General features: G+C 48.6%; 181 protein-coding genes (2 of these 181 only partly in view). 57 read left to right on the forward strand and 124 right to left on the reverse strand.

Features of this window, described 5'->3' with window-relative positions; all coding sequences use genetic code 11:
* From IEX60_RS07220 to IEX60_RS07230, 3 genes are all read left to right on the forward strand, one after another.
* Window positions 1–381: the 3' portion of an SRPBCC domain-containing protein gene (locus IEX60_RS07220; RefSeq protein WP_188748977.1), read on the forward strand. Its footprint begins 87 nt before the window's first position; 381 of the gene's 468 nt are visible here — the last part of the coding sequence; its start codon lies off the left edge, out of view; the stop codon is at window positions 379–381.
* Between the two features lie 140 nt (window positions 382–521).
* On the forward strand, window positions 522–926 hold the full coding sequence (locus IEX60_RS07225; RefSeq protein ID WP_188748978.1) for a DoxX family protein: 405 nt from the start codon (window positions 522–524) through the stop codon (window positions 924–926).
* A gap of 10 nt (window positions 927–936) precedes the next feature.
* Window positions 937–1,503 (forward strand): DUF4256 domain-containing protein, encoded by a 567-nt coding sequence (locus IEX60_RS07230; protein WP_188748981.1) that lies wholly within the window; start codon window positions 937–939, stop codon window positions 1,501–1,503.
* On the opposite strand, the gene IEX60_RS07235 is transcribed toward IEX60_RS07230, so the two are convergent.
* The 58 genes from IEX60_RS07235 to IEX60_RS07520 form a co-directional block, all read right to left on the reverse strand.
* Window positions 1,492–1,857, reverse strand: a complete 366-nt coding sequence (locus IEX60_RS07235; RefSeq protein WP_188748983.1) for a DUF488 domain-containing protein — start codon at window positions 1,855–1,857, stop codon at window positions 1,492–1,494. The two genes, IEX60_RS07230 and IEX60_RS07235, sit on opposite strands and share 12 nt — an antisense overlap.
* A 7-nt stretch (window positions 1,858–1,864) precedes the next feature.
* Window positions 1,865–2,254, reverse strand: coding sequence for a group III truncated hemoglobin (locus IEX60_RS07240; protein ID WP_188748984.1), 390 nt, complete (start codon window positions 2,252–2,254; stop codon window positions 1,865–1,867).
* A gap of 88 nt (window positions 2,255–2,342) precedes the next feature.
* A complete protein-coding gene (locus tag IEX60_RS07245) occupies window positions 2,343–3,701 on the reverse strand; it encodes a TolC family protein (protein ID WP_373285021.1) in 1,359 nt (452 codons plus the stop codon).
* 70 nt (window positions 3,702–3,771) lie between these two features.
* Window positions 3,772–6,939 carry an efflux RND transporter permease subunit gene (locus IEX60_RS07250; RefSeq protein ID WP_188748988.1) on the reverse strand — a complete coding sequence of 1,056 codons (3,168 nt, stop codon included), beginning with the start codon at window positions 6,937–6,939 and terminating at the stop codon, window positions 3,772–3,774.
* 24 nt (window positions 6,940–6,963) lie between these two features.
* Window positions 6,964–8,046 (reverse strand): efflux RND transporter periplasmic adaptor subunit, encoded by a 1,083-nt coding sequence (locus IEX60_RS07255; protein WP_188748990.1) that lies wholly within the window; start codon window positions 8,044–8,046, stop codon window positions 6,964–6,966.
* Between the two features lie 110 nt (window positions 8,047–8,156).
* Entirely contained in the window at window positions 8,157–8,555 is a 399-nt protein-coding gene (locus IEX60_RS07260) for a hypothetical protein (RefSeq protein ID WP_188748993.1), read from the reverse strand.
* Between the two features lie 147 nt (window positions 8,556–8,702).
* Window positions 8,703–10,274, reverse strand: a complete 1,572-nt coding sequence (locus IEX60_RS07265; protein WP_188748995.1) for a calcineurin-like phosphoesterase C-terminal domain-containing protein — start codon at window positions 10,272–10,274, stop codon at window positions 8,703–8,705.
* A 290-nt stretch (window positions 10,275–10,564) separates the two neighbouring features.
* Window positions 10,565–11,719 (reverse strand): metallophosphoesterase family protein, encoded by a 1,155-nt coding sequence (locus IEX60_RS07270; RefSeq protein ID WP_188748997.1) that lies wholly within the window; start codon window positions 11,717–11,719, stop codon window positions 10,565–10,567.
* Between the two features lie 87 nt (window positions 11,720–11,806).
* Window positions 11,807–13,918 (reverse strand): hypothetical protein, encoded by a 2,112-nt coding sequence (locus tag IEX60_RS07275; RefSeq protein WP_229717462.1) that lies wholly within the window; start codon window positions 13,916–13,918, stop codon window positions 11,807–11,809.
* A gap of 11 nt (window positions 13,919–13,929) precedes the next feature.
* Window positions 13,930–15,366 carry a SusD/RagB family nutrient-binding outer membrane lipoprotein gene (locus tag IEX60_RS07280; RefSeq protein ID WP_188749001.1) on the reverse strand — a complete coding sequence of 479 codons (1,437 nt, stop codon included), beginning with the start codon at window positions 15,364–15,366 and terminating at the stop codon, window positions 13,930–13,932.
* A gap of 10 nt (window positions 15,367–15,376) precedes the next feature.
* Window positions 15,377–18,802, reverse strand: coding sequence for a SusC/RagA family TonB-linked outer membrane protein (locus tag IEX60_RS07285; protein ID WP_188749003.1), 3,426 nt, complete (start codon window positions 18,800–18,802; stop codon window positions 15,377–15,379).
* 173 nt (window positions 18,803–18,975) lie between these two features.
* Complete coding sequence (locus tag IEX60_RS07290) at window positions 18,976–19,959, reverse strand: FecR family protein (protein ID WP_188749006.1); 984 nt, start codon at window positions 19,957–19,959, stop codon at window positions 18,976–18,978.
* Window positions 19,960–20,035: 76 nt separating this feature from the next.
* Window positions 20,036–20,629 carry an RNA polymerase sigma factor gene (locus IEX60_RS07295; RefSeq protein ID WP_188749008.1) on the reverse strand — a complete coding sequence of 198 codons (594 nt, stop codon included), beginning with the start codon at window positions 20,627–20,629 and terminating at the stop codon, window positions 20,036–20,038.
* A gap of 66 nt (window positions 20,630–20,695) precedes the next feature.
* Window positions 20,696–20,881 (reverse strand): hypothetical protein, encoded by a 186-nt coding sequence (locus IEX60_RS07300; RefSeq protein ID WP_188749011.1) that lies wholly within the window; start codon window positions 20,879–20,881, stop codon window positions 20,696–20,698.
* Window positions 20,878–21,237 (reverse strand): RNA polymerase sigma factor, encoded by a 360-nt coding sequence (locus tag IEX60_RS07305; protein ID WP_188749013.1) that lies wholly within the window; start codon window positions 21,235–21,237, stop codon window positions 20,878–20,880. Before IEX60_RS07305 ends, IEX60_RS07300 begins: the two co-directional genes overlap by 4 nt.
* A gap of 76 nt (window positions 21,238–21,313) precedes the next feature.
* Complete coding sequence (locus tag IEX60_RS07310) at window positions 21,314–21,946, reverse strand: DUF6266 family protein (protein ID WP_188749014.1); 633 nt, start codon at window positions 21,944–21,946, stop codon at window positions 21,314–21,316.
* Window positions 21,947–22,271: 325 nt separating this feature from the next.
* Window positions 22,272–23,465 (reverse strand): purple acid phosphatase family protein, encoded by a 1,194-nt coding sequence (locus IEX60_RS07315; RefSeq protein WP_188749016.1) that lies wholly within the window; start codon window positions 23,463–23,465, stop codon window positions 22,272–22,274.
* Between the two features lie 18 nt (window positions 23,466–23,483).
* Entirely contained in the window at window positions 23,484–25,247 is a 1,764-nt protein-coding gene (locus tag IEX60_RS07320) for a SusD/RagB family nutrient-binding outer membrane lipoprotein (protein ID WP_188749018.1), read from the reverse strand.
* Window positions 25,248–25,260: 13 nt separating this feature from the next.
* Complete coding sequence (locus IEX60_RS07325) at window positions 25,261–28,818, reverse strand: SusC/RagA family TonB-linked outer membrane protein (protein WP_188749019.1); 3,558 nt, start codon at window positions 28,816–28,818, stop codon at window positions 25,261–25,263.
* A gap of 115 nt (window positions 28,819–28,933) precedes the next feature.
* Window positions 28,934–29,926 (reverse strand): FecR family protein, encoded by a 993-nt coding sequence (locus IEX60_RS07330; RefSeq protein ID WP_188749020.1) that lies wholly within the window; start codon window positions 29,924–29,926, stop codon window positions 28,934–28,936.
* Between the two features lie 99 nt (window positions 29,927–30,025).
* Window positions 30,026–30,607 carry an RNA polymerase sigma factor gene (locus IEX60_RS07335; protein ID WP_188749022.1) on the reverse strand — a complete coding sequence of 194 codons (582 nt, stop codon included), beginning with the start codon at window positions 30,605–30,607 and terminating at the stop codon, window positions 30,026–30,028.
* A 122-nt stretch (window positions 30,608–30,729) separates the two neighbouring features.
* Window positions 30,730–32,310 carry a calcineurin-like phosphoesterase C-terminal domain-containing protein gene (locus tag IEX60_RS07340; RefSeq protein WP_229717463.1) on the reverse strand — a complete coding sequence of 527 codons (1,581 nt, stop codon included), beginning with the start codon at window positions 32,308–32,310 and terminating at the stop codon, window positions 30,730–30,732.
* Window positions 32,311–32,335: 25 nt separating this feature from the next.
* Entirely contained in the window at window positions 32,336–33,856 is a 1,521-nt protein-coding gene (locus IEX60_RS07345; protein WP_188749024.1) for a RagB/SusD family nutrient uptake outer membrane protein, read from the reverse strand.
* A gap of 20 nt (window positions 33,857–33,876) precedes the next feature.
* Window positions 33,877–37,200, reverse strand: a complete 3,324-nt coding sequence (locus IEX60_RS07350) for a SusC/RagA family TonB-linked outer membrane protein (protein ID WP_188749027.1) — start codon at window positions 37,198–37,200, stop codon at window positions 33,877–33,879.
* A 220-nt stretch (window positions 37,201–37,420) separates the two neighbouring features.
* On the reverse strand, window positions 37,421–38,389 hold the full coding sequence (locus tag IEX60_RS07355; RefSeq protein ID WP_188749028.1) for a FecR family protein: 969 nt from the start codon (window positions 38,387–38,389) through the stop codon (window positions 37,421–37,423).
* Between the two features lie 119 nt (window positions 38,390–38,508).
* Window positions 38,509–39,123, reverse strand: coding sequence for a sigma-70 family RNA polymerase sigma factor (locus IEX60_RS07360; RefSeq protein WP_188749030.1), 615 nt, complete (start codon window positions 39,121–39,123; stop codon window positions 38,509–38,511).
* Between the two features lie 151 nt (window positions 39,124–39,274).
* Complete coding sequence (locus IEX60_RS07365; protein ID WP_188749033.1) at window positions 39,275–40,888, reverse strand: SusD/RagB family nutrient-binding outer membrane lipoprotein; 1,614 nt, start codon at window positions 40,886–40,888, stop codon at window positions 39,275–39,277.
* Window positions 40,889–40,907: 19 nt separating this feature from the next.
* Entirely contained in the window at window positions 40,908–44,297 is a 3,390-nt protein-coding gene (locus IEX60_RS07370; protein WP_188749035.1) for a SusC/RagA family TonB-linked outer membrane protein, read from the reverse strand.
* Window positions 44,298–44,520: 223 nt separating this feature from the next.
* Window positions 44,521–45,747 (reverse strand): purple acid phosphatase family protein, encoded by a 1,227-nt coding sequence (locus IEX60_RS07375; RefSeq protein ID WP_188749037.1) that lies wholly within the window; start codon window positions 45,745–45,747, stop codon window positions 44,521–44,523.
* Between the two features lie 76 nt (window positions 45,748–45,823).
* On the reverse strand, window positions 45,824–46,795 hold the full coding sequence (locus IEX60_RS07380) for a FecR family protein (RefSeq protein ID WP_188749039.1): 972 nt from the start codon (window positions 46,793–46,795) through the stop codon (window positions 45,824–45,826).
* Window positions 46,796–46,867: 72 nt separating this feature from the next.
* Window positions 46,868–47,488 carry an RNA polymerase sigma factor gene (locus IEX60_RS07385; protein WP_229717464.1) on the reverse strand — a complete coding sequence of 207 codons (621 nt, stop codon included), beginning with the start codon at window positions 47,486–47,488 and terminating at the stop codon, window positions 46,868–46,870.
* Window positions 47,489–47,511: 23 nt separating this feature from the next.
* The gene (locus IEX60_RS07390; RefSeq protein WP_188749041.1) at window positions 47,512–48,417 is read right to left on the reverse strand and encodes a DUF6528 family protein; all 906 of its coding nucleotides are present in this window, start codon (window positions 48,415–48,417) and stop codon (window positions 47,512–47,514) included.
* A gap of 11 nt (window positions 48,418–48,428) precedes the next feature.
* Window positions 48,429–49,760: a BT_3987 domain-containing protein gene (locus IEX60_RS07395; RefSeq protein ID WP_188749043.1), complete on the reverse strand. Its 1,332-nt coding sequence runs from the start codon at window positions 49,758–49,760 to the stop codon at window positions 48,429–48,431.
* Between the two features lie 47 nt (window positions 49,761–49,807).
* Entirely contained in the window at window positions 49,808–51,655 is a 1,848-nt protein-coding gene (locus IEX60_RS07400; protein WP_188749045.1) for a RagB/SusD family nutrient uptake outer membrane protein, read from the reverse strand.
* 8 nt (window positions 51,656–51,663) lie between these two features.
* On the reverse strand, window positions 51,664–55,032 hold the full coding sequence (locus IEX60_RS07405; RefSeq protein WP_188749047.1) for a SusC/RagA family TonB-linked outer membrane protein: 3,369 nt from the start codon (window positions 55,030–55,032) through the stop codon (window positions 51,664–51,666).
* Between the two features lie 139 nt (window positions 55,033–55,171).
* Window positions 55,172–56,182 (reverse strand): FecR family protein, encoded by a 1,011-nt coding sequence (locus IEX60_RS07410; RefSeq protein WP_188749048.1) that lies wholly within the window; start codon window positions 56,180–56,182, stop codon window positions 55,172–55,174.
* Window positions 56,183–56,272: 90 nt separating this feature from the next.
* A complete protein-coding gene (locus IEX60_RS07415; RefSeq protein ID WP_188749050.1) occupies window positions 56,273–56,824 on the reverse strand; it encodes an RNA polymerase sigma factor in 552 nt (183 codons plus the stop codon).
* A gap of 380 nt (window positions 56,825–57,204) precedes the next feature.
* The gene (locus IEX60_RS07420) at window positions 57,205–59,001 is read right to left on the reverse strand and encodes a bifunctional lysophospholipid acyltransferase family protein/GNAT family N-acetyltransferase (RefSeq protein ID WP_188749052.1); all 1,797 of its coding nucleotides are present in this window, start codon (window positions 58,999–59,001) and stop codon (window positions 57,205–57,207) included.
* Between the two features lie 75 nt (window positions 59,002–59,076).
* Window positions 59,077–60,066 (reverse strand): endonuclease/exonuclease/phosphatase family protein, encoded by a 990-nt coding sequence (locus IEX60_RS07425; protein ID WP_188749054.1) that lies wholly within the window; start codon window positions 60,064–60,066, stop codon window positions 59,077–59,079.
* Window position 60,067: 1 nt separating this feature from the next.
* Window positions 60,068–62,821, reverse strand: a complete 2,754-nt coding sequence (locus IEX60_RS07430; protein ID WP_188749056.1) for a TonB-dependent receptor — start codon at window positions 62,819–62,821, stop codon at window positions 60,068–60,070.
* Between the two features lie 94 nt (window positions 62,822–62,915).
* Complete coding sequence (locus tag IEX60_RS07435) at window positions 62,916–64,052, reverse strand: TIGR03364 family FAD-dependent oxidoreductase (protein ID WP_188749058.1); 1,137 nt, start codon at window positions 64,050–64,052, stop codon at window positions 62,916–62,918.
* 8 nt (window positions 64,053–64,060) lie between these two features.
* Window positions 64,061–65,389, reverse strand: a complete 1,329-nt coding sequence (locus tag IEX60_RS07440) for a DUF5690 family protein (protein WP_188749060.1) — start codon at window positions 65,387–65,389, stop codon at window positions 64,061–64,063.
* Window position 65,390: 1 nt separating this feature from the next.
* On the reverse strand, window positions 65,391–66,074 hold the full coding sequence (locus IEX60_RS07445; protein WP_188749062.1) for an HAD hydrolase-like protein: 684 nt from the start codon (window positions 66,072–66,074) through the stop codon (window positions 65,391–65,393).
* Window positions 66,075–66,122: 48 nt separating this feature from the next.
* Window positions 66,123–67,049 carry an alkaline phosphatase family protein gene (locus IEX60_RS07450; RefSeq protein WP_188749063.1) on the reverse strand — a complete coding sequence of 309 codons (927 nt, stop codon included), beginning with the start codon at window positions 67,047–67,049 and terminating at the stop codon, window positions 66,123–66,125.
* A 1-nt stretch (window position 67,050) separates the two neighbouring features.
* The gene (pbfA, locus tag IEX60_RS07455) at window positions 67,051–68,421 is read right to left on the reverse strand and encodes a (R)-1-hydroxy-2-aminoethylphosphonate ammonia-lyase (RefSeq protein ID WP_188749065.1); all 1,371 of its coding nucleotides are present in this window, start codon (window positions 68,419–68,421) and stop codon (window positions 67,051–67,053) included.
* Window position 68,422: 1 nt separating this feature from the next.
* A complete protein-coding gene (locus tag IEX60_RS07460; protein ID WP_188749068.1) occupies window positions 68,423–70,288 on the reverse strand; it encodes a metallophosphoesterase in 1,866 nt (621 codons plus the stop codon).
* Window positions 70,289–70,298: 10 nt separating this feature from the next.
* A complete protein-coding gene (pbfA, locus tag IEX60_RS07465) occupies window positions 70,299–71,669 on the reverse strand; it encodes a (R)-1-hydroxy-2-aminoethylphosphonate ammonia-lyase (protein ID WP_188749070.1) in 1,371 nt (456 codons plus the stop codon).
* Between the two features lie 131 nt (window positions 71,670–71,800).
* Window positions 71,801–72,979, reverse strand: a complete 1,179-nt coding sequence (locus IEX60_RS07470) for a purple acid phosphatase family protein (RefSeq protein ID WP_188749072.1) — start codon at window positions 72,977–72,979, stop codon at window positions 71,801–71,803.
* 15 nt (window positions 72,980–72,994) lie between these two features.
* Window positions 72,995–74,527, reverse strand: a complete 1,533-nt coding sequence (locus tag IEX60_RS07475; protein WP_188749074.1) for an Ig-like domain-containing protein — start codon at window positions 74,525–74,527, stop codon at window positions 72,995–72,997.
* A 50-nt stretch (window positions 74,528–74,577) separates the two neighbouring features.
* Complete coding sequence (locus IEX60_RS07480; protein ID WP_188749076.1) at window positions 74,578–75,057, reverse strand: hypothetical protein; 480 nt, start codon at window positions 75,055–75,057, stop codon at window positions 74,578–74,580.
* A 13-nt stretch (window positions 75,058–75,070) separates the two neighbouring features.
* Window positions 75,071–76,708 (reverse strand): LamG-like jellyroll fold domain-containing protein, encoded by a 1,638-nt coding sequence (locus tag IEX60_RS07485; protein WP_188749078.1) that lies wholly within the window; start codon window positions 76,706–76,708, stop codon window positions 75,071–75,073.
* 10 nt (window positions 76,709–76,718) lie between these two features.
* Window positions 76,719–77,570 (reverse strand): DUF5007 domain-containing protein, encoded by an 852-nt coding sequence (locus tag IEX60_RS07490; RefSeq protein ID WP_188749080.1) that lies wholly within the window; start codon window positions 77,568–77,570, stop codon window positions 76,719–76,721.
* Between the two features lie 8 nt (window positions 77,571–77,578).
* Window positions 77,579–78,226: a fasciclin domain-containing protein gene (locus IEX60_RS07495; protein ID WP_188749082.1), complete on the reverse strand. Its 648-nt coding sequence runs from the start codon at window positions 78,224–78,226 to the stop codon at window positions 77,579–77,581.
* A 6-nt stretch (window positions 78,227–78,232) separates the two neighbouring features.
* Window positions 78,233–79,759 carry a RagB/SusD family nutrient uptake outer membrane protein gene (locus IEX60_RS07500; protein ID WP_188749084.1) on the reverse strand — a complete coding sequence of 509 codons (1,527 nt, stop codon included), beginning with the start codon at window positions 79,757–79,759 and terminating at the stop codon, window positions 78,233–78,235.
* Between the two features lie 33 nt (window positions 79,760–79,792).
* On the reverse strand, window positions 79,793–82,861 hold the full coding sequence (locus IEX60_RS07505) for a SusC/RagA family TonB-linked outer membrane protein (protein WP_188749086.1): 3,069 nt from the start codon (window positions 82,859–82,861) through the stop codon (window positions 79,793–79,795).
* Window positions 82,862–82,894: 33 nt separating this feature from the next.
* Window positions 82,895–84,214, reverse strand: a complete 1,320-nt coding sequence (locus tag IEX60_RS07510; protein ID WP_188749089.1) for a RagB/SusD family nutrient uptake outer membrane protein — start codon at window positions 84,212–84,214, stop codon at window positions 82,895–82,897.
* Window position 84,215: 1 nt separating this feature from the next.
* On the reverse strand, window positions 84,216–86,621 hold the full coding sequence (locus IEX60_RS07515; protein WP_188749091.1) for a TonB-dependent receptor plug domain-containing protein: 2,406 nt from the start codon (window positions 86,619–86,621) through the stop codon (window positions 84,216–84,218).
* 306 nt (window positions 86,622–86,927) lie between these two features.
* Window positions 86,928–87,500, reverse strand: coding sequence for a helix-turn-helix domain-containing protein (locus tag IEX60_RS07520; RefSeq protein WP_188749092.1), 573 nt, complete (start codon window positions 87,498–87,500; stop codon window positions 86,928–86,930).
* Window positions 87,501–87,888: 388 nt separating this feature from the next.
* Between IEX60_RS07520 and IEX60_RS07525 the strand changes: the two genes are divergently transcribed.
* Window positions 87,889–91,275, forward strand: coding sequence for a HEAT repeat domain-containing protein (locus IEX60_RS07525; protein ID WP_188749094.1), 3,387 nt, complete (start codon window positions 87,889–87,891; stop codon window positions 91,273–91,275).
* Here IEX60_RS07525 and IEX60_RS07530 read toward each other — a convergent pair.
* The 21 genes from IEX60_RS07530 to IEX60_RS07630 form a co-directional block, all read right to left on the reverse strand.
* Window positions 91,272–91,871 (reverse strand): hypothetical protein, encoded by a 600-nt coding sequence (locus IEX60_RS07530; RefSeq protein WP_188749096.1) that lies wholly within the window; start codon window positions 91,869–91,871, stop codon window positions 91,272–91,274. The genes IEX60_RS07525 and IEX60_RS07530 overlap by 4 nt on opposite strands.
* Window positions 91,872–91,950: 79 nt before the next feature.
* A complete protein-coding gene (gene pgl / locus IEX60_RS07535; protein WP_188749098.1) occupies window positions 91,951–92,667 on the reverse strand; it encodes a 6-phosphogluconolactonase in 717 nt (238 codons plus the stop codon).
* Window positions 92,668–92,698: 31 nt separating this feature from the next.
* Window positions 92,699–94,201: a glucose-6-phosphate dehydrogenase gene (gene zwf / locus IEX60_RS07540; RefSeq protein WP_188749100.1), complete on the reverse strand. Its 1,503-nt coding sequence runs from the start codon at window positions 94,199–94,201 to the stop codon at window positions 92,699–92,701.
* Window positions 94,202–94,246: 45 nt separating this feature from the next.
* The gene (locus IEX60_RS07545; RefSeq protein WP_229717465.1) at window positions 94,247–94,708 is read right to left on the reverse strand and encodes an RpiB/LacA/LacB family sugar-phosphate isomerase; all 462 of its coding nucleotides are present in this window, start codon (window positions 94,706–94,708) and stop codon (window positions 94,247–94,249) included.
* 140 nt (window positions 94,709–94,848) lie between these two features.
* A complete protein-coding gene (locus tag IEX60_RS07550; protein ID WP_188749102.1) occupies window positions 94,849–96,114 on the reverse strand; it encodes a glycoside hydrolase family 99 protein in 1,266 nt (421 codons plus the stop codon).
* A gap of 5 nt (window positions 96,115–96,119) precedes the next feature.
* Complete coding sequence (locus IEX60_RS07555) at window positions 96,120–97,289, reverse strand: hypothetical protein (protein WP_188749104.1); 1,170 nt, start codon at window positions 97,287–97,289, stop codon at window positions 96,120–96,122.
* A gap of 95 nt (window positions 97,290–97,384) precedes the next feature.
* Window positions 97,385–98,641 (reverse strand): hypothetical protein, encoded by a 1,257-nt coding sequence (locus IEX60_RS07560; RefSeq protein ID WP_229717466.1) that lies wholly within the window; start codon window positions 98,639–98,641, stop codon window positions 97,385–97,387.
* An 11-nt stretch (window positions 98,642–98,652) separates the two neighbouring features.
* Window positions 98,653–100,926, reverse strand: a complete 2,274-nt coding sequence (locus tag IEX60_RS07565; RefSeq protein ID WP_188749106.1) for a GH92 family glycosyl hydrolase — start codon at window positions 100,924–100,926, stop codon at window positions 98,653–98,655.
* 41 nt (window positions 100,927–100,967) lie between these two features.
* Window positions 100,968–102,311 carry a glycoside hydrolase family 99 protein gene (locus IEX60_RS07570; protein ID WP_229717467.1) on the reverse strand — a complete coding sequence of 448 codons (1,344 nt, stop codon included), beginning with the start codon at window positions 102,309–102,311 and terminating at the stop codon, window positions 100,968–100,970.
* Window positions 102,312–102,344: 33 nt separating this feature from the next.
* Window positions 102,345–103,316 carry a family 43 glycosylhydrolase gene (locus IEX60_RS07575; protein WP_188749108.1) on the reverse strand — a complete coding sequence of 324 codons (972 nt, stop codon included), beginning with the start codon at window positions 103,314–103,316 and terminating at the stop codon, window positions 102,345–102,347.
* A gap of 87 nt (window positions 103,317–103,403) precedes the next feature.
* A complete protein-coding gene (locus IEX60_RS07580) occupies window positions 103,404–104,144 on the reverse strand; it encodes a DUF3823 domain-containing protein (RefSeq protein ID WP_188749110.1) in 741 nt (246 codons plus the stop codon).
* Between the two features lie 22 nt (window positions 104,145–104,166).
* Entirely contained in the window at window positions 104,167–106,095 is a 1,929-nt protein-coding gene (locus IEX60_RS07585) for a RagB/SusD family nutrient uptake outer membrane protein (protein WP_188749112.1), read from the reverse strand.
* 11 nt (window positions 106,096–106,106) lie between these two features.
* Window positions 106,107–109,250, reverse strand: coding sequence for a SusC/RagA family TonB-linked outer membrane protein (locus IEX60_RS07590; protein WP_188749114.1), 3,144 nt, complete (start codon window positions 109,248–109,250; stop codon window positions 106,107–106,109).
* A 408-nt stretch (window positions 109,251–109,658) separates the two neighbouring features.
* Window positions 109,659–111,608 (reverse strand): FG-GAP-like repeat-containing protein, encoded by a 1,950-nt coding sequence (locus IEX60_RS07595; protein WP_188749116.1) that lies wholly within the window; start codon window positions 111,606–111,608, stop codon window positions 109,659–109,661.
* 13 nt (window positions 111,609–111,621) lie between these two features.
* The gene (locus IEX60_RS07600; protein WP_188749118.1) at window positions 111,622–112,533 is read right to left on the reverse strand and encodes a sugar phosphate isomerase/epimerase family protein; all 912 of its coding nucleotides are present in this window, start codon (window positions 112,531–112,533) and stop codon (window positions 111,622–111,624) included.
* Between the two features lie 66 nt (window positions 112,534–112,599).
* On the reverse strand, window positions 112,600–114,828 hold the full coding sequence (locus tag IEX60_RS07605; protein WP_188749120.1) for an outer membrane protein assembly factor BamB family protein: 2,229 nt from the start codon (window positions 114,826–114,828) through the stop codon (window positions 112,600–112,602).
* A gap of 393 nt (window positions 114,829–115,221) precedes the next feature.
* Entirely contained in the window at window positions 115,222–117,777 is a 2,556-nt protein-coding gene (locus IEX60_RS07610) for a Kelch repeat-containing protein (protein WP_188749122.1), read from the reverse strand.
* 402 nt (window positions 117,778–118,179) lie between these two features.
* Window positions 118,180–121,992, reverse strand: coding sequence for a glycosyl hydrolase family 95 catalytic domain-containing protein (locus IEX60_RS07615; protein WP_188749123.1), 3,813 nt, complete (start codon window positions 121,990–121,992; stop codon window positions 118,180–118,182).
* Between the two features lie 37 nt (window positions 121,993–122,029).
* A complete protein-coding gene (locus IEX60_RS07620) occupies window positions 122,030–123,337 on the reverse strand; it encodes a glycoside hydrolase family 99 protein (RefSeq protein ID WP_229717468.1) in 1,308 nt (435 codons plus the stop codon).
* Between the two features lie 264 nt (window positions 123,338–123,601).
* Window positions 123,602–124,882, reverse strand: coding sequence for a Gfo/Idh/MocA family protein (locus IEX60_RS07625; RefSeq protein ID WP_188749126.1), 1,281 nt, complete (start codon window positions 124,880–124,882; stop codon window positions 123,602–123,604).
* Between the two features lie 416 nt (window positions 124,883–125,298).
* Entirely contained in the window at window positions 125,299–127,149 is a 1,851-nt protein-coding gene (locus IEX60_RS07630; protein ID WP_229717469.1) for a beta-N-acetylhexosaminidase, read from the reverse strand.
* A 159-nt stretch (window positions 127,150–127,308) separates the two neighbouring features.
* On the opposite strand from IEX60_RS07630, the gene IEX60_RS07635 reads away from it, so the two are divergent.
* Genes IEX60_RS07635 through IEX60_RS07645 form a run of 3 tightly spaced genes read left to right on the forward strand, consistent with a single transcriptional unit; the run spans window position 127,309 to window position 131,444 of the window.
* Entirely contained in the window at window positions 127,309–129,765 is a 2,457-nt protein-coding gene (locus IEX60_RS07635) for a TonB-dependent receptor (protein WP_188749128.1), read from the forward strand.
* Window positions 129,766–129,774: 9 nt separating this feature from the next.
* Complete coding sequence (locus IEX60_RS07640) at window positions 129,775–131,130, forward strand: PepSY-associated TM helix domain-containing protein (RefSeq protein ID WP_188749130.1); 1,356 nt, start codon at window positions 129,775–129,777, stop codon at window positions 131,128–131,130.
* 59 nt (window positions 131,131–131,189) lie between these two features.
* Window positions 131,190–131,444 (forward strand): hypothetical protein, encoded by a 255-nt coding sequence (locus IEX60_RS07645; protein WP_188749132.1) that lies wholly within the window; start codon window positions 131,190–131,192, stop codon window positions 131,442–131,444.
* Between the two features lie 2 nt (window positions 131,445–131,446).
* Here the strand turns inward: IEX60_RS07645 and IEX60_RS07650 are convergent, their stop codons facing one another.
* A complete protein-coding gene (locus IEX60_RS07650; protein WP_188749134.1) occupies window positions 131,447–132,091 on the reverse strand; it encodes a beta/alpha barrel domain-containing protein in 645 nt (214 codons plus the stop codon).
* 34 nt (window positions 132,092–132,125) lie between these two features.
* Window positions 132,126–133,118, reverse strand: a complete 993-nt coding sequence (locus IEX60_RS07655; RefSeq protein ID WP_188749136.1) for a sugar kinase — start codon at window positions 133,116–133,118, stop codon at window positions 132,126–132,128.
* 146 nt (window positions 133,119–133,264) lie between these two features.
* On the opposite strand from IEX60_RS07655, the gene IEX60_RS07660 reads away from it, so the two are divergent.
* From IEX60_RS07660 to IEX60_RS07690, 7 genes are read left to right on the forward strand one after another with little or no spacing between them, the layout of a single operon-like run.
* A complete protein-coding gene (locus IEX60_RS07660) occupies window positions 133,265–133,699 on the forward strand; it encodes an RrF2 family transcriptional regulator (protein ID WP_188749138.1) in 435 nt (144 codons plus the stop codon).
* Window positions 133,700–133,742: 43 nt separating this feature from the next.
* Window positions 133,743–135,821, forward strand: a complete 2,079-nt coding sequence (locus IEX60_RS07665) for a cbb3-type cytochrome c oxidase subunit I (protein WP_188749140.1) — start codon at window positions 133,743–133,745, stop codon at window positions 135,819–135,821.
* A 10-nt stretch (window positions 135,822–135,831) separates the two neighbouring features.
* Entirely contained in the window at window positions 135,832–136,833 is a 1,002-nt protein-coding gene (locus tag IEX60_RS25245) for a cbb3-type cytochrome c oxidase subunit II (RefSeq protein WP_188749143.1), read from the forward strand.
* A complete protein-coding gene (locus tag IEX60_RS07675) occupies window positions 136,833–137,108 on the forward strand; it encodes a hypothetical protein (protein ID WP_188749145.1) in 276 nt (91 codons plus the stop codon). The genes IEX60_RS25245 and IEX60_RS07675 overlap by 1 nt, the downstream gene beginning before the upstream one ends.
* A complete protein-coding gene (locus tag IEX60_RS07680; protein ID WP_188749147.1) occupies window positions 137,092–137,499 on the forward strand; it encodes a cytochrome C in 408 nt (135 codons plus the stop codon). The genes IEX60_RS07675 and IEX60_RS07680 overlap by 17 nt, the downstream gene beginning before the upstream one ends.
* A 22-nt stretch (window positions 137,500–137,521) precedes the next feature.
* Window positions 137,522–137,917, forward strand: a complete 396-nt coding sequence (locus IEX60_RS07685) for a group III truncated hemoglobin (protein WP_188749149.1) — start codon at window positions 137,522–137,524, stop codon at window positions 137,915–137,917.
* Window positions 137,914–138,390, forward strand: coding sequence for a hemerythrin domain-containing protein (locus IEX60_RS07690; RefSeq protein WP_229717471.1), 477 nt, complete (start codon window positions 137,914–137,916; stop codon window positions 138,388–138,390). The genes IEX60_RS07685 and IEX60_RS07690 overlap by 4 nt, the downstream gene beginning before the upstream one ends.
* Here the strand turns inward: IEX60_RS07690 and mfd are convergent, their stop codons facing one another.
* Genes mfd through IEX60_RS07710 form a run of 4 tightly spaced genes read right to left on the reverse strand, consistent with a single transcriptional unit; the run spans window position 138,391 to window position 144,843 of the window.
* Complete coding sequence (mfd, locus tag IEX60_RS07695) at window positions 138,391–141,723, reverse strand: transcription-repair coupling factor (RefSeq protein ID WP_188749364.1); 3,333 nt, start codon at window positions 141,721–141,723, stop codon at window positions 138,391–138,393. It abuts the gene before it with no gap.
* A 46-nt stretch (window positions 141,724–141,769) separates the two neighbouring features.
* A complete protein-coding gene (locus tag IEX60_RS07700) occupies window positions 141,770–142,411 on the reverse strand; it encodes an outer membrane beta-barrel protein (RefSeq protein WP_188749151.1) in 642 nt (213 codons plus the stop codon).
* 56 nt (window positions 142,412–142,467) lie between these two features.
* A complete protein-coding gene (locus IEX60_RS07705; RefSeq protein WP_188749153.1) occupies window positions 142,468–143,454 on the reverse strand; it encodes a Kelch repeat-containing protein in 987 nt (328 codons plus the stop codon).
* 6 nt (window positions 143,455–143,460) lie between these two features.
* The gene (locus IEX60_RS07710; protein WP_188749154.1) at window positions 143,461–144,843 is read right to left on the reverse strand and encodes a DUF4270 family protein; all 1,383 of its coding nucleotides are present in this window, start codon (window positions 144,841–144,843) and stop codon (window positions 143,461–143,463) included.
* Between the two features lie 122 nt (window positions 144,844–144,965).
* Here IEX60_RS07710 and IEX60_RS07715 point away from each other — a divergent pair, with 122 nt between their 5' ends.
* From IEX60_RS07715 to IEX60_RS07725, 3 genes are all read left to right on the forward strand, one after another.
* On the forward strand, window positions 144,966–146,543 hold the full coding sequence (locus IEX60_RS07715; RefSeq protein ID WP_188749156.1) for a sensor histidine kinase: 1,578 nt from the start codon (window positions 144,966–144,968) through the stop codon (window positions 146,541–146,543).
* The gene (locus tag IEX60_RS07720; RefSeq protein ID WP_188749158.1) at window positions 146,540–147,223 is read left to right on the forward strand and encodes a response regulator transcription factor; all 684 of its coding nucleotides are present in this window, start codon (window positions 146,540–146,542) and stop codon (window positions 147,221–147,223) included. The genes IEX60_RS07715 and IEX60_RS07720 overlap by 4 nt, the downstream gene beginning before the upstream one ends.
* Before the next feature lie 231 nt (window positions 147,224–147,454).
* Window positions 147,455–147,922: a carboxymuconolactone decarboxylase family protein gene (locus tag IEX60_RS07725; protein WP_188749159.1), complete on the forward strand. Its 468-nt coding sequence runs from the start codon at window positions 147,455–147,457 to the stop codon at window positions 147,920–147,922.
* A gap of 20 nt (window positions 147,923–147,942) precedes the next feature.
* Here IEX60_RS07725 and IEX60_RS07730 read toward each other — a convergent pair whose 3' ends face one another.
* The gene (locus IEX60_RS07730; protein ID WP_229717472.1) at window positions 147,943–148,107 is read right to left on the reverse strand and encodes an AraC family transcriptional regulator; all 165 of its coding nucleotides are present in this window, start codon (window positions 148,105–148,107) and stop codon (window positions 147,943–147,945) included.
* Between IEX60_RS07730 and IEX60_RS07735 the strand changes: the two genes are divergently transcribed.
* From IEX60_RS07735 to IEX60_RS07745, 3 genes are read left to right on the forward strand one after another with little or no spacing between them, the layout of a single operon-like run.
* The gene (locus IEX60_RS07735; RefSeq protein WP_373285031.1) at window positions 148,076–148,333 is read left to right on the forward strand and encodes a glycoside hydrolase family 95-like protein; all 258 of its coding nucleotides are present in this window, start codon (window positions 148,076–148,078) and stop codon (window positions 148,331–148,333) included. The genes IEX60_RS07730 and IEX60_RS07735 overlap by 32 nt on opposite strands.
* 58 nt (window positions 148,334–148,391) lie before the next feature.
* Complete coding sequence (locus IEX60_RS07740; protein ID WP_188749163.1) at window positions 148,392–148,766, forward strand: hypothetical protein; 375 nt, start codon at window positions 148,392–148,394, stop codon at window positions 148,764–148,766.
* Window positions 148,767–148,799: 33 nt separating this feature from the next.
* Window positions 148,800–149,480, forward strand: coding sequence for an LEA/WHy family protein (locus IEX60_RS07745; protein WP_188749165.1), 681 nt, complete (start codon window positions 148,800–148,802; stop codon window positions 149,478–149,480).
* A 1-nt stretch (window position 149,481) separates the two neighbouring features.
* On the opposite strand, the gene rfbB is transcribed toward IEX60_RS07745, so the two are convergent.
* The 4 genes from rfbB to IEX60_RS07765 are packed head-to-tail and all read right to left on the reverse strand — an operon-like array spanning window position 149,482 to window position 153,143.
* Window positions 149,482–150,531, reverse strand: a complete 1,050-nt coding sequence (gene rfbB, locus IEX60_RS07750; RefSeq protein ID WP_188749167.1) for a dTDP-glucose 4,6-dehydratase — start codon at window positions 150,529–150,531, stop codon at window positions 149,482–149,484.
* Window positions 150,532–150,538: 7 nt separating this feature from the next.
* The gene (locus IEX60_RS07755; RefSeq protein WP_188749169.1) at window positions 150,539–151,120 is read right to left on the reverse strand and encodes a hypothetical protein; all 582 of its coding nucleotides are present in this window, start codon (window positions 151,118–151,120) and stop codon (window positions 150,539–150,541) included.
* A gap of 11 nt (window positions 151,121–151,131) precedes the next feature.
* On the reverse strand, window positions 151,132–152,160 hold the full coding sequence (gene galE / locus IEX60_RS07760; RefSeq protein WP_188749171.1) for a UDP-glucose 4-epimerase GalE: 1,029 nt from the start codon (window positions 152,158–152,160) through the stop codon (window positions 151,132–151,134).
* Entirely contained in the window at window positions 152,160–153,143 is a 984-nt protein-coding gene (locus IEX60_RS07765) for a UDP-glucuronic acid decarboxylase family protein (RefSeq protein ID WP_188749174.1), read from the reverse strand. The genes galE and IEX60_RS07765 overlap by 1 nt, the downstream gene beginning before the upstream one ends.
* A gap of 165 nt (window positions 153,144–153,308) precedes the next feature.
* Here IEX60_RS07765 and IEX60_RS07770 point away from each other — a divergent pair, with 165 nt between their 5' ends.
* The gene (locus IEX60_RS07770; protein ID WP_308420737.1) at window positions 153,309–154,517 is read left to right on the forward strand and encodes a 3-deoxy-D-manno-octulosonic acid transferase; all 1,209 of its coding nucleotides are present in this window, start codon (window positions 153,309–153,311) and stop codon (window positions 154,515–154,517) included.
* Here IEX60_RS07770 and hemW read toward each other — a convergent pair.
* Window positions 154,473–155,603: a radical SAM family heme chaperone HemW gene (gene hemW, locus IEX60_RS07775; RefSeq protein ID WP_188749177.1), complete on the reverse strand. Its 1,131-nt coding sequence runs from the start codon at window positions 155,601–155,603 to the stop codon at window positions 154,473–154,475. The two genes, IEX60_RS07770 and hemW, sit on opposite strands and share 45 nt — an antisense overlap.
* A 53-nt stretch (window positions 155,604–155,656) precedes the next feature.
* On the opposite strand from hemW, the gene IEX60_RS07780 reads away from it, so the two are divergent.
* Genes IEX60_RS07780 through IEX60_RS07790 form a run of 3 tightly spaced genes read left to right on the forward strand, consistent with a single transcriptional unit; the run spans window position 155,657 to window position 158,258 of the window.
* A complete protein-coding gene (locus tag IEX60_RS07780; RefSeq protein WP_188749179.1) occupies window positions 155,657–155,824 on the forward strand; it encodes a hypothetical protein in 168 nt (55 codons plus the stop codon).
* A 48-nt stretch (window positions 155,825–155,872) separates the two neighbouring features.
* Window positions 155,873–156,850, forward strand: coding sequence for a sugar phosphate isomerase/epimerase family protein (locus IEX60_RS07785; protein ID WP_188749181.1), 978 nt, complete (start codon window positions 155,873–155,875; stop codon window positions 156,848–156,850).
* A 52-nt stretch (window positions 156,851–156,902) separates the two neighbouring features.
* The gene (locus IEX60_RS07790) at window positions 156,903–158,258 is read left to right on the forward strand and encodes a TrpB-like pyridoxal phosphate-dependent enzyme (RefSeq protein ID WP_188749183.1); all 1,356 of its coding nucleotides are present in this window, start codon (window positions 156,903–156,905) and stop codon (window positions 158,256–158,258) included.
* 80 nt (window positions 158,259–158,338) lie between these two features.
* On the opposite strand, the gene IEX60_RS07795 is transcribed toward IEX60_RS07790, so the two are convergent.
* Window positions 158,339–158,797: a lipocalin family protein gene (locus IEX60_RS07795; protein WP_188749186.1), complete on the reverse strand. Its 459-nt coding sequence runs from the start codon at window positions 158,795–158,797 to the stop codon at window positions 158,339–158,341.
* Between the two features lie 294 nt (window positions 158,798–159,091).
* Here IEX60_RS07795 and IEX60_RS07800 point away from each other — a divergent pair, with 294 nt between their 5' ends.
* Window positions 159,092–159,565, forward strand: coding sequence for a hypothetical protein (locus IEX60_RS07800; protein WP_188749188.1), 474 nt, complete (start codon window positions 159,092–159,094; stop codon window positions 159,563–159,565).
* A 33-nt stretch (window positions 159,566–159,598) separates the two neighbouring features.
* Here the strand turns inward: IEX60_RS07800 and IEX60_RS07805 are convergent, their stop codons facing one another.
* The 3 genes from IEX60_RS07805 to IEX60_RS07815 form a co-directional block, all read right to left on the reverse strand.
* Window positions 159,599–160,327: a LytR/AlgR family response regulator transcription factor gene (locus tag IEX60_RS07805; RefSeq protein ID WP_188749190.1), complete on the reverse strand. Its 729-nt coding sequence runs from the start codon at window positions 160,325–160,327 to the stop codon at window positions 159,599–159,601.
* A 178-nt stretch (window positions 160,328–160,505) separates the two neighbouring features.
* On the reverse strand, window positions 160,506–161,654 hold the full coding sequence (locus IEX60_RS07810; protein ID WP_188749192.1) for a sensor histidine kinase: 1,149 nt from the start codon (window positions 161,652–161,654) through the stop codon (window positions 160,506–160,508).
* 145 nt (window positions 161,655–161,799) lie between these two features.
* Window positions 161,800–162,195: a c-type cytochrome gene (locus IEX60_RS07815; protein ID WP_188749195.1), complete on the reverse strand. Its 396-nt coding sequence runs from the start codon at window positions 162,193–162,195 to the stop codon at window positions 161,800–161,802.
* A gap of 161 nt (window positions 162,196–162,356) precedes the next feature.
* Between IEX60_RS07815 and IEX60_RS07820 the strand changes: the two genes are divergently transcribed.
* From IEX60_RS07820 to IEX60_RS07850, 7 genes are all read left to right on the forward strand, one after another.
* Window positions 162,357–162,713 carry a DUF4180 domain-containing protein gene (locus tag IEX60_RS07820; RefSeq protein ID WP_188749197.1) on the forward strand — a complete coding sequence of 119 codons (357 nt, stop codon included), beginning with the start codon at window positions 162,357–162,359 and terminating at the stop codon, window positions 162,711–162,713.
* 168 nt (window positions 162,714–162,881) lie between these two features.
* Window positions 162,882–163,472 carry an RNA polymerase sigma factor gene (locus tag IEX60_RS07825; RefSeq protein ID WP_188749199.1) on the forward strand — a complete coding sequence of 197 codons (591 nt, stop codon included), beginning with the start codon at window positions 162,882–162,884 and terminating at the stop codon, window positions 163,470–163,472.
* A gap of 74 nt (window positions 163,473–163,546) precedes the next feature.
* Window positions 163,547–164,503 (forward strand): FecR family protein, encoded by a 957-nt coding sequence (locus IEX60_RS07830; protein ID WP_188749201.1) that lies wholly within the window; start codon window positions 163,547–163,549, stop codon window positions 164,501–164,503.
* A gap of 12 nt (window positions 164,504–164,515) precedes the next feature.
* Window positions 164,516–167,194, forward strand: a complete 2,679-nt coding sequence (locus tag IEX60_RS07835; protein ID WP_188749203.1) for a TonB-dependent receptor — start codon at window positions 164,516–164,518, stop codon at window positions 167,192–167,194.
* An 18-nt stretch (window positions 167,195–167,212) separates the two neighbouring features.
* On the forward strand, window positions 167,213–168,124 hold the full coding sequence (locus tag IEX60_RS07840; protein ID WP_188749205.1) for a DUF4249 domain-containing protein: 912 nt from the start codon (window positions 167,213–167,215) through the stop codon (window positions 168,122–168,124).
* A gap of 112 nt (window positions 168,125–168,236) precedes the next feature.
* Window positions 168,237–168,542 (forward strand): nucleotidyltransferase family protein, encoded by a 306-nt coding sequence (locus tag IEX60_RS07845; RefSeq protein WP_188749207.1) that lies wholly within the window; start codon window positions 168,237–168,239, stop codon window positions 168,540–168,542.
* The gene (locus tag IEX60_RS07850) at window positions 168,520–168,867 is read left to right on the forward strand and encodes a HepT-like ribonuclease domain-containing protein (protein ID WP_188749209.1); all 348 of its coding nucleotides are present in this window, start codon (window positions 168,520–168,522) and stop codon (window positions 168,865–168,867) included. Before IEX60_RS07845 ends, IEX60_RS07850 begins: the two co-directional genes overlap by 23 nt.
* Window positions 168,868–168,935: 68 nt before the next feature.
* On the opposite strand, the gene IEX60_RS24815 is transcribed toward IEX60_RS07850, so the two are convergent.
* The 5 genes from IEX60_RS24815 to IEX60_RS07875 all read right to left on the reverse strand — a co-directional run bounded on the left by IEX60_RS24815 (window position 168,936) and on the right by IEX60_RS07875 (window position 173,691).
* Window positions 168,936–169,511 (reverse strand): hypothetical protein, encoded by a 576-nt coding sequence (locus IEX60_RS24815; protein ID WP_229717480.1) that lies wholly within the window; start codon window positions 169,509–169,511, stop codon window positions 168,936–168,938.
* Window positions 169,441–170,343: a lysophospholipid acyltransferase family protein gene (locus IEX60_RS07860; RefSeq protein WP_188749211.1), complete on the reverse strand. Its 903-nt coding sequence runs from the start codon at window positions 170,341–170,343 to the stop codon at window positions 169,441–169,443. The genes IEX60_RS24815 and IEX60_RS07860 overlap by 71 nt, the downstream gene beginning before the upstream one ends.
* 208 nt (window positions 170,344–170,551) lie before the next feature.
* On the reverse strand, window positions 170,552–172,111 hold the full coding sequence (locus tag IEX60_RS07865; RefSeq protein WP_188749213.1) for a hypothetical protein: 1,560 nt from the start codon (window positions 172,109–172,111) through the stop codon (window positions 170,552–170,554).
* Window positions 172,112–172,154: 43 nt separating this feature from the next.
* A complete protein-coding gene (locus tag IEX60_RS07870) occupies window positions 172,155–173,120 on the reverse strand; it encodes a FecR family protein (RefSeq protein ID WP_188749216.1) in 966 nt (321 codons plus the stop codon).
* Window positions 173,113–173,691: an RNA polymerase sigma-70 factor gene (locus IEX60_RS07875; protein ID WP_188749218.1), complete on the reverse strand. Its 579-nt coding sequence runs from the start codon at window positions 173,689–173,691 to the stop codon at window positions 173,113–173,115. Before IEX60_RS07875 ends, IEX60_RS07870 begins: the two co-directional genes overlap by 8 nt.
* A gap of 158 nt (window positions 173,692–173,849) precedes the next feature.
* Between IEX60_RS07875 and IEX60_RS07880 the strand changes: the two genes are divergently transcribed.
* Window positions 173,850–174,704: a transglutaminase-like domain-containing protein gene (locus IEX60_RS07880; protein ID WP_188749220.1), complete on the forward strand. Its 855-nt coding sequence runs from the start codon at window positions 173,850–173,852 to the stop codon at window positions 174,702–174,704.
* A 3-nt stretch (window positions 174,705–174,707) separates the two neighbouring features.
* On the opposite strand, the gene IEX60_RS07885 is transcribed toward IEX60_RS07880, so the two are convergent.
* Window positions 174,708–175,850, reverse strand: coding sequence for a hypothetical protein (locus tag IEX60_RS07885; RefSeq protein ID WP_188749222.1), 1,143 nt, complete (start codon window positions 175,848–175,850; stop codon window positions 174,708–174,710).
* A 158-nt stretch (window positions 175,851–176,008) separates the two neighbouring features.
* On the opposite strand from IEX60_RS07885, the gene IEX60_RS07890 reads away from it, so the two are divergent.
* On the forward strand, window positions 176,009–176,686 hold the full coding sequence (locus tag IEX60_RS07890; protein ID WP_188749224.1) for an epoxyqueuosine reductase QueH: 678 nt from the start codon (window positions 176,009–176,011) through the stop codon (window positions 176,684–176,686).
* Here IEX60_RS07890 and IEX60_RS07895 read toward each other — a convergent pair.
* From IEX60_RS07895 to IEX60_RS07920, 6 genes are all read right to left on the reverse strand, one after another.
* Window positions 176,667–177,518 (reverse strand): dienelactone hydrolase family protein, encoded by an 852-nt coding sequence (locus IEX60_RS07895; protein ID WP_188749227.1) that lies wholly within the window; start codon window positions 177,516–177,518, stop codon window positions 176,667–176,669. The genes IEX60_RS07890 and IEX60_RS07895 overlap by 20 nt on opposite strands.
* A 17-nt stretch (window positions 177,519–177,535) precedes the next feature.
* The gene (gene tpx / locus IEX60_RS07900; protein ID WP_229717473.1) at window positions 177,536–178,138 is read right to left on the reverse strand and encodes a thiol peroxidase; all 603 of its coding nucleotides are present in this window, start codon (window positions 178,136–178,138) and stop codon (window positions 177,536–177,538) included.
* A gap of 120 nt (window positions 178,139–178,258) precedes the next feature.
* A complete protein-coding gene (locus tag IEX60_RS07905; RefSeq protein ID WP_188749228.1) occupies window positions 178,259–179,806 on the reverse strand; it encodes a RagB/SusD family nutrient uptake outer membrane protein in 1,548 nt (515 codons plus the stop codon).
* Window positions 179,807–179,831: 25 nt separating this feature from the next.
* A complete protein-coding gene (locus IEX60_RS07910) occupies window positions 179,832–182,825 on the reverse strand; it encodes a SusC/RagA family TonB-linked outer membrane protein (RefSeq protein ID WP_229717474.1) in 2,994 nt (997 codons plus the stop codon).
* Window positions 182,826–182,998: 173 nt separating this feature from the next.
* Window positions 182,999–185,284, reverse strand: coding sequence for an alpha-L-rhamnosidase-related protein (locus tag IEX60_RS07915; protein ID WP_188749233.1), 2,286 nt, complete (start codon window positions 185,282–185,284; stop codon window positions 182,999–183,001).
* Window positions 185,285–185,292: 8 nt separating this feature from the next.
* Window positions 185,293–187,869 carry an alpha-L-rhamnosidase-related protein gene (locus tag IEX60_RS07920; RefSeq protein WP_229717475.1) on the reverse strand — a complete coding sequence of 859 codons (2,577 nt, stop codon included), beginning with the start codon at window positions 187,867–187,869 and terminating at the stop codon, window positions 185,293–185,295.
* A 157-nt stretch (window positions 187,870–188,026) separates the two neighbouring features.
* Here IEX60_RS07920 and IEX60_RS07925 point away from each other — a divergent pair, with 157 nt between their 5' ends.
* The 17 genes from IEX60_RS07925 (at window position 188,027) to groL (ending at window position 203,518) form a co-directional block, all read left to right on the forward strand.
* Window positions 188,027–188,557 (forward strand): YceD family protein, encoded by a 531-nt coding sequence (locus IEX60_RS07925; protein WP_188749236.1) that lies wholly within the window; start codon window positions 188,027–188,029, stop codon window positions 188,555–188,557.
* A 95-nt stretch (window positions 188,558–188,652) separates the two neighbouring features.
* On the forward strand, window positions 188,653–188,844 hold the full coding sequence (rpmF, locus tag IEX60_RS07930) for a 50S ribosomal protein L32 (protein WP_090627791.1): 192 nt from the start codon (window positions 188,653–188,655) through the stop codon (window positions 188,842–188,844).
* 181 nt (window positions 188,845–189,025) lie between these two features.
* Window positions 189,026–189,967 (forward strand): phosphate acyltransferase PlsX, encoded by a 942-nt coding sequence (plsX, locus tag IEX60_RS07935; RefSeq protein WP_188749238.1) that lies wholly within the window; start codon window positions 189,026–189,028, stop codon window positions 189,965–189,967.
* A 4-nt stretch (window positions 189,968–189,971) separates the two neighbouring features.
* On the forward strand, window positions 189,972–190,967 hold the full coding sequence (locus IEX60_RS07940; RefSeq protein WP_188749240.1) for a beta-ketoacyl-ACP synthase III: 996 nt from the start codon (window positions 189,972–189,974) through the stop codon (window positions 190,965–190,967).
* Window positions 190,968–191,056: 89 nt separating this feature from the next.
* Entirely contained in the window at window positions 191,057–191,533 is a 477-nt protein-coding gene (accB, locus tag IEX60_RS07945; protein ID WP_188749242.1) for an acetyl-CoA carboxylase biotin carboxyl carrier protein, read from the forward strand.
* A gap of 70 nt (window positions 191,534–191,603) precedes the next feature.
* On the forward strand, window positions 191,604–192,944 hold the full coding sequence (gene accC / locus IEX60_RS07950; RefSeq protein ID WP_188749244.1) for an acetyl-CoA carboxylase biotin carboxylase subunit: 1,341 nt from the start codon (window positions 191,604–191,606) through the stop codon (window positions 192,942–192,944).
* A 71-nt stretch (window positions 192,945–193,015) separates the two neighbouring features.
* A complete protein-coding gene (tatC, locus tag IEX60_RS07955; RefSeq protein ID WP_188749246.1) occupies window positions 193,016–193,900 on the forward strand; it encodes a twin-arginine translocase subunit TatC in 885 nt (294 codons plus the stop codon).
* A 6-nt stretch (window positions 193,901–193,906) separates the two neighbouring features.
* Window positions 193,907–194,347 (forward strand): ribose 5-phosphate isomerase B, encoded by a 441-nt coding sequence (gene rpiB / locus IEX60_RS07960; RefSeq protein WP_188749248.1) that lies wholly within the window; start codon window positions 193,907–193,909, stop codon window positions 194,345–194,347.
* Window positions 194,348–194,432: 85 nt separating this feature from the next.
* Window positions 194,433–196,010 carry a M28 family peptidase gene (locus IEX60_RS07965; RefSeq protein WP_188749250.1) on the forward strand — a complete coding sequence of 526 codons (1,578 nt, stop codon included), beginning with the start codon at window positions 194,433–194,435 and terminating at the stop codon, window positions 196,008–196,010.
* A gap of 252 nt (window positions 196,011–196,262) precedes the next feature.
* Window positions 196,263–196,508 carry a hypothetical protein gene (locus tag IEX60_RS07970; protein ID WP_188749253.1) on the forward strand — a complete coding sequence of 82 codons (246 nt, stop codon included), beginning with the start codon at window positions 196,263–196,265 and terminating at the stop codon, window positions 196,506–196,508.
* 161 nt (window positions 196,509–196,669) lie between these two features.
* Complete coding sequence (gene miaB / locus IEX60_RS07975; RefSeq protein WP_188749255.1) at window positions 196,670–198,073, forward strand: tRNA (N6-isopentenyl adenosine(37)-C2)-methylthiotransferase MiaB; 1,404 nt, start codon at window positions 196,670–196,672, stop codon at window positions 198,071–198,073.
* 41 nt (window positions 198,074–198,114) lie between these two features.
* Window positions 198,115–199,362 (forward strand): sigma 54-interacting transcriptional regulator, encoded by a 1,248-nt coding sequence (locus tag IEX60_RS07980; protein WP_188749256.1) that lies wholly within the window; start codon window positions 198,115–198,117, stop codon window positions 199,360–199,362.
* A 17-nt stretch (window positions 199,363–199,379) separates the two neighbouring features.
* Window positions 199,380–199,886, forward strand: coding sequence for an LptE family protein (locus IEX60_RS07985; RefSeq protein ID WP_188749259.1), 507 nt, complete (start codon window positions 199,380–199,382; stop codon window positions 199,884–199,886).
* Window positions 199,887–199,912: 26 nt separating this feature from the next.
* Complete coding sequence (locus IEX60_RS07990) at window positions 199,913–200,845, forward strand: hypothetical protein (RefSeq protein WP_188749261.1); 933 nt, start codon at window positions 199,913–199,915, stop codon at window positions 200,843–200,845.
* A 13-nt stretch (window positions 200,846–200,858) separates the two neighbouring features.
* Window positions 200,859–201,212: a preprotein translocase subunit SecG gene (gene secG / locus IEX60_RS07995; RefSeq protein WP_188749263.1), complete on the forward strand. Its 354-nt coding sequence runs from the start codon at window positions 200,859–200,861 to the stop codon at window positions 201,210–201,212.
* A gap of 264 nt (window positions 201,213–201,476) precedes the next feature.
* Window positions 201,477–201,752 carry a co-chaperone GroES gene (groES, locus tag IEX60_RS08000; protein WP_079718112.1) on the forward strand — a complete coding sequence of 92 codons (276 nt, stop codon included), beginning with the start codon at window positions 201,477–201,479 and terminating at the stop codon, window positions 201,750–201,752.
* Between the two features lie 128 nt (window positions 201,753–201,880).
* A complete protein-coding gene (gene groL, locus IEX60_RS08005; protein ID WP_188749265.1) occupies window positions 201,881–203,518 on the forward strand; it encodes a chaperonin GroEL in 1,638 nt (545 codons plus the stop codon).
* Window positions 203,519–203,627: 109 nt separating this feature from the next.
* On the opposite strand, the gene IEX60_RS08010 is transcribed toward groL, so the two are convergent.
* From IEX60_RS08010 to IEX60_RS08040, 7 genes are all read right to left on the reverse strand, one after another.
* Complete coding sequence (locus IEX60_RS08010; protein WP_188749267.1) at window positions 203,628–203,954, reverse strand: nucleotide pyrophosphohydrolase; 327 nt, start codon at window positions 203,952–203,954, stop codon at window positions 203,628–203,630.
* A gap of 16 nt (window positions 203,955–203,970) precedes the next feature.
* Window positions 203,971–204,429: a D-aminoacyl-tRNA deacylase gene (dtd, locus tag IEX60_RS08015; protein ID WP_188749269.1), complete on the reverse strand. Its 459-nt coding sequence runs from the start codon at window positions 204,427–204,429 to the stop codon at window positions 203,971–203,973.
* Window positions 204,429–205,670, reverse strand: coding sequence for a PQQ-dependent sugar dehydrogenase (locus IEX60_RS08020; protein WP_188749271.1), 1,242 nt, complete (start codon window positions 205,668–205,670; stop codon window positions 204,429–204,431). The genes dtd and IEX60_RS08020 overlap by 1 nt, the downstream gene beginning before the upstream one ends.
* A gap of 119 nt (window positions 205,671–205,789) precedes the next feature.
* Window positions 205,790–208,249 (reverse strand): TonB-dependent receptor, encoded by a 2,460-nt coding sequence (locus IEX60_RS08025; RefSeq protein WP_188749273.1) that lies wholly within the window; start codon window positions 208,247–208,249, stop codon window positions 205,790–205,792.
* A 269-nt stretch (window positions 208,250–208,518) separates the two neighbouring features.
* Window positions 208,519–212,037, reverse strand: a complete 3,519-nt coding sequence (locus IEX60_RS08030) for a PVC-type heme-binding CxxCH protein (protein ID WP_188749275.1) — start codon at window positions 212,035–212,037, stop codon at window positions 208,519–208,521.
* A 13-nt stretch (window positions 212,038–212,050) separates the two neighbouring features.
* Entirely contained in the window at window positions 212,051–213,178 is a 1,128-nt protein-coding gene (locus tag IEX60_RS08035) for a Gfo/Idh/MocA family oxidoreductase (RefSeq protein WP_188749277.1), read from the reverse strand.
* 13 nt (window positions 213,179–213,191) lie between these two features.
* Window positions 213,192–214,061 carry a sugar phosphate isomerase/epimerase family protein gene (locus IEX60_RS08040; RefSeq protein WP_188749279.1) on the reverse strand — a complete coding sequence of 290 codons (870 nt, stop codon included), beginning with the start codon at window positions 214,059–214,061 and terminating at the stop codon, window positions 213,192–213,194.
* 245 nt (window positions 214,062–214,306) lie between these two features.
* Here IEX60_RS08040 and IEX60_RS08045 point away from each other — a divergent pair, with 245 nt between their 5' ends.
* On the forward strand, window positions 214,307–215,191 hold the full coding sequence (locus IEX60_RS08045; protein WP_188749281.1) for an AraC family transcriptional regulator: 885 nt from the start codon (window positions 214,307–214,309) through the stop codon (window positions 215,189–215,191).
* Here IEX60_RS08045 and IEX60_RS08050 read toward each other — a convergent pair whose 3' ends face one another.
* The 3 genes from IEX60_RS08050 to IEX60_RS08060 form a co-directional block, all read right to left on the reverse strand.
* Window positions 215,192–217,597 carry a TonB-dependent receptor gene (locus tag IEX60_RS08050; protein WP_188749284.1) on the reverse strand — a complete coding sequence of 802 codons (2,406 nt, stop codon included), beginning with the start codon at window positions 217,595–217,597 and terminating at the stop codon, window positions 215,192–215,194.
* 95 nt (window positions 217,598–217,692) lie between these two features.
* The gene (locus tag IEX60_RS08055) at window positions 217,693–218,835 is read right to left on the reverse strand and encodes an acyl-CoA dehydrogenase (protein WP_188749286.1); all 1,143 of its coding nucleotides are present in this window, start codon (window positions 218,833–218,835) and stop codon (window positions 217,693–217,695) included.
* An 83-nt stretch (window positions 218,836–218,918) separates the two neighbouring features.
* Window positions 218,919–219,668 (reverse strand): EcsC family protein, encoded by a 750-nt coding sequence (locus IEX60_RS08060; protein ID WP_229717476.1) that lies wholly within the window; start codon window positions 219,666–219,668, stop codon window positions 218,919–218,921.
* 101 nt (window positions 219,669–219,769) lie between these two features.
* On the opposite strand from IEX60_RS08060, the gene IEX60_RS08065 reads away from it, so the two are divergent.
* A complete protein-coding gene (locus IEX60_RS08065) occupies window positions 219,770–220,405 on the forward strand; it encodes a peroxiredoxin (protein WP_188749288.1) in 636 nt (211 codons plus the stop codon).
* Between the two features lie 79 nt (window positions 220,406–220,484).
* Here the strand turns inward: IEX60_RS08065 and IEX60_RS08070 are convergent, their stop codons facing one another.
* The 3 genes from IEX60_RS08070 to IEX60_RS08080 form a co-directional block, all read right to left on the reverse strand.
* Entirely contained in the window at window positions 220,485–221,594 is a 1,110-nt protein-coding gene (locus IEX60_RS08070) for a S1 family peptidase (protein WP_229717477.1), read from the reverse strand.
* Between the two features lie 66 nt (window positions 221,595–221,660).
* Complete coding sequence (locus IEX60_RS08075; protein WP_188749290.1) at window positions 221,661–222,233, reverse strand: RNA polymerase sigma factor; 573 nt, start codon at window positions 222,231–222,233, stop codon at window positions 221,661–221,663.
* Window positions 222,234–222,368: 135 nt separating this feature from the next.
* Window positions 222,369–223,595 carry an MFS transporter gene (locus IEX60_RS08080; RefSeq protein WP_229717478.1) on the reverse strand — a complete coding sequence of 409 codons (1,227 nt, stop codon included), beginning with the start codon at window positions 223,593–223,595 and terminating at the stop codon, window positions 222,369–222,371.
* A gap of 123 nt (window positions 223,596–223,718) precedes the next feature.
* Here IEX60_RS08080 and IEX60_RS08085 point away from each other — a divergent pair, with 123 nt between their 5' ends.
* Window positions 223,719–224,696: a polyprenyl synthetase family protein gene (locus IEX60_RS08085; protein ID WP_188749292.1), complete on the forward strand. Its 978-nt coding sequence runs from the start codon at window positions 223,719–223,721 to the stop codon at window positions 224,694–224,696.
* Window positions 224,697–224,806: 110 nt separating this feature from the next.
* Entirely contained in the window at window positions 224,807–225,595 is a 789-nt protein-coding gene (locus tag IEX60_RS08090) for an amidohydrolase (RefSeq protein WP_188749294.1), read from the forward strand.
* On the opposite strand, the gene IEX60_RS08095 is transcribed toward IEX60_RS08090, so the two are convergent.
* Window positions 225,596–226,021 carry a hypothetical protein gene (locus IEX60_RS08095; protein WP_188749296.1) on the reverse strand — a complete coding sequence of 142 codons (426 nt, stop codon included), beginning with the start codon at window positions 226,019–226,021 and terminating at the stop codon, window positions 225,596–225,598. It lies immediately after the preceding gene.
* 70 nt (window positions 226,022–226,091) lie between these two features.
* On the opposite strand from IEX60_RS08095, the gene IEX60_RS08100 reads away from it, so the two are divergent.
* Both IEX60_RS08100 and IEX60_RS08105 read left to right on the forward strand, forming a co-directional pair.
* A complete protein-coding gene (locus tag IEX60_RS08100; RefSeq protein ID WP_188749297.1) occupies window positions 226,092–226,589 on the forward strand; it encodes an RNA polymerase sigma factor in 498 nt (165 codons plus the stop codon).
* Window positions 226,576–227,175 carry a hypothetical protein gene (locus IEX60_RS08105; protein ID WP_188749299.1) on the forward strand — a complete coding sequence of 200 codons (600 nt, stop codon included), beginning with the start codon at window positions 226,576–226,578 and terminating at the stop codon, window positions 227,173–227,175. Before IEX60_RS08100 ends, IEX60_RS08105 begins: the two co-directional genes overlap by 14 nt.
* Before the next feature lie 86 nt (window positions 227,176–227,261).
* Here IEX60_RS08105 and IEX60_RS08110 read toward each other — a convergent pair whose 3' ends face one another.
* The 3 genes in view from IEX60_RS08110 to IEX60_RS08120 are tightly spaced (at most 8 nt apart) and all read right to left on the reverse strand, a layout consistent with a single transcriptional unit that may run on beyond the window.
* A complete protein-coding gene (locus IEX60_RS08110) occupies window positions 227,262–228,041 on the reverse strand; it encodes a Rossmann-like and DUF2520 domain-containing protein (protein WP_188749301.1) in 780 nt (259 codons plus the stop codon).
* A 5-nt stretch (window positions 228,042–228,046) separates the two neighbouring features.
* Window positions 228,047–230,506, reverse strand: coding sequence for a cytochrome c biogenesis protein CcsA (ccsA, locus tag IEX60_RS08115; RefSeq protein WP_188749311.1), 2,460 nt, complete (start codon window positions 230,504–230,506; stop codon window positions 228,047–228,049).
* 8 nt (window positions 230,507–230,514) lie between these two features.
* Window positions 230,515–230,686 carry the end of a cytochrome c maturation protein CcmE domain-containing protein gene (locus tag IEX60_RS08120; protein WP_188749313.1) on the reverse strand. The gene runs 260 nt beyond the window's last position, so 172 of the gene's 432 nt are visible here — the last part of the coding sequence; its start codon lies off the right edge, out of view; the stop codon is at window positions 230,515–230,517.

The raw sequence follows: 230,686 nt of genomic DNA on the forward strand, positions 1-230,686 counted from the left end.
TTCAGAGCGTATATAGATCCGGAGATTGTGGAACAATGGATGGGGACAAGAGTGCTGAAACTGGAAAATAAAAAGCATGGTAGCTGGCAATTTGAGACCAGCGATGCACAGGGAAATGTGGTATTTCAATCCGGTGGCGCTTTCCACGACATTGTTCCAAATCAAAAGATCATCCGCACATTTGAAATGGACAATACACCCTTTGCTGCCCAGCTTGAGTTCCTGGAGTTTGAAAAGCTCATGAACGGTACCAGCAAACTTACCATGCATATTATATTCAAGTCGGTTGCAGACAGAGACCAACTGCTCCAATTACCTTTTGCACAAGGCATCAATATGGCACACAACCGATTAGAGGAAGTTGTAATGCATTTAAAATAACATATCATGAAACCATCATGATTTATTCAATCACATAGGGGAATGAATAAACGGCTTCAGCCATCTTGAATGCCGTTGAAATCAAACACAAATGAAAAATCTGATAGCTTCATCGCCGTTAAAAAGCAAAATACACACAGATGAAAAAGCGTAATAAAATCATTTATTGGATTGCCACGGCATGGCTGTCGTTGGGAATGCTGTCGACGGGGATAGTTCAATTGATTAAGATGAAGGAAGAAGTAACCAACATCGAACAGTTGGGATACCCGGTCTACCTTCTTACCCTGATCGGCATCTGGAAAATTTTAGGGGTAATCGCCATACTCATTCCTAAATTTGCATTACTTAAGGAATGGGCGTATGCCGGTTTCTTCTTTGCGATGACAGGTGCTATCTTCTCCCATTTAGCTGGAGGGAACGGTGCGAAAGAGCTCTTTGGACCGGTATTATTATTGGTTTTGACGGTAGTATCGTGGTATTTCAGACCCGCAGATAGAAAGATAAGCCCTACCGGTGGAACCCGTAAATCCGATGAAAAATAAATACAGAATCATGAATAGCCATAAAAAAGAACTGTTGCCCGAGCAACGCGAAGAATTACTCAACGTACTGAAAACACGCTTCGAGAAAAACAGGAATCGCCATAAGGACATTCAATGGGCAGACGTAGAGGCCAAACTCGCCTCACATCCTGAAAAACTATGGGCACTCGATGAAATGGAAACAACCGGCGGCGAACCCGATGTGGTTGGCCGTGACGAAAAAACCGGTGAATATATTTTTTTCGACTGCTCGGTAGAAAGCCCCAAAGGGCGCAGGAGTCTCTGTTACGACCGCGAAGCCTGGGAAGCACGGAAACAACACAAACCTCAAAACACTGCCCTTGACATGGCTGCGGAAATGGGGATAGAAATCTTAACCGAAGAGCAATACCGGGCACTGCAGCAACTTGGAAAGTTTGACACCAAAACATCGAGCTGGGTAAAAACGCCGGCTGATATCCGGGCTCTTGGTGGTGCCATCTTCGGCGATTTCCGCTTCGGGAGGGTATTTATTTATCATAACGGAGCCGATTCTTACTACGGTGCAAGAGGGTTCCGTGGGTCGTTAAGAGTTTGAAAAACCGTGTTCAACAATAAAATCGGCAAGCACTACAGCCTGATTGTGTTTTTCATCTTTTGCGCCATATAGCAATGTGATGTGGTCTTTCTCCTTAACAAAAGAGATAAGCGTATCCATCGCATTGTTTTCCTGCAGTTCTTTCCGATACCGCTTTTTGAACTCATCCCATTTGGCAGGATCATGACCAAACCAGGTCCGCAGCTCCGTGGAGGGTGCTACTTCTTTCATCCACTGGTCCACCCGTGCATTCTCCCGTTTCATGCCCCGGGGCCAAAGGCGATCCACCAAGATACGGAATCCATCTTTTGGATCATACGGCACATAAATTCGCTTTATACTGATTTTTTCCATAGCAGCTTCATAACAGCGGCTTCGATGCATGCCGCCGGTAATATTCAATCTTGGATAAAAACATCGTGGCCATTTTTTCCGCACGCCATTTCGCTTCTTCGGCCTTATCACCCTCAAAAAGGGTGTTTACTGTTTGGCGCCACAAATCCAGCCATGCACTAAAATGTTCTTTTTTAATGGGCAACTCCGCATGCGGCGGGAATGGACCGCCGAAATAGGTATGCTCATCCAGCAAGACCGTCTGCCAAAACCGGTACATTTTGTCGAGGTGTTCGGGCCAACGGTCCTGAATGACGCGATCGAATATCGGGCCGATCAGTTTATCTTCCCGAACGTTGGTATAAAATGTATCCACCAATATCCGGATATCCGCTATCGTTTCGATATCTTTTTTCATGGGAATCTTATTTGCAAAAACATGCGCCTTTACAAATTTCGACAATAAATACCTTACTTATCTGTATTTCGTGTAATCTTTTTGGCCTTTAGTTCCATCCTCCCCCTAGATCCCGGTAGATATTGGTTGCCGCTTTAAATTGCTGCATTTTTGTTTCAACCAGCTCCAGCTTCGATTCCAAAACATCCCGTTGAGTCAGTAAGACCTCCAAATAGTCGGCACGTGCAGCTGAAAACAGATCGTTCGAGATGTCAATGGAACGGGTAAGCGCTGCTACCTCTTCCGACTTTAGGCTATATTGCTTTTCCAGGTTCTTAATGCTGGAAAGCGCTGTAGATACTTCCAGATACGCATTCAAAATAGTCCGTTCGTAATCATACATAGCCTGCAACTGACGGGCATTCGCATTCTTAAACTCCGCTTTGATTGCATTCCGGTTGATCAGCGGTCCGGCAAGATCACCAGCCAGGGAATAGAGTATCGACTCAGGGAATTTCACCAGGTAGGAAGGTTTAAATGCCTGAAATCCCAGGGCGGCCGAAATATCGAAAGCGGGATAAAATTCCGCCCGTGCAACTTTCACATCCAGCTTTGCAGCTGCCAACTCAAACTCCGCCTTTTTGATATCCGGCCGGTTCACCAATAACTGGGAAGGTATTCCGACAGAGACGACAGATGGCCTCATCGTCAAAAAACTACCGGTGTCCCTTGGTATTTCCTGCGGATACCGACCCAGTAAAAAGTTTAATTTATTTTCAGTTTCTGTAATTCGCTGCCGGATTTCAAATTCAAGTGCCTGGGAGTTGAGCACTTCGGCCTGGAATTTCTGAACCGCCAGCTCCGTTGCACGGGCAGCTTCCTTTTGTACCTTTAGGATGTCGAGCGCATTTTTTTGCAGCGAAATATTTTGCCTGACAATTGCCAGCTGGTTATCCAGGGCCAGTAATTCGTAATACGAGTTGGCAACTTCGGCAATGAGGTTGGTCAGCACGAAATTCTTTCCTTCTACGGTCGACAGATACCGGGCTACTGCCGCCTTTTTGGCGTTGTGCAGCTTCTTCCAGATATCTACTTCCCAGTTCGCATACATTACTGCGCCATAATCCATCAACGGATCAGGCACCGCTTTTCCGGGAATGATTTCCGTAGATGCATCTCCCGCACCCTGACTGGTATACCTTCCAACCTTCTCGACCCCCACCCCTATTTTTGCACCCACCGATGGCGATAGCTGCCCATGCCGGAACCGGATGTCATTCCGGGCGATCTCGATTTCCTGTAAGGTGATCTGCAGTTCCTGATTGTTGACGAGTGCCGTATCAATGAGGCTAACCAAATGCTTATCGGCGAAGTAATCCCGCCAGGAAAGAGCCGCCCCGTTGGTCGAATCACCGCCTTCGCGGTTATACCGCCCGGGCACGGAGGTAAGTGCGCTAGGCTGCACCATTGAGGGGATTCTACAGCTTGCCACACATAAACAAAGACTCAATACGAGAATGAATTTATACATGCTATGCTTATCCATTGTGATCAATTTCTTCGGTTAACGGATTTTCTTCTTCATCTTTAACAAGTACATGCCGTTCGGATATCTTCCCGAACAGGTAGTATAGTCCGGGTATGAGTATAACTCCAAACACCGTCCCAAACAGCATCCCTCCGGCGGCAGCGGAGCCAATGGTCCGGTTGCCGATTGCCCCCGGGCCGGTTGCAAAGACCAAAGGAATCAATCCCGCTATAAAGGCAAAGGAGGTCATTAAGATGGGGCGGAACCGCACAACCGCACCCTCAATTGATGCCCGCAACACTGAACTACCCGCTTTATGCCGTTGCACGGCAAATTCGACGATCAGCACCGCATTCTTACCCAGCAAACCGATCAGCATGACAATAGCCACCTGGGCGTATATGTTATTTTCCAATCCGAAGACTTTCAGCAAAAAGAAGGCACCGAAAACACCAACCGGCAACGACAGAATCACAGGCAACGGCAAGATAAAACTTTCATATTGAGCCGCCAGCAGCATATAGACAAAGGCCAGACAGATCAGAAAGATGTAGATGGCTTCATTCCCACGGGACACCTCGTCTTTGGATATTCCGGCCCAGTCGATCCCAAATCCCCTTGGCAAGCTGCTTTTCGCAACTTCTTCAATGGCCTGGATGGCCGATCCGCTGCTGTAACCCGGTGCGGGAGCTCCGCTGATTTCTGAAGCATTGTACAGGTTATGGCGGGTAATTTCCGAGAGGCCATACACTTTTTCCATTTTCATGAAAGCGGAAAAAGGTACCATCTCATCCCGGTCATTTTTCACATACAGCTTCAAAATGTCGTCTGGTAGGGCGCGGTATTGCGGCGAAGCCTGTACAATGACCTTATACTGCCGGTCGAACTTAATAAAACTGATCTCATAGTTGCTGCCGATGAGCGTAGACAAGGTATTCATTGCGTTTTCAATACTTACTCCTTTTTGCTTGGCAAGATCGTTGTCTACGCGAAGCATATACTGCGGGAAGCTTGCGTTGTAGAAACTGAATACCGAAGAAAGTTCCGGGCGTTGGCTCAGTGCCTTTACGAAATCGTTGTTTACGGTCTCCATCTTCTTGTAATCTCCCGACCCGGCCTGATCCAAAAGGCGGAGCTCAAAGCCCCCGGCTGCCCCGTAACCGGGCACCACAGGCGGCTGGAAAAACTCGATCGTCGCTCCTTTCAGATCTTTGGATTTTTCTTCCAACTCTTCGATCACCTGCTGAACGGAATGTTTTCGTTCATTCCAACCTTTTAGGTTGATTAAACAGGTACCCGTATTAGCCCCCGTACCTTCCGTCAGGATTTCATACCCCGCCAACGAAGACACCGACTGCACTCCTTCAATCTCCTTAGCCAGGGTCTGCAGCTCTTCGGCGATCTGATTGGTGCGTTCCAATGAGGCGCCCGGCGGTGTCTGGATTACTGCATAAAACATGCCCTGGTCTTCGTTGGGGATAAATCCCGCAGGAAGTCCATTATTCACCAACCAGGTTCCCGCACAAAACGCCAGCAACAGGATAAACGTAACCGCCCTCCGGTTTACAATCAAACCCAGCAGCTGCTGATATCGGCTACTGAGATTGGCAAACCACCGATTGAACCCACCCAAAAACTGATCGATCAAGTTCTTTTTACCAGGCTTTCCATGGGTATTTTTTAACATCAGTGCACAGAGTGCAGGGGTAAGCGTCAATGCCACCAAGCCGGAAAGCACGATGGCCGTGGCCATGGTGATGGAAAATTGACGGTAGAATATCCCCACGGGACCTGACATAAAGGCTACCGGCACAAACACTGCAGCCATAACCATCGTAATGGCAATGATCGCACCGCTGATTTCATGCATGGCTTCTTCTGTAGCCTTGAGCGGCGATAAGTGCTTTTCCTCCATCTTCGCATGCACGGCCTCAATCACTACGATGGCATTATCGACTACGATTCCAATGGAAAGTACGAGCGCGAACAGGGTAATCAGGTTGAGCGTAATGCCAAAAACCTGCATGAATACAAATGTTCCGATGAGTGATACAGGCACAGCAATCGCGGGAATCAGCGTGGATCGCCAATCGCCGAAAAACAGAAACACAACCAACCCCACCAGGATAAAGGCTTCTACCAAGGTATGAACTACTTTCTCCATCGAGGCATCCAAAAACTTGGAAACGTCGTAGCTGATCTCATAGTCCATTCCCTTGGGAAACGAGGTGGCTTTAATTTCTTCCAGTTTAGCCTTTACGTCCTTGATTACCTGACTGGCATTGCTTCCGTACGACTGCTTTAACGTAATGGCCGCCGAGGGCCGGCCGTTGAGGTTCGAATAAATATCGTACATCGCACTTCCAAATTCGACGTCTGCCACATCTTTCAACCGGAGGATTTCGCCATCGGGATCTGCCCTTAAAATCACATTTCTGTACTGCTCCGCGGTTGTAAACCTTCCAGGATATTTCAATACATACTCAAACGATTGTGACCTTTTGCCCGAACTTTCGCCCGTCTTCCCCGGTGAGGCTTCGAGGCTCTGTTCGCCCAACGCCTCCATCACTTCCTCGGCCGATATATTATAAGCCAACATGCGATCGGGCTTCAGCCAGATCCGCATGGCATATTCCCGCGTACCGAGGATATCTGCTACTCCGACGCCATCCACCCTTTTCAGCTCCGACAGCAAATTGATGTCTGCAAAATTGTAAAGGAATTTCTGGTCGGCCTTCGGGTCGGTACTATATAGGTTCACATACATCAGCATATTTGACTCCTCGCGTGTTATTTTCACGCCTTCGCGCACGACCAGCGGAGGCAGCTTGTTAACCACCGAGGCCACCCGGTTTTGGACATTCAGGGATGCCTGGTTCGGATCGGTTCCTAATTTAAAGATCAGCTGTATACTCGCTTCGCCATCGTTTCCGGCGTCTGAGGTGATGTACTTCATTCCCGGTACGCCATTGAGCGCCCTTTCCAGTGGGATAACGACCGACTTGATCATCAACTCGTTGTTTGCGCCGGGATATTCGGCAATCACATTCACCTTAGGCGGCGATATGGCGGGAAATTGTGTGACAGGTAACTGCAAAAGAGCAAGTATACCCAGAAAGGTAATAATCAGCGATATAACGATCGACAGGACGGGCCTGTGTATAAATCTGTTAAACATGGGATGAATCAGTGAGAGTTGAATTTATTCCGCTTTTAATTGCAGGCTAGCAAAGGCCTCCTTGGGTGCCACAAACTTGCAATCGATTTTGTCGTCATCTTTTGCGGTTTGCACACCGTCGAGCAGGATTTTATCCTTTTCGGAAAGTCCGTCGTCCACTACATACAAATCAGGCATTTCACCGGCGACAGTTATATTTTTCGAACGGATTACACCATCGTTTCCCACTACAAAGACATACATCTTATCCTGGATTTCATACGTCGCCTTTTGGGGGATAATCAACGCATCACGAAGCGGGATTGTCAGTTGAACCTTTCCGGTTTCGCCATTCTTTAACAATCCCTTTGGATTGGGGAACCGTGCCCTGAAAGCAATGTTACCGGTCTCATTATCAAATTCACTTTCAATGGTTTCTATTTCACCGGCTTGATCGAATAACTGTCCATTTGCCAGCAACAGACGCACCAAGGCATTACCCCGGTTTTCTACATCTGTTTCGTAATTCAGGTATTCCGATTCCGAAACATTGAAATAGGTAAAGACATCGCTATTGTCTGAAAGGCTGGTAAGCAATTCACCTTCGTCGACCAAACTCCCCAGTTTCAATGGAATGCGATCAATGGTGCCGTCAAAAGGGGCACGGACCTCGGTAAATGAAAGGCGTAATTTGGCCAGGGCCATTTCTGCGTTCGCTTTACTAAGCTTAGCCTGAGCCATCGCCAATTCATTTTTTGAGACAATATTTTTGTCGGCCAGCGCCTGCGTGTTTTGTAATTCAATGGTAGCCGCTTCCGCTTCGGCCTGTGCTTTCAGCAACTCGGCTTCATACAGCTTCGGCATAATTCTGAACAGCAGCGTACCTGCTTTTACAAACTGGCCTTCGTCTACATATATGTTCTGCAGATAGCCTTTTTCCTGTGCGCGGATCTCGATGTTCCGGACAGACCGGATCTGTGATACATATTCTTTCGTCATCGATGTATCCACGCGCAAAGGAGTGGTCACAGTGAAGGAATGGGCTTGTTCGTTCTTTTCTTCTTTTGGCGTACAGCTGATATAGATCAACACAGCACATAGCGCCATAATCTTGGTGTTTTTATTCATGATACACACGGATGGTTAAGTGTTCTGTAAGGAGGAATCGTTACGACTCGTTCAAAAGCATCGATTAGGTCGTACCACGGTTATCCGTGGTCATCAACGCAATCTGCTCTTCAGATTTTAAGTACCCGTTGTGTAATGTATTTGTGGGAAAGGGAAAAGGTCAAGTACTTGCAGAGGGCATTCCGGTCCCGGGAACCACAATCGCCATGCAGGAAAGCCGTTGTATAGGAAGGTACAATTGCATACTTAGCCAAAGGCATGTATTTCCTGACAAACACGAAATCCATGTCGTCGTCTTCGACACAGGTCACCTCATCCCCGGATCTTTTGATCCCGAAATTTTTTGTGATAATTGGGCCGCTCTGATGGGGAGTATCAACGGTTAGCCGTGCATTTTTATCTACCGGAGCGTGGTATATCCGCCTTTGCTGCACATTGGCATGTGTGCAATCCATCCCCCCAATCAGCAGGAAAAACAGGGATAGAAAATATAAAACGACGGCTTTCATAAACGATTGCAAAAATAATATCCAATCTGAGCGTGCGTATTATCTTAACAATTTTTAACAGTCACAATTTTGTCATTAAACAACGATGTGCAGCCGATCGGAACCGACTGCACGTACATTTAGGTGATTATTGACTAAAAAGTTTATTTACAGTGGATCAACCAGCCGATATGTGCTCTGTTGTATGAACGTCCTTCCAAATAGATCTGTGGCACGTACTTCAATCCGGTGTTCACCCACGGGCAAGTTAGCAGGAATGTCGCCGCGCCAAAGGTGTGTACTGATCACTGCATTCGACGGCCGGCGACCGGGCATCAGTTCGTCGGTGGTATCCCATCGGTAGAGCGATCCGACAAAATCGGGATCGGGGGCTTCCACGTGGCTCATCGGCTTCCACGCACCGTCGTCGATGCGATACTCCACCCTGTCGTCTTTGTATCCCATGAAGAAATTAGCAAAAATACCCGATTGTGTACCGCGGCCCCGTGCCACAACCTTTGGATGAAAGAGTTTTAGCTGAACGTCCTTGGGTTGTCCAACCACCTTATAGTCGACCGTGTATTGATTACCCTTGATCGTTAAAAACGCATATCCTTTCGGAGTGCCATCGCGCATGGTAGAAACCGGTACACCCTGCTCATTCAGCTCACCTGAATACCAGTCGCCGGAAGTTGTACCGGCATTGTATTCGTGAAACGGTTTATCGCCCTGCCAGCCATCTTCTTTGCCATAGAAGTTCTGGCGTTGCAAATGTGTATGTGCCGACATGGAAAACACATTTGGATATTCACGCAGCAAGTCAAACAACCGCTGGCGGTCGGAATCACGGAATGACCCCTCGTCTTCGTGCAATAAGGGGATATGGAAAGCCAGCACCACCAGCTTATCCTTACCTACGTATTTCAGGTCGTTTTCTACAAAGTCCAATTGTGATTTCCGAAATCCGCCCCAATACCCTTTCTGGTCTCTTGGGTCCGGATAAAGAATATCATCCAATATGATAAAATGGGCGTTGCCATAGTTGAACGAATAATTTGCCGGACCAAAGCTTGCTTCAAACGTCTCGTCTGCCAACGAATCAGCCGCCGCATCATAGTCCATATCGTGGTTACCCATCAGGTTATACCAAGGCACCCCCACCTGAGCGGTAGTTTTCAAATAGGGCTTGTGCATGGACAGGTTATCACCCACAAGGTCGCCCAAACTCAACCCGAAGGCAATGTTCTGAATCCCTTTTACCTCAGCCACGACTGCCCGGTTGAAATTTTCCATGTCTTCATCCGTATACGGCTGGGGATCACCAAATATCAAGGCCGTAAATTCAGCAGGTTCCTGCTTTTCGATCAGGGGGAAATCCACCGACTTCGGCAAGGGTCCTGTTGGCGCTACTCCACCGTATTTCAATTGCGGTGATCCATTAGGTTTGTGAATGTAATAGAATTTCGGCAGGTTATTTTCATCCACCGGCACGGTATAGCCTGCTGGCTTAACCACAAAAATGACATTGTCATCGCCGATGGGCAATTCATACCGGCCATCCGCACCCGTAGCGACCACCTGTATTCCGTTGCTCACCGCAACGCCGGCAACCCCCTGTTCGCGGCGGTCGCGTTTGCCATTGCCATTTGCGTCGTTATACACATAACCCGTAACGGTAGATTGGGCATACAGCATACCGGCAGAGACCAGCATCAAAGGAACTAACGTTATTCTTTTCATTTAAATAAATTGTTTTTTAAGCGGCAATGAAGCTTGCATGAGCGGATTTATTCGTGTCGTTTTTTGAGCGGTAGCTCATGCAGGTCTCATCTAAATAATTTGTTTATGCGTTACATGTTTGTTTTAAATGTATCCATGCCGCCTTCGGCGGTTAGCGGCATCAATGCTTCGTAATTTGCTTTTTTGACCGTGATAAACCTACCCGCAAATAAACACTTCCTGCGAAAATTTAATGTTAATCTCCCAATACCATATCGTTAAGACTTAATTCTTGCAATCAAAACATCCGGTTAACAAAGCGAATAGGTGCGGTTGCGTATGGATACCGAAAAACGTTCAAACAACGTGGCTTCACTCCTATCGTGCACGTGTATCGGGGTAATGGGATCGAGTGTATAATATTCGCCGGTCAGCAATAGCTCGTCTTCCTTCTTTTCAATGTTTATTTTGAGAAAGCCGAATCGATCGTCACAAAAATTCTCCAGCCGAACTTGATGAACCTCCGAGTCCATATCCGCAATACGTGGATCGTCTACCAACGCAATGGGATGCAGATCGGCGTATCCCCCTGCCCCAGCGACAACATAGGAAACCAAACTGCCGTCTTCATATGTCTTGGTGAACCGCTGATAATTATGCACATGTCCACTGAAGACAATATCAGGCTTCACTTCGGCTGCTTCAAAAGCACGTTCCAAAAAAGCAATCATAGCCGGACTGGAACCGTGGTTGGTATCGGCCGAATAGGGTGCATGATGCAGACATACAATAATAGCCTGATCGGGTCGATGCATATTGGCATTCCTCAATTCTTCGATAAACCATTCGCGCTGCTCGACAGCAATCGTACCGTGTTTTGTGACATTGGCATATAGGCCGATAAAATTCGCAAGCGGGGTCTGCAACGTCCAGTAAACATTCGGCTGTATCATGCTGAGCCGCTTGCTTCCCCCGGCAAACATAATCTTACGCCGATAGGTATCGCAGAAAACATCCATGAAGGTATCCAGGCTTTGGTAAACAAGATCGCTAGCTGGATTGATATCCCCGTCGTGATTACCCGCGATGGCAAATATCGGAGCTGGATAGTCTTCGTACGGCGCGAAAAACTGCTTGGGGTATTCGCTGGCTTCGCCATGGTTGTATACAATATCACCCAAGTGGAATAGGAAAGCCGGTTTCTCGGAAGCGGATGGATTTTCACCGGCTTGCTGTGCAAGCGCGGATGCAATACGTGACTGGAATGCTGAATGCCGTACACTTCCGGTATCACCTACCATGTGAAAACTCATCCGCTGCTTTAAAAACCAGCTAACATCGCCCAATACCTCCCGGATATTTAATCGGTAGGGATATGTACCGGTCGGATGGGGCAGCGGTTTAACTACGTGGGAATCGTCGAGTAGGTGATTCAGAAATACGGGGGTTGTTCGCTTCAAGTTCATCACCCCAAAGTTAACACGGGTATATTAAACCCGTGTTAACGGAGGGATAAATAGCTGTGCGTAAACGGCGATCAATCACCCATCGGCTTAAAGCGAGGCAACCTGTTTCAAATCAATGACAACGAAATTACTCGCATCTCTCCCCGCTAGTAATAGCAAATCACCGTCTATGGAAATCCCGTACACAACGCGGAACAATGATTTATCCTGCATATAAGAACGAATGACCGGTTTATCAGCGTCTTTAATGTCAATGATTGCAAGCGAGTGGTTGATGGAGTTCAACACGTAGGCGTTATCGTCTTTAATCGCGATCCTCCCGGGACCACGCATATCCGGATCTCTGATATAATCCGATATTTTGGGAGACAGCGGCTCAGCGATATCAAATGACCAAAATGTCCCTGCATTATAGGCCACGACATACAAGGCATCGTCCTTTATTGCCAATGCACACGTTCCTTTCAACAAATCCGGATCATGGATTTTGCTGCTAATTACGGGGTGAACTTTATCCCTGACATCAACCGTAATCAACGAAGACCCCGGGCCATACGCTGCCAGATACAACACCTCGTTATGCACCAGTGCCGCGAAAGCACCGTCCCCGGTATGGAAACTACTGATAATCTCCGGTCGTTCCGGCTTACGGATATCCAGAATATATACTTTGGATTCTGAACTATGTGTTATATATGCATAATCACCATCAATCCAGATTTTACGGAGACGAGTGTAATTGGAGTGATAATAATCCAAATAACTCCCCGGTCCACCTACCGTAATCGCCGATATCTTTGCCGGGTGGTTTGGGTCCCGCACGTCGTATACACTGATGCGGCAGTTGGTCATGGATAGGACATACAAGTAGTCACCTTTTAAGGCAACACTGAAAGCATCCAATATATCCGGGTCCCGTAAACTATGCACGAGAACCGGCTTTTGAGGATTCCGGTAATCGATAATAGCCACATTGTTACCGTCCCTGCATGGGATATAAGCAAACCCATTGTGTGTCACAATGTCCTCTGGCTCATTCAACTCCGTCACATCAACTAAGGAGCCTACAATAGCCGATTGAAAAGGTATTTTTCTCGCCGCATCGATCTCACGGTAATTGCCGTTTACCTTGGCAACCGTTTCCTGCACAAACGCTTTTGCAAATGCGCTCCGTACCATAAACCCTTTGTTCGTTCCCGAAAGGGTAATAATGGAATCCGGCGTTTCCACCGTGATCCCATGGTCCAGCCAGTCTCCTTCCACGGTGGGAAGCGTTCCCAAGCTCCACCATGATGTGCCCCCATTGAGGGTAAGGTATACACATTTGCTGTCGGTATACGTCCCATAGTACGTTGCGCCATACCCAATGTCAACAAAGTCATCGGCCGCACCCTCGAGTTTAGCGCACTTCTCCCACGCATCGCCCAGGTTGGTACTACGGTAAACATTACCGGCTTGATCGCCCTGCAACAAACGGGCAAGACCCGAATAGGTCGTGGCGAACAACGCGGTGTCCGTCAGTTGCTGGACATGATTCCACGTTTCTCCATCGTCTATACTTTTGTATATCGCTCCGTCCCAACCGTTAACAACAAGGCCATTTCCCACCTTTTCCAGCCGGTACAAACCCTTTTTTCCGACCGCTCCTTTATCTGTCCACGTTTCTCCTTTATCCGTGGAACGGTAAATGTGCCCCCCGTTGCTATCCGTGTCCGTCACCAACAACGTGCCATTGGACGTATACATAATCGCGTAAGCCGCTGCATATCCGTCTTTATTTTTATTTTCCGTAAGGGTTTTGACAAGCGACCAATTCCGGCCGCCATCCAGTGTCCGGAACACTTCGGCATAGCCGGTCAGCACGTAAAATTCGTCCCGGTTCCCCGTTTCGGCGATACACGTGATGTCGTGATCCGTGGGTTTTGCCAGAAACCGCCAAGTGATCCCGTAGTTTTCGCTGATGAACAACTGCCCCCGGTTTGCTCCGCGCGTCGCACATAAGATCACGCCATCTTCCAGCTGCCGGATCGCATCGATACGGCCTCCCTTGACGATTTCGTTGACCGTCCACTTTTTGAAGTGCGGCAAAATAGTTTCTGAAACAACCGTACTGTCCAATGGTTGCTGTGCGGATACATTCGCTTCCAAACAACCCAGCAACGCGACAAGCAATCCTATTCTTTTTATCATTTCTTTCATTACGGTCTATATTAATTCTGCCACCACATTTTACCGTTCATGGTATCCCCTCCGATCCGTGAAGCAGCTTCCTCGTAATGTGACTGATTCAGTGATTGCTCCGCCAGCGGATAAGGGATCCGGTTGGGTACCTTGCCATCATTCACATTGGTGGGTCCCGGAACCAGGAGTGGGTACCCGGTGCGGCGGTACTCGCACCACGCTTCCATCCCCGTAAAAAACAGGGCAAAGAATTTTTGCAGATAGACTTTGGGCAGTTGTCCGTCAAATGCCACACCGGATTGCTGCAGATATGCCGGCGTAAATGGGGCATCCCAGTATTCAAATGAAGCCTGGATCGCCGATTCATACAGGGTCTTCGCATCCGCCGAATAAAAGCCTTTAATCGCTGCCTCTGTCTTCAAAAACAAGACTTCAGACCAGGTCATCCAAATGGCAGGTTCTGTATTCGACTGGAAACGGGTACCCAGATACGACTGGAAATTATATCCGCCGTTGTAGTTGGCTGACTCAGATACCGGCAGCGCATTAGGCAGTCCTACGTATTCCGGATGATCCGTACCCATGCTCGCGTTGGTTGGCCGCGCATATTGAAACAACCGGCTATCGTTAAACTTAGATAACGAGTCGACGATAAATGCGCTGACAGATTTATACTTGAAATCAAAGTCTCTCACAAAATTCGGGGCCAGTGGATAAACATCCGGCAGGCTACCGCTGTACCGGTATACAAAATTATCGGCATTGCTTTCCATCAACGGAAACCGGTCCGGATTGGCTAACATTTCCCCGATCAGCGTTTCTGTCGCAGGCGATTTTGCCGACATCCGCATCAAAAGCCGCAATCGGAGACTGTTTGCAAACTTCTTCCATTTCAGCATATCACCGCCGTATATCGGATCACCTCCGTAAGCCAGCCCTCCGGAAACATCAACCCGTTCGGCCAGTTCCTGCAACCTGGCTACCATGTCCGAATAAATGCTTTCCTGCGTGTCGTATGCCGGTGTTAAAATCCTTTCGGAATCCGCCTTTCCCGCGTCTGTGTACGGGACATCCCCAAAGGTGTCGGTAATCACCGAAAAGATATAGATTTTGATGACCTCCGCGATAGTCGCGTAATTTGTTAACCCTTCACCTTGTCCACTCATGTCCACGATGTCATTCAAATCCCTTAGGCGCCCATACAACCCCCATATTCCGTTGGAGTTTGCGGGTTGCAGCTTAAACCGCTGCACTTCAGTGAAGGTATTGTTCATGCAGGTATATTGAATCAACTCGTTGTTCAACTCAAAGGCATTGCCCACAAGTGTATTCGAAATGTTGTATAGTACCTGCGGCAAAACCACGCCGGGATTTACGTTTGCAGGCACATTCGGATTGATGTTGTCGATCTTTTCGCATCCACTTAACGAGAGGATGGCGAAACATACTAGAAAGGTCTTTCGCATCGCTGTTTTCTTATAACGTGATTTTAATATCTATTCCAAAACTCCGAGTCGATGGAATCTGTGCATTTTCTACACCGGGAACAACCGTACCGCCTGATACGAATGAGGTCTCCGGATCAATGTTCGGCACGTCGGTTAGCAACAAGAGATTCCTTCCAACCAGATTCACTTGGACGGACTGGAAAGGGCCGCGCCGAAGCAGCCGGTTAGGTAACCGATAGCCAAGGATAACCTCCCTGAGTTTGATAAAAGAGGCATCAAATGTACTTGATTCCACATTTGGCCTTCTGTAATATCCGCGATAATAGGTATAGGCCGCCACCCGTTCGGTATTGGGCGAATAGGTTCCATCTGCGTTTCGCACAACACCATCGCCAATGATGCCGTCTTCCCGACCGGGAAGGGTATTTTCCAAGCTGCCTGCTTCTGTTCCAGTCACATAGGTGAAGGAATAAATATCCCCACCCAACCGGCCATCAAACAGGAATCCCAGCGACCAGTCTTTGTATTGGAAGTTATTCCGGATACCGGCAATCAGGTCCGGATTATAGTTACCCACCTTCATCGTATTCGTGGTAAATACGGGCACGCCGCCTTGGTAAATCACTTTACCTTCCTCGTTTCTCGCTAATCCCACACCGTAAATATCGCCCATGCGTCCGCCGATGCGGGCCTCCACCGTAGCACCCTGTGCGGAAGCCATCACATAGCTTTCCACACCGTCAGCGAGCTCTACGACTTTACTGCGGTTGGCTGACCCGGTGATCGATACATCCCACACCAACCTACGTTTGACTGGGGTTATCCGCAACAATGCCTCCCAGCCTTTATTCGTGATTTTGCCTGCATTCATCACCTGCGCGGAATAACCGGTGCTGACAGATAACGGACTGCGCAGGATCTGATTTTTACTTTCCGAAGCGTACCAGGTAAAGTCGACACCCAACCGATCTTTGAAAAGCTTGAATTCCGTACCCAGCTCGAACGAACTGGTAATCTCAGGTTTCAAATCCGTGTTGGGCAGTGTTTCGGGCAAGCTAACGGCACCGGGCAGTACGCTGTAATCATAATAGGGGTTGGTTTGGTAGGGATCCGTGTCATTGCCCACCTGTGCATACGATGTACGCAGCTTCCAGAAGTCCAGCCATGGAGAAGAAATCTTCAGCATATCCGACAAAATCGCACTTACGGACAACGAAGGGTAGAAGTAAGAATTATTTGATTCGGGTAACGCGCTTGACCAATCGTTGCGGCCCGTCAACTGCAGAAAGAGTAGATTTTTGTAGTCAAAATCTGCTACGGCATACAGGCTGTTTACCCGTTTCCGTGTATTGGATTCCACGGTAGATGGACGGGTACTGGCGTTGCCCAGGTTATAAACAGCCGGTATAACCAGCCCATTCGCCGTCACGGTATTACTCGATGTGTTAATCTGCAGGTTATTCCCTCCTATACTGGCAGACCACTTAAAATTTTCGGTTGACGGGGCACCGTAGCTCAGCAGGAAGTCAGAGTTGCGTTCCAGGTAAGCAAGGTCCTGCCGCCGGTAGAGACCGTTGATGTTTACGGCAGAGCTCAACGGCCGTTGTGAATTCCGGAACTCTCCGGAATAGTCGATTCCTGTGCGCACCATCAGCTTGATACGGGGCGTGATGTCATAGTTGACAAATGCGTTCCCGAATACGCGGTTCCGTTTCATTCCATTCAGTTGCTCATACATCGTCATATACGGATTATCGCCCCATGTGAAATAATAATCCTGTTTGATGCCTTCCTGACCTTTTATCCAATAGTTTTTGAACCAATTGATGTCGGCATTCCGCTCAAACCAGATAAAATTGTATGTAGGAGACGATCCGCCATAACCTACTACCGGTAGATTGTCACTATTGCTGTTAATATAATTGATGTTTGCATTAAAAGATACCTTAGACGTGATGTTGATATTTGAATTCAGATTGAACTGATGGCGTTTCAACTCCGTGTTCGGCATAATTCCGGATTGATCGTAATTGTTGTATGAGGCACGGAAATTGCCGATTTCACCGGACTTATAGACCGAAACGTTGTTTATGAACGTCTTGCCCGTTTCATAAAAATCACGTACGTTGTTCGGGTAAGCTTTCCATGGAATGGGTATCCGGTTTCCGGCTTCGTCCAACGGCGAACCGAATTGGATAAACGACTGCCCCTGAAAAGGTGCTCCCCAATTATGTCCGGAGTTTGCCGTATTGGGGCCATCGGGGCCGTCGCCATACGAATAATAATCCAACCCAACGCCTGTTCCGCCACCGTATTTATTCTGAAAATCGGGAACCTTTAATACTTGGTCAAATGCGGTATTGGAACTTACCGTTATTCCCATGTTATTGGATGCCGAGGCACTCTTCGTTTTGATGATGATGACCCCATTGGCTGCCCTGGAGCCGTAAAGCGCCGCCGCATTGGGTCCCTTCAGCACGCTGATGGATTCAATATCGTCGGGATTAATTTCTGCGCCCCCGCTGCCATAATCCACCGAAAGATCATTCGTGCTTGCTGTACCCAGGTTGTTGTTGATGGGCACGCCATCCACCACCACCATCGCGATGTTTTTGTTGATATTGAGGGAAGACTCCCCCCGCAACACGATACGGGTGGAATTGGCCAGGCCACCGGAAACCTGCGTCATGTTTAGGCCCGCAACCTTCCCCTGCAAGCTACTGAATACATTCCCTCCTTTTGCGGTATTGACTTCCTCGCCACTGACTTCCTGAATGGCCGTTCCGATCTGTCTTTTCTCCCGGGTAATCCCGAGCGAAGTCACAACAACTTCCTCCAGTTCCCCCACCGCCTCTTCCAATACAAAATTCACCGTCAGTCCCACTCCTTCTCCAACTGTGACATTTCGTTTATATTGGCTCGCATAGGACACATAGTTCGCTACCACAGTATACGTCCCCGGTTGCACCGAAATGGCAAAATTTCCCTCTTCATCCGTACCAAAACTGCGGTTCAGTTCCACAATTCGAATACTTGCCCCGGCCAAAGGCTCGCCCCGCTCATTCGTAACCCGGCCGGTCATCTTACCCGGCTGTTGTAGTTTGTAGAGCGTTACGGTCCCCTGGACTTCCTCTTTGTACCCGATGTTTGTACCGGCCAATAACCGGACCAGAATACGCTCCAACGGCTCGTTTTGGTAGCTCATGGAATTCACCCAAATGGCATCCATGCCAAGCCCGTGTGCATCATAAGCAAAATCGACCGCTGCCATACGTGTCAGTTGCCGTATGGCCTCGTTCAGTGTTTGTCGTTCAATCGATACATTGACCGGCTTATGGAGCACCTGCCCGTTGCTGCCTTCCGCAAGCAGCAGCTGCGAAAACGATAAAAGAATGCTATAAATTAAGATGGATATACGCATGATTCGTTGCCAATGCAGTATATGAATGTTCATACTAAAGAGTTTGTTGGATAAAATTGGGATTATCCTGTACCAATTTTATACCTTTGAAAAACGTTACTTGATTAACACCTGTTGATGAAGTAGCTGTACAGCAATGGATGAGGGTCCAAACTAATCACATTGTTGTACGACTTCCCGGATTTGTCCTTGGGCAAATCCGTTTTTTAATAAATAATCACTTCATTGCTTTCCCTCCTGTATTGATTTTGATGAATAGAACAGATAATCCGCAGGGTTTCGTCCAAGCGGTGCGAAGTGCGTATGGTTACACTATACTGATGGTCATCGACCTGCCGATCCGCCGCTTTTAATTCAACGCCATAGACGTTGTACATCGCCAATGCGACTTCTTCAAAGGATGCATTGGTCAACTGGATGGTTCCTTCCCGCCAGTTAGCTGCATTTGGTATGGTAAGGGTAGCCGTTATATACGTGCCCGTATGTGGATCATAAGCGAGTTGTTGTGCTTTCGTGAGTTCATTGGCCAACAGTCGTTGGTTGGTATCGATAACCCGTACACTGCCTTGCTGTACGTCTACGGTAATCCGGCTTAGCCGTTCGTAGTTACTGATATTAAAAGCAGTGCCCAACACCTGGGTGACGATGCCACGGCTATACACGATGAATGGTTTTCCCGGATTTGGGGTTACTTCAAAAAAAGCCTCTCCCTCATCAAGGTACAGTTCACGTCCTGCCGCTCCGAACGATTCGGGAATGCGCAGCCGGCTCGAAGCATTCACCCATACAATGGAACTATCGGGCAGCGTAATCTTTTTTACCTGCCTTACCGCCGTGGTTATCTCGCGATATCCTATACCGGCCTCAGCCGAAATCCGATTGGAGTCTGTCAGTCCGTGGTCGTTCTGCCCCCGGTGTACCAACCAGGCGATACTGACCAACGCAAGTACCGCCGCAGCATATGCCAAGTGCTTCCCGTAACCGAGTTTACGAATCGGGTTCCAATATCCCGATAATCGTTCGCGCATCTGCGAGTTTATCCGGGACGCTTCTGCATCGCCATGGAATACTTCGGAATCGTCCAGTTCACGAAAAGATTCATACCAAGCATCAATGGTTTCCTTTTCGGTGTCGCTCGCCGCACCGCTGAGGTAGCGGTGCAATAATTGTTTAAATTTCTCGCTGTCCAAGATTACGTATCCTTTTTAATAGGAAGTAACCGGAGACCGCCAAACCTACTTTGATTTACTGTTAATTATTTATGAGTTAATGGTTAACAAGGCTCAGAAAGACAGAAAGCCCAATTAAAAACTCGCCCCGGTGTTGGTGGGACAGCTTCTGCCTCAGCCGCCTGACAGCCTCGGAAAGGTTATTGGATACGGTTTGCTCGGCCAGCCCAAGTTTTTCAGCAATTTCTTTGATACTTAAGTTGTCGCAGCGCAGCAAGAAAGACTGCTTCATGTTTTCGGGCATGTCATACAACCCATTGTCCAAAGCGGCTTCCAGCACATCACGCGAAACACGGTCATGCTCATCGGTGACAAATAATTCCATTTTTGCCAAAGCGAGATCTATAACGTGTTGCTTTACACGTTCGGACCTGAAATGATTCAGCACCTGAAACTTTATCGCTCCCAATAAAAATTGTTCCAGCGAAGTCCGGATGAGCAGATTTTCCCGTTTTTGCCACACACTGATGAAGACATCCTGCACGATATCTTTGGCGGCGTCTTCATCAGCTACACGGCTATATGCTTTCTGGTAAAGTATTTTCCAATACCGATCGTATAATAGATCGTAAGCCTTGGGAGTTCCTAATCGTAGTGCATCGATTAACGCTACTTCTGTCATCAGCATCATACTAAACTAGTGACAAAAATACCAAAGCAGTATTAAGGCAACGTTATGTTTTTACGGGCGCTGGATTTACCGTGCTATCGCAAAGATGGAGGTTAGCACCGTCGCGACCACGGCAATCCATACGACGATGCGTTGTTTGGCCTTTTGCGACGACAGCAGCGATTGCGTTTGGATGTGGTAACGAAGACCGATAAGCAATTGCTGAATGATCAGGGGTTCTTCAGTAGGGCTCAGATTTTTCCTTTTTGTCATTTGTACTTTAGATGTTTATCACGAAGAAGCAGGCCCAATGAAACCGGCAATTTCTGGATTTGTGAGATGGTGTCCAGCATAAAGTTGACCAAATTCAAATTGATGCGATTTCTCTCCGATTTTTCCAATCCATTGGCAACGATGTATTCCACAACCGTAGTCGATAGTTCAGGCAAGTGCTTACGTTTGTCCCAAAATTCCACAAACAATCCCTTTACCCGTTCGAATGCTTCGTCCTTGTTACTGGTTTCATTCAACAACGATAGATAGAGTGATTTCCAATGCCGATTACAGAATGCATAAAATGCATGTTCATCCGATCGGCGGATCCGGGCAATCAATTCGCTATCAATCATGTTTTCCACATTACAAAGTTAGTAGAGCATTGCAACCAAATCAGGTACAGGATGTTATGATTTTGTTAAAAAACCACTAACGAATTAATGTTCCCAAAAACTGACTATTTGAAAATCGACGATTATCCCGTTCGCCCACGCAAACGTATACTAACAATTGGCTCCCTGCGCGCTCGTCCGCAACATCCAGCGAAGCGATGCCGGCTTCACGTGAAGCCATGCCTATGGGCGCGACATGCTCCGTGGTATTGTATGCTACCAAATACACCACATCGTCTCCAAATGCGTCTTTCCTATTGATACGAGGCTCCCAATATAATCGGAGCTCGTTGTCTACGATCTCCATCCCGGTAATTTCCAGTCCTGCCAAAGATCCCTGTGCTATCCGAACGGTTGCCGGATTGATGACGAAGTTTGGGTATTCTCCTTCCAATGCATGGTGATATACATAGGACACCGCCCGGTTCATCGCTGCTACCTTCGAGTCCTGCCCCCGTGGCAGCGCAAATCCCCTATGGATGGTGGGACGGAGCGGTTCCAGAAAATGCATCACTTGTTTCATCTTTTCCCTTGCCGCCAATTGATTGACCGAAGGCGGTTTGGAAGACTTCCGTGGGCGGCTGCGCACGTAAAAGCCGAACCGACCTTTGCACCCCACTAAATCGCCGATGGTTCCTGAAAATGCGAATAGTTCATTTAATTTTGCCATATTGTTCTCTTTTAATTGATACAAACTAAAAAAACAATCCGCTTTAAACCAACACACTGACATCGATTGTCAGGGTACTGACCGGTAAAACCCCATTTTGTCCGATTACTGTCCGGTAACTGTCCGATTACTGTCATGCTTCAGACAACCCATCAAGACCAAGCTGTCTCCGGCTTGGGAGGTATGATGCATCCCCATAGCAAGCGGATGCCACCTTGAAGCCAGTGATTGGCTTCAAGGTGGCATCCAAATGGCTTGGAGTTGGCTCTAAAGTGGCTTTTGCCACCCAGTCCGTCTCCAAGCGGGGGAAAGACAGATTACAGGCCTATTTTGCCAAGGTAAATTCGTCAAACAGTTTGCCCGTCACGGTATAGGATTTATAGGCCAACTGGCCACCGTCTATCTGAATAACCTGGAAAAGCTGGGTATCGGTGGTCGCTTTTTCCATCCAGGTCCCTTCTCCTTGTTTATACATTTTGGGGCCACTGACTGAAACGACGTAGACCGGCTTTTCCAATGCCGGGTTTCCGGTGCCACGCCCATAGGTATGGTCATGCCCCTGCAACACCAGGTGCACCCCGTATTTTTCAAGCAAGGGTTTGATGAGTTCCCTGATTTCCGGATTATCACGTCCTTCTGCCGTGGAGTGGATGGGATGGTGAAACGCCACAATCTTCCACTTGCCATCACTTTCGCGAAGAACCTTCTCCAACCATTGGGCTTCGGCAGTCCGCAGGTTGTCATCCAGATTCATCATTTGGGTATTCAGCGTGATGACCCGGACACCGCGATAGTCCACGTAGTAGGAAGTTTCCTCCAATCCTTTGGGGCCATTGGCGGGTAAATTAAATCCGGGACGCCAATGCGGATCCAGCCGTACTACTCCTTGCTCATCTTTCTTGTATTCATGATTGCCGGGCGTAGCCATCACCGGAATGGTTGATGCAATAAACCCGCTCGCATAGTGCCACTCTCCCCATTCGTTATCTTCGCCCGACCGGTTGATCAGATCTCCGGTATGCAGGACGAAATCGGCTTCGGGAGCGGTGGCGTATGCCTTCCGTATCGCACGTGACCACCTTGACTTTAGGTCGTTCTGTCCATCGCCCACATAGATAAACGTCAATTGATCCGGGGTATCGGCAGGCGTCTCAAATTGGAACCACTCACTCCAATGCGTCCCCTGTCCCACCCGGTAGGTGTACGTGGTCGCCGGTGCCAGGCCATTCAATCGGACATTGAAATAATTCGCCGACCGGTCTTCTTCTGCAAGCGATTCAACGGATGCCCGTGCGCTGTCCAATCCCACAGACATATCGGGGCTGTCGTCGGCCTTTTTCCACTGTACCATCCCTTTGCCGGTAGCGGCATCGGTACGCCACGACAAGGCCACACTGTTTGTAGGCGTTTCCGTCACATTTAATACCACCCGGTCGGGATAGGCATTGGGCAGGAATTCCTGCGCGATACTCCACTGGCATAGCAGCAGCATGCCAATCGTCAATTTTACTTTATCCATCGTTATCATATTAGTTGCTTACCAAGGGTTTCCGGTGCCCTGAATTAACCACATTTTCGACCACTGCTCGTTAGTGGCGGGCTCCAAACGGGACACCGCCGCTTCTGTATTGGACCGATTGTAGTTCAGTTCACTGTCTCCGTACATGTACCGTACCGGAATTTTCTCTCCTTGCGGGCCGTTTACCAGATTCGTTCCAAGGCGCGGATAGCCGGTGCGTCGCCAGTCAAACCATCCTTCCATCGTCGTAAATGAAGCTGCCCATTTCTGCTGAAGAATGAGTTCTTCTTTATCGGTAGTCTCCTGAAACTCTTCTGTCAGTGCGGCACGGAAATCCGCCTGATCGAAATCCACCAGTTGATGAGTCTTCGTGTCGTAAACCTTAGCGCTTCCATCGGCGATGCCATATTGTTCCAGTGATGCAAAGATGCCGGCAAGGTAATCCTGTAGCACATCCCGCTGTATCCAACCCCGGTTGGCCGCCTCGGCCAGGGTAAAATGGATTTCCGCCGCCGACAACATGACAGACTTTACCAATGGATCGGCGTCTGCGCGATACATAGGAGCCAAATAGGACACAAACGGATTGGCTGCACCCCCGTTATAAATAGAAGGATCCAGTCCGTTGGCCTGGCTGAGCTGGGCAGCATCAAAGCCGTTGTAGGAATTCGGATCGGTCAGGGCAATTTTTAAGCCCACAAACAACGAGGTATCGATATCGGGCCGATAGGTCTTCAAAAAACGCTTCACCCGGCCGTCGGTGTCCTTTGCGATCACGACATCCGCTCCCTTATCCCGTACCAACGTCTGCACGGCTACCGGGCGGAACCAAACAGCCAACCGTGGATCTCGCTGTTCCTCAAGAAAATCCACCAACGTAGCTCCCGCTTTTATCCGGTAAAACTCGTGGTCTGATGGGGAACCGAGTGGCCCCAGCGGGTACGAATCACCGGCGTTGGTGCCAGGGAATGACAAGGACGCATTTTCCGCGCTGCTTACGATAATTGGGTAGGTCGCGGGATCCGACACCATTTTTTCAAATTCGCCGGGCACATCGATGCCTGCTGCCTGCATGTCGGCCACTTTCTCCGACAGGCGAAGGAGGTACCGGAGCCGCAGTGAATTGGCAAATTTCCGCCATAACAGTGCTTCGCCACCATAAAGCAAATCCGCATCCTGTACCGTCGAACTAACCGGACCGGAGACTTGCATGAGGTAACGATTCGCCTGTTCGAGATTATTCAGCAATCCCGCGAACACATCCTGCTGGGCATCAAAAACCGGCTGGAGGTAGGCACTGCCCTGATAGGCTTGGCTGTAGGGAATGTCTCCCCAAATACTGGTTTGCATGCCGTACCAGAAAGCCTGCATCGTCAGCGCAGCACCCTTCAAAAACAGGGAATCGGGGCTATCCTGCGCCCGTGTTTCCAGGTAACATGCGTTGGACAGAGGCTGGTGCAATCCCCGGTAGTCCCACGAAATCGTATACCAGCCAAATTGGTTGGTCACTACAAACTCCAGGTAGTCACGCTGCGTGTATTGCATGGCTTGGGGAATGACACATTGCGTGACATTACCGGTAAAAGAAAGTTCCGCCAGGTTTCCGGTAGTCCCCGCAAGGATTCCAGTCAGTACAAAAGCGGGATTAACTTTGTCATCCGTCAACGCATTGGGGTTTAGGTTGAGTTCAGAGAGATTTTCCTTACATGCGCCAAGCACTAAGGCAATCAGCATGCAGCTAAAAACACCGCACTTCTTGTTATATCGAATGATCGTTTCCATTGAATTTCGCTGTCTAAAATTGAACACTTAGTTTCACTCCCATGGTCATCGTCCAGGGATAAAACGATGCGCGGTCGTATCCCATTTGGTAATTACTGCTCGAAGTAAACTGGCTATTGCTGTTTAGCATGGTCGACTCGGGGTCTATCTTATTCTTAGCTTTTGTCCAAACCATCAGATTCCGCATATACCAAGCGAGTGTCAGCCCGCGGGCGGCAATACGATCTGCCAGCCGGTCAGGCAACTGATATGCCACCGACACCTCTTTGAGTTTCAGGAATGACGCATCATAGATCCATGTCTGCACACCCCGGCTCCAGTAACCCGCACCCGGATCGGCAATCAGCTCACTCCGGAAGAACCGGGTTCCTTCATTGCCGAAGTTTTCGATATAGCCACCGGCTCCGTCGGCGATGACGCCGGGAAAAAATGCACCGTTGGCAAGGCCGTTGTTCCCGTATTCAAAGCCTCCCAAGTCGGCAGTTCTGCCCCCTACCCAAGTAAGGCCATCCATTGCATTGTACCGATCGGGATTGGACCTGATTTCATCGGCCAGCTGGCTGCCGCTTTCAAATGAATGGCTGTTCAGGATGCCCGTGAAGGTGCTTGAACCATCCCCTTTGTACCAGCTTTCGGCGCGGCCATCTCTAGCCAGCCGCTTCATGCTCTCCGAATAATAGTCGCCCCCATGGCGCCAATCGAAACTTGCAGCGATCGAAACACGCTTATAGGAAAAATTAGTCTGGAATCCCAGGGTGAAATCGGGATTCACATTGCCCAATTTGATGTAATCGGAGCGCTGCTGAACATAACCGTTGTCATCCAGCAAAGGCCAGCCGGCATAAGGCCCTTCCGTAACACGCAGCACGTCCGGCCCCCAAAGGTCGCCTACGGTTCCATCGATCGTCGTTTGGCTGAATATATTATTGCGCTCCCAGAATTGATGGTTGCTTACCCCTTCCGGCAGTGCGGTGAGCTTGCTGCGTTCCTTGGTAAAATTAAAAGCCACATCCCACCGTAAATTGCTATGTTGAATGGGCACGCCGCGAAGCGTGATTTCCAGGCCTTCGTTTTTCACAATCCCTGCATTGACATTTGTAGCCGTATACCCTGTGGAGCCTGAAACGGAAATACGGGAGATCTGGTTTTTGTCTTCCAACTGGTAATAGGTAAGATCCAGCCCCAGCCGGTTCCTGAAAAAATCGCTATCAAAACCTACCTCTGACGAAATGATGCTTTCCGGAACCAGGTTCTGCGTAGGCAGTACTCCCGGCAACGAATAGGAAGTCTTTCCACCCCAGGTGGATTTAGACAAGGTCATCGAAAGCGCATAGGGATCCGTATCTTTCCCCACCTTTGCCCATCCGCCTCTGAGCTTTACTAAATTGATGGCCTCCGGCAGATCCACCAGGTCCGAAATAACCGTGCTCAGCGAAACTGAGGGATAAAAATACGACCGGTTGTCTTCGGGCAGCGTGCTCGACCAGTCATTGCGACCCGAAAGCTCCACAAACAATGCATTCTTAAATCCGACCGTGGCCATACCGTATACGCTGTGGATCCGCTTGTCCGACTTTACGACACTGTATTCGACCGCGGAACGCGCAATATTGGCCGCCGTATAGAGGCCCGGCAATTCAAACCGCTGCCCTGCTATGGTAGCAAAGCTGTTGTCCTGAAAAAATAAATTGCCTCCAGCCGAAACGTCGAAGCTGAACTCCTTGATTTCCTTTTTATAGTTCAGCAGGAAGTCGGTGTTCAACTGCTGCAATTCACGGCCGATATACGCATACGCCCCCTCGGGAAAAGCCTTTTCGGACATCGCAGTCCGGTTTTGGGTTGTATATGACTCGTTAAAGCCGCCGATACGCGCCATCAGGCTCCATCCACCCGTCAAATCCCAGTCGATCTTCACATTGCCAAACGGCCGTACCTTTTTGAAGGTGTTGATATTTTCGTTCACGGTAAACCAGGGGTTGTTAAACCCGTTTGCCCATGTCAACTGGCTTGATCCCGGTTCTGCCCAGTAGTCTTTGAGGTCATTGATATCGATCCAGTTTGGGGTAAAATACAGGTCCTCATACGGATAATTGTCATAAGATAACCCCCGGTTGTTGTCCGACCCGGAATTCAGGTAATTAAAATTGCCGCTCACCTTCACCCTCTCACTGATGGCATATTGCGCGAAGATGCTGACGGCATCTTTGTACAAATTGGTCCCCGGATAGATGCCGGTAGACCGGGTATCTGACAAGGAGAGCGAAAGATTAAGTTTATCGGTGCTGTGCGACACCCCTAAATTGGTCACCACGCTGTTGCCGACGTCGGCAAAATCGCGCACATTATCCGGATGGGCCGTCAAGGGTGTCGACTCGCCATTGGTGCCGAACCGCGCGACGGATGTGCCCATCTCGGGCCCCCACCACAGGTTGCTCGTTTGGTCGAAATTGCCGTTCGAACCATTGGCAAACCGCTGTTGCTGGGGAATGAATTGGTAGGGAATACTGGCCGTATAGCCCATGTTGAAGTCGATGCCGAACCCGGGACGCGCACCCCCCTGTTTCGTGGTCACCAGGAGCACCCCACTGCCCGCCCTGGATCCGTATAGGGCAGCGGCACTGGGGCCTTTCAGTACACTGACGCTTTCAATATGATCTGCACTCAGATCGGATAATACACTGACATCCGTTCCGGTCGGCACGCCATCTACGACGATCAGCGGTGAATTATTGCCGGATAACGACGTGTATCCCCTGATTAAGACAATCGGTTCGCTGTTCAGTTCGGGTGTCGGATTGATCACCCGCAGGCCCGTTACCCTGCCGGTAAGACCGTTGATGGCATTTTCCTGCGGTACGCGGGCCATATCTGCTCCCTTCACCTCCCCAACGGCATATCCCAATGACCGGGCCTGCCGCTGGATACCCAACGCAGTGGTAATCACGACCTCATCCAGCTCATCCGTAACCGGAACAAGGATAACATCCCGCGTCACGCTTTGTCCCTCCTCAATTTCAACATCGCTAAGCCGTACTTTTGAATAGGATATATAGCTAAATTCGATGGTATAGGTTCCCGGCCGCAAATCCACACGGTACTGACCGTTGCGGTCGGTCGTGAAGGTACGGTTAAGTTCCAGGATCGTCACCGTAGCACCTTGCAAAGGTGTGCCGTCATTGCTTGACACCCCACCGGACAGGCGACCCGGCTGCTGCTTTTTCGTCAATAGAATTATACCGTTTCCTTTTTCCTCAAAATCGATATTGGTTCCGCGGAATAGACTTTTCAATACCGTTTCCAGCTTGGCGTCCCTGAAATCCAGTGTTCCTACCGTTTGGTCTTCCAAGCCGAGCAGGTGTTCATCAAATGCGAATCCGACATCCGCAGAAACCTCCAATTGCTTTATCGCTTCGTACAGCGAGGTGCCCGCAAAGGAGATATCCACCGATTTTCCAAGGGATTGCCCTTTTGACGGCGCAGCCATCAGCAGTTGCGAAAATGCGATGGTTACCGAGTAAATCAAAATTGTCGTACGCATGATCATCCGTATGAACAATGTGTTTTTATTCATATTTTTGTAGTCTTAGTAGTGAATGAATTACTGAGCGGCTATGCGTCAGGGTCTCAAGCTATCGCATAACCGGTACTTTCCAAAACAGGCATCACTTTGATGCCTGTTTCTTGGTTTATGGGTAAAGGGTTATTTCATTGCCTGTCCTCCTGTATGTTGTTTTATGGATACCACAGATCACGCCCATCGTTTCTTCCAACGGACGGTCTGCACGTAAACTCAGGTTGTAATGATGGTGCACGGTACGCGGATCTTTACTTTTCAACCGCACCCCGTATAGGTTGTATAAAGCTAACGCCAATTCGTCGAAACCGGCTTTCTCCAACGGCACTACACCGCTTATCCATCCGTTGGCATTTGCGTAGGCCACACCGGTGCTACGTACCTCGCCCAACAGTTTATGGTAGACAAGTCCTTCATTTGCCGCGAGATCCCGCAATATGCGTGTGGTGTCCCTTACCCGCACCTTTCCATCGGTTACCGCTACCGTGATATCTTCCAAAGCATGGTATGATTTAACATTGAATGCCGTTCCCAATACTTCCACCTGCAAATCGGCCATCCGCACCACAAACGGCCGCTTAGGTTCCTGTGCCACCTCGAAGTATGCCTCGCCTTCATCCAACAACACTTCGCGTTTGTCATCCTCCATCCGTTCCGGAATACGGATCGCCGAATTGGCATTCACATGGATCATGCTGCCGTCGGGAAGGACCAGTTTCTTTACCTGCCTTATTCCGGTTTTTACCTCGCGGAAAGCCAACTGTTGTACCGCCATGGCTTCCCCTGCGGTCTGCTGCCACCCCGCCGTCCACCAGATTGCACCGCCAAGCGTTACGATCAGTATAGCTGCTGCAGCGATCTGCTTCCAGGACATCCGCCGATGATACCGGGTTATGCCCACTGACGGATGTTCGATCACTTGACGTATGCGCGCATCAAGCTCATCGTGCAACCGCTGTACTGCGCGATCATCTTCCATGCCCGGCACTCCTATTTCCGATTCGCCAAATGAGTCGTACCAACGCTGCAAGAGTTCCTTGTCTTCGGTAGACAGGTCTCCCCTGAGGTATCCTTCCATCAACTGCTTGAATGTATGTTTGTCCATTGAGCGCTTTCTGCGGCATGGCGTTCCATGCCCTTCTATAAGATGAGTAGCACTGGGGAGCGATGCATCCCCGCAAAACCGATTAAGAAATGTTGATGTTTAGGTTAACAAAAGGTAAAGCACGAAACAGACGGCGGAGAAGTCTTCGGGAAAGTCCTTGGATACCGCCTTGCGAAGCCGGTGCAATCCCTTGGAAATATTATTCCGAACGGTCTTTTCAGCAATGTTGAGGGACTGAGCGATTTCATCCACCGTATAATCCCGTATGCGGAGTCTGAAAATTTCCCGCATGGTATCGGGCATTTGCTCCACTTCGCTGTTCAGGGTATTTGCCAGATCCTGTTCGGTTAGGATATCCCGCATGTGTTCTTCCACTTCCACCATCCGTTGGTACAGGTAGGCAAATGCCCGGTCATTGATATCCAATTTCCGGAAATGGGCGACAAGTTGGTATTGCAAAGCGGTACGGAGATAGGCTTCAGCGGACGTGGTGATGCAGATAGCTTCCCGTTGTTGCCAGCAATAGACAAACACCTCCTGCACCATATCCTTCGCCACTTCCGCATCGTGCAACCGCCGGTAGGCAATTGCATAAAGTTTTCTCCAATGGGTATTGAAGATCGTGGTATAATTCTCTTCCGTAAAACGGAAAAGCTTTGCCTCCTGAGCCGATGAATCCATGATGAGCTATTGGCGTTCAGGAGGCAAAGCTATAAATACAACGATTAGGTTACGCTAACGCAATGTTAAGTTGTCGTTAATTTCGTACAACGGGCGATAGGCTGTATCTGTCTTTTCAATCACTAATATTTATCTTCTTCTATTCGGAAACTGCTCGTTTGTACAAATTGCCTGCCGTAATCATCCGTTGCCCGTACTTGGATGCGATGGGTACCGAGGGCGCGGTCGTTCGTGAGGGGCGCTACCCAAAGGTGCGAACAGTTGGCAGGCTCCGTAGGGCGCCGGCCACGGAAAAGCGTGTCCGCGGTGTCCCAACGGTACAACTCGGCCACATACGCAGGATCTGGCTCCAGCGTATGGCGCATCGGCTGCCAGTCTTCCTCGTCGATCCGGTACTCCACCTTGCTGTCTTTATGGCCCATGAAAAAGTTGGCGTAGATATGACCGCGCCCTTCCCACCAAATGGTTGCCAGCACTTTCCGATGAAAAAGCCCAATTTGATGGTCCTTGGGTTTCCCGGCGACCTTGAAATCTGCCGTATACCGATTGCCCGAAATATTCAGGTAAACATATCCCCTGGGGGTTCCGTCGCTCGCTGTGGCGTCCGCTACCCCCTGTTCATTGATCCGGCCTGAATTCCAGTTTCCGCACGACGCCCCAACATTAAACTCATGGAGGGGCGTCTCATTGGGCCATCCATCTTCTTTTCCATAAAAGAACTGTTGTTGCTGATGGGTATGGGCCGACAGCGCCAACACATTCGTATAACCACGAAAAAAACTGAACAATTGCTGTCGATCGGATAGGCGCATGGAGTTGTCGTTAAGGTGTTTTAGCTGGATGTGATTGATCAATACGATCAACTGGTCCTTTGCCACATGTGCCAGATCATTCTTCACAAAATCAAGCCGTTTTTGGCTATATCCAGACCACTGCCCACGACCGCCCCGCGGATCGGGCACCAAGTTATCGTCTAACACAATGAAGTGGGCTTTGCCGTAATTAAACGAATACGTTGCGGGTCCGAAATTCGCTTCGAAGGTTTCATCGTGCAACGAATCGGCGGGAGCATCCTGGTTCAGGTCATGGTTGCCGATCACGTTATACCAAGGAACACCTACTTGAGCCATTAAGGAGATATAGTCGGGATACAAGTTCATGTCACTCTGTACCAAATCCCCTAACGTAATGCCCATCACCACATCCTTGGCATTACGGATTTCGGACACGATACCGTGCTCGAAGTAACCCAGTTCGCGCTGATCCAATACTTGTGGATCGCCCAAGACCAGCATCCGGAAATCGTCGCTTTCAGCCTGCGGCACTAAGGCAAAGTCCACCGATTTCGGCAACGGGCCAGTAGGTGCTACGCCTTTGTACTCCATCGTAGGCGAACCGTTGGGTTTATGGATATAATAGTATTGCGGCTGATTCGCTGCATTGAGCCGAACCTGATAGCCTGCGGGTTTGATCACAAAAACAATATCGTCATTTCCGATTGGGAGTTCATAGCTTCCGGCATTATTGGTCAAAACCACTTCCCGCCCGTTACTGACGGCTATGCCAGCCAGTCCTTTTTCCCTCCGTTCCTTCATGCCGTTCTGATTCGTATCTTCAAAGACAAAACCCTTTACCACGTCTTGGGCAGACGTGGTAAGGTTCCAAAGCATAAATACGATGCTTAAAAAAGTTGATGCGTTCATAAACTCAATATCAAAGTTAATTCGTTTAATAACCTGGATTTTGTTCCAACAAATCATTGTTGTTTAGCGCGGCTTCAGGAATAGGCCAAACGTACTGGTGCGATAAAAAGCGCTTATAGTCGCCCAGGATATTCTGGACGGTAGGCAGCACTGTTTCAATGATGCCCCATCGTTTCAAATCAAAATACCGGATTCCCTCAAAAGCCAATTCTATCTTGCGTTCCTGCCGGATCGCTTCGCGGAGCTGGACTTGTGTAAGTCCATCGTCCAACGCCGGTAACGCGGTGCTCGGCCGTTGCCGTACGGCATTGATCGCTTCCAATGCGGTGGAAGATGGCCCAGACGCTTCGTTTAGTGCCTCGGCATACATCAACAAGACATCTGCATAACGGATGACCACCCAATCTTGATCGCTCGGCTCGGCCGGGTTCTCCGTAGCGGGAAACCGGGATTCATTGAGAAACTTTTCAATGGCTAGTCCATTGGGTGTAAAATTAACGCCGAAACTAAATCCATCAAACCCATCAGGTTTACCGGGCCAAGGTTTGCCGAGATAGAGCACGCTCAAATCCAGCCGGGGGTCCCGATTTTCATAAGGCCTATCCGGATTATACAAGGGCGACTCATCAATGGGCAACCCATCGATGCAACCAAAACTATCTACAAACGATTGGATGGGCAGTGCGGCTACCGAAAACCAAGTACCGAAATACACATCCATGCCCGTGCGTGCATCGTGTATGTTGTTGGGTGCCAGAAAGCGGATCGAAAACAAAATTTCGGGGGAGTTTTCCTGTGTGCCGTCAATGAAGACATCCTTCAGATTGGGATCCAAAGCAAAGTGACCGCCTGTGATAACTTGTTCCAAAGCGGTCGCAGCTCCAGGATAGTCTCCGTTGTACAACAGTACTTTCCCTTTTAGCGCTTGCGCAGTACCCCTAACTGCATGCCCGTTATAAGCGATGTCCGGCAACAGACCAATGGCTTCATCCAGTTCAGCGAGTATAAAACTAACCACTTCTTCCTTGGAGCTGCGGGGTAGCTTGCTATTCTCCAGTGTCAACGGCTGATCGGTGATGACCACGCCTCCAAAAAACTCACTCAACTGGAAATAACTGAGTGCACGAATAAACTTTACCTCACCGATAAAGGTGTTTTTGGTGGTCTCATCCATTGCAACCCGATCCACATTGGCCAAGAAAATATTGCAATCGCCAATCGCTTGGTAGATCGCCGTATAAATCCCCTGGATATTTCCATTGTTGGGTTCGATAATTCCTTGGGCCATCGTGGCATATGGCCCCCGATCCCCTTCGTCGCTCAACGCCGAAAAGTTGGGCGCCTGCCACGACAATGCGGCATACTGCAACCGTGCATATACGGATGACAATGCGAGGTTGACATCGTTTTCGTCTTTCCAGAACGTTTCGGAAGACAATTCGGTAAGGGAGTCCTTGTCCAAAAACGAACTGCATGCGTTAAGCAGGAAACTGCTACACAGCAACAAAAAATACCATCTAAGAAGTATAAAAAAGCGATTTTTCATGATGTTCAATGAATGATAACCTAAAATTGGATTTTGGCCCCTAACGTGTATACCTTATTCTGCGGATAGCGTACCCCGCCTCTGACCGAGTCATCCACCCGCTCAGGGTCAAACTTCTTGAATGGGCTCCAAGTGAATAGATTCTGTCCCGACAGGTAGATAACCAACGAATTTATGCCGATTTTGCCGATGGTACGTGCGGGCACACTATACGACAGATCGAGGCTCCTCAACCGGAAGTACGATGCGTCTTCCAGGAAAAAATCCGAACGTTCGGAAAGCGCTTTGTCGCCGGTTGGATAGATGCGCGGCATGGTGGTACTGGGGTTTTCGGGTGTCCACCGATTCCGCCACTCTGCGGGCGGGGGCGATCCCTGACGGAATGGCTCAAAACCCCACTGTCCGGTATAAAACTTGCGACCTTCCAATCCGTACCACAGGGAACTAAGCGAGAAGTTTTTGTAGTTGAGGCCAAAGTTGAGCGAATAATCAAAATCCGGATGTTTACCGTCCATGTATACACGGTCTGCGGAATTGATCACGTTATCGCCATTCTGATCCTTATACTTCAGGTCCCCCGGCTTCGGTTGGTTCGCTTGCGTGGCCGAATTGGCAATTTCATCTTCCGACTGGAAAATGCCCTCCACTTCCCACAGGTAATAGGTCTGTAACGGATGGCCCTCCTGGTTGATGTATGAGTCGCCAAAGGTAGTGGATCCATACCGAACCAACTTGTTACGGTAAGTAGACACAAACGCGCCAAGGTCAAAGGTGAGTTCGTCCACGAGCCGCCCACGGGTATTGATGCCCAGCTCAAATCCTTTATTTTCAACGATGCCATCGTTGATAAGCGGTGCTGCCAATCCGACTTCCAACGGAATATCGGCATTTCTTAGGATGTCTGTGGTTCGCTTGTTGAAATAATCAAAAACGATATTCAGGCGTCCCTTGAATAGCGTGGCGTCCAACCCGAAATCGGTAATCGTGGTGGTCTCCCAAGAGATGTCCCGGTTATTGAGGCGGGTTTGCCGTACACCTGAAGAAAGCGTGTTAGTAAAGGGATAACTGCCTGCAAGGCTCAATAGCGCCTGGTAGGGATAATTGCTGATCTGTTGGTTGCCCAACTTGCCCCATGACCCACGAAGTTTCAATTCATCCACCCAGTCGGCCTTGAAAAAAGCTTCATTGGAAAGCCGCCAACCAGCAGAAAAAGAAGGGAAAAAGCCCCATCTGTTTTCCTTCGCGAAACGTGAAGAACCATCATACCGCGCGTTGACTTCCAACAGGTAACGCTCGTCAAAATTATAGGAAGCACGCCCGAAATAAGACAACAGTGCCCACTCCTGGGTATTGCCGTAGTTTGTTTGGTTGTCAAGAGGCCCGGCATCGAGCTCTTCCAATGCGCTTGTTACAAACTCTGTACGTGCGGCACCCAACACACTTTGCTTATACGTCTCCAAACTGCTTCCGGCAACCAGACGAACTTGATGTGCGTCAAATGCGCGATCAAAATTCAGGTAGGAGTTGACGGTCGTTTGGTTATAGTTCGACCGTGATTGGGTAAGGTTGTTATTCCCGAACACACCCACCTCTTCGCCCGTGGTGAAACTATAGAGTGGCGTCCTGTCATTCATACCTTTCGACTCGTCAAAGGAACCCGAAACAGCCGCGGTACCCATCAGGTTGAGGTAGGGATTGAAATTCACTTTCAAGTATCCCTGGAGTTGGTACTCGCGGTTGGTCGTGTTATAGAGGTTTTCCGTGGAAACCAACAACATATTTTTGTTGTTGATTTCATTGGGGAACGCATTCAGCGTGTACCGTCCACTGCCGTCCGGCAACTGGGGTGCGTAGGTCGGTCGCTGCGCCAGCGTCGACAGCAAGGGATCCACGCCATCCCCGTTGCTATCACCGCTTGGATAGTCCCGGTTTTTGAAAATGACCGCCGCCTTCGTGCCGATCTCCAAGTACTTATTTAGTTTGGAATCCATATTGACCTGCACATTGGTGCGATCCATATGGTACCCTTTGAATGTACCCGGTTGATTGAGGTAGGCCAGCGCTATATAGTAGTTGGTGGTACCGCTCTGTCCGCTGGCCGTGATCGTGTGGCTATTCACGCTGCGGGGTTTAATCAGTTCATCCAGCCAGTTGACATTGGGGTATTGCTTGGGATCCGACGGATTCCGGTAAAGGTTAATCTGTTCTTCCGTATAGGGTGTGCCGCCACTGTTGAAGTTTGCGATTGCCTCGTTCCATAGCTCCATATACTCGACAGAATTCCAAATCAGATCAGGCAATTGGGTCGCCTGATGGATTGCCGTGTTGCCGTGGTAGTTAAACAGTAATTTATCGGTTTCTTTACCCGTTTTTGTCTGGATCAAAATCACGCCATTAGCGGCCCTTGCACCGTAAATCGCTGCCGAGGCGGCATCCTTCAATACCGACATGCTTTCGATATTTTCGGGGTTGATCGCGTTGATGTCGCCACCGGCCACGCCATCGATGATCACCAACGGGCTTACGCCAGCTCCACTAAAAGTCCCATACCCCCGAATCCGGAGATTTGTACCTTCCGCACCCGGCGCACCCGAATTCTGCACGATCTGAAGGCCTGGGAATCTTCCCTGCATCAGCGTGGCGGCATTTGTAAAATTGCCCTCAGCAATCCGTTTGGAGGAGATGGATGATACCGCACCCGTCAGGTTTTCTTTTCGCTGTGTTCCGTAACCCACGACGACGACCTCGTCAAGTGCTTCCTCCCCTGCGGTCAGTGAAAAGTCTAAGACGGCTTGCCCGTTTTCAGGTACGACCACTTCCCGGCGCTGGGTACCATGGGCTACGTAGCTAGCCTCTACGGTATACGTTCCCGCCTGTAAGCCGATGGTGTAATTACCTTGCTCATCCGCACTGACGCTTCGATTTACCTCAACGATCCTGATGTTCGCTCCACTTAACGGCTGACCGTGATTGTCCGTAATGTGTCCGGTGATCCTTCCCGCAATTTGCCGGGGATCCTTCGCTACCGCGATGATGTTGCTGTTTTGCGTAATTTTTAACTGAAAGGTAGCGGAGAGCAGTTCCAACAAATCATATAGATTGACCTTACGCCCAACAGCCAGGCCGCTGTTGGATAGGTTTGCAACTTCCTGCTCATAGTAAAACCGGAACCCGGTTTGTTGTTCCAGTTCCTGGAAAAGGTCACCAAGTTTTTCTTGTTTTTTAACCTGTTGACCAAGGGTTACATTGACCTTACGTAAATTTTGTGACAGCACATCTGATGCTAAAATGACGCCCGTGGCTGTACAGGATATCACCACAAGCAAAAACAGTAATCGTGACATATCACAAATTCTTTTTATTGCATTTTTATTTCTAATATTGTTCATTGTTTTAAAAATTCATTTTCGTAAAACGGGTTTTGAAAACACATAGGGCGGGGTGGTGAGAAGCTTCCGCTCTATTTTTTTCATTTGTCAAATACTGGATATGTTGTCGGCGCTGTGTACGTTATGCTTGCATCCTATTCCTCCTTTCCTTAGTTTGGGCATTATCTTTACTGATCTATTTCCATATCCTCACGTGGTTTCCGCGTATTTCAAAACGGAAGTCTCCGGCCAGTGAAAGCATCTTGAGCACCGCTTGCAAGGGTTCGTCCTTTACCGATAAGGACAACTGCCGATTATTGACCGAAGGGGACGCAATCGTTATCGTCACGCCATACCAACGTTCGAGCTGCACCGCAATCTCGTCCAACGACATATCCCTGAAAATCAGTTCTCCATCTTTCCAATTCAATGCCGCCGATAAATCAGTCTCTTGCATGACACCCTTTTTCGTCGCCAAATGGTAGCTAACCTGCTGACCCTTTTCCAGCATCCATTCCTGTCCGTCGTTTGTGGGCTTTACCGATACCTTTCCCGTGGCCACACTAACCGTCTGTACCCCTTCATCGCTATAGCTTTTTACGTTGAATGAAGTACCTAACACGCGGACATTCAGCCCACCGGTGTGTACCAAAAAGGGCCTGGTCGAATCCGGGCTCACTTCAAAAAAAGCTTGTCCTTCCAGAAAAACCTCCCGTTTGCCGGGTTGAAAGTCCTTCGGGTAACGGACAGTACTGACATTGCCCAACCATATACGCGAACCATCAGCGAGTGTCAATAATTTACGTTGTCCGGCAGTGGTGCTGTGTTCGGTATAAGCAAGCACTTGCGAACTCGTCTTCACTTCCGTGGGTTGTTGGTTATAGAACCGGATGAGCAATGCTGTAACAGCAACTAACAGTACCACCACCGCACTGGCTACCCAAACAAATTTTCTTGCCCTTGATTGGATTGGTATCGGTGGCTTAATTGCTTTCTGTAGTTCAGCGATGGAGCGTGCTTTCCATTCATCTGCTGCCTGTTCATCCATTCCTTCGTCCGTGTCCAATTGGTCAAGCCATCTTGCCACCAATGCCTGTTCATCGGACGATGCCGCTCCTTCAATCACTTTTTGGTATAACCCCCTTAGTTTCCTGTCGTCTTTCATCGCTGGTTTCTTCGTTGCACTAATGTCGCTGAGTCTACTATACTAAAGCACCAAATGCCCGAACATACCAGTGCTTGGGTATTAAGTTTCTATGAATAATGATTAATGATTTATTAACACTAACCCGATATAATCCACCAAAGCAATGCAACGCAAAGAGTGGATAGGTTTTGTGCTCCCAAAGATTTGCGGAGGCGTTTCATGGCAGCGTGGAGGTGATTACGCACTGTATTGGGGGAAAGCCCGAGGCGATCGGCTATTTCGTTGATAGTAAACTGTTGTTCGCGATTCAGCAAAAAAACCTCCTGCATACGCTCCGGCATTTGTGCAACCGCGAGTGCTATGGCATCCATAATGCTTTCAAACTGGCTTTCAAACACGTGATCTAACGATTCATTGGGTTGGACCACCGATTGTTCGCGTTCCATGAACAGTCTGAAATTTTCCAAATGCCGCTGCTGGAACCCTTGTGTCCTGAAATACGTGATCAGTTTATACCATAATCTTTTTTTCAGCCAGGCGATCGATAAATCGTGTAACGGAAAAATATCCCGTTTATTCCAAAGTTCCAAAAATAATTCTTGCAACAGGTCATAAGCCTCGTCGCGGTCACCCAATTTCCGGCAGGCTATCTGAAATAACACCGACCAGGATGTTTCATGCAACCGCTCAAAAAGCTGTTCATCTGATGCTGGCGCATCGATTTGTGTACTCCCTTGCTTTGCTGTCTTCACGCAAGCAAAGTATAGCATTGAATATTTACTGAAAGCGAAGTTAAAAAGAACAAATTATTAAAGGAAGGGTACAATTGGCCAATACCACGTGGGTTTGTAAAGATACAAACCCACGTGGTGTTGACTGAATAGATATCCGCTACGCTTCACGTCAGTTTCCGTTAGGGTGAATATCCCACCAAATCGGTGTGGAATAACGGTCCGGACCACCCAGTAATTCTACAGCGTGCTGCATTTCTTCCGGCTGCGAAATTTTTTCACTTTCGGGATAAACCATCCGCGTCATCAATTGACCCTTTGCCAGATTTATATCCGTATTGAGTGTTTGCCGCCGTTTGTATAGCTTCGGCAGCCGGGTCCTCCTGTGTTCAGCCCAGGCTTCCCATGCATCGGGATACAGGGCAAGCCATTTCTGGGTGATGATCTGTTCGTATTGTCTTTCGGCACCTTGTGCAAACTTCACCGGCGTATCCGACAACGCGCCATCCGTATACGGAAAACTTTGCGGATCTACCGGGAGGCTCCCTCCATTCGTGTAGGCATCGATGGCAGCCTGACTGATATCGGGTATCCATTGACGCAATGACAATTCGATCCCTTTCTCGTACAGCTCCTTGGCCGGTGCTCCCATATTCCAGCCCCGCCAAGCACCTTCCGCCTTCAGAAAATACGTCTCCGCAGCAAATTTAACGGGCATGGGCACGGTAGTTGATACCACATTGGGCCCCCATTGGGGGCCGACCGGTGAATACATGCGGATATATGCTTCATCCGAAGCAGCATATCCCGGCATCAACCCGTGGAATCCCCCTATATTGGCTAATATCTCCGGTGGAGTACCGGGAATCGGAGCTGCTGTCACCGGCGAGAAATAAACAGGCATCCGTGGATCGGCAAACCCTTTCATATAGCTTTCTATGTCGGCACTCATCAACATGGATGTCCGGTTTCTGACCATGCCATTCTCCAGCCCGTTGAACGAAGGGATGTCTACGATCCACGCATTGTCGTCGTTGCTATCCATGGTTGCGCCTTGGGCGGCTGCCTCAGCTTCCTGTTTGGCCCTTGCCGCATCGATGTTTGAAACACGCATTGCCAGACGCAGGCGCATGGTATTTGCAAACTTGATCCATTTGGATACGTCTCCCTCGTAGATAATATCTCCTGCACCAAAGACATTCAGTGCCGGATTGGCTTGCACTTCCGGTGTCAAATAGGTCACCGCAGCTGCCAGTTCTTGAAAGATATGATCGTAAATAGCCTCTACACTTTCATAAGCAACGGTGCTTTTTCCGCTACCTGCTTCGGTATATGGCAGCGGGCCCCACACGTCGGCCAGCTGATACATCACATAGGCTTTCCATATGGTTGCCACATGGTAGGCGACAGGATTTGTCTCCTTGCTCTTTTCCTGAATGACCACCGCAGCGGGAATGGATCTGCCAAAAAAAGCATTCTGAACGGTAGTGATGTGGTCGTAGTTGATGACCAACTGCTCCGAGCTGAATCCGCTTGTTACAAAATATCCGGACAACGGATTTGCCCAGTTGCGGGTTGCACGTCCGTATTGGTCACCAGAAAGCCAAGCTACGCCATGTATTTGTGCACGGGAAAACAAGCCCGCCAGTTCTTTCTCTGCCACATCCATGATCTGGGTCTTATTGGAATTGAAGGAATCAAACTCACTCGTACATCCTGCATTACCTAACAATGCGACGGTTAGTACGATCAGGTAGGATAGCTTATTGATAAATAGCGCTTTCATTATTGAAATGTCTATGTTATTACAGTGATAATTTAATGTTGATCCCCAATGTCCGCGTCCCCGGCATGAATGCATTTTCCGCACCCTGACCATTCGCGTCTGTATCGTAGGTGGTATCGGGGTCAAACCACTTGGTTCCATTGTATATGAAGAATAGATTTCTTCCAACAGCCGATATTCGCAGTGCTTTCATGAGGCCTAACTGTTTCAACGGAAAGGAATAGCCAATGGACAGCTCGCGCAAGCGGGCGTTGGTCGCATCGTGGCTATAAAGCTCCACGGGAACACCGTTGGAACTGCGACCACCCACAGTCTGTCCGTATTGTTGGGCCGTGATGACCACATCGTTGGGCGAACCGTCTTGCTTTACCCCGTCGAAAATGAACCCATCCCGTCCATGCAGCGTTGCCTTGCTGTTTCCAAATGCCATCAATTGGGATTCAGTGGCCGATTGTCGCACACCGCCGTAATTCAAGTCGACAAGGAAACTGGCATGCCAACGTTTAAAACGAAAGGCATTGGTAATCCCGCTTTGCCAATCGTAGTTGAAATTACCCAAATAGTTATCGTCCCGTTCCGTAATGAGCGGTATTCCGGTATCACTCACGATAATACGGCCTGCCTCATCGCGTAGGAAAGCCCTGCCATATAGCTCTCCATAGGGACGGCCTGCCATCACGTACGCATTGCCCAACGCTAAATCAGCCATGCTGAGTGCATACCGCGGTATGTCTTTATACAGTTCTTTCACCACATTGCGATTGCGGGAAAATACCCCATAGGCATCCCAACTAAAATTTTCCCGTTCCATCAACCTTGCATTGATCATCAGCTCAATCCCCCGGTTTTGGATGTTCCCGGTATTGATCTGGGTGGCGGTATATCCCGATGTGGGGGGAGAAGTAATGCTGATCAGCTGGTTCAGCGTATTTGATTGGTACCAGGTGAAATCCAGCGACAAACGATTTGCCCAAAACCGGAGTTCGGCTCCGGCTTCCCACGATTTAGAGCGTTCGGGCACAAGGTCTTCCGCCACTTTTGTCGATGACGTGGTGATTTGTCCGATCGGCCCATCCGTGGTTCTTCCATACGTCTGGAAAATGGATGCAAATCCGACGCCGTTGCCTACTTCGGCATATGACCCCCTCAGTTTGGCGAAGGAAACGATCGCAGGCAATTTGACCATATCAGAGAGAATGGCACTGACGCCTACTGAGGGGTAGAAATAGTCGTAGGGCGGGGGCAGTGTCGAATTCCAGTCGTTGCGGGCAGTTACATCCACGTACAACATCGACTTGTACCCAACTTGCGCCGTACCATATACGCTTTGTACCTGCGTGTGCGATTCCCTATCTGTCGTTGTGTTGGCCGCGCCATAGTCCATCGCAAATTTGTTTTCGACGGTCAAGCCGTTCGTTGTAGCCGACTGCGACCTCCCTTGGTTATCCCTTATTTCACTGCCGACAAGCGCACTGACTTCTATCCCGTTCTCAAAGGCTTTATGGAAGTTAATCATTGCATCTCCGGTCAGCGCCCGGCTATTTGAAAAGGCTGTATAGTAGTTGCCTTTCCCTGCGTTTACATATAACGCGTCCCAATAGATTTTTTCTTCCGCATCGTCGTGTATGTTGTCCAACGACACCCTGCCCTGTACAGACAACCAATCCGTGAAATCATATCGGAGCGAAGCAAATGACGTCACACGTTCCCTGTTGGTCGGCGCGATGCGGCGGTATATCGACCAATACGGGTTGCTCAACCCAGTAGACCCTTCCGGAAGCCAGAAATTCTCTTTCAACGATCCGTCTTCCGCGTAGTACTCGTAATTTCCGATATCCGCGGTCCGGAGGCTACGGGGCATGCGGATCATGCTTTGCATCGGACTGAAATAATTGTCACCGGTTGGTGTCCGGCTGGCCATGCGTTGGTTAAAATACGTGATTTTGAAATCCAGGTTCAACTTTGGCAACAATTCCGTTGTCAATCGAAGATTCAGGTTATTCCGCTGCAATTTATCTGTCGCAATCAGTCCCTTAGAGGAGGTATTGGCGTATGAAAAATATGCGGTAGACTTTTCACCTGTGGTGTTGTAGGATAGGGAGTTGGTGAAACTATATCCATTTGCGAAGAAGTCCCGCACGTTGTTTGCCTGCGGAGAAAAGGGTTGTTCCACCCCGGTCCAGTCTGTCACCAATTGACCATCCATCCGAGGCCCCCAACTTCCACCGGCTACCGTCGTCGAAAATTCGCCTCCCGTACCTTGGCCGTACTCGTTTTGAAAATCGGGATACATGTAAGGAAGATCAACCGTGGAAATGGAATTAAACTGCACTTTGGGTGTTCCGACCTTCGCCTTTTTGGTTGTAATCAGCAATACTCCGTTGCTGGCAGCCGAGCCGTATAATGCCGCGGCGGCGGGACCTTTCAACACATTGATACTTTCTATGTCGTCCGCGTTGATATTGGAAAAACCATCAAAAGAATCCACGTCCCAATCGCCTACGCCTGCACTTATCAATCCCTTACTGTTATTATACGGAACACCGTCAACGACAATCAACGCCTGATTGTTGCCATTAATGGAGCGGTTCCCCCGGATAACGATCCGAGAACTTGCACCGACACCCTGGGTAGCGGAAGCACTGGATATGGCAACACCCGCTACCTTACCCGACAGCGAACTGGCTAAACTCGGATCCCGGACATCCGAAATCGATTCCATCTTTACCTGTTCGGTCGCATAGCTTAGGCTGCGCTTGGCCTTTTCGATACCCAACGCCGTCACCACCACTTCGTTCAGTTCGCCGACATCTTCCTGCAACGTGAAATTTGCCGATGTACTTCCTCCCTCCACCACGGATACTCCTGCTTTCTGTTGGGTCAAATACGAGATGTAGGAAACCTCCAGCCGGTAGTTTCCGGGCGGCACGCTAACCGAGAAATTACCATCTTCATCCGTGGTGATGCTCCGGTTCAACTCTATAATACGGATGCTTGCCCCAGCCAAAGGCTGTCCTTTTTCATCAGTAACGCGGCCGATGATACGTCCGGGTGCCTGCATCGGATACAGCCTCACCGTGCCCGATTTTTCCTCGAAGTTTATTTCATTCTGGTAGAGGATGGCTTTTAAAATATCCCCCAGTTTTTCATTTTCAAAACGTAGGTTCGTTACCATAATCTTTTCCAGCCCCAGCTTATCCGTAAAGGCGATTTCAACAGCCGCTTTCCGCTGAATATCCGTGATTACCGTATATAAGTTTGCTTTCCGGTATGTCAGATCAACGCGTTTATCCAAAACTTGTCCCGAAGAACGTGCTGCCAACAGCAGTTGCGCGGTAATAAGAACAGCTATGGTCATGATCAACGTGATACGCATAATCTTCTGCAATAGCAGTATTTGTCGTTTCATTTATTTATTGTTCCTGTCGCCCCAAAACCGGAAGGAAATTTCCTTACTTTTCCTATTTTTGGGCATTAGTTATTACTCATGTTAATGACTACAAGTGGTAGTACCGTGGCCAAACGCAACTACTACTTTTTACAGGCACAGGGCTGCACTTTGCAGTACCTGTGCTTTTTTTATTTCCTATTATTTTCTTTTTGACCTCCTTACTTTCATTTCGTGCGTGTATTTATTTGGTCAGCTCAAACGAATCGAAGAGTTCGCCCGATGCTTTATATGCCTTAACTACCAGTTTGCCGCTGGTAACGGTAATGGTTTGATACAATTGCGTTTTTTCCAGTGCAACATCCATCCAGCGGTCGGAATCCGAAACATACATCTTTGGCCCGGCAACGGATAGCATGTACACCGGTCCCTTGGCGACGGCGTTCGGTCCCTTGCCTCTGGCATAGGTATGATCGTGGCCCTGCAATACCAAATCCACTCCATACTGATCATACAATGCTTTGAGGCGTTCTTTTACCTGCATGTCTTCACTTTCCCTGCGCTTTGCCGTCGTATACATGGGGTGGTGCAACGTGATCACCGTCCACTTCATCGGATTGTTTTTCAGTACGTCTTCGAGCCACTTTGCCTGCGAATCCAGTGCTTGGGGGTCTTTTCCCATCGTTTGCGAATTGAGGGAAATGATTCGTACCCCCTGGTAATCCACGTAATAAACAGCCTCCTCGGGACCGTTGTCCGGCAAGGTAAACTGCGTGGTCCAATGCGGATCAAGGGTAGGTCTGTTCAACGAATCCCTTCCTCCTTGTTCGTGATTGCCCGGTGTGGGAAACACCGGGATCATCGCGTGGATGAACCCCGCTCCATAGTGCCATTCCCCCCATTCGGTGTCCGTATTAGCGTTATTGATTAAATCGCCTGCGTGAATGATGAAGCGAGCGTCCGGCTGTTGCCTGAAGGATTGCCGGATGACCCTCGACCATTCGGATTTGATGTCGTTCTGTGCGTCGCCCAGATAAATGAATGAAAATGGCTCGGTGTCATTTGAGGCCGTTCTAAATTGAAACCATTCGCTCCAATGCTCGCCGTCCCCCACCCGATATGCATAAACGTGGGCGGGCTCCAGCTGGTCAAATACAACATGGTGATATAGGTCTGTTCTGCCGTCTTTGCCTTTCAGCGTTTTTGTAGCGGCTGCGATTTCCCGTATTGCTGCATTCTGGATGGGTGTCCCGTTGTCAAGGCATACCTGGGCTTTCGAAGTTAAAACGGACGAGTCCGTACGCCAGGTGACTGTTTGAGTCCTTACCGGATCTTTTGATATCGTAAGGGTAATTCGATCCGGATATTCGGAGGAGACGAATGATTGGGCAGAAACACACTGGACAAAGAACGACGCAATAACTATCAGTAAGGTACAAGTAAGCTTCTGCAATAGTATACTCAATTTCATGTTATGGTATTAATTTTATTAATGACTACTTAACTGGCCGTAACACAGGGGCTGCACTTTGCAGTGGCTATGTTTTTCAGTAAATGCTTACATTTCCGTTGTCCTCCTTTTTATAGTTTTTACGCAATATGGAACAGATGAGTTCCATAGCTTCTTCCTGTCGAAAGTTAGATTGTAAGGTGAGGTTGTATCGATAGGACGCGACCTGCTTGTCGGCAGTCATCAACTGCACGCCATAAAAATTGTGGAATACCTGGACCAACTCTTCGAAGCTTGCTCTGTCAAGCACTACTTTTCCTACTCGCCATGCATAACTATTTGCTTCAGCCACGTTGTCTACTCGGTATGATCCATTCGCTTTCCGATAAGCCAACTGCTGTCCCCCATTCAATACGGAAAGCCTCCGGGACGTTGTATCGGCTACCAGCACTTTACCGGTGCTTACCGTTACTTTCACCTCCTGCACATCATCATACGATTGGATATTGAACGAAGTACCTAACACCGTAACAGTAATGCCATTCATCTTTACAAAAAATGGTTGAACAACTGCCCCCTTTACCTCAAAAAAAGCTTCACCCGACAAATGGATACGCCGCTCGCCGTTACCGTAACCCGGTAGCACCTCCAGTCTTGAATTGGCGTTGAGCCACACCTGTGTGCTATCCGGCAACTTCACCTGTTTCAGTTGCCTGCTACCCGTTGTGATGATACCCGAAAGCTCCCCCGTTCTGACAACCTGATCCGTTTGTCGCCCGATGCGATCTTTGATGATATACAACCAAATAGAAATCGATAATGCCAATGCTACACCGGCAGCTATCCTGAATCCGCTACGTTTAAACCAAGGAATGTATCTGCTTTGGTTCGGAATACCTTGCCATATCCGCGATTTCAGCGCTGCTTTTTGGGTTTCGCTCTCCAGGCCGGGGGGGACCTTTGAGTTCGCAAAAGATTCGTACCATCGGTCTACCACATATTGCTCGGCCTCAGTGGCCGTGCCGTCATGGTATTTCTTTAATAGTTTCTGTAATGTAGCTAACTTCACCTGTTTACCTTGTTACACTTGCATAGTGCACAAGCGAGCCGTCAGGTACTTCAACAAATCGTTGTTAAATTGTTAACTTTTGATAAACAATGTCAGAAGGAGATAGAAAGACGGAGGAATATCTGGATGCTTTTGGGCTAGTACCACCCGCAGGCGACGCAAGGCGTCTGTGGTATTGTTTTTAACCGTTTGTTCGGATAGTCCAAGCGCCGTTGCGATTTCAGCGACTGTAAATTCCTCTGCCCGCATCAGAAAAATCCGACGCATATTTTCGGGAAATCGCTGAACAGCTTCATGCAGTGTACGATTGATTTCACCAGCCGCCATCATATCCATCACAGAAGCTTCAATGGTTTCCATCCGGTGCAGCAAATGCGCCATGGCCTGCTGTTGCAGATCGGCCCTGCTCGCTCGTTTGATGAGCTGGTATTTCAACGCTCCCCGCAAATAAGTACGAATTGACGTTTTTATGGCAAGCGAATGCCGACGGCTCCAGACATCGGTGAAAATATCCTGCACGATGTCTTCCGCCTCACTTTGGACATGCAGGCGATGATATGCCAACCGATACAGATCTTCCCAGTGGGTATTAAAAAGCTGCTCAAATGTGCCGGGAACATCATTCCTGACACCTTCAAGCAGCTCCGATTCTGTTCTGTTGCCGTCTCCCTGCATGTAAGCAAAGATAGACACACTATATTATGCTAATATTAATTCTAAGGCACACGCACTTTATACATATTGATTTGCGGTACTTCCACTACCCCGTCAGGATGCCCGGAGTAAATGTGGTGCGTCCACCAGCTGATTTCGGCCTTCGTATAAATAAGCCGTTGTGTTGCTTCGTTGTAGGATACCGATTTCACATCGTGCATCCCTTCCAACGGCCCAAATGGCCCAAACGTTTCGTTGTCGAGATCGAACAGCCACACATTTCCATGAGTAGATAGCAGTAAGCTGCTTCCCGAAACCCGGGAAAGGTCATGCCCGTCTTTATCGGGCAACGCCCATTTTCCCGCCAACACCAGTTTCGGCGCGTCCGTATCCCAATCGGCCAGTGCATAGGCTCTCAGTTCGTCATACCCCAGCGCATACAACCTATTTTTTTCCGGCACCCACGCCACACCATGTCCGGAATACAAGCTATCGGAAAACAGGACTTCATCGGGTTTGCTGCGGTCGTAAAGCGCTATCCGGTTACCTCCAGGGGCGATAGATAACGCTACGGCAATCCGGTTTCCCGGGAGGGCCTCAATGGAATGTGCGTTGGCTGCCTTCGCATAAAACAACGCTTTCTTCGTGCTCCGTTCCAACACCAATGCGGCCCCGGAAGAGGAAGTCAACAATAGTTCGTTGCCGTTCTCGATGGGTTTGCAGTCATCCATGGTTTTCAGCAAGGACAAATATTCACCCGGTAATCCGACGGTCTCAGAAGCCCGCCATGTCCAAACGGTATCCACTTTCTGAAAGCTGGAGTCGACCGCTAGCATCAGAACCTGATCGTCGCCACATGCGAATAATTCGATGCCATCGGGTTTCTTGTCTGTTTGCTGTGCCTCGCAGGCAAAACAGCCAATCACCCATAAAAATGAAAGTTTTACAAATCCTGTGTACGTGTTCATCGATGCTATTTTTAGTTACCTAAGGTGAAAAACTCGGCCATATTAGAAGTATTATTTCGATTGGACGCCGTGATGTATATCCGCACGTACCGGCACGTTGCCGGCTCGCAGTAGAAATACAAAGGCCCTTCATTTTTATTATTAACGTCACCGCAATCAAATGGGGTTGCCTGTTTCCAGCTTATCCCATCGGTCGACACTTCGAACACACCGCCTCTTAGGTCGGAAGCATACGTTCCGGGACGGCGCCAAAGTTCAAATCCTTCGAGGGTGGTTTGCGCTCCCATATCGACAACGACGGTAAATGGAAGCGTTGTCGTTCCGAAATGGGATGCATTCCAGGCGGGCTGCCAAAATGAACCGGCGTCGCCATCCAACATTTTTTCCGGTACATCCGTCGCCCCATACGAGTCAAAAAAGCTGATGCTCCACGCCGACCGGTCCAATCGTTGGGTCGTGCTGCCATTGTTGATCCGGATGATGCCGATATTGTCAGCATCAATGCCAATCGATCTGCCGTCTATGTCGCCGCTTTGCAGCTTGACCGCGATTGCATAGACGCCCGCAGGCACGTCTGCCTTACGCAGGGAAAACGTGACGTCTGCCGACGACACGCCCGCGGACAGAGAAGTAGCGGATTCCAACGTGTAGGCCTGCTCCGGCAACGCGCGGTAATTTGTTTGGTGGGCGGCATTATACTCATCCAATACGGCTTGTCCTTCTATCAACTCAAAGTTGATGTCCCATCGGCTTTCAAAACCGGCAGACACCGTAAAACGGTATTCCGGCGTTTCCGGAGCATCGGGCAGCCTTACCTCGGTAACGCCCGCACCATCCAATGCCAATTGAGCTTCCAACATATGGGGCTGGACAATCAAGAGGGATTGTTCGCCGATCGCTTCCGGCTGACTGCCGCTCAACCTGATCGGTAAAACATACTGGCTTGGATTTTCCAACTGCCCGAACGCCTCGCAGTCAAACACCACCAAAAATGGGTGCGTTCTGTGGGAGGCGGTCACTTTGCCGGAAACCTGCTCCAACGCATAACATGACGGGGGCAGCAGTTGGTAGTCCGTTCCATTGCTTTCGTTATAAGCGCCCAGCCCGGTTTCGTCGACAGCGACAGTCACGTCAATATCGGCGGGTATCTCGAACCCTGCATTCGTGACATAAAATGTGTCGGTATGCACACCCTCCACGTCGTAGAACTCGGAGATCCGTAGTCCGGCTCTGGAAAAATTAACGACCGAAGCCGGAATGTTGTCATCGATATGCCGTTTTTCACAAGAAAAGAATAGGGCCATAAATAGCAATGCCGCTATTCCTGTTGATATATTGCGCATGTTCATTCGATTTTCGTTCAACTAGTTAATTTTTTAATCCTTGCGATTTACCATCCGAGATTTTGCGTAAAATCCATGAGTGTCACGTCTTTTTCCGGAAAAGGAAACAGGTAGCATTTAGGCGTAAAAATCCGGATTCCGGTATATCCACCCTCCTGTTGCACCACCGTACGTTTCCAAAAATCACTGGTAGGCAGGTGGTTGGATGCCCCCCATATATTCATACCGTATATGGGTCCGTTGTTTTCCTCCTCCGCGATCATCCATGTGCGGGTATCAAAAAATCGGTTGTTCTCAAAACAAAGTTCAATAAAGCGCTCGTGCCGGATCAGCTCCCGCATGTGCTGTTGGTTGCCCACAGCATCGGGATATATCTCCTCGATATTGGGCACGCCAGCTCTTCTCCTCACTTTGTTGAGGTAGAAAAGTATATCGGCATGCTGGGGATCGTACTCGTTCAATGCTTCCACGTAGTTGAGCAGGGTCTCTGCGTACCGGAATACCGGCCATGACAAGATTCCCCAGTTGTCTGACCGGTAGCTGACCGTCGGGTCGATAAACTTCTGCCCGGTATATCCCGTGGGCGGGTAGTTGTGGCTCGTGCCGGGGCCGGAGTTGCCGTTGCGGTAAAATTGGATATCATCAATCTTCCGGGCACCGTTTCCATCGATCCATGGCAACCCGCTCCAGAAAATATTCCGGTAAAACCGGGGTTCCCGGTTCTGATACATCTTAAAGGTATTGAGTTCAACTCCGAAAATCGGGTGCCTGAACATCGAAAAGCCCGTTTCCGAGTAATTTGATTGGGGATCGATGACGGGAACCGCCCCGCTGTTGGTATACCCCGTAATGGGATAACGCCCATTGTCCATGGCAAATGCATCCACCAATTTCTGTGTAAGGCCCACACCTCCGTAGCCCTGTACCACCTGCGGGGATGAATTTCTCCTAAACCCGTAGGCCGATCCTTCCATCGTGAAGATGTACTCCGTGTTCTCGCCTGTTCGGGTGTTGTACAGATCATGCAGTGCCGCATAGGGGTCGTAATCGGCATTATCCATCTCCCTTTCGCCCATGAGTGAGTAACGCCCTAGATCAATAACAGCTTTATTGGCCGCGGCCGCCAGTTGCCACTTGCCGGCGTCATAACCGGTCGGAAACAGCGGTCCGTTCCGGCCGATCACGCCCTTATAGATGTCGGCCCCATTAAACAGCGGCCGGGCTGCATAGAGAAGCAACCGGGCTTTGGTGGCCATAGCCGCGCCTTTAGTAGCCCGTCCCCACCATTCTGCCCCCCACGATGCCGGCAATTGCTCGGCACTGGCATCCAATTCAGCAACCACAAAGTTGACGCACTCATCCCATGTATTCCGTTCGCGATCGCCCAGGTTGGGATCATTGAAATCGACCAGTTCATCGCCAAGCAGAAAGACCGGTCCATACAGACGCATCAAATTGTAATAATAAAATGCGCGGAGAAATCGGGCTTCGCTGTACCAGATGGCTGCCTCAGTCTCGCTAAGCGGGCTTTCAAATACATGCTGCATGAAATAGGTAGCCTCCCGGATGCCTTTGTAGTATTGATCGTAAAAGCGGTTGCTATAGTTGTTGCTCGATGGAGACCACAGATCTTGATTGATGGCGGCAAATGGCCTTCCGATGTAGGCAATCGTTGCTTCATCGGATGACCCCTCCCAGGGATGAAAATCGCCATTGTGTTCATTTTCCCGGGGCATGTAGGAATACACATTCATCAGGTATTCCCGGGTCGATTCTTCTTTCAGGAAGATGTCTGCTGCCGTCAATGCATCGTCGGGCTGCCTCTCTAAGTATTTCTCGCAGCCGGAGAGCGCCAACAAACCGAAGAAAACGAGGTATATAAAGATACGTTTCATGTCTTGTGTTATAAACTCATGTTTAATCCTATATTGAAAATCCGATTCGGTGGGAACGTGGTGGCTCCGGTTTGTAAATCGGGATCCCATAGCTTAAAGTTGGCAAACGTCAATAGGTTCACACCTGATACGTAAATCCGCAACCCCTTGATCCGGGCCTTCTGCATGAGCCTTTCGGGGAGGAGATAACCCAATTCGGCATTTTTCAGCCGAAGGTACGATCCGTCCGCCATCCAGAAGGAGGATGCTACGTTGTTGTTGGGGTTGGGAGCCGTAGTCAGGCGCGGGTATTTGGCATCCGGATTCTCCGGAGTCCAGTAGTTGTCGACCACGTCTGCAAAAATACCCGATTCATTCATATTACGTGCCGTAATCGGGTTGGTCAGGTCTGATTGGAACAGGAAGTTCACGTTGCCATTTCCCTGAAAGAAGAGCGACGCATCGAAGGCTTTCCAGCGTGCCGACAGGCCAAAGCCGTACACTACCTCCGGCACGTTGGTATAACCAATCGCCTTCCGGTCGAAGGTATTCACCACACCGTCTCCGTTCAGGTCCAGGTATTTGATATCACCCGGCTGCACCTGCCCGCCCACATTTTGTACAGGCCACGCATCGATTTCCTCCTGATTTTGGAACAGCCCTGCGGCAATGTATCCAAATTGCTGCCAGCGTGCCTGCCCGGTGCTGTACAGATAAGGATCGTCATATTCCGGTTGGTCCTGGTTCAGAACGATGTTGCGCGCGAACGTATAGTTAGCCAATCCGGAAAGAAAGACCTCACCCAATGTCTGGTTGTACCGAAGCGACAGATCGACCCCGGAGTTGCGCATTTCACCGATATTGACGTAGGGTGTGGTGCTGATCCCGACATAAGAAGGAATGGTGCCCCGTTGCAGGAAAATACCCGTCCGGTTCTCCCGGAAATAATCGGCCTGCAGGTTCAGAGCATTGAAAAACGACAAATCCACACCGACGTTCAGTTTCCGGGCCTTTTCCCAGCTTACATTGTCATTGGCCCAATCGCCCACAGCATAAGTGGGTTGTGCTCCCGCTCCTTCTCCGAATCCGATCCCGGAATTTCCTGAATTGATAGTCTCTAAATAAATAAAGCGCCGGTTACCACCGATTTCATTGTTGCCCACAGTACCCAGGGAGCCCCTCAGTTTGAACATGCTGACCACGTCGGTGAGTGGGCTAAAAAACGGTTCATTGGAGATCATCCACCCCAGGGCTATCGATGGGAAGAACCCGAATCGCTTGCCCGGAGAGAAATTTTCCGACCCATTGTACCCGAAATTGCCCTCGATGAAATACCTGTTGGCGTAGTCGTATGTCAACCGGGCCGCAATTCCCTGGTTTTTGTAAGGGAGGGCCAACTGAGACGTAGCCACGCCCACCTCGTTGCGCTGGGATTGCTGGTAAAGCAGCAGTCCGCCCAAATTGTGCTCTCCGAAACTGCGCGCGTAATTTGCAGAAGCCTCCAGATAAAACCTTCTCGTACCCGTACGGGTTTCGGAATAGTTGAGTGTCTGCTGTCCTTCCACACGTCTCACCATCTCCAATTCACCGTTTTCATCCCTTCCTGTAGCGATCCATTGCTCGGCTGTGCGCGTACGGTTGTGTGCGCTGTAATTCAACGCGTCAAACGAAGCTTTCAGATTCAAAGACAGGCCTTTGGTCACATACTCACCCAGATCCTGGGTAATACCAAACAACGACTGTGCATTATTCCAGAATGCTTCCCGGTAGCCGGTTTGCGTGAGCAGTGCATAGGGGTTATATCCCTGCATGTCTCCCGGCCCGGGAAATAACCCGTTGGAATATACCATGGGAAACGAATTGGGGGTCGTTTTAAGCGCATAGTCCCAGATCGTACCACTGGCCGAACCGGGATCGTTTTTCCGCTCAAACTTGGTCGTCAGGTTGATGTTCAGTTTAGTATACTTAAAAATCTGTACATCTACGTTGGAACGGAAATTGTAAGCCCGGTAGAAGTTGGAGGTGTTGTAAGCTTTCAGGTTGTCTGCCTTAAAAAGGCCGTTTTCACCATAATAGCCACCCGACACATAGTAGTTGACCGTGTTGGACCCACCGCTCACATTGAGGTTGACCCGGTTATTGTTTGAATAATTCTTGTATAATTCGTTTATCCAATCGACATTGGGATACAGGTCGGGATCCGAACCCGTCCGGTAGGCTTCAACGGCTGCTGCGGGGAAATAGTCAAATCCACTGGCTGCATTGTACATTTCCGCAAACTGCACGGAATTAGCCATTTCCGGAATATTTGTAGGACTGAGAAAGCCCTGCTCGGCCTTTACAGAAATCTGTGGCTGACCGATTTTCCCCGACCGCGTGGTAATCAATACAACGCCATTGGCTCCCCTGACCCCGTAGACAGCCGTCGCGGCGGCATCTTTTAAGATGGAAAATTCCTGGATGTCTTCCGGATCCACCAGGTCAATATCCCGTTCGATCCCATCCACCAGTACCAGCGGATTGGCCGTTCCCAATGTACTGACCCCACGGATCCAAAAGGTAGACCCCGCTCCGGGCTCCCCGCTTCGCTGGATGGCGATGACCCCGGACAGTTTGCCGGCCAAACTGCTCGACACTTTGGAAACCGGCGCCAACAGCAGGTCTTTTGAAACTGTCGATATTGCACCGATCACACTTGCTTTCTTCTGCACGCCGTATCCCACAACCACCACTTCGTCCAAATCGGCCGCACCGGGCGCTAAAACAATGTCAAGGTCCCGGGATTGGGTTACCTGAATCGTTTGTTTCTGGTAGCCCACCATGGAAAACACCAACGTTGCCGAAGCAGCCGGCACCTGCACAATGTACATCCCGTTGGCGTCTGTATAGGTGCCGGCCGTTGGATGATCCTCCACGGCAACGGAAACCCCTTGCATGGGATTTCCCAATGAGTCCATGACCGATCCCTTGACCTCAATCTTTTCCTGCGCCAACGTAGCATTGTACTGCCGGCTGGCATAGACCACCACTTTTCCGTTGACCTCTTTATAAACCAAGGGAAGGCCAGACAATAATTTCACTAATACCCGCTCTACAGATTCCGAACGGGATGATACGCTTACCCGAAACTGATTTAGTTGTTCTTCGTTATAGGTGAAGGACAAGCCGGACAGCTGTGCAAGTTGCTTAATCGTTTGCCCCAATGGTTGATTAACCACAGAAAAGCTTACTTTGTTTTTTTTCAGGTGCTGCGCATGGGCCGGTGAGGCCGACAACAATTGGAATACCGTACTGAATGTGGCGATAAGTATCAAAAAGGTACGCATGAGGAGGGTACGTTTGCTTGATAGCTGTCGTAGAAAAAAAGCAATAGTTTTCCCACGAGATGATTTTTTCATATCTTAGTCACTGTTTTTAAATGATTTTCGAACGATTATTTAAAACGTGGGCATGCGCCGGCTTTCCTCCGGTTCATGCCGTTTTTTTATTGTCAGGGTTATGTTATTTCCATCGTATCTCCTTCCATATATTTTTTGATTAATTTGTTTCCGCGCATCCGCCACCGGTGATGACGATCCGATTTCTTTTAACCTGATACGTAAACTGGTTGACCAAACTGACGACACTCAACAATTCCTCCCAGGTTTCATCTCCGGCCAGCGTATGGGTGATACGGCATCTACGTAAATCGTTGTTGGTGAATTCGAGTTTCATATCATACCGTTTGGCAATGAAATCCGCCAATTCAGCCATCGTGATGTTGGTTAGCTCGAAAGTTTGAGGTTTCCAAGTTAACAGCGATGCAACGTCTTTCCTTTCTTTGCTGAATGAGTTGCTGTCTGCTCCGCGTATAGCAAATTCACCGGGCTCCAACGTAAGCTGTTGTGACCGATGGAGTACCTGCACTTTACCTGTCAGCAAGCCTACTGATTGTTCGGAAGCCGCGCTTTTTGCTATAAATGTTGTGCCCAGCACCTGTATGGTCATTTGCCTGCCATTTATGACAAATGGCTGCCGGGCATCGTGGGCTACGTCGAAATACCCTTCTCCTTCCAAACTGACATGACGGTTATCCTGGCCGAATCCTGCGGCTAACCGCAATTCACTGTTCCGGTTAAGGGACACCAACGTACCATCGGGAAGTAATACCTGCCTTATTCCGTCATGACTGGCGAATACTTCCCCCACATACTGTATTTCTTTGTGGCCGCTGTTGTTGACAGATAATATCTTTCGATTGATCATGAAATAGCATGCAAAACCGGAAACTAACAGCAAGCAGGCTACCAGGCCAAGGTATTTTTTGGGCCAAGCCGCCTTTTTTTGTTCATGCGGAGGGTGCGTTGGGTGCATCATTGTTGTAGAAAGCGTCTGTTCCAGCCGCTCTTTGATTTCTTCCACGCGGGCTTCGGGCAGTTCATCAAGTATGGCATCCCGGCTATCAAAAGCATCGAAATAACTATCCAAAAGCGCCTGCTCTTCCTTAGACAACGGGATACCCTGCACGTATTTATCGATCAGTTGTTCGAATGCTTTTCTTTTCTCCATCTTGCCGGATCAAGTGGCCGTACCACCATCTTCCCTTTTTATAAAGACATACCGCAAAGTGGATTTCTTCCCGAAAAAATTTTTACTTTTTTATAATAATAGGGATAAGAGCTTGGTTTTTAAGTCGAGGTGGGTGAGCGACAATTGGTTTTGGACGGTCTTCTGCGAAATGTTCATGATGCCCGCAATTTCAGAGGTACTTTTTTCTTCTTCATACCGCATCTTGAACAGTCGCCGTTTATTGTCAGGCAGTTTAGCGAGCCACTGGTGGAGCCTTTCATGAAGCTCTTTTTCAAGGAGCGATACATCCGCTGCGGCCGTGTTGGACAGCCGCTCGAACCGCTCGAAAAACTGCGCAGTGGACTTGCCTTTGCGAATGGCCTTATATACCTGAAATTTCACCGCTTGGTGGAGGTATGCAGGTAAATGAGGGATCTCCAGTTCAAACCGCCTTGCCCAAAGATCGCAATAGATTTCCTGTACAATATCAAATGCCAGTTCATAATCCATCAGCCGCTTGTACGCCTTATTATACAATTCCCGCCAATACCGCTCGTAAATTAATGTAAATGCACTTTCATTGCCTTCCCGGAGCCGGGATACCAATTCGCTATCACAGATTTGAGTATCGCTTCTTTTCATTCGAACGTTGTTTAACGTAGCCCTCATGCAACCGATATACTGTAATTTCAACAAGCCTATTGCAGTTACGATAGAATCCGGGCGGCAACCACGACGCGTACAAACTTACTATTGGGATATCACCCTAATATTAAATTATTGTTAGTCATTTATGTCGTTCTCAGTTATAGGACGTTGTTGGAAGAAAGGATGGCATGTACTATTACCGATAGGAAACAGAAGAAATCTGTAATATAAAATCAAAATTACTATTAAAAAACAAGTAATATTATAAATAATTAATAGGTATAAAAACCTTATAATCCCTTATAAATTCCCTAGAAAACCCCTAGTAAATATGTAAAAGTTTAAGGCAAACTATAGTTTGCTTATTTATCGGTTCAAGATGGTTTAACCGCTTCCTCCCGGGATTCAGTACCACCGTTAGCAGACCCGAAAAATCGTCTCTCCATCGCAGCGTCCATTTTAGTACGATCGAATACGATTAACCCATCCAGACAGTAATTGAATTTCGGATCCACATTAAAAGCGATGATTTTGGCTTCAAGGCGTAGGTAATGTCTAAGCAACACAGGAAAACGCAGGCTGGGTTTTTCGACGTCCATGATCAATTTTTCCAAGGATGAGAGCGAAGTCGGGTTATCTAGCAGGGCGTCGATATTCATTTTCATTAAAGTGGGTTTGAACTTTTTCCGCGGTTGCACCAGGGCGGCCAGCGTTTCATCGTAACAGTTGCGCCGGATAAACGCGACAATCACTGAGCGGGAAAAGCGAGAAAAGTCGCCACTGATGCTGACAGGGCCAATCAGGTAACGATACGTCGGATATTTTTCCAGACAGCAGGCAATGCCTTTCCACAATAAGTACAGCGGCATCGCCGATTGCTGGTACTGTTCGCGTATCCAACTGCGGCCCAGTTCCATGCTTTCTTTTAAGAGGGGTAAGAGCCCCTTATCAATTTTGAATAACTGCGAGAGGTAAAGTCCCCGTTTGCCATGGCTGTACAACAATTCTTCGCCCAAGCCTACGCGGTAAGCCCCCACCAGCTGCTGCTTGCTCCGGTCCCATACAAACAAATGGCGGTAGTATAGGTCAAAAACATCCAGATCGATCGCCCGGTTGCTTCCCTCGCCCACCCCCCTGAAGGTAAGCTCCCGCAGTCGCCCGATCTCTCGCATAAGGAAAGGGATCCGCTGTGCTTCTGCCAGAAAAACATCGAAGTTACTCACGGAAAGCAGTTTCCGGTCCTCCAGTCCCTGGATTTCCTGCACGATAGCCGCTGACGGCACGGGCTGAACAACAGCTTCCGGCTTTTTGGGCAGTTTGAAAATGCCCCGTTCCAGCCATTCCCATCTGCCCTTGGGGATGTCCGTTCCCAGCGCATACGTCCGGGCACGTACATAATCCAGTATGGCTTTGGGCTGAATATACTCCAGCAACTTCTTCGGGATGATGGGCATACCGATCCGCATATGCACCGTATGCCCGTTCTTGTTAAAAAGCTCCGCCGGTAAACGGGCCGTCCGCAGCTTCGGATGAACCAACCCCAGGATATTGAACAGCAAGCTGTTGTGGCCGTGAAAGAAAACCGGTATCACGGGCACATCCGCTTTGATCAGCAATTTGCCAACCACCGGATGCCAGCGCTTGTCCGCAACCTGTTGCAAAGCGGGTTGGTAGGAAGACACCTCGCCGGCTGGAAATACCACCACGGGTATTCCTTTTTTTACCGATGCCAATACTTGCCGGATAGCCGCAACATTGGAGGGGTGTGCTTCTTCATGGAAGGGATTGATCCCAATGAAATAGTTGTTCAGATTCGGGATATGCTGCAGCAGGAAATTCGCCATCACCTTCGTTTCGGGCCGTACCGCGCCGAGAATTTTGAGCAGAATCAGTCCTTCTATTCCTCCATAGGGATGATTGGCCACTACGATGAATGATCCGGATCGGGGTACCCTTTCGAGATCGGCCTGGCTGATATCGACGTGTATACCCAACAGCTCAAGCACGCCGTCGATAAAATCGGAGCCCTGTAGGTGGCGCACTTTATCGAATTCAACATTAAAACGATCGAGTTGCATCAAAGACATCAACAGACGATCGAGTCCGGGAACGGGCAGCTTGTCTATTCCAGCTGCTTTAGCAACTACTTCCCTGTTGATCAATGGCTCCATTAAATAATCGCGTTATCCATACAAAGCTACCCTTGCCGCGTTAAGCCATCATTAAGTGAAAATGAATATAGCTCGTTATTTTAGGGCAAGCCGGAAAACCGCCCAGACGGGTAAGTGGTCAGAAATCTGGCCAGCCTCCGTGACTACCCGGCCTGTTACCAGTTCAAGCGCATCGTTATAAAAGATATAGTCCAGCCTGGAAGTAGGATTGTCACTGCTGTAAGTATACGGAATCTTAAAAACGTTGCCCAGGTCGACCGTACCCAAATTTTCCCGAAGCATCGTGCTGATCGTTGGATTGACCTCATCGGGGCTGCTATTAAAATCGCCTACCATCACGGTAGGATACTGGTTACTGTACTGCTGGTACAATTGCAGCACAGCGTGGGTATGCTGATCGCGCGTATCCCGATCAAATGCTTCCAAATGCACGTTGATGACAATTACTTCGCTACCCTGTATCAATAACTTGGCTACCTGTGCCAGCCGATTCAGGTAAAAAGCACGGTAATAAAATGGCGCCGAAGCTACGGCAGCCAATGTATCCACCGAATGCCCCCACATCGGAAATTTAGATAGGATGGATTGACCCGAAATGACTTTGCCAAAATGCATGCTGGGGGGCCAATAGGGAAAGGGTACATATCGCTTATCCCAATTGACCGCCCTCGCTACGAATGGGTATATGGTATCGGCCAGCGTCTCCTCTTGATCAACCTGATAGCTCCGGCTGCTTCCGTAATCAATTTCCTGCAGGCATACCACATCCGGGGAAAGGTCGGCCAATAGGTTTCGGGCCTTCTGAAGATTACCGTCAAACAGGGATTGTTCCCGTTTCACCGCTTCATTATTGGTCATCCCACTGAGGTAGCCGATGTTATAGGTTAGGATGGAAAACACGGTATCCCTATCCGTTACTCCGACAGCCAGATAGCTGCTGTCTGCACGCAACATCACGTGGTCGGCCTTGGAAAGATTGGGCTGCTGCCCCCAGAAGTAGAACCCGGCTACCATCCCGCAAATAAGCAGGAGAATACCCAGCGCAACCCGGAAGACCGTTTTCATGTTAGAATGTTATCCTGACCTGTGCACCGACGATGCTTCTGCTTCCGCCAATGTAGGTGGGAAAACCAATGGTGTCGCCACTGTTTCCCGCGTCAATCATGTAGCGGGTATCAAACACATTTTTGCCATATGCGCCTATCTCATAGCCGATACGATTCACAGCAAACCGGTATCCGGCCGTGAAGTTCGCCAGTCCGTATCCTTCCTGATACAAGTCGTCGCGGTTGTTGTCTTCAAAATATACGCCGGACTTATAGGAATACGTTGGTCTCAAATAGACGGATGACCGGCCATTGAGCGGTACGTCTGCATCGACACCGATGGCGAAACTGTGATCGGGCGTCAGCCGGAAACGATTACCTGCATATTCCTGTGGGTTTCCGTTTTCATCTGTGTCGTTAAATTTCCCATCGATATACGCATAATTGCCAAAAACATTGACCGTGGGGGTGATGAAGTATCGCAGGCCGGTTTCAATGCCGAAACTATGCGCTTTGCCACCATCATCGGCCAGCAATTGCGGCGCAATACTTCCCGGTATCTGCTGCAACGACAGGGTCTGAAAGTTGGACCAGTCGTAATAATAGGTGCTTAGTTCGTATCCTAGTTTCCCGTCAGCTACCAACCCCTTCAATCCTGCTTCATAGCTCCATACTACTTCCGGCTTTAAATACGTAGTTTCTGAAGGAATGATCGAAATAACCCCCGGCCTCCGACCCCGTGACACACTGCCATAAATATTGTTGCGACCGAATACGTAGTTCAACGCCAGCCGCCCTACATACGAATAGTAATTTTTGCTGGCATATATCGTCCCGTCGGATACGGGGTTCAATAAATTGGGCGAACCGTTATTAGCAATCATACCAAACACGCTTGGCGGCGAAGCAGCATCAGCCCGATAACCGCCCCGTTGGGCTTCATACGTGCCACGAAGACCTGCGGTAAGCTTCAACTGCTCGGTCAGGTCAAATGTGCCATCCGCAAATAGTTCAACCGCCTGATTTCTGCCGTAGGTGGTATACGTCTCGTTATGTGCGTGATTGATGGGGCTGCCGTCTAGCAGGGTGACCAACCCGATCAGTTGCTCGGGCAATACACCTTCGGGTAACATGCCCGACTGAAGCAGTTGCTGCCATGTGATGCCCGGGGGCAAGCCTCCCGGTATCAGTTGGTTGATCAAACCCAATGCCAGCGGTTGCAGGTCAGGCAGGTTTTCCACCAGCTGGGGTCGTCCATTTGCGATGACCGGTTCGGTATGAAAAAGCTGCTGTATCTGCTGGGTGAGCGCCTGCACCTGCGCATCCGGCAATCCGAGGGATGCACCGAGCTGGCCGACCTGGCCGGATAACTGACTGTTCAGTATCGGGGCAATGTAAGCCGGATATAATACCTGTTCGTTTACCCGCATCGGCACTTCCTGTGAAGAGTTTTCGTAAAAATAACCGGCTCCGAGGAATCCGGAAAACCGGTTATTATTTTCATAGGTAAATCGAAATTCCTGGCTATACTGCGTTCCTTTCGCTAGTTCAGAAAGCCACAACAGTTGGGCCGGAGTGCCGTCGGCATCAAAAGATTCGTCACTGTCAAAGGCCCGGAAACCCGAAAGGGACGACAAGCGCCATGCATCTCCCAAGCGGTGGTCTACCAACAGGGTGGCCCCACCCACATGCCGTTTTATATACAGGTCTTCGCCCTGCTCCAGATCGGCAAATGTGTTGGGATCGGTATCCCCGCCCGCCGGGGCAAAACGCTTGCTCTTGAAGCTGGTACCCGGATAATTGTCGTACTGATAATTCAGGATCAGATCGGCCGTTGTATTCGTTCCGCCCCATAAACGGGTGCTGTTGCGCAGTGCGATGACTTCCTTCCCGTTGAGCCGGCCGCCGGAAAGGTTTCGGATAAATCCATCCCTCCCTTCGTAGTTGAACGCGAATCGGTTCGCTAACTTGCCCGCAACGATCGGGGTGTTGAGATAACCATTGACAAACCGATGGTTGTATGCCCCGTATCCTCCATTTACCTCGGCTCCCAGCCGATCCTGTGCCTTATTTTGAATGATGTGCAGCGCACCGATCTGGGCTCCCCGTCCGAAGAGCGTACCCTGAGGCCCTTTGGCCACTTCCACCCGTTCGATATCGAACAACTCGACCACCGAGGCCCGCGAACGCGAAATGGAAATTCCATCCTGAAAAATGGAAATGCGCGGCTGCGTACGCGAATCGCCATCGTCCGAAGTAATACCCCGGATCACATAGCCCGGATTATTGGGGCTTTGCAACTGTACTTCCATGCCGGGAATAAATGCGGACATCTCATCCATTTGCCGCATGTTGAGCCGGTTGAGGGTTGCACCCGACAGAGTACTCACCGTAATGGGTACTTCGATGCTGGTTTGTGTTCGGCGCTGTGTGCTGACCACAACCTCGCCCAATGATATTTGCCGCGTACTGAGCACGATGTCGTCAAGCTGTTGATGGCCATCGCCCACCGTTAGCTCGACGTTGTATCCCACGTGGCCTTGATAGGTCACCGTAAGCCGGTAAGATCCGGGAACCAATCGATCGAAACGAAACGTACCATCGGCTTGGGTTTGGGTAAGCTGATTCGTCCCTTCCAGCGATACGGTTGCACCAACTAAGGGGAAACCGGCTTCGTCCGCTACTTTGCCGGAAACGCTGCCTTGCTGGGCATATGCCGACATGCAAAAACCAAGGGAGAATAAAAGGATAAAGGAGGTAAAAATAGCACGCATAAATAGTTGTTTCTGCAAAGCTATTGATACCCCGTTAAATCATCGTTAACATACAATAAACAAACGCCGAGGTGATCCTATCACCTTAGGGGCGTTACAGCCCCATCCGCTTCCCGATGATGTATTCCGCCAATCCGAATGACAACGTCATCCCAGCGCCGCTGAGTGCATTGAATACAAACACATTACTTTCGGGCTGTTCAAAAACGTAACTTTCACCATTGGTCATTTTCGCATATACACCGTTCCAGGACTGGGATAACCGGCGGTCTTTGAACCTGGCAAATGTACCGAGGTAGTCTATGATTAACTGATTGATCAGTTGCCGGTCAAATGGATCGGGGCTAAGTCCATATTCATGCGAATCGCCGATCGTGAGCTCCCCGTTTCCGTGCTGGGATACCATCACATGGATACCCCATTTGAGATATTCGGCCATTTCCTGCTCGGCCCATTGCCGGAGCGCATGAATGGATGCAGCGGCTTGAAACGATCCGTAGTGCAATAACGAAAGACCACCACATAACGGCGGCCCGATGCGCCAGTCGTTGGGCTGAGGTACCAAGCGCATCATCTGCAATTTACATTTGGTAATCGGCAATGACGCAAATAAATTGGGATACAGGGTTTCGAAGTCCGCACCGCTGCACAACAGGACCAAATCGGCTTTCTGGACTGCCTTTCCGCCTACATAGATCGTCGAATCGGATATCTGGTTAATGCAGGTATTCCACCGAAATACCACACTGCACCGTTCTTCAAGATAAGCTGCGACGCCACCGATGGCTTCCCTCGGATCCACGATGACCTCTTCGGCGCTCCACAATGCTCCTTTCAGTCCGGAAGGGTTTGATGCGGGCGACTTCTGGATAACCTGTTCAGGGGTGAGCACGGCGCAATCGCGATCCCGACCGTACAGCGATACGTAATCTTCCATCACAGCGAGTTCCGTATCGGAATACGCCAGGTGCAGCGAACCCGTTTGTTCGTGCCAGATTCCTGCTGTCGAACAGATGTCTTTCCAGGTATCGCGTGAACGGATCGCCCATTGGTAAGGCAAGCCCGCAGGCTGACCAACCGGCCAAACCATTCCGAAATTACGGATGGACGCCCCCAATGCCCGCGGGTGACGTTCGTATACGGTTACCTGAAAATTCCGTTCTGCCAACGCCTTTGCGGCGGCTAACCCAACAATGCCGGCACCCACAACGACAGCAGTTGGCTTTATCATTCCATTACTCATATATTCGAATAACTAATTGTTTCAATCAACGGAGGCTTGTCCTTCCCCTCCCGATGCTTCCATTTCCGGCGGAAATAGCCCAGGGACAATCCCACGAAGAGCATGCCCAGTCCGGCAGCTACCATCAATGCTTGTTCGTAAAATGTGCCCCAACTTAAACGAACGAATCCCAATTCCCTGACGATAAGCACACTCACGCTACCCAGGTAACCAACAGCGTCTGCTATATACATCACAAAACCAATATTGCCCCGATGTTGGAAGCTGGCGAGCATACGCTCGAAAAAAATAGCATTGTAAGGTATGTAAACCATGTATAGCCCTAAACCTGCAACAGACATCCAACCGATGCCACCGATCATCCCTTGCTGGAAAAGCCAGGTAGAAATACCGGCACACAAACACCCGCCAATGACCATGAAATGGATCAATATAAACGCTTTCCGGTTGTTTTTCACAAAGATCAACAGTCCCATCATGAGCAAAACAACCAAAGAAATTGCCGTATCTGTCTGCACATAGATGTGTTTATCTGATATTCCGATCGCTGACCAAATTTCAACTTCGAAGTTATCGCGTACATCACGGATTACCGTGAATAGCAGATATGCGCTCACGGTAAGCACCAAACCAGGCAGATAAGCCTGAACAAAAGCATGTCGCTCTTTACGGTCCATGGCCTTCCGTTCTGTACGCAGGGCCTTGTCCCGGGCGTCTGGCAAGGGCAGCCACTCCAGCAACAGCGTGCAGATCAATAGTGGGATCACGAAAAGCAGGCCTGTACAAAAAGGCATCCATATTTCGGGAATGTGGTGGTTCTCAATCAGCGTACGGCCCGTGGTTTTGACAAATCCGGATGCAAAAACGAGGCTTACGCTCATTACCGCGCCCAGAAACTCGGTGGCCCTGCGCCCTTCAAGGTAGGAAAAAACCAATCCCCAGATCATGCCAAGCGGTAATCCATTGATAAACAGAAATACAATGTTATAGGGTGCCGGCACCATGGCGAATCCCAACAATGCCAACCAGGCGATACCCACAAGTGTGACGATCTTATACCCCCTGCCACGCGCTCCCAACTCGGCGATAAACCGGATACCGTAGAATTTACTCAGCATGTATCCGAATACCTGTGCAATGACCAGCCAAACTTTGTAATCAACTCCCAACAGGGAGGCTCCCTCGAAGGTACCGGCGGTAAATGCCTTGCGGAAAGCATACATGCTGGTATAACAGCCAAAGGCCGCCAGCGCCATCAACACCATCGCATAGCGGTAAGGCAATTGCGCTACTTTTGTCCGTATTGTGCCGACCCAATGTCGCATATCAGGCAGATACGATGTCCACTACGTCACCGATGTCATCAATGATGTGGGTCGGATGATACTCTTCAAGCTGCTCGCGGGTATATGCACCGGTCGTTACACCGATCACATACCGGCAGCCTACATTTTTTCCTTCGTTGACATCCACCTCCGTGTCCCCTACCTTGGCTACCTGCGATGCATCGGCAATACCGGCACGCTTCATCAGTTCGCGGATCATGTCGGGGTACGGCCTTCCCTGCGGCACTTCATCCGATGCAACCATATAATCGATTAATTCCCGGTCAAACCAACCCAGCTTTTCGACGATGACATCGGCAATATTGCGGGAGAACCCGGTATTGAGTGCAATTTTGATCCCCATGTTGCGTAACCGGGCAAACGTTTCCTCCACATTCGGCAGGGGCTGAATATCTTTGGTTTCGTAGTACCGCACCATACGGCCGACGAACGACCGGTGAATGGCGGCCACATGATGTGCATCGATTACTTCCGTATCGCCCTGATGGGCTTTCAGGATTTCCCGGATCGCCTTATTCTTTTCGTAACCCATGTACGGATTGATCTGGTCTAACGGAATCTGGTAACCGAATTTATCCAGTGCCGCCTGAAACGCTTCACCCACGTTATCGTTGTCCCTCACAGTTGTGCCGGCAATATCAAAAACTACTAATGCAATGCTCATCGCTCTCTTCTGCTTTTTATTTTTTACTTTTTACTTTTTACTTTTTACTTAGTAAGCTGGTTCTTCAAACCCCATGAAAGCAGGCTTGATGGGCCGACCGACCCACGCATACGGCTGCGTAACTCCCAATGCCAACGCTGCTGTTGCCGCAATGTCATAGGTATAAGTGGGTTGCTGCACCACATATCCAGCCTTTACTCCCTGCCCGGCAATTAGGATGGGAATTGTCACTTCTTCCGGATGCTCACCTCCGTGTCCATGACCGATGCCACCATGATCAGAAGAGATGATGAGCAATGTCTGATCGGCAATACCTGCCTGGGCAATTCCCTCCAGGATGTGTGCGATCAGGGAATCTGCATGAGTGATGGCGGCCAGGTATTCCTTGGTCATATGTCCATAATGATGACCAGCGCCGTCTACATGGTCTAATTGGATAAATGCGAATACAGGTTTCCGGGTCGCGATGTATTGGCTAAACGCTTCCGCCGTGGAATCCGGTGTATCGAAATGCGCATCGTAATTGACGGACGCCTTATCGTACAGGCGGCCAAAGCCACCCCATTCGTAGACAGATCCAATTTCAGCATCGGGCAGTTGCGCACGTACTACATCGAATATGGACGGAAAGCGTCCGTTTTCGCGCTGTACGACAGGCGGAAGCCGGACGCTGTCCAATTCCCACTCATTGCTCGTTATTCCGTGTGCCTCCGGTCCTGCGCCGTGCATCATGGAAGCCCAATTCGGGCTGCTGACCGATGGGAGAACTGTACGCGCATTCCAAACGGCGCTACCCTGCGCAACCAAGCTGTCCATGGTCGGGGTAGCAGCCTTACGCAATCCTGCGCTACTCAATCCGTCAATGCCAATGATAATTACGTGCTGGATGCCCTGGGGTGTTTTTTGTGAGCCGGCCGTGCAGCTTACTGCCAAAAACACGACGGCCATCAATAGGTATTGTTGTGATCGCTTCATCTTATAATTTTATCTTGTTAAATGCATGTTCAAATACGGATAGTATGGTATCGCATTGCGTTTTGGTAATGGTCAACGCCGGGCGGATGGTCGCGACATTGCCTTCGATGACTTTAAAGGCTACGCCATTTTCCATGCAGGCATACATCACCTGCTCGGCGTAAAAGATGGCGCGTTCCTTTGTTGCGCTATCCGTAACCAGGTCAAGACCAATATGCAGTCCCTTTCCGGCCACGTGGCCGATAACCGGGAAGCGTTGTTGCATATCACGGAATCCCTCCAGCAGATAGGCTCCCATCGCAGCGGCATTCTCGATGAGCCTGTGTGCTTCCAGATAGTGGATGGCAGCAAGGCCTGCCGTGGCACTCAACGGATTCTTCTCATGCGTATAATGGCCAATGGAACGATGGCTCACAACGTTGAATTGCTCCTTGGTGACAATGCCCGCAAGCGGCAATACCCCGCCGCCCAGGGACTTCCCAAGCACCAACACATCCGGTATGACGTAATGCTCGCAGGCAAACCAGCGGCCGGTTCTTCCCAGCCCTTCGATGATTTCGTCGAAAATCAGAAAGATACCATGCCGATCACAGCATTCGCGCACACGCTCCCAATAGTACCTTGAAGGGACAACGGGTGTCGCGGATATGGGTTCGGCTACCAAGGCTGCGACATCCGGGTGCCGCTGCAAAATCACGTCCAACTGCCGGATGTACTGTTCGTCAATGGCTTCCGTATCGGTCAGTCCCCAAGGGTTTCGGTAGTAATTGGGAAATTCCACATGGAAGGCGCCGGGAACCATCGGACCGTTACCGCCTGTGAAATGCTCTTCGCCACCTATACTTGCGGCCTGAAACCCGTTGCCGTGGTAAGAATCCCAATAGGAAAGCGTCTTCCACCGTCCGGTGACCTGTTTGGCCAGCGTGACGGCCATCTCAATAGCTTCTGATCCCCCGGGGCAGAATAAGACGCGGGTAAGGGGTTCCGGTGTAATCGCAACCAGCTTTTGTGCAAGCCGGATGGCCGGGATGTTTGTATAACGACGGGGCGTAAAGGCCAACTGAGACTGCAATTGCTGAATGACCGCCGTTAGTACCTCCGGATTGGAAAATCCCGCGTTATGGACGCCGTTACCATGTAAATCGAGGTATTCGTTACCCCTTAGATCGTAGATGCAAGCACCTTCGGTTTTGGACAAGACGTTCATAACCGGCGTGGAGAGCGCCTGGTGCAGGAAGACAGCGGCATCTGCCTCTATCCAGTCCCGGGTTTGCGCGTCGAGCCCCGAAAGATATCGGTTACGCAGTTCACTGGCGTTGATATCTCCTTGTTCACGGGAGATGGGATCGTTCGTGATTTGTATGACACTCATATTACCTCTTTTTCTGTATGGCTAAGTAATCCTTCAGGTTTCCGGTTACGTCGTATACGTTCAGCCTCAGCGTATCGCCAACAACCTGTACCATGCAATAATGATGACCACGGTAGGTCTTGGCGCTGTACCATGCGCGTGTGGGTGTGAAATCCTCTAAATTGCCCCCAGCGCCACCTGCCTGGACATAGGTCACCCCGCCCTGTTCGATACGCCCTTCGCGTATCGGATAAGTACGCTGGTAGGTATGCAAGTGGCCATAAAAAACGAAGTCTACCCCGTAGCGTTCGTACAGCGTCGTCAACTGCTGCAGGTTGGTATCGCCCAACGCAGATGGTCCGGTCCACGAATTACCATAGTCATCGTCGTCGGCAGAATAAATGGCATGGTGATGCGCGACGAATTTCCACCGCGCAGTGGATGCTTTCAGTGCTTCTTCCAGCCATTGGTACTGTTTTCCTCCCGGTTGTAAATCCATCGGTTTATTGGTGTCCAGCATGAAAAATTCCGCATCGCCATAAACGAACCGGTAATAACCTTCGGTATCGGCAGGTAATGTGTGATAACGCCCATACCAGTAGAGGTCATCTTCACCATTGCCCGGCACGGGGTAAAAAGGAATCCGCTCCAGTAACTGTCCCATTCCGGTGAAATACTCGTAGTTCCACTGATACTTATTATCCCTGACGCCATCGTCGGTGATGTCGCCAAGATGGAGGGCAAAATCGGGGCGTTCATCCCAAGCGAGTTTCGCAATCCGGTTGTTGATGTGCGGGCGCGCTTCGGTATCACCGATGACCGCAAAAGCGTACGCCTGTGTATCGGATCGGACGGTCGCAAATGTGCAGGTACCCGAACTTAGGGTCGTGCCCGCGGCATCTGTCGCTTCAATTTCATAGAAGTAGGCCGTGCCGGGGCGAAGCCCATCAATCTTTACGTTGCGGATGTAGCTCCGTATGCCTCCCTCGTGGAGTTCCCCTGTTTCCGGTTGCAGTACCACAGAATCCGCCAGCGGCAGCCGTTCACCATATCGCACCACTGACCGTGCCGGCCGGTCGGTTTCCCAAACCACTTGGATGCTTTCTTCCTTGACGTTATTGAGGTATGGGCCCGCATTGAAGTGAAACCGGTCAGGTAACAGCCGCCCGCCCTCCACCATATCCTGAAGCAATTTAAAGCGGGCGCTGATCTCAGATTGCCCGAGTGCACCATCCAGCAGCCGGACATTCTTCATCAAATCGCCGAGCTGCATATCCGGTTCTTTTCCAAAATATCCGGCTAGTTCCAGGGCATCATCGAATAGAAACGTCTTATCGGTTTCGAGCTTACGTTTATCAACCAACTCGCCGTTGACATACAGACACAACCTCCCGTCCTGATAAGTGCCCACCACATGCCACCATCGGTCTTTCCAACCCTCCCCGTCCAACAAATATTCAATTGTAGCAGACTGAACAGAAAACCATACCCGGTCATGATGATAGCCCAGCACCCAGGAGCGTCCGGCGCCCGATTGCCCATCCGGCATGTATAAAAGGGCACCTACGGGTTGGTTTACATGGTTGATTAACCAGCACTCCACAGTAAATCCATCCGTTGACCGGTACCCGGTCGGGATCGGTACCGTCAGGCAGTCAGTCGGAGAAACTCCCAGCAACCGATAACGTGACCGGTCGGAAGCCAGCAATGCAACCGGTAAACTATCCCGTTGCAGCTGATACACCTTGGGGTTCCGCGCCTGTTGCCCCAATGTATAGTCCGGCCATAGCCATTGATCGACCCATACCCCTCGGTCTTGCGCATATCCGTAGGTCAGCAAAGACAGCATGAAATAGCCCAAAAAAGCAAAAGATAGTTTACTCATCATCTGTGATTCCTTATGAATTGGATCGAAACGCATCCTCAAGTATATCCAGCGCTTCGTGCAGCTTCTGCTCGGAGATGACCAATGGCGGGTAAAGGGACAGCACATTCCCACCGGACACCTTGAAGCTTAATCCACGGCCAAGGCAGTGGTATAAAACACGCTCTGCCAGCACAGGGTCGGGCGTCTTGGTTTCCCTGTCTTTCACCAACTCCACTCCCCATAGTAAACCCACACCCCGTACATCGCCGATGGCTTCATACGCTGCTTTCATTGCTTCAAGGCGGTTAGCCATCAGTTGCCCCATCCGGTCGACATGCGGCAGGACGCCGTGTGCATCCATGTAATCCAGTCCCGCCAACGCAGCGGCAGCACCCAACGGACTTTTTTCGTGGGTGAAATGCCCGAGCGAAACCTGCGCCGCGATATTTAATTCGTCTTTACAGAGCATGGCTGCCATCGGCATAATGCCTGCTCCCAGTCCTTTGCCCAACACAAGCATGTCGGGCACGATGCCGTAGTGCTGGTAAGCAAAAGACTTACCTGTACGCCCCATGCCGATCGGGATTTCGTCAAAAACCAACAGTACGCCATGTTGATCACACAGTTCCCGGATACGCCGCCAATAGGCCTGCGAAGGAACGTGTACCGTAGTGCTTCGTACGGTTTCCGCCACCAATACGCCGATATCTCCTTCTTTCTCCAATACATACTCCAGGTAGTCCGCGTAAGCCATGTCCCCGTCCTGATCGTTCGGGTTAAACCACATGCCCCGGTAACTATCCACGGGCGGCACGTGCACACTCCCCGCCATCAACGGACCCAGCCCCTGCTGGAAAACATACTCCCCGCCCAGTGAAATGCTATCCATCGACGCACCGTGAAAGGAGTCGTACATGGCCAATGTTTTAAACTTACCGGTATGGATGCGGGCCAGTTTCAACGCCATCCCAATGGCCGACGTACCCCCCGGTGCGAAAAGCACTCTATTCAACCGGTGTTCGGTCAGCGCCGCCAGCCGCTCCGCCAGCTCGATGGCCGGCAGGTTGGTAAATCGCCGTGGACAGAATGCCAGGATATCCAGCTGCTGCTTCACGCGATCGATGACAAAGGAATTGTTGTATCCCAACTGGTGCACGTTGTTGCCATGAAAATCGATATAGGTCTTACCCGCAAGACTCGTCAGCTGCGCCCCGTCGCTCGATGCAAGTACATCGAGGCAGGGAGTGGAAAGTGCCTGATGCAGGAAATGGTCGGCATCCCGCTGCAAAGCATCCCGGGTTGCGTCGTCGGTGAGCGCGTCATGCCATAGCTTACGTTGCCCGCTTACATTAAGATCCCCCTCTTCAACTAAATGCTTTGCTGTATTTTTGTTATCGCCCATCGAGTCGCTCCAAAAGTTTAGCAATACTAAACATTGTTTATTAACAAAATCTGCAATTGGAATTAAGAAATCGTTAACACAAAAGCGGGGTGCCTTGAACGAACAAGGCACCCCGCTTAAATTTAGGGCGATTACTGGCTTTGTTTTTTTAATAAGAGCTGATCAAATACCTGTCCGTGGATGTCAATGGCTTGAAAATGCAATTCATCTCCTGCCACGCGCACGTAGCCAAAGTGATGTCCATATTTCAGTTTGTTTGTAAACCACGAGCGCAGCGGTGCCGGTGTCTCTAAACCACCGCCGTTACCGCCGATCTGTATATAGGTGATTCCATTGCGATTATCCACCCCGTTGTTCCGTATCGGCCAGGTACGTTCGTAGGTATGAACGTGGCCGTAGAATACCAGATCCACGCCGTATTTTTCATACAACGCCGGCAAATGGGCTAATTCTGGGATGCCTAATGTGGACTTGCCCACTTGGGTATTGCCATGATCGTCGTTATCCGACGAATAAATGCAGTGGTGGTGGACCACAATCTTCCACCGGGCAGTCGATTTCGCCAGTTCGGCTTCCAACTCCTTGTAATGTTCACTACCGACCGATAGATCCTGATTGGAATCGAAGAAGATGACCTGGGTATTTCCATAGGTCACGGTAAAGGTCCGCTTGTTTTCGGGATGGCCGAGGTATTTATGGAAGTACGGTGCATCCCGCTCGTGGTTACCGAGCGTGGCATAGACAGCATACTTGCTCATAAACGGTTGTCCCTGCGGAAGGAACTGCCCTACCCAATCGCTGAGACGATAGCCATTGTCTACCTGATCTCCGGCGTGGACGGCAAAATCGGGCCGCTCCGACTCAGCCAGCGTAGCAATCTGGCCCCACACATTTGGATTGGGCCTTCCCTGTGAATCGGAAAACACAATAAAGCCGATCGGGGTACCCTCGTTTACCGCGGTTTTGAATGGATACACTTCGCTATAAAGGGTATCGCCTTGCTGGCTTACACTCACTGTCCGGTAAAAGTACTCGGTCTGCGCCTGTAGACCTGTCAGCTGCACGGTATGGAAAGCCGTATCGGCATCAACGCTACTCATGCGTGAAAGATTGGGTTTCTTTGCGTCAAACTCGGCGGGTCCGTATTGCACCCATCCTGCGGTCGGATGCTCCGTTTCCCACTTGACCACTATGCTCGTCTGGGTAGCCCACTGCAAATAGGGAAGCACAACGAAGCTTGGCTTATCTGCGGCAAACCCTGCCTGCCAAGCCATCAGTAACATACAAAATTGAAAAACCTGCTTAATCATCGCTATTTTTATCAGTTAATCGTTGTACAATGCGGCCACTTCCGCCGCTGTAAGCGCTTTTTTATAGAGGCGCAGTTCGTCCATAAAGCCGGTCAGCGCCTTACGGGTATCGTCACCCGCATTGTAATCGCCGGTTCCGCCTTCCCAAAGTGTGAATGGATAGTCGTTGACCTCATCCCATAATGGCCCGACAAGTGTACTCAGGTCGTCACTGGAGGGATTCCCTTCCTGTGCATAGGCGATACCGTCAATATATACCTGCAACCGTTTTTCGGTTTGGTTGATCACCATGGTAACCATGTGCCACTCATTGTCTGACAATGCAGGAGCCGGCGGATTGGTCTGCCCTGCCCGCCAATCGATACGGGTACTGGTGGTTGCATCACTGCCGGCCACTTTCACGATCCAGCCTCTCCCGGTTTCCGGCGTACCATTATAGGTAGCGCCGCCATCGGTGCATAGCACCAATCCCGGATTACCTCCGCTATCCCAATCGGAATTCGAAAACAAGACGGGGTCAGAACCGATTCCCTGAAGTTTGACCCAAAGGTTGATGCTGAAGTTTTGGGTAGCTGAGGGCCGCAACAAATCGTGCCTGGGCAAGACCGCATAGGACCCGGCTCTAAACTCGACGACTTTACCGCGGATGGGATCCTGCACAAAGCCTGCTTCTGCCGTCGCCTTCGCTCCCAATTTAGCATCGAATTTATTGCCGCTGGCATCGGTCAGGTCGTCATCCAAAGGCAGATAAACCACCACATCGTCGGTGCTGCCTGCCGTAGTCGTAAATGCCCAAGGCGATGCTTCGTCAAACCCTTTAAATGCTTTGCCATTGATATCGACAAAAACGCCTTCATCGATGGTCACGCGGTAATCCGTGGCAAACGCAAGTGGTGCCGGTAAATTAATGGCTACTTCACCGCCATTAATTACTACTTGCTGGCTGGCCACGGGTAAATCGGTGATCGTGTTGCCATCCGGCCCGAAAATCCGGATATTTCCGTCGCCCTTGCTGACTGTTGAGGCAAATGCCAGGTGAAGGTCAAACAGCGATGCCTCTGTGCCCCCATTTTCCGGCACCATGGATAGTAAGGGCAGACCGCTTTCTCCTGCGGTGGTGAATGTCCAGGAAGTGCCCTCGGGCAACCCCATGAATTCATTGTTCAACAGATCCATTACGATACCCCGGTCCAATGTGACGGAATACGCTTCATCCGCGTTGAATTCCGATGGAACGATCGTGACAATCCGCTCATCTTCCCCGATTGTCACGTTATCGGAAGTGACATCGATTACCTGCATGCTGCCCGATTCCCCGGTGATGGTAATGTTGCCCTTGCCTTTTTTGACAAACTCGTCAAATGTTAATATCAGCCTGCTATCAATCGCAACACCTTCCACCCCGGATACCGGGTTATAACTGATAACGGTGGGATTCGCCGTGTCGATGGTGTGGTCAAAATCTTCTTTGCACGCACTCAGGCAAGCCAACGCCGCAACGATCAACGTCAGCCGCGCCCGCCTATCCCTGTAATTGTTTGTCTTCATATTTGATCATATTATTAGTTCTTCTTCAAAAGGCTAGGATTGCCTCCCCATTATTTCCTTGTCAGTGTCACGCTGAAATCGCCTTCTCCTTTTTCGCCCGTATCAGTATTTTCCCACCCCATGTAAAATGAAAGCGTCAACGAGGTAGCGGATACGTTGATCGTGAATTCATCAACTGGCCCTACCTCAGACAAGGCGACTTGTGCGGCATCCGCTGTTCCGGTAACAGACCAAGTTCCCGCCGCGGACCCAAAGACAATCGGACAATCCTTTGCGGAAAATTGCGCCGGATATCCATCGGCGTCGGTTGTAAACACCAAACGCATGTTTCCGAAAATTTCACCGGGAATGTCGTCAGGCGTAACGATTGCCGTCGGATCTCCCCACGTGCCGTCCAGCCTTCCGGCGACCAGCTGTTCAGCATTCAGCCCGTGGTCGCGCACGAGATCCTTCTCGCAGGCCCCCAAGGCCAGGCAGCACACCACCACCAGGGCAAATAGGCTGCGTTTAAAAATAAGTTGTGTTCGCATTGTATTCGGAGGATTAGTTCACTTTAAATAGACGGTAAGGGACATTGGACTTCAACGCGTTTCCTTCCAATCCCCAACTGCCATCGATGTTCAGCCCCAAATGTCCCATGATGTTGACGGCTACGTCGGTAAGGCCGATGGGATAGTACGGGTGGCGCTGTGTGGCATTGCCCACCAGCTCACCATGATGGCCCTTGCCACTGAAATCGCGGATCTGATTACCCCGTGTCTCATCCAGCTTCAGGTAGAGGTTTAACGACGATAGATTGGGATGGTTGCTATTTTCCACGTTTCGCAAATACATGTAGCTCCTGATCGTCTCGGTAGAAAGCACGTCGGTCCATATGCGCACCTCGTTAAACGCTCCCGACCAGTTCGGGCTTCCCCCACTGTACTGTTGAGTCCCCTCTTGGGCAAAGCAGATGTAAGTATACGGCGAGGTCATGTTGTCCTCGGGTTTGTAAGTGAGCGGCGAAGAGTTTACCAACTCACCATCCTGATAGACACGGCATTCCTTGGTTTTGTCAAACGTCACCGCCAGGTGATGCCAGCGACCGTCCTCGATCGGCTTGCTCGAACCGATGTCATACCGCTCGCTTTTCTGGTTGGCAAAATTGATTTTCCAGGTGGATCCGCTCCGACAAAGGATAAACCCGGGATTGCCTCCAGAATCCCAATCTTTATCGCCCATAATGGATGGGTCGCTGCTGTTATCACTGCCTGCTTTCACCCAAAGCTCAATCGTATACCGCTCCATCCCCTGCAAGGCGGTTCCTGCAATGGGAACCCGGATGTAGGTACGATCGCCCGACGGGTTTTTACGAATGTCCAGTACATTGTCTGCATTTTCGCGGGGGCTCAATGCTGTGCCGACCAGCTCCTTGTTATCCAGATTGGCACCCGAAAGAATGATGGGTACATTGATCTCTTCTTCGCTGTTATTGGTGTATGCACCGGATTCTGTTCCGCCATGGGACGACACTAGAAAAATGGCCCAATCCTCATCCGCATAATTTTGCCGCGATTGGATGGCCGCATGCAGCTTCGAAACATATTCGTCGATCTTTTGGATCGCCTGCACGTACCGCGCCTCCCGTAGTTGGAATCCCGCATCTTCGCCGACTTCCTCCGGACTGCTGAATTGCACAAACAGCACATCGACACCGGCCTGTTGCAACAGCTCTTCCGATTTGGCAAAGACCTCCTCGTCGGAAGCGAAATGAAACTTTTCGTCGGCCGCGCCATTCAGTAAATCGTTGATCGATGCGTTACGTACAACGGACGCTACCGAAATACCGGGATTGGCCGACTTGATACGGGTTACCACCGATGGGTAAAGGTTGAACTGGTTGCCTTCAAAAGAGTGATTCGAAGCCACCTGGTGTTTGCCTACCGAAACCCCGGTCAGCAGTGTGGCCCAACCCGTCGACGCATAGGCCGGTACGCCGCTGAAGCCATTCATGCTATAAGAGGCATCGGCAATCAATTTGTCAATACCGGGTGTTGTCGCATAGTCTATGGCGGTATTGATGATTCCATCGACGCCAATCACCAAAATTTTCTTTGTTCCATTGGTTTGCGCCCATGATACCCCGGATATCCCGATACTCAAGGTCAGTGCCACCATGGAAAATCTCAAAAACGTTCTCATTCCGTGATATTTATTTATATAGCCGAATTACATAACTTCCCTCGCGACCCAACACGAAATTGAATTCCGCATTTTCATACGTATCGGTCTCGGCCCCCCCTTCGTTTGTCGTGACTTTCCAATTGCAGTAGGTCGTGGACTCCTTGACGGGAAAGTCGACGTTCCAGATTTCACCTTGTTCGGTATCGTCCACGAAGGTTCCTTTAAATCCCAATGCCCGGCTTTGGGTAAAATCAATCCGGTTGCCGTGGAGGGGTACACCATCCCGGTAACCGACAAACAGGATCTGATTGGGGGCATCGCCAACGCGTTCGATCTCCGGAGCCTTTGTCATTCCCGACCAGGATTTCAGCTCATATTCGGCAAACTCAATGACGAGTGCGTCCTTCAACAGCCTTGTCCCAGATGAATTGGACACTTTGATATCGAAATGATATTCCCCTGCCCGGATGTTATTCCCTTCCAGGATCTGGAGGCGTCCGGTGTGCTGATTAATGGTAACCGCCGGAACCCGCGCCGTGTCTGTCTTAAGGGCAAGCTCTTCGTCCGTCTCGTCGCCGACGATGGGTTTGGTATACTGGATTACCGGAATTTCCTGTAGCAGGGCCGATACGTCGTTGCCATTCGTTTCGGTGATGTTCGCGATCTCGAAATACAGCGGTAACGTCGATGTAGATACCTGAAAATCCCCGATTGACTGCGCCAGCCCTGCCACGGCCTGTTGCTTTCGGTTCCGGTAGTTGATGTCAGGGGCAATGCTCCCTTCTTTGGGGATGTCTACACAACTAACCATCATAAACAGCCCGAACGTAAACAGCGTGCCGCTGTAGAGCCGATTTATTATTTTTTTAGTGCTTTGCATTCGTTCGATTAATTAAACCCAAAAATGTGCGTATCCGAATCCAATACCTGAATCACCCCATTCGCTGACTGCAAGTCTGACACGACCACGCGTACCGATTGATACTGTTCCTTCTGACCTTCTTCTGCCACATTCAGGGAAAACACGATGGCCTGTGCGCCCATGTTGACATTTCCCAGGTAATCCTCACGGACCAGGTTAAACCGGGCCTTACCCCCGCCATAGGTGGGTATGTAGCTATAAGATGTCTGCAAATCGCTCCGGATGATTTTCCGGTCAGGGATGATGTAGTTTTTGATAGTTTGTCCGATCTCCGTAAGGTCTTCGGCACCGATATCGGAAAGGGATGCCGGCCAGGCATCCAATTCTGCAAACTTCAGCTTGAAATAGTTATGGATGGAATAATCCTTGGGCGCCAGAAAGGTATTTCCTTCCTGATTTATCGCATTTTCCAACCCACATAACCTGATCAATGTAGCCAGTGTGTCAAATGTTTCCGGGTGGCTTTCCAGGTATTCCAGGGTCGACCCTTCAAAAACACCGGCATTTTCCGGAGATACTCCGCCGTCTGCGAAATAGTCGTCGCTGCAACCGGATACAGAAAGGACTGCGAGGACTACCAAGGGCAAGAATGATTTCGTGATATAATGTACCATCGTATGCTATTGATTAAATTGCCAATACTCCGTCTGTGTCATATTTGGGTTGTTTGCAAAAGCTTCTCTGCTAACCGGAACGAAGCCTGCTCCGATCTGCTCGTCGGCTTCACTGATGTATGGATTGAATTCGTGCAACCGACCCAAACGGACCAAGTCATATACCCGGTGATATTCGCCGATCAGTTCCCGGCGGCGCTCCTCCAGCACTTCTTCGATCACGAGCGGTTGATCAATCCGGTCGAATGTGCCAAGGCCGGCGCGTTGGCGAATCGCATTTAAGTTGGCTAATGCATCGGGAATCCGGTTCAGTCTTGCATCGGCCTCGGCCTTCAGCAACAGTACATCGGCATACCGGAAAACGGGAATCGGCGCATCCATACGACTATACGACAAGTTTTTGGGCTTCCTGAATTTGGCAAACATGATCTCCCGTTCTCCATTCTGCAACGGATCTGCAAGGATGGGCCGCAACTCCGTGCCACTCACGGAGAAATCGACGCTCTCGAAGAACGCCGCTACCCGCTTGTCCGAGCGGTCGCGCGCATAGTCGGGATAAATCTGTAAGATACGCTCCCTCGGCACAGCCAGGGTCAAATTAGTCCGGTCTGTATAGGGATTGGTCAGATAATAAGTCATGATATGACCATAGTAATCCGAAAATTCGCCCTTGCTTTCGTCATAGTACAGGTGAAAAATAGTTTCATCCGAATTCCCGGTATCGAACAATGCACGGAACTCATCGACGGCCACCAACCGGAAGACTTTCGAATCGATCACCTCCTGGAGCGTATTAGACGCCTCTTCATATTCTTTCAGCCACATGTGTGCATGTGCCTTTAACGTCAACGCGGCTCCCTTGGTTCCTCTGGACATTACAGTTTTCCGGGTACCTTCATATTCCCAGGGGAGATCCTCGGCTGCGGCGGCTGCTTCTTCAACGACCATGTGCATCACTGCATCAAGGGGCTCGCGTCCCAAAGGTTCCACATTGCGGGCCGTCAGGTTGATTGGCACGTCTCCCCACACGCGGGCGGCGTAAAAATGGGCCATGGCCCGCAGGAACCGTGCCTCCGCCAGCAACTGCTTTTTACGCGCTTCCGGGAAATTTTCGGTTATTTTCGGCAACTCCTCCAAGGCAAGATTGCATTGCTCGATCGTCCGGTAAAACAACCGCCAATTGGTCAGCGGTTCCAGCTCTGTACGTTGGATTAGCCGATTTTCAAACGTAGCCTGCCAATCACCGTCATTATTTGGTGTAATCCAGTCACCCGAACGGCCATCGCCCCAGAAATAATGGTCTCCCCACGCACCGTTGCGTGTAGTGGCGGGGGTATCGTCTTTCGTAAGTCCCGCCAATGCCCTGCGGAAAATGGCAAATGCCGCCGCCAGTGCGCCCTCGGCGTCACTTCCGTTTTGCCACGCTTGGTCTTCAGTCACCGTATTCAGCGGCAGTTCATCCAGCCAATTCTGGCAGCTTCCGGTCATCAATACCAACCCGGCCAAGCATACAATCAATTGTCTTCGTCTCATTTTTTTGATTTTCTTTAATACCCCTCGAAATTTTTACAATCCAAATGAAATCCCGAACAGCACCATCCTGCGCATCGGATAACCCGAAGAGTTGTCAAATCCATCGACGGTCATCAGTTCGGCATCGGGGCCGCTATACCGCTGGAACGTGACGATGTTATCCACTGTGCAGTACACACGTGCTCTATCAACCGGGATGCGCCCAAGGAGCTTTTTGTCTAGGCGATAAGACAGTGTGGCCGTTTTTATTTTGAAGTACGAGCCATCCTCAATGTACTCCGAATCATACCTGACGATCTGGGAGGCATCATTCCAGGGGTTCAATGTCGGATAAGTTGCAATGTCGCCGCTTTTTTCCCAGATGGCGTAATTATCAAAATTGGGAAGCGATCCGTTACCGGCGAATTCCTTACCCAGGCTAAGCCTATCCAATAGTTCGGTGTTGATTACGTCGCGTCCGATCATAAATGCTGAAATGACGCTCAGGCCAAAATTCTTATACGTAAAATCGTTGGTCCACCCACCGGTCCACTTCGGATTCGGGTCACCGGCATAAATACGGTCCTGCACGTCGATCATATAGTCGCCATTCTGGTCCCTGAAGTTCCGGTCACCTACGGCCAACTTCTTGTTCTGAAGACCTACTAGCCGCCGTCCGGTATTCGGATTCACCGGGATTTCATGTTCCGTTTGATAAATGCCCTGTGATTCGTAGAAAAAGAAGCCATTGAGGGGTGTTCCTACCCGGATGATGGAACCGAAGTCCTGCCCCGATGTACTGGTCTTGACGATATCGGCATTTCCGTCGGGGAGTCCCACCACCCGGTTTTGGTTGTAGGCAAAATTGAGTCCCATATTCCACTGGAAGCTCGATTGTCTTCCAAAGTTGGTATTTACGGTAAATTCCAGGCCACGGTTAAGCACGTCGGCCGCATTCCGGTATACTTCGTTGTAACCCGAGGTGGTAGGCAGGGCTGTGGTGAGCAAGAGTCCCTTGGTCAATTTCTCGTAGGCGTCAAATACAAACCCGATCTTGCCCTTAAACAACGACAGGTCCACGCCGATATTCGTCATCTGGCTTTTTACCCAGGTCAGGTTCTCGTTTTTAAAGCCGTCGTACCAGGTAGGGGTAAAGCCGGCTACCCCGCCATAGGTAATTTCCAGTAAGGAGCTATATTGGTCGAGCGAACCGCCGTCCATCACGCCCAGTGCCAGGTAATTATTATCCCAGGTGGTGCCTGAAATGCCGTAGCTGCCTCTCAGTTTACCACTTTCCAGCCAATCTGAACCGGCAAACAGGGCTTCATCAGAAAAATTCCATCCGGCCGATACGGAGGGGAATATTCCCCAGCGGTTTGCCTGACCGAACTTGGACGAGCCGTCTGCACGAAGCGATGCGCCGAACAGGTACCGCTGCTTGTAGGCGTAGTCCAGACGGCTAAAGTAAGACAAGAGCGTCGAGGCCGTATAATCACTGGAGCCAATGCTATTGTCGCCCGACCAATTGACTGCGTGCGAAAGGGTAGGTACAGCCGCCACGCTATTGACCTTCGTGATTTTTGACTCGATCTTTTCAGCGCTTTGACCGACCAGCAAACTGATGCTATGATCGTCGCCAAACTTAGGTGCATATGTCAATGTATTTTGAAATAGCAGGTTGGCGTTTTCTCCCACACCGCTATTATTTGACGCCCGCAGGGTACGCCTGGATTCGCTGTACGAATCCTGCATGGACCGGGTGTACTCCAGACTTAAACTGACTTTGTAGGTCAGGTCGTTCAAGATTTTCAGGGTGATATCCGGGCTGAACCGGATCCGGTCGTTGACATTGGCGTTGTATCCTACCCCATAAACATCGGCACCTTTCACCAGCGGACTGTTTGGTAGCGGCAACAAGGTTGAGTAGTTACTTGAAAGCACATCTGGATTCCGGCTTTGGTCCGTCCGCGACAGGGCTAGGGTATTATTGATTACTAACCGGCTATTCAACGCGTTGAAGCTGGTATTGGTCATCGCACTGTACCGTTTGAACCCGGTATTGAATAGAATTCCTTCGTTGTCCATGTATCCCAGGCTCACGCTGTACTGCCCGAAGTCACCCGCTCCACGGATGGATCCATTATAATCCTGTGTCAGCGACGTGTTATACAGGTAGTCCTGCCAATCGGATGAATTTTTGTAAAATGGATTGGTCACATCGGTATACATGCTCGGTGCGGAAACACCGTAGGGCGCATACAGTTCATACAGCCGCAATACCTGGTCACGTTCCTTCACCCCACCGGCTACATCGCGCAGTTGCGGTACGAGGTTTACGCCGTTGCGCACATTGAAATCAATCTGGGGCTTTCCGCGCTTCCCTTTCCGGGTGGTGACCAGGATAACCCCGTTGGCCGCGCGGGATCCGTAAATTGCAGCGGCCGATGCGTCTTTCAATACGACCACCTCTTCGATATCACTGGGGTTCAGATCGGCAAGTACGTTTGTACTCGTAATCGCAAATTCATCACTGGACCGCGAGATGATGGGCACACCATCCACCACATACAGCGGTTCCGATACCGCCGAGGCGTCGTCGCGGCTCACGGCTGCCAATCCACGGATGATGATCGTGGGTGTTGCGCCAGGCTCACCGGAATTCAGCTGGATATTGACCCCTGCAACCCGTCCCTGCAACATCGATTCAAACGACTCGGCCACCTGCCCTTCGGTCAGCTGTTCCATCTGCACCGTCGCTACCGACCCGGTGACCTCCTGCTTTTTCTGTGAGCCATAGCCCACTACGACGACATCGTCCAGCAACTGGCTGTCCGGCTCTAGCCGGACGGCGAGATCCGTCGCATTGTTAAATGTCACTTCCCGGGTCTTATAGCCGATAAACGAATAGACCAATACGTCTCCGGCCCTGAGCCGAAGCCTAAATGTTCCGGTTTCGTCGGTTACCGTTGCCTGGCTTGTGCCCTTAACCTTGATTGTAACGCCCCCAATGGGAGCTCCCTGCGGATCACTCACTGTTCCCGTCCGAAGCTCCTGGCTCCAGACCAGTGCCGGTAACAAGACCACTGCGAAGAAGAAACCAAGCCGCGTTATTATTGTCTTCATTGGATCAAATTTTTCACTATTCAGTTGTGTTGATTATTCATGTGACCAGTAGGAATGTTGGGTCAATCCGTTTCCGTTGAGGCTTCGTTGGGCGAGCGGCCAATAAGCCGCGCCATTTTGGATATCGGCCTCCGAAAAAACAGGGAGATAGGCACTGACCTTGTTAAATCGCTTCAAGTCAAAGAAGCGTTGTCCGCTTCCGATCAGGATCCGTTGCCGTTCGCGCAGCAGTGCATCCGCAAACTCCCCCTCGCCCAGTTCACTATAGTCTTCCGTTGCCCCATCGGCGGCTTCCATCAGCCGGATTCTGGCTTCCTCCAACTTACCGGTTTTCCAAGCCGCCTCGGCCAACAGCAGGTAGCATTCATTTTTCGTCAACAGATCGAGGCGCTCCTGGTCTCTGACAATAAATGTCGCTTTCTTTTCATCGGCCGATAGGCGGAATAAGGTTCCCTGCCTTGCATCACCTGCTGGATAAATAGCAGCCAGGTTGGCTGCGGATATACTGACCATGCTGCTACCCAGTGGGTCCTCTGTGATGTTTTCCCGCTCATCTTTGCCCATCGCTAGACCAAAGTCCGACAGACTGTCTGCCCGCTCTTCGATCGCCAGGCCGGCCATCACTTCGTATGCCTCTACGTCGTTGTCAAGCCATAAATTTTCCTGCGTTAACAAGATTGCGGCCGCTGTTTTATTAAACCTTACCGCAGTAACCGCGGCGCTTTCAATTTGGTCATCGTTAAGTAGCATCCAGGGCAACAACCCGTACGCCTCGCGGGCAAATCCTGCTGCGCGTTCAACCGCCGATGTCTCATCCATTGGCTGACCGAAATCGGACTTCTCAGCCGACGGAACGATGCCCCAGATCCGGGCAATGTAAAAGTAAGCCATCGATTTAAGCGCCAAGGCTTCTCCTTTAAACAGGTTATAGTGGTAAGTCGACAATACGTCACTGTTCACCTCATCGATCAGGCGCAATACTTCGTTGGCATCGTATACGACATCGTAGAAATATTCCCAATCCGCTAGCCGGGCAAGCTGCCGGTCGGCAACGGTCAGTTGCTGGTTGGCCACCATCGGGTAATAAGCCACCTCAACCTGCAACTCCCCTGCCCTGGCTTCGCCGTACATCAACCAAGCATGGTTGGTCAGCAGCGCCCGTCGCAGATCAACATAACCGCCGATGACCGCTTGCTCGACCCGTTGGGTCGACGTATAGTATCCCTCAGCGACCGTGCGATTATCCAATTCATCCAGTGTCAGGTAATCACTGCACGAAGCCAGTGTTCCTAACAAGAGCAGCCCAATCGGCCAATACGTTATACGTTGTTTCGTTTTGTTCATCATATTCATCTTAAAGCACCAGTTTTAAACCCAATACAACCGATGACGGCAGCGGCATACCTGTGCTGGAAAGGTCGATACGCCGGATACCGGTTATGTTTTCTTCCGGATTAAATCCACTATAGGTACTCCATGTCAACAGGTTGTCTCCCCGCACGAATAGTTCGGCCTGCCGAATAGGTAAGCCACGAAGGAGGGATTGCAATTGATACGACACCACGGCTCTGCTCAACCGGATGAAACTGCCGTCTTCAATGGACCGGATGCCTTGATAGACGGTGTTGCCCCCGGCATCCTCCTCCACAAAATAATACGGTGTCTCCGCGGTTTTCAAGGGGAAGACACCATCTACCTGCGATGCCGTATAACGACTGGAAAACGATTCGGCTGCTACGTCTGCATTCAGCGCATAGTTGATTCCAACGCCCAATGTAAATCCTTTGTACCTGAACGTGTTGGTGAGCCCGCCGAACAGACTGGCTTCGCTATTGCCGATCACTTTGGCCTGCTGTCCTTCCGTTGCAATAATCGATGTAAGGGCATCTCCGGATTTCAGTGCTTGCAGGTATGCAAAACTTGTATTTCCAAGATCTTCCGGCAAGGCTTCTACGGTGTTGCGGTAGGATGCCAGGTTGATATTGGCGGTCCATTGGAATCGATCGTTTTGGATCAGGTTACCATCCAGCTCCACTTCCACCCCCGATAAGGCCAGTTTCCCGCCGGTTTCGTACCGGTAGTCCAGGCCATGTATGTTGGATAGGTACCTCCGATAGGTAAAATCCGAATAACGCTTATCAAAGTAGTTGACAGACAAAACCAGTGCATCTTTAATCGCATAACTGATGCCGGCGTCAACTTGGAAAACATCGATACTTTTGGCATCCTCGAATGCCGCGTACAGCTTACCGATCCCCAGCTCATTGCCACTGAAATAGTCACCAAAGGCCGTCAATTCGCCCCGGTATACTTCCGGACGGGACAATATCCCCGTCTTACCCACCGAAGCACTAACGGTCAACGGCAATTCCAACGTGTTTTTAAAGCTATAACTTGCTCCCGCGGCCGGATAAAAGCCCCATTTCCGGTCATACAATGAACTTGCATCTGCACGCAATGCCGCATTCACTTTCAGGTCCTGGTTGAAATCAACATTCCACAAACCGTAGAAAGAAAGAAGGTTCTCCCGATCGTGACCCGACCAGGCATCGGTCTGACCAGCGTTATAACCGGTCACCACTTTTACGAAATTAGACCCTCCATACTCCAAACTCCGGCTCCCATCAACAGACGTGATGCGGTTGTCCAGAGTCCGTACCTCATTACCCAACGTCATGGAAAGCCCCAACCGATCGGAAAAACGGTGCCGATAGTTTACTGTCGTGTTGACGGAAATCAACTGCCGTTTTACGGCGGCACTAGCCGCGCGGACAGATCCGTCCAAAACGTCTGAAGGGATAAAGAAATCACGTTTAGCACCTTCGTAGGATATGCCCGCCAAGGACGAAACAGACCACGCAGGAGCCAGCTGATAGCTTAAATGCAGCGAGGAAAGCTGAGCCGTATTTTTATTGTCGTCCATAAAAAACGCCTCATCCCTCAGTACCGGCCGAGGTAGCCCGCGTTCGTATTCGCCGGCGTAGCGACCCTTCCGGTTCGCTAATGTCAAATTGCTGTAAAACTGAGCTTTAAGCTGATTGGAAATGTGATAGGTAGCGTTTAGAAACAAAGATTGCTGGGTAAACTTTGTCTCCGCTGCGGCACCGTTATCCTGGTAATTCGTAACCCCAAACAAATACGATCCGAAGTCTCCGCCACCGTCAATGATGGCCTGTTGGCTGTGTGTGATTTCCCGCCGGTATACTTCCCGTCGTGCCGTTGTGTTGAAATCGTAGAACGCGTCCGTCCGATAGTTGAAATCATTTAAGTAATTGGTCCCGGCAAATGCGGATGCCGTTACGTTTAATGGTCCGGTATGCCCTTCTTTCAGCACGATGTTGATGGCACCATTTGCCGCCAATACACCATAAGCCGCCAGTTGATCGATCGATTTGATGATTTCAATGCGTTCAATTTGATCCGGTGTGTAATAACTCAACGGATTAATCGCCGTCACGCTGGAAGGACTCGCAACGATTGGTACGCCGTTGACCATCATCATCGGCATCGTTGACTCGTCGGTCGGATCCATACTCAGTCCGCGAAGATTGAGGGTTGATTGTATACCTGCCTCGCCTGACCAACTTTTCACACGAAGACCGGCCGTACTGCCCTGTAAAAGATTTTCTACCCCATTCCGCACCGGCCACAGCACACTGTCTACCTGGACGACCTCTTGTGCATCAACCTTCATCAAGCCTGCGGGAAGCACAATGACGCTGAAAATCGTTTTCCAAAAGAATTTTGGGAATAATTCCATAATACTAATACCAAAGGTTACTCAATGGGATAATTGCTACATGGGGTTTTATTGCCGTGAAGCGGCCCCGTTTTTTCGTTAATAAATAATTCATATGTATCCGCCAATCGTTTACAAATATTAATCGTATCGATACTTAACTACCAAAGTACCATTGTCTTGTTTAGAAAAGTTAAGCAATACTAAACAATGTTTATTAAGTCAATAAACCCGGAAAATTAAAAAATCATTAAACCGGCATCGCCGGTTGAGGTCCTGAAATGCGGGAAAGGAAAGGTTTAAGGCGTTGGGGTTGTGCTTAGCTGGTTAATTTTCAAAGAAATAGATAACCAACATGACGGCATTGTAGGCTCCGATATTTTTAGGCGTATGTGGAATACGGCCGTCGAACAACATCGAGTCGCCAGCGCCTAACCGAATGTTTTCGTGTTCAAACTGGTACTCGATTTCGCCCGATAACACGTATTTGTATTCAAAGGCCTCGGTTTCCACCATGGGTCGTTTGGCATTCGGTTCAAGTTCAAGCAGGACAATATCCACCGTCGATTTTTCGATGTTCCGGGTAAATATCCGATGATACCGGAAGCCCAATGCCTGTTCTTTTTCAAAATAGTAATATTCATCCCGGCGTTTAACCAGAATGGTTTTTGTCGACTCCGCAGTATCAATTTCTTTGAAAAAAACATTTAGGTCGACGTCCAGGGCCTTGACAATTGCTATTAATACAATTAAGGACGGAACGGCCCGACTATTTTCAATCTGAGAAATCAGGCCTTTACTTACGGACGCACGCTCTGCGAGTTCCTGCACAGTAATTCCTTTGCTTTTTCTACGTTCTTTGATCTGATTCGCGATCTGTATGAGAATATCTTCTTTCATGTGCCTGCTCTTGGGCGCAAAGATATTTCATTTCCACCGAACACCAAATAAACCGTCGTCATATGAGTGCACAACAGATTTCCATTTTTCATTTTTTCTCGCAAAGGCGCAGAGCCGCGAAGTGACTTTCTTAGCGTCTTAGCGAGAAACTATTTTAAGCCGCAAGGCTCGCTTCGCGAGCAACAACGGATTTTTCGTTACCTGCTTGTTTTTAGCGGTACTCAAGCTTGCTTCACAGGTACCTTCGGTGAGCACTTCCTTTGGTTTTACTTCGTAGAACCTTTCAGGATTTTGTCGTATTGTAAAAATCACATTAACTATTCGCTCATTTCCCGATCATCCTTATATTAGCGACGCTATCCAAAGAAATGTTAAGACCACAATTGTTATGAACAAAATCGCCGTTATCTTTTTTGCAGCAACCTTGGCATGGGCATGTAAAAACCAAACGTCCCACCTTCCTGTTAAGGAGATGGATCCAGCCCGTACCGCTGAGCTTGCGCGGGCGATCGAAACCCAAATCAGCCCCGAATTGGACAGCGGCCTTACCCTGAAACTGTGGGGTATTGATTCCTTGGTCATTTCGCCGATTGCAATTGATGTAGACGATCACGGCCGATTGTTTTATACCACCACAGACCGGCAGAAAAATTCTGAATTTGACATCCGGGGCCACCGCGATTGGGAAATACCTTCCATTAGCCTGCAAACTGTAGAAGATCGCCGGAATTTTCTGCGCCACGAATTATCTCCCGAAAACAGCAACCGCAATACCTGGCTTGCCGACCTCAATGGCGATGGCTCGCACGATTGGCGCGACCTTACCGTGGAACGGGAGAAAGTATACCGGGTGGAGGATCTTTCTGGGGATGGGGTGGCCGACCGTTCGCAACTGGTGGTGGATGATTTCCACGAGGAAGTGACCGATGTTGCCGGGGGTGTCTTTGCGGATGGAAGCGATCTTTACGTAACTGTAGCCCCGGACCTGTGGCGGCTCACGGATAAAAATGGGGACGGCATCCCCGATGAAAAGGAATCCATTTCACATGGTTATGGCATACACGTTGGTTTTTCCGGCCACGGCATGTCCGGTGTAAAGATGGGGCCCGATGGGCGCCTATACTGGCAAATCGGCGACATTGGTTTTAACGGAACCGGACCCGATGGGCAAAAATGGGAATATCCTAACTGCGGCGTCATTGCCCGTGCCAATCCCGATGGCAGCGATTTCGAGATTTTTGCCCATGGCCTGCGCAATACACACCAATTTGTGTTTGACGAATACGGGAACATCATCAGTGAAGACAACGACGGAGATCATCCCGGTGAAAAAGAACGCTTGGTTTATATCGTCAATGGCTCGGACGCTGGCTGGCGCAGCAACTGGCAATATGGCAAATACCGTGATCCCGATAATAACAGCTATAAAGTTTGGATGGATGAACGGATGTATCTTCCCCGCTTTGAGGGACAAGCTGCCTACATCACGCCGTGTATCAATAATTTTGTAAGCGGGCCTACCGGACTGGTTTATAATCCCGGAACGGCACTCAGCCCTAACTACAAAAACACCTTCCTGATTGCCGAATTTGTCGGAAGCCCTTCCAACTCCGGGATTCACAGTTTCAAACTGAAGCCCAAAGGCGCTACATTCGAATTGGGCGAACATAAAAAGATTTTAGGCGGTATATTGGCCACCGGCCTGGACTTCGGACCGGACGGTTCGCTGTATGTGGCCGATTGGATAGATGGATGGGACACACACAATTATGGCCGTATCTGGAAGATGGACGACGAAAGCGGTGCTTCAGCTGCCATCCGCGAAGAAGTAAAAAGCCTGTTAGCGATAGACTTTGCCGAAAAGGATGATACCGAGTTGGGCAACCTTCTTGGGCATGACGATATGCGTATCCGGCAAAAAGCCCAATTTGCGCTCGCAAAACGAGGAAAAAAAGGATTGGAAATCTTCAAACAGGCACTGACACAGGCCGACCATCAATTGGCCCGTGTGCACGCGATCTGGGGAATCAGCCAACTGGCACGGACAGACATGCAATATGCCAGCTTGCTGCTGCCACTGCTCAAAGATGCCGATCCGGAGATACGCGCCCAAGCCGCCAAGTGGCTGGGTGATATGCGTTATGCTGCTGCCGGAGAAGAGCTCTTACCTTTGTTAAGCGACGAAAATAGCCGGGGGCGATTTTTTGCGGCCGAGGCCTTGGGACGAATTCAATATGGACCTGCCATTGCCCCCATCATCGCCATGCTGGAAGCAAATAACGACGAGGACGCCTTTTTACGTCATGCCGGTACGCTGGCATTGGCACGTATCGGCAAACCGGAGCCCATCGTTGCGCTGGCAGGTAATTCTTCCCGGGCGCTACGCATCGCCGCTGTCGTGACATTACGACGCATGAGCGATCCCGGCATTGCCCGTTTTCTCAACGATTCCGATGAATTCGTTGTAACGGAAGCCGCACGCGCGATTAATGACGATCTGTCTATCAAAGATGCTTTGCCTGCGCTCGCCGATTTACTAGGCAAAACTCCGTATACCAATGAAGCGCTGATCCGCAGGGCAATTAATGCCAATCTCCGGGTAGGTCAGCCTGACAACTTGCAACATCTTATTCAATATGCACAAGGGAATGCCCATCCGGCCACCATGCGTAAGGAAGCACTGGATGCCATCAGCACCTGGGCAAAGCCTTCCGTGGTAGATCGCGTGGACGGGCGCTACAGAGGTCCCATTGAACGGGACATGAACGCGTTACGGGAACAAACTGCCGATGTCTTCACCCGACTGCTCACGGATGCCGAATTGAGCGTCAAATTGAGTGCCGCCAAGGCCATCGGTAAACTCCAAATCCGTCAAGCGGCTGATGAACTGGCGGCTGGCCTACAACAGGACCGGGAGGCATCCATGCGGGTGGAGTGCCTGAAAGCGCTTGTGGCACTTGAAGCCCCACAACAGGAACAGGCAATTAAATGGGCTCTTGCCGACCGTGAGAAAGCCGTACGTGTGGCCGGTTTGGACTTATTGGAAAACATGACGATTTCCAAACCTGTGATGGTGGACTTATTAACCAACGTCATTGCGACCAAAACAACGGAGGAAAAACAAGCCGCAATTCTTACCTTGGGTAAAATGCCCCTTGAAAACTCCCAAACCACGTTCAGTAGCTTGTTGGATCAAATGGAAAAGGGTCAGCTGAGCCGCGATGTTTCCCTGGAATTGGGTGAAGCCATAGACAGTACCCACTCCGAAGCGCTGATGGCACGTTATGCTTCTGTTAGTCAGCATTTCTCTCCCGATGAGCTGCTGGCATCCTATGCGAGCAGCCTCCAGGGTGGTAATCCGGAGCGGGGACGGACGATTTTCTTCCAGCATCCCCAGGCACAATGCATGAGATGCCACTCGTACGACGATCGCGGAGGTAATGCGGGTCCGCGTCTCAACGGGGTTGCAAACCGTCTGACACATGAGCAGCTGCTTGAGTCAATTATCGATCCTGGCCGCCGCATCGCACCGGGATTTGGTGTGGTTGTGCTGGAACTAAACGATGGACAAACCCTATCCGGCATCTTCCAAGGTGAGGATGAGCGCGGTGTAAAAATCCGGAAGGGGCAGGGGCCCGATCAGCTAATTCCGCAAAACCAAATTCAAAAGAAAACCTTTTCTCCATCAAGCATGCTCGATATGAAAACTATTCTTTCGAAACGTGAAATCCGTGATGTGGTAAGCTTTTTAGCTACCCTTACGGCAGACGATTAACTGTAGCGAATACCGGCTTTGCTCTCTTTTCCTTTGATTTTTCCGGTTTTCAACAAGTGATTCAGCCGGAAAGCCACCACTTTTCTGAGTTTGGAAAGCCCATAATCAGGTTCCAAACCGTTGAGGTATTCAATCAGTTCTTCTTTAGTGCTGTTGCGTTTTTGACCCAATGCATAACGGATTTTTTCGTCCATCGTACTAGTTGGATCGAAAGCAGGAGCATGTGACTTTTTCTCCTCTTCCACAACAGCCGGAACAGTGGTCACCGCAGAAGCGCTCGCGGGCTTACTTGCAACGCGTGGTTTGCGGATCTTTTTGGTATCGGGAACAGGAACAACTTCGGCAGCATCAATCGCGGCCGACTTCGAGACGCTTTTAACTCCGTCAATAGCTTCTGCTACCTTCTTTCGGATTGCCTTTACGGCCTTCTCGAGCTTCTTTTTATTTTTCTTTTTGCCCTTCTTATCAGACGGCTTTTCTTCGACATCAATTGAACTCAATACTTTTTCTACCTCCGCTAACTCCTTCTTCAGTGATTTCTTTCGCTCTTGAAGGTAGGTGAGTATTTCGCTGTTTGAAACTTTTGACTTCGCCATATTATTTACAATTGCTTTTGTCAAAAGTATTCATTTTTAACTAAATAAAAAATCTGCAAATACGAAATAGGTGCTCGTACTAAATCTTCTCCGCCGCAGCTTCATCCACAAACCAGGTGATCCGATCGCCTGTAGTAGGAAGGAGTTGAGCGGGATACTGTTCAGCATTCCGTTCACCCCGTAAAACTTCATATAATGCATTCGCTTTATTTGCGCCATAGGCAATGACAATGATCTGATTTGCCCGGTTGACCAACGGCACGGTGAGCGTGATGCGGTACATATCCTGGGCATTCAGGTAATAGGCCGCCACCCATTTGTCGTATTCATGCAGTACCCCTGTATGTGGAAACCAAGATGCCGTGTGACCGTCAGCCCCCATACCCAACAAAACCAGGTCAAAACTCCCCTCGGAAGAAAGATGCAGCCGTAACAATTGCTCATATTCCCTCGCAAAGTCATCAGGAGAGATGCCATCGGCCCACATAGGAAAAATCTGAGATTGAGGGATAGGAACATGCGACAGCAGCGTTTCGAAAGCCATCTGTGCATTGCTCCGCTCATCATCAAGTGGCACCCAGCGTTCGTCGCCCCAAAAAATGTAAACCTGTTCCCACCGTACCTGGTCGCGATAAGGCGACGAAGCCAATAACCGATATAAACCAGCGGGAGAAGTCCCTCCGGTGAGTGCCACGGTAAAACGGCCGTGTTGTGCGATGGCAGTTTGCGCGGCCCTCACAAAAAGTTCTGCGGCTTCGGTATTCAGTTGTTGTAAATCGTTGAATTTTCTAACCATTTTTTCTTTTTTGCAAATCAGCAATATCTATCTACGTATGCAGATTCAACGCCCAGATATGTCCCTGACGGGCAATTAACGCCTCGGCGCTTTCAGGCCCCCAGGATCCGGCGGCATAATTGGGAAAATCCAGCGAATCTCTGCTTTCCCAGGTCTCCAATATGGGGGTAATTACATCCCACGCTTCTTCCACCTGGTCCGATCGCATATACAAGGTGGTATCACCCCGCATCGCGTCCAATAGGAGCGTCTCATAGGCTTCCGGTGTCTGGGTTGAACAGGTATCGTAGTTAAATACCATTTCCGCTGGATTGAGGCTCATCTCCAGGCCCTGCTTTTTTGCGGTAAATCGCAGCCGGATATCCATCGTTGGCTGAATATTAATGGTTAACCGGTTAGGCATCAGGTTACCTGCCTGCGATGCGGAAAATGTCGAATGCGGCACCGGCCGGAACTGGATCGTGATGGACGATGTTTTTTCCTGCATCCGTTTGCCGGTACGCAAGTAAAAGGGCACACCCTGCCATCGCCAATTGTCGATATAAAGCTGTACCGCCGCGTAAGTTTCAACATTTGAACGGGGATCCACTCCCTCCTCTTCGCGGTAACCGGGTACTTTCTTGCCATTGATCCAACCTGCACCATACTGCCCCCGCACGGCATATTTATGTACCTCTTCGTGCCGTAGCCGACGGATCGCCCGCATCACATCCACTTTCCGGTTGCGTATCTCCTCAGCCTGAAAGGAAATAGGTGGTTCCATGGCGACCATACACAGCACCTGCAACAGGTGGTTCTGGATCATGTCGCGTAAGGCACCTGAGTTTTCAAAATAACTTCCCCGGTCTTCCACCCCCACCTGCTCGGCCACGGTTATCTGGATGTAATCAATATAATTGCGGTTCCAAAGCGGTTCGAAGAGCGCATTGGCAAAGCGAAAAGCCAGAATATTCTGTACGGTTTCCTTGCCTAAATAGTGGTCTATGCGATAGATCTGCTCTTCCTGAAAGGTACGGCCCAGCAATTGATTGAGTGCTACGGCTGTCTGTTTATTATAACCAAAAGGCTTTTCAACGACGATACGGTCGGACGCCGGCACATTGGCCAATTTGTGTTTGCTGATGTTGAGAGTAGCCGTCTCAATAAACTGCGGAGCAATTGATAGGTAAAACAATCGATTAGCCCGTATTCCCCATTCCTTATCCAGCGCATCCAGTTTGGCTGCCAAACCTTTGTAGGCGGCCTCATCGTTAATGTTCGACTCAAAATAGGAAATGGTGGGCTTGAACTGATCCCATTGCCCATCATCAGGTTTCCCCTTGCGGGAAAATTCGACCAGCCCTTCATATAGGTGCCCCTTGTAATCTTCGTCGTTCAGCTTGGTTCTGCCGAGTCCAATGATCGCAAACTTCTCGGGCATCCACCCGTCGATAGATAGATTGTAAAAAGCGGGTATCAGTTTTCGCTTGGTAAGGTCTCCTGTTCCGCCGAAAATCACGATAATTGTGGGGGATAGTTTTCTACTTGACTTCATTTTTGGTTTAAAACATGTTCTTCATTACGCTACCTGGCTGTTTCCTCATTGACCGGAGCGATTTTCCAATGCGATCACTTTTTGCAGACGTCGTTCAAAACGCTCGCCTCCATCGTAGTTAGCACGTAGAAATGCACTCACCAATTCCCAGATCAACATCGGCCCAATGACACGTCCACCCACACAAAGCAGGTTCATGTCATCGTGTTCTACGCCTTGATGAGCCGAATAGGTATCGGTGACGAGTGCTGCACGCACCCCTGGTATTTTATTGGCTGCAATGGACACACCTACGCCACTGCCGCACACTGCAATGCCGCGTACCACTTCTTTGTTGACTATTGCATTGGCCAACGGCACGATGATATCCGGATAATCGTCTGCCGGATCGTATTCTAACGCTCCGTAGTCATGCACGTCATAACCTGCTTCGACAAGCTGACGGATTAAATCGCGCTTATGATCAAAACCGGCATGATCGGCCGCAATACCTATTTTCATTGCCATACGGTATATCGATTAACTAGCAATTTGTCACCTTAAATCTGACATCAAATTAAAGGCGGGTCAAGTTAGCCAAAAAATCCATACCGTGTTTAACTGTTGTGTCAAAAATTGCAACAACGAAAACCGGCCGTGTAAAGTGTTTATCGCTGGGGCCGCTTTATACCATATCCTTCGTTCCCGCGAATCCACGCTCCTGCCTGACCAGCAAGCCACAAATAATGATCGGTAGGTAAATCGTCTTCAATCCCGACAAAACGGAGTCCCTCGTTGCCATTGAGGGGTGTATCTTTTTCATTTGCCGTTTTAAAAATCGCTGTACCTTCGTCAATCTCATCAAACATCGCAATATAGAGCGATTTGGCTCCAGCCTGCTTCGCAGCAACCACCTGTTGCCAGAAAAAGTCACCTTTCAATCGGGGAATCTGATGATATATCTTTGGATCGTGATGCATGTTGCCCCAGGTGAACCCGGCGAAGACCAATGGTACGTAATCCACGTCATTGGCGGCACACCAAGCAATGTCGTCGGCTACCACTGATGGTTTGAATGTCTCGCTATTGTAGCGCCCCACAGCCCATGGCATTACGATATCTGCTTTCTTGATGAGCGTATGCAACGCCGCGGAAGGTTCGGTGTCCCGGCCGAGGCTGCTCCAATAGTAGGGTACACCCAGCATGATGGAAACGTTATGCTCGGGCGACTTCAACCGATCGACCAGCCGATCCACGTCGGCGATGGTATAGCGCCTGCGGTCGTTGAATCCCACACCCCAGATGGTCATCATCGGTTTTCCCCGGTGCCAGAGGTAGGTAGGATTGACCGAAGGATCTGTCAACTGGAAGGTCTTCACCAGCTCTTTCCAATCGGCCTCCACCAATGCGATGTCTTCACCGCGGCAACCGCTCAGGTCATACATCACACTGATCGCCCTGCCATATTTCTTTGCTGCCTTCAGCGCATTTTCAAGCACTTTATTGAAATGCCTTTTCCCGGATGGGTTTTTGATTTCACCCACAAAACGCTGCATATGTACCCCATCGATGCCATATTCTTTCATCCACTTAAAATGCAGATCTACGCTTTCTTCGTCATACGGACTGTACAAATAAGCGTCCCGTCCATCTGCAAACTTAAATGGTGATTTATACGTCTTCGTATATTCGCGTATATCAGGCCAAAAATCCACATTGGTATTTCCCGGTTCAAAAACACCGCCCCTACCGCGGTAATGGTACCATCCCCGATTGGAATCATCCCCCTCCGCAGCAAACCACCCTTGGTAACCAGCCATCACCAATCCGGTATAGGATGAATAAATAGGTTTAGCTTCGTTCGTTGTTTTAGCAACCAGCCCCTGGAAAGCAACTAAAAGAGCCAGCATATTGATCAGAAATCCCTTCTTCATAACGTCTATTTATTGGGTTGAATGATTCGGTTATACAGTTCTTCGGCATGGTCTACACAGGCAACTGCCTGTATGACAGCATTCGGATTATCCACGGTCAACGGTTCGGCGGCGGTATAATTACGCATCCGGCATCCGAAGAGTGAAACGGTCAGCCGCTTGTCTCCCTTTACCCACAGAAAATCATACGACTTTTCAAGATTGGTGAGCGCGCCATTTCCCCCGGAGAATGCTTCCACATTTGAAATCGCTGTATGTCCCTGCCCTTCGATAATGATGGGGCGCGTTTCTTCCAGTGTATTTCCTGCATTGGCGATAATGGAACCCTGGGCAATCTGCCAATTCCGATTTTTGGTATTCGCACCCTCCTTATAAATGCCAACTGCAACACAATCCAAGTTGAAGTTGGTCAATTGGCCATAGCTTTCGCTGCCAAGATGGATGCCTCCCCAGGTGGCAAACGTAAACACATCCATTAATTGAGCGTTGTCGGTATGATTAACGCTATAGGCAAAGGTTTTGCGATCCACTACCGAATCAATAACTGCCTTCGAAAACCGGTAACCGATTTCGCGCATGATAGCCGGATTGACGTGGCAATGCAAAAACCGCGGGATATCGTAGCAGTAGTCAATGCGGATAAATTCGCCGCTCAACGGATATCCGTAGCAGTGTTCGATCAGGATCAACTCGCACTTGAATTTGGGATCGGCGTTGAAGTCCATGGCAACATATTCGCCATAAAATGTCAAATCCGACAATTTAACTCCCTGCGTGAATGCCGTTTTATTTAACTGTATGGTTGGTGGATAAGGGATGATCTTAGCGGGATCTTCAAGCTCTTGCTCAGAATACCAAAACTGGATACCTTCAATACGCGTACCGGATTCAACCACAATAAACGGCTGGCTGTCATCCGTAATGTTGAACACGCTGCCTACGGGTCGCTTGGCGTCCGGATGCCGGGTACCTCTCGGCGTGGGGCCATTGGCCCCCACCAGTGAAACATTTTTCTTTAAGATAATACCCCCTTCAATCGGGTACGGCACTTCCACGGGTTCGATATACAGCGCTGCCCCGCTGGCCGTTGCCCAGTCAATGGCTTTTTGCAGGTTTTGTGCATTCACAGAAGCCTCATTGGTAGGAAGCACCCCAAATTCCTGGATACTTTTCATTTGTGCCCTAGCAGTTGATAACACACCAACTGTCAAAAAGAACATAAGTACAAAACGTGTTTGTTTCATGGATCTGGTATTTGATTAACTGATTACTAATTTTTCCAAATTTCTTTGATGGTGTTTTCCTGACTTTTACCTGTCGGGCAATCCGGACTTTGTGTATTTGCACGATAGCGATTTGTTTCTGCACCCGTGATAATACGGCTACCAGGCATCTGTAAAAATCCATAGGGATCGGTTTTTTTCACCCATTGGTGGGCATAACGAAGGAATTCATTCCGATATCCTTCGGGTTGTTTGGAAAACCACGTGATCTCGTCGTATCCCCACGCATAATGATCCTTCCGGTTGGGTTCATCGCGGTGCTTGCTGATGCCGAAATTATCAAATTCAACCAGGTACAAGCTCCGTTCGCAGCTCCACCCACTGGGTGTGATCCCACCTACGGTTTTCTGGTAGATACCGTCGAGATAACCTACTTCCAGTTCAACTTTCTGCGGTTCGTCGATGACTTCTTTCAGACGAAGCGGAAAAGAAACATAGTCAAACAGCAATTTACCGTTTAATACCATGCCCCCGTTGGGCAAATGGGAATCACAGATGATCGTGCCCCTGCGGGCGACAGTCAATGCCGACAGCCGGACCTTGTCAAGTAATTCCTTCCATGCGGCCAGCCCCGCTTCCCGATCGTCCATGGCCATCAATTGGGCTTGTCCAAAATGGATCGCCTCAATGCCTATTTCCATATACCGACGGGCGAGGTAATAGAAAAACAACCTGGTCTCCCGTTGGGTAATATCGGGTACGCTGCTCCCCTTACGCCAGTGATCCACCAGGTGCCCTTCGCTATTGAGCATCGCCTGATAGCCGAAATTCCGCTGCTCGACGGGCAGATCAAACGCCTCAAATACCCAAGCAGGTATGGGTATATCTTCCACTTTTTCGGTCACAATCTCGAAAATTGCGGCTTGGAAAACCACCGTGCTGTCATATGCGTGGTAGTCGTCGATTGCAGCTTTTGCGTTTGCCCAGAAGGAAGGCATCAAGTAGAAGTTTTCCTTACCCCAGGAATACACCGACCGGCCGATGAACTTTGCTCCGATGTTTTTCAGCATGCGGATGTCGTCTTCCTTGTCCGGATAAGGTCCGTCATTATAGCAACCTTCGCTGGCTATTAATTCGGCTTGTGTAATGCTCCTGCTTAAATAGTTTGTCAGCACCTGCCGGGATATGATGCCATTGGCAACATAGTACGACGAATCGCTATTCACGTTTGACGCATAGGTACATCCGTGCACTAATAACAATAGCAGGCAGGCGATCATCGGTATCCGTGTTGATCTGCTCATATTGCTTATTTTTATTCGTTTGGAACTTCAATCCCCCAAGAGGTATTGGCCTTATCACCCATTTCAAATTCCAGTGTCCCTCCCTGGCTCACGGCCTCATGCGAAATCCACGGCATAAGAAGCGGCTGGCCATTCAGTTTGGCAGACTGGATGTATTTGTTGGTTTCGGACACGTTATTTGCAATCACTTCGAACGCCTTGCCGTTGGGCAGGTGGACGACTGCCCGCTCAAACGTAGGACTGCCGATTGAATAACTGGGAGTTCCCGGTGTGACGGGATAAAAACCCAGCTTCGAGAAGACGACAAATGCCGACATGCCCCCACCGTCTTCATCACCCGGTACACCCATCAGGTCGTTCCTGAACCATTGCTTGAGCAGCGTCCGGATCCGTTTCTGTGTTTTCCATGGCTGCCCGGCATAGTTGTAGAGATAAGGGATATGCAACGAGGGTTCATTCGCCATTGAAAACTGGCCTACATTTCCCGTATGATCGGGCAATTGGGCATAAAAATCAGATTTCGATTTACCCAATGGCTGGTTGAACATGTCATCCAGGTTCTTAACAAATGCTTCTTTGCCTCCCATAAGGGCAATCAGATCGGGAATATTGTGCTGCACGTCCCAACGGTAAACCCAGGCATTGTTTTCGCCATAGTACCCGCGGGCTCCCAGACCGCCGGAAAATACATAATCAAAAGGCTGGATAAACTCGCCTTTGGTGTCTTTCGGATGGAAGAAATGGGTTTCGGGGTTGAATAGATTCCGGTAATTAAACGATTGCTGGAGGAAATATTCGTATTCGTCGTCTTTGCCCAATGCTTTGGCCAGTTGGGCAAGACACCAGGTGTCGTATGACGTACCCAGGGTCACAGCAACCGGCTGTCGTCGCTCAAAGCCATTCACCTCCGGAATTGTCTCTTCCTCTCCTTCACGCAAAGCGGGAATGTATCCGTGCTCTTTGTAAAACCGATCCAGCTCACCCGCTGGAGCGCCTGACCAGGGAGCCAACGTCTTTTCGGTAATTCCTTTCTTGGCGGCCTCGTACGCTTTTTCCAAGTCAAATCCCTTCACCCCTTTTACATAAGCATCAAGCAGGGTCGCCACGCCGTGATTGGAGTTCATCCGGCGGCTGTCGCCGGTAATCTCGGGGAAGGTAGGCAACCAGAAATGCTCCATCTGACTGGCCATCGTGATGAATGAATGGACAATGTGGGATTCTTTTTCCGTATCGATCAGCACGTTCAGTGGATGATGCGCACGGTACGCATCCCAGATCCAATCATCCGTGTAAAAAGGAATACCTTCATCGTTGTGTACCTTACCATCAAAAGCGCTGAAATAGCGACCGTCTTCGGAAATGTTCACGGGCCGCTCGAACGTGCGGTATAAGGAGGTGTAAAAGACTGCTTGGTCATCCGGACTTCCCCCTGCGACCTGAATTTTACCCAGTGCTTCGTTCCATGCCTCACGTCCCGCGTTCTTCAAAGCGGCGAGATCATAGTCCTTAATTTCTCGGCGCAGGTTTTCACGCGCCTGGGTTTCATCAATGAAGGAAATGCCGTAACGCAAACCCAGTTGACGGACGCCGTCCGCGAATTGCAGCACCATCGCGGCATTCCGTCCTTCGGCTTCATTACCGTCTACCAACGCGTTATCCTGTAACACGGCAGCTTTAACCGGGGCCTCCGCAGTTTCCAAATAAATGTAAACTTTCGTATGGTTGGCGAGCGACTGATGACCGGACAGTGCTTTGCCATCCCAGCGTAATGCTCCATTACGAGAACTGACAACAATCGATATGGGACTGTTTTGCTCAAAATCAAGCTGGTACAGCGCCGATTGATGTGAAGGAGCAAAGTCGACGCCGACTTTCTGTTCATCAAGATAGACGGAGTAGGCATAGGGTTTGATTACCTCTTTGTCGTAGCTGTAGGAGATAACCGGCTGTAGATCTGCTGTATTTCCTTGAAAAGGGCTTAGGTTGAAAGCCGAGCTACCGCGGTGGCTGGTGACAATGAGCGGAAGGCCATGTAACCGGTCGCCGGTATAATCATGCCGTTCGGGATAAACGCGCAGGAAACTATTGGGAAGATGAACCGTGGGATAGGTAGGCACCAGCAAATGACTGATGTTACCCATATAGGGGTTTACGTAATCTACCGGCTCCTTGCTGGGCGCGTCAGCATGACTACATGCAGCTGTTCCGGCAATGGCGAGGACTGCTAAGCCTGTGTAAGAAATAATCGAATTTACCTTTTTCTTGATTCCTTTAGCATCTATCATATGATTGTATTGTATTTGTATTTTTTAAGAAGCAGTAAACACTATCGATTTGGCTTGGTAGATCCATAACCCGATTCGCCATGGAACCAATTGGCCGCCTGGCCGGTAAGCCAAAGGTAATGGTCTGACGGCAAATCTTGCTCGATTCCCATAAATTGGAGCGGACCATTAAGTGGTACCTCGTTCTCGCGTGCGCATTTAAAAATGGCAGTCCCCTCATCCACCTCATCAAACATGGCAACATACAAGGATGCTGCACCTGCCCCTTTGGCCCCGGCTACCTGCTTCCATAGGAAATCTCCTTTTAACCGTGGGATTGAATTATAGAGTGATGGATCATTGTGCATATTCCCCCAGCTGAACCCCGGGAATACCAGGGGTACATAATCTACACCGTTTTGCTTACACCACATCAAGTCCGTGACCATCGTCCCCGCCGCGTTGTTGTAGCTATTATTATCGTATCGCCCCACCGCCCAGGGCATGATGATATCCACTTTTTTGATCAATTCAAGTAATGCAGGATCATTCTCGGTATCCCGGTCCAGCGTACGCCAATAATACGGTACGCCCAGCATAATGGACACCTTGTTGGATGGTCCTTTCAGGCGGTCGACCAACCGGCTTACGTCGCTGATGGAGTATTGCCGGTTATCATTGAATCCTACGCCCCATATGGTCATAAGGGGTTTTCCGTTGTGCCGCAGATACGTGGGATGTTCGAAATTATTAAACAGATCAAATGTTTGCTGCAATTCATTCCAATCCTGTTCCAGATACGCGACATCTTCGCTGTTCGAACCGCTCAGGTCATACATCACGCTGATCGCCTGCTCGTATTTCTTGGCGGCCTTCAAGGCATTGGCCAACACCTGATTGAAATGTCTTTTTCCGGCTGCATTGGATGGTTTGATCTCTCCCACAAACCGTTGCATGTGCACACCATCCAATCCGTATTCTTTCATCCATTTGAAGTGGAGGTCTACACTCTCTTCGTCATAGGGGCTGTACAGGTACGCATCCGAGCCATCTGCATATTGAAAGGGGGATTTATAAGTCTTGGTGTATTCCGTAACATCCGGCCAAAAGTCGATGTTGGTGATCCCTGGTTTAAAGGTGTTGTTAGGCCCTTGGTAATGATACCATCCGCGGTTTGAACCATCGCCTTCCGCGGCGAACCAGCCTTGGTATCCAGCCATCACTAATCCCGTATAGGACGTGTATAAACATCCCGTTTCATCGTAAACAGCTTCAGGAACTTCTTCTTCGGGCTCCTCATCGGAATCTTTAATCGGATTGTTGTCTTTTGAACAGGCAATCCATAAAAAAAATGAACAAACAAGGAGGGCAAGGTTGAAAAATCTGTTGTATTGGACAATCATCATAATAGAAAAATAATTGATATTTTGGTCTTCCGACTATTTCGCTATCATGCCGGTTTGTTTAACTTTCTGAATAGTTCCATCCGTATTGTAAAACAGTTTATCCACGCAGACTGACCGCAGCCAGTCATTAAATTCACCATTCGCCTCAGATAATTCACTGGTATGGTAGAACGCATACCATTGCCCTTTGTATTCCACAATGGAACCGTGATTTGTATAACTGTTGGTTGGATCCATATAGATACCCACCGATTTCCATGGTCCCAACGGACGATCGCTGACTGCATACCGCATGCGATTATCGCCTTTGACGCCGTCGTTCCAATTGTTATCGTGGTTATCGGAATATGACAGGTAATATTTTCCGTTGTATTTATGTACCCAGGTTGCTTCGTGAAAATCTTCCAAGCCTTCCATCACAGCAAGCTCTCCCTCAATTTCTACCATGTTATCTTTCAGCTTCCCTCCTTTGCATACGCCGCCACCGCCCTGATAAAAATAAGCCTGTCCGTCATCATCGATGAAGACATGTGGATCGATCAATGCATCGACATTTTCTAAATAGCCCTGAACTTTGAAGTCTTTTGCCGGATTTTTACTGGTAGCAATTCCTATTTTCCAGGTTTGGTTCCAATCATCGCCACTGGGATGCGGAAAATAGAAATAGTACGTTCCATCCTTGTACACACAATCGGGTGCCCACATAAACCCGCCGTCTTTGCGGCCCCAGGGTACATCACTGGCTCGTAAGATTTCTCCGTGATCTTTCCAATGCACCATATCATCTGTCGAGAAGACATGATACTGGTCCATCAGGTCACAGCCTCTCGGCGGTGCAATATCGTGTGAGGCGTAGACATATAACCGGCCGTCGTTCCACACTCTTGCCGAGGGATCAGCTGTATACATATGCCGGATGATGGGATTTTCTTTGGTTTGTGCAACGCTATGGAAGATGCTGACAATGCCAATTCCGGCTGCCGTAACCATTCCTTTCCAATTCATCCTACATTGGATTCTTTCGTTCTTCATTACTTTATTAAAGAAAAAGGGTTGTCCATCACTTTCGTGATGAACAACCTTAAATGCTGATTATCGGGGAACGTCTACCCTAACAATCTCGGTATAATTATATTTCCGGTTTGCATCATTCACGTTAGCCCCCAAACGGACGTAATATGTATACCCCGCTTTTACCGGCAATGGGCCGATGGTATACACATTACTGGTTTCGGAATCACCCACCTCGTCTTGCCAAGATTTGTTGATTTGTATCCGTTTGTTGGAATACTCACCAATGTCAATGTTACTATTCGCACCTGCACCGCAAAACGTCGTGAGGCTCAGGAATGGCTTGATCTCAACGAGATTCGGCAATCCCGTACGAATCGGAGCCTTGAGCCGGCATTTCATGGTCAAGTTCAATCCGTCCAATGACGTTTCAAAATCGAGCAATTGCAGGTACGGCGTTACGGTGAAATCCTGTTCCGTCGTTCCGTTAAATACGACGTTTTTTGCCGTATCCGTAACCGGCCAGAACGGGCCGCCGTAGGGAAGCATGTCGTAGGTTCCGGCAAACAGTTTACTGTTGTTATAGGAACCATCCTGCTTCACCGGCAAATTTTGGTTGGTCGGCTCCGAGGCCGTCCAGCTTCGTTCCCAGATACGGATACTCCAGTCGTTTTGCGAGGAGAGCAGGTTTTCCCCGGTGTATGAATCAATGACACGTCCGTGGATACGTGCACTCGGAGCATCCCAGTTGTCGGCCTTGTAACACGAGGTAACCGACAATAGCATTACGCCTAAAATTGAATAGATGATTAACTTCTTCATAATACTTGTATCAACACGTTAACTAATAAAGCGGATTCTGTGGCAGCAAGTTATTGTTCTTGCCAATTTCACCCCAGGGAATCGGTTCATAATAACAACTCTTGGAGGCATTCCATTGGCGGTTAAACCGGTTGTCTTCGTCGAGGTAAATGTATTTCCCTTCGTCGGCCACATAATAACAGCTCAGTAGCCGTTGCCGGAAATTGTTCAGGATCTGGTCGGCCGTCCGCCAGCGGCGGATGTCCCACCACCAGTGGTTTTCAGCATACAGCTCGCGCTGGCGCTCGTCGCGGATAAACTGCAACGATTTTTCCAGCGAATAGGTGTAGTTCGCCTTGTTGATGGAACCGACGTTCGTCATCGTCATGTCAATGGCCGGGCGAACCACCTTGGCACCTGCCCGTTCGCGGATCTTCGCGATGTAATCGAAGGCTTCCTCGCGTTGACCCAATTCATACAGCGCCTCTGCGGTATTCAGGTAAACCTCACCCAAACGAAAAACCACCCAAGACTGATCGCTTCTCCAGTCCCGGACATCAGCGGTCGCCATGTCGGGGTTGATGTACTTGCGGATAAACGCCGATCCGAACGCATTATTCTCGCCGCCTTGATCCTCGAAATTTCCATGTGCACCGGTAATGGTATAGGTCACGCCGTTGATTTCGGTAGTCCAGCCCTTACCGCCCAAAATGCGGTTGCCGTTGCTGTTGATCGGTGCCGAGTTCACACCACGTTGGATATCAGTGGCGACACCGTCGAATGTCCGGTAGATGCCGCGCTGGATGCTGAACGTTTTTCCCCGCAACTCATCCCCGTCCAGGTACATGGTACCACGCGCACGGGGTTCCATTCCATCGCGGATGTCACCCCGGCTGTCAAAGCGAACGGGGGTTCCGTCCGGATTGGTGTAGGCCGGCATGTCGTACAATTCCATGAAGTCGAGTGGCACGAAGCTTTCTGCACCGACAAAGGAGGACATATCGGGTGCCGGAGACATCAATGCGTCGTAATTATGCTGCAACGCGTTGCCACGCGGCGAATTTCTATTGTATTCTTTGAGAAAAATGGTTTCCGGCGAACTATCGTCAAGGAACAGCCTGGCAAAATTGGTTGCTTTATCTTCAAGTTTGTTATACAGCGAATAAGGACCCGTTTCTACCACTTTCCCGGCTGCTACCGCATACTCGAAGAACTCATTTGCCTGTGAAGGCTCCATGCCTGCCAAGCCTTGCTGGGTAGCAAGTTCAGTGGCCTTAAATCCCAGTGATTCGGTATATTTTGCAACGGAACCGGCGTACAACATCGCGCGAGACATCAAGGCGGCGGCTACGTATTTATTGGCACGGCCGGTTTCTTTTGTATCGCTTAACATGTTATCAATCGCAAATTGCAGGTCGTCGTGAATGAATTTCCATGTATCGTACTCCGTATTACGTGACACGTTCAATACCTCAGAACTTGCCAGCGGATCCTGGACTTCGGTTACGATCGGAACCCCGCCGTAACGCTTCGCCATGCCGAAATAGAAATAAGCCCGCAGGAAATGGGCTTCGCCCATCAACTTATTAAACGTCTCGTCGGGGAACTTGTCTTTATAGTTCGGGAAACTTTGGATAAAGTTATTCACTTCGCGGATGCGGTCGTACGGCCAGTAGCCGAACCCATCGTTATCGACACTGATCCAGGTATTGAAATACTCGCCGCTCATGGCACCCTGGCTGTTTTTCTCCGTAGCCCAGTCATTTTTACGGTAGCCGTCGTTCGCGTAATACTGAAAATCTTCAATGGGCAGCCAATTGTAAAGCCCGGTGAAGTACATCTTTACGCCGTATTCGGTTCCGAAAAGTTCCGGCTCACCCATGATCCCTTTCGGCTCCAAATCCAATTGCCGGCATTGGGAGAATACGAGCGCACCTAACAGTGCGATATATGCTAACAATCTCTTTTTCATCTTCATAATTTTTAGAATTTAATGCTTGCACCAAACGTGTACGTTTTATTGTTCGGATAATTGTACAAGTCAACATCACCCACCCCGGGTTCGTTGTTGATCCGTTGACCCGGACGTTCCGGATCCATGTGATCAAGCCCCGTAAACGTCAGCAGGTTGTATCCGCTGAAATAAATCCGCAGGTTCTTTACCCCTGCTTTCGACACCCAACGATCAGGCAATGTGTACCCCAATTCGGCGGTTTTCAGCCGCATATACGCTGCGCTCTGAATCCCGTTCGTTCCGGTGCGGCGACCATCGTGGCCGGTAACCGGGAAAAATCCGGGGACCCATTCTGTGCTTGCGTCAAAATAATCGGCGTTCGGATCAACCGGACGCCAGCGGTCCATGAAAAACGACAGCGTATTTTGTTCGCCGAAGGGTAACGCCTCAACCAGCAGCTCGTTGTACTTCACGAAGACACCATGTACCCCCTGGAAATCGAGCGCAAGATCGATCCCCCTCCACGAAGCACCCAGGGAAATCCCGTAGTTGAATACCGGTAATCCGATGGAGGCGATGGGATGGTTATCCTGATCGTTAATGACTCCGTCTTCGTTCCAGTCGTTCAGGTACCAGTCGCCCGGCAGCGCACCCTGTCCCTGAGGGACGGAGAAATTGCGGATGTCCTCATAATTGGTGAACATGCCGCCCGATTCCGTTCCCCACCAGATATTGGTGAAACGGCCTGCGGTGCGGTTCCGCCAATAATCATATGAATTGTTGGCTGGCGTTTCAAGCCAATCAGTTCTTTTTATTCTGGTGGCAGAAATCTGGCCGCCTACGTTGTAATAAAATTCATTGACCCGGCTGCGGTAGTCCAGCGAAACCTCATACCCGTAGTTCCGGTCGCCATTGAGGTTTTCCTGTGGCAAATTGGCCCCTACGGTCGCCGGAATCACTGCACCGCTGGTGGCCAGCAGCCCCGAACGATCACGCTGGAACAGGTCGAACGTAGCATTCAGTTTGTTCTGCAGGAAACTTACATCCAAGCCAACATTATACGATTTGATTTGATACCATGTTAAATTGGGATTCGGGATGGGTTGCGTGGTAACCCCTCCTTGAAGACCGCCATTAAACACCCATCCAACCGCGTTGGGGTCAAGGTTGTAACCCAGTGTCGGCGGATAGTTTCCTGCCGCATTGTCGTCACCCATCTCTCCGTACGAAGCGCGGATCTTCAATTCATTCACGAAGTCCACATTGTCTTTCATGAAATTCTCCTGGCTGACGCGCCAAGCGCCTGAAACCGACGGGAAGAATCCGAAACGCTTTCCTTCGGGGAAGCGGGACGATCCATCGTACCGGAATTTGAAGGCGAACATGTACTTAGACGCATAGTTATAATCGATCTGGCCGACCATCGATTTGCTGGAACGGTCGCCTACACCGCCGCCCTGCGCACGCTGATTGGCGTCTGCTCCTGCAAACAGGTATTCCGAATCGACGTGCATTTCCCGGAACGCACTGAAGCTATCCCAATTGCTGTAGGTTTCTTCGTAAAGCAGGAAGTTGTTAAAGTTATGCAAGCCAAAAGACTTGTTGTAAAACAGACCTAACTGCATGTTGGTATTGTTGTTAATGTTGACACCCCGAGTGACAGTGGCCGGTGTGCCTTTTTGAATGGGCGAATAGGTATCGCTATCCCGATTATACTGATAGACGGTGAACACACGGTGGTAGTTATGGTAATCGGGCAAGCTAACCGCGTAATCATACGATCCTTTTGCTGACAGGCCATCCACTCCCGGAATCTGATATTCCAGCTGGAACGTTCCGTTGAACCGGCGATCCTTATTGAGGTTGTACCCTACGTAATCGGCATCGGTCTGTACCATCGGGTTCACACTTTCGTTCAGCACCTGAGGATCACCATTGGGATAAAGCGGGTTGTCGTTCGCATAGAAAGACGCATTCGGGCGGGTCAGCCATGTGTTTTTATAAGCCGTCCAATCGACGCCATTCGGCTTCGTGGTATTGAGCATGATGCCGCCGAGGGATACCCGGGCTTTCAACCGTTTGGTAATCTGTGCATCAATATTCGAACGCATGTTCCAACGATCGGAATTGTAATCGTCGCTTCGATAAGAACCGGATTGCTTTGAATAACCGAGGTTAAAAAAATACTGTATTTTGTCGCTGCCTCCATTTACACTCAGGTTATGTTGGGATTGCGGCGTGGTTTTCTTAAATACCTTGTCCATCCAGTTGTAGGAGGTCAATGTGCCGTCCAGGTAAGGTTGGAATTGTTCCTCGGGTACAAGGGGATTGCGGCGCACCATGTAATTGCCCCCGAAATCCTGCCAGTTTCTCTCGTTTCTTAACGTAAAATAGTCAATGGCATTGGTCGTTTGGGGAACATTCAGAAACTGTTGCAGGGAAGTGTTGGTGCTGAACGTAATGTCTACCTTTCCGCCCATGTCTCCGCCGCTTTTGGTGGTTACCAAAATGACCCCGTTGGCAGCACGCAAACCATAGATTGCGGCCGTACCGTCTTTCAAAACCGATACGCTCTCAATTTCATCACCGCTCATCCGTGAAAAATAATCTTTGTCGCGGGGAATACCATCCACCACCACCAACGGATCACCCATGCCGCGTATATCGAGACGCGTGCTGTAATCGCCCGGCGCGCTGCTTCGCTGTTGAACACGCAAGCCCGGTACTTTACCGGTCAGCATGTTTACCACGTTTTCGTTTTTCGTACGGATCATGTCGTCGCCGCCGATGGAGGATACCGCACCGGTCAGGGTTGCCTTGGTCGTTGTGGAGTAACCGGTAACGATTACTTCATCCAGTTGCCCTGCGTCGCTTTCCAGTTGGACGGATATGGATGTCCGGTTACCGATCTGTTCAGTCAGTGTCGTTTTGCCCACGTATGCGAATACCAGGGTTGTTGCATTTTCGGATACCTGGATCCGATAGGCACCGCTTTCATCCGTAGACGTGGCTTGTTCACGTCCGGTAGCCGTGTTGGCCACCACACTCGCGCCTGCCAGCGCCTCGCCGGTTTGGGCATCGGTTACCCGCCCTTGAATGGTCCGCGTCTGGGCCAAGCCATACAGCGGGACAAGCATGATCAAATAAATAAAAAAGTAAGTTAATTTTTTCATCCTAAAATAGATAATTGGTTAAATAATTGCTGATTAGGTGGTATCTGAGCACGATTCCCGTTTTCTATGATTTGCCCAGATAAGTCTTGCATCGCAAAAAGCAAGGCTACGTCGGTGGTGGTGGATCATTGTTTGTTGTTTTCATCATTATTAGTTTTAATTCAAATTTCCCTGCTTACCAATTTCGAGGCGTCTACGCAACAGCTAATGCTGCTCGAAACGAGGATGCAAAAAAGCCTCACATCCATACCGGAAACTAACTCGTAATTGACATCAAAAATTTATAATTGCATGCATTGGTTACCGCAGTTCATAAAGCCGTTTCAAGGATACATGTATAGCCATAACAAATAATTAACAAAAGATTAACAAGATTAATACAATGGACATTTAACACATAATACACTGTTAATCAATACCTTTATTCCAAAAAATAAACGTACCCCGATTCGTAGATGAAACGATCTCCAGCTTACCATCTCCATTCAAATCGACGGCTAATAAATCGGATCCTGCCCCCGATCGGTTATGCACCAGCTCCGGTTCAAAGCGTGCCCCGCCCGGTGCGTTTGCATCGCGGACTGTCCGGAAGCAATACAATACAGCAGATCCCTGTGGATCGGGGTCAAGGTGCGTATCCAAATGCGACCAGTAACGCTTACCGGCAATGAAGTCAGGGATACCGTCGCCATCGATATCGGCAAACGTTGTTCCGTGCAGCTGGGAAAACGTTACGTCCCCCGCATTTTCTGTCGAATAATCATCCATAATCATATGCCGTGTAAACTGTACGGCTCCGGATGCGTCCTGCTGCTGTTCGTACCAGGCCAAACCAAAACCATGCGCATTCAAACTGGTTACCACATCGTTCCTGCCATCTCCATTGACATCGTATACCGCCATGACGCTACCGCCCATTCCCCCACCACGGTGACCATAACGGCCAAATGCAACGGGATGGTAAACCCAGGTTTTTCCTGCATCCAGCTCTCCGGGTTGCTCCCACCAACCATTTGGATTGATGATATCCGGACGGCCGTCGCCATTGATATCCCCCACTCCAAATCCGTGGGCGGTATAATATCCCGTTTCCGAAACCACGTATACTTTCCAGGGTTTGCTCGGATCGGCGGGGTCAAACTTGGAGTACTTCAATGTCTGGTCGCCACTGGTCCCATATACGATCTCAGGCCGCCCGTCACCATCAATGTCTGTGAAAACTGTAACTTCTGAGTTTATATTACCCGGAATGACCGCATGCATCTCCCAGCGGCGAGATGCTCCTTTGGGGTTGATATAAAGACGGCCGAATGGCGACGCCGAAAATACATCCGGCCAACCGTCTCCATTGAAATCAAAGGTATATTGACAGTTTACTTCGGAAAATTGCTGGGAAGGATTATAGGTAACTCCTTGAAATATCTCGCGGTACGAGGTAAAATCCGGACCGTAATAAACGTGGGGGCCAGCCACCACATCCATGATACCATCCTGGTTGATATCGGCCGCCGCCGAACTGAACGAATAGTACATATCGCTCAGTTGCTGTACATCATACCGAGCGGAAGTTTCTTCCTTTGGCGTAAAGCGAAGCGCAAGATCCTTGTATTTGAAATCTTTGTACCGTACCTCCGCTTTTCCCTTTACATATAATGCGATGGGTCCATATTCACCAAAATCTTCATCCGCTGCGCCGCCGGGGCCGTTGCCATCGTTAATGAATCCTCTTAAGATATTCATATCCAACACACACTCCAACTGGTTCCATCCATTTACCTGAAAAGCCGTCTCGGGCTGGGGGATGGGCAACAACGGCCCTGTATGCTCCCGGCTACGGTTTGGTTGCCGTTGCCTTCCCTGCTGATTGCCGTCGGATGAATGGGCCGTTTTGGGATCTGCCGGTGGTGCCACCCGCATCATTCCCCCGGCACGCCGCAACATCATACGGCTTACTTCGTTTCCCTTGTCGTCCAATACCAATCCATATGCGGCCGATTCGTCGTTCTTCAACGAAACCAAGACACCTTTCCATCCGCTGCCTGTTTTTTCAAGCCGGAGCAAAACGCCTGCTTCTCCGTCGCCTTCCATCTTCACCAGCGTGTTGAACGTCACATCCTGAAAAGACTGATCCAATAACAGCAGACTGGCTGTTGTATCGGTTGATTTGCCTATCAACTCACCATTCTCCGCACGCCAATCGGCAGTGCCGATGGGTTTCCAACGTGTCAGACTCGTCCCTTTAAATTGATAATCGGGCTTGAAGCTAAGGCCCCTCCCGTTGGTTTCACCCGCTTGCTGGCCATAGGACATTCCTGTTCCGCAGACAAAGACGAATAATATGATTAACATTCTTTTCATCACTCTTTTCGATTTATTTAATGTGGCTCTTTACATGTTCAATGCCCCACCTGGCCACGTCGTCGTAATTAATGTCCTGGAATTTGCCACTCCATTGCGCAATAACATAAGTCCCCTTGAAGCCCATTTTTTCCGCCAGCTGCACGCATCTGTCAAAGTCGTAGGTAGTGTGTTCCATTTGATCGTTAAAATCGACCATTTTCGCCGAGACAACATGTGCATAAGGCAGGATTTTTTCCAGCGACTGCATCATCACCTCAGCAGAATATTGCGGTATATAATTTCCAAAGTCAGGTTCTGTATAAACATGGGCACCGGTTGCTATCCGGACATGTTTATCCGCATCCATTTCGATTCCGAAGTGGTTTGCAGTGATAATCGTGAGTTTCTTGGATTTGGCGTAGGCGTTCAGTTCGGTAAGCGATTGGATACTTTTCTCGACGGAACCACTCGGTACACCCGGATTAATTCGTACACACGTTGAGCCTAGAAATGCTGCGGCATCCATCCACAATTTAACGTCGTTGATGCTCTTTGTGCGTTCCGACTCATCGGTGGATGCCAGGTTGTAAGAAATCCGGTCGATTTGAACATTTAACAATTCGCTCTTTGCCGCTTTAATTTTATCACGAACCCGGGCAAGGTAATCCGGTTCCAACGACTCAAAGTGTTCGTTCCAAAACTCAATTTTGCGAATGCCGAATTTATCCCGGTGGTGCTGTGGTACGTCCAACAATGTTAATTCGTCTTTAATGGTATCCCATTCCTTCGGTTTTGTCCGTTGAAACCGGTACCTAAACAATAGGGTACCGAGTGCTAAGCGATCCATTTTATCTTTTGAACTGGCAATGCTGCCCAGTATCGGCATCATTCCAACGGAAAGGGCAAGCCCCCCTGCTTTTACCACAAACTCTCGTCTTTTCATTCGTAAATAGTTATTGTTAACAGCCTCGTGAAACCTGCATTTTATTGACCTGTAAAACCCATGATATCATAATTTCTGATCGGGCAGCGCATATACCAGGTAGCCCTTGGGCACGTCAGTTTCATCTTTTGATTTATCTTTAAGTCCTCCAACCGAACACACCACCAAATACTGCCGTCCGTTTACCTGGTACATGGCGGGTAAGCCAAATGGATTCATCCTGCCCAGATCGGTAGACCACAGTATATTCCCGTTGTCCGTATCGTATGCATAGATTCTTCCGTCCAAACACGTAGAGAAAAGCAAACCGGTTGACGTAACCACCATGCCTTTTCCCTGGGAGCCATTCGGCATGCTGAGATTCTTGCTGCCGGGAATACGATCGTCATTCCCCAACGGAATCTTCCATTTGATTTTTCCCTCGTTCAGGTCATAAGCAACGATCAGCGACCATGGCGGGGTCAATAGGTTGGGAACACCCAACCCCCAGTTATTGGTTTCGACATACTCCACTTTCGGGCCGGTGTACTCGATGGGATAGTCCGTCATACGCCCCCCTATAGGCGGAGACTCAATGGGAACGCCACCTGATGCAACGACAGGGCCTTCAGGCAGTTCGGGTTCACCTCCACGTCCACCCGGACCCCGTTGTGCCTCGGGAGTCAGGTATGCATAAATATCCGAAACCTCTGTCTCCGTAAGGTGCGGGAAACCGGGCATCCGCCCTTTACCGACGGCCATAACAGCTTTGAATGCCTCTGCGTTTACCCGGGCGTTCAGGTTAACGAGAGTTGCTCCTAAACCGTTAATACCCGCGCGATCCTCCCCGTGGCACGTTTGACAATTTTGTGTATACAGGGCTTTTCCCCGGGCAAGCATTTGGGGTGAGTTTCCTCCCCGCGGAGAAGTGGGTTCCCGATTTTTAAGACTATAAAAATCAGCAAGTTCCTGCGTCTGCACATACACGATCCCATTCTTGGGATCCGCGGCGGTGTTCCCATAGTTGGCCCCACCAACCGCACCCGGATTGGTAACCACCTCATAATTATCTGAAAGCGGCTGAAACAATCCATTCTTGGCGGCGGCCACACGTGTGGTCCACTTTTCTTTTTCTTCGGGGGAAAAATAGGGGTTAATGTCATCCACGGTAACAATCTGCCTGTTAAAGGGAGGCACCACGGTTGGGAATGGTTGCGTGGGCCAGGCGTGTTCATTCGGCATGTCGCTCGCAGGTACAGGCCTTTCCTCAATCGGCCACAAGGGTTCGCCCGTGACGCGGTCGAATACAAAGAGAAATCCGTGCTTGGACGCAACCGCTACTGCATCAATTTTTTTTCCATCGTGGTTGACAGTGATCAACTGCGGTGCGGCGGTCAGGTCATAGTCCCAAATATCGTGGTGCACGGTCTGAAAATGCCACAGCCGCTTTCCGGTACGTGCATCTAACGCTAAAATGCAATTGCCAAACAAATTGCTTCCCGGTCTATCTGCACCATCGTAGTCATAAGTTGGGGAACCGATCGGGAAATAAGCAATGCCACGGTCGTCATCCACGGAAATTTCTCCCCACGTATTTGTGCCCCCAACGTATTTATATGCTTCTTCCGGCCACGTGTCATAGCCATATTCTCCCGGGTGCGGAATGGTGTGAAACACCCAAACCAATTCTCCCGTGATAACATGGTATGCACGGAGGTGACCGGGGCCCGAAAATAAATTTTCACCGGGCGCAGACCCCAGAATAATCAAGTCTTCAAAAACCTTACCCGGGGTGGTCGATGTTGCCCGGCCAAAGGTAGATGGATCGCGATCCAAATCTTGTTTGAGGTCTACATATCCATTCGTACCGAAGGTCGTGATGGATTTGCCTGTGTTTGCATCAATGGCCTGTAAGGTATTGTTGAGACAAATCAGCAACCGCTTTTCCTTTTTATCCTTGCTTTGCCAAAAATTAACGCCCCGCTGAATAATCCCACGCAAGTTGGCATGAATCCATAGCTCTTTCCCACTGGTTGCATCGATCGCCACCAGCGAGTTATTCTTTGCCAACACATACATGATCCCATCGACAATAATGGGATTAAACTTGTAGCCTACGTTATCGTCGGTAGGATAAAAGAATGCGAGTTCAAGTTGGTTTACATTTTCTTTTGTAATCTGCTTAAAGTCTACGTACTTCGAATGATCCGGCCCACCGCCATAGTCATTCCATTCCTTGTACTTTGTCTGGGTGCCTGACTGGCATCCCCACACAACACCACTCAGTAAAACAATAAAAATAAAGGTTCTAAGCATACTATCTTTCGTTATAATTGGTTTTAATTTTTGGCTAGCAATTATTATTAAATCGATTTAGTGAATCACGTATCCCAACGAGGATATCAAAGAAACTTTCACGCCTATTTTAGAGAACCGGAATGAATATAATTGGCCGTCAAAAATTTAAGTCAAGATTAATCTGACAGCCATAATAAATCATTAACAAAGCATTAACACCTGTTAACAAATATTAGATTGAAAAGCAATAAACTGATTATCAATAAGATTAAGACAAAGGAAGCGAAGTAACTTTATTGTTAACTATCCTTCAAGCTGTCGTCTCAATGCATAATGAGACACTGAGGTGTTGGGAAAACTGAATGGGGAATAAACGGCTGTAACAAATCAACTAACAAGTACCCGAAAAAGCTACGAAAGGATTGTCTTGTAGTCTTTGCCAAATTCCTCCCCATAAATATGGCGGTATTCGTTACAGAAATTTTCGAAAGTCTGCGTGGCGAGTGAGTGGTTGCCCATATAGGCAAGGGCCCTACACTTGATGGACATGGCCTCCTCGTGAACAGGGTCGAAATAAAAGATGTTATTGGCAAGCTCAACCATAAATTCCGGATCATCCGAGATTTGGGCATTTTCCGCAAAACGCATGTAGGTATTGATCACCTGGATGGAAACCTCGGCCTTAAATGAGTCGAGCCACTCATAGTCTGTCTCGGAAAGAAACCCACCCCGTTGGACAATGGCTGACAATTCTTTAATTCGCTCTTTATCTAACCAATCTTTGTTGGTGACAATAGAAAGGTAATTTTTGTAGTCGATGTAAACATCACTATCTGCCTGGAATCTCCAATATCCGGTCTCTTTAGAGATCTTTGTGTTTCCCAACCGTTCCAGAATGGTATTAATTTTTGCAATGTTGACCGAGCGGTTGTTGCGGGCACTCTCAGCAGATTTATCAAACCAGAATTGTTCGGTTAATTTTTCCGAGCTGATACCCCGACCCCGTCGTAACGTATGAAGTAAAACCACCAGGAATATTTCTTTGATAAGTGGCGTGAAACTACGGGTCATGTCTACACCTTCGGAATCAAAGAGCTGCAAATCTCCACCAAAAAGAAATATGCTGTTTTTGTCCTGCTCTTCTTCCACCACGATTGGATGATGAGGCGCTACCTCACCCTTCAGTTCCGCCATCGTGCCGGACCTGGATACCTGCTTCGCTTTTACACGCCCTTTCCGTATAAAAATGTATGCAGTCAACAACCCAAGTATACCCAATGTAATGTAGAATAAACTTCCCACACCTCGCCCCTTCGGTAAGACGTTATTCGCGGCATCATAAGGAAGTGGTGGACTAAATAACGAATAAACTTTGGCGATAGTGATAATATCTCTTTCGTCATAATACAGCGTAACCGCCGCAAAACGCCTGCTATTGGGGCAATAATATAAATCAGAAAAGGACTGGATGTCATGGAAGGCATACGGAATGGGAGCAGCCAGTTCCTTCAAATCGGGCTGGGTCAACGAACCGACCACCAACTGTAAATTTGCATTGTATTTGTGTTTGGGAAATACAAGTCCGTAGTACTGCCCCGCCCCCTCATTAACCACCAACGAATTGGCCCACACAAAATCTTCTTCGTCCGGATTAAGTTCATAGATTTTCGACAGCGTCTTGTTTCTGACGTCAAAGAAAACCAAATCGTAAATATTCTTTGGATTGAGCATTTGCTGGCCCGAGACACTCCCGTAGCCTCCCAGAATGTATGCCCCGTTTGGTGTGGCCCCCAATGCCGCAAGGTAACGTGGAGTAAACGGCTCCCCGCCAACGGCAACCGGCTGCCAAGTGCCATCAGGTGCATACCGTTGTATTTCGTTTTTGAAAAGAAAATGACCATACCCTCCAACAAAATACAAACTGCTATCCACGGGTGAGCTGAATTTGTTAAAATGAAGGTAACTCGTACCGGCCCCGGGATAGATAAAGTTTTCTGACCATTTTTGTGATGCAAAATCAAAAACTGAAATGGTTTTTTGATCGATGCATATGTTCAACAGTTGATTGTTTAATGTGTCAAAAAAAGACTGATTCCCATTCACTAACAACAACGGTCCGGATTGATATTTGAAAACACTGCGTTGGCCCGTTGGGATATGGATTTTTAACAGGGAGTCCCTTCCAACGATGAATACACTTTCTGTCCGGGGATCAAATGCTGTACTGGCCTGTCCGTTTATTTTAACATCCTGAAGCAATCCCCACTCGTAATGTAATCGCTTGATCCATTGAGGATTGATAGCCAAAGCAGTCATCCCTTTTATCACATCATTTATTTCGGTGCCTTTATCGTCGTCCAACGGCCAATGGTGCAATAAGCGTTTCCCGTCCCGGATCTGAACATTCCGTATCTTCATCGCCGGCACATCGGTGGTCTTGAACTCCTTGTAATCGTTGTATCCAAACAAGACTTTCAAACAACTGCGCGCATCGATAGCCAACTTCTCGGTATAAATACGATCGCCACATTTCACTGTGATTAAATGGGTATGCGCATCTAGTTTGATCGCAATGGGAATCCACTCGTTAAAAAGTTTGGCAGAGTCGATGTTAAAGGCGATGTCGGAAAATTTTCCACCCAATACGATTTTAAAATGTTTCTCTACATTCAGCGAACGATCATAAAGCAAATCAATATTTGTTTTATCATCGGCAATGATCCGTACAACGTAACCGAAATAATCCGAACGGTTGGGCATGAACGAGAGCTCGAATGATAACTCGGCTTCGTCATCCAGACATATCTGCCTATCCTTGCTTAAATCCAATCCCGTCCGTTGATCCAGAACGGCTTCGTGGCTGGCAAAACCTAATCCGTATTGGGCATTAACCGCTAAGGGAAATACAACTACACTTCCCAGGATACAACAGATTACATAAAAAGCCCACGGTTTCAATGCCCACATAGATTTATAGATTGCAGTTCATCGATAGCCAAAGACATCGTAAATCATGGGATGCATTGTGGATATCAATCAGCGATTATATTTAGCCTTCCAAATATCGATAAACTTGCTAACATCTGCAATGGATGCATCTCAAATTGTCAACGTGAGCAATTTGACTGAAACGCTGATTGCGACGCCTATTCGTTTATAAGGATTTTGAACCCCATTTGTTGCTACCCGAAGGATCATTTCTTTTGAGGTGGATGACCTTATAGGGGGTCTCCCTATTGATAGCTGGATAAATGAATCCTTTACCATTGTGATCCATCACTTCTATTAAATACATCAGATCGTATTGCGGATCAATCTGATCGGCAGGTATGGTTTTCTTTCAACTTTATTCTTCGGCCAATCCTTACGCTACATACGCGCACGCTTCAGCGCGCCGGTCAACTGGAGCGTCTTTCCCATTTTAGTATTGAAACTCGCCGTATGATCACCGATCCGCAGTGTCAACTTTCCTCCTTTTTCTGAAAAGACGCGTACTTCCGTCAGCTTTCCATCTTCCCAAGAAAGATCAATCACAAAACCACCGCGCGCACGAAGCCCTTTTACTGTCCCGGTTGTCAAAGCGGAAGGCAATGAGGGCAACAATTGTACCTCAAAGCGGTTGCGCTTCAGCGGGACATGGCTTTGCAGCAGCATTTCCGCAATTGCAGCCGTCGCACCGAAATTCCCGTCAATCTGGAAAGGGGGATGATTATCAAACAAGTTCGGTAATGTCTTCTCTCGCAACAATACACCCAAAAGCTTGTAGGCATGATCGCCATCGTGCAAGCGATTCCACATATTAATCTTCCATGCCAATCCCCAGCCGGTACCGTCATCTCCCCGGGCAATCAGGGTCTTTTTGGCAGCTTCCGCGAGTTCAGGCGTACCAGTCACCGATATTTGATTACCGGGATGGAGGGCAAACAAATGGGAGGTGTGCCGATGGTGCGGTTCTACTTCCTTGTAATCTTCCACCCATTCCATTACTCTACCGGTTGTTTCACTGATCCGAATGGGTGCCAAACGTGAAAGTGTTTTCAGGCACGTATCCCGGAAACCCTTATCGACACTTAGAATCTTCGTGGCAGCGATACAGTTTGTCAACAGGTCATGGATAATTTCCAAGTCCATGGTTGCACCATAAGTAAATACAGAATGCTCACCGTTCGGCAGGATAAATGCGTTTTCCGGCGAATAAGAAGGGTTTGTCACCAACTTTCCGGCTACGGGCGTTCCCGCTGGTGCCTCTACCAAGAAATCCAAAATAAATTCAGCAGCTCCCTTCATGAGCGGATATGCACGTTGCCGTAGAAACGCCGTATCCAATGTATAGCAGTAATGCTCCCAGGGATGCTGGGCTAACCAAGCGGCCCCCACCGGCCAGATACCCTGCGGGCCGTCTGCGGGTGCGGTGAACCCCCATGCATCGGTCAGGTGATGTACCACCCAGCCGTCAGCGCCATACAATGCCCTGGCGGTACGTTCGCCGGGTTTCACCAAGGCCTCCGTAAGATCAAACAGTGGCAGGTGCATTTCTGAAAGGTTCGTAATTTCTGCCGGCCAATAGTTCATTTGCAGGTTAATATTGGTGTGGTAATCCGCATTCCAAGGTGGATTCATCTGCCATGCCCACAATCCCTGCAAGTTAGCGGGCATCGTGCCCGGCCGGGAACTGGAAATAAGCAGGTACCGTCCATATTGGAAGAATGTCTCGACCAAACGAGGCGGCAATTCACCGGTCTTTTTCGCTTCCTCCAACAGCTCGTCCGTAGCCAGTTGTTCGGCTTTTGCGGTCTGCGAGGTGCCCAACGCAAGCTGCACCCGGTTATAGTAAGCCTGGTGTTCGTTGACGTGTGCAGTTTTGGCTACGTCATAAGATCGAAGCATGGCCCGTGCAATCCGGGTGGCACAGGTATCTTCGGGCCGCCCCGGGAAATCCAGCACTTTTTCATCCAGGTGCCTCAGTCCGGGATAGTTGGTCGCACCCGCTATATACAAGGTCAATGTATCCGCACCGGCTACGGATAACACATCGTTGTTCAATTGAAGTTCACCACCTACAGCCACCGCCTTGACCTGTGCCGCAAAACGCAGGCCTCTTGTGTTACCCTGGGCATCCTTGATCGGGAGTCTGCCTTTCAAGATCAACGACGATTTGTCTGTCGGGTGAGGCATTACCTCGGCATCCTGCTGGCGACGGAGTGTAAACGAGCTGCTTATCTTTCCGGCACCATCCGCTGTAAACCGGACGATGATGACATCGTCTTCGGTAGACGCAAAGCTCTCCCTTGTATACCACGTCCCTTTATGCTGATACCGAACGGAAGCGATACCGGTGGCGAGGTCAAGACTTCGGGTATAATGATCAGGGTTAAGATGCGGCGTGTCAAACCAAAGTTCGCCCAATGATTGATAAGGTTTTACTCCCCGGGGGCGCCCCATCATGGTTTGCTCGGCCAATTTCACAGCCTCGTTATTTTTATCTTCGAAGAGTAAACGACGTACTTCGGGCAGCGTTTCCAGCGATTCGGGATTGTTAGGATCAAGCGTATAGCCATCCCAAAGCGAGCTCTCATTGAGTTGGATCCGTTCATCCGCAACACCCCCAAACACCATGGCACCCAGTCGCCCGTTGCCGATGGGCAGTGCCTCCTCCCATACGCGGGCCGACTGCTTATACCAAAGAACATTCCTCCCCTCGGGTTGTTCTCCTCCGTCCGAGAATCTCGCCCGGTCCATCCAATCTGCCCGGATCTCTCCCGTACGCGAGCTGGCAACAGAAGTCTTTGCCGCGGCGTTCAACATAAAATCAACGAGGAGCGCCGGATTGGGAAAGCTGTGGGGATGGTGCTTGAACCCATGTTTCATCAGCACCGTGATATCACCGCCTGCGGATCTAATTTTTTTCTCAAAGGCAAGGGTTTGTGTCTCCGGATCAACGGCCTCATCTTCATCGGCACAGAGCACCAATATCGGATACGCACCCGTAACAATGTCGGCGATTTTATCCATGGGACTTCCGTTAAACGATTCAATTGACTGACTACCGTCAAGGCCGTACGCCTTGCGGATATCTCCCGAAAGTGGACGTCCCTGCTGAGCATATGCCCGCATGTCAAGCAATGGATTATCTATATATACACCAGCGACCTTATCCGGATTGGCGGCCGCCCAATTCAATGCGTATACGGCACCTCGGCTCATCCCTTCCAAAAGCGCCTTACGGTTCAATCCCGCACGATAAAGTAAGGTATGAAACGTATTCCACAACGAAATCGCCTCTTTATTGCCCAACAGCTCAGCCGCATCGCAGTAAGCGATATGAAAACCACGCTCCAGCAATGCGATGTCGGCTTGGGGCTCATGACCCCAAAAACGGGCCCGCCATACCCAAGGTCGGTTGTCAGCAACCCGTTTGGGCTTCACAACCGTGCATGCCCGGCCATTCAATGAAAAATCAGCCGCAGCGTATCCATAAAAAGAACCGGGTGTAAAGGACTGATCCAGGTGTTCAAAGAGATCGTAGGTTGTATCAAACTGCTGTGTGACCTGCTGCGATAGCCGTTTGGCAATGATACCCGCGGCTTCTTCGCCCGGATGAATCTTGTCGATGTACAGATCCGGCCTGTCTACCAATAAGGAATGCATATCGAGCACCTCAATCCCTTCTTCCCATGCAACACGTTGCATACGCGGGATAATCTCCCGGACCAGAATGGGATCCCATATCTGACTGGTATCCGTTTCAAAAGATTTGAACGGTAACATCAATATAACCCGGGGATGCGATGGCAACCGGGAAAATGACCGTACCAGTTCACGGCAATCATCGACAAACTCGCCATAGTGGGGGCGATTGATTGCTTTGGCATCGTTACCCCCCAAGTCAATGAATACAATATCGGGATTGAACTTCAATGCGTCTTGATAAGCTTGGGTTTTCCAATACGGTGAGTCGCCCTTTCGAAGCAGCGTAGTACCCCCGATGCCGAAATTCGACACCTGATAACGTCTGCCCAGTAAGGTTTGCAACTGGCCGGGATAAGCACGTTCGGCGGGATTTGTTATCCCGTGTCCACCCGTAATGCTGGCGCCGATACATGCCACCCGTACCTGGGCTGAAGCAAAAAAGCTAATGAGTAAAAAGAAAAGGGTGAGTAAGGACGTTGCCTGTTTCATCATAATGGGTTTATTATTGTGTTATGAAGTTGATATGCTGTTAATTTACTCCTTCCGCCTTGCGCACGGGCAATTTTAGGGACAATGGCACTTCATTGCGCAGCACTTTGGCCGCTTCACCCGTCAACCAGAGATAATGATCGGAGGGCAATCCTTCCATACCCAAAAATGAGGTTGTCTGGCTAACCGGCGGCGTATCCGTCGTTTTGAAAATTGCAGTGGCTTCATTTACCTCGTCAAACATGGCTACGTACAGCATCGGTGCACCCAATCGTAATACGGTGGATATCTGCTGCCAATAGAATTTGCCACCCATGCGTGGAATGGAGCCGACAGGTTTGATATCATCCGGGAATTCGTATTTACTGAGATTATGCCAGCTGAAGCCCGGATAAACGCATGGAACATATTCAACACCGTTCTCTCTACACCATTTCATATCATCCAGGGTATTGTCCCGCAAACGGTCCATGTCGTTATGCAACAGCGGACTGTAACGCTGTACCGTCCAGGGCAACACAATATCTGCCATCCGGATCAGTTCGTGCAGGTATGGATCATTCAAACAGTCGGCGTTAAGCTGCCGGAACGCGGTGGGTACGCCGAGCATTACCGTACATCCCCCATATACGGGATCGTTCTTCAGAAAATCGATCAACCGCTCCAGTCCGATGTTCCGGATGTTATAAGGCCGGTCGGGGAAACCTACCCCCCAAATGGCAACTACCGGCTTTCCATTGTGATGCAGGTACGTTTTCTTGCCGGCTTGGTTGGTCACTTTTAATTCATCCACCAAATACTTCCAGTCGTCAATAATCGCGGAACAATCTTCTCCTTTTGCACGCAGGCCAGACAGGTCATACATCACCGCTATTGCACGATCATACGTGGAAGCCGCGTCAAAAGCGTTTTTCAAAATCGTTGCTGCCGCATTCGTCCGGTTTTCGGGCCTCGCATTGCTGAAAAACCGTTGCATGAATACCCCATCCACCCCATAGTCGTGCATCCACTTAAAATGGAGATCCACCGTACTTTGATCATACGAACTGAAAAACCGGGCGGACGCTCCATTCGGAAGTTTGAATGGAGTTGGGTAGGTTTTTTTATATTCGGATACATCCGGCCACATGTCGATACCTGTCCGATCTTCATTTCCATAACTATAGCCCTTGGCGCCCGATCCATCCCCTTCTGCCCGGAACCAGCCCTGGTAACCCGCCATAACAAGTCCCTTGTAAGAAGGGTAGGCAGTTTGGTCACTGTGCTTGGTCTGTGCCATGGCGGCGAATGCAGTGAAGTAAAACAAAGCGGCAAAAAGATAGCTTTTTAATTTTAATGGAAATATCATCGTCTACACGTTTATAATTAGTGCCGCTAAAATAGCCGCTCCCATTAAAAAAAGCTTAATAAAGCATTAACCACATTTAATTATCACTGCCAAAACACCATGACAACCATTTAATTCGTTACAAATGGATTTACACGAATCGGCACCTGTTTATTAAAATTCCCTTAATTCGCCCTCGGCAATCGGTTTTTTGGGAAAGGATACTTGCCCGAAGGGTAACATTCGCTTTACAAACCACCATCTCAGTAGCCGTCTGCGCTACAACTAAAAATCTGTAAAATCCCATGGTGCCCGGTATGGCCGTGACAGCATCAGGTTTGCGGCGGCATCATCAAACACTTCTTTTTTCGGATTCCACGTTACATCACGCTGCAATTCATACACAATATTCACTGCATTGCACACCGATGCGGTACGATGTCCAATTTCGACATCGGCTACGGGGCGGCTCCTTTTTTTGATGGCGTCTATCCAGTCCTGATAATGGTTATCGCTTTGGTAAAGCCGTTTGTCGGAAGGTTTGAGCGTTTGTTCAACGATCGTCTCCGGTGTCGATCGTAAAAAACTTCGCGACACTTCGATGGTTCCCTCTGTACCAATAAATTGTATAGCATTTCCCGGGCCCCAAAGTTTATGGTGTACCGTTACGCCGTTAGCGTAACGAAACGAGGCACCCTCCTCTGCCAATGGATCCTGCGGTGCATGAAAGGAAACGGGCCCTGAATCATCCATCCCCAATGCCCATTGGACAATGTCAAACATGTGGGCACCCCAGTCGGTAATGAAACCACCGCCAAAACCATGATAATTCCGCCAGCCCGCCCAATCCTTATCGTTTTCGATGGGGGGCGCTAATACAGGATGATAGCCGCGATAAAGCGACGGCCCGATCCACCTATTCCAGTCGAGCTCACCGGGTATGGGTTGCGAAGGAAGGTCGCATTGCCGAACTGGCCCTCCAACAGACACATTGATTTCCTTAATATCACCAATATAGCCATTTGTTATCAATTCACAGGCGTGGCGAAAGGGCTTCCAGGAGCGCTGCATACTGCCCGTCTGTAAGACACGCTTGTACTTTCTCACTGCATTGACCATCGCCCGGCCTTCGGCAATCGTCAATGCCAAAGGCTTTTCGCAATACATATCTTTGCCCATTTTGGCGGCATCAATGCAGATTTGCGCATGCCAGTGGTCCGGTGTAGCCACTACTACCGCATCAATATCCTTTCGCTCCAACAATTCACGGTATTGGGCGTAGCCCGCCACTTGCGTTGCTACCTTCTTTGTGTTGGCTGCTGTGGCACGTTCCATAAAGCGGGCTTGCTTTTTTGAGTCCACATCGCTTACTGCCAATACGATTGTTTCCGGACAATCATTGATGCTGCCCAATAGTCCAAGTGCTTGTTTGCCAACACCGATATAACCCAGCGTTATGCGGTCACTCGGAGCAAGAAATCCTTTTCCTCCCAACACATGCCTCGGTAATACGGTAAAGGCAGCGGCACCCAATGCCATGTTTTTGATAAATGTTTTTCTTTCCATTATTCTGTTACTCTATGTATACAAAGTGGTTAAGCGTATGCCGATTGCGTCTATAATCAATAGCCGTAAAGATAACATTTATCGTTAAAAAATAGGGGAAGCGAATAACCCAAATTCATGGGTTCACACCCATCCCTTTGCGTAATCAAAACATACACAAAAACTACCTATCACACTAAAATAAGGCAGCTAAAATTTTGATTTTACTTTTAGTTTATTCGGTTAATTACCGGATAAACTCCGAACGAACTCCGAATGAAATACGATTTAATACCAAGTAAATAAGGGGGTATGTGTAAGGGATTGCTAACCCAATCCATTGCCTTTACAAGAATAAGGGCGGTTAAAATTTATGTATGGGCGTAGCTTTTAGGTGCTCATGAGCTCTTTTATTTGGTCAAAACTGTATTCAATTGTCATTCGGTTTCTCCGAAATGCACCATCGAGCGTATACTCACTGGACTAACCCGTTTGCCATTTTTAAAAGTAGCCGCCCGTACTGTGGTGTATTGGGGTACCTCAAAGGCACCTTCATAGCTTGGCGACTTCGCCGACGGTTCGGTACCATCCAGGGTGTAATGGATTTCCGGTTGGTAGCTGTCCGTTTTCAACGTAACGGTTGATTTCTTACCCACCGTATCGTCAGTCACCTCAAAATAGACCTGGTATGCGCTTTGTGCATAGTTGATCCCCATTTGTTCATACCGTGTGTACTGGGTCTCCAATCGCCGGGTGAAGTCAACCCAATCTTTACGATCGGGGGTGCTCCATCCAATCTCCGCTACGGCGGCACCCCGGGGATATGTCATGTAATCCACTTTCTCCGGAGCATGTATGTACTCGCACCAAATATTGCCCTGAACACCTAGGATAAATTCACGTTCTTTGCCAACCAGCTCTTCGGGTATGGGTTCAAACGAATAGACCTTACGCAAAGGCAGGAATCCACCGATGCCGCTAGGTTCTAAATAAGGTTCCCCCTGGAAATAGTCAAGATACATATAGGTTGTGGGCGTCATCACCACCGGATGATGCATCCGGGCTGCCTCGATTCCGCCCTCGGTGCCCCGCCATGACATCACTGCCGCATTGGGCGCAAGCCCTCCTTCCAGTATCTCATCCCACCCGATGATGCGTTTGCCTTTGCTGTTTAAAAATTTTTCAATACGGGTAATGAAGTAGCTTTGCAATTCGTGCTCATCCTTTAATCCTTCGTCCTTAATTCGTTTCTGGCAATGCGGGCAAGCTTCCCAACGATCTTTAGGCGCTTCGTCGCCGCCAATGTGGATGATCTCACTCGGGAAAAGTTCAGCAACTTCCCCCAACACACCTTCTAAGAAAGTGAATACTTCCTCTTTGCCCGCACAATAAATGTCTTTTTGAATAGCCCACTGTTCGGGGATTTCAAAAGGCCCACCGGTGCAAGACAATTCGGGGTAGGCCACCAGTGCAGACAGCACGTGTCCGGGGAGCTCGATTTCAGGAACCACCGTAACATACCTCGATTGTGCATACGCAACCACTTCTTTTACTTGTTCCTGCGTATAAAAACCCCCATGTGGGTTGAGGTTGATGTATGATCCGCGCTGAAAATTGGTACTGGGCCGCCAAGCGCTTACATCGGTCAACTGTGGATACTTCTTGATTTCAATGCGCCACCCGTGATCTTCGACCAAATGCCAGTGAAATACGTTCATTTTGTGCATGGCAAGGTAATCGATGTATTTTTTGATATAATCCACCGAATAAAAATACCGGCCTACGTCCAGCATCAACCCGCGCCAGCCAAATCTGGGTTTGTCTGTAATCTCTACCGCAGGGATGGCAACTCCTGAATCAGTGGTTCGCTCAACCGGCAATAACTGATAAATAGACTGTATGGCATAAAACAGTCCGTTTGCCTTCCGCGCCTGCGCAATAATGCCTTTTTCACTTACAGAGAGGCGATAGCCTTCATCTCCTAGCAGCGTGTCGGAAACCAATTGCAGCACAATGGTCGCCGTCGTTCCGTTGTCCGCTCGCGACGGCACCAAGGATAAACGTGTGCCGGTTCGCTCAAACAGCCCTTGTACCAGCAATTCACCCAATGCCTTTAATTCTGTATTGCCATTATCCACTTGGATAAACGCCTTTTCGGTTAGTACGTAAGCACCTTGCTTTTGCTCCAACTGCAAAGGCTGTGGAATGATAGAAACTTCACTTTGCGCATATAGGTTTGTTGACAACAATAAAGCAACGGCGACAGCTAATCGGGTTAGTTTAATCATAATCAGTATATCTGTTGGACAAACATACTAAACCCCTCAGACAATAATCCGCGCAATCGATTGAGCGAATTTTAAAAAAAGTGATTCCTCTTCAATTAGTTTTGATTTTAACGATTATTTCTCTTAAAATTGCAGCTTATTTAAATTAAGTCCAAATATATGCAAAATAATTTACGGTTAATTCTTATTACTATACTTTGCATTTGGTATTCCTCCCAAAGTAATGCGCAAAGTAGTTCACTTTCCGGCAAGGTTGTGTCAATCTCGGATCATATACCGCTGCGGGGAGTTACTGTGCGGATAAACGAATTGTCCATTCAGCAGGTTACGAATGCAAACGGAAATTTTCAATTTAACAACTTGCCCATCGGACGTTATATACTCAGTTTTTCGATGGTAGGTTTTGAATCGAAGAAAATTGAAACGTCAATTCCTGTTTCAACGGATGATCTATTTTTAATTGAGTTGCAACCCAGTGAGACGGTGCTACAGACCGTGGAGATTCTCGGCCGAGATGAACAATCGTACAAAAACACCTCTTCATTCGTGGGTACCAAGACCGAAACTCCCATTAAGGATGATCCCCAAGCGATCAGCTATGTCACAAAAGAGCTTATAGACGATCAACAAGCTTTCAAGCCCAGCGATATCTTGAAAAACATCAGTAGTGTCAATACTTATTCCTATTATAACAACGACATTTCCATCCGTGGATTCCGTGCGGGCGGAGCATTGGTCAACGGACTTCGCAGCCCCACGAACAGTTGGTCTCAGACGTTGCTTGCCAATGTGGAACGTGTCGAAGTGGTCAAAGGCCCATCTTCTATTTTTTACGGCGACAGTGACCCGGGCGGAACGGTCAATACTGTAACTAAAAAACCGCTAGTGGAAAACCGGAAATCCGTTGACTTCTCCACAGGTAGCTATAACACGTTCCGACTCAAAAGCGATTTTACGGGTCCGATGAACGAACAGAAAACACTGCTTTACCGTTTGAACCTGGCCTACCAAAACGCAGAGTCATTCCGGGTATTGCAAGGTGGCGAAGATATGTTGATTGCTCCATCCTTTTCCTTCTTACCAAATGACCGTACTCGCGTCAATGTTGATTTTGTGTATTCCAAAGCCAAGTCTCGCTTAGACCGTGGGCAACCAATATTCGGTGGCTCAGCGGGTACCCAGCTTAACTCGACACCTATTTCCTTTGCCATTGCAAAGCAGAACGATTTCATGCACGAACTGAACATGAACTCGACGCTCTCCATCCAGCACAAGTTTTCAGATCATGTCTCCATCAATGCGTCGTATATGAAGGTGCTATACGATGAAGATCTGTTGGAACACCGTACCTCTAACAATTATGCAGTGGATGAAGCTGGTCAGGAAATCCCTACTCTGATGCAAATGCAAACTATCCGGCGAAAGCGCAAAAGCTTCAACGACAATATTTCTCTCTATTTAGTGAACCGTTTTAAAACCGGCCCGCTGGAACACCGCATGACGGCGGGATACGATTACATCCAGAACGTGGTGCCCATTGGCGGATCTACCTTCAATGCAGCAGGCTACCGCAATGCGGATAACACCGGGGTGATCAGTCGCTATAATAAAGACAAACCTGAACTTTACCTGATTGAAGATGGCATGCCCGTGCCAAACGTGCCGCACTTTGATCTCACCGATCCGGATTATTCGATCTCGGAAATTTCGTCTTATATCAACGATCCCAACTCGCAATCTGCAGCAAGGACTTTTCAACACGGTATTTTTTTCCAGGATCAGATCGCTTGGGGGCCGGTCAAGGCGGTCCTTGCACTTCGCCAAGGATACTACACCAATGTACGAGATTACAAACAGGACGATGAGAACTTGGTAAGACAACGGAAATTCATCCCACGAATCGGACTGGTATACACGCCGATCCAACCGGTCAGTATCTATGCCAACTATACGCAGGGATATCAGCCGCAGAGCGCAAACATCGTGGCTGATCCGGAGCGTTACGGCGGACCGTTCGAACCGATGACCAGCAAGTCTTTCGAGGGCGGCGTGAAAACTGAATTCTTCAATAAACTGCTAGCCATTAATACCGCAATTTATCATATTGAGAAAAATAATATTTTGATTGACGCCAATGATGATGTCAATCCCGATCTGCGTCGACAAATTGGGCAACAACGCTCTCGCGGCATCGAGTTGGATGTGAATGGGCAGATACTTTCGAATTTAAGTATAACAGCAAACGTCGCCATCAATAATACGGTTATCACCAAGAGCGACGATCCAGCGGAAGAAGGCAAACGCATGCCGAACGCCCCTAAACATAAGGGCGGCATTTGGGCGAAATATACCTTTAAGCTACCCGCGTTGAATGGGGTCGGAATTGCTGCGGGCGCAAACTACATCAGTGAACGGAATACGCAAAATGCAGCTCTTATCCTTCCTAGTTACGTAGTTGCCGATGCGGCACTGTATTACGCGTTTGATAAATTCCGGATTACGGCAAACCTAAACAATGTATTTAACAAAACCCATTGGGTAGGTGGATACGATTACAACAGGTTGTTCCCCGGTACACCCAGAAATTTCTTGGTAGGCGTAGGTTATACCTTTTAACTTTGTCTCATGGCCAAACAATCCGGCAAGGCTGAGCGCAATGGAAAGAAATGGTTCTGGCAGCTCCACCATTGGGTGGGGCTGTATACGGGCATTCTGATCGGAGTGCTTAGCCTTACCGGTGCCGTTGCTGTATTCATTCCTGAAATAGATGGACTAATCCAACGTTACCATTACAATGCCCTGTCATCGGCTCCATCTAATGGCTTACCGCAATTCAGTAAATCGATCGACTCCCTGACTCGTCAGTTTCCCGATTACCGATCGTGGTCAATCCGCTTGCCCCACAACCCGAGACATGCGGCGGTTTTAGATATGACCATCAGACCCAAAACCGGGAGGACCCAACGTATGGAGTTCTTCATCGATATAGGTAAAGATCGCGTGCTCGGCCATCGTAAGTGGCAAAATTCACTTGCAAACTACCTCCGTCAAATCCATGTACGGCTTTACGACGGTATTTGGGGACGTCAATTGGTAGGTATCGGCGGTATTGCACTGGCCTTTGTAGCCCTTACCGGGCTGCTTATTTATGGTAATTTTATGAAAAAGCAGGCTTGGCCGAACTTCCGAAAAACGTTAGATACACGCATACGGATGGCCGACTGGCATAAAATACTCGGGATGAGTGCTCTTGCTTTTAACCTCGTAATTGCACTTACAGGAGCATGGCTTGGTCTGCAGCCTTGGCTTGCACGATGGTTCGACATTTCTGCACCACGAAAGTATAAGTCCGAAATTCTGATGGAGGCAAAAGATGACAAGGAAATCGTTGTTGATTGGGATGTTGCTCTACGTGCCAGCCACGAGGCCTTTCCTGACCTCAAGCCACTGCAACTACTTGTCTCTTCAAATGGTGCAGGCACTATTACGCTGCGAGGTAACATTCCAGGCACCATATACGAACGCGACGTCAATATGATCGTTCTATCCAAAATAGATTATAAGCCGCTGTTCAAATACGATTTACGCGAACAACCGATCAGCCATCAACTTTATTATATACAGGAGGCGTTGCACTTTGGAGACTTCGGAGGATTACCGCTCAAAGTGTTGTATGCAATTCTTGGCCTTACAAGTGGATTTCTTTCTATCAGCGGCTTTGTCATCTTCTTGTTCAGACGAAAAAAGAAAATGCGAAAAACGGATAATCCATGGAAAGCTATCATCGTCTACACTTTGTTGACCATACTCTTCCTCTCTTTTATTGCATTTATCACCTTTACCATCGGATATAACCTTGCGTCAACCATCGCGGAAATCGTAATCAATACGTTGTTAATAGGTCTCATAAGCTATGCGTTGGTCCGCTTTTCCATCAAAAAATTCTCACAAAAACGACAGTTTACTTCAACAAGCAAGTAAACTTGTGGGAGTCGTAGACAAATACAAGTTTTGTCACCGTTGTAAACAAATAAACGCCGATGAAAAAAACCGCAAAACAATTTGATGTAACAGCCGAACATTACTACGTACCCGCCGCTTTATTTTTGCTTAATATCAATGTCGTTCACTTAATCTACGCGTATGCAACATTTCCCATGGAAAATCGGTGGGAGCAGCTGACACTGATTTCGTTCGCTGCAATAGCACTAACAGGTAGCATAGTGGCGAAAAACAAATTATGTTTATTGGGAGCGATGGCTTTCTATCTTTTCGTATTGATAGCTGCCTTTTAACTCTATCGTGCTGCTATCCAACCCATCAAGTCGTGAGCTCGGTCTGATAACCATTCGTAACCTGTGGCGCCTGCAGGTCTCGCGAACAACTTGGAACCCAATCCCACGGCACTCACACCGGCGTCAAACCATCCGGAAATGCTTTCCCTGGTCGGATTTACACCACCCGTTGGCATAAACCGCATGGCTGGAAATAGCGGTTTAATACCCTTTAGAAAACCGGTTCCCAATGTATCGCCCGGAAAGAGTTTGACCAGGGGAGCCCCAAGGTCTTCGGCTAGACTGATTTCCGTAGGTGTCATACAACCAGGGACCCACAGGATGTTTTTCTCGAGCGTCACCTCAGCAATTTCGGCCTTTACTACCGGGCTTACGATAAATTTTGCCCCCATTGCAATATAAGCCGAGGCCATCGCCGCGGTTTTAATCGTACCGATGCCCAACAAAAGGTCCGGCCAATTTTCTTTTTGGAATGACAGCAACTGGGCGAAGTTCTTCGGCGCTTTATTGCCCCGGTTTACAAATTCAAAAACCCGGATGCCCCCCTGATAACAAGCATTTACCACCTCCGTACAGGTTTGGATATCATCGTCATAATACACCGGAAGGACCGGATAGTTGAGAATATGTTTGAGTGTATTTTCCATTTGTATTTAAGATATGAGATTTCCGGACTTCTCCCTACAAATCCCCGTTGCCGAAGTCGCCTTTGACAAAAAGTTTCTTGAAACCCGCAGCGGTCGCCGTATCGATCACTTTCTGGCCCTCCTTTCCATCCACCAATGCATAAATCAAGCCAGCCATGAAGGCATCGCCGCTGCCAATGCGATCAATTACACGATCTGTTTCATTTATAGACGATATAAAATCAGCTTCCCGTGTATGGTAGGTGCCGTACAGTAAATTATGCGTAGCGGTATCCATAAACCGGAACGTATAAGCGATGTGTTGACATTGTGGCAAGAGATCGAATATTTCCTGAGCAGATTCCTTGGCATGTTCAAAATATATGTCTGCCGCAGTGTCCCTTCCAAGCGTGTCCAATACAGACGTACCAAGCATCTTATTGGCTGCCCAGATATTGCCCATTACCACATTGCAGTATTGAAGCAAAGCAGGCATTACCTCGATGGGATTCTTCCCATAGTTCCAAAGCCGGTTACGGTAATTGAGATCGACCGATACAACCAATCCCTTTGCATTTGCCACGGTCAATGCTTCCCGGCAAACTTCTGCGAGGGATTCACTCAAAGCCGGGGTGAGTGCACTCCAATGAAACCAGGTATAACCGTCCAATACACGATCCCAATCGATCATGCCGGGTTTTAATTGACTAAAAGCCGAGTATTTCCGGTCATATACCACCTCCCCCTTACTAAGTCCATTCGCCGAGAGTAGGAAGTACAAACCCAGTCGGTCGCCTTCCAGCAACGAGGATGACACATCCACTCCGAGGCTTGTCAACGTAGACAGAATCTGTGAAGTTAGGTCATTATCAGGAATGCGGCTCAGGTAGCTGCACGGAATCCCCCACTGCCCCAATGAGGCCGCCACATTAGCTTCTGAACCACCCGGAAAAACAACCACCTGACCATCTTCTCCTAAAAACGATTCGCCGGATGAACTCAGCCGCAAGAGCAATTCGCCAAATGATAATATTTTATGTTTAGTCATGGTTGGCTAAAATACCATTTTAAGTACGAGATACGAAATTTAGGTACGAAATACGAGGTACGAAGTTAGCCAACCTATTAATTAAAATAAAAGAGTTTTTTGTCTTTTATATAAAAACAGTTACCTTTGTACCATACTAAAACTGGATGTTTTCGAAAACCTGCGAATATGCGATACGGGCAGTAATGTTCATCACACGCGAAACCAAAGACGGTAGGCGCGTGGGAGTCAAGGAAATCGCGGAGGGCATTGATTCGCCGGTATATTTTATCGCAAAGATTTTGCAGGAACTGAGTAAACGGGGAATTGTCCAGTCACTGAAAGGTCCTACGGGAGGTTTTTTTATGGATGGAAATTCATTGAACCATACTGTGGCCGACGTGGTGATGGCCATCGATGGCGATAAATTGTTCCACGGGTGCATTCTCGGGTTAAGCGAGTGCTCGGAGAAGCAACCTTGTCCGCTACATGCAGAGTTTAAGAAAATCCGGAAAGAACTACGTGAATTGCTCACACAAACCAAGCTGGGAGAGCTGCAGGACAAATTTGACGTCGCCACATTTTACCTGAGCAGGCGGTAATTTTTTTAGATTAATAAAAGACAAAAAGGTATTAAAATCGTTTATGGAAGAGGTGTCTAACATTTATTCGCTGCAACTTGGCTGGCAAGAAGTGATCATGGTCTCGTTTATTGCATTGCTTCTCACCTTGCTGGGTGTATTGTTATCGCTGTATCACCGGGTTTTGAACATCCGGAATACCACATACGGCGGGCCTGATTTGCGTATCAAACGGCATATCGAGCAGCTCAGTAGCGAGCAACTGGATACGTTATTACAGTATAAAAAATACAGAATAGCGAAGCGGAAAGTATCATCGGTATCGAAAAAAGCCGTTATGTCCATCGTTGCGCTCTCCGCCTGCTTACCTCTCTTTGCCCAAGAAACTACGGCAACTGGCATCGACTGGGGGAATGCAGGCATCGTCATCACCATTATACTGATCCTTATCCCGGTACTGTGCGGTCTCGTGTTGATGGTCGTCAAAATCCGGCGTACCTTATCCCGCTATCAACAGCGCCAGAATGACGCAATGGCGAATGAACTGGCACAATACCTTGGTGGGCTATCGGACCCGGAAGTGCTCGATAACCTGGAGGAGCGAAAAGCCGCACTCGAATATGGATTGACACACACCGAACTAGCGGGTAACATCCAGGTACATGACAGGCGCGGTTTGATTGCATCCACGCGCAGCGATGTCAATCTTCCCATCGCCGCATTAAAGAAACGTGCAGTGCGGCGCCCCAACATCGACAGCCGATTAGCCAAACTGGTGTTATGGTACATCGGTACGGCAGCATTCTGGCTGCTGTTTGGCACTTCGGTAGGTCAATACCTCGGTATCAAATTTGTCGCACCGGATGTAGACCAAATCAGTTGGCTGAGTTTTGGTCGCCTACGGCCGGTGCATACCAATGCGGTATTCTGGGGCTGGGCGTCACTGGGCATGCTGGGGTTGGGGCACTATATCGTCCCCCGTGTAAGCAATGTACCGTTGGCTAGCCTCCGGTATGGTTGGTATTCGCTCATCCTGATCAATGCTACCGTACTTGTCGGCACCATCAGCCTAATGGCCGGCATCAACAACGGAGGTGGTGAATACCGCGAATACATTTGGCCCATCATGCTGCCCTTTGCGGTAGCATTGGCGCTTACACTGGTTAATTTCCTGAAAACCATTGCACGCCGGAAAACCGCGGAAATCTATATTTCCAATTGGTATATGGTCTCTGCCATCATCTTCACCATCGTCATTGCGCTGGTTGCCTACCTCCCGTTTTGGCAGAACGGGCTTGGAGAGATCATTGCACAGGGCTATTATATGCATCAGGGCGTAGGGATGTGGTTTATGCTTTTCACACTGGGTGTAGTTTATTATTTTTTGCCCCAACAGCTCAATAAACCCATCTATTCCTACAGCCTCGGTATACTGGCCTTCTGGACACAGATTCTATTTTATACGCTCATTGGAACACACCACTTTATCTTTAGTGCGATACCCTGGTGGTTGCAAACCGTGGCCATCGTGGGCAGTGCCGGGATGGCTATCCCCGTGATCGCGGGTACCACCAATTTCTTGCTCACCTTCCGCGGAGCCTGGTACAAAGTAAAGGATAGTTATACGCTTCCCTTTTTCCTCGCCGGTGTCATCTTTTATTTCACCGGATCTATGCAGGGCACTGCAGAGGCATTTCGCTACACAAATCTCGTGTGGCATTTTACGGACTTTACGGTTGCCCACTCGCACTTAACCATGTATGGCATCATCTCATTTCTGCTGTGGGGCAGCATATATGCCGTTGTCCCCCGCCTGACCGGCCAGGAACCCCCACAGCTAACTGTGGGAGCACACTTCTGGTTTGCACTGATCGGCCTGCTGTTCTATACGGTTCCGCTGATGTATGGCAGTACGTTGAAAGGCCTCCTATGGATGGAAGGAAAACCATTTATCGACAGCGTAGTCCTTATGGCTCCCTACTGGCTTTGGCGGGCTATCGGGGGAAGCCTCATGTGGCTCTCGCATCTTCTGTTTGCATACAACCTCTATAAGATGTTCCGCACAGGGCCGCGGTCCAACATTGTAGAAGCAGCTTTAGCAAAATTAACGAACGACACAGCTCCAACTGCAGAGACAAGGTAAACACAGACACATGGAATTCTTCAACAATCATACAAAACTTTTCACCACTGCTTTTTTATTCTTTTTGGTACTGACATTGTTTGTGGTCATTATCCCGGCCATCAGTAACCAACAGAACAATGCGCCATTGCCCAATGCGGTACCGCTCAGCGAGGATGCCCGGAAAGGCAAGGAGCTATTTATTGCCAATGGCTGCGTGGCATGTCACACGCAACAAGTGCGCAACATCGATATGGACAGCCGTTGGGGTAAACGGCCGGGTATCGCAGCCGACTATGCAGACATGAAACGCATGGACGTATGGCGCAATACCGCTACCTTGGCCGGGACCGAACGTACGGGGCCTGACCTAACCGATGTTGGAAACCGGCAGCCTAGTCTTGACTGGAACCTTGTGCACCTCTACAACCCGCGCATTGTCGTCAAAGAGTCCGTGATGCCAGCTTACCCCTGGCTCTTCGAACGAAAAGCCATGCCAGCGGATAGCGACGTAGTAGTCAATGTGCCCGAAGCTTTCCTTGGGGGCAAGCCGGGAAAAGTGGTTGCCGGGCAGGAAGCCCTGCAATTGGTGGCCTACCTGCAATCGCTCAAACAGGCAGAACTACCGGGCGAGAGCCGCGCTCCCGAGTTCTTATATAAAAAAGTGGTCAAGTCAACGGAAGAATCCGGCGGCTCTGAGAGCGGGGCAAACGGGGCACTGCTGTATACCAACAATTGCCAGGCGTGCCATCAAGCCGATGGACAGGGGCTGCCCGGTGCATTCCCCCCACTGGCCAACAGTGAAGTGGTAAACGGAGATGACCTGTCTCTGTATATAGACATTATCATGAACGGCTACGATGCCCGGCCGGAATATGGCGCCATGCCGGGCGTGGGAACCATGATGGGTTTCACGGCAGACGAAGTGGCAGCGATCATCAACCACGAACGCACCAGTTGGGGCAATCAAGGTAAAGAAGTAACGGCAGAAGAAGTACAGGAAATCATCAATATGCTGGAGGCAGAGAAATAATGAAAGCAATTTTAGTTCTATTCACGTTGGTATTGTCTGCCCTCAGCGGCATAGCATGCCCGGTATGCGAACGGCAGCAGCCCAACGTGCTGCGGGGAATATCACACGGTACGGGACCGGCAAGTGATTGGGATTATATCATCATTTGGACGATGGTGGTTATTGTCGTCTTCACTTTGTACTTTTCCATCAAAATGTTGGTCAAGCCGGGCGAAAAAACCGGCAGCCATATCAAACGGATCATATTAAATTTGGAAGATGGCACCGAAAAGTAAAATTATCATCTATATCGACGACGAACCGGATCCGATTGCGGCTTTCGAAGCTCCGGTCAATTTTGAGCTGGATACGCGTAAGTTGGTCGACGGAGAGCACCTACTCACCATTGTGAGTAAAGATCCATCGGGCAAAGAAGGAATCCGCAAAATTCCCTTTGAGGTACGGAATGGCCCTGCCATCAGTATCGAAGGGATCCGGGAAAATGCAGTGGTAGATGGCGTACTCCCCTTAATGATCAATGCCTATGGTAAGGGCGATCAAAAGGAATTTATCATTTCGGGCAGTGAAACACCCCAAAGTATACCTGCCTGGGTTTGGATTCTCATCATTGGCTTTGTAGGTTGGGCCCTATTTTACCTGGTCCGGTATTTCTCACTGCCCCTATAACACGCTGTCACGATAATAGGCTATGGATACAAAGAAAGACATTGCAACAATAGACGACATCCGCTTACTGGTAGATACCTTTTACGGCAACGTCAGAAAGGACCCGTTGATCGGGCCTATCTTCAATGGCGTGATCGGCAACCGATGGCCGGAGCATCTCGAAAAAATGTACCGCTTCTGGCAGACCGTCCTGTTTGATGAACATACCTATTTCGGAAGCCCCTTCACCCCGCATGCACAACTACCGGTAGACCGGCAGCATTTCGATACCTGGCTGGGCCTTTGGCACGGTACCATTGACCAATTCTTCATTGGAGAAAGAGCTGCCGAGGCGAAATGGCGTGGTGAAAAAATGGCCGGCATGTTCCTCACAAAAATCGAATACTACCAAAGCCGTTCTTCAACTCCACTGTTATGAATACATCAATGAACGCCAATAAACCGTTAAAGCGGAGTCCGCACCTGAAAGCGATCAGCCGCGATCATCACCACGGACTACTCGTATGCTGGAAAATCCGGGAGGGATTTAAACGCAATATAGCCATTGAACGCATCAAGCGTTATACCGACTGGTTCTGGAAGACACAGCTTGCCGATCATTTCGAGGTAGAAGAAATTTATATTTTCCCCGTTTTGGGAAATGATCACGAACTGGTGAAGCGGGCGCTTACCGAGCATCGGCGGCTGAAACGGCTGTTCGAGCAGGAAACCGAGGCTTGGCGAACATTGAACCTCATCGAGGAAGAGCTGGATAGCCACATCCGCTTCGAAGAGCGGATACTATTTAACGAGGTGCAGCGGGTGGCCACCGAGCCGCAACTAGCGGCAATTGCAAAACACCACCGGCATCCAACGCAGTGCGAAAATTGGGACGATCTTTTTTGGGAGTGATTACGCTGCCATGTCACTCAATATACGGATGGCCTGTCCGATGTCGGGAACCTGTTCAAAGGCGATACGCAGCGAACCTTTTACTTCTTTAAGGTTGCAGATAGTTGGGTTTTGCTGCACAAATTGGAGTACCTTTCCAAAACGGTCACTTTCGAAATAACCGGGGTTAGTTGCGAAATAACCTCTCAGTATGTTTTTCTTGAAAGAAATTTTTTCAAAACCGATTTCTTTGCCCAGCCATTGTAGCCGCAGGGTGTTGAGCAACTCTTCCACCGGATACGGCACCGGCCCGAAACGGTCCCGCAACGACTGCTTGAATGCATTCAGCTCCGACTCGTTTTCCAGCTTGGCAATTTCATTGTAGAGATTATAGCGCTCAGCCACATTCGTGACGTATTCATCCGGAATAAGTACTTCCAAATCCGTATCAATCTGAGTAAAAGGAACGAAATCCCGTGGTTTCACATCTTTGAAGAGATCTGAAAACTCATCGTCTTTCAATTCCTGTATAGCCTCATCCAGGATTTTATGATACATCTCGAAGCCAATCTCTGCGATAAAACCGCTCTGCTCCGCTCCCAACAGGTTACCGCTGCCCCGGATATCAAGGTCGCGCATGGCAACATTGAATCCACTCCCCAATTCCGAAAACTCCTCGATGGCACTGAGCCGCTTGTACGCCTCCGAGGTAAGTGTGGAAAGCGGCGGACTGAGCAGGTAACAGAACGCTTTTTTATTGGTACGCCCCACACGGCCCCGCATCTGGTGCAGGTCGCTGAGACCGAACATATGAGCATGGTTGATGATGATTGTATTGGCATTGGGAATGTCCAACCCCGCCTCGATAATGGTAGTAGCCACCAGCACATCGTACTCGTGGTTGATGAATTTAAGCATCACATCTTCGAGCGCATCGCCTTCCAGTTGCCCGTGGGCTACCCCTACCCGGGCATGCGGCACCAGCTTCTTGATGAGAACTCCCAATTGCGGCAGGTCGGCCACCCGGTTGTGTATAAAAAACACCTGACCGCTGCGGTCAATTTCATACGTCACCGCTTCCTGTATCAACGTCTCGTTGAACACATGGAGCTCCGTTTGTACCGGCTGGCGGTTTGGCGGCGGCGTGTTGATGATACTCAGGTCGCGTGCCCCCATCAACGAGAAATGCAACGTCCGCGGAATGGGTGTCGCGGTCAGCGTCAGCGCATCCACATTGGCCCGGATCTGCTTAAGTTTCTCCTTCACGCCCACGCCGAATTTCTGCTCTTCATCCACGATCATCAAGCCGAGGTCCTTGAATTTGACATCCTTGCTCACCAAACGGTGCGTACCGATGATGACATCCAGCTTACCTTCGGCCAGGCGCGCCAGGGTATCTTTGATTTCCTTGGTGGTTTTGAAGCGGTTGATATAGTCGATCGTACACGGGAAGCCTTTAAGCCGTTCAGAAAACGTGCGGTAATGCTGCATGGCCAGAATGGTTGTCGGCACCAGCACGGCTACCTGCTTACTATCGGCCACCGCTTTGAATGCCGCCCGGATGGCAACCTCCGTCTTACCAAAGCCCACATCTCCGCACACCAGCCGATCCATTGGATGAGGCGATTCCATGTCGCGTTTGACATCCAGTGTCGCTTTTTCCTGATCGGGCGTATCTTCGTAAATAAAAGAAGCCTCCAGCTCGGTTTGCAGGTAGGTATCCGGACTGTATGCGTTACCCGTCTGTGCTTTTCGCTGGGCATAAAGCTTGATCAGGTCCCGTGCAATGTCCTTAACTTTTTTTTTAGTGTTTTTTTTTAGTTTGTCCCAGGTGTCAGTACCCAATTTATTCATCCTGGGAACCACACCCTCTTTGCCGCTATATTTGGAAATACGGTTAAGCGAATTGATGTTTACATACAGGAGATCGTTGTCGGCGTATACCAACCGGATCATTTCCTGCATCTTGCCATTGACCTCCACTTTTTCCAGTCCGGCATACTTGCCAATACCGTGGTCGATGTGTGTGATGTAGTCGCCAGGCTTCAGTTCCCGCAGTTCCTTGAGCGTAATAGCCTGCGAGCGTTCGTAACCTTTTTTGCGTTTGTATTTATAATACCGGTCAAAAACCTGATGGTCCGTATAACAGGCTACTCCCAATTCAACCTCCACAAATCCTTCACGCAGGCCAATATGGATCGGAGTAAATGTAACCGATTTATCCAAATCGTCCAGAATGGTGAGGAGCCGCTCAATCTGCTTGGGTGAATCGCTGAAAATGCAGTTGTGAATATGCGCCTTCTCGTTTTCTTTAAAGTTATGGATCAGCAAGCTGAAGTCCTTATTAAAAGAAGGTTGCGGACGCTGCTCGAATGAAATGGACTCCGTGGCCTGGTAAAAAAACTGCTTGCCGAATTCGACCACGGCGAAGTCATGCAGCATCGCGGCAAGATTCTTTTCATCCACAAAACTATACCGCGGATCGATCCATTCCGGATTCTGATGTTTATCGGCGTCAGGAAGCGCCTTCCATAGCTCTCCTGCCTTTTTATAGCCTTTTCCCACCACATCCAGCGTAAACTGCACATCTTCAAACCAAATGGCAGAATCCGCCGAAATATACTCCAATAACGAAATATTGCCTTCTGTCAGGAATTTAGCCTGCACATTGGGCACAATTGTTACGGTGTGTATTTTACTTACCGACAACTGGCTTTCGATGTCGAAGGTACGGATGCTTTCGATGTCGTTACCAAAAAATTCAATCCGGTAAGGAAGATCGTTTGAAAACGAAAAAATGTCCACAATACCGCCACGGATGGCATATTGGCCGGGTTCGTAAACGAAGTCTACACGCTCAAACTCATATTCCTGCAAGAACTCATTGATGAAGTCGATATCAAGGTTGCTGCTTTGGGTAATTTCAAGCGTATTTTTCTGTAAATCGTTCCGATTAATTACTTTTTCTGCCAACGCCTCCGGATAGGTAACCACCATTTTAGGCAGTTCGGTGGTGTGGTTGAGGGCACTGAGGGTTTCCGCACGTTGCAAAACATGTGCACTGTCGGTCTGCGTGAAATCAAATGCTTTGCGATAAGACGCCGGGAAAAAAAGCACCTGCTTATCCAATAGACCTTCCAGGTCGCTCAGGAAATAAGAGGCATCTTCGTGCGTAGGTAGTACAAATATCATTGGCCGTTCCTGCAACTGATAGCATGCCACAGCTACCATCGCATCGGCCGACCCCATCAATCCACGAAGCTGAATTTTCGGATTTTTGCCTTGCAAAGCCTTCGCGAGAGCGGTTACCCTTCCACTTTCGCGGTAATTCAATAAGATATCGTCTATGCCCACCGTGTAAAAAACGGTGCAAAGATACGTAAAAATTGCCAAATTATAGCTAAAACCGATAGCCGATTGACAGGGAATATGCCCCGTTCCGTTGATCATACGAAGCCCTGGCAGGCGCGATATTCCGTATGCCGGCCAGGTAATTGAATGATATCGCATATCCCTGCTTGGTTTGGTATCCAATCCCCATACTAAATCCGTAGTCTGTGGATTGCTGCGTCCCTCCGTCGCCGAAGCTAAAGTCCCTGCTGGCCGATCCATCGTAAGAACTACTTAGGTAATTCTTACCATAAAGACCATATCCAAAGTAGCCTCCTGCTTTCACGAATACATGGCTCGAATCGTTGAAGGGTACCTTGCCCACAACCGATAGCGGAACCTGCAACCAATAGGTATGCTGGGTGACTTCACGGGAACCGAACTCCGATTTTTCCAGTGCAGCGCCAAGCCCCACAATGGAAAGTCCCGTTTCAACACCCACGTATTTAGTGGGGAAAACCGTAACCAAAGCGGCCAATTGACCATTGACCGTCGGCGAAGCCTCCCGGCTAACGCCACTGCTGATGTCGCTTAGGAAATACCGGGGAAACGTAACTCCCGCATATACACTGTAATCCGTCGTCCATTGCTGAGCTTTTGAGGAACAGACGGTGCCAACAAGTGCAAAATAGATAAGCCAATATCTTTTCATGATAAAATAATTATTCTTAGTAGTCTCATGGAACCTGCACATTTGTCAACGGTAACTTACCACGGAACCGGGATGAACCGCCACATATCGTCAAAAGGCACCGTGCCACTGCGACCTGTAACCACATAAGCGGCCCCGTCGTGTACAAAGGTTACGGCCTGCTGTCGATAGGAACCCGAGAACAACTGGTGTTCCTCCCAATAGTCTCCAGATGGCACATAACGCCACGTGGTACCGGTAGCCGAGCCGTTATAGCTGGTGATTCCGCCACTGATAAAAGCGGTGCCATCCAAAACAAAAGCCGCAGGATTCAGCCTTGTAAGATTGTATGTATAATCATCGTCGCGGCCCGACAGTGGTTCCTTTTCCGTCCATGTGCTACCGTCAAACGTATAAAAGGAAGTGACATTTTGATTGTTATTGGTGCCACCGCCCAGGTATGCCAGTCCATTCAGCACAAATACGAACGAAAAAGACCGTTTAACGGGCGTACTATTTACCTTTGTCCACTGTCGCGTATCGGGCTGGTAGCTATAGAAATCGTTGTAATCCTGCGCGTCACTATCACGGCCGGTCCCTACGTACCCTTGGTCATTCAGTGTAAAAGCAACTGCTCCATAACGTGCTTCCCCCATAAAGTCGGCTATCCGGGTCCAAGCATCCTGAGCGGGATCATATTCATAGAAGTCTTTGAACATGACCGTCGAATTGGTACCAAGGCCCACATACCCTTTGCCATTGGCTACAAACGCTACCGCATTGTTGCGTGCTTCACCCGGAAAATCAGCCATCCGCGTCCACGTCTGTTGCGAAGGATTGTAGCGCCAGGTATCGGTAAACCGATTGGAATTTGTTCCATACCCCGTTGTTACATACGTATAGTCGCCAATGGTAAAACCGGCGGCGCCACTGCGCGGCAGGCCCTCGAAATCAGCCACCCGCACCCATTCGTCCGGATCATCTTCACTGTCGTCCGAGCAAGCACCCGCCGTCACCAATACGACCGCCAACAACAGCAGTTTAGTTAACCATGTTTTTTTCATTTTGTCTTAGAATTTTACGTATATTAAGTGTAATTTAATTGCTGGTTTATTCCCTTGGGCCGCAATGGCTAGCCGGTTTACAGTTGCCATTAAATCAGTCGTTGGGATGGTAAGCAGAAGGCTTTCACGCTCACTGGATGTACTGTTGCGCATTTCACTGATGTATTCCGTGAGATCAAATACATATTTCCCGTTGCCTGCTCCCCCCGCCTGACCCGGTGCCTGATAGGAAGCTGTTTGAGTGGTGGCAGTATAGCTGGTCGTCAACAAGGAAGTCGGGGTGCCGTATTGATTCGCTACCATCATGATCAAGCTTGCCGGTGGTGGATACAATGCGTACATCGGCTGATCTGTTTCGATAATTAACTGTGCCTTGCTGATGGCGATATTTGCGCTGTTGACAAATTGGCGGGCCGTGGGAAACCGCAGACGGGTCACAATTCCCGAAGTGCCCTGAATAAACGTGCGATGAAGCGTGGCCGACTCGGGCAGTTGATTGTTTTGATCGGAAAGGTTTTCCAACACACTACCTTGCCGATCCGATACTACGTGGTTGTATTGATAATCCGTTGATCCGATGGTAAACTTCAGGGTATCCGACGCACGCATTCCATCAGACTGTCGCTCGTACGAATAATGAAGATTTAAGGCTAACGAATCACGGAGGCCCACAACGCATCGATTATCACCCTTTGGCACCAAGACCATCCCCTTAAAGAAATCGGCAAAATCTTCGGCGTTTGTTAAGCGCGTATCGTTATTTAAGGCCATATCAAACAGCGTACGACCGAGCCCATCGTCCAGTCTGATTTTTACCGTATCTGTCGTAGAATGCGGTTTTGGCGAAAAGGAGGCACTTCCCAACGGGGCCTGATCAAATGCAAATTGCTGATCGCTCCACAACGTTTCCCCGGACACAAAGACCGGGTACTCATCATCTTCCAGTGCAATGGGCAATTCAGATCGTTCCAGATCTTCAGAAAGCCGATGAAGCGTCAGTTGAAGTTGTGCGGTTGTATCGCCATAGTAGTAACCATTGTAAAACAGCTTTAAGGACAATGAGTCAAAAACGGCATCCGTCGGCAAGCCCGACAAACTCAACCCGCTGTTGGAAATTCTGAAATAAGACGAAAGGTGTATCTCGCCCAATGCTTCGTCTTTGAGACTTCCAACCAACAGCGAGCCCGTACCTGCCGTGGGCAGTGGGTCGAGCAAAAAGGTATTGGCTTCTACCGTCAGTGTATCGACAATTTCTACTCCCAGATCGTCAATCCCTTCGTTGTCTAGCCGGATACCTTCTCCCTGCTTACAGGCAACGGCAACTATTGTCGCAAAAAACAACACAAAGAGACTGAGTTTATTAAACCAATTGCTTTTATATGGGTCCATTAACTATGAATAAAATCCGTCACAAAACTGCCGATATCGAGTGTTAATGAATGTTACAATTTGTTAAATATGGTTAATGCATACTTCCATCAAATCCCCTGTGTTTTACATTTGGCCTGAAAATGGAAGATAAACTTAGACTCATATTGATCCTCATCGTGGCCGCCGGTGCGGGTATTGTGATCGTGCTCGGCTCCTGGCTGTATGGCAGCTACAACCAACGGATGGAATTATTTTTGGCCATAGCGGAGCGTACATTGTTTGATGCAATCCAGGAAACGATCCAACAGCAGGAAGATGCGGGCACCCGATCGTTCAAACAAGCCCGTCGGACACAACCGATAAAGTTCATGGCCGGAGTTGCAATGGGCCCAGCCCATACGCAAAGGCTGGTCTCCAGCATTACAAAAGCTTTTCCAAATGTCCATCCGGATTCGCTGGCATTCGTATTGGACAGTTTTCAGCAACACGAACATGACAGCTTTTTCAAAACGCGAAGAAAGCTGCTGTCCTCGCTGCCCGAACCAACCCGGCCTGGCCGGGGATTAAGACTGGCTGTAAACCTTGAACCGGGCGACAGACCGCGGCAATTGCTACCTAATTTTCTGTTCGGACAGGCACCATTGGATAGCACCGCGTTGCTCCGTATCGAGGAAAAGTTCGCTCAGGGGTTAGCAAACAACGGCATACGCACTGACTTTACGCTGAGTATCGCAAAAGCTCCGTCACACTTAGCTGAGATGCTACCCGGAGACAGCACCACACTTACACCCGCGGCACTAGGTCTCCCCTTCCCGGACAGCATTTCAGGGAAGGGACTGGCCATCCGCCCCATATTGGTTGACCCCGAAAACGGCGGGTTCATTTCCGTTTCTTTTAATCACCCTTGGCAGTATCTTTTGTACAATCTCAGCTGGCACCTGATCATTTCAGTCACGTTAGTCGCGACAATCATCGGCTGCTTTGTCTACCTCTTCCACACCATATTCAAGCAAAATAAATTGGCAGTGCTCCGGAAAACATTTGTAAACAATATGACGCACGAGTTCAGGACACCGATCGCCACGGTTTCCGCCGCGGTGCAGGCATTGCAAAGCTATGCCGACACGGAAGATGAAAAACGCCGTGACCACTACCTATCCATTTCGAAGGAAGAGCTGGACCACCTCTCTTCCATGATTGACAACGTGCTGCAGGTAGCGGAAGGCGAGCACCACACAATCAAGCTTCAATGCCGCCATTATAGTCTCATTGACCTTATCAGGAGATGCATTGCAAATGCAGAGATCAACACGGGGCCTAAACATGTGGATTTTCAGTTCATTCCCACCCATAACATAGAAGCGCTTTATGGCGATCCAGAACACATGAAAAACGTGGTCACTAATCTATTGGACAACGCGGTAAAATATGGTGCCACGCAAATAACTGTCGTGGTGCAGCCGTCAAAAGGGGGGAAGTTCGTGAAACTACAGGTACACGATAACGGCATAGGCATACCAAGTGCCTATCAACACCAGATTTTCAAACCTTTCTTTCGGGTACCGCGCAGCAACACCGATACAACGAAAGGATTCGGCCTGGGATTATCTTACGTCAAACAAGTTATCCTGCGACATGGGGGGACCATTACGCTCGATAGCACGCCGGGTGAAGGCAGCATATTCACACTATCCATTCCAAAAAATGCCAACGCATGATCGATGTACTATTTGTGGAAGATGAAGCAAAGCTGGCCCTGATTATCACGGAAAGCCTCCAAACCCTGCATTTCAGGGTAAGGCATTGCGCCAATGGTGCACAGGCATGGCATTCTTTTCTGCTGTCAAAACCGGATATTGTCGTGTTGGATGTTATGATGCCTGAAATAGACGGCTATACCTTAGCTTCCAAAATCCGTGAGCACGACAGCACGATCCCCATGATTTTCCTCACCGCACGTACCGCCACGGAAGATGTACTTAAAGGATTCCGGTCTGGCGGTAACGATTACCTGAAAAAACCATTTAACATCGATGAGCTCATTGCCCGGATGGAATCGCTGCTCAGGCTCAGCAACCGGTACAATCCCGGCGAACAGTTAATCATCGGCAACTACCTACTAGACAATGTCAAACATACCCTGCACATTGATGACCGCTGCATTCAGTTGTCTTACCGTGAAAGTGAGCTGCTTAAACGGCTTTTCGAGCATCGAAACAACGTCATTCACCGGCAGGAAATCCTCTTTGAATTTTGGAACAACGACCGCTTTTTTACCGGGCGAAGCCTGGACGTATTTATCAGCCGGCTACGGAAGTACCTTAAGGAAGATCCCAATATCAAAATCATCAATGTACGCGGCGTAGGGTATAAAATGCTGATTATAAAGCCTTCCTGAAATGATTTTTTAACGAACATAGCGTACAATCTACTCTCAATTTTCTCAATAAGAACGGTAAAACAAATTAAGAAATTAGGGATGACTACAGAAATTAAGCATCATTTTATAGTTTATATATTGTCTTTTTATCGTCTTAAAGACGATAAAAGACGCTTAAATTAGGGGGTTGACTTTGAAAATATGGCTACCTTTACTTCATATGTCAGTAGAAGAATCGATTCAAAAACTATGAATGAACGAATTGCTTATCACGATTATCCGGCAGGATTGCTGGATGGCATGCGCAAAACGCAGGATTTTATCGAAAACTCGGGCTTGGACCTGGGACTGCTCGAACTCCTGTATATGCGTGTTTCCCAAATCAACAGCTGTGCCTATTGTATGGACATGCATTATAAAAAGGGACTTCACTACGGCGAAACTCCCCTTCGGCTCATCTCCGTTTCGGCATGGCGGGAAACCCCCTATTATTCAGAGGCTGAACAAGCTGTTTTGGAATTTGCGGAGACCATGACGCACATGCCCGCCGAGGTGCACACCGATGGGCTACACGATAGACTACGGAAACATTTCACCCAGCAGGAAATTGCTGTTCTTTCGCTGGCCGTTGCGCAGATCAATTCATGGAATAGGCTGATGCGTTCCTTTGGAGCGGTGCCGGGGAATTTCGAGGTGGTCGCGAATTCCTCCAAGTGACACAGATTACGTTTGTAAAATTAGAGTTTATGAACTTTCCGGTATTGTGAAGGCGACATACCCATTAACTTGGTAAAGAGCCGGGAAAAATAAAAGGAGTCGTCAATACCGAGAAGCACAGCGATCTCTTTCACCGTTTTATCGCCCTTCCAGATCGATGGAAACTTCGGTGGTACAGCAGGCATTGCCGAGATGCTTTTGCAAAGCCATGCCGGATTCATCCATCTTTTGCCGGCGTTGCCGGATGCCTGGGCAACCGGCGAAGTAAAGGGCCTTAAAGCCCGTGGCAACTATACGGTGGATATCAAATGGAAAGACGGAAAAGTAATTGATTACCAAATACATTCACAGAAAAACAATCCGATTAAGGTGTTGGTGAATGGAACGATGACAGGCTATAACGGCAGGTAAGACCCCTACCTTTGGCATAACCTTTGCCCTTTTCACTGTGTAACAAAACTAGGAAGTTATGAAGAATACAGTGAAAATGATTGGAACATTCGTGTTGGTTTCATTGATGTTTATGGTTTCTTGTGATAAGGACACGGATCCTTCGGAAACGGATTTATTTGTTGGAACGTATGAAGGAGACATTTCGTTCAACGATGGAGAAGAGACGATTATCGACGAGGATGGCCGCGTGACGGTCGCAAAAGCGGGCGATACGTATTCCTTTATTTTTGGAAGCGGAATTCCAGATATCACCGGGGTCAAATTCGAGAAAGATGGTAATACCTATGTGGGTATAGGCGAAGGGTTTACGGGCATCCGGATCACAGCAAGTTCCCTGAATATACTTGTTACGAATGACCGGGGTACATGGACGGCGGATTGCAGCAGGTAGTAATTTTTTCTTACCTTGCGCCGGTTATAATGTATGCAAACTGTGACAAAACGTAAACAACCCCGGACAAATCGGATGAATTTATGGACACTAACCAAGAATCTTGTCCTCGCTGTCAGCGCGGCATTCTTGGTTAGTTCCTGTACATTTGACAAACAGGCTAAGGCACTTCGGGCGCTTGAAAAATGCCGTTATGAATATGTTTCTGCCGACAGTGTTTTCCTGGCGGGTACAGATGTGAATAAACTCATTGCCAACGGCCGAGTAGATGTAAGCCAGCTTCCCGGCATCGCAATGGGTTTCCTGAGCCGTGATATCCCGCTTTCAGGTGTGCTGAATGTACGCATTACGAATCCAACAAGCAATCTTGCCGGAATTCAGCAATTTGCCTATAAAGTGGAGGTTGAAAAAAGAGAGATACTAGATGGCATTTCAGATCTACCCATTGAGGTACCTCCGGGAGAGACCGTAACGGTCCCCATCCGGCTGCGCACCAATGTCTACAAATTCCTTTCGGACCGCGAGACCCTTAACAAATTGGTAACGTTTATCCAAAGCGCACGGAATGGTGTGACAGACGAAAAGGTCAATCTCACCTTCAAGATCAAGCCCACGCTGGCCCTGGGAAATAAAGCAATCAACTACCCCGGATACATTGATATCAACAAAGAAGTCGATGCTGAGTTCTTGGTAAAGCAGGGAATTTTCCGGTAGCTCAATTGCCGTACTGCTCTTCATAGTACTGTTGATAGTGCCCTGAAGTCACATCCTGCAACCACGCTTCATTGGACAGGTACCAATCCACGGTTTTCTCCAATCCTTCTTCAAATTGTAGACTGGGTTCCCAACCGAGTTCGTACTTCAGTTTCGTGGCGTCGATTGCGTAGCGGAGGTCATGTCCTGCCCTATCTTTTACAAAGGTGATCAATTTGGCCGATTCTCCTTCGCCACGGCCAAGCTTGCGGTCCATGATACGACACAGCAGCCGGATAAGGTCAATGTTTTTCCACTCATTATGCCCGCCGATGTTATACGTCTCACCAGAAGCCGCTTTGTGAAAAATGACATCGATTGCGCGTGCGTGGTCTTCTACCCACAACCAGTCGCGCACATTTTCTCCTTTGCCATATACCGGAACGGGCCGATTGTTTTTAATGTTGTTGATGGCAAGTGGAATAAGCTTCTCCGGAAAATGATGGGAGCCGTAATTGTTCGAGCAATTGGAAATCACCACATCCAGTCCATAGGTATCGTGGTAAGCACGTACGAAATGATCTGACGAAGCTTTGGACGCAGAGTATGGTGAATGTGGATCATACTTGGTTTCCTCGGTAAACATGCCCGAATCGCCCAGTGCACCATACACTTCATCCGTAGACACGTGGTAAAAACGATGTGTATCATAACGGCCTTCCCAATGTTTCCGTGCGGCGTTCAGCAGGTTTACCGTGCCCACCACATTTGTAAGCACAAACTCAATGGGATTGCTGATTGACCGGTCCACGTGCGATTCTGCAGCGAGGTGAATCACTGCATCCGGTTGTTCGGCCGCAAATAGCCCATCGATGAAGGCGGCATCTGTAATATCTCCTTTAACAAAACGGTAATTCGGACTGTTTTCGATATCTCTCAGATTGGCCAGATTACCCGCGTAGGTAAGTTTATCCAGATTGACAATCTGATAATCCGAATACGTCGTTACAAACCTGCGGACAACATGCGAGCCGATAAATCCGGCTCCGCCGGTAATGATGATCTTCTTCATAGTATAATTATACCTCTTTTGGCAATCCCAACTCCTCTATATAGGGCTTTATACCCGACCGATGCGCGAAGGCCAATGTTTCATTCAATTCCTCCCGGAATTCAAACTGCAGGTCTTCATGCAATTTTTCATATTTCCCGAGAATGTGTTTTATTCTTCCTGCCTGATATTTCAGTAACCGATCGTTCCTGCCGTATAAATGCGGCTCGAATAGCCGGTCAAAATGAGTAAAACTTTGTGACACTAAAAATAAACGCAACTGCAGTTCACTCATCTTATCTTTGGTAATGGCGACGTGTTCATTTACCAAACCGCTGCCAAATTTTAATGCCTTCATCAACTCGTCGGCATGGCCCCGTTGGTTTTCATTCGGTATATGCTCAGTGATTTGATTAACCAACCGAACCAATTGCCGGTGAACGGTTTCAATCCGCTCTTCTAAATCCGATTCATCTTCCAGTAACTGAAAATGTAGTTGCTTCATCAACATCCGGTCTTTACTGATCAACCGTACCAAAAGCTTATCTTTTTCCTGCTGAGGAAGTCCGAGAATCGCCTTTTTCAGCTCCGGTTGCTGATGGAGTGACATAAAATACCCGACTATGCCAGTGGATGATCTTTCAAATACTGTTCCCATTTCCACGCCGAGCGCATCATTTCGTCAATGCCCAGTTCGGCCTTCCAACCCAATTCCTGAGACGATTTGGAAACATCACCCCATACCTGCTCCACGTCTCCGGCCCGGCGAGGGCCGATCTGATAGTTCAGTTTTACTCCCGTAGACGCCTCAAAAGCTTTAATGACTTCCAGTACCGAGTTACCCTTCCCCGTACCGATATTGAATACATCGTAATTTCCCTTTGGGTTTCCCTTCTCCAATAAGCGAATAGCGGCAACGTGTGCTTTTGCCAGATCCACCACATGGATGTAATCCCGGATGGCCGAACCATCGGGTGTATTGTAATCATCGCCGAAGACCGTAATTGGCCCCCGTTTACCGATGGCGCTCTGCGTGATAAATGGCACCAAGTTTTGCGGAACACCCAAAGGCAACTCACCAATGAGTGCACTTTCATGAGCTCCAACCGGATTAAAGTAACGGAGAGACACGATGTGATAATTATCAAAAGCGGCTGCAGTTTCAGCGAGAATCTCCTCGGCAATCTGCTTGGTATTTCCATAAGGAGATTCCGCCTTCTTTACAGGTGCTGTTTCAGTGACGGGCAGTTGATCCGGCTGGCCGTATACCGTACAACTGGACGAGAACACAAAATTTACAGGTTTTCCCGCATAGGCGTTGAGCAGGTTGATCAACGAGAAGAAATTATTATGATAGTACTTAAGAGGCTGCTGAACCGATTCTCCCACGGCTTTGTAGGCTGCAAAGTGAATAATACCCGTAATGTCAGGATGTTCGGCAACGAACTGGTTAACTTTTTCATCGTCACACAAGTCGAAGTTATGGAATTCAGGCTTGATGCCCGTTATTTTTTTCAGCTGATCCAGTACACCCGCATTGGAATTTACCAGGTTATCCACGATGACCGGTGTGTAACCTGCCCGCAGCAATTCGACGACGGTATGAGAACCGATGTAACCCGTTCCGCCTGTTACTAATATTTTGCTCATTATTTTTTGTTATAATAGGTAAAATCTTTGTGTTTTATTTCTTGATCGGGTAATGATTTGAAATACTCGTAGGTAATACGCAATCCTTCTGCCCGGCCTATTCTGGGTTCCCACTCCAGCAATTCCCTCGCTTTGGTAATATCCGGCCTGCGCTGTTTTGGATCATCTACCGGCAGCTCCTTATACACCATTTTCTGCGTAGTTCCTGTCAGCTTAATAATTTCTTCTCCGAATTGCTTGATGGTAATCTCATCCGGGTTACCGATGTTAACCGGATAGGGATAATCACTGAGCAACAGCCGATAAATCCCTTCTACCTGATCATCCACGTAGCAGAAGGAGCGGGTTTGCGAACCATCGCCAAAGACGGTCAGGTCTTCGCCGCGCAGGGCTTGACCGATAAATGCAGGTAACACCCGGCCATCGTTGAGCCGCATCCTTGGCCCGTAGGTGTTAAAAATACGCACGATACGGGTTTCGAGACCATGAAAGGTATGATAGGCCATGGTAATGGCTTCCTGAAAGCGCTTGGCCTCGTCGTACACTCCCCTTGGTCCTACGGGATTTACGTTACCCCAGTACTCTTCCGGTTGGGGGCTGACGGTAGGATCTCCGTATACTTCCGAAGTCGAAGCCACCAAGATACGGGCTCCTTTGGCCCGGGCCAAACCCAACAAATGATGGGTACCCAACGACCCCACCTTCAACGTCTGGATCGGAATTTTCAGGTAATCAATGGGACTGGCGGGAGACGCAAAATGAAGAATGTAATCCAATTGCCCCGGCACGTGAACGAACGTTGACACGTCGTGTTTGTAAAATTCGAAGTTTTCTAACTTGAATAAGTGTTCGATATTTCGGAGGTCACCCGTAATGAGATTGTCCATGCCAATCACATGATAATCCTCTTTTATAAAACGGTCGCATAAGTGGGATCCCAGAAATCCGGCAGCACCGGTGATGAGTATACGTTTTCTCGACATAATTTGTGCGGTGTAGAATTAACCTGATAATTTACTTAATATACAACACGAATGAGGTTGCATACAAAAATTTATCTAAGTTTGGCGCGAAGATAAGGATTTATAATCAAGATGTGGATACTCTATCTCGCTGGAATCAAAATATATGGACTATTAATTTATATTTTGTCACCTTTTAACGACAAAGCAAAAAAGTGGTCCCGTGGACGGCGCGGATTATTATCACGCATCGCCCGTGAAGTGGATCCGGATTCCCAAAGTATTTGGTTTCATTTCGCATCATTGGGCGAATTTGAGCAAGGACGGCCCGTGCTGGAAGGCATCCGGTTACACCGCCCCAATACTTCCATTGTGGTCACTTTCTATTCGCCTTCGGGATACGAAATACGAAAGAACACACCGCTTGCAGATCATGTGTTTTACCTACCTGAGGATACTCCGGCCAACGCGAAGGCACTGATCCGTTTGATTAACCCTTCGTTGGCTATATTTACGAAATACGAATATTGGCCTTTTTACTTCCGCACCCTTGCCTCCCATCACATTCCCCTTTACCTTATATCCGCTATTTTCAGGCCGGATCAGGTTTTTTTTAAACCTTATGGCGGTTTTTTTCGTAAAACTCTCACCTACGTAACCTATTTTTTCACGCAAAACCAGGATAGCCTTAACTTGTTGGCCAGGTTAGGACTCACGAACGCAAGCCTTGCCGGCGATACGCGTTTCGATCGGGTATCTACCCTCCCCGAAAGCCGGAAACACATACCCGAAATTGAGTTATTTGCGAAGGAAGCACCCGTATTGGTTGCTGGCAGCACATGGCCGGCAGATGAAGCATTGCTAGTAAATTTACATATACGGTTTCCCGACTGGAAAATCATCATCGCGCCCCATGAAATCCACGAGGAGCACCTTCGTTCCATCGAAAAATTGTTTCCCGATGCCGTGCGCTTTTCCAAGCGAAGTAAACCGATCACCCATCACCCATCTCCCGCAACCGTGCTCCTCATCGACAACATTGGTATGCTTTCGTCACTCTACGCGTATGGTCAAATCGCTTACATAGGCGGCGGTTTCGGGGCGGGCATACACAACACTTTGGAGGCCGCTGCTTATGGCATCCCTGTGATCTTCGGACCGAACTATCGGAAATTCCAGGAAGCAAAAGACCTGTTGGCCAACGGCGGTGGGTTCAGCGTACAGAGCACCGATGAGTTAATTGCTGTTTTCGACAATTTAAGTGCGGATGCGTCGCACCGCCAACACGCGGGACAAACCGCTGGCCGATATGTACGGGAGCATGCGGGTGCAACGGCAGTCATCTTACACTTACTCGTCGAAAAAGAGCTCGGAAGCAATACGATCGGCGAGTAACTTTCCCCGATGGGTCAGGGTAGCAATCTGGCCGACGAGTGATACCGCTCCCTCCGAAACAAACGGTTGCAGCCCCAAACGGAGCTTCTCACTATAAGCCGTATCGAATTGTCTTTCTACATATGCCAAATCCATCCCCCAAACTGTCCGAAGTGAGGTCATAATGTATTCGTTGAGCCGATCCAATTCGGTAAGCTCTTCGCGTTCATAAGGGATAACACCACGCTGGACCGCCTGAATATACCGGGCGTTGTTACGCACATTCCACTGCCGGGAGTGTCCATCAAATGAATGCGCAGAAGGACCGATGCCCAGGTAAGGAACCCCCTTCCAATAGTTGCTGTTATGGCGGGCATAATGGCCCCGCCTGGCAAAATTGGAGATTTCGTATTGCTCATACCCCGCAGCGGCAAGCCGTTCCATCAACTGCTCAAACTGGGCAGCACTCTGGTTCTCATCCATGGGAGATTGTTTGCCCTTGCGGATAAAAGCAGCCAACGCGGTTTGCGGTTCAATGGTCATGCCATAGGCCGATACATGGGGAATTCCAAAATCCAGTAGTTGATCGATATTCTGTTGCCATTTTTGATCCGTAAGTAACGGATATCCATAAATCAGATCGGCGGTAATGTTTTGGTATCCACTATCCTGAACGCGTTGAATCGCTTCTGCTGCCTCGATGGCATTGTGGGCACGGTTCATCCAACGCAAGTCTTCTTCAAAGAAGGACTGGATACCGATACTGAACCGGTTAATCGCAGTATGCCTCATTGCAGCCACCTTTTGCCCACTCAGGTCATCGGGATTCGCTTCAATGGTAATTTCAGCGTCCGGTTGGACATCAAAATAATGGGCAACCGTATCGACGAGCCACGATAGCTCATCCGCTTCCAGCAAAGACGGTGTACCTCCACCGAAATAAATGCTTTCAATCCGGCTGTCCGTTAGGTAGTGTGACTGCAGCGCTACCTCCTGTTCCATGGCGCGCAGCATCTCGTCCCGATACTTCAGGGAAGTACTGAAGTGAAAATCACAATAGTGACAAGCCTGTTTGCAAAACGGAATGTGAAAATAAATGCCGGCCATGCCACAAAGATAAAACCTACTTTTAAAAAAATGGCGTATATTAGTCTACCCTTATGAACTGTATGAACCCCGTGGTCCGGATCCTATCTTTCTTGTTTGTCACTGCGATCCTATCCGGATGTTCAGGAGGGGATTCCAACGAGGAATGGTATGCCTTTGCCGGAATCCATGAAGCGGTGCGCTACCCAATTGACACCTGTTTGCGCTGGACTCCCGTATAGGTCTTTACTTTTCCCAGATCAAATTATCTAACTAAACATATGATAACCATGAAAAATAGCCAAGTATCAAGAAGACGGTTTCTAAACATTGCTGCAATAACAGCAGCCGGCATTGCCGTCTCGAAAAAAGTCACCTTTGGAATGCCTGCTTATATCAGAGATTTGAAAAAACCCCATTCGGTATTCAAAGGGGTACAGATCGGCGTCATTACTTATTCGTTCCGCAGCATGCCTAGCAGTGCCGAACAATTGCTTCAATATTGTTGCGAATGCGGCGTCAGTGCGGTAGAACTGATGGGCGATGCTGCCGAAGCATTTGCAGGCGCCCCGGTAGCACCCCCACGCCCGCAACGGGGCAGTACAGAAGGACAGGGAGCCTGGAAGGCACACCTGCAAGCCTTGGCAGATTGGCGGCAAAAAGTGCCCATGACCCGGTTTGAGCAACTCCGGAAACTGTATAACGATGCAGGAGTCAGCATATATGCCTACAAACCCAGCGCATTGGGAGCCAATAACACCGATGCGGAAATTGCCTATGCATTCCGTGCAGCCAAAGCCTTAGGTGCCAACCAAGCGAATGTAGAATTCCCGACCGATCCGGCGCAGACCAAACGCCTGGGCGAATTGGCCGCCAAACACAAAGTCTATGTGGGTTATCACGGACATACGCAACAAACATTCAGCATGTGGGACGGAGCCATCGCCCAATCCCCCTATAACGCCATAAATTTCGATATGGGTCATTATGTAGCAGCAGGATTCGATGCCATTGAATTTATAAAAGCCAAACATACACACATTGTGAGTATGCATGTCAAAGACCGGAAAACCAAGGAAAACGGCGGTGCCAATTTGCCTTGGGGCCAGGGAGACACCCCGATAGCGGAAGCGTTGCAACTAATGGCCAAATCGCACGTTAAATTTCCAGCAACCATTGAACTGGAATACCAGGTTCCAGAAGGGTCTGATGCAGTGAAAGAGGTAGCTAAATGCGTAGAATTTGCCAGAAAGGCATTGGGAGCTTAAAAAAATTCGTAGCTTAGCCAAGCACACCTTAAACGACAAATGTATAAACCGTATGGAGAAAAAAATCCTTTTAACCGAAAGGGACATGCCCACGCAATGGTATAACATTGTGGCCGACATGCCCAACAAACCCTTACCCCCATTACATCCGGCTACCAAACAACCGGTAGGGCCTGATGATCTCGCTCCGCTTTTTCCGATGGCGCTTATCCAGCAGGAGGTTTCAGCCGAACGTTACATCGACATTCCCGAAGAGGTACAGCAAGCGTACCGCATCTGGCGCCCTACTCCGCTCATTAGGGCTACCCAACTCGAAAAAGCACTCAATACCGATTGCAAAATCTATTATAAATACGAAGGCACTAGCCCGAGTGGCTCACATAAGCCCAATACGGCGATCCCGCAGGCTTACTATAATAAACAGGAGGGCGTTAAGCGTATCATTACCGAAACCGGAGCCGGCCAATGGGGTACAGCACTCAGTTTCGCATGCAGCCATTTCGGTATGGATTGCGAAGTGTACATGGTGCGTATCAGTTTTGACCAAAAGCCCTACCGAAAAATCCTGATGAACACATTCGGAGCAAAAGTATACGCTTCGCCCACCAATGGCACACAGGCAGGGAGAAATGCCCTTGCGGCCGACCCCAACACTCCCGGAAGCCTGGGACTGGCTATCTCCGAGGCCATTGAAGTGGCGGTGGGTGATGAACAAACCAAATATGCTTTGGGTTCGGTGTTAAACCATGTGCTGCTCCACCAAACCATTATCGGCCAGGAAGCTAAAAAACAGCTGGAATACACCGGTGATTATCCCGACGTCGTTATCGCTCCATTGGGTGGAGGTTCAAATTTTGCGGGGCTTTCTTTTCCTTTTGTGAAAGACAAAATAGAAGGCAAGTCTGTCCGCTGCATTGCCGTTGAGCCTGCCTCATGTCCCAAGTTGACCAAAGGTAAATTTATGTATGATTTCGGTGATACCCAAGGGTATACCCCCTTATTGCCCATGTATACATTGGGACATACGTTCACTCCCGCAGCCATCCATGCAGGCGGACTCCGCTACCACGGGGCCAGTGTATTATGCAGCCAGTTGTTAAAAGACGGACTCATCGAGGCACAAGCCATCCAGCAACTGGAGTGTTTCGAGGCCGGGGTACTGTTTGCGAAGGCCGAAGGAATTGTGCCCGCACCCGAGGCCAATCACGGTATTGCCCAGGTAATCCGGGAAGTGAATAAAGCCCGGGAAGCGGGAACGTCAAAGACCATCCTTTTCAACCTCTGCGGACACGGTTTTGTGGATATGGCGGCTTATCAGGACTATTTTGAGGGTAAGCTGCAGGACCATTCGTTCACCGATGAGGAACTGACCGCGGAAATCGGCAAATTGGAGGCACTGCAACCGTAGTCAGGAGTTGGCGATAGGCAAGCTGTCTAAACCGGGTTGCCCTCATCCTGCTCTGAAGGCAACCCGGTTTGGATGGGCTTTTAACTTCTTTTAAAGGTGATGGTCACACTAAAAACCGTCCCATCCCCGGTCTGGGTGGATTGCTTAAGCCGGAGCTGCTGGTCATTCGCTTCCAACACTTCCACCACAGACGGCTCTTCGCCCCGTTCGGAGATAGTCAATTGCTTGCTGCTGCTATCATACGACCAAGTACCGGATACGTATTCCTGGGCATCGTCTTCGTCGCAGCGCAGGTTTCCTTCGTTCACCACAATACTTCCATCGCTTTTAAAAAGGGTGATGTCATCCAGCCTACAGGGCTCCGAAAATGCCATCATATCGCTATCCGCATGCCCATCGCCATCCAAATCGATAGCTGGTGTAAGTTCCATGCGCTGTACAGTCCATTTTTTACCGGCGAAAGCCGTTGACGTGTCTCCCCCTTCGTCTGCCCCATTCTTTTTACAGGCACTGGCTCCGGCCAATAAAACGACTGACATCAGTAGATAAATTTTTTTCAATTGCTTGTTCATTTTCATTACATTATGATACCTAATTCTATTAATTACGCTACCAACGGCGCGTTGGATGGACACAAAACTCCCCCTGAAAAATTTCCTTCACAACTATAACTGCCGACAGCGCTATTTTACGTTGAGAGAACGCCTTGTGCACGGCGAGGTGTGCTGGTCTATGGTTTACAGCCATCCATCTACCAAAACACCCGGTTTGACATCGCCTAAGACAAATGGCAAATCCTTCATTTATTTTTCGCCTATCAAATCGCTCTCGTCATGTTCACATTCATCTTAAATTGTTTGGAATTCCTCATTTTGTCGGGTTATTTTGTCATTGCCGCGCAAGGTGTCTTTTATCACCTGGCCCTTGGGAGGGTATTCATGAAAATTCCGACTGCTGGTTTTCTTGAGCTTAGACAGGCTACGGATCGGTATATCCGCCGACCGTTGAAAGTATTTTACGTAAGTATGCCGCTGTTGATGCTGACCGGGATTGTGCTAGGCATCGGATACCTATCGTTAACGGCCAGTTTGTGTATGGGCATCGCGTTGCTTTTACTGCTGCTGGATATCCGGCTTATTCTCAGGAGCAGTGAACCCATCAATCAGTTGGTAAATCAGCTGACAGACTTGCCTAATGTTGAGGGAGGAAATAATTTGCAACACGCATGGGTGCAAACTATGCTCCGCCGTGGCTATTTTAATGGGATGGGCTTCCTGTCACTGATCGTTGGGCAGGTGTTCGGCTAAACCTAGTATGTGGGAAGACCGGCCGGGCATCGATCAGGTTGTAGGGCTGAAAAAGCGACGCTGGCACGCTGCTTTGTAATACCGACCGATTGGCAGTTCCTTCCCATTGATTTCCACGGAGTAGCTGTGATAGCTTTCTACCTTATCCAGCGATACAATAAACGATCGGTGTATCCGGACAAACTGGCTTTCAGGCAGCAAATCATCGAGCAGCCTGATTTTCTGTTTTGAGATGAGTACCTTTTCTTTCAGCACCACTTTGATGTAATCTTTAAGGCTTTCAATCCAATAAATATCATTTACATTGACCTTCATCATCTTCCGGTCTACCCGCAGGTAAAGGTAACTTTCGGAAGATCTTCCGGAAAGGACTGGGTCCGACTGATGGATAATCGACTGCTGTAACTTAAATTGGTCAAATACTTTATCCATAGCCTTCAGGAAACGGTCGAAGGGTATCGGCTTCAGCAAATAGTCGACTGCATTGAGATCAAAGCCTTCAACCGCATAATCTTGAAAGGCCGTTGTGAAAATCACCTTGGGGGGATTTTTCAAGCTGCGGAGCAGTTCTGTCCCACTTAGTCCCGGCATTTTCACATCCAGAAACATCAAATCAACTTTACTCTTTTGAAGCAGTTGAAATGCCTGTATCGCATTTGCACAGGTAGCTGTCACCGAGATTTCCGGAAAATTTGCCAAATAGCCTTCAATCACCTCGATGGCAAACGGTTCATCGTCAACAATAAGGGTTTTTATTTTCATCTCAATAATTTGTTCTTTAAAGGGCGATGAAGCTTGCATAAATTGTTCATGTCCATTTTGTATACGCAATTTATGCAGGTTTCATTAGAATAATTTGCTTTTTTAAGGCTATGAAGCTTGCATAAATTGTTCATGTCCATTCTATATATGCAATTTATGCAGGTTTCATTAGAATAATTTATTCATATTTTTGAGCTAACTCAGGCTGGTATTCACCCGTTGACAGCGGAAAATCCGCTTCCGCCTGCCGATCCAATTTGATTTCGACGATCACTGCAAAAACATCTTCCTCCTCGTCGTAAATACGCAGTTGATGTTCATTCGGATAAACGAGTTGCAACCTTTTCCGTATGTTAGCCAAACCGATATTCCCTTTGGGAACCATCGGTTTGGAAGGTACACTTTTCGGTTTGGCATTTGAAATTTTGAACGAAAGATGCGTTCCGGTCACAACAAGTTGCATATTGATCCACCTCGATTCTACGGTCTCCTGCACACCGTGCTTGAATGCGTTTTCGACCAAAGGAAGGAGCAAAAGTGGTGCAATTTCCTGGTTTTCCACTACGCCTGTAATCCCTAGGTGGATATCCAGATCAGCGTCACTCCGTAATCTTTCCAACGAAATGTACTGCTCGATGATATCAAGTTCCTTACTCAATTTAACTGTTGGCGTATCACATTCATACAGAATATACCGGAGAATCTGGGAGAGCCCGATCACCACCGAAGGTGCCTGTGGGGAGCGGTTCAGGGTAAGTGCATACAGACTATTGAGCGTATTGAACAAAAAATGCGGGTGAATCTGACTCTTGAGGAAATTCAGCTCGGCTTCCACGGCGGCCTCCCTCCGCTCCCAATACAATTTAAATAACCGGATTGCAATGGCAAACCAAACCACCATATTCGTTTGTTCCGCAGCATTCATAAAGGCGGAAAAACGGATCAACTGACCCCAGACACTTCCCTGAATCTTATCCCAAACGATCGACTGGTTAAGCTTATTCAAAAACTGGTATACATATGGATCTGCATAAAAAATTTCAACGAGGCGGAACAAGAGGATTGCGGTAAGTCCACATAACAGGGCCGAAAAAACGAAGCTCTTGTATTTTCTTTTCAGCAATGTCCGTGGGATGACCCAATAGCCTACGGCATAAAAGTACACCACCTGAATCATCCAGAAGTAGATGCTGAAGTGCAAGGATGCCCAGAAGCTTTTGATGTAGATGCTGTAAAGGACGGTCATCATCAATAAAGCGACCATCCAGAAAACGACGTGCTGCGCTATCCGATTAGCAAAGAAAAACCGAAGTGCCCGTTTCCACATGATTCATCAAAGATAATGAACGGCAGCATGTGTTTACATCATGAACAGACGATTTGTAGACAGACGACCTTATTTCGTCGATACACAACCGCGTATGGGCGGGCACAAAAGCGATCGTTCAATAGCGATCGCAGCAGGTCTGCGGTTATATTGATTTCGGATGCTTCTGCCCGTTATGACAGGTGACGCATGTGACCGTCATTGCGTTTCCTTCCTTACTGTGGTTCTTGAAATACTTCTTGTTGATTTTTGCGGTCATCCGTAACATTTTGCGGGCGATGTCTTTGTGGTGGTTTTCATCACTTGCAAAGTCCAGCTTCTTGGGATCCGCACTGCTCGGAACGTGACAAAAGTCGCATTTCACACCTAACGCCGCATTAAATCCCTTCATCACCTCCCGGACTTCCTGAAAAGTCATATTTTTGGGGAGAACCTTTAGATTTTGGGGGGTAGGATCTTGCGATTGGGGTACAAAGGCACTGAAAACACCTACAAAAGACAGGAGCAAAGCGGCAACCGTTAATTTCTTGACATTGTTCATCTGGCACAATTTTAGGATTACCCATGCAAGTTATTCAACTTGCGGAAAAAGTATCAACAAAATCTGCTATTTGGAATAGCTATAAATCCAAACTTGACCGTCATGCAGGAAATTGTATATTCGCTCAGGATTATGAATAAAACGGAAGCAGGAGGCACTAAATGACCATTGAAACACATCAAATCAACCACAAAGCCATTGCTGAAGTAATTTCAGATGCATATCTGATAAAAACGGCCGAGGATGCATTGGATTTACTGGGTAATCTGTACTATCAGGGTTTTGACGGAGCCATTCTTCACGAACAGAACCTTACACCCAACTTCTTCGACCTGAAAAACGGGCTAGCCGGTGAGATCCTGCAAAAATTCTCCAATTATCGATTCCGGCTTGCGATTGTCGGGGATTTTACCCCATATACGGGCAAAAGCATCCGGGATTTTATTCGCGAAAGCAACCGTATCGGACACATCAGCTTTTCGAATTCGATAGCTGAAGCGCTGGCAAAATTTGAGTAACCCCTATTACGCATCCTCCCATTTTACAAAGGCAGCATCTAAACTCCACCACCGTGCCACCGAGACCAAACACTTGTGTAATTGATTGCTGATATTGTGCGGATACGACCCATATGTACGGTGGAGTATGTCTCATATTTCCTAATTTAGCCGCCAAATTAGAAAGCTGTGTCGCAACGGTCATTATGGGATAAGGTAAGCAAGGGAGATCAACATGCCTTTACAAAGTGCTTTGACCAATATTGGGAGGCACTTTACCATGCTGCCTTTTGGCGTGTATGCGACGAAGAGCTTGCCAAAGATCTGGTACAGGACGTATTTATTACTTTGTGGGATAAGCGATCGGACATCGTCATAAACGATAGCCTGATCGGGTACCTGCACCGGATGCTCCGCAACCGGATTATCAACCACTTCAAAGTAGAAGGTATCCGCCAAAACCATCATCAAGGTTCGTCCTATACCAGCCAGGCAGATGTACCGACACCCGAAACCGAAACGTTATGGAAGGAATCCATTCAGCGATATAAAGCCGCAATAGCTAACCTACCTGAAAAAATGCGGGAAATCTTTCTGCTACGCCACGAGGAGGGATCAGCAATTTCCGAGGTAGCCGAACGCTTGGGCATCACTACCCAAACGGTCAAAAATCAATATACCGCTGCCATGAAACGTATCAAGCATGAACTGCTGACACCAGAAGGAGGGCAAAGCAATCCGCCCTCTTCGGGATTACTGGCCATCGCCATTTTTTTCTGACTGCTCTAGTACTTCGTAGCACGAGCGTTGTCAAGCTATAAAATCCCTCAGGAGATTTACTTAGCAAAACAACGATGGATGAACAAAAAATAGCGGAATTACTACGGCTGCAACGGGAACTTACCACCGAAGAAAAAGAGGTGCTGCGAGAATGGTATGATCAATTTCCCGAATACCATTACCTAACATTTGACAGCTCATCACATAAACAACGCATCGCGCAGGAAATACGCAGCCAGGTTTTCGCGCAGCTACCGATGTGCCCGCGGCAGTTGTGGCCGCTTGTCTTGCGTATCGCCTCGGTGGTTATAGCCGCCGTCGTTTTGGGCTGGTGGTTGTGGCCCCTAACACGTAAACACACACCGGACAACATCCGTTGGGTGGAAATCCATGCAGACAGCGGGGGAAAAAACAGATTTGTCAATCTTCCCGACGGTTCCAATGTAACCCTGTTCCCCGGCTCTACCCTAAAATACCGTAAGCCATTTATCCGTGAGAGACGCCTCATAAACGTTAGCGGATTAGCCTACTTCGAAATAGCGCCCGATCGTGAACATCCATTTACCGTAGATACGGAAGAAGGTATCTCGACTACTGTGATTGGCACCACATTCACCATCAAAGCATTCGCTGAGGATGGAGCGGTACAGGTGGGCTTGCTTTCCGGCAAGGTACGGGTTGACAAAAAGGGTGACGTGATCGATATACTCAATCCCAACGAACAGCTGACTGTAAGCACAAAAGACAACGCTGTGCACAAACAGCCCCTGGACAGCAGTCCGAATACCGAATGGCTTTCGGGAACGCTCGTTTTGCGTGAGGCTCCGCTGTCGGAAGTTGCTGCCGTTATCCAGCATCTATACGATCTAGAATGCTCCTTTGATCAATTAGCTACCGCCGATATGCGCTTCAACCTGCAAATACCAATGGACGCACCGGTTGCAGAATTAATGGAAACGATTTCACTTATATCAGACCTCGATTGCCGTATCCATAAAAACACGGTGTTTTTCGAGCTAAAGACCCTTTAACACCTACGTATTATGTCCTTACTTCCGTTCAAAACCGTTATTTTAGTTAGTTTCCTATCCCTTGTTATGGCGCTACCTGCTAACGCCCAGCGTGTTGATCATGATCCGTTTATAACTTGTACAATCACGAAGGGTAACCTAGCTAACGCCATACAGACGCTGGGCAAAGCAGCCAATGTGCAGATCATCTTTGAACGTAGCCTCCTTGACCACTACCAGGTTACCGACCAAACGTTTACCGGAACGCACCTTTCCGTAGCCATCCGGCAACTCCTTGCCTCTACCCAACTGCAACTGGTCATTCGGGACGGTAAACTCCTCATCGGCCCAAAACCCAGCAAGGTAGGCAGTCAATCGGGCGTAATCAGTGCCACACTCAGTGGGTATGTAGCAGATGCTTCCAGCGGTGAACGGCTGGTGGGTGTGACCATTGACATACGGGGCGTTGCTACCACAACCAATAACTACGGTTATTTTAGCATCACCGTTCCTGCGGGCGATACCGAAATCCGTATTTCCATGATGGGGTATCAGACGTTGACGGAAACACTGGCTCTGCAACAAAACATCCATCGCACGTTCGCGATGGATCGAAAAGCCATCGTACTGGACGATATTGAAGTCACCGCCTCCACCTCTCCTTCGATCCAGCAGCGGACACAAATGGGAAATATCAACCTTTCGGTTGAGCAAATCCAATCGGCTCCGCGCTTCATGGGTGAGGCAGATGTGTTGAAGACCGTCCAGCTATTGCCGGGTATTCAGCAAGGGTCGGAAGGAACTTCGGCGTTACTTGTGCGGGGTGGGTCGCCCGATCAGAACATGTTCCTGCTTGATGGCACGCCGCTTTACAACCCTTCCCACTTGTTGGGAGTATTTTCTACGTTCAATACCAGCACACTCAAAAATGTAGATCTGTATAAAGGTGCTTTTCCCGCAAGATTCGGGGGCAGACTCTCCTCCGTGCTGGATATCACGACCAAAGACGGCAACCTCAACGAACTGCATGGAGATTTCTCGATCGGCTCGATGGCCTCCCAGTTTACGTTGGAAGGACCACTGAAAAAGGGGAAAACTTCTTTTGTCTTGTCAGGAAGGCGAACGTATGCCGATCTCGTGGTACGTCCCTTCATGGGAAAATTCGAAGAAGACGTAGACAAATTCGCGGTGTTTTTCCATGATATTAACGTAAAACTGCACCATAAATTTTCCGATGATGATCGCCTGTTCTTCTCGGTCTATTCCGGTCGCGACTATTTCCGTGCACGCACCGACTACCAAAGCAACCATGGTCCCGAGGGATGGTACACCCGTTCGCAAGATGATTTTCGCATCGGGTGGGGTAATCATACCGGCACCATCCGTTGGAACCACATATTCGGCCCCAAGTTATTTGCCAATGTATCGTTGATGGGTTCACAATACCGTTTCAATACCGCTGCGGCCAGCGAAACCACTGATCCGGATAACCGATCTACCTCTGACAATGAGCTTATCTCAGGTATCCGCGATTTCGGAGGCAAAATTGACTTTGATTACCGGCCCCATCCCGCCCATGCTGTCAAGGCCGGAGTGGGCATCATCAACCATCGTTTCACCCCCGGGTCGAGCAGTCTATCCTACGATACAGGAAGGTCTGGTGCTCCGGTGAATGTAAGCCTTTCTACGGTCCTGCATGGCAACGAGATCAATGTCTATGCGGAAGATGAATGGCAGCTGTCCCCGAGGGCAAGCGTCAACCTGGGCCTGCATGGCAGCCTATTTGCAACCGCTGGCAAAACATATGGGTACGTCCAACCCCGGATCAGTGGACGGGTCATGCTTCCCGGTGATGTGGCATTCAAGGTGGGGTATGCGCAAATGGCCCAATACCTGCATCTGTTGTCCAACAACACGATATCGCTACCCACTGATCTGTGGGTTCCCGCAACAAGCCGGGTAAAACCCCAGTTGGCCCAGCAGCTATCGGCAGGTTTCGCCCGCAGCATTGCTCACAATACGGTCGAGCTTTCGGTGGAAGGCTATTATAAGAATATGGATAACGTTATTGAGTATAAAGAAGGGGAACTGTATTTTGCAACGGCAGGTAGAGACTGGGAACATAAAGTTACATCCGGCAACGGACGGGCCTTTGGCGTGGAGTTTTTTGCCCACAAGAAGGTAGGCCGGCTCAACGGGTGGGCGGGTTATACGTGGGCAAAGACAGACCGCAAAATTGAGGGAGTTAATTTTGACCGGCGTTTTCCCTATAAATACGACCGCAGGCACGAATTCAAGGCATTGGCCATCTATAAACTTTCAAAAGGCATTCACATCAGCGGCAGTTGGGTATACCAATCGGCCACGCCGTTTACCCTTGTGCTGGGCGAATACGAGGGCATAAGCGACCCCATACCGTATGGGTATGGTACAGGGGCAGCGGGCAATAAACGTGTCCCGTTGGTCAACTCGCGTAATAACATCCGGCTGGAAGATTATCATCGGTTAGACATCAGCATCGACTTTGTCAAGATAAAACGCAACGGCAACCAGCGTATCTGGAATTTCAGTGTATACAATGTATACAACCGTCAAAATCCCTTTACTTACTATCCCGACGGTGGGATTGCCGGCGGCGGCCAATATCAGGAGCTTACGCGCGTAACCCTACTCCCCATCTTACCCAGTATCAGTTACATCCTCAAATTTTAATGTACCAGTATGATTTTTATGAAAAAACAATGCATTCTTTATACACTTGTTTTTGTTCTATGTGGATCGATCAGTGGATGCACGGATACCATCGATTTCTATCAGGAAGATCGACAATCGGCCATCGTACTGAACAGCCTGCTCAATACCGACAGCATCGTTTACGCCCGGATGACGTGGATGAACAAACCGGGAGCAATGTACGACTATTGGACCTTTAATGAAATCAAGGATGCCGAAGTCTCGCTGTATGAAAACGGGGATTTCGTTGAGCGCCTTGCGCCTGTAACCATCGGCGACAGCCTCTATAATTCTCACTATTACAAAAGCACCCACTCTGTGCGTCAGGGACAAACCTATCGGTTGGTTGCCACCCTGCCAGATGGGCAACGGGTATCAGCGGAGGGATGGATACCCGCCCAGCCTTCCTTTTCGATCGGAAAGGCTAAATGGATACCTTCACCTTCGAATCCGGGACGCGATGAGACCCAAGTCGATTTAAAGCTGAATGATCCCCCCGGTGAGCGCAACTATTACCGTATCCGGATATTCACTTTTTTTGAAGGTTATGTCGAACGTCGGTTTCAACACTTCACCTGGATCGGCCCCGGTAAGCAGGAAGCCAACTTCTTTGAGGATGAATTCCATCAACAGGTGTTTATTGACGACGAACTGTTTGATGGGCAATCCGTCGAACTGATCCTGCGCTGCGAAAACATGCTTTTTGAAAACGACCGGATCGAAGTGACGGCCCTTACGCAGGAATCTTACCGCTATCTCCGCAACAATGCCTTTGCAAACGAATCAGTCGATAATATCCTTACCGAACCGATCCCGGTGTATACCAACGTGACTGACGGGCTGGGATTTGTCGGCGGTGTGGCTGTACGTGAGCAAAACATTGAAGTGGATAGAACGGGTGCTCCTTAAAACCGGATGCGAAAATCTGGTTTTCAAGTGACCTACTCAGGACATTAAAATTCCTCTATTGCAAATGCAATAAAAATATCGTATCATTGTCATGAAGGCTAATGGGTTGCACATGAAACTCAGTAAAAAGGACATAAACACGATCAGAAAGTATTTTTCCCGAATACCGGTAAATAAGGCTTATTTATTCGGTTCATTTGCAAGAAATCAAGCGGATGAAAGCAGCGATGTGGATATCTTGGTTGAACTTGACTATCGACAACCCATCGGCCTCCGCTTTTTTACCTTCCAGGATGAATTATCAACACTTTTGAATCGAGGAGTTGATTTAGTGACCGAAGATGGTCTCTCAAAGTATGTTCGGCCATTCGTTGAAAATGACAAAGTCCTTATCTATGAAAGGCCAGCTCGGCGATAAAGTTAGGATTCAACATGTTTTAGATGCTATTGGTGAAGTCGAATCCTATCTTAAAGGGGTGGAATACGAGGCGTTTATCCAAAACTCTGAAAAACGGTTTGCCACGATTAAGCAAATTGAGATCATCGGAGAAGCTTGTAACGCAATAAGCCAAAAAATAAAAGATACAAACAGCGGAATTCCCTGGAAAGCGATTAAAGGATTCCGTAACATATCTATTCACGAATATTTCGGCGTCAACCTACGAATCATTTGGGATATCGCTCAGTACGACTTGCCCCCGATGAAAGAACAACTTCAAAACATACTTAAAACGTTGATTTAATTCAAAGTATTTTCTTATACGACTCGCTACTAACTCTTTCAGATCTAGGAGGAGGAAGGGCCGAAGCCTTAAAACCGGATGCGAAAATCCTCCTTGGCCTGCCCTTCGTGGAAAAATACCATGCCCAGGTGGAACAAATCGACGGTTACCGTCACGTCTGGTCGCTTTTGAAGGGTACGCCAAAATTTTCTCATCTGTTTGCCACGGTAAATACCGATCAGTACCAATACGCTACCCGTGTGAAGCTGTGACCAAAGCTGCCGCAGTTGGGATGTTAGCCGGTCTACATCATTCCCGTTGACGATGACCAAGTCCAACGGATAGGTGGGTAACGGTTCGCCTATCCGATATACCGTATCGGGAGTAAACCTGGCAATTAGCCGGGCTATCAGCCGTTCTACTTTACCAAGGGGTTCTTGACTCCTTCGGGGTGCGTAAATTACTTCATCCACTAGCTTATACACGAAAGGCGAATGTGTACCATGACGCGAATGGGACGTCAGGAAATGCAGGATGTAATCAACGTAAAACCGAGGGCTGCGCATCGGATCAAAGATACGGGAAACTGTCTGTTTATTTCCATCTCCGATGCGACCAAAGCCAATACGCCGGTTCCTTCCGAATGGTTTCTTGCAATCGCTCACCGAAGCACCGGGTTATCTCGCCTTTGGCTGTTTCGTTAGGTTTATCTGTTATTAATGAAAAATGCACATCCCATCCGGCTTCCCCATTTCTTTCCAGCTCGATATAGAAAACCACTGCATCGATTGCTTTGGCTAATTTTTCAGCTCCATCAAATAAGGCGGTCGGCTGATTCAGCAATTCCATAGGAAGGCCCCGATTGCGCCCCGGAAACTGATCGGCAATAAACAGACTGAGGGAAGCATCGTCTTTCGCTTTCATCAATTGGCGTACGGCCTTTTCTGCCGGAATCAACTGCATCCCAAACCGGGAACGGGTGTACATTACGAAGCGACCTACCGATTTGTTTGACAAGGGTTTGTACAGGGCTTTTACCGGTATGGACAGTTTACTGGGTAAGATACTCAGACTCTCCCAGTTGCCGTAATGTCCAAGCAATGCTACCATGGGTTTTGCCTTACACTGATACTGTTCCAGTAAATCTGCATCCACAATACGGACACGACCGGCCAGTTCTCGCCTACTGACGGAAAATGATTTAATAATTTCAACTACAAGACAGGAAAAATGCCGATAAAAGTCTTTTGCCAAGGCATGGATTTCTGCATAGGGCTTTTCTGGAAACGAACGCGAAAGATTTTGGACAACCACCTGATAGCGGTAACGGGCAAACGAATAAATAAAGAAATAGCAGCATCGCCCAATGGTGGCCGACAATAGGGGCTGAGGCAACCTACTGAGGAGAAACACAGGAAAGAGCATAGCCCCGCAAATAGCCCTTTCCCATACGGCGGGCCATCGCTCCCTGATCCTAGTGCGGCCATTCATAGTCATGGTCGCAAGTTGTATGCAATTCGGTTAGTGCAGTTCTCAGTAAATAGAGACATCCCAGCAAGGCGATAATAGCGACAAGTCCTCCAGCGCAGGTAACAAGGATAATCCAGTTTTCCATAACCTCATACATTTGAACGATTGGTGTTTATGGAAAGACAACTTCCAACGGTTATACCCTTACGCCAGGCGCAACAAACGCAAAGAACATTTACCACCGATAGGCTATACCACCCATAATGCCCATCTGGAAGGTGCGGTTGGATTCAAAAAGGTAATTGATCGTCGGCCCGGCGAAGACTTCCCAATGCGGGCTGAGACGAAGGTGGGGAAGTAAACGGAAAGAAGCTTGTTGTTCCGGGATGGCTTTAAAATCCGGACTGATCCTGTTAGCCAATTCCACATCCAGTCCGAACCGGGTCGTCTGCCAAATATGTGCGCCGATCCCCGCTTCAAAAACATACCTCGTCGGCTTGTCATTCAACTGGTACCCAACACCCAGTAGGCCATACAACACCCGTCCGCCCGAGCGGAAGGTCAGTTGGACAGCTCCCGAGTCATCCAGCCCGGCCGCAAGGCTCTTTCTGCCATTTTTGACCAAGTTCACCAATCCGATCGGATAGTCACTGCTATCTGCCACGTTGACCAGTCCCGATAGCTGAACACCCTTTACTTTTTCTGCAACATTGACAACCCCGGCCAGCTGGATGCCTTTTATTTGGCCTGCAACATTGAAAAGACCCGTCAATTGAGCGCCGTTGACGTTTCCTGCGCGGTTGTTTACTCCCGCTACCTGAACACCCGAAACATTGCGCACCACGATGTTGGAAATTCCCGCGGCCTGTACCCCCTGCATATCATTCCCTACCAAATTGAACAGGCCGGCAGCCTGAAAATAACGGGCCTGTTGCTGGTTGATGTTGAACACCCCACCCACCTCGACGCCGTTTACGCCTGCGGTGTGCCCTCCGAGGACATTCAGCGAAACCTGATTGACCACCTGACTGTTAAATAATCCCTGCGAACTCAATCCCGGGGTCAGCGAAATCTGGTAAGGACTATACGCAAAAAAGCCACCCAGATTGATGCGCTGAATACGTTGTCGTGAACTGGTAAAAAACCGTCCCAACGCCGTGCCATCCAATCCGCCCCCGCTGCCGTCATCCGGAGCAAACCAATACCGTCTTTTGTTTTGCCTGGTGTTAACCTGTACAGGTGGCAGTAAGGCAAGGGTTGTATCGCGGTAATTTTCTTTGCTGATGGTCAGCCACAGCGTTTCCTCAGGCCGTTTGATGGTTAATCTAAAATTACCCGTAGGTCCAGACAATGTAGAAGCCAAGACGTTGCGCTCGTATATACTGGCCAGATACACGCCTTTCCTGTGATCCGCATCCGTGATCTGCCCCTCCACCACCATGGGGCCGTGCCGACGCTTTTCAACATTAACGGCAACAGCCATTCTGCGGGGTGCGTACCGGATGACGACGTATCCCGGGCTTTCCTTAAATTCATAGGCAGGACCAAACGTGCCAGTCAAAAAATCAAGTAGCTTGCCCTCGTACCGTGAAACGGTAATCACGCTATCCGCGGGTACCACCTGGTTGTTGTAGGAAAAATAAAAATTCTGCGATTTGCTGATGGCATCCAGTACGTCCCGGATCGACTGAGCAGCCGTGAAACGCAGGTGGACATCCCGCACCAGGTATCCTTGTCCCCTGACGGAGACAGCTAACAGAAACGAAAAGCAAATCAATGGTATCCGGACATTCATAGTTTCGGGCGGAAAAACCCGACAAGTATACAAATATGTTAGGCTACCTCAATACAATTTTATTGCCTTGTCGCTTCACCTCAATTCGCAGCGTTTCGCCGATGACATGCAATATTTTGTCCAGATCACCGCGATGAAAAGTCGTTGTCATCCGCAGGTCGCGGATTTTCGGATTTTCAATACGGATGTCCGCATGATAAGCTTGGCGGAGCACCTCGACGAGGCGCCAAAGCGGCGTATTATCCAGTACAAACCGGTTGTCGACGTAATAATTGTGTAGTTGATCGCTCACCGCTCCCTCCTCAAACCGGTGGGTAGCGGTATTGATCAGCAGCCTACGTCCCAACGATAACTCGACCTCCCGCCGTGGGCCTGTAACCTTAACGTGACCGCTTTCGACGATGACTTCGGTTTCGTCCCCGACCCGCTTTACGTGGAAGGAGGTTCCGAGCACCCGGACCGTAACCTCTCCAGATTGGACGATAAACGGCCTATTGGGATCACTTTTCACGTTAAAAAACACTTCACCTTCGTCCAGCGTCGCGACACGCTGCTGGGTACGAGCCTCCTGCGCATACCGTAAAGCGGCGAAGCTGTTTAGGGTAATGACGCTCCCGTCTGCCAATGTATCGGTTTGCGGTGATGCTTCGGTTTCATATACGACGGGCACCGAATCCACAGGACGGTTACTCCAAACAGTATAAAGTGCCCATACTGCCAACGGAAGGAGCACCACAGCGGCCGCATATCGCAGCCAGGTTATCGGCTTTACGGATCCCCCCTTGCGCGCAGAGGCCACGGAATCCCGGTGTTGCACAAAACGGCGCCACGCATCTTCCTCACTCACGGTCAGCTCCTTTCCAAGCGACTCACTGGTTTTCCAGATCCGTTGCAGTTGCTCAAACCGTCGCGCATTGTCGGGATGTGCAGCCATCCACGTGCGCACGGAGCTTGACTCGGCTTCGCTTGTCTCGTTCAATAAATATTTGGTCAACAGTATATCATCCATAGCCGTATAGATTTGGCAATACAATGAGCAACAATGGCAGGAAATCAGCCAATTGTACACGCAATAATTTCAATGCTTTTCCCATGTGGGCTTCAACTGTTTTTAGCGAAATACCCAATCTCTCAGCAATTTCCTGGTACTTAAGTTCTTCGAAACGGCTTAACTGGAAGACCGTACGGCATTTTTCCGGCAGTTGTCGGAGTGCCTGCTGTAACTGACGTTGGAGTTCCTTATCCGCCTCCGTTTCTTCGGTCTGTTGTTGTTTATAAGCCACGATCGCTTCCTCCATATATTTCCGTTGAACCTTTTTATGTTTCAAATAGTTCAAGCTTTCGTGGTACACGGATTTGTAAAGATACGCCCGAAGCGAGGTGTGTATCGCCATCCGTTCCCGGCTTTCCCAGAGTTTCATAAAAACGGTCTGAACGATTTCTTCCGCCACGGCCTCGTCTTGCAGCATCGTATACGAATAGGCATGCAATGCTTTAAAATTACTTTTAAACGCCGCTTCAAAAACGGCTTCCTGATCCGTATGTACCAATGTTTCTCTTTTGGCCAAAGTTACTTCCATTTGGTTATGTTGACAACTTTGTCGCGGTATACCCTTAGTCAGGATTTGATTTTTTCACGCTGACGGCAACGTTTTTTTTTGGAAAGCCGGATAGCCGTCAGGCAGCTTTCTTAGCGCCTTGCGACTTTGCGTGATATTTTTTTACTAATTTTGTGTTGATGAACGAGAAAGAATTAGATTCTTTGATCAAGTTGCTGGATGATCCCGATTCGGAAGTTTTCCAGCATGTGGAGCAAAAGCTGATTACCATGGGGCCCGAGGTGATCACGCGATTGGAATCCGCTTGGGAGCAATCGTTTGACGTAGTGTTGCAAACCCGCATCGAAAACCTGATTCATAAAATCCAGTTCGAAGACGTTTTGCAGGAACTGGAACTTTGGAAGGTAAGCGGTTCCTTTGATTTGCTTCAGGGGCTCATCATTGTCAACAAATACCAATATCCTGACATGAATGAGCAAAAAATCATCAATCAAATTGAAGCGATCAAGCGCGATGCTTGGTTGGAGATGATTTACAGCATGAGCGCGGTTGAAAAAGTTCGGTTGCTCAACAACATCATTTACAATACCCATGGATTCTCGGGAAACACCAGCAATTACCACGACCCGCAGAACTCCTACATCGGCCAGGTACTGGAAACCCGTCGGGGAAGCCCTATCCTTTTGGCATGTGTATACAGCATCGTAGCCCAAAAGCTCGACATACCGATTTATGGCGTCAATCTGCCCAAGCATTTTATTTTAGCTTACACCGAAGACCATACGCCGGTTGAGGATAAAAACGGCATTTTGTTTTATATCAATGCATTCAACCGCGGTCAGATATTTGGGCGCCACGATGTCATCGCCTTTCTGAAGCAGCTTAACCTCGCTCCCAGCGAAAATTTTGTGCTTCCCTGTTCGAACCTTGATATCGTTACCCGCGTGCTGCGCAATTTGGTTTCGTCGTATTCGCAAGCGGGTAATACCGCCAAGACTGAAGAAATTAATCGGATGATTGACGTCCTAGCGTAATCCCTATTGGGAGTTAGGCCTTCCCCTTACATCCAGAAATAGGCCGAACGGCCGACGGGCATTGTTTAAGGTATCCAGTGAAACGGACGCCTCCGGTGCCACGTTTCCGTCGTCTGAGAGCCGGAATCGTAAAATCCTTCCCGGTTGCCCGCCTGATACTTGTGTGTCGTAATCGGCTACAAAAATCGTTCGTCTGTCCTTTCTCGGATCAATCGCCACATCCATGGGACCGGTTAATCCCGTTAGAGCCCCCTGAATGGTGCGGGTTGGCGTAACAGTGGTGACAGAACCAGGCGCAAGTTTGGCTTTGATTCCGTCAATGATATAGATCCGACCATCCATCACCGGATCATTAACCGTTCCGGTACCGTAATCGGCGGCTACCAGTACATCCAACGAATCAACGAATGCGATGCCACGAATCGATGTAGCACCTTCGATGCGAACCGTTGAAAGCGCCGAGAAATCAGCTGCCAACGAATCGACGTCGGACAACCCGTCGTATAACGATATTCCTCCATTTCCATCTGCCGAATTAGATACCAACAGATTATTTCCCCATAGTGCCATCCCCCAGGGCCTCATGGAAGATTCCAGCCGGAGAACCTTGTGGGGCCGGGTATATCCACTGCGATTCTTGGGCCGGTGATACCCATAAATCACGGTTCGTCCTTCAATTTCGGTTGAGTTATTGGCGACGTACAGATATTCCGACAGATGGTGATAGACAAGCCCGCGCATGGCATTAAGTCCGCGATACTGTATGGTCGTGTTATTGCTAAGAACTCCGAACGGGCCGACGTTCATGATCCGGATGGTGGTATCTCTACCTCTCCCATCTCCATAGCCGGCCTGAAAAACCGCGCTTGCAAACGGATCGAAATAAATTCCTGCCCCGCCCTGCAATGCTTCCGAATCGTGGCTAAGCGCCACACCCAGCGCTGCCCCTGTGGTATCCGCCGGATCGATCAGTAACACATTGTCAATGGGCTCCCCGGACGTATTCGTCTGATAATTCCCAATTGAAATATACAGCCGTGCAATCGGCCGTACAGGCGTAGCGGGTTCATCGTCATTGCGCATACAGCCACCCAGCATCATTGCCGCAATCGCCGTTACTACGAAAAAGCCAAACAAATTCTTCATCCAACCGGTTTTTGGCAAAGTTAGAAAAATTATCGCTGATCCGGCAACAATCGCCCTGCCAGGAAATTACGGAATGGGACCGGCCGGGCTGGCAAGTTATTTGCAACAGTCCGCCAATCTCCGTAATATTGCATTTTGAAAATAAGTAGGTGCGTACGATGGATACCGGAATCAAACGTGAAAAACTAGAACTGCCTAACGGCGAAAGTAAATTGCTGTTGCACTCCTGCTGTGCGCCTTGCTCCGGCGAGGTGATGGAAGCCTTGATCGCTTCGAACATTGATTTCACCATATACTTTTACAACCCCAATATCCATCCCCGCAAAGAGTATGACCTACGCAAGGATGAAAACATCCGGTTTGCCGAAAAGCATAACATTCCCTTCGTGGATGCCGATTACGATGTAGACAATTGGTTCACCCGTGCTAAGGGAATGGAGCATGAGCCCGAACGTGGCATCCGTTGCACCATGTGCTTTGACATGCGATTCGAGCGCACGGCACTGTATGCGTATGAAAACGGATTCCCTGTGATTACCAGCTCGCTGGGCATTTCGCGTTGGAAGAACTTCCAGCAGATCAACGACTGCGGCGAACGTGCTGCGGGTCACTATCCCGGCATTACGTACTGGACCTACAACTGGCGTAAAAAAGGCGGGTCTTCACGTATGCTCGACATCTCCAAACGCGAACATTTTTACATGCAGGAATACTGTGGTTGTGCCTATTCGCTGCGCGACACCAATCATTGGCGGCTTCAAAACGGCCGTGAACGCATTGAAATCGGCAAAAACTACTACGGGGATGAAGGCAATGCTACCCCAGCTTGCTCTTAAAAAAATCAATGGTTCGTTTCCAAGCCAATTTAGCAGCTTCTGCATTGTACCGTGTAGGTGATGTATCGTTATTGAATGCGTGATTCACGTCTTCATAAACATATAGCTGATAATCCACGCCATTCGCCTTGAGCGCATCCTCATATGCCGGAATGCCCGCATTGATCCGCTCGTCCAGTCCCGCATAGTGTAGCATCAGGCTAGCCTTTATCTTCGGCACATCGACTGCATCCGGTTGGCTGCCATAGTAGGCTACAGAGGCCTGCAGGTTCGGATCACCCACGGCTAGCCTACCTGCCATTGCCCCGCCCCAGCAGAAACCCACACAGCCCACCTTTCCGTTGCTCCCCTCGGCTTTTCGTAGGTAATCAAGCCCATTCAGGTAGTTTTGGACGGTTTTTCCCATGTCTAACTGACCGATCAATTCCCGCCCCTTATCTTCGTCTGCGGGAGTACCCCCGAAGGGCGACAATGCATCCACACCCAAGGCAATGAATCCTTCTGCTGCGATACGCTTGGTTACGTCGATGATGTGCGGATTCAACCCACGGTTTTCGTGGATAACCACCACGCCACCTACTCCGGACTTCCCTTTGGGCTTTGCCAAAATCGCCTTCACACTACCGTCTACACCTGCATATGTGATGTTTTCGGCAGTAATGTCATCGCTATGAAACGGCTTTGCTGCGGCATAATTATTCTGCAGTAAAGGCAATAGGGTTATCGCGGCGGCGGTACCACCCGTGAGCATGGCAAGTTGTTTCATAAACTCCTTGCGTCCGATCTGGCTGTGGGTATACCGATCGTATAAATTAATAACACGTTGGTCCATGACAACGGGTTTTATTTCTATTTTACGGCCGCGAGTGCAGCCGCATAATTGGGTTCCTGTGAAAGTTCCGGCACCTGTTCTTCATAAACGATTATTCCTTCCGGATCGATGACGACCACTGCCCGGCTGAGCAATCCCCGCATGGGGCCTTCCGCAAGCTGAACTCCGTATTGCATTCCAAAATCAGATCGGAAATCAGACAGCATGACGACTTGATCTATCCCCTCGGCACCGCAAAAAGCCTTCAGCGCAAATGGTAAGTCTTTAGATATACAGAGTACCGTCGTATTGGGGAGATTAGCCGCATCTTCATTGAACTTCCGGACGGACATCGCACATACTCCTGTATTGACGCTGGGAAAAATATTGAGAATGATGTATTTCCCTTTGAAATCTTCCAAACGCTTCTCGGATAAATCTACGGCGGTTAACGTAAAGTCTTTGGCTGATGTGCCCACCGCGGGAAGCTTTCCTACTGTGTGCACGGGTTCGCCGCGAAGTGTAACTGTGGTTGACAACGAATTGTGCGGCGATTGTGCCACCGCAGTGAGTAGCCCAAACATGAGGGCAGAAAAGATCAACGAGCGTATACCCGATTGAGTGCTTACGAAACGTTTCATGACTCTTTTTCATTTTAAACGTTTTTTCACCCGACACTCGTATCGTGTAACGAAAATAATCTAAAGTGCTCTGCAAAACTTAACTTAACAAGCTTGCAGAGCACTTATCCCACTGTGTATTTAATAGCCGTGGTTCTGAGTCAAATTGGTGTTGATCTGTAATTCACGGGCCGGAATGGCGTATATGAATTTATCTTCACTGATGTCAAAGGTATTGGGAAGCAGCCAGCCATACAGTGCCTTTAAACGTTCGCCCTTTGCCTGAATGGCCTCGATGGCCATACCGGTACGTATCAGATCTGTCCAACGATGGTTTTCAAATGCCAGCTCATGCCGCATCTCGTTGGCGACGTCTAACGCCGTAACGGTACTAAGCTCGCCCAGGTTTGCCCGCTTTCTCACTTGATTAATATAGGGAAGGGCTTCAGTTGCCTTACCCTGCGCTACGAGACTTTCAGCTAATAGCAGCAAAGCTCCAGCATACCGAAAAACCGGCCAGTTATTGTCTGTGTTAAATTCCACTTGATAAGGTGGATGAAGATATTTCCTAATAAAATACTGATAACCCACACCCGGAGTAGGACGGTAATTCACTGGGCTTTTTACGCCAGTAATGGTCATCACATCGTTGTTATCTACAGACCCTTCTGCCACAGCAATGGACTTAGCAAGCCGCTCGTCACCAGTTTCATACGAATCGATCATTTCCTGCGTAGGGACGTTCCAGCCGCCACTTGTCAAACCACCCCGAGCGTTGGTACCGTTAACTCCAAGAATAAAATCCGGATTGGTAGCCTTGGGAATGAAGCGCCAGATAAAATCACTGTGCTGCCCCTCGTTACCCTGTTTGTACTGGACTTCAAAAATCGATTCCTTATTGTTTTTATGAACAGGGTCAAATACATCAGCATAGTCGTCCATTAAGCCATAATTCATTTGTGTAATATCCAAAAGCTCCGCAGTAGCCTTTTCATATTCTTTAGTGGGCTTAGACAAATACGCATATGCGAGCAGCATTTTGGCGGCTCCACGTGTCGCACGGCCCGATTGAGGAAATGTAGAAGCTATCGGTAATAGCGGAATGGCTGCATTGAGATCCGTAATAATCTGGGCATACACTTCTTCAGCTGTAGAACGGGGAATAAAAGCTTCTTCGGCTACTACAATTTCTTTCAACTGAAGGGGTACCCCGCCAAAGTGTTGCACTAGGTCGTAATAGTAAAATGCCCGGAGAAATAGGGCCTCTCCGGTTACTTTATCTTTTTCTTCGGCAGATAAATTGGCATTTTCTAACCTGCTTAATATGGTGTTAACCTTGGAAATACCTTCATACGCATTGCCATAACGATTTCCCGGCGAATTAGGAGATTGACTGGTGAGGCTATTATCCCTGAATTCGGGGTACGCTTCGGCACTGACAAACGAACCCCTATCAGCTGCATAGCGGGTAAAAAAGGTATTATCCGACCGCATTTCGTCCATAAATATTCCCATGAAGGCAATGCCTCTGAGATTGGTATATGCGGCAACGGTAGCTTGGTCAAATTGCTCGGCATTTTGATAGAACGAAGCTGAACTCAGCGACGTGGGAGGAACAAGGTCGAGAAAATCGTTCGAACAGGCTGAGAGTGTCAGCACTGAAACGGTAATATATGCTATTCTTTTCATGATCGTTGCATTAATTGATAAGATCCTAAAAACCTATGTGTAAACCTGCCGAAAATACACGGGGGACAGGATAACCGACAAAATCACGGCCTTGATTCAAGCCATTCAGCCCATTGATGCCCGCCTCCGGATTAAGTCCAGGATAATTGGTGATGATGAAGGCATTCTGCGCGCTTAAATAAATACGTATTGACCTGAGATAGCTGAGTTTCGGTGAAAAAGAATACCCAAGAGTTATGTTTTTAGCTGCAATGTACGAACCGTCAAAAACCTGCCGAGTTGTGAAATTACGGAAGTCTTCAGTAGTACCACTCCGGGTCCGTGGATAAATGCCATCTCCCGGGTTTTCCTCCGACCGCCAACGACCCGCTACCCCTTTTCTGACGTTGAAAACACCGTCGAGGTTTTCGGTAGACTGGAATGCATCGTCTGCAATGTCGTTGCCTACCGTTCCAGCCAATACAATACTCAGGTCAAAATTTTTGTAGGAAAATGTGTTAACCATGCCGTATGCGAATGTCGGATTGGGGTTCCCTATGAATGTACGGTCATAACTATCAATAATCCCATCCGGAACACCATCTGGACCGCTGATGTCCTTAAACCGGGCGGTACCCACCATGGATGTCGAACTGTGGGGCTGGGTTTCAAACTCTTCCTGGGTCATGTATACCCCTGTATTGATATATCCATAAAACAGGCCGATGGGATGCCCTACCGCCGTACGGTTATCGTCCCAATACAAATTGTAGCCACCTATCGGCGCATCGCTCGTTCCCAGTTTCTTAACCAAGTTACGGTCGAACGAAATATTGAAATCAGTGGTCCACTGGAATTCACCTACCAAATTTCTCGATCCGATGGTAAACTCATGTCCCCAGAAGTCAAACCGACCAACATTAGACGTGATGCTCGAAAACCCCGATTGTATGGGGATATCAATAGCATATAGTAACCCATCGGTTTTCTTCCAATAGTAATCATAGGTAAAAGACAACCGGTTATTGAATAGTTCTAAGTCAAGACCAATATCATATCCTTCGGTAGTTTCCCATGTTAAGAAACTATTTCCGATACCATTCAATGATTTGCCGGGTGTTACTTGATTACCGAATACGTAGTCGTTGCTGTTCACAGCAGCCAAATATGTATAGTCGCCGATGTTATTGTTACCCACCTTTCCATAACTCAACCGTAACTTCAGGAGGTTAATCTGCCGGATATTCTGAATAAAGGGTTCTTCAGAAAGTACCCAACCAAGTGAGGCGGAAGGAAAATCACCGAATCTTGTATTTTGACCGAACTTTGAGGATCCGTCGCTACGGAAAGCGAACGAAGCCAAATATTTGCCGCGGTAATTGTAATTTAGCCGTCCATAGTAGGAAAGCAATGACCAGTCGGCCGCCTCTACGTTGCCAATCCGCGTAATGGCTGCACTTATCCAGGGAATATCATCATCGGCGAACTCCCGGCCATCGATATAACTATTTTCTCGGCTGTATTTCTGAACGGTATAGCCACCCAATACATCGATGTTGTGATCATTGTTGAACGATCGCTGGTAAGTTAGCGTATTTTCGCTCATCCAAGTAACGAAACCGGATGATTCATACCGGCCGGTGGCCAGTTGTGGTGGAGCACTTCCAAGCCCACCCTGCGCAATTGAAGGGTTGAACGCTCTAAGATTCCCATTATCGGTGTTAACATTAAAACTGGTTTTTGCTTTCAGTCCTTCCAGCAGTTCAAATTCGACATAGCTATTAGCCAAAAAACGATTGGCACGTGCTTTCCGGATGCGCTCGGTTACCACCAAGTACCAGTTTGGGTTGGCAAACATGCCGGGTTGTGAAAACGAAACCGGATAGGTACCGTCTTCGTTCCGATAGGAAAGGGTGGGATCCATCAGATACGCCAATTGGATGATGTTCCTTCCATTGTCCAGTCCGGACACACCGTTATTATAGCCGTTGGAAAACTCAAGGTTCAAGCCCAAAGTCAATCGATCGGAAACGTTATAGATGTTATTGGTCCGCGCAGTAATCCGCCGATCGGAAGTATTGAGAATCACCCCATTCTGTTTGTTGAGATTCACATTGAAGACCGACTTCAGTTTGGTGGTGCCACTGCTGTATGAGATGTTATAGTTTTGATTCATTGCATCACGGAGCAGAACATCAAACCAATCGGTACCATAATTCCCTGCGTAGCGACTTGGGTCTGCATATACTTCAGGTACTCCTCCCGTATAGCCTTCGTAACGGGCAGCATCTTCGTAGTATTCTTTCTTAAATTGCGCAAATTCCTCAGCGTTCATTAGATCTGGCCGGCCCCGCTGAGGTACCTGCTGCATACCCATGTTGACCGAAAGTTCCAAGTGCTGCTGTCCATCTTTCGCCTGTTTGGTGGTGACCAACAACACTCCGTTGGCGGCACGTGATCCGTAAAGTGCGGCGGCAGATGCATCTTTCAATACACTGATGGACTCAATCTCATCGGGACTGAGTGTTTGGAGGCCGCTTGCCGACGGGAATCCATCAATAACGATAAGCGGTTGATTGCCCGCGCCAATGGAGGCTGCTCCTCGGATGCGGAAAGACATTTCCGAGCCGGGTGTACCCGAATTGTGATTGATTTGTACACCAGCCATTCTTCCTTGCAGTTTTTGGCCAACATTGGCTACCGGCATATCCCTAAGCTGCGTGGCATCGACCTGCACAACGGCACCTGTGAGCTCCCGTTTTTTCTGAGTACCGTAACTCACTACGACTACTTCTTCCAATACTTCTGAACCTGGGGTTAACTGAACAGCCAAACTACTGCCTGTCAAAGTAACCGCTTTCCGCAAATAGCCTACGTAGCTGAATACCAAAATGTCGCCCGTCGAGGCGTTGATGGTGAAACGCCCTTGTCCATCCGTTTGGGCGCTCGTAGAGGTGCCCTGTAAGGTTACGGTTACACCGCTAATAGGCGCTGCAGTCACCGAGTCGGTTACCACCCCTTCTACGGACATCTGTGCCATGGCCAAATTGCTGCTAATTGCAACAAATAGTGACGCCAAAACACAGAAAACGAGATGTTTGCAATACTTCGTTTTCATAGTTAATTTGTTTGTTTATTAAAAGTGTGTTTACTAATTAGGCTACTTAATAAGATGTCGACCTGTTTATTCTTTAGCGCAGCGTTGGTCCATTGTTAAAACAAAGCAAATGACCATTTTCCCGGCCCTACCTCGAAATAATAATAATCATGATCTTCTTCGTGCGCAACAGCCGTTTTTCCGTTACAGGTAATGTTTGACAATTCCGGCGCTATCCGTGGTATGCCTACACGGGCCCTGGAATCGGGAGGAATAATCACCGATAAGGTGATACCACGATCCGTTCGTTTAATATCTACCGTGATATTACCCTTCACGGTCGGTGTAATACAATGTACTTCCTTCAATATCCCCAATTGGGGGCAGATCGTAAATGTCTCAAACCCTGGCCGATCAGGGGCGATGCCTGCAACGTATTGGTGCATCAGCGTTAAGGGGCCGCCGGACCATCCGTGGTTATATGAACCTCCACCATATCCTGCCGAACCGATGCCCCACCCTTCCCAAAGCGTGGTCAATGGGCTTTCTACCATATTGGAATAGCGCTTTTTCATCCGTGCCAACCCTCCTTCTGCGTCGCCCATTATGAAAAAAGATTCCAGAATGTATTTTTCCATGTAAGGACTCGCATGGAATTCATTTTCCAGTACTTTCTTTATCGCGTCATATTTGGTACGATCGGCAAGACCTGCAATCACGGCCAATCCATTGCCCCGATCGTCAATCACGCCGTGGTTAGCTGGACTCTTATAGGAAGACCCATTCCAAAACAGTCGGTTATAATTCAATTTTATGGACTCCATAGCTTCCTGATATCCGGCGATATCTGCTTGGTGACCGGTCAACTCGGCCATCTGGGTTGCCGCCTCCAGCGCCATATAGTACCAAGCGTTTTCAATCAATGGCGCGTCGATATCATCTCCCCAATCCAACCAATCCCATCCACCGGGACGGTGGACAAGCAATCCATCGTCGCCAAATTCCCACAGATTCAAGTAACGTTTAACCGCAGGATAGACGTAATGCATCATCGCGGTATCGGCAGTATAACGAAAGTAATTCCAGAATCCATATTTTCCGACGCTGGCAAGCATCTGCGCCGGCAATTCGCGATCCCAGCTGCCCGCGGGTACCGGCGAATACAATACACCATCCGGTTTTTGCCAGTCAACCAGATTACGTATTGCTTTCTGGATGGCCAAGTGACTATTCCCATCGCATGCATACAGCATTTCCCCCAACAAGATAACGGCATCACCCCACCACTGTGCCCGTTCGCGGTCCGGATCCTGAATGGCATCGCGCAGATTGACATTGAGTGTATTGTATGATTTTTTCCAAAGCACATTGTAAAAGGAATCGTCCGTGTTAAAAACACCGACTTTTTCCGTATTATAGCGAGTTTCACGGTATTTTAATTCCAGGATTTTTACCCCTTCAGGGATGGCATACCGGACCTCATGTCCATTCATGTATCCGAATGTCTCAAATTCCTGCACTCCTTCTTTGGTAATGTATTCCGTACGTACATTATATTCGCTCCCACCTTTGTAGTTATCTGTTCGGATATCGATTTTCAATCCGCCAGGGGCATCAATCTTCAGGTACGGTGTGATACTGATATTCTTAGGGAGCTTGGCGATAATGGTGTCTCCGGTACTCTCAGCAGGCAGATCACGCTTGTTTTCATAAGTCACCAAACCGGCGTCCTTCCACAGGGGAATAGGCCGCTTTTCAAGGTGATTCCATGGGCCAACAGGCGGGATACCATATGACATAACCGAAAGCCACATACCGTTGCTAACCTCACCGAGTTGCCAATGAGGCAGGTCGTGACGTGCATCGAAATGGATGTTGAATTCGGGCAAACGATAGTTGGGACGTGGCGGTCCCGAGTGGCCAAAAGCCGGATGCCTCAGGGCCTTCCATGTAGTATCCGACTGCAGGATTTCATTGCCCAATGCGGCTTCAAACAACAGTGCAGATTTCCCGCTATTCTTGTGGTTAAACCCATCACGCCCCCAGTACCAGGTCAGTACGGCAATGGTATTTTTACCCTTCACCAAATAAGGGGCTAAATCTACTTCATCAAAGTAGGTATCACGAGGATTGGGGCCTCTCTTCAATTGACCTTCAAACACGGCCAGTCGACCATTTATCCACAGCCAGTATTTTGAGTCGGTCGCTATTTTTGCATAGGCGGTTTTAGGGATCTTTTTTAGCTGATATACTTTATGATAGGCCGTCCATACATTGGTATCTGCGGGCGCATGTGGCAGTCCAATCCATTCCGCCTTCCAATTGGAAGTCTGCCCCATAGCGGCAAGATTAACAAACAGCACCGCGCTATAAGCGAGAGATTTGATTACATACTTTATCATACGTTAGCTCAATTTGCGTGTAATGCATCCGACCGGAGTGCGAACATTGTGGCGGATTCATCGGCGCGTATTGCCAACGATCCATCCTTGGCTACCCTCACCTTCTGAGGCTGCCCATTGATCATCAATTGGTAGTCAGTATCAGGCATCAGCCCAACAACAGTGAATTGCTTTCGTTGTTCACCCCTGGCAGTCCATTGATAGTTTCCGGCCTCCCATTGAATCACCTCCAGGTCGGAAAAATCATTAGGCTCGGTATGGACGGCTAAACGCATGGTTTCCTTATTCTCCGGATAATAAATCACGTCACTCCCTGACCTGCCTACACCAAATGCTTGGCTGCTCTTCACCGAAAAATCCTGTGTTTGTAACCGATAATCATTTACGCTTAACGTAAGCTCATATACCGTATCCCGGAGGGTGTACGTAAATTTGGTGCCGTTAAGCCGGGGAACCATGTTCGGCTCAACCCCCATGCGGTTCCATTTAGGACGGACGCCGTAGATGTCGCTGTAAAGTGCGGTAACGGTGGTGCTGATGCCTGCCAGAATATCCGTACCCAGCCCCGATTGATCCGTCCGGCTGTAACGCTGAGACGAAAGTCCATCTTTCCGATACTGTTCTAATAGGTTCCGGATGTACTTCAGTGCTAACTCTTTATTAAACTGTACATAGGAGCGTATCCCCAAGTATCCCCAGGTGGGAAAGATATCACCATTTTCATAACGTGGAAACGGCCAATTGTTGTCGTGCACTTCCTCGCGTTTAAAAGAGTCGAAACAAAGAGGCCAGTGAAAAAGATGCTCATCGACCGTACGTTTTTCAATGTGCTCAAGGATAGTAGCGACGCGTTGCGGGTCGTCACATAGACCGAAAGCGATGGCCGCAAAATTAACCGGCGTGACCAGGTTATCGCCGTGCACAGTTCCATCGTTATCCCGCCAATATACATATTGTTTCTTCTCAGGCAACCAAAAACCGCCCTCTTCAACTGTCTTATTGAATGCCTGTTTGAGACGGTTGGCTACCGACCGGTAATAATCGGCTTTTTCAAGGTCGCCCAATACTTCCTCGCATTCCGCCCATTGGTTCAGGGCCTCATACATCTGGGCATTTACAAAAGCATTTTCGAAACCAGCCCATACAATATCGATCCAGTCGCTTGCCTTCTTTTCGGCAATGTTGTTGTTGACCATCTCAAAGATACCGTTGCCATTGGTATCACGGCGGATCAACCAATCGAGCGCACGTTCACACGAGTTTTTGTGCGAGCGCAGCCAATCCACATCACCCGTTTGCTGGAATTGTTCGGAGGCGTTAATCACATAACCTGTTTGCGAATCAATGGTATACCCCCACATGGCTTCGTAATAACCAGTTTCTTCGTTATACGTATTCGGGATTTCATCACCCGGCACGTCGTGCCAGCGTGACAACACCCTGCCGTCAGCAAGCATGGCTAGGTCACGCTCCTGATCCAGGGTAGCAGACAGGTTACGGGTATAGTTTTTATCATTCACTGCCAACCCGATCTGAGCAAAAAACGGTTCATGCAAACATTTCCAGTTTGTAATCCAGCCGTTGGCTCCGACGATACGGTTGTCCACGACGCCGTACCGTCCGGTTGTATTGAGCAATTCGCGGACGGCGGTCTGATCTATTCCCGGCAACGTTCCACGATCATACACCTCAAAATAATTGATACGCGACAATTCATAGGTTACCTGCGTGCGTCCCCGCTTGACTTCAAAAGGCGCAAAGACATCGGCTTTGCCGTGCACAAACCGACTCAGGTGATAGCGTTGGCCCAATTCGGTATCCGTCACCAGATGTGTACAGGTGAAAGCGCCCTGCTCATTTTGTGAATACTTTGCGGCAATGAACCGGCCGTCATCAGCATACGCAGCAATATGCAGTCCGTCTTGTTTCTCTTCGTTCCAAAATGTTACGCCACCTGTATGCACGCCGTAGGTATCGTGAGGAGACGCGAGGTACTTGCACCATACCATGCCACCATTGTCCAGTATGCCACCTTTCCACGTAGTAAGGTCGGCAAAATGCCAAGCCGGCATGGCCATATCTTCCAAGGCAAGGTCTGCGGCATACGTTCTGCTGATTGTCCATATAATCTTATCCCCTTTCACATCAAACTGCCACGATTCAGTAGCAGCTCCGAGCGTGATTCCCTCCAATATAACCCGGTCAGACCGGGAAGACACATCGATTTCCCTGGGTTGCTCCTGCGATGACAGGTAAGCATCGGTTGTCTGAATTGCCGTAAAGATGCCCGTTGGAGCTAATGTATTCTCGTTGTTGATTTCCAACGCGGTAATCTGACATCCCGTAGCATAGTCAATGGATATAGCGAGCTGTTTGTCCGCGGTGATAATGCGAATATTTTTTCCTACAGGATCGTGAACAACTTGTCCCCGTACTCCTGCCGTAACCAACAGCAGCAAGACAGTAAACGAAAATCGGGTCATGTAACACACCATTCGTTGGACGGTTCTTTTGGGCGTTGGTCTGTCCTGATAAAAATGGATTGCGCCCCACGCAAGCGGCGCCTTGCCTAATGTGTTGTTCATATGCGGTAAACTGGTTATACAAAAGTAGCCTTCTGACATCCGCAAAAAATAACCAAACCGGGGAAGTTTTTGCACCTTTTGATTTTTTTCCACCTCATAACAAAAAATTTCATATCTTATATTTTATACTTACCTTTGCAGGCTCAATTGTGGGACGGTGAATTATTTGAAGCGATATCGGATCCCCTTTTCGGGGTTGAGTTTGGGCACGCACGACTTTGAGTTTGACATAGACAAGGCGTTCTTTGATTGCTATGAATATTCCATTGTAAAAGACGGAACTCTTAAGGCATCGGTCAGTCTGCATAAGCAGGAGAACATGATGGTGGTTCGGTTCCATATTTCAGGCACCGTTAATCTGGTGTGTGACGTATGCCTTTCCTCTTTTCCGGCAGAAACCGAGATCAACGAGCAGCTAATCGTCAAATTCACGGACGAGGATTTGGCCGAGACCACAGATGAAATTATTGTGCTGGCTAAGCATGAACATGAACTGGATTTGGCACCGGTGCTCTACGAATTCATTAACGTATCGGTACCGCACTATATAAAGTGCAGTGAACAAGGCAATAACATTACATGCGACGAGGCGGTGTTAGCTAAATTAAGCAACCTCTCTGCGGAGCAACAGGAAACGGAGCAAACAGATCCCCGTTGGGAGGCATTAAAGAATATTAAATATAATTAGCAAATTCGTTGATTTGCCCGATTCGCAACGATCGAAAGAGGCAACGAACGAAAAGCAATTAAATAAATAAGCGAATAAATAAATAACAATACGAGATGGCACATCCAAAACGTAAAACCTCCAAAACACGGAGAGACAAAAGAAGAACACATTACAAAGCTGAGCGGCCTACGCTGGCAACCTGCAAAGAGACAGGCGCGGTACACCTGCCCCACCGTGCGTACCTGGTAGATGGCAATCTATATTACAACGGCAAATTAATCATCGAAAACGCTGCTGCCGTCTAAGTTCATCTTTCAAAAAATTGAACATCCCATAACGTATAACTAATTTTTTATGCGTTACTTTGGGGTGTTTTTGCGTATTATTGGATAGAAACCGCTTAGCGATAATAAAAAAGAATAGACTAGGGATAGCGGTTCCTTCCGGCTTTTAAAGTAAACTTTTGCGGAAGAAAAACAATAACGGATGAAGATCGGGTTAGACATTTTGGGCGGTGATTTTGCACCAGAAGCTACCATACAGGGGGCCATTCTGGCATCGAAACAGCTTTCGAAAGAGCAGAAGATCGTACTCATTGGCGACCAAGATATTGCTAAACAACAAATTGAACAAGCAGGGGAAAATCCTGCTTTTTTTGAATATGTACACGCCCCCGAAATTATCGGGATGGGTGAACATCCCACCAAAGCCATTGCACAGAAACCCAATTCGAGTATCAGCCGTGGGTTTCAGCTTTTAAAAGATGGGGCGATCGATTCATTCGCGTCTGCAGGTAGTACCGGAGCGATGCTTGTGGGGGCGGTATTCAGTGTCAAGAATATTCCCGGCGTAATCCGGCCGGCTATCGGCACCTATGTTCCCAAAATATCCGGAGGGTATGGTATTTTGCTTGATGTAGGTGCAGTATCCGACTGCAAGCCGGAAATGCTTTCACAATTCGGCCTGTTAGGCAGTCTATTTGCTGAACATGTGGCAGGCATGAAAGATCCCAATGTAGCGCTCCTTAATATCGGGGAAGAGGAAGAAAAAGGGAATGCCCTTACCCAGGCAAGTTATCCGCTGCTTAAACAAAACCAACGCATCCGCTTTATGGGTAATATTGAGGGCCGTAACATATTTGACGATGGCGTGGATGTCATTGTTTGTGATGGATTTACGGGCAATGTGGTGCTGAAAATGGCCGAATCATTTTATGTGATGACCCAAAAGAAAGGCCTGAAAGATGAGTTTTTCGATCGGTTCAACTATGAAATATATGGAGGCACACCGATATTGGGTGTAAATGCCCCTGTCGTAATTGGACATGGCATTTCCAATCCCAAGGCCATCGAAACGATGATTATGCTTTCCAAAAACATGATCGAATCCGATATCATCGAGAAAATCAAATCTGCTTTCAACGAATAACTATATGTCAAAAATACATGCTGCCATCACGGCTGTAAACGGGTATGTGCCCGATTATGTCCTGACCAATCAGGAGCTCGAAACCATGGTAGATACCAACGATGAATGGATAACTACACGTACGGGTATCAAAGAGCGGCGGATTTTAAAAGGAGAAGGTTTGGCCACATCTGACATGGCCGTACCTGCCGTAAAGGGCTTACTGGAAAAGCGGGGTATCGGTGCCGAAGAAATCGACCTGGTTATTTTCTGTACGGTTACGCCGGATATGCCTTTCCCGGCAACCGCCAACATTCTCGCTGATAAAATCGGTGCGGTCAATGCCTGGGGTTACGATCTGATGGCTGCCTGTTCGGGATTCATCTTTGGACTCACAACGGGAGCTCAGTTCATCGAATCGGGCATGCATAAAAAAGTCTTGGTAGTGGGAGGCGACAAGATGTCTTCCATCATCAATTACAAAGACCGCAGTACCTGCATCATCTTCGGCGATGGCTGTGGCGCCGTACTTCTTGAACCTAATTATGAAGGATTGGGTGTGGTGGATTCCATCTTGAAGAGCGATGGATCCGGATGCTCTTACCTGAATATCAAAGCCGGTGGCTCACTTTATCCGGCTTCGCATGCCACTGTGGATGCGGGCATGCACTATGCTTATCAGGAAGGACGTGCGGTTTTTAAGTTTGCTGTGACCAACATGGCCGATGTCGCCGCAGAAATTATGGAACGCAATCAATTAACGGCAGACGATGTCACCTGGCTGGTACCTCACCAAGCCAATAAACGAATCATTGACGCAACGGCTGACCGCATGGGATTGAGTGAGGATAAAGTAATGGTCAATATCCAACGCTATGGAAATACCACGGCGGGCACAATACCACTTTGCCTTTGGGAATGGGAAAACCAGTTAAAAAAAGGTGATAACCTCATTCTGGCAGCATTCGGCGGCGGATTTACCTGGGGTTCTGTATACCTGAAATGGGCGTATGGAAACTGAAAAAGACAACAGGTGAAATAAATCCCGATTTTTATTGTTAAATAATAGATTAGATCATATTTTTGATTGTATTATCAAACCACTAAACAATGAGCATGGATATCAAACAGATTCAAGACCTGATTAAATTTGTGGCTAAATCAGGGGTGAATGAAGTATCTATCGAAGAAGAAGATTTCAAGATTACGATAAAAACAAATCAAGCACCCACCTATGTGACTGCTACGGTGCCTACTGCACCGCAGGTGCAACCGGCGGCTACTGTACCCGCTCCTGCCGCAGAAGCACCGCAACCAACAGCACCTAAAACGGAAGATACGTCGAATTACGTAACCATCAAATCACCCATGATTGGCACGTTCTATCGGTCGCCATCGCCCGATAAACCGGTATTTGTCAATGTGGGCGATGAGATCACTGCTGGTAAAGTGGTTTGCATCGTGGAAGCCATGAAATTATTTAACGAGATCGAATCGGAAGTCTCGGGAAGGATCGTCAAGATATTGGTAGACGATGCCCAGCCCGTTGAATACGACCAACCGCTGTTTTTGGTTGAGCCAAAATAAACACACTTCGCTAAATCATTTTTGTATTCAACGTCGTTAAACATTGCCCATTAGGTATAGCTAAACATTCATGTTCAAAAAGATATTAATAGCCAATCGGGGAGAAATTGCATTGCGGGTTATCCGTACCTGCCGCGAAATGGGGATTAAGAGCGTTGCTGTATATTCTACAGCCGATCGAGATAGCCTGCATGTGCGGTTTGCGGACGAAGCGGTTTGCATCGGCCCCCCGCCCAGCAAAGAATCCTATCTCAATATTCCAAATATCATATCCGCGGCCGAATTGACAAATGCGGATGCCATACACCCGGGATATGGATTCCTTTCTGAAAATGCGCGGTTTTCTTCAATATGCAAGCAATATGGCATTAAGTTTATTGGTGCCACCGCCGAGCAGATTCAGCAAATGGGCGATAAGTCGTCTGCCAAGGAGACCATGAAAAATGCAGGCGTCCCCACCATCCCAGGCTCGGAAGGATTGGTAAAAGATGTCAAAGAAGGAATTAAAATTGCCAACGAGATCGGTTATCCGGTCATCCTCAAAGCAACAGCCGGTGGCGGTGGCCGTGGCATGCGCATCGTATGGAAAGACGAAGAGTTTGAGCCGGCATGGGATTCTGCCCGTCAAGAGGCGGGTGCTGCTTTTGGCAATGACGGCATCTACCTCGAAAAATACGTAGAAGATCCCCGGCACATCGAAATACAGGTGGTAGGTGACCAATTTGGTACCGTTTGCCACCTTTCCGAGCGTGATTGCTCCATTCAGCGGAGACATCAGAAGCTGATCGAAGAAGCACCATCTCCGTTCATCACTCCGGAACTGCGTAGAGCCATGGGCGAAGCAGCCATTAAAGGTGCCAGAGCGGTCAACTATGAAGGTGCGGGCACGATCGAGTTTTTGGTCGATAAACACCGCAATTTTTACTTCATGGAAATGAATACCCGTATTCAGGTGGAACACCCGGTTACCGAGGAGGTTATTAATTTCGACCTCATCAAGGAGCAGATCAAGGTAGCGGCAGGTATTCCCATTTCGGGCAATAACTACGAGCCGACCATGCACGCCATTGAGTGCCGCATCAACGCCGAGGATCCATTCAACGGCTTCCGGCCTTCGCCGGGCCGGATCACCAACTTCCATTCGCCGGGTGGTCACGGCGTCCGGGTGGATACACATGCTTATTCAGGCTATGTGATTCCGCCCAACTACGATTCGATGATCGCTAAACTGATCTGCGTGGCCCAAACCCGTGAAGAGGCCATTTCTACGATGGAACGCGCACTGAGCGAATTTGTCATCGAAGGGATAAAAACAACGATACCCCTTCATTTACGCCTGATGCGTGACCCGAATTTTAAGGCGGGTAACTTCACTACCAAGTTCATGGAAACCTTTGATCTTAGTGAATAAATATAAGATACCTCCATACAAAATACCATTCTTACGAAACAGAATGGTATTTTTGCTTTTTATCCGTTGTCATGAGTAAACTATCCGGAAAGAAATTAATCGATACTATCAAAAATAAAGGGAAGAATCTGGAAGCAGAAATGTCTTTCTTTGACCATCTTGAGGTACTCCGCTGGCACCTCATCCGGTCGGCCATTGCGATAGCTGTCTTCATGGTACTTGCCTTTTCCTTCTATGATTTCATCTTTGACGATATCATCATGGGCCCCAAAAGCCCTGATTTCTGGACATACCGGGTCATGTGCAAAATTGCTGAATGGCTGAATACACCGGATTTCTGTGTCACAGAAGTACCAGGTACCATCATCAATACGCAGATGGCCGGGCAGTTTATCTTACAGATCAATTCCTCGTTGATTATCGCTGTGTTGCTGGGTTTTCCCTACCTATTATACGAAGTATGGCTTTTTGTCAAACCCGCATTGACCGATGTCGAGCGGAAATCATCTAGCGGATTTGTATTTTACGCAAGTATCTTATTCATATTAGGGGTGTTATTTGGCTATTTCGTGGTAGTTCCCCTTGCAATGAATTTCCTGGCCAATTATTCCATCAGTGATTCAATATCCAATACGATCACCATCGATAACTACCTGTCATTTGTAGCGACCCTTACCTTGGGATGCGGCATTGTTTTCGAGCTACCGATCGTTATTTTCATCCTTTCGAAATTGGGAATCATGACGCCGCAATTCATGCGCAAGTCCCGCCAATATGCGGTCGTGGTAATACTGATTATTGCAGCCATTATTACCCCTACACCGGATATTATTACCATGCTGACGGTCAGTTTCCCCATGTTCCTGCTCTATGAACTGAGTATTGTGGTGGCTGCGCGTGTATATAAAAACAAGATGAAAGCTGAAGTCGACTTTTATCGTGGAGAAGACCAATAAATAACGATGCTAACAAAAAGAACAATAGCCATTGGTGGAGACCATGCGGGATTCGGGTATAAATCTGCATTGGTACAGTTTCTTACAGACGCGGGATATTCCGTGAAGGACTTTGGTACGGATACCGCCGATTCGGTCGACTATCCCGATTTTGCTCATCCCGTAGCAGCTGCTGTAGAAAGCGGTGATTTTGAACGGGGTATTCTGGTATGTGGCAGCGCCAATGGTGTGGCTATCACGGCAAATAAGCATGCCGGAATACGGGCGGCCATCTGCTGGCTGGAAGAATTGGCGTCGCTTGCCAGGAAACACAATGACGCAAACATTATCTGTATCCCCGCACGTTTCATTGATATTGATTTAGCAAAAGCGATCGTCAACACATTTCTGAATACCGGTTTCGAAGGAGGCCGCCACGCCAACCGGGTCAGCAAAATCTCTTGTTAATGTCTGACGTCCGACGTCTAATGTCTAATGTCTAATCTCTGACGTCTAATCTCTGACATCTGATATCCAAAAATCAAATAGCACCATGAAGCAGTTTTTTTTTCTATTCGTATCTCTTGTTCCAACTTTTTCTGGATGTGTTTTGGGTCAGGATCAGGATCCCATCCAGCAAAAATATGCCACAGAAATAAATCCTGAATCTGCCCGCAGGCACTTGTCTATCCTTGCGTCAGCTGAATATGAAGGTCGTGGAACCGGAGAACTAGGTGGCGAAAAAGCAGCGGCTTATATTGCAGCGGAGTTTAAAAGGCTGGGGTTGACCGCTCCCGTGGAGGGCTCCTATTTCCAGCCTGTGAAACTAGTGCGGACACGCTTTGATGTCAAGGAATTTGCCATCGCGGGGCAATCGTTTCGCAATGGTAAAGATTTCTATTTCGTAGGCGGTGGACCTGAAACCCATATTCAGGCAAAGGATATCGTATTTATCGGCTATGGAATCAGTGAAGACAAATACGACGACCTGAAAGGCATCGACATCGAAGGTAAGGTGGTACTGGTACTCAGTGAGGGAGAACCCAAAGACTCAAAAGGCAATTCCCTGATTACCGGAACAGATACGCCATCTGACTGGGCAACTTCCAACACCAAACGCCTGCAAAACATCACTTCCAAAAAACCGGAATTGATTATTGCCGTATCCAATACGCTTAAAGAATCGCTTGCACGCTTTGGATACCGACTTACACAACCACGGATCGCGCTTGACGAAGGCAAAAGCCAAGTTACCCATACCGCTCCCGTAGTAACCATCGGCAAAGACATGGCTAATCTATTGTTTGCGAAAACCGGAACCTCCGTCGATAAGCTATCCGCAAAAATCGATGCAACCCAAAAGAGCCAGAGTGGCGTTTATAAGGTCGACTTGAACACTTCGTTCGGCTCCAAAACCGAACCATTCACATCAAACAACGTACTGGGATACCTCGAAGGAACAGGTCTTAAGGATGAGCTGCTTGTCATTACGGCGCATTACGATCACGAGGGGAACCAAAACGGTGTCATATTCTTCGGGGCCGATGATAACGGTTCGGGGACGACAGGTGTCCTGGAAATTGCCCGTGCATTTGCCAAAGCAAAATCCGAAGGCCACGGACCGCGACGGAGTATCCTGTTTATGGCAGTCACTGCCGAGGAAAAAGGTTTATTGGGTTCAAACTACTATTCGCGCCATCCGGTATTTCCCTTGGAAAATACGGTCGTAAACCTGAATACAGATATGATTGGGCGCATTGACGACAAGCATTTGAACGGCAACCACAATTACGTACATGCCATTGGTTCCGATAAGCTCAGTTCTGAATTGAAGGCCATTAATGAAAAAGCAAACGCTACGTATACGCAACTGGAGTTAGACTATATGTATGATGATCCAAAAGACCCCATGCGGATCTATTACCGGTCGGACCAATACAACTTCGCAAAACATGGCATTCCTGTAATTTTCTATTTCAGCGGACTTCATCCCGATTACCATACACCCGCTGATACCGTTGACAAGATTCATTTCGAATTACTCTGCAAACGTGCACGCCTGGCTTTCCATACAGCATGGGAAATCGCGAACCGTGATCAACGCTTAGTTGTGGATTCGAATAAAGAATAGTCCGCTCTTTCGCCGCGGAGGCGACTTCTTTATTCGCGATCATTTGTTTTTATCGGCGCTCATGCTTTCTCCGCCTTTGAGGCGGCTCAGGTCTGCTTGACCAGAAAGAAGCAAAGAGTCAAGGCTGTGAAGCCTCGGTCGCGAGCTGATTGCAAAGCATTCATAGCGCGGATTGCAGCCGCTGCTTTAGTTCATATGCGCGTGTTTAATTTCAAAGGCCGTATGGATTGTTCATGCATCCCATTTTGCAGCATGAACAATTCCCCAATCCGCTTGTTTGCTGCTGGTACGCAGGTTCATGCACATGCTTTTCCGCCAGCCGGCGGATTCCCGATCCTTCAAGGCCGGTTGCCCTCCGAACGAAAGTTTAGTGCGGAAGGACGGCCATTCTCCTACGAACGATCGTTCCGTGCGTCTATTAGCACCAGCCCACCGTATGGCTTTTTATGCCACATGGGAGATCCTGCGGGATGCAGTGGGATGCACTACCAACCGTAGCAGGAACTCCAAGTGGCGAGTTTTGGTACTTTTGCGGTCAAAAGTACCGAGCTCTTGCGGCGATTGAGCAAAGCCCCTACGGCTTGAGCAGAAATCCCTTTCTGCCAAACTGTCATTCATTCAAAATTTATTGTTAACTTTGTAGGCTTTAATCAACGACGATGTTCGAGATACCGACAAGTACAAAACAGCATGACGAATCGCGGCAGGGAGAGGCATTACTGCTGGAGAATGATCCGAAAAAGAGCAACGGCCGGAAGCTGTACATTGAAAGTTACGGTTGCCAAATGAATTTCTCGGACAGCGAGATTGTGGCCTCAATCCTGTTGGATAAAGGGTTTGAAACGACACGTGACTATAAAGAAGCCGATGTGGTATTCATTAATACCTGTTCTATCCGCGAAAATGCCGAACAGCGGGTACGCAATCGGTTAAAAGAATTTGAATCAGCCAAGGCAAAAAACCCCGGCATGGTGGTGGGTGTGTTGGGCTGCATGGCGGAGCGGTTGAAGTCTAAATTTCTGGAAGAGGAAAAACTGGTGGATGTTGTCGTGGGTCCCGACGCGTATCGTGACTTACCCAACCTCATTGAACAAGTAGACGAAGGCTCACGTGCTGTCAATGTACTGTTGTCGCGCGAAGAGACCTATGCAGATATCAGTCCGGTACGCCTTAACACCAATGGCGTAACGGCATTCATTTCCATCATGCGTGGCTGCGATAACATGTGCTCTTTCTGTGTGGTGCCCTTTACTCGTGGGCGTGAACGAAGCCGCGATCCGCAGTCCATCGTGAAGGAAGCAACCGATCTATTCAATGCGGGATACCGCGAAGTGACCCTCTTGGGACAAAATGTCGACTCCTATAAATACGAGGCCTTAACCTTTGCTGGCCTGCTGGAAAGGGTTGCGCAGGTAAACCCCTTATTGCGGGTACGTTTTTCAACTTCACATCCCAAAGACATCACCGATGAGGTGCTGCACACGATGGCCAAGTACGAAAACATCTGTAAATACATACACCTACCTGTACAGTCAGGCAATTCAAGAGTTCTTAAGCTGATGAACCGTACCTACGATCGCGAATGGTACATGGACCGGGTGGACGCGATTCGCCGGATTATTCCCGAATGTGGGATTTCGACGGACGTCATCACAGGTTTTTGCAGCGAAACCGAGGAGGAACACCGGGATACACTGTCGATGATGGATTATGTGAAGTATGATTTTGCTTATATGTTTGCTTATTCCGAACGGCCGGGCACATTGGCAGCCAAGCGCTATGCGGATGATGTTCCAGAGGAGGTAAAAAAGCGGCGACTGACCGAAGTAGTAGACCTGCAGCGCGAACATAGCCTGCAACGACTGCAAACTTATGTTGGAAAGGTACACAAGGTACTGATTGAAGGATTATCAAAACGTTCTGACGATGACTATTGTGGACGAAACGACCAAAACAGCATGGTGGTATTTCCCAGGGACAATCGATACAAAGTGGGCGACTATGTCAATGTATATGCAGAAAAATGCACATCGGCAACATTGATTGGAAAGATTACTAGTTAATAACGGCACCCAACACCAATACTCAATACACGAGGTAAAGAATGGACATTCAAGATATCAAAAATAGATTTGGGATCATTGGCAACTCACCGCTGCTCAACCGGGCAATCGATGTAGCCCGCCAGGTAGCTCCCACAGATATTTCAGTGTTGATCACAGGTGAAAGTGGAAGCGGTAAGGAAGTGTTTTCACAAATTATCCATCAACTCAGTGCACGCAAACATGGTCCGTTCATCGCAGTCAACTGCGGAGCCATTCCCGAAGGCACCATTGATTCCGAGCTATTCGGACATGAAAAGGGGTCTTTCACAGGGGCACATGAAGCACGTAAAGGATATTTTGAGGTGGTCAACGGTGGCACGATCTTCCTAGATGAAGTGGGTGAATTACCCTTGGGCACACAGGCTCGATTGCTACGTGTATTGGAAACCGGCGAGTACATCCGCGTGGGTTCGTCAAAGGTACAGAAAACCAATGTCCGTGTGGTTGCAGCTACCAACGTGGATATCTACGATGCTGTACAAAAAGGAAAATTCCGTGAGGATCTCTATTACCGCCTAAATACCGTGCCACTACGCATACCTGCTCTGCGCGACCGCAAGGAAGATATCCACCTGCTTTTCCGCAAATTTGTAGCAGACTTTACCGACAAATACCGGAGTCCAAACGTACAGTTGACGGAAGATGCGCAGCAATTGCTTGCCAATTATCCATGGCCGGGCAACGTAAGGCAATTAAAGAATATAGCAGAACAGATTGCCGTGTTGGAAAAAGAGCGGCTGATTGATGCACGGATTCTGGGACAATACTTGCCCACAGATAACAGGAGTACACTTCCGGTACATGTATCGGCTGGCGCAAATGACGATTTTTCCGAACGGGATTTACTCTATAAAGTCCTTTTCGATATGAAAAAAGACATGGTGGAGCTGAAGAAACTGGTGATTGGAATCATCGAGAATGGCGTCAACTCCCGGATTGTCGAAGATCACTCGCCCTATATTAATCAGCTGTACCGCGAGGTGGATAGCCCGGCTCCGGAGCAGTTGGCTCCGCCTTCTACATTAACCATTCACCACCCACAGGGTGGGAAGAGTGAGGATTTTCATTTCCACACGCAGGAAGCTGAAGAAGTAGAAGAGGAATCGCTTTCCTTGGTAGAGAAAGAGTCGGATCTCATCAAAAAAGCATTGAAAAAACACAAGGGTAAACGTAAATCTGCGGCACAGGAGCTGGGGATATCTGAACGGACACTCTACCGGAAAATTAAAGATCTGAATTTAAATTGATGAGCGCTCATATCAAGATGGGAAAGAGAATAGGTTATTTTGTGTTCTTATCGGCAATTTTATTCATCCAGGGATGTGGAATCAAATACGGCTTCACAGGGGGTTCCATTCCTGAAGGAATGAAAACCTATACCGTGGAGTTTTTCGAAAATACGGCTCCGATCGTCTATCCGACACTCAGCCAATCATTCACGGAGGCACTCAAAGAACGCATACGAAGCCAATCGAGTCTCAGCCAGGTGACCAATGATGGCGATGCTATTTTTGAAGGACGGATTACCGGGTACAGCATTACCCCCGCCGCCGTTGAGGCTGGCACCGACCGTGCGGCACTCACCCGGTTATCCATTACCGTCAATGTTAAATATACCAACAATATCAAACCGGATGACAATTTTGAACAACCGTTTACCCGGTTCAAAGACTTTTCCGGCGCCATATCAGCACAAGAAGAATCGTTGATACGTGATATCAATCAAATGCTCACAGAAGATATTTACAATAGGGCATTTGCAAACTGGTAAACTAAAAATTGGAGGTTATTGGCCGCGTGGAACAGTTAGATTATAGCGCATTATACCATAAAACGTTGTCGGATCCATCGGCAGTCGACGAACAAACCTTGTCCATGCTGATCGATCGTTATCCGTATGCCCAGTCTTTACGCTTTATCCATGCCCGAAAATATTTTCAGGAAAACGGAGAATGTAATTTCAACCATGTTTTGTTGTATACCAGCTCTCCCCATTGGTTGCAGGGTTATTTGATCGAAGGTCCTCCGCAAGCGGTGGATATACCAGCGGTGGATGCACAACCTATTATTGAACCGGCCGATACACATCCAGCTATTCCTGAACACCCGGCGGGAATGGATTACTTCGTATACACCGAACAGGAACAAACAACCGAATCGACGGAAGTCGTACCTTTATCGGAAGCCACACCGCATGAAAAAGTGAGCCTCTATAACGATGAGCATATGCCTTATAGTTTTCTCTGGTGGCTTAACAAAACCCGCATGGAGCACGCTCAGACGTATCAACCGTATGCTCCGCTAAACAACAAGTCTCAACATGTGGGCAATACTGCACAAAAGCTGGACGCAGAACAGCTCTTGGACCAACAGATCCGGGAAAATATTTTCCACTTACAGGCTCCGGAAGAAAAACTGAGTGCAAAACACCGGACACATACTGTACCTTTTCAGGTACCCCAAAAAATAGACCCGATCATCGAACGTTTCATCCGCGAAGAACCCCAGATCAAACCTCCTCCAGCAAACAAGATCGACCTGGAAAATAAAGCCCGCAAGAGCGCGGAAGATCAATTAACGATGGTTTCGGAAACCTTGGCAAAAATATATGTTGAACAGGGCTTGTATCCGAAAGCAATCGCAATCTATAAAAAATTAAGTTTGAAATATCCCGAAAAAAGTGGTTACTTTGCCGCTCAAATAGCTGAGCTATCGAACAAATTAACATAACGAAATACCGAAAATGCAAACACTATTAATTATATTAATCATTTTGGCCAGTATCTTATTGGCATTCCTTGTATTGATCCAAAACCCGAAAGGCGGTGGATTGGCTTCTGGGTTTGCAGGCGGTGCCAATTTAATGGGCGTAAAACGTACGGGAGACATTTTGGAGAAAGGTACATGGATCATGGTCATTGCCATCATGGTCTTTTCACTAATTGTTAATGTTTTGGGGCCCTCATCCGGATCAGGTGGTACGGGTTTGAGCGATAAAATCAACTCAACTGCGCCTGTGACTTCTCCGCTTTCACCAACGGAAACTCCGACAGCTGCACCCCAGGAGACCCCTTCAAATTCAGATACCGCTCAGTAAAAACAAAGTATTTGACGAAAAAGCAACGCCCCTCGAAATAAAAACGGGGGGCGTTTTCATTGGGCATCGGCCAACAAAACTGCCATTATCACTGACATCCTGACACGCACACGACTCGCTTCGCCAACACATTCGCTTCTAAAATGAAAAAATGGCAAGGTAAACAGCGGAATCCCGACTTGGCATAATTGATGAGATAAGCGAGGTGAGAAAATCAAAAGCATTATTAACAATTAATAATTAATTATTAAATAAAATCAAATTATGGCGTTAAGTATTAAACCTATCGGCGACAGAGTGGTAGTGGAAGCTGCCCCTGCAGAGGAAAAGACCGCATCAGGTATCTATATTCCGGATACCGCTAAGGAAAAGCCACAGCGTGGAACGGTAGTGGCTGTTGGTGCAGGAAAAACGGATGAACCTTTGACTGTAAAGGTAGGAGACCAAGTGTTGTATGGCAAATATGCCGGCACCGAGATTACCTACGAAGGAAAAGAGTACTTAATCATGAAAGAGTCCGACATTTACGCTATTGTATAACGTAGGGTCGTATTTCTTCGTAGGTGTTTAATAATTAATAGTAAACTTAAAAGTTACGATGCGAGATACAGCGATTGATTCTTGAAAATCTCGGATTGCATGTTTAACATCTCAAATCAATTAAAAAAATGGCAAAACAAGTAAAGTATAATGTGGAAGCGCGTGATGCTCTGAAAAGAGGGGTAGACACGTTGGCAAATGCGGTAAAAGTGACATTGGGTCCGCGCGGACGTAACGTGATCATTGAAAAGAAATTCGGTTCTCCTTCAATCACGAAAGACGGTGTCACCGTTGCAAAAGAAATCGAATTGAAAGATGCGCTTGAAAACATGGGTGCACAAATGGTAAAAGAAGTGGCTTCCAAGACTGCCGATCAGGCGGGTGATGGTACCACAACTGCAACCGTTTTGGCACAAGCAATCATTGCCCCGGGCTTGAAGAGCGTAGCGGCCGGTGCCAATCCGATGGATTTAAAACGTGGTATTGATAAAGCGGTTGCCACAGTTGTAGAAAGTCTTCAATCACAGTCACAAACAGTCGGCGAAGACAATAACAAGATCAAACAAGTTGCCAGCATCTCGGCCAACAACGACGAAGTGATCGGTGCGCTGATCGCAGAAGCCATGGAAAAAGTTGGCAAGGACGGCGTTATTACCGTTGAAGAAGCAAAGGGTACTGAAACCGAAGTAAAAACGGTAGAAGGTATGCAATTTGACCGGGGTTACCTGTCACCCTACTTCGTAACTAACACCGACAAGATGGAAGCCGAGCTGGAAAGCCCTTACATCCTGATTTACGACAAGAAAATCAGCAACATGAAGGAGTTGCTTCCGATTTTAGAAAAACAAGTTCAAACCGGAAAGCCGTTGTTGATCATCGCTGAAGATCTTGACGGTGAAGCATTGGCTACCCTGGTAGTCAACAAAATCCGTGGCTCTCTGAAAGTAGCCGCTGTAAAGGCTCCGGGCTTCGGCGATCGCCGCAAAGCAATGCTCGAAGATATCGCTATCCTTACAGGCGGAACGGTTATTTCCGAAGAAAGAGGTTTCAAATTGGAAAATGCCGATCTTTCTTACCTTGGTCAGGCTGAAAAAGTGGTTGTTGACAAAGACAATACCACCATCATCAATGGCTCAGGTAATGTAGAAGATATCAAAGGCCGCGTAAATCAGATCAAAGCACAGATCGAAACCACCACTTCCGATTACGACCGCGAGAAATTGCAGGAGCGTTTGGCTAAATTAGCAGGTGGTGTAGCCGTATTGTACGTAGGTGCAGCTACCGAAGTGGAAATGAAAGAAAAGAAAGATCGTGTAGACGATGCACTGCATGCTACCCGTGCTGCGGTAGAAGAAGGTATCGTAGCCGGTGGCGGTGTAGCATTCATCCGCGCCGGTGAGTCTTTGAAAGACCTCAAAGGTGCTAACGAGGACGAAAACATCGGTATCGAAATCGTGAAACGTGCCATCGAAGAGCCGTTACGTCAAATCTGTAACAACTCTGGTATCGAAGGTGCCATCGTGGTACAGAAAGTGAAAGAAGGCACAGCTGACTACGGCTATAACGCACGTACCGGTGGATACGAAAACCTGATCGGCGCCGGTGTAATCGATCCAACCAAAGTATCTCGCGTTGCATTGGAAAATGCTGCTTCTATCGCTTCCATGCTGCTTACTACCGAAGTGGTATTGGCAGACGAACCGGAAGAAGAAAAAGCAGGTGCAGGTGCTCCCCCGATGGGCGGCGGCATGGGCGGAATGATGTAACAATTGCCCCCATGAATCGGGGACCATCATATACGCAAAAACGGTACATCTTTAATAGGATGTACCGTTTTTCTTTTGTCGCCCCAATTTAATCAATCAATTATTCCGACTATTTAAGTTTTTTGTTGTTTCGGTGCCGATCCGCGTCGCGAATATTTTTCTTTTCCAAGTTCTTTGCTAAAGCCGCTGTAAGGTCAACGCCCGTCTGATTTGCCAGGCAGATCAACACAAATAACACATCGGCCATTTCGTCTGCAAGGTCAACCTCTTCATCGGATTTTTTGAAGGATTGTTCACCGTACCGACGGGCCATAATGCGGGCCACCTCCCCCACTTCTTCCATCAGTATGGCCGTATTTGTTAATTCATTAAAATAGCGGATACCTGTTGTATTTATCCACTGGTCAATTTTTTCCTGCGCTTCTTTGATGGTCATGTTATTTACCCCCCAATCAATGATTATCTTTGTCTTTGGTATCCATGATGATGGTTACAGGACCGTCGTTTACGAGGGAAATCTTCATGTCTGCGCCAAAGATTCCTGTGGCTATGTTTTTGTCCAACAGGCTGGAAAGTTCTGCAATCATTGATTCATACAAGGAAACGGCTTGATCAGGTTTCGCGGCACGGATAAAAGATGGACGATTACCTTTCTTGGTTTGCGCAAATAAGGTGAACTGCGAAATCAGCAGGATATTGCCCTGAATATCATGCAGGGACTTGTTCATCAATCCACTTTCATCACCGAATACACGGAGATTAGCAATTTTTTGCGCCAACCACCGGAGATCGTCCATCCCATCTGCCTCCTCAATGCCCAACAGCACAACAAAGCCTTGCCCGATGGTGCCTACAATGTGCTGGTTAACCGTACAGGACGCCTCAGACACCCGTTGGATAACAGCCCTCACTATTTTTTTCCGATCCGATAAAGTCTACCCTCATCCGTAACCGCGTAAAGTGCGCCGTCTTTCCCCTGTTGTACATCACGGAAACGTTGGCCCTGGTCTTCAAGCAAACGTTCCTCACCTACTACTTTATTATCCTTTATAACCAGCCGTGCGATATGTATGCTGCTTAATCCGCCTATAAACAGATTATTTTCCCATTCAGGAATCGAATTGCCTGAAAAAAATGTGATCCCACTTGGAGATAACACCGGATCATAATAATATACCGGCTGCTCCATTCCTTCGTGCTGTTGAATTGCATCCCCGATTTTTTCTCCGCTATATTCCAAACCATAGGTGATGGTGGGCCACCCATAGTTTTTGCCTGGCTGGATCCGGTTTACTTCGTCGCCGCCACGCGGACCGAATTCGGTTTCCCATAAATCGCCGGTTACCGGATGGAACGCAAGCCCCTGTACATTGCGGTGACCGTATGAATAAATCTCCGGTCGGGCATCGCTCCGGCCCTCGAAAGGATTACCGGGTGCCGGTTTACCATCGGTCGTGATCCGGAGCACTTTTCCAAGGGCCGAATTCAGGTCCTGTGCCTGTGGCCGGGTCACAATGTCCGAACGCTCGCCGGTACTTACGAACAAGTACCCCTCTTTATCAAACAATATACGTCCACCATAATGCAAACTACTTTTGTGTGCCGGTGTAGCTTGATAAATTACCTGCGCATTTTCAATATGCTTTTCATCTGCAGCAAGTGTCCCTTTCGCCACAGCGGTAAGCGTACCATTCGGCGTGTCCTGCGAAAACACCCAATAAACCATACGGTTGCTCTCGAAGGCAGGGTCGATGGTAATACCCAATAAACCGCCTTGACCGTTGGAGTTAACCTTGGGCAGCCCCGTTATGGCTTCACTCAGTGCCCCATCCTGCGCAGCGATGCGGAGTGTACCTCCTTTTTGGGTAATTAGAAATCTTCCATCCGGCAAAACGGCAATTCCCCAAGGGCGATCCAGTCCTTCACTCAATACTTTTACATCGTATGGAGTAGAAGTCTTCACACCTGCTATACGGGTTTGCCCCTCAAATGCCGGTTTGTAGTCCGTATTGGCGGCCTTCGTTTCGACCGGTGCATACGTCGAATCTGCAACCGGATTTTTTTCCGCTTCTTTGGATGTCGACGAATCACAGGATAACATGATCAAAGATAAGCCTGTGAGAACACCTATTGAGCCTAATGTATATTGCATATTGGAAATTTTTCCTAAAGATAAATACATTTTACGGATAAAATCAACGCTTTCCGGTGCAATTAAAGAAAGCGCACTGTTATTTTTACAACAGTGCGCTGATCTTAAGTGCGTAAAATTTAGAATTTCAGGTTTAATCCGAACAGAAAATTAGCCGTAGCTTGCGGGTAATAGTAGTTGTAGCTTAACCGGTCCGTCTCTGAAAGGTAATATCCCCAGGTAAAACCACTTGCCGAATATTTCTCATTGAACACGTTGTTAACCAGCAAGCTCAGCCCCAGGTTTTTCAATTTCCAGATAGAAGTATGGTAAGCTATCCGGACGTTATTCACGAAAAACCCATCGATGCTCCGTTCGCTGCTGCTTGTATTGTCCAGGTACTGCCTGGATACATATTTACTCAGCAACGCCAACTCAAGCGGTTTCCAGGGTGTGAAAGCAAGTTCACTGGATGCCACCCAATCGGGCGAAAACGAAATATCCGTGCTTTCGTAGAAATTCTCCACATCCCCTACAACTTCCGTAAAATTTCTAATCTTGTTTTGACTATAAGCCAAGGTAGCGCCCCAGGCAAACCAGTTGGTTGGTACCCACCTGCCGTCAAACTCCAGTCCCATTCGGTAACTGTCGTCTACGTTTCTGCGCAGGGTACTCCCCACGTCGTTAAGCTGCCCCGTAGGGATCAACTGGTTTTTGTACAACATGGCGTAGCCATTTATTCCGATGTTAAACCGTGGGGTTCTGATTCGGTAACCTGCTTCGATGTCATGCAGTTGTTCGGCTTTGGGGCTTTGCCCTATCGGCCAGTCGGTAAAATCACTGCGTATCGGTTCTTTGTTGGCCAACGCATACGAAGCATACACATTGCTTGCTGCCGACAACTGGTAGGTGATCCCCACTTTTGGATTGAAGAAATCAAACGTTGCATCCTGGGTAATATCACGCAGGTCATTGTCTATCCCCGATATTGCATAGTCAATATGCCGATATTGCAGGTCTGCAAACAGAAATAAATCGTTCAATTGATAAGAAGCCCTCAGGTACGTATTGAAGTCTTTCTTCATTGCATCGCCATTGTAATAGCGATAGGATGTGTGGAAAGAATTCTCCGCATCGGTGAGGTAGTCACGCGCCGTGAATAAGGGGTAACGAGACCAAACGATATCACCGTAATGCCCACCTTCGTATTGATTATAGGCCCCTCCCCAGATGATTTCAACGCCGCTGGTGGGTTTATACACCAAGGAATACGTTCCGCCATAAAAGTGATTATCGAGCCACCGCTGGCGTACCAGATCTGTCTCTTCGATGGTATTTCCCGCTACAACAACCGGAGACAAACCATAGTCTGCCAATCCATCGCTATCCCGGAACTGTTCATAATAACCTTTGCCCCGCGTGTAATGCAACGCGGTATTCAGTGTTAACCGGCTTGTCAGCGTTGACGAAAACAGCAATTGGTAATGCGTCTGCTGATAGTTATCCGTTTCATTATCATACAGGTATTTGTTATACCTCCGATCTGATTTCAACAGGTTATCGATCTCATACTCTGTCAATCCATCGTCCTTCGCATAGGCTTCCATGGCCTCCACATCACCGGTAAGGCGGGATTCCGGCGTGCCATACCACGCCTGATACGTTTTTTCTTTCCCTCCGAACACATTGGCGCGCAGCAAACTGTTCTTGCCATACCAGGCTCCTGACAGGAAAAAAGATTGCAGGTTAGAGGTAGCCCGGTCGATATAACCGTCGCTCCTGATGCGCGACAGCCGTCCATCGAACGTGAATTTATCATCGATCAGACCCGTCCCCAACCGGATCGTATTTTTCCATGAATTGTAGGAGCCGAACGAGTTATCCAATTCGGCATACGGATCCTTGTTAAGCGTGTTGGTCTGGATATTGAGACTTGCCCCGAATGCACCGGCACCGTTGGTGGATGTTCCGACACCCCGTTGGATCTGTACATTGTCGACCGACGAAGCAAAATCGGGTAAATTCACAAAAAAGGATCCCAAACTTTCCGCATCATTAAGCGGTATCCCGTTGATGGTAACATTGGTACGTTGGCCGTCACTGCCCCGTATGCGCATACTGGTGTACCCAATCCCCGCTCCGGCATCCGACGAAATGACTACGCCTGGTGTCTGATCCAGCAAATAAGGAATATCCTGTCCAAGATTGTTTTTTTCAATATCCGCTTTGCTTAAGTTTTTGTAGGTCGTTGCCATATTTTCAGTGGCACGGGTGGCCTGAACGACCACTTCATCGGTCAGCAATGCGGCCCTTTCCATTGAAAAACGGATTTGTTCGTCGTTAGACACAGTAATTTCCCTGTATTGCGGCTGAAATCCCAGGTAACTAACCGCGACCGTATAGGTGGTGGCTTTCAGGTTCCGGATGTGTACCCTGCCATCGGTATCCGTTTGTCCGCTGTACGCTGTTCCCGAAAGACGTACCGAAGCACCTACCATTGGTCTGTTCTCGTTAAATACTTCAACGATAAGGCTATGTTGAGCCACAACAATAGCTGCATGCAAAAAAAACGCAATTCCTGCGATTAATCTTTTAATCATTTATTTGTAATTTTTAGTTAAACACAACTGCCACAAGGGGTTCATGACAGTCCAACTTATTTAACTTACCTTCCCTACGCCGGCATTATCCGGATCAGGTGCTCCCGAGATGTATCGGGATGGGTATAATCTCAGCCTTTATTTGTGTTTGTTTGTACAAACAAGGCACCCCTAAATGATGGTGGCAAAGATAGGTCTTTTTTTGTAAATGCAAAGAGTACAGGGCAGCGAAGTGGCTTTTCTTCCACCCCGCCGCTCTGTAGACAATATTACTTCGTTACATGCAGCATTCCCTGCATGATGCGCCAATGCCCCGGAAATGTACATACGTACGGATAATCCCCAGGTGTGTCAGGCACCTTGAATATGAGTTCATACCGGTTTTCCGGATCAACCAATGGGGTACTGAACAGGACATCTGGTGTATTGGGTATATACTGCAATGTCACACCGTTAGGTTGTTTCGCAAGTTCGTCCGCTGCTTGTCCAACGCGTTCCAACGTACCTGGTTTCAGCACCAACAGATTATGCTGCATGTGGTCCGTATTCTCTAAGATAATCTTCAACGTCTGCCCGGCCTTGACTTCGATGTTGGTCACATCGTACTTCATTTCACCGACAACGGTCTTGATCACCACTTCACGGTCTACAGCCTTTACATCTTCCATTTCAGGCGCCGTCTTATTGACGATCACCAGCCGCGCATGATCCAGCATTCCGGTAAAATCAAAATCCGCTGGATAATCCCCCGCATTGACCGTTCGCGGCATGTCCCCTTCCTGCCGACGGTTATGACCTATGCGGATGACCCCGGATGGGATTTTATCAAACAATCCGCCGGTTTTTCCTTGGGCCACCTGTTGCCCATTAATGGACAGCATCATATTTCCATCAGCAAGCAGGGATGCCTTTACTACAAACTCTTTTGGTAATGAATTAACCGAGTGGATAATCGTCTGCTTCCCTTTCTGGTTAACCTGAAAATACAGGCCGCCATCTTTCAGGTACACGGCATATCCATCCTTATTGTCTCCATGCGATATCAATACGCCTTCAAATGCCTGCTGTGTATCCGTTTGCTTAACAGCGGCTACAAAACCGAACTCCCGGTTAGCAAGGTCAGGAATCTGCCGCCCGCCAACGGTACCTCCGCCCGCTGAACTCAACGGAAATACTACCATGCGGCTACCTGCGAAAATACGTACCGCCAGCGATCCATCCGAATTTGACAAGTTGGGCCGGCCCGCCTCTTGGTTATATTCATCCATGAACGATTGCCGGTGCATCGCGCCCGCAATAAGCAAGGCATGCGACAACCATTTATCTTCCACGTTCTCTCTTTGCTGTACCGCGTCAAAAAGGACTTTTCCAATCTGCGGACTTTCGGCAGCGTCAGATAAGGCAAGAAAAGCCGACAAACGAATCCTTAAGTCTGCATCCTGCATTACGCCGGAAGCAATAAGTTGCTGCACCACCTCGGGTCGGTCCATCGGCAGCGTTTGGATAGCAGCCCGCCGGACGCCTGGCGCGGGATGCTTCAGTGCTCCGATAACCACGGATAAGCTCTTTTCATCAGAACCATCCAGCAATCCCAAGCCATGCAGTGTCCATATCGCATGGAGTGCTCCTCCATTGCTATTGATCTCATCCACCTCCGTATTACGCACTAACCTGTGCAGATCAGCTGCTACACCTTTATCCACTGACTCAACGAGTAACCGTTGTGCGGTTAACCGCCAAAACTGATTATCACTTTTCAATGCATTGATCAATGTAGCCGGCTTTTCTGAATTCAATTTATACGGTTTATAGGCTTTAGAGTCGGTATGTACCAATCGATAAATACGTCCTTTTGTGTTGTCCCGCAGCGGATCAATATAAGCATTGCCCGCTCCGTTCTCAAACCCCTCGGGGGTAGGATTATGCTGGATGACGAAATTGTACCAATCCAGTATCCAAAGCGCACCATCGGGTCCTACTTTGGCGTCTACCGGACCGAACCAGTTGTCCGAACTAGCAATCATGTTCCATCCATCGCCCTTCTCCTTAAATCCGGAACCAACCTGTTCGAGGATATGCCGGTGCACCAATCGCCCCGTTGGTTCGGATATAAACGCCACCCGGTTCCAGTATTCCTGTGGAAATGCCCTTGCAGTATACAGGCTATGCCCTGCAGCTGCGGTAAAGCCACCGTGAACGTCTACCTGCCTAAGCTCCTTCGTGAGCACATGCATGTTATAATGCCCATCTATTTTTTCGATACCCCGTTCCTGCAGGTTTGCCCGCTCGTAATAACGCAGCGGAATGGCGAAAAAATCACTGTGCTCATTGTTGGCGGTAGATATGAACACATCAAAATCTTCGGAAAAACCGAGCCCCCAGGTATTATTGCTCGTATTACCCAAAAACTCAAATTGGGTCGCATCGGAATCAAACCGGTAAACACCCGAACCGAACTTAAACGGTTTGCCACCTATTGTACCTTCAAAACCCGAATACCCTACTGTACCCCAAATTTTATTATCGATTCCATAACGCAGATTGGATGGACCTGCGTGGGTATCGAATGTACCCCATCCATCTATCAACACTTCACGCACATCGGCTTTATCGTCACCGTCGGTATCCTTGAGAAACAAAAAATGGGGTGCCTGAGAAACAATAATGCCCCCGTTGGCAAACGTAAAACTGGTTGGAATATTCAAGCCTTCGGCAAATACCGTAAATTTATCTGCCTTGCCGTCGCCATCGGTATCCTCACAGATCAAAATCCGGTCGTCACCTTCGCCTTTGTCATCCCGGACGGTATTGGGATAATCGACGGTTTCAATCACCCATAAGCGTCCCCTCTCGTCCCAATCCATCGCAATAGGTTTCTTGATATCCGGCTCACTGGCAAACAATTGAAGTTTGAACCCGACTGGTACCTGGATGAGAGTCTGTGATTCTTCGGGGCTGAGCGGAAGCTGATAACGGGGAGGTGGGTCACGGTGCTCGTAGTTGGGCATCCGGCCTTCTTTATATTCAGGCTGCGCAATGACATAGGCTTCCATTCTTTTCACTGCTTCTTCTCCCACCGCCCAACGGATACCACTTTTTACAAGCTGCAGAAATCCCGGATTGCGAAACGTGCGCTCATCGTGACCGAATGCCGTATAAAAGACCCTGCCTTTTCCATAGTCTTTCACCCACGTATACGGCTCCCGGTGCGTGCTATCCACACGTTCCATCAGCACCTCAATATCGTCGGCAAAATGATCGTGCACATACGTTTCATCCCATTCCGTCTCAAAAGGAACGACACCTGACATTGCGGGGTGATCCGGTTTTATAATTTCCGCAGAAAATTTTCCGCCTCCATGACTTTTAAATTGCCCCCCGATGAGCGCTACCACTTCCGGCGAATTCCGAAAACAGAACGACGCGGAATGAAGCGGGATAAATCCTTTGCCCGAAGCCACAAAATCCAATAGTGCTTTTTCCTGGGCTGTGCTGATAGAGTCGTGGTTGGCATACACAATCAATCCATCGTAGCGCTGTAGGTCCTCCTTTGTCAGGTCTTCCGGATCAACCGAATACGTGATGTTAATTCCTTCGGATGCATATTCCTGCCGTAATATATCGGCCAATAATTCAGAATCGTGGTGCTTGCTGGCATGCCCGAGGAAAAACAATTCTAATCGCCGGGGTCCGTCACTTTCTTTTTTTCCACCTCCGCAACCCCCGAAAAACAGAGGTATCAACACGATGGCGAGCAGTTTGACAAACAGGGTAAGTGGCTTATTCATGGTCAGGGTATAATTAAGATAACGTAAACTTCGGCAGGCGAATGATTTCACCTCCCTTTAAGGCCGATTCATGGGCAAGGATGCCGACGCACGTAATATTGGCCGACTGCTGTGCATTCGGATAGGGTTGCCGGTTTTCAATCAATGCACTGATAAACTCATGCACGAGATGCGGATGAGAACCGCCATGACCTGCGCCCTGAATAAATGAAAGATGTTGGTTTGCATCTTCATCGTACACCCCCCCGGTTGTAAAGTGCTGAATGGGCTCCGGCAGCAAATGTGCATAGTCGGGGCATTGAACTTCTTCGGGAATTTCAGGCTCCGGCTTTTTTGCGGTGTGCACCACCAACGGTCTGCCTTCTATCAACGGCCATTCCACCGCTTTTTTACTGCCATAGACCTCAAAGCTTTCTCGGTATTGCCGGGCCGTATCAAACAAGGAGCGGTATACCTGTGCGCTCAGATCGGAGTTCCTAAACTTAATATGAGCCGTTTCTATGGCAAATGGCGAATTGTAGTACCCTTGCAGTTCCTCGCGTATCGTACCTGAGCCAAAGCAAGACACATATTCGGCTTCGCCGCGTGTAAGGCCCAACACAGGACCTACGCAATGGGTAGCATAGTGCATAGGGGGTAATCCCGGCCAGTAGTTCGGCCATCCATCCATGTCCTGCTGATGACTTGCCTTCAGAAATTGGATTTTACCCAATTCTCCCTTTTCATATAGTTCTTTCATAAAGAGGAATTCACGTGAGTACAGCACGGTTTCCATCATCATATAGGTCAATCCTGTCTCTGCTACCGCTTCAACAATTTGCCGGCATTCTTCTACGGTCGTAGCCATGGGTACGGTACAGGCAACGTGTTTTCCCGCACGCAGTGCCTGCAGTGTCTGTTCAGCATGGTTTGGAATCGGTGTATTGATATGCACCGCATCAATCTCTTTGTCTTCCAAAAGCTCGTTGTAATCCCGATAGCGTTTTGTGATACCGAAGGCATCGCCGATTTTATTCAAGTTATCTGTATTTCGCTGACATATGGCATACAAATTCGCGTTTGGATGTTGTTGATAGATCGGAATGAATTCTGCACCGAATCCCAGTCCGATAATGGCTACATTGATTTTTTTCGTATTCATAAGCTGTTTATTTTTATTTTTTGCCGGTTAACCATTTTCTCAAAAAGTTGTGCCCTTCGCTCGCAAATGCATCCTGGCTTTCTGCCAGGTTCCGCCAGATACATACCGCTGCGGCCAATTCCTTGTTTTCGGGTGTGAAACTTTCGATAGAAACCGTACCCGAATAGCCAATCGCAGCAAGCCCCCTGTAATAAGCATCCCAACTGGCATTCCCCGATCCGGGAGTACCCCGGTAATTTTCAGCAACCTGAACGTGAAGCAGCCGGTTATTTGCCACGCGGATCGCGCGCTCGGGATCGGGTTCTTCGATGTTCATGTGGAACATATCCAAGCAAATTCCCGCCGCCGGATGGTCGATTTCTTTAATCAGCCGAATCACATCGTCTACCGTGTTAACAAGATCTGATTCAAAACGATTCAACGGCTCCAGTGCAATCTGAAGGCCGCGGTCAGCTGCCCGTTCACAAACGGCCTGTAGGTTTTCAACCGCCCGGCTCCATTCCAACTGCCGTTGTTGAATAGGTACCATTCTTGCTTTTCCCACCGCTGAATACATCGGCCCGGCAAAGAAATCAGCTCCCAATTCTGCTGCAATATCCAAACATCTGATAATGTAATCCATACCGGTATTACGCAGCGACGCGTCATCGCTGGTCAGGTCCCGCGTGCTCCCGAATGCGCCGCATAGGATTACACCTAGTTCCTGATTGGACAATTCAGTCCTTATTCTATTCACATCGATCAACTGTGGATCTTCCACCGCAATTTCTATTTGGTCAAATCCCATTTGCTTGACCTTTGCGAATAGTTTCACAGCATCCTCGGTCTTAAAAGGAGAGGTCCATAACCAGGTACTTACTCCCAAACTAATTGGTAACGACATATTGTGCTGTCAATTTATGTAATCATACCCAACGAGCTGACGGGTATCGTCTAATATAGGATATCTCGTTTATTTACAAAGGCCAAGATCGCATTTAAAATGTCTATAAAACACCTATTAAATAACGAATACTGACTTTATTTTATCCGTTTTATTGGTCCATAAAACAAATAATGCAATAATAATCGTATGTTTGAGTCTCAAAACGTTGTCTACACAGGTGGATTAAGTAATTTGGTGTAAGTATGGAAACGGCCATCAAGCGAACAGCTGTTCAGAAATCAACCATCCCGCAATCCAACGTATTTCTTATCAGGGAACTACGCGAGAAACACTTTGATGCTACCTGGCATGCCCATCAAGAATATCAGCTTTTTTTGGTACTCGAAGGAACCGGAACACGTTTCATAGGGAATACGGTAAAACATTTTGACAAGGGGGATCTGACTTTTTTAGGCCCCAACATCCCACATTTATGGCGAACGGAAGCATACTTCCTTGAACCGCCGGCAGACAAAATCAGTCGTGGACTGGTTATCTACTTCGACGTAAGCGTTTGGAATATGCTCATTCACAAAGATGAATTCAGCCAGGTAAAAACCTTGTTGGAAAAAGCACAATACGGGATGGACATCTACGGCAAATGTGCGGAAGAGACCTCGGTATTGATGCGTGAGCTCCTTCACCTGCACGGTACGGAAAGCATCATTCAGTTTTTCAGGATACTCGATCTGTTGAGTACGACCAAAGATTATCAGTTACTGCATAATGACGTAGTGCACAATCCGATGAAGGAAGTGGAATCAAATCGCATCAACATTGTATACACCTACGTTGCCCAGCACTTCAAACGTAAAATTCCCCTGGAAGAGGTATCAGCGCTATTAAACATGACGCCGACCTCATTCAGTCGTTATTTCACCAAAAAAACGAGTAAGTCATTTTCGTACTTCCTCACCGAAGTCCGGATACGTAACGCCTGCAAGCTGCTTTCTACCCATGAAGTGAAAAATATTGACCAAATTTGCTATGAATCGGGATTCAATACGTTATCCAACTTCAACAAACAATTCAAAGCATTTATCGGCATGACCCCGAAGGAATACCGGCAAAAGTTTTTGACACTTTAATCAAGAGCCAAACCGTTTTCTTAGGGTGACACCATAGGTGGCGGGTCTTCCCAAATGTACCGCTGCAAAGCCTATGCTATAGGCATAGTCGATGTATCGCTTATCTGCCAGATTCTGCCCCCAAAGACTGAGTTCATAACCATTCAATGAATAGCTCACATTCGCATTCAGCAGGCCATAGCCTTCCTGACCGATGGTATTATCCACCACGAAATATTGTTGCCCAATGAATTTACCATAAACCCCCAATTGAAGGTGTTGCTTGTTACGGGGTTGCAAAGGTATCACATACTGTGCACCGAGAAATCCGGTCCATTCCGGTGTATACACCGGCCGGTTACCTTTTAATTGGATGTTGTCGCCGTTCTCTCCAACTGTATTAAAATCAGTATATTCTGCATGGGTAAACGCTGCACTTCCCCACAACGTCAAATTCCGTACTACCCGTGCAGCCACTTCCACCTCAGCTCCCATACTTTCCATCTGTCCGGTGTTTTCAGTTACGGTAATTGCGTCCGGCAATAGCAAAGTAGGCACCTGTGCATTGGTAACATGTGTATAGAACGCAGTTACATCCAGTTGCAGTCGACGGTCCAAAAACAGGTTTTTGCTCCCTACTTCCATGTTGTTGCTGAATTCCGGATCGAAGGGACGTAAAGACGCCTCGTCCGGATTGGAAGAAAGCTGGGAAATCCCTCCGGCACGGAAGCCCCTTGTATAAGAAGCATACAGATGATGCGCATCGTCGAATGCATATTTCGCACTCACCCGAGGTGTAAAGGCATGGAAACCTGCGGAAGCCGATGTATCGGGTTGGACAATCATCACATCGCCGCCGTCGGGCTGAAATTCACCGCGGGCGTCCAACTTGGCATATTCGTAATCATAGCGGAGTCCTGCCTGGAATTCCCAGCCATTCCCCAGCCGGTAATCTAGTTGACCGAAAACAGCCGCACCCTGATTAACGGCCGAATTGGTTAAGATGCTGGTTGTATGGGCATAATCGGCGTATTCAGGCCCCATCAGTCCTGCGTCTGCACCGAAATAGGTTCCCTGTTTCGTGGGAGCGTCCTGATGAAATAAAAAGGTACCCGCCGTCCAGTGAATGGGAGCGTTGTGGGAAGGTGCCGAAGAAAACTTAAATTCCTGCGTAACTACTTTTACTCGGTTCCAGTCTTTTCCATAGTCGTTGACAATGGAAATGGCATCCAACGGAGAAAAATCACCGTCGATGGGATCTTGGTAATACCGATAATTGGACTGATAGGCAGTCTGTGAGCTGAAATTGAGGGTACTGCCGAAGTGATTGATTGAAAGCGATACATTCCGCGTTTCATCCACCATTTCTGTCCGGGCATTCTGACTGAGATGGAATGGGTTTCCAAAAGCGTCATCTATGCCGGGAATAAGTGCAAATGCACCGCGATTCCGATTCGAGACATGCTTAACATTCAAGGTCATTGCCCACCGATTGCTAATCAGGTATTTCAGATAATAATTGCCGAATACTGTGTGCTGCTTGTCATAACGCGAATCATCGACATCGTTGGTAAAAAAACCGTTCAAACCGTTGTACATACCCGAAGCCCCCAGAAATAGGCGATCTTTGACAATGGGGGTACGGATGCCCAAAAGATAGCGCTGCTGTCCGTGATTACCTACATTAACCTCCGCCAATCCACTTGTGCGGTTCGTAGGCTGCCGGGTAATGATATTGATTACCCCACCCATTGCATTTCGGCCATAAAGTGTACCTTGCGGTCCACGAAGCACTTCAATACGTTCCACGTCCTGTAAATAGGGGATATAAGTATCCAATCCGAATTGATTGACGCCATCCACATAGGTGGCTACCGCCTGGTTATAGGATGTCGTGGCAATACCTCGTACGGAAGCGACATTCCGATTGTCTCCCGGGTTTGCAATATTCAGATTGGGTACCACAGCCGTTACGTCCATAACGTTCCAAATGTATTGCTGCTCTACCTGCCGGGCACCAATCACTGACAAGCTGGCCGCTATATCGTGGGGATCGTTTTCCATTTTCTGAGCGGTGGCCACAGCTTCATCCAAGCGGTTTTCGACGCCAGTCAATTGGATTGTCAACGTAACATTTCCTTGGACACTTACCGTACGGTTTTCAGTTGCGTATCCCAGCGTACTGAAGCGAATAACCTGGGTACCCGCAGGTACATGCTCAAGCAAAAAATTTCCCTGCTCATCCGTCGAAACGGCAAGATTAGAATTCAGGATCTGAACCGATGCGCGGGGTATCCCCGATCCATCCTCCGCACGTACCTGGCCACCGACTGAATATTGAGCCATCACGGCACCCGATAAAATACAAAATAACCCCAATAAGCAAAAATGGCGCATCGGAACAATGCGATTAATCACATACATCATCTCAATATTTTATAAAGTTGTTACTCAATGTTCATGCAGCGGGCCGAAATTACGACAAATATCAATAATTTCATGCCATCGTTTGCATTTTTCCTTTAGTCCTTGAGTATTTCCCTCGAAATCACCATCCGTTGGATTTCGGATGTGCCCTCATAAATCTGGGTGATTTTAGCATCTCGCATCAGGCGTTCCACATGATATTCCTTTACATATCCGTAACCACCGTGGATCTGTACAGCCTCCACCGTCGCCTTCATCGCAACTTCAGATGCATAGAGCTTGGCCATGGACGCCGCTTGCGCATAAGGTTCACCTCTGTCTTTAAGCCAAGCGGCTTTTAAGCACAATAGCCTGGCGGCCTCTATCTGTGTAGCCATATCAGCCAATTTAAACTGGATCGCCTGATGCTGTGCGATGGGTTTACCGAAGGTTTGACGCTCCCGGGCATAATTTACGGCAAGCTCAAAAGCTCCCGAGGCGATACCAAGTGCCTGTGCAGCAATACCGATACGGCCACCTTCCAGCGTTTTCATGGCAAATTTAAATCCAAATCCGTCTTCCCCGATCCGGTTTTCCTTAGGTACCCTTACATCGCTGAAAAGGAGAGAATGTGTATCAGATCCTCGGATGCCCAATTTATTCTCTTTCGGTCCCACGGTAAAGCCATCCATTCCTTTCTCAACAATGAGTGCATTGATACCACGGTGACCCTTTTCCGGATGTGTTTGTGCAATTACCAAGTAGGTAGAAGCCGTACCTCCGTTTGTTATCCAATTTTTGGTGCCGTTGAGTAGGTAGTGATCTCCCTTATCTTCCGCAACAGTACGTTGGGAAGTAGCATCTGAACCTGCTTCCGGCTCGGATAAACAGAATGCGCCGATGATTTCCCCAGCGGCGAGTGGCTTGAGGTATTTCTCTTTTTGTTCTTCTGTTCCGTATTTTTCCAAACCATCACAAACCAGGGAATTATTGACGGATACAACCACCGATGCCGATGCGTCAATCTTGGAAAGCTCCTCCATCACCAGCACATAAGAAACGGTATCCAGCCCCGCACCGTTGTACTTGGGATCGACCATCATACCCAAAAACCCCAGTTCACCAAGTTTCCTGATTTGTTCCGTAGGAAACTTCTGATGCTCATCGCGTTCGATAACGCCGGATTTCAATTCGTTCTGGGCAAAATCACGGGCAGCATCCCGGATCATCTGCTGTTCTTCGGTGAGTTCGAATATCATAACTGAAAGGTTTTGGACAAAGGTAAGGAAAAATACTATGCTTGCATAGCAAATAAATTTAGTCGATCATTTTCCAAACCTATCTATGTAGGATCCAACATACGCATCCGATAACAATTCATTGCCGTAACTCCTAATTGTTCCATTAGGCGGTAGTTGACGACGGCACCCACGGCCGCTCCGATAACAGGGATAAGTTGGGCCATTTTGGCCAGATCAATATAGTCGCGGTACTCCAACTGAAAAGTCCGCCAATCGAAACTGTTGATGTCATCCGGCAACTGCCGCGCATACCGATCCCAGGTCAGCAATCGCTCGTATACATCGGCACGGTGTATATGACTGGAAAATGCCAGCTGAAATACAGTTAACAGGAAAAGCCGTTCTTTGTATTGCCGTACGTCAAACCCATAGGTTGCCGCAATATCAAATAGCATTTTTATCTTAATTGCCAATAGCGCAGGGAAATCAGCGATTCCTAGCAAAATACCCCCGGCACCGGTAATAGCCCCTTCCAGCGAGGCTGTTTTCTTGTATGTATCTATAAGCCGCTTGACGTAAGCCTCGCGCAACTGGAAACTGCTGTATACCTTAGGTGGTGCAGTGGTGTATTGCGCGCCGAAAAGCACCGTCTTCACCATTTTCTCAATTGCGAAGGTGATAGCCTGATGTACTTTCTCCGGAATCAGGTTATTGAGTTTAGTTTGGATTTTTTTAGCCCATACATTGCCTACTGACTGCTTTTTAGTCATTTTATGTTTCCAAAACGCTAACTCGATCGCCACCCTTTTCCGATACAGCGGTGACATCTCCGGAGATCCATTTTTTTCCATATAGGGTTAGACGGAGTATAAATGATTTTGTTTCGCCTTTTTTTTATCCCAAAAATCTACTAAATTTGTAGACTACGAAACTTACAAAAGGAGGAATAAACATGAGTTTACGATTAGGTGATACCGCACCGAACTTCAAAGCGGTAACGACAATAGGTGAAATTGATTTTTACGATTACACGGAAGGAAGCTGGACCGTATTGTTTTCGCATCCGGCTGACTATACACCGGTGTGTACCACTGAACTTGGCCGTACGGCCCAACTGAAAAACGAATTTGAAAAGCGCAATGTAAAAGTGCTCGCAGTCAGTGTGGATCCCATCGAAAGTCATCACGGCTGGGTTCATGATATCAATGAAACCCAAAACTGCGAAGTAGATTTCCCGATAATTGCTGATTCGGACAGGAAAGTATCGGAACTTTATGACATGATTCACCCGAACGCATCAGCAACAGCAACCGTCCGTTCAGTTTTCATCATCGGTCCTGATAGGAAAATCAAGCTGACACTTACTTACCCCGCTTCTACGGGACGTAACTTTAATGAAATCCTTCGTGTGATTGATTCGCTCCAACTGACTGCAGACTACAGTGTGGCCACACCGGCCGACTGGAAGCACGGTGAAGACGTGATTGTGGTTCCGGCAATCCCAACCGAGGATATTCCCGCAAAGTTTCCGAAAGGTCACAAAGTTATCAAACCTTACCTGCGCACTACACCGCAGCCCAACCTTTGATTACATACAATCGGCATTACATAAGAAAAGCGATTGACCTTTGAGGGCCAATCGCTTTTTTAATTTCACAAGAAAGTCCTTAATAAACCTTCACCAAGTAGACATAATCCTGGATCTTCTTGATCTGATCGGTACGTTTCAGTCCGCTGAGTGAATTCTTACGGTTAATCGTCAGCCTGCTCTCCAACGAATCCATCGGAATTGCCGATATGGATTTTAGCAGTGCTTCGGTTTTTATTGCAAAAGAAGCTCCGTCGATCCCTGTTTGCTTGCCGCTGATGATACCGATCACCTGCCCACGGCTATCCATCACGGGCCCTCCGCTGTTGCCCGGATTAACCGGAATGGACAATTGATACGCGGTGGTATCGCCGGCATAACCGGTGCGCGAGCTAAGATATCCCTGGCCGTACACCACCTCATCACGTGGGAAGCCGATGGTATATACATCTTCTCCCAGCTCAGAATCAGCCTCTTTAAATGTATACGGAGTATTTTTCAGCGTCTTAAACGTACTATCACTGATGTGCAGCATCGCCAAATCATGGGTAGGGTCGATATAGATTACATCTGCCCTAAATGATTCTCCCTTCGTGTTCTGCAAGTGAACAGAATCTGCATCCTTTATCACGTGATAGTTCGTCACTACATATCCATTGGGCGAAATGATGAAACCGGTAGCACCGAAATGCCCCTCAGACTGCCCTCCTTTTTGCTTTTCGCTGTTGATATTACGTATCACCGCATTCTGGGCATTCACATTCTTCTTAACCGTATTCATGTCCCTGCGCAACGCACTGTAATTGGTGGTGGTTTTTTCAATGGTCTTGTAATATCCGGATAGCCACAAAGTAGAAAAAACTGCCACAATTGCAACACTTGCCGCAACCAGTGAATTGACTTTAAACCGGTTCCATAGTGTAACCAGAATGGGTTCCCGGCGTACCGACGTCGCCGGAATAACCGGGTGGTGGTACCGCTCGGCTGCCGAAGCCAGCGTACGTTTGAAAGCCGCTCGATCCGCATGCTGCCTGAGCTGCTGTAAAAACAGCCTGTGTGTTGCCAACTGCTCAGCCGCTGGCGGATTTTCTTCGCAATACCGTTCAAAAGCGATCCGCTCAGCGCTATCCATCCTACCGCTTAGAAACCGATCGGCCTGTGCTATAAAATCCTGTTCGTTCATCATCATATCCGTTTCAAAAATAATCGTTCTTCGTGATCAGGCGGAACCTGCGTGTTCATCGACAGGCAGGTTTCACGTAGTTGAAAAAAACAATCGCTTTAATCGCTGCAGACATTTGTATTTTTGATTTTTCGCGTTATCTGCACTGGTATACCCAAATTTTTCGCAAATCTCCTGCATGGACAAATTCAATATATAAAAGTCATGGATAATGGTCCGGCAGGGTTCACCCAATTTATCCAGCGCTTGCTCCATCAACGATAACTGCAGTTCCGTCTCTCGGTGCTTTGCCAAATCATCCTCCACCGGAATTACTTCTTCGTAGCTGCTAACGTCCTGAAACGCTCGCTCCTGGTTCCCCAACTGCTTCAGCCACAACCTCCGGCATACCGAGTAAAGATAGGTTTTTAGCTTACTGCTCAACTCAAAATTCCCCTGCCTGATTTTATCATACAACACAATTACTGCTTCCTGAAAAATATCCTTCGCTTCTTCCTCCGTGCCATTGTTTTGGATTACCATGTTCAACACAATCGGAAAATAATCGTGATATAAGCTTTCTAAAACAGCCGCATTGCCCAGTGCAATGCCTTCAACAGTTTTTAAGTCAGCGTCCGGTACAACAGATCTATTTAACTTACTCACCTATTAATACGATTATGCCCAAAATGTAACCCTTATATTCCACCAAACCTAAGACATTTTTTTTATTATCGTATCTCCTAATCTTTTTACACGGAGTTCGCTGCGTTTTTTTTGCGGGGGCACGGAGCTTCCCTCTCAATTTCCGTTTTTCACCACCTGTGTCAGGGAGATTAAGGTGGTAATCATCAATCCAAATAGGCCGATTACGGCATACGAATAACGGAGGCTGGCTAACTCGGCGATGTAACCAATTAACGGCGGACCAATGAGAAAGCCCAGGTAGCTGACACTGGACACCATTGCCAATGCAACACCCGGAGATATTTTGCTATTCCGGCCAGCGGCGCTATAAACTGAAGGGACTACACATGCTACACCAAGCCCTACCAACATAAATCCCAGGGAAGCGGTTACTACCGTTGGAAAGAATACCGCGATGCCCATTCCCACAAAAATGAGACAGCCGCTCACCTGTAGTAAGGTCCGCCTTCCAATGCGCCGGATTGCCCAATCGCCGATAAAACGACCCGCAGCCATCATAATCATGAAAGAAGCATAGCCAACCACGACCATTGAAGAAGGAGCCTGTACAATATCCTTGAAATAGACACCACTCCAATCAAACATTGCTCCCTCCGTTGCCATACTGCAAAACCCGATGATACCAAGTTGCACCAACACTCCATCGGGTTTTGTGAAAAAGCTTGTCTTCCGTTGCTCGGTAACCACATGGCTCACAAGGAATTTTTCGTTAATCACCGTATTGATTACCACAAAAATCAAAATGATCCAGAAATGCAGGTATGTACCGATGTGAAGATTAATCAGCAGCAGACCGATCAGCGCACCCATAAATCCGGCAATACTCCAGGCGCCGTGAAATGAGGTCATGATCGAACGCCCATACAATTGCTCTGCAGCTACTCCTTGGGTGTTTACTGCAATGTTACACATATTGCCTACTACGCCAAAAGCCAACAGTACCAAACCCAACTGCCAACCCGTGGACGCCAATGCGAGGAAAGTCAAGACCAAGGCATACAGAGGAGCAGCGATACGCAGCACCCCCCGGCTGCCGTATTGGGTAACCAACCGGCCAGACAAAGGCATGGTCAACAACTGCCCCAAAGGAAGGGCAAAAAGTAATGTACCCAATTGCGCATCGGAAAGATTCAATGCCGACTTTATATCCGGGATACGGCTTGCCCACGAAGCAAACGCCAAGCCCTGGCAAAAATAAAATAGCGCGACAGCAATCCGTATCCGCTCCCTTGAAATCGTTTTATTAAAATCTGGAGTAGGTTCCGGTTCTGTATTTTCAGACACCGGAGTGGAGACAGGCTCCTCAATGAGTGTTTTCAACGTTACTGGTATTGAATTTTGCAAAGGTACGACAAATCTCCTGCCAATTTATCCACCTTGCTTGTCATCGTTTCGTCAATCGTTTGAAGAGATATTCCTATCTTAGCAACCAATTTTCAGAATATGACAGGCGATACCTCTACATGGCAGCAATACATCAACCGGGGATTAGCGGAGCTTGACATCCCGTCCGTCCCGGCAATGTTGTACGAACCGATCCGGTACATGCTCACATTGGGAGGGAAACGCATACGCCCCCTGCTTACATTGATGGCGGCCGACCTATTCTCCATCCCCGATATCCGGCAAGCAGTACCTGCTGCATTGGCTGTAGAACTCTTCCACAACTTTTCACTTGTACATGACGATATCATGGATCAGGCGCCTTTGAGGCGCGGAAAACAAACGGTCCACGAAAAATGGAATGCCAACGTCGCGATATTATCGGGAGACAACCTGCTGATCATGGCCTACCAACAGCTGGCAAAATGCCCCGCTGACAAACTTCCTGCCATCTTGGAAACATTCAATACGGTGGCTACACAAGTATGCGAAGGCCAGCAGCTGGATATGGATTTCGAAGCGAGTTCGACTGTCAGCATTGCCGATTACCTCCATATGATCCAATTGAAAACTTCGGTATTATTGGGAGGAGCCCTAAAAATAGGTGCCATTTTGGGAAATGCCTCCGAACCAGATGCCGAACACATCTATGACTTTGGCGTTAACGTGGGTATTGCATTCCAGTTACAGGACGATCTGCTGGATGTGTACGGGGACCCTGAACAATTCGGCAAACAACGTGGAGGGGATATTCTCGCCAACAAGAAAACCTATTTATTGTTAAGTGCACTAGACGCGGCAGACGTCGAAACACGTTCCATACTGCACAAGTGGATGGAAACCCATGATCAGCCTGAAAAGAAAATAAACGAGATTACCGCAGCCTACAATGATCTCGGTATCAGGCAGACTACGGAATCTGCCAAACAATCTTATGCGACACAAGCCTACACAGCACTTGATAAAATCAGTTGCGGAAAAAACCGGAAAATTCCCTTGCAAACGATGGCACAATACCTCCTGGACCGATCAACGTAATAACTGGCAAAATAATTGCAGCATAGAGAGCTATCATTTGCTTTCAGATAATTTTTGTTAATTTGTACTAATTGCAGGTTAACTATAACGGGATACCCTAGCTGATGGATATGGATGCATTAAAAATTACGACTTTTCAAGCATACCTTTTCTGGGAAAATATTGATAAAAACCTCGATAACCTGTCGCTCAGATTGTCTGCAATCCGCGAGAAAACCGATCTCATTATACTGCCCGAAATGTTTAATACCGGCTTCACGATGAACGTGGAGAAATGTGCAGAAAAGTCAGACGGCAAGACGATGCACTGGATGCTGGAAACAGCCCAGCAATACGACTGCGTTGTAGCCGGGAGCCTGATCATTGAAGAAGAGGGCAAGTATTATAACCGGTTTATATGGATGACCAAGGAAGGCAATTATGTTAAATATGACAAACGGCATCTCTTCGGTATGGCGGGTGAAGATACGGTATTCACGCCCGGCAACCAACGTGTCGTCGTTGAGCTGAATGGTTGGAAAATATGTCCGATGATCTGTTATGATCTGCGCTTCCCGGTGTGGTCGCGTAATCTTAACTATGCGTATGATATCTTACTTTATGTAGCTAGCTGGCCCGATAAACGCTCGGCGCATTGGCGAAGCCTTATTCCCGCGCGTGCGATCGAAAACCAGTCGTTTGTTATCGGTGTGAACCGTGTAGGGCACGATGGCAACGAAATTTATTATTCCGGAGGTTCCATGTGTATTTCTCCCATGGGAGACGTGGTGTATTATAAACCGGAATATGAAGACCTATACACATTTACCATTTACCGGAAAGATATCGAAGATACCCGCAAGGGATTACCGTTTCTGAAGGATATGGATAACTTTAATTTGATTATAGACCGCCAATAATTAAGGATACGGCCGTTCCAGAATAACGGATTTGATCACCGCATCGCGTAAGTCAAATGTGACTCCGTCTTTTGATGGGGAGGTATCTGTACCCTCATCCACTTCTACCCGCAACGATGAAAGCTGTGGTTTCCGGTTTTTTTTCACACGCTTTACTTCATCCACGTCCACGAATCCCGAGTAGCTTTCAAATGCTTCCCGTATAGGCGGGGAATGCCTTTGGGTATGAGGAGGTTCCGGCACCCGCCGCTGTACATCTGCCCGGGGCTTGGCTACTGTCCGTTCGGCGTTTTCTTCCGGCAACGGAGGCAAGGGAGGTTGCCCTGGATTCCGTTTACGCGCCTTCTCCTGTTCCTTCTGGAAATTAGCATATGCCTGAAAGGCAAAAACCACAATTGCGATCAGTATGGGTATCAGCGTCTCCATAGCCATAAAGGTATGGATTTTTTGTAACATATTTGCCGCTAACAAGTCAAATAGACTGTAATTGCCGTGCATGAGAGACCAGCGACAACTGTTCCAGCAACTATTTGAAAAGAACTCCAAAAAGGTGTACCACCTATGTTATGGATATACGGGCGACAGCGATTCGGCAAACGACCTGATGCAGGAGACGTTTATTAAGGTTTGGCAAAACCTCGATACCTTCAGAAACGAATCACAGTTTTCTACCTGGATATACCGCATTGCCGTAAACACCTGCCTCTCCTACCTCCGCACGGCCAAACGCCGCACGACGGATGAACTCAATGATAACATCATTGAAAATTATGCGGAAGAACCTTCCGAAAAACAAGAGCAAATTGCTTTATTGTATAAATCCATTTCACAACTGGATGAAAATGAACGCATTATTATCACGATGGTATTGGATGAAATACCTTACCCGGAAATTGCTGAAGTGGCTGGCATTTCCGAAGGTAACCTACGGGTAAAAATACACCGGATAAAACATAAGCTAACAGAAATATACAACAGTAATGAAAGGCTTTGATGAGATACAACAGCTTTGGCAAGGGCAAAAACCCGAGCCAAACGTTAGCTTTGAAACAATTCTACAGCACATTAAAAGTCATCGGACTGCGCTGACGAAAAAATTGTTTTGGCAAAGTGTGGCCGTGGGCACTGCTGTCCTGACCGCTTTATGGATATGCATCGTGGTAGATTTCTCAACCTGGACCACATACCTGGCACTAGCCATCATGGTGGGGTGCATTGGTTACTATTTCGCAAATCAGCTAAACGACTATAAAGATATCAGCCGAAACAGGCACTTATTGTCCAAACCACAGGATTATATCAATTATTTGCGGGCTTTCCAACAAAAACGCAACCGCTTCAATACCCGGAGCTATGTGGTTTATGAAATCTGCATTGCCGTTGCTTTCGCATTATACGGCATTGAAATGTATTTCATATTGCCCTTTTGGACACTGGCCGGCATTTTCATCTTCGTCGTTTTCTGGTTCCTGATCTGCCATTTCGTATTCATGAAACAATACATCAAGCATGAGAACATGCGGATAGAGGAAATGATCGGTAATCTGGAGCGGATAAAGGGACAATTCAGGGATAGATAAGATACACTCATTATCCGGTATTTATCCAGTATATATCCAGTCTATATCCAGCATTTCATACTGCATATAGACTGGGTTAAAGGCAGCTATTTACTGGATATAACCTGCGGATGATTAATGTGGTCACTGATTAGCTGATAAAGTGCTGCCAAATCGGGACGGCCGTTCAACGCCGCCAAATGCTTTTGTATCGTGCCGGTATCGTGCCTAACCGCCGGGCCGGTCTGCACGTCCTCCGGTTGGTGCTCCATCACTTTTTCGGCAGTCTCAAGGATAAGCGGCCGGATAAGGTCAAAGTCCAACGCATGTTCTCGAAGGATAGCCGCGCCGATGGCATAAAGGTGATTTGTAAAATTACAGGCAAATACCGCCGCCATATGCAACGCCAGCCGCTGCCGGGAATCACAGGGAAACACCCGGATGGATAAGCTAGCGGCCAGTTCTGCCAACCGGGTATAAGTAATCTCGTCCGAAGCCTCCAACGCAAGGGGCACCTCGGAAAAATAAACCGGTTTTGCCACGGAAAAGGTCTGTACAGGATAGATTACACCGTATGTTCGTGCCTGCAATGCAAGAATGTTCATTTCAACACTTCCCGCCGTGTGGACAACGGCACCTTTCAGCGAAGCAGGTAACTGTGCAGCCACCTGACCGATTGCATCATCTTTTACGGCGATCAGGTATACATCTGCAGCCGGATCAACGGTAGCCAAATCGTCGATGGCACTGGTGTTTAACGCATCAGCCAGTACAGCAGCATGCGCTAGGTCACGGCTGTATACCTGTACGATCCGATGTCCTGCATGGGATAACGCCTTACCGAAGTGAGTAGCCACATTTCCGCTTCCAAGCAATACAATATCCATACGGACTAAGCAGGTTTGATTCGCTCTTTTCTGATTTCCTTATTACGGCGGAAAATGGACAGGAAGAAACCGATGGTCATCACAATGGCTCCGCACCAGAAGAAATTGATATAGGGGAATTTGATGGCCTTAAACACCACCCATTTTTTTTCAGGCAATGGCTTTTGGTATACCATCAGCTCCAACTTGTCCTTCTGCGGCATGATGTTGCTGAAACGGAGCCGAAGCCCCTGCTCTTCCACATCTTTAAACAGATCGAAGGTAGTTCCTCCACGAATCAGGAATACCGGTTCAGCCTCATACTGCTCTCCGGTTGCTGCATGTACGCGTAGCTTCAGCCCCACAATGATATCGTCATCTTTACGTGGAATATTCTGAACGGTCGCATTCCGGTTAATCCCTTCAACGACAATGTACCCATTCCGGTAGCGAAGTGTATCGCCGATGTTGGTTTCGTATGTGGCAGGCTCATCATACGCTTCAAAACCGGTTTGTTCTCCACCCTGCTGTCCTTGCTGGTGAGGCTCGGACATCGCCGCCGTAATCAGTGTATATACGTCATGGGTAAGGTAGTGCTTGGTAGCCGGCGTACCAACGAGCCCACCCATTTGTGGATTGTTTTGGGCAAAAGGCCGAAGTTGAAAGCTTTCGGTTACCCGGCCGGTCTCTTCGTCTATTTTCTCGTAATTGATTTTATAGTACACATTGGGCGGGGCCACGCTATCACCTACGTAGGTAATGCGGTAATCTCCCATTTGGGTGGGCTCCCCTTCGGTAAGAAACAGGTTGTCGCCGGGCTTTTCCACCTGATCGAAGCCCGCCACTGCAATGTAGTTGCTGCTGTTTACCGAAATTACTTCGTTGGTGGCCGCAGCCACCAACCCGCCGATGAGCAACAGTCCAAAACCGATGTGCGCTACAGCAGATCCGGTGAGCTTCCATTTTCCGCGGATGGCATCTCCTAAAATCTTCCCATTCGCCACCAGGGTATAAGCCGCTGCAAATACCAACAGGATATACATAAAATTGGTATATACTTTCGTGATATATACCACTACAGCAGTCACCACGATGGCTACAACCAGCGATGCCAACGCAGCGGTGTAAAATTTGCGCACATCCGTCCGCTTGTACTTCATAAACTGCGTGAACGCTGACAGCAGGCCAATTACCACCGCGAAGCCAGCCTGCCACTTGTTGTAATGTTGCACCGGGTCGAGCGGGGGAGCTACCTTCGTCCCAAACACCACATTAAACACCGGAATGGAAGTGGATGCGATAATCTGTACACAGGCTACGACCAGCACGAGCGCGCCGATAAACAACCAAAATTCACGCGAATAAATATCCTCCTCCTTCTGCGAAGAGGGCATTTCTTTCTTCCGGCTCACCAGCAGGTACACCATGATGGCGAGGAAAATAACATTAAAGGCCACCAACTGCCAATAAAGGCCGAGATCGGTAAATGAGTGAACGGATGTTTCGCCCAATACGCCGCTACGTGTAAGGAAAGAAGCATAAATTACCAACACAAAACTGATCATCGCCAGAAACGCAGCCGTAAAATAAGAATGTCCTGAATTTTTATAGGCAATCATTACGTGCACGGCAGCAATTAGCGTAAGCCATGGAATAATGGATGCATTTTCCACGGGATCCCATGCCCAGAAACCACCGAAATTCAGGGCTTCATACGCCCAGAATGACCCCATGATAATCCCTGCTCCCAATACCATTACGGCAAAAAGTGCCCAGGGTATACCCACTGCGATCCACTCCTTGTACCGCCGTTGCCATAATCCCGCCACGGCATACGCAAAGGGCACAATCATCGCAGCAAAGCCAAGAAACAACGCCGGCGGGTGAATCACCATCCAATAATTCTGCAACGTAGGGTTCAAACCCGAACCATCCGCAATCATCCCGAGGTAATTCGGATCCGAAAAAATCGGAGCGTTCATCGCTTCCCGCAACAGGATAAAGGGCGAGCTACCCACCCGTTCGCCAAAAATCTCTACGCCGATAAGCATGGATCCTAAAACAGCCTGGCATAACATAACCACTGCCATTACCGGGCTTTCCCAACTTTTGGCTCTGAAAACCAATACGATTCCCAATAAACCCTGCCAAAACATCCACAGCCAGAAACTTCCCTCCTGTCCTTCCCAAAAACTGGAAATGATATAATGGGTGGGCAAGGACCTCGAAGAATGGGCCCAGGCGTAGTGATATTCGAATAAATGATTGTAAATGATATAAAACAGGCTACTTCCGATACCGATTACTGCGGCAACATTGATCCAGAATGCAACCCGTGCAATGTTCAGCCAAGAACGGTCTTCCTTGTGAGGTGCGGCAAAGTAATAACTGATACACGATAAAAGCGCAGTTCCGAAAGAAAGGATGACAAAGAATTGACCGATTTTGCCCGGCAACAGGCTCTCGCCTACATAGGTTATATCCATATTATCGATTAATCGATTGGTGTGTCAACAAACCCTATTGTCTGGGCCGTGTTTGCTTCAATCACTTCTATTTCGTCTTGGTTGTATTTAGATGGACACTTCATCAAGATCTTACTGGCATGAAACTCGTTACCTACCATTTTACCCGTTAGTACGATTTGTTCCGAACGCTCGATATCC

The sequence above is a fragment of the Parapedobacter defluvii genome, from assembly GCF_014642075.1.
Taxonomy (GTDB): domain Bacteria; phylum Bacteroidota; class Bacteroidia; order Sphingobacteriales; family Sphingobacteriaceae; genus Parapedobacter; species Parapedobacter defluvii.

What these genes read in the sequence shown, in the direction of transcription:
- IEX60_RS07225 (WP_188748978.1), top strand. Translation starts at nt 522, where the DNA reads ATGAAAAAGCGTAATAAAATCATTTATTGGATTGCCACGGCATGGCTG.
- IEX60_RS07230 (WP_188748981.1), top strand. Translation starts at nt 937, where the DNA reads ATGAATAGCCATAAAAAAGAACTGTTGCCCGAGCAACGCGAAGAATTA.
- IEX60_RS07235 (WP_188748983.1), bottom strand. Translation starts at nt 1,857, where the DNA reads ATGGAAAAAATCAGTATAAAGCGAATTTATGTGCCGTATGATCCAAAA.
- IEX60_RS07240 (WP_188748984.1), bottom strand. Translation starts at nt 2,254, where the DNA reads ATGAAAAAAGATATCGAAACGATAGCGGATATCCGGATATTGGTGGAT.
- IEX60_RS07245 (WP_373285021.1), bottom strand. Translation starts at nt 3,701, where the DNA reads ATGGTGCAGCCTAGCGCACTTACCTCCGTGCCCGGGCGGTATAACCGC.
- IEX60_RS07250 (WP_188748988.1), bottom strand. Translation starts at nt 6,939, where the DNA reads ATGTTTAACAGATTTATACACAGGCCCGTCCTGTCGATCGTTATATCG.
- IEX60_RS07255 (WP_188748990.1), bottom strand. Translation starts at nt 8,046, where the DNA reads ATGAATAAAAACACCAAGATTATGGCGCTATGTGCTGTGTTGATCTAT.
- IEX60_RS07260 (WP_188748993.1), bottom strand. Translation starts at nt 8,555, where the DNA reads ATGAAAGCCGTCGTTTTATATTTTCTATCCCTGTTTTTCCTGCTGATT.
- IEX60_RS07265 (WP_188748995.1), bottom strand. Translation starts at nt 10,274, where the DNA reads ATGAAAAGAATAACGTTAGTTCCTTTGATGCTGGTCTCTGCCGGTATG.
- IEX60_RS07270 (WP_188748997.1), bottom strand. Translation starts at nt 11,719, where the DNA reads ATGAACTTGAAGCGAACAACCCCCGTATTTCTGAATCACCTACTCGAC.
- IEX60_RS07275 (WP_229717462.1), bottom strand. Translation starts at nt 13,918, where the DNA reads ATGAAAGAAATGATAAAAAGAATAGGATTGCTTGTCGCGTTGCTGGGT.
- IEX60_RS07280 (WP_188749001.1), bottom strand. Translation starts at nt 15,366, where the DNA reads ATGCGAAAGACCTTTCTAGTATGTTTCGCCATCCTCTCGTTAAGTGGA.
- IEX60_RS07285 (WP_188749003.1), bottom strand. Translation starts at nt 18,802, where the DNA reads ATGAACATTCATATACTGCATTGGCAACGAATCATGCGTATATCCATC.
- IEX60_RS07295 (WP_188749008.1), bottom strand. Translation starts at nt 20,629, where the DNA reads ATGATGCTGATGACAGAAGTAGCGTTAATCGATGCACTACGATTAGGA.
- IEX60_RS07300 (WP_188749011.1), bottom strand. Translation starts at nt 20,881, where the DNA reads ATGACAAAAAGGAAAAATCTGAGCCCTACTGAAGAACCCCTGATCATT.
- IEX60_RS07305 (WP_188749013.1), bottom strand. Translation starts at nt 21,237, where the DNA reads ATGATTGATAGCGAATTGATTGCCCGGATCCGCCGATCGGATGAACAT.
- IEX60_RS07310 (WP_188749014.1), bottom strand. Translation starts at nt 21,946, where the DNA reads ATGGCAAAATTAAATGAACTATTCGCATTTTCAGGAACCATCGGCGAT.
- IEX60_RS07315 (WP_188749016.1), bottom strand. Translation starts at nt 23,465, where the DNA reads ATGGATAAAGTAAAATTGACGATTGGCATGCTGCTGCTATGCCAGTGG.
- IEX60_RS07320 (WP_188749018.1), bottom strand. Translation starts at nt 25,247, where the DNA reads ATGGAAACGATCATTCGATATAACAAGAAGTGCGGTGTTTTTAGCTGC.
- IEX60_RS07325 (WP_188749019.1), bottom strand. Translation starts at nt 28,818, where the DNA reads ATGAATAAAAACACATTGTTCATACGGATGATCATGCGTACGACAATT.
- IEX60_RS07330 (WP_188749020.1), bottom strand. Translation starts at nt 29,926, where the DNA reads ATGGACAAACATACATTCAAGCAGTTGATGGAAGGATACCTCAGGGGA.
- IEX60_RS07335 (WP_188749022.1), bottom strand. Translation starts at nt 30,607, where the DNA reads ATGGATTCATCGGCTCAGGAGGCAAAGCTTTTCCGTTTTACGGAAGAG.
- IEX60_RS07340 (WP_229717463.1), bottom strand. Translation starts at nt 32,310, where the DNA reads ATGAACGCATCAACTTTTTTAAGCATCGTATTTATGCTTTGGAACCTT.
- IEX60_RS07345 (WP_188749024.1), bottom strand. Translation starts at nt 33,856, where the DNA reads ATGAAAAATCGCTTTTTTATACTTCTTAGATGGTATTTTTTGTTGCTG.
- IEX60_RS07350 (WP_188749027.1), bottom strand. Translation starts at nt 37,200, where the DNA reads ATGTCACGATTACTGTTTTTGCTTGTGGTGATATCCTGTACAGCCACG.
- IEX60_RS07355 (WP_188749028.1), bottom strand. Translation starts at nt 38,389, where the DNA reads ATGAAAGACGACAGGAAACTAAGGGGGTTATACCAAAAAGTGATTGAA.
- IEX60_RS07365 (WP_188749033.1), bottom strand. Translation starts at nt 40,888, where the DNA reads ATGAAAGCGCTATTTATCAATAAGCTATCCTACCTGATCGTACTAACC.
- IEX60_RS07370 (WP_188749035.1), bottom strand. Translation starts at nt 44,297, where the DNA reads ATGAAACGACAAATACTGCTATTGCAGAAGATTATGCGTATCACGTTG.
- IEX60_RS07375 (WP_188749037.1), bottom strand. Translation starts at nt 45,747, where the DNA reads ATGAAATTGAGTATACTATTGCAGAAGCTTACTTGTACCTTACTGATA.
- IEX60_RS07390 (WP_188749041.1), bottom strand. Translation starts at nt 48,417, where the DNA reads ATGAACACGTACACAGGATTTGTAAAACTTTCATTTTTATGGGTGATT.
- IEX60_RS07395 (WP_188749043.1), bottom strand. Translation starts at nt 49,760, where the DNA reads ATGCGCAATATATCAACAGGAATAGCGGCATTGCTATTTATGGCCCTA.
- IEX60_RS07400 (WP_188749045.1), bottom strand. Translation starts at nt 51,655, where the DNA reads ATGAAACGTATCTTTATATACCTCGTTTTCTTCGGTTTGTTGGCGCTC.
- IEX60_RS07405 (WP_188749047.1), bottom strand. Translation starts at nt 55,032, where the DNA reads ATGAAAAAATCATCTCGTGGGAAAACTATTGCTTTTTTTCTACGACAG.
- IEX60_RS07410 (WP_188749048.1), bottom strand. Translation starts at nt 56,182, where the DNA reads ATGGAGAAAAGAAAAGCATTCGAACAACTGATCGATAAATACGTGCAG.
- IEX60_RS07415 (WP_188749050.1), bottom strand. Translation starts at nt 56,824, where the DNA reads ATGAAAAGAAGCGATACTCAAATCTGTGATAGCGAATTGGTATCCCGG.
- IEX60_RS07420 (WP_188749052.1), bottom strand. Translation starts at nt 59,001, where the DNA reads ATGGAGCCATTGATCAACAGGGAAGTAGTTGCTAAAGCAGCTGGAATA.
- IEX60_RS07425 (WP_188749054.1), bottom strand. Translation starts at nt 60,066, where the DNA reads ATGAAAACGGTCTTCCGGGTTGCGCTGGGTATTCTCCTGCTTATTTGC.
- IEX60_RS07430 (WP_188749056.1), bottom strand. Translation starts at nt 62,821, where the DNA reads ATGCGTGCTATTTTTACCTCCTTTATCCTTTTATTCTCCCTTGGTTTT.
- IEX60_RS07435 (WP_188749058.1), bottom strand. Translation starts at nt 64,052, where the DNA reads ATGATAAAGCCAACTGCTGTCGTTGTGGGTGCCGGCATTGTTGGGTTA.
- IEX60_RS07440 (WP_188749060.1), bottom strand. Translation starts at nt 65,389, where the DNA reads ATGCGACATTGGGTCGGCACAATACGGACAAAAGTAGCGCAATTGCCT.
- IEX60_RS07445 (WP_188749062.1), bottom strand. Translation starts at nt 66,074, where the DNA reads ATGAGCATTGCATTAGTAGTTTTTGATATTGCCGGCACAACTGTGAGG.
- IEX60_RS07450 (WP_188749063.1), bottom strand. Translation starts at nt 67,049, where the DNA reads ATGAAGCGATCACAACAATACCTATTGATGGCCGTCGTGTTTTTGGCA.
- pbfA (WP_188749065.1), bottom strand. Translation starts at nt 68,421, where the DNA reads ATGAGTGTCATACAAATCACGAACGATCCCATCTCCCGTGAACAAGGA.
- IEX60_RS07460 (WP_188749068.1), bottom strand. Translation starts at nt 70,288, where the DNA reads ATGATGAGTAAACTATCTTTTGCTTTTTTGGGCTATTTCATGCTGTCT.
- pbfA (WP_188749070.1), bottom strand. Translation starts at nt 71,669, where the DNA reads ATGGGCGATAACAAAAATACAGCAAAGCATTTAGTTGAAGAGGGGGAT.
- IEX60_RS07470 (WP_188749072.1), bottom strand. Translation starts at nt 72,979, where the DNA reads ATGATTAAGCAGGTTTTTCAATTTTGTATGTTACTGATGGCTTGGCAG.
- IEX60_RS07475 (WP_188749074.1), bottom strand. Translation starts at nt 74,527, where the DNA reads ATGAAGACAAACAATTACAGGGATAGGCGGGCGCGGCTGACGTTGATC.
- IEX60_RS07480 (WP_188749076.1), bottom strand. Translation starts at nt 75,057, where the DNA reads ATGCGAACACAACTTATTTTTAAACGCAGCCTATTTGCCCTGGTGGTG.
- IEX60_RS07485 (WP_188749078.1), bottom strand. Translation starts at nt 76,708, where the DNA reads ATGAGAACGTTTTTGAGATTTTCCATGGTGGCACTGACCTTGAGTATC.
- IEX60_RS07490 (WP_188749080.1), bottom strand. Translation starts at nt 77,570, where the DNA reads ATGCAAAGCACTAAAAAAATAATAAATCGGCTCTACAGCGGCACGCTG.
- IEX60_RS07495 (WP_188749082.1), bottom strand. Translation starts at nt 78,226, where the DNA reads ATGGTACATTATATCACGAAATCATTCTTGCCCTTGGTAGTCCTCGCA.
- IEX60_RS07500 (WP_188749084.1), bottom strand. Translation starts at nt 79,759, where the DNA reads ATGAGACGAAGACAATTGATTGTATGCTTGGCCGGGTTGGTATTGATG.
- IEX60_RS07505 (WP_188749086.1), bottom strand. Translation starts at nt 82,861, where the DNA reads ATGAAGACAATAATAACGCGGCTTGGTTTCTTCTTCGCAGTGGTCTTG.
- IEX60_RS07510 (WP_188749089.1), bottom strand. Translation starts at nt 84,214, where the DNA reads ATGAATATGATGAACAAAACGAAACAACGTATAACGTATTGGCCGATT.
- IEX60_RS07515 (WP_188749091.1), bottom strand. Translation starts at nt 86,621, where the DNA reads ATGGAATTATTCCCAAAATTCTTTTGGAAAACGATTTTCAGCGTCATT.
- IEX60_RS07520 (WP_188749092.1), bottom strand. Translation starts at nt 87,500, where the DNA reads ATGAAAGAAGATATTCTCATACAGATCGCGAATCAGATCAAAGAACGT.
- IEX60_RS07525 (WP_188749094.1), top strand. Translation starts at nt 87,889, where the DNA reads ATGAACAAAATCGCCGTTATCTTTTTTGCAGCAACCTTGGCATGGGCA.
- IEX60_RS07530 (WP_188749096.1), bottom strand. Translation starts at nt 91,871, where the DNA reads ATGGCGAAGTCAAAAGTTTCAAACAGCGAAATACTCACCTACCTTCAA.
- pgl (WP_188749098.1), bottom strand. Translation starts at nt 92,667, where the DNA reads ATGGTTAGAAAATTCAACGATTTACAACAACTGAATACCGAAGCCGCA.
- zwf (WP_188749100.1), bottom strand. Translation starts at nt 94,201, where the DNA reads ATGAAGTCAAGTAGAAAACTATCCCCCACAATTATCGTGATTTTCGGC.
- IEX60_RS07545 (WP_229717465.1), bottom strand. Translation starts at nt 94,708, where the DNA reads ATGGCAATGAAAATAGGTATTGCGGCCGATCATGCCGGTTTTGATCAT.
- IEX60_RS07550 (WP_188749102.1), bottom strand. Translation starts at nt 96,114, where the DNA reads ATGAAGAAGGGATTTCTGATCAATATGCTGGCTCTTTTAGTTGCTTTC.
- IEX60_RS07555 (WP_188749104.1), bottom strand. Translation starts at nt 97,289, where the DNA reads ATGAAAAGTATCCAGGAATTTGGGGTGCTTCCTACCAATGAGGCTTCT.
- IEX60_RS07560 (WP_229717466.1), bottom strand. Translation starts at nt 98,641, where the DNA reads ATGAGCAGATCAACACGGATACCGATGATCGCCTGCCTGCTATTGTTA.
- IEX60_RS07565 (WP_188749106.1), bottom strand. Translation starts at nt 100,926, where the DNA reads ATGATAGATGCTAAAGGAATCAAGAAAAAGGTAAATTCGATTATTTCT.
- IEX60_RS07570 (WP_229717467.1), bottom strand. Translation starts at nt 102,311, where the DNA reads ATGATGATTGTCCAATACAACAGATTTTTCAACCTTGCCCTCCTTGTT.
- IEX60_RS07575 (WP_188749108.1), bottom strand. Translation starts at nt 103,316, where the DNA reads ATGAATTGGAAAGGAATGGTTACGGCAGCCGGAATTGGCATTGTCAGC.
- IEX60_RS07580 (WP_188749110.1), bottom strand. Translation starts at nt 104,144, where the DNA reads ATGAAGAAGTTAATCATCTATTCAATTTTAGGCGTAATGCTATTGTCG.
- IEX60_RS07585 (WP_188749112.1), bottom strand. Translation starts at nt 106,095, where the DNA reads ATGAAAAAGAGATTGTTAGCATATATCGCACTGTTAGGTGCGCTCGTA.
- IEX60_RS07590 (WP_188749114.1), bottom strand. Translation starts at nt 109,250, where the DNA reads ATGAAAAAATTAACTTACTTTTTTATTTATTTGATCATGCTTGTCCCG.
- IEX60_RS07595 (WP_188749116.1), bottom strand. Translation starts at nt 111,608, where the DNA reads ATGAAAAGAATGTTAATCATATTATTCGTCTTTGTCTGCGGAACAGGA.
- IEX60_RS07600 (WP_188749118.1), bottom strand. Translation starts at nt 112,533, where the DNA reads ATGAAAAGACGAGAGTTTGTGGTAAAAGCAGGGGGGCTTGCCCTTTCC.
- IEX60_RS07605 (WP_188749120.1), bottom strand. Translation starts at nt 114,828, where the DNA reads ATGCTTAGAACCTTTATTTTTATTGTTTTACTGAGTGGTGTTGTGTGG.
- IEX60_RS07610 (WP_188749122.1), bottom strand. Translation starts at nt 117,777, where the DNA reads ATGTGGGCATTGAAACCGTGGGCTTTTTATGTAATCTGTTGTATCCTG.
- IEX60_RS07615 (WP_188749123.1), bottom strand. Translation starts at nt 121,992, where the DNA reads ATGATGAAACAGGCAACGTCCTTACTCACCCTTTTCTTTTTACTCATT.
- IEX60_RS07620 (WP_229717468.1), bottom strand. Translation starts at nt 123,337, where the DNA reads ATGATATTTCCATTAAAATTAAAAAGCTATCTTTTTGCCGCTTTGTTT.
- IEX60_RS07625 (WP_188749126.1), bottom strand. Translation starts at nt 124,882, where the DNA reads ATGGAAAGAAAAACATTTATCAAAAACATGGCATTGGGTGCCGCTGCC.
- IEX60_RS07630 (WP_229717469.1), bottom strand. Translation starts at nt 127,149, where the DNA reads ATGATTAAACTAACCCGATTAGCTGTCGCCGTTGCTTTATTGTTGTCA.
- IEX60_RS07635 (WP_188749128.1), top strand. Translation starts at nt 127,309, where the DNA reads ATGCAAAATAATTTACGGTTAATTCTTATTACTATACTTTGCATTTGG.
- IEX60_RS07640 (WP_188749130.1), top strand. Translation starts at nt 129,775, where the DNA reads ATGGCCAAACAATCCGGCAAGGCTGAGCGCAATGGAAAGAAATGGTTC.
- IEX60_RS07645 (WP_188749132.1), top strand. Translation starts at nt 131,190, where the DNA reads ATGAAAAAAACCGCAAAACAATTTGATGTAACAGCCGAACATTACTAC.
- IEX60_RS07650 (WP_188749134.1), bottom strand. Translation starts at nt 132,091, where the DNA reads ATGGAAAATACACTCAAACATATTCTCAACTATCCGGTCCTTCCGGTG.
- IEX60_RS07655 (WP_188749136.1), bottom strand. Translation starts at nt 133,118, where the DNA reads ATGACTAAACATAAAATATTATCATTTGGCGAATTGCTCTTGCGGCTG.
- IEX60_RS07660 (WP_188749138.1), top strand. Translation starts at nt 133,265, where the DNA reads ATGTTTTCGAAAACCTGCGAATATGCGATACGGGCAGTAATGTTCATC.
- IEX60_RS07665 (WP_188749140.1), top strand. Translation starts at nt 133,743, where the DNA reads ATGGAAGAGGTGTCTAACATTTATTCGCTGCAACTTGGCTGGCAAGAA.
- IEX60_RS25245 (WP_188749143.1), top strand. Translation starts at nt 135,832, where the DNA reads ATGGAATTCTTCAACAATCATACAAAACTTTTCACCACTGCTTTTTTA.
- IEX60_RS07675 (WP_188749145.1), top strand. Translation starts at nt 136,833, where the DNA reads ATGAAAGCAATTTTAGTTCTATTCACGTTGGTATTGTCTGCCCTCAGC.
- IEX60_RS07680 (WP_188749147.1), top strand. Translation starts at nt 137,092, where the DNA reads ATGGCACCGAAAAGTAAAATTATCATCTATATCGACGACGAACCGGAT.
- IEX60_RS07685 (WP_188749149.1), top strand. Translation starts at nt 137,522, where the DNA reads ATGGATACAAAGAAAGACATTGCAACAATAGACGACATCCGCTTACTG.
- IEX60_RS07690 (WP_229717471.1), top strand. Translation starts at nt 137,914, where the DNA reads ATGAATACATCAATGAACGCCAATAAACCGTTAAAGCGGAGTCCGCAC.
- IEX60_RS07700 (WP_188749151.1), bottom strand. Translation starts at nt 142,411, where the DNA reads ATGAAAAGATATTGGCTTATCTATTTTGCACTTGTTGGCACCGTCTGT.
- IEX60_RS07705 (WP_188749153.1), bottom strand. Translation starts at nt 143,454, where the DNA reads ATGAAAAAAACATGGTTAACTAAACTGCTGTTGTTGGCGGTCGTATTG.
- IEX60_RS07710 (WP_188749154.1), bottom strand. Translation starts at nt 144,843, where the DNA reads ATGGACCCATATAAAAGCAATTGGTTTAATAAACTCAGTCTCTTTGTG.
- IEX60_RS07715 (WP_188749156.1), top strand. Translation starts at nt 144,966, where the DNA reads ATGGAAGATAAACTTAGACTCATATTGATCCTCATCGTGGCCGCCGGT.
- IEX60_RS07720 (WP_188749158.1), top strand. Translation starts at nt 146,540, where the DNA reads ATGATCGATGTACTATTTGTGGAAGATGAAGCAAAGCTGGCCCTGATT.
- IEX60_RS07725 (WP_188749159.1), top strand. Translation starts at nt 147,455, where the DNA reads ATGAATGAACGAATTGCTTATCACGATTATCCGGCAGGATTGCTGGAT.
- IEX60_RS07730 (WP_229717472.1), bottom strand. Translation starts at nt 148,107, where the DNA reads ATGCCTGCTGTACCACCGAAGTTTCCATCGATCTGGAAGGGCGATAAA.
- IEX60_RS07740 (WP_188749163.1), top strand. Translation starts at nt 148,392, where the DNA reads ATGAAGAATACAGTGAAAATGATTGGAACATTCGTGTTGGTTTCATTG.
- IEX60_RS07745 (WP_188749165.1), top strand. Translation starts at nt 148,800, where the DNA reads ATGCAAACTGTGACAAAACGTAAACAACCCCGGACAAATCGGATGAAT.
- rfbB (WP_188749167.1), bottom strand. Translation starts at nt 150,531, where the DNA reads ATGAAGAAGATCATCATTACCGGCGGAGCCGGATTTATCGGCTCGCAT.
- IEX60_RS07755 (WP_188749169.1), bottom strand. Translation starts at nt 151,120, where the DNA reads ATGTCACTCCATCAGCAACCGGAGCTGAAAAAGGCGATTCTCGGACTT.
- galE (WP_188749171.1), bottom strand. Translation starts at nt 152,160, where the DNA reads ATGAGCAAAATATTAGTAACAGGCGGAACGGGTTACATCGGTTCTCAT.
- IEX60_RS07765 (WP_188749174.1), bottom strand. Translation starts at nt 153,143, where the DNA reads ATGTCGAGAAAACGTATACTCATCACCGGTGCTGCCGGATTTCTGGGA.
- hemW (WP_188749177.1), bottom strand. Translation starts at nt 155,603, where the DNA reads ATGGCCGGCATTTATTTTCACATTCCGTTTTGCAAACAGGCTTGTCAC.
- IEX60_RS07780 (WP_188749179.1), top strand. Translation starts at nt 155,657, where the DNA reads ATGAACTGTATGAACCCCGTGGTCCGGATCCTATCTTTCTTGTTTGTC.
- IEX60_RS07785 (WP_188749181.1), top strand. Translation starts at nt 155,873, where the DNA reads ATGAAAAATAGCCAAGTATCAAGAAGACGGTTTCTAAACATTGCTGCA.
- IEX60_RS07790 (WP_188749183.1), top strand. Translation starts at nt 156,903, where the DNA reads ATGGAGAAAAAAATCCTTTTAACCGAAAGGGACATGCCCACGCAATGG.
- IEX60_RS07795 (WP_188749186.1), bottom strand. Translation starts at nt 158,797, where the DNA reads ATGTCAGTCGTTTTATTGGCCGGAGCCAGTGCCTGTAAAAAGAATGGG.
- IEX60_RS07800 (WP_188749188.1), top strand. Translation starts at nt 159,092, where the DNA reads ATGTTCACATTCATCTTAAATTGTTTGGAATTCCTCATTTTGTCGGGT.
- IEX60_RS07805 (WP_188749190.1), bottom strand. Translation starts at nt 160,327, where the DNA reads ATGAAAATAAAAACCCTTATTGTTGACGATGAACCGTTTGCCATCGAG.
- IEX60_RS07810 (WP_188749192.1), bottom strand. Translation starts at nt 161,654, where the DNA reads ATGTGGAAACGGGCACTTCGGTTTTTCTTTGCTAATCGGATAGCGCAG.
- IEX60_RS07815 (WP_188749195.1), bottom strand. Translation starts at nt 162,195, where the DNA reads ATGAACAATGTCAAGAAATTAACGGTTGCCGCTTTGCTCCTGTCTTTT.
- IEX60_RS07820 (WP_188749197.1), top strand. Translation starts at nt 162,357, where the DNA reads ATGACCATTGAAACACATCAAATCAACCACAAAGCCATTGCTGAAGTA.
- IEX60_RS07830 (WP_188749201.1), top strand. Translation starts at nt 163,547, where the DNA reads ATGGATGAACAAAAAATAGCGGAATTACTACGGCTGCAACGGGAACTT.
- IEX60_RS07835 (WP_188749203.1), top strand. Translation starts at nt 164,516, where the DNA reads ATGTCCTTACTTCCGTTCAAAACCGTTATTTTAGTTAGTTTCCTATCC.
- IEX60_RS07840 (WP_188749205.1), top strand. Translation starts at nt 167,213, where the DNA reads ATGAAAAAACAATGCATTCTTTATACACTTGTTTTTGTTCTATGTGGA.
- IEX60_RS07845 (WP_188749207.1), top strand. Translation starts at nt 168,237, where the DNA reads ATGAAACTCAGTAAAAAGGACATAAACACGATCAGAAAGTATTTTTCC.
- IEX60_RS07850 (WP_188749209.1), top strand. Translation starts at nt 168,520, where the DNA reads ATGAAAGGCCAGCTCGGCGATAAAGTTAGGATTCAACATGTTTTAGAT.
- IEX60_RS07860 (WP_188749211.1), bottom strand. Translation starts at nt 170,343, where the DNA reads ATGACTATGAATGGCCGCACTAGGATCAGGGAGCGATGGCCCGCCGTA.
- IEX60_RS07865 (WP_188749213.1), bottom strand. Translation starts at nt 172,111, where the DNA reads ATGAATGTCCGGATACCATTGATTTGCTTTTCGTTTCTGTTAGCTGTC.
- IEX60_RS07870 (WP_188749216.1), bottom strand. Translation starts at nt 173,120, where the DNA reads ATGGATGATATACTGTTGACCAAATATTTATTGAACGAGACAAGCGAA.
- IEX60_RS07875 (WP_188749218.1), bottom strand. Translation starts at nt 173,691, where the DNA reads ATGGAAGTAACTTTGGCCAAAAGAGAAACATTGGTACATACGGATCAG.
- IEX60_RS07880 (WP_188749220.1), top strand. Translation starts at nt 173,850, where the DNA reads ATGAACGAGAAAGAATTAGATTCTTTGATCAAGTTGCTGGATGATCCC.
- IEX60_RS07885 (WP_188749222.1), bottom strand. Translation starts at nt 175,850, where the DNA reads ATGAAGAATTTGTTTGGCTTTTTCGTAGTAACGGCGATTGCGGCAATG.
- IEX60_RS07890 (WP_188749224.1), top strand. Translation starts at nt 176,009, where the DNA reads ATGGATACCGGAATCAAACGTGAAAAACTAGAACTGCCTAACGGCGAA.
- IEX60_RS07895 (WP_188749227.1), bottom strand. Translation starts at nt 177,518, where the DNA reads ATGGACCAACGTGTTATTAATTTATACGATCGGTATACCCACAGCCAG.
- tpx (WP_229717473.1), bottom strand. Translation starts at nt 178,138, where the DNA reads ATGAAACGTTTCGTAAGCACTCAATCGGGTATACGCTCGTTGATCTTT.
- IEX60_RS07905 (WP_188749228.1), bottom strand. Translation starts at nt 179,806, where the DNA reads ATGAAAAGAATAGCATATATTACCGTTTCAGTGCTGACACTCTCAGCC.
- IEX60_RS07910 (WP_229717474.1), bottom strand. Translation starts at nt 182,825, where the DNA reads ATGGCACAGATGTCCGTAGAAGGGGTGGTAACCGACTCGGTGACTGCA.
- IEX60_RS07915 (WP_188749233.1), bottom strand. Translation starts at nt 185,284, where the DNA reads ATGATAAAGTATGTAATCAAATCTCTCGCTTATAGCGCGGTGCTGTTT.
- IEX60_RS07920 (WP_229717475.1), bottom strand. Translation starts at nt 187,869, where the DNA reads ATGAACAACACATTAGGCAAGGCGCCGCTTGCGTGGGGCGCAATCCAT.
- rpmF (WP_090627791.1), top strand. Translation starts at nt 188,653, where the DNA reads ATGGCACATCCAAAACGTAAAACCTCCAAAACACGGAGAGACAAAAGA.
- plsX (WP_188749238.1), top strand. Translation starts at nt 189,026, where the DNA reads ATGAAGATCGGGTTAGACATTTTGGGCGGTGATTTTGCACCAGAAGCT.
- IEX60_RS07940 (WP_188749240.1), top strand. Translation starts at nt 189,972, where the DNA reads ATGTCAAAAATACATGCTGCCATCACGGCTGTAAACGGGTATGTGCCC.
- accB (WP_188749242.1), top strand. Translation starts at nt 191,057, where the DNA reads ATGAGCATGGATATCAAACAGATTCAAGACCTGATTAAATTTGTGGCT.
- accC (WP_188749244.1), top strand. Translation starts at nt 191,604, where the DNA reads ATGTTCAAAAAGATATTAATAGCCAATCGGGGAGAAATTGCATTGCGG.
- tatC (WP_188749246.1), top strand. Translation starts at nt 193,016, where the DNA reads ATGAGTAAACTATCCGGAAAGAAATTAATCGATACTATCAAAAATAAA.
- rpiB (WP_188749248.1), top strand. Translation starts at nt 193,907, where the DNA reads ATGCTAACAAAAAGAACAATAGCCATTGGTGGAGACCATGCGGGATTC.
- IEX60_RS07965 (WP_188749250.1), top strand. Translation starts at nt 194,433, where the DNA reads ATGAAGCAGTTTTTTTTTCTATTCGTATCTCTTGTTCCAACTTTTTCT.
- IEX60_RS07970 (WP_188749253.1), top strand. Translation starts at nt 196,263, where the DNA reads ATGAACAATTCCCCAATCCGCTTGTTTGCTGCTGGTACGCAGGTTCAT.
- miaB (WP_188749255.1), top strand. Translation starts at nt 196,670, where the DNA reads ATGTTCGAGATACCGACAAGTACAAAACAGCATGACGAATCGCGGCAG.
- IEX60_RS07980 (WP_188749256.1), top strand. Translation starts at nt 198,115, where the DNA reads ATGGACATTCAAGATATCAAAAATAGATTTGGGATCATTGGCAACTCA.
- IEX60_RS07985 (WP_188749259.1), top strand. Translation starts at nt 199,380, where the DNA reads ATGGGAAAGAGAATAGGTTATTTTGTGTTCTTATCGGCAATTTTATTC.
- secG (WP_188749263.1), top strand. Translation starts at nt 200,859, where the DNA reads ATGCAAACACTATTAATTATATTAATCATTTTGGCCAGTATCTTATTG.
- groES (WP_079718112.1), top strand. Translation starts at nt 201,477, where the DNA reads ATGGCGTTAAGTATTAAACCTATCGGCGACAGAGTGGTAGTGGAAGCT.
- groL (WP_188749265.1), top strand. Translation starts at nt 201,881, where the DNA reads ATGGCAAAACAAGTAAAGTATAATGTGGAAGCGCGTGATGCTCTGAAA.
- IEX60_RS08010 (WP_188749267.1), bottom strand. Translation starts at nt 203,954, where the DNA reads ATGACCATCAAAGAAGCGCAGGAAAAAATTGACCAGTGGATAAATACA.
- IEX60_RS08020 (WP_188749271.1), bottom strand. Translation starts at nt 205,670, where the DNA reads ATGCAATATACATTAGGCTCAATAGGTGTTCTCACAGGCTTATCTTTG.
- IEX60_RS08025 (WP_188749273.1), bottom strand. Translation starts at nt 208,249, where the DNA reads ATGATTAAAAGATTAATCGCAGGAATTGCGTTTTTTTTGCATGCAGCT.
- IEX60_RS08030 (WP_188749275.1), bottom strand. Translation starts at nt 212,037, where the DNA reads ATGAATAAGCCACTTACCCTGTTTGTCAAACTGCTCGCCATCGTGTTG.
- IEX60_RS08035 (WP_188749277.1), bottom strand. Translation starts at nt 213,178, where the DNA reads ATGAATACGAAAAAAATCAATGTAGCCATTATCGGACTGGGATTCGGT.
- IEX60_RS08040 (WP_188749279.1), bottom strand. Translation starts at nt 214,061, where the DNA reads ATGTCGTTACCAATTAGTTTGGGAGTAAGTACCTGGTTATGGACCTCT.
- IEX60_RS08045 (WP_188749281.1), top strand. Translation starts at nt 214,307, where the DNA reads ATGGAAACGGCCATCAAGCGAACAGCTGTTCAGAAATCAACCATCCCG.
- IEX60_RS08050 (WP_188749284.1), bottom strand. Translation starts at nt 217,597, where the DNA reads ATGATGTATGTGATTAATCGCATTGTTCCGATGCGCCATTTTTGCTTA.
- IEX60_RS08055 (WP_188749286.1), bottom strand. Translation starts at nt 218,835, where the DNA reads ATGATATTCGAACTCACCGAAGAACAGCAGATGATCCGGGATGCTGCC.
- IEX60_RS08060 (WP_229717476.1), bottom strand. Translation starts at nt 219,668, where the DNA reads ATGGAAAAAAATGGATCTCCGGAGATGTCACCGCTGTATCGGAAAAGG.
- IEX60_RS08065 (WP_188749288.1), top strand. Translation starts at nt 219,770, where the DNA reads ATGAGTTTACGATTAGGTGATACCGCACCGAACTTCAAAGCGGTAACG.
- IEX60_RS08070 (WP_229717477.1), bottom strand. Translation starts at nt 221,594, where the DNA reads ATGATGATGAACGAACAGGATTTTATAGCACAGGCCGATCGGTTTCTA.
- IEX60_RS08085 (WP_188749292.1), top strand. Translation starts at nt 223,719, where the DNA reads ATGACAGGCGATACCTCTACATGGCAGCAATACATCAACCGGGGATTA.
- IEX60_RS08090 (WP_188749294.1), top strand. Translation starts at nt 224,807, where the DNA reads ATGGATGCATTAAAAATTACGACTTTTCAAGCATACCTTTTCTGGGAA.
- IEX60_RS08095 (WP_188749296.1), bottom strand. Translation starts at nt 226,021, where the DNA reads ATGGAGACGCTGATACCCATACTGATCGCAATTGTGGTTTTTGCCTTT.
- IEX60_RS08100 (WP_188749297.1), top strand. Translation starts at nt 226,092, where the DNA reads ATGAGAGACCAGCGACAACTGTTCCAGCAACTATTTGAAAAGAACTCC.
- IEX60_RS08105 (WP_188749299.1), top strand. Translation starts at nt 226,576, where the DNA reads ATGAAAGGCTTTGATGAGATACAACAGCTTTGGCAAGGGCAAAAACCC.
- IEX60_RS08110 (WP_188749301.1), bottom strand. Translation starts at nt 228,041, where the DNA reads ATGGATATTGTATTGCTTGGAAGCGGAAATGTGGCTACTCACTTCGGT.
- ccsA (WP_188749311.1), bottom strand. Translation starts at nt 230,506, where the DNA reads ATGGATATAACCTATGTAGGCGAGAGCCTGTTGCCGGGCAAAATCGGT.